135 protein-coding genes are annotated in these 213,958 nt (G+C 55.7%); 57 read left to right on the top strand and 78 right to left on the bottom strand.

Annotated elements, in window-relative coordinates:
* Positions 1-381 precede the first annotated feature (381 nt).
* The 6 genes from Pla100_RS32465 to Pla100_RS20385 all read right to left on the bottom strand — a co-directional run bounded on the left by Pla100_RS32465 (position 382) and on the right by Pla100_RS20385 (position 9,410).
* Positions 382-966 carry a PD-(D/E)XK nuclease family transposase gene (locus Pla100_RS32465; protein WP_390620631.1) on the bottom strand — a complete coding sequence of 195 codons (585 nt, stop codon included), beginning with the start codon at positions 964-966 and terminating at the stop codon, positions 382-384.
* Between the two features lie 26 nt (positions 967-992).
* Positions 993-4,076, bottom strand: a complete 3,084-nt coding sequence (locus Pla100_RS20405; RefSeq protein WP_146579577.1) for an efflux RND transporter permease subunit — start codon at positions 4,074-4,076, stop codon at positions 993-995.
* A gap of 2 nt (positions 4,077-4,078) precedes the next feature.
* Positions 4,079-5,665 carry an efflux RND transporter periplasmic adaptor subunit gene (locus Pla100_RS20400; RefSeq protein ID WP_197168095.1) on the bottom strand — a complete coding sequence of 529 codons (1,587 nt, stop codon included), beginning with the start codon at positions 5,663-5,665 and terminating at the stop codon, positions 4,079-4,081.
* Between the two features lie 193 nt (positions 5,666-5,858).
* Positions 5,859-6,326 carry a hypothetical protein gene (locus Pla100_RS20395; RefSeq protein ID WP_146579573.1) on the bottom strand — a complete coding sequence of 156 codons (468 nt, stop codon included), beginning with the start codon at positions 6,324-6,326 and terminating at the stop codon, positions 5,859-5,861.
* 87 nt (positions 6,327-6,413) lie between these two features.
* Positions 6,414-8,021 carry a TolC family protein gene (locus tag Pla100_RS20390; protein ID WP_146579571.1) on the bottom strand — a complete coding sequence of 536 codons (1,608 nt, stop codon included), beginning with the start codon at positions 8,019-8,021 and terminating at the stop codon, positions 6,414-6,416.
* A 231-nt stretch (positions 8,022-8,252) separates the two neighbouring features.
* Positions 8,253-9,410, bottom strand: coding sequence for an AraC family transcriptional regulator (locus Pla100_RS20385; protein WP_146579569.1), 1,158 nt, complete (start codon positions 9,408-9,410; stop codon positions 8,253-8,255).
* Positions 9,411-9,612: 202 nt separating this feature from the next.
* Between Pla100_RS20385 and Pla100_RS20380 the strand changes: the two genes are divergently transcribed.
* The 8 genes from Pla100_RS20380 to Pla100_RS20345 all read left to right on the top strand — a co-directional run bounded on the left by Pla100_RS20380 (position 9,613) and on the right by Pla100_RS20345 (position 27,132).
* Entirely contained in the window at positions 9,613-10,755 is a 1,143-nt protein-coding gene (locus Pla100_RS20380) for a Gfo/Idh/MocA family protein (RefSeq protein ID WP_146579567.1), read from the top strand.
* Between the two features lie 46 nt (positions 10,756-10,801).
* The gene (locus Pla100_RS20375) at positions 10,802-15,265 is read left to right on the top strand and encodes a PVC-type heme-binding CxxCH protein (RefSeq protein ID WP_146579565.1); all 4,464 of its coding nucleotides are present in this window, start codon (positions 10,802-10,804) and stop codon (positions 15,263-15,265) included.
* A 75-nt stretch (positions 15,266-15,340) separates the two neighbouring features.
* A complete protein-coding gene (locus tag Pla100_RS20370; RefSeq protein WP_146579564.1) occupies positions 15,341-15,526 on the top strand; it encodes a hypothetical protein in 186 nt (61 codons plus the stop codon).
* A 251-nt stretch (positions 15,527-15,777) separates the two neighbouring features.
* On the top strand, positions 15,778-16,971 hold the full coding sequence (locus Pla100_RS20365; RefSeq protein ID WP_146579562.1) for a DUF1559 domain-containing protein: 1,194 nt from the start codon (positions 15,778-15,780) through the stop codon (positions 16,969-16,971).
* A gap of 20 nt (positions 16,972-16,991) precedes the next feature.
* Positions 16,992-20,069, top strand: a complete 3,078-nt coding sequence (locus Pla100_RS20360) for an FG-GAP-like repeat-containing protein (RefSeq protein ID WP_231603288.1) — start codon at positions 16,992-16,994, stop codon at positions 20,067-20,069.
* Between the two features lie 2 nt (positions 20,070-20,071).
* Positions 20,072-23,119 carry a CRTAC1 family protein gene (locus Pla100_RS20355; RefSeq protein ID WP_146579558.1) on the top strand — a complete coding sequence of 1,016 codons (3,048 nt, stop codon included), beginning with the start codon at positions 20,072-20,074 and terminating at the stop codon, positions 23,117-23,119.
* Positions 23,116-26,121, top strand: coding sequence for an FG-GAP-like repeat-containing protein (locus tag Pla100_RS20350; protein WP_146579556.1), 3,006 nt, complete (start codon positions 23,116-23,118; stop codon positions 26,119-26,121). The genes Pla100_RS20355 and Pla100_RS20350 overlap by 4 nt, the downstream gene beginning before the upstream one ends.
* A gap of 261 nt (positions 26,122-26,382) precedes the next feature.
* Positions 26,383-27,132 carry a class I SAM-dependent methyltransferase gene (locus Pla100_RS20345; RefSeq protein WP_146579554.1) on the top strand — a complete coding sequence of 250 codons (750 nt, stop codon included), beginning with the start codon at positions 26,383-26,385 and terminating at the stop codon, positions 27,130-27,132.
* Positions 27,133-27,728: 596 nt separating this feature from the next.
* Here the strand turns inward: Pla100_RS20345 and Pla100_RS32305 are convergent.
* Positions 27,729-29,069: a methyl-accepting chemotaxis protein gene (locus Pla100_RS32305; RefSeq protein WP_146579552.1), complete on the bottom strand. Its 1,341-nt coding sequence runs from the start codon at positions 29,067-29,069 to the stop codon at positions 27,729-27,731.
* A gap of 232 nt (positions 29,070-29,301) precedes the next feature.
* Between Pla100_RS32305 and Pla100_RS20335 the strand changes: the two genes are divergently transcribed.
* From Pla100_RS20335 to Pla100_RS20320, 4 genes are all read left to right on the top strand, one after another.
* Positions 29,302-30,666, top strand: coding sequence for a sensor histidine kinase (locus Pla100_RS20335; RefSeq protein ID WP_231603283.1), 1,365 nt, complete (start codon positions 29,302-29,304; stop codon positions 30,664-30,666).
* A 110-nt stretch (positions 30,667-30,776) separates the two neighbouring features.
* Positions 30,777-32,186: a sigma-54-dependent transcriptional regulator gene (locus Pla100_RS20330; protein WP_146579550.1), complete on the top strand. Its 1,410-nt coding sequence runs from the start codon at positions 30,777-30,779 to the stop codon at positions 32,184-32,186.
* Positions 32,187-32,284: 98 nt separating this feature from the next.
* The gene (locus tag Pla100_RS20325; protein WP_146579548.1) at positions 32,285-32,872 is read left to right on the top strand and encodes a Uma2 family endonuclease; all 588 of its coding nucleotides are present in this window, start codon (positions 32,285-32,287) and stop codon (positions 32,870-32,872) included.
* Between the two features lie 77 nt (positions 32,873-32,949).
* The gene (locus tag Pla100_RS20320; RefSeq protein ID WP_146579546.1) at positions 32,950-33,165 is read left to right on the top strand and encodes a hypothetical protein; all 216 of its coding nucleotides are present in this window, start codon (positions 32,950-32,952) and stop codon (positions 33,163-33,165) included.
* 12 nt (positions 33,166-33,177) lie between these two features.
* Here the strand turns inward: Pla100_RS20320 and Pla100_RS20315 are convergent, their stop codons facing one another.
* Together Pla100_RS20315 and Pla100_RS20310 are read right to left on the bottom strand one after the other, a co-directional pair.
* Positions 33,178-34,737, bottom strand: coding sequence for a YihY/virulence factor BrkB family protein (locus tag Pla100_RS20315; RefSeq protein WP_146579544.1), 1,560 nt, complete (start codon positions 34,735-34,737; stop codon positions 33,178-33,180).
* Positions 34,730-35,713, bottom strand: coding sequence for a 2-hydroxyacid dehydrogenase (locus tag Pla100_RS20310; protein WP_146579542.1), 984 nt, complete (start codon positions 35,711-35,713; stop codon positions 34,730-34,732). Before Pla100_RS20310 ends, Pla100_RS20315 begins: the two co-directional genes overlap by 8 nt.
* 129 nt (positions 35,714-35,842) lie before the next feature.
* Between Pla100_RS20310 and Pla100_RS20305 the strand changes: the two genes are divergently transcribed.
* The gene (locus Pla100_RS20305) at positions 35,843-37,711 is read left to right on the top strand and encodes a tetratricopeptide repeat protein (protein WP_146579540.1); all 1,869 of its coding nucleotides are present in this window, start codon (positions 35,843-35,845) and stop codon (positions 37,709-37,711) included.
* A 305-nt stretch (positions 37,712-38,016) separates the two neighbouring features.
* Here the strand turns inward: Pla100_RS20305 and Pla100_RS20300 are convergent, their stop codons facing one another.
* The 11 genes from Pla100_RS20300 to Pla100_RS31770 all read right to left on the bottom strand — a co-directional run bounded on the left by Pla100_RS20300 (position 38,017) and on the right by Pla100_RS31770 (position 50,437).
* Positions 38,017-38,664, bottom strand: coding sequence for a class I SAM-dependent methyltransferase (locus tag Pla100_RS20300; RefSeq protein WP_146579538.1), 648 nt, complete (start codon positions 38,662-38,664; stop codon positions 38,017-38,019).
* A gap of 300 nt (positions 38,665-38,964) precedes the next feature.
* Positions 38,965-41,328, bottom strand: coding sequence for an ATP-dependent helicase (locus tag Pla100_RS20295; protein ID WP_146579536.1), 2,364 nt, complete (start codon positions 41,326-41,328; stop codon positions 38,965-38,967).
* Positions 41,329-42,294: 966 nt separating this feature from the next.
* Positions 42,295-42,681, bottom strand: a complete 387-nt coding sequence (atpC, locus tag Pla100_RS20290; protein WP_146579534.1) for an ATP synthase F1 subunit epsilon — start codon at positions 42,679-42,681, stop codon at positions 42,295-42,297.
* Complete coding sequence (atpD, locus tag Pla100_RS20285; protein ID WP_146579532.1) at positions 42,681-44,129, bottom strand: F0F1 ATP synthase subunit beta; 1,449 nt, start codon at positions 44,127-44,129, stop codon at positions 42,681-42,683. The genes atpC and atpD overlap by 1 nt, the downstream gene beginning before the upstream one ends.
* A 160-nt stretch (positions 44,130-44,289) precedes the next feature.
* Entirely contained in the window at positions 44,290-45,183 is an 894-nt protein-coding gene (gene atpG / locus Pla100_RS20280; RefSeq protein ID WP_146579530.1) for an ATP synthase F1 subunit gamma, read from the bottom strand.
* Positions 45,184-45,202: 19 nt separating this feature from the next.
* Positions 45,203-46,723 carry a F0F1 ATP synthase subunit alpha gene (atpA, locus tag Pla100_RS20275; protein ID WP_146579528.1) on the bottom strand — a complete coding sequence of 507 codons (1,521 nt, stop codon included), beginning with the start codon at positions 46,721-46,723 and terminating at the stop codon, positions 45,203-45,205.
* Positions 46,724-46,798: 75 nt separating this feature from the next.
* On the bottom strand, positions 46,799-47,422 hold the full coding sequence (gene atpH, locus Pla100_RS20270; protein ID WP_146579526.1) for an ATP synthase F1 subunit delta: 624 nt from the start codon (positions 47,420-47,422) through the stop codon (positions 46,799-46,801).
* Between the two features lie 120 nt (positions 47,423-47,542).
* Positions 47,543-48,268, bottom strand: a complete 726-nt coding sequence (locus Pla100_RS20265; RefSeq protein ID WP_146579523.1) for a F0F1 ATP synthase subunit B family protein — start codon at positions 48,266-48,268, stop codon at positions 47,543-47,545.
* Positions 48,269-48,363: 95 nt separating this feature from the next.
* Positions 48,364-48,618 carry an ATP synthase F0 subunit C gene (atpE, locus tag Pla100_RS20260; RefSeq protein WP_146579521.1) on the bottom strand — a complete coding sequence of 85 codons (255 nt, stop codon included), beginning with the start codon at positions 48,616-48,618 and terminating at the stop codon, positions 48,364-48,366.
* A 173-nt stretch (positions 48,619-48,791) separates the two neighbouring features.
* Entirely contained in the window at positions 48,792-49,853 is a 1,062-nt protein-coding gene (gene atpB, locus Pla100_RS20255; RefSeq protein ID WP_231603282.1) for a F0F1 ATP synthase subunit A, read from the bottom strand.
* Entirely contained in the window at positions 49,847-50,437 is a 591-nt protein-coding gene (locus Pla100_RS31770; RefSeq protein WP_231603281.1) for a hypothetical protein, read from the bottom strand. The genes atpB and Pla100_RS31770 overlap by 7 nt, the downstream gene beginning before the upstream one ends.
* A gap of 355 nt (positions 50,438-50,792) precedes the next feature.
* Here Pla100_RS31770 and Pla100_RS20245 point away from each other — a divergent pair, with 355 nt between their 5' ends.
* A complete protein-coding gene (locus Pla100_RS20245) occupies positions 50,793-51,875 on the top strand; it encodes a CNNM domain-containing protein (RefSeq protein ID WP_146579520.1) in 1,083 nt (360 codons plus the stop codon).
* Positions 51,876-52,032: 157 nt separating this feature from the next.
* On the top strand, positions 52,033-52,566 hold the full coding sequence (locus Pla100_RS31765) for a hypothetical protein (protein ID WP_231603280.1): 534 nt from the start codon (positions 52,033-52,035) through the stop codon (positions 52,564-52,566).
* Positions 52,567-52,752: 186 nt separating this feature from the next.
* On the opposite strand, the gene Pla100_RS20235 is transcribed toward Pla100_RS31765, so the two are convergent.
* Entirely contained in the window at positions 52,753-54,069 is a 1,317-nt protein-coding gene (locus Pla100_RS20235) for a glycosyltransferase family 4 protein (protein ID WP_146579518.1), read from the bottom strand.
* Positions 54,070-54,173: 104 nt separating this feature from the next.
* On the opposite strand from Pla100_RS20235, the gene Pla100_RS20230 reads away from it, so the two are divergent.
* Complete coding sequence (locus Pla100_RS20230) at positions 54,174-55,226, top strand: putative zinc-binding metallopeptidase (protein ID WP_146579516.1); 1,053 nt, start codon at positions 54,174-54,176, stop codon at positions 55,224-55,226.
* Positions 55,213-56,244, top strand: a complete 1,032-nt coding sequence (locus Pla100_RS20225; RefSeq protein WP_146579514.1) for a D-alanine--D-alanine ligase family protein — start codon at positions 55,213-55,215, stop codon at positions 56,242-56,244. Before Pla100_RS20230 ends, Pla100_RS20225 begins: the two co-directional genes overlap by 14 nt.
* A gap of 303 nt (positions 56,245-56,547) precedes the next feature.
* On the opposite strand, the gene Pla100_RS20220 is transcribed toward Pla100_RS20225, so the two are convergent.
* From Pla100_RS20220 to Pla100_RS20195, 6 genes are all read right to left on the bottom strand, one after another.
* On the bottom strand, positions 56,548-58,440 hold the full coding sequence (locus Pla100_RS20220; protein WP_146579512.1) for a serine/threonine-protein kinase: 1,893 nt from the start codon (positions 58,438-58,440) through the stop codon (positions 56,548-56,550).
* A gap of 22 nt (positions 58,441-58,462) precedes the next feature.
* Positions 58,463-59,854, bottom strand: a complete 1,392-nt coding sequence (locus tag Pla100_RS20215) for an MFS transporter (RefSeq protein WP_231603279.1) — start codon at positions 59,852-59,854, stop codon at positions 58,463-58,465.
* 441 nt (positions 59,855-60,295) lie between these two features.
* Positions 60,296-60,946, bottom strand: a complete 651-nt coding sequence (locus tag Pla100_RS20210; protein WP_146579510.1) for a hypothetical protein — start codon at positions 60,944-60,946, stop codon at positions 60,296-60,298.
* Between the two features lie 3 nt (positions 60,947-60,949).
* Positions 60,950-62,755, bottom strand: coding sequence for a DUF116 domain-containing protein (locus Pla100_RS20205; RefSeq protein WP_146579627.1), 1,806 nt, complete (start codon positions 62,753-62,755; stop codon positions 60,950-60,952).
* Positions 62,756-62,872: 117 nt separating this feature from the next.
* Positions 62,873-64,813 carry a prenyltransferase/squalene oxidase repeat-containing protein gene (locus Pla100_RS20200; protein WP_146579508.1) on the bottom strand — a complete coding sequence of 647 codons (1,941 nt, stop codon included), beginning with the start codon at positions 64,811-64,813 and terminating at the stop codon, positions 62,873-62,875.
* Positions 64,814-64,973: 160 nt separating this feature from the next.
* Positions 64,974-66,440 (bottom strand): sulfatase, encoded by a 1,467-nt coding sequence (locus Pla100_RS20195; protein WP_146579506.1) that lies wholly within the window; start codon positions 66,438-66,440, stop codon positions 64,974-64,976.
* Positions 66,441-66,597: 157 nt separating this feature from the next.
* Between Pla100_RS20195 and Pla100_RS20190 the strand changes: the two genes are divergently transcribed.
* Positions 66,598-67,512, top strand: a complete 915-nt coding sequence (locus Pla100_RS20190) for a fructosamine kinase family protein (RefSeq protein WP_146579504.1) — start codon at positions 66,598-66,600, stop codon at positions 67,510-67,512.
* Positions 67,513-68,330: 818 nt separating this feature from the next.
* Here the strand turns inward: Pla100_RS20190 and Pla100_RS20185 are convergent.
* The 9 genes from Pla100_RS20185 to purM all read right to left on the bottom strand — a co-directional run bounded on the left by Pla100_RS20185 (position 68,331) and on the right by purM (position 82,349).
* Entirely contained in the window at positions 68,331-71,915 is a 3,585-nt protein-coding gene (locus tag Pla100_RS20185) for a protein kinase domain-containing protein (protein WP_146579502.1), read from the bottom strand.
* Entirely contained in the window at positions 71,900-73,105 is a 1,206-nt protein-coding gene (locus tag Pla100_RS20180) for a hypothetical protein (RefSeq protein ID WP_146579500.1), read from the bottom strand. The genes Pla100_RS20185 and Pla100_RS20180 overlap by 16 nt, the downstream gene beginning before the upstream one ends.
* A 5-nt stretch (positions 73,106-73,110) precedes the next feature.
* Positions 73,111-74,289 (bottom strand): S-methyl-5-thioribose-1-phosphate isomerase, encoded by a 1,179-nt coding sequence (mtnA, locus tag Pla100_RS20175; protein ID WP_146579498.1) that lies wholly within the window; start codon positions 74,287-74,289, stop codon positions 73,111-73,113.
* Positions 74,289-75,830 carry a Gfo/Idh/MocA family protein gene (locus Pla100_RS20170; protein WP_146579497.1) on the bottom strand — a complete coding sequence of 514 codons (1,542 nt, stop codon included), beginning with the start codon at positions 75,828-75,830 and terminating at the stop codon, positions 74,289-74,291. The genes mtnA and Pla100_RS20170 overlap by 1 nt, the downstream gene beginning before the upstream one ends.
* 46 nt (positions 75,831-75,876) lie before the next feature.
* Positions 75,877-77,835 (bottom strand): transglutaminaseTgpA domain-containing protein, encoded by a 1,959-nt coding sequence (locus Pla100_RS20165; protein WP_146579495.1) that lies wholly within the window; start codon positions 77,833-77,835, stop codon positions 75,877-75,879.
* On the bottom strand, positions 77,835-79,046 hold the full coding sequence (locus tag Pla100_RS20160) for a DUF58 domain-containing protein (protein ID WP_146579493.1): 1,212 nt from the start codon (positions 79,044-79,046) through the stop codon (positions 77,835-77,837). The genes Pla100_RS20165 and Pla100_RS20160 overlap by 1 nt, the downstream gene beginning before the upstream one ends.
* Before the next feature lie 33 nt (positions 79,047-79,079).
* Positions 79,080-80,036, bottom strand: coding sequence for an AAA family ATPase (locus tag Pla100_RS20155; RefSeq protein WP_146579491.1), 957 nt, complete (start codon positions 80,034-80,036; stop codon positions 79,080-79,082).
* Between the two features lie 511 nt (positions 80,037-80,547).
* Positions 80,548-81,156 (bottom strand): HAD family hydrolase, encoded by a 609-nt coding sequence (locus Pla100_RS20150; protein ID WP_231603278.1) that lies wholly within the window; start codon positions 81,154-81,156, stop codon positions 80,548-80,550.
* Between the two features lie 122 nt (positions 81,157-81,278).
* A complete protein-coding gene (gene purM, locus Pla100_RS20145; RefSeq protein WP_146579488.1) occupies positions 81,279-82,349 on the bottom strand; it encodes a phosphoribosylformylglycinamidine cyclo-ligase in 1,071 nt (356 codons plus the stop codon).
* A gap of 259 nt (positions 82,350-82,608) precedes the next feature.
* On the opposite strand from purM, the gene Pla100_RS20140 reads away from it, so the two are divergent.
* The 13 genes from Pla100_RS20140 (at position 82,609) to Pla100_RS20070 (ending at position 108,177) form a co-directional block, all read left to right on the top strand.
* Positions 82,609-85,224, top strand: a complete 2,616-nt coding sequence (locus Pla100_RS20140) for a hypothetical protein (RefSeq protein WP_146579487.1) — start codon at positions 82,609-82,611, stop codon at positions 85,222-85,224.
* Between the two features lie 429 nt (positions 85,225-85,653).
* Positions 85,654-87,414: a GspE/PulE family protein gene (locus Pla100_RS20130; RefSeq protein ID WP_146579483.1), complete on the top strand. Its 1,761-nt coding sequence runs from the start codon at positions 85,654-85,656 to the stop codon at positions 87,412-87,414.
* A gap of 574 nt (positions 87,415-87,988) precedes the next feature.
* A complete protein-coding gene (locus tag Pla100_RS20125; protein WP_146579481.1) occupies positions 87,989-89,092 on the top strand; it encodes a type IV pilus twitching motility protein PilT in 1,104 nt (367 codons plus the stop codon).
* Positions 89,093-89,235: 143 nt separating this feature from the next.
* Positions 89,236-90,957, top strand: coding sequence for a GspE/PulE family protein (locus tag Pla100_RS20115; RefSeq protein ID WP_146579479.1), 1,722 nt, complete (start codon positions 89,236-89,238; stop codon positions 90,955-90,957).
* Positions 90,958-91,119: 162 nt separating this feature from the next.
* Positions 91,120-91,485 carry a four helix bundle protein gene (locus tag Pla100_RS20110; RefSeq protein WP_146579478.1) on the top strand — a complete coding sequence of 122 codons (366 nt, stop codon included), beginning with the start codon at positions 91,120-91,122 and terminating at the stop codon, positions 91,483-91,485.
* 105 nt (positions 91,486-91,590) lie between these two features.
* Positions 91,591-93,030, top strand: a complete 1,440-nt coding sequence (locus Pla100_RS20105) for a type II secretion system F family protein (RefSeq protein WP_146579477.1) — start codon at positions 91,591-91,593, stop codon at positions 93,028-93,030.
* Positions 93,031-93,411: 381 nt separating this feature from the next.
* Positions 93,412-94,752, top strand: coding sequence for a type II secretion system protein (locus Pla100_RS20100; protein ID WP_146579476.1), 1,341 nt, complete (start codon positions 93,412-93,414; stop codon positions 94,750-94,752).
* Between the two features lie 25 nt (positions 94,753-94,777).
* The gene (locus Pla100_RS20095; protein ID WP_146579475.1) at positions 94,778-95,950 is read left to right on the top strand and encodes a type II secretion system protein; all 1,173 of its coding nucleotides are present in this window, start codon (positions 94,778-94,780) and stop codon (positions 95,948-95,950) included.
* Positions 95,950-97,236 (top strand): pilus assembly FimT family protein, encoded by a 1,287-nt coding sequence (locus Pla100_RS20090; protein WP_146579474.1) that lies wholly within the window; start codon positions 95,950-95,952, stop codon positions 97,234-97,236. The genes Pla100_RS20095 and Pla100_RS20090 overlap by 1 nt, the downstream gene beginning before the upstream one ends.
* Positions 97,237-97,781: 545 nt before the next feature.
* Positions 97,782-98,741, top strand: a complete 960-nt coding sequence (locus Pla100_RS20085; protein WP_146579473.1) for a hypothetical protein — start codon at positions 97,782-97,784, stop codon at positions 98,739-98,741.
* A gap of 298 nt (positions 98,742-99,039) precedes the next feature.
* Entirely contained in the window at positions 99,040-105,156 is a 6,117-nt protein-coding gene (locus tag Pla100_RS20080) for a hypothetical protein (RefSeq protein ID WP_146579472.1), read from the top strand.
* Positions 105,157-105,217: 61 nt separating this feature from the next.
* Positions 105,218-107,605, top strand: a complete 2,388-nt coding sequence (locus Pla100_RS20075; RefSeq protein WP_146579625.1) for a PilW family protein — start codon at positions 105,218-105,220, stop codon at positions 107,603-107,605.
* 386 nt (positions 107,606-107,991) lie between these two features.
* Complete coding sequence (locus Pla100_RS20070; protein ID WP_146579471.1) at positions 107,992-108,177, top strand: hypothetical protein; 186 nt, start codon at positions 107,992-107,994, stop codon at positions 108,175-108,177.
* Between the two features lie 451 nt (positions 108,178-108,628).
* Here the strand turns inward: Pla100_RS20070 and Pla100_RS20065 are convergent, their stop codons facing one another.
* The 3 genes from Pla100_RS20065 to Pla100_RS20055 all read right to left on the bottom strand — a co-directional run bounded on the left by Pla100_RS20065 (position 108,629) and on the right by Pla100_RS20055 (position 111,135).
* Positions 108,629-108,808: a hypothetical protein gene (locus Pla100_RS20065; protein WP_146579470.1), complete on the bottom strand. Its 180-nt coding sequence runs from the start codon at positions 108,806-108,808 to the stop codon at positions 108,629-108,631.
* A gap of 705 nt (positions 108,809-109,513) precedes the next feature.
* Positions 109,514-110,545 (bottom strand): AEC family transporter, encoded by a 1,032-nt coding sequence (locus tag Pla100_RS20060; protein ID WP_146579469.1) that lies wholly within the window; start codon positions 110,543-110,545, stop codon positions 109,514-109,516.
* Positions 110,542-111,135: a hypothetical protein gene (locus tag Pla100_RS20055; protein WP_197168091.1), complete on the bottom strand. Its 594-nt coding sequence runs from the start codon at positions 111,133-111,135 to the stop codon at positions 110,542-110,544. The genes Pla100_RS20060 and Pla100_RS20055 overlap by 4 nt, the downstream gene beginning before the upstream one ends.
* Positions 111,136-111,225: 90 nt before the next feature.
* On the opposite strand from Pla100_RS20055, the gene Pla100_RS20050 reads away from it, so the two are divergent.
* Together Pla100_RS20050 and Pla100_RS20045 are read left to right on the top strand one after the other, a co-directional pair.
* Entirely contained in the window at positions 111,226-112,926 is a 1,701-nt protein-coding gene (locus Pla100_RS20050; protein ID WP_146579468.1) for a 30S ribosomal protein S1, read from the top strand.
* Between the two features lie 22 nt (positions 112,927-112,948).
* A complete protein-coding gene (locus tag Pla100_RS20045) occupies positions 112,949-113,731 on the top strand; it encodes a TIGR00282 family metallophosphoesterase (protein ID WP_146579467.1) in 783 nt (260 codons plus the stop codon).
* A gap of 460 nt (positions 113,732-114,191) precedes the next feature.
* On the opposite strand, the gene Pla100_RS20040 is transcribed toward Pla100_RS20045, so the two are convergent.
* From Pla100_RS20040 to Pla100_RS20030, 3 genes are all read right to left on the bottom strand, one after another.
* On the bottom strand, positions 114,192-117,287 hold the full coding sequence (locus Pla100_RS20040; protein WP_146579466.1) for a valine--tRNA ligase: 3,096 nt from the start codon (positions 117,285-117,287) through the stop codon (positions 114,192-114,194).
* A gap of 163 nt (positions 117,288-117,450) precedes the next feature.
* Positions 117,451-119,049: a citramalate synthase gene (cimA, locus tag Pla100_RS20035; RefSeq protein ID WP_146579465.1), complete on the bottom strand. Its 1,599-nt coding sequence runs from the start codon at positions 119,047-119,049 to the stop codon at positions 117,451-117,453.
* Positions 119,046-119,552, bottom strand: a complete 507-nt coding sequence (locus Pla100_RS20030; RefSeq protein WP_231603275.1) for a hypothetical protein — start codon at positions 119,550-119,552, stop codon at positions 119,046-119,048. The genes cimA and Pla100_RS20030 overlap by 4 nt, the downstream gene beginning before the upstream one ends.
* Before the next feature lie 543 nt (positions 119,553-120,095).
* Here Pla100_RS20030 and Pla100_RS20025 point away from each other — a divergent pair.
* From Pla100_RS20025 to Pla100_RS20015, 3 genes are all read left to right on the top strand, one after another.
* Positions 120,096-121,469 carry a trypsin-like peptidase domain-containing protein gene (locus Pla100_RS20025; RefSeq protein WP_146579623.1) on the top strand — a complete coding sequence of 458 codons (1,374 nt, stop codon included), beginning with the start codon at positions 120,096-120,098 and terminating at the stop codon, positions 121,467-121,469.
* Between the two features lie 553 nt (positions 121,470-122,022).
* Positions 122,023-123,480, top strand: a complete 1,458-nt coding sequence (locus Pla100_RS20020; protein WP_146579463.1) for a sigma-54-dependent transcriptional regulator — start codon at positions 122,023-122,025, stop codon at positions 123,478-123,480.
* A gap of 110 nt (positions 123,481-123,590) precedes the next feature.
* On the top strand, positions 123,591-123,950 hold the full coding sequence (locus Pla100_RS20015; RefSeq protein WP_146579462.1) for a hypothetical protein: 360 nt from the start codon (positions 123,591-123,593) through the stop codon (positions 123,948-123,950).
* A 248-nt stretch (positions 123,951-124,198) separates the two neighbouring features.
* Here Pla100_RS20015 and Pla100_RS20010 read toward each other — a convergent pair whose 3' ends face one another.
* The 11 genes from Pla100_RS20010 to Pla100_RS19955 all read right to left on the bottom strand — a co-directional run bounded on the left by Pla100_RS20010 (position 124,199) and on the right by Pla100_RS19955 (position 138,327).
* The gene (locus tag Pla100_RS20010; RefSeq protein WP_146579461.1) at positions 124,199-125,491 is read right to left on the bottom strand and encodes a cytochrome-c peroxidase; all 1,293 of its coding nucleotides are present in this window, start codon (positions 125,489-125,491) and stop codon (positions 124,199-124,201) included.
* 151 nt (positions 125,492-125,642) lie between these two features.
* Positions 125,643-126,647: a PP2C family protein-serine/threonine phosphatase gene (locus Pla100_RS20005; RefSeq protein WP_146579460.1), complete on the bottom strand. Its 1,005-nt coding sequence runs from the start codon at positions 126,645-126,647 to the stop codon at positions 125,643-125,645.
* A gap of 50 nt (positions 126,648-126,697) precedes the next feature.
* The gene (gene hemQ, locus Pla100_RS20000; RefSeq protein ID WP_146579621.1) at positions 126,698-127,525 is read right to left on the bottom strand and encodes a hydrogen peroxide-dependent heme synthase; all 828 of its coding nucleotides are present in this window, start codon (positions 127,523-127,525) and stop codon (positions 126,698-126,700) included.
* 416 nt (positions 127,526-127,941) lie between these two features.
* The gene (locus Pla100_RS19990) at positions 127,942-128,694 is read right to left on the bottom strand and encodes a hypothetical protein (protein WP_146579459.1); all 753 of its coding nucleotides are present in this window, start codon (positions 128,692-128,694) and stop codon (positions 127,942-127,944) included.
* 128 nt (positions 128,695-128,822) lie between these two features.
* A complete protein-coding gene (locus tag Pla100_RS19985) occupies positions 128,823-131,204 on the bottom strand; it encodes a phosphoketolase family protein (RefSeq protein ID WP_146579458.1) in 2,382 nt (793 codons plus the stop codon).
* The gene (locus tag Pla100_RS19980; RefSeq protein ID WP_146579457.1) at positions 131,189-133,984 is read right to left on the bottom strand and encodes a cation-transporting P-type ATPase; all 2,796 of its coding nucleotides are present in this window, start codon (positions 133,982-133,984) and stop codon (positions 131,189-131,191) included. The genes Pla100_RS19985 and Pla100_RS19980 overlap by 16 nt, the downstream gene beginning before the upstream one ends.
* Positions 133,985-134,037: 53 nt before the next feature.
* Positions 134,038-134,388, bottom strand: a complete 351-nt coding sequence (locus tag Pla100_RS19975; protein ID WP_146579456.1) for an ArsR/SmtB family transcription factor — start codon at positions 134,386-134,388, stop codon at positions 134,038-134,040.
* 297 nt (positions 134,389-134,685) lie between these two features.
* Entirely contained in the window at positions 134,686-134,886 is a 201-nt protein-coding gene (locus Pla100_RS19970; RefSeq protein ID WP_146579455.1) for a DUF5989 family protein, read from the bottom strand.
* Positions 134,887-134,936: 50 nt separating this feature from the next.
* Positions 134,937-135,344: a hypothetical protein gene (locus tag Pla100_RS19965; RefSeq protein WP_146579454.1), complete on the bottom strand. Its 408-nt coding sequence runs from the start codon at positions 135,342-135,344 to the stop codon at positions 134,937-134,939.
* Between the two features lie 6 nt (positions 135,345-135,350).
* On the bottom strand, positions 135,351-137,192 hold the full coding sequence (locus Pla100_RS19960) for a carbamoyltransferase family protein (RefSeq protein WP_146579453.1): 1,842 nt from the start codon (positions 137,190-137,192) through the stop codon (positions 135,351-135,353).
* Between the two features lie 61 nt (positions 137,193-137,253).
* On the bottom strand, positions 137,254-138,327 hold the full coding sequence (locus Pla100_RS19955) for a polysaccharide deacetylase family protein (RefSeq protein ID WP_231603273.1): 1,074 nt from the start codon (positions 138,325-138,327) through the stop codon (positions 137,254-137,256).
* 621 nt (positions 138,328-138,948) lie between these two features.
* Here Pla100_RS19955 and Pla100_RS19950 point away from each other — a divergent pair.
* Together Pla100_RS19950 and Pla100_RS19945 are read left to right on the top strand one after the other, a co-directional pair.
* Complete coding sequence (locus tag Pla100_RS19950) at positions 138,949-143,889, top strand: type I polyketide synthase (protein ID WP_146579451.1); 4,941 nt, start codon at positions 138,949-138,951, stop codon at positions 143,887-143,889.
* 24 nt (positions 143,890-143,913) lie between these two features.
* Positions 143,914-150,036: a non-ribosomal peptide synthetase gene (locus tag Pla100_RS19945; RefSeq protein WP_146579450.1), complete on the top strand. Its 6,123-nt coding sequence runs from the start codon at positions 143,914-143,916 to the stop codon at positions 150,034-150,036.
* Positions 150,037-150,067: 31 nt separating this feature from the next.
* On the opposite strand, the gene Pla100_RS19940 is transcribed toward Pla100_RS19945, so the two are convergent.
* From Pla100_RS19940 to aroH, 12 genes are all read right to left on the bottom strand, one after another.
* Entirely contained in the window at positions 150,068-151,288 is a 1,221-nt protein-coding gene (locus Pla100_RS19940) for a glycosyltransferase family 4 protein (protein WP_197168088.1), read from the bottom strand.
* Positions 151,289-151,319: 31 nt separating this feature from the next.
* Complete coding sequence (locus Pla100_RS19935; RefSeq protein WP_146579448.1) at positions 151,320-152,795, bottom strand: oligosaccharide flippase family protein; 1,476 nt, start codon at positions 152,793-152,795, stop codon at positions 151,320-151,322.
* A 4-nt stretch (positions 152,796-152,799) separates the two neighbouring features.
* A complete protein-coding gene (locus Pla100_RS19930) occupies positions 152,800-153,723 on the bottom strand; it encodes a glycosyltransferase (RefSeq protein WP_146579447.1) in 924 nt (307 codons plus the stop codon).
* Positions 153,724-153,739: 16 nt separating this feature from the next.
* A complete protein-coding gene (locus Pla100_RS19925) occupies positions 153,740-155,095 on the bottom strand; it encodes an O-antigen ligase family protein (protein ID WP_146579446.1) in 1,356 nt (451 codons plus the stop codon).
* A gap of 15 nt (positions 155,096-155,110) precedes the next feature.
* Positions 155,111-157,291 carry a GumC family protein gene (locus tag Pla100_RS19920; protein ID WP_197168086.1) on the bottom strand — a complete coding sequence of 727 codons (2,181 nt, stop codon included), beginning with the start codon at positions 157,289-157,291 and terminating at the stop codon, positions 155,111-155,113.
* Positions 157,292-157,418: 127 nt separating this feature from the next.
* Positions 157,419-158,567 carry a DegT/DnrJ/EryC1/StrS family aminotransferase gene (locus tag Pla100_RS19915; protein ID WP_146579444.1) on the bottom strand — a complete coding sequence of 383 codons (1,149 nt, stop codon included), beginning with the start codon at positions 158,565-158,567 and terminating at the stop codon, positions 157,419-157,421.
* A 41-nt stretch (positions 158,568-158,608) separates the two neighbouring features.
* The gene (locus Pla100_RS19910) at positions 158,609-159,649 is read right to left on the bottom strand and encodes a Gfo/Idh/MocA family protein (RefSeq protein ID WP_146579443.1); all 1,041 of its coding nucleotides are present in this window, start codon (positions 159,647-159,649) and stop codon (positions 158,609-158,611) included.
* 64 nt (positions 159,650-159,713) lie between these two features.
* Entirely contained in the window at positions 159,714-160,379 is a 666-nt protein-coding gene (locus Pla100_RS19905) for a sugar transferase (protein ID WP_146579442.1), read from the bottom strand.
* 174 nt (positions 160,380-160,553) lie between these two features.
* The gene (locus Pla100_RS19900; RefSeq protein ID WP_146579441.1) at positions 160,554-161,801 is read right to left on the bottom strand and encodes a glycosyltransferase; all 1,248 of its coding nucleotides are present in this window, start codon (positions 161,799-161,801) and stop codon (positions 160,554-160,556) included.
* Positions 161,798-163,609: a sigma 54-interacting transcriptional regulator gene (locus Pla100_RS19895; RefSeq protein WP_146579440.1), complete on the bottom strand. Its 1,812-nt coding sequence runs from the start codon at positions 163,607-163,609 to the stop codon at positions 161,798-161,800. Before Pla100_RS19895 ends, Pla100_RS19900 begins: the two co-directional genes overlap by 4 nt.
* Positions 163,609-164,619 carry a hypothetical protein gene (locus Pla100_RS19890; protein ID WP_146579439.1) on the bottom strand — a complete coding sequence of 337 codons (1,011 nt, stop codon included), beginning with the start codon at positions 164,617-164,619 and terminating at the stop codon, positions 163,609-163,611. Before Pla100_RS19890 ends, Pla100_RS19895 begins: the two co-directional genes overlap by 1 nt.
* Positions 164,616-165,044 (bottom strand): chorismate mutase, encoded by a 429-nt coding sequence (gene aroH, locus Pla100_RS19885; RefSeq protein WP_146579619.1) that lies wholly within the window; start codon positions 165,042-165,044, stop codon positions 164,616-164,618. The genes Pla100_RS19890 and aroH overlap by 4 nt, the downstream gene beginning before the upstream one ends.
* A 190-nt stretch (positions 165,045-165,234) precedes the next feature.
* On the opposite strand from aroH, the gene Pla100_RS19880 reads away from it, so the two are divergent.
* Both Pla100_RS19880 and Pla100_RS19875 read left to right on the top strand, forming a co-directional pair.
* On the top strand, positions 165,235-165,705 hold the full coding sequence (locus Pla100_RS19880; RefSeq protein ID WP_146579438.1) for a DUF4430 domain-containing protein: 471 nt from the start codon (positions 165,235-165,237) through the stop codon (positions 165,703-165,705).
* A 342-nt stretch (positions 165,706-166,047) separates the two neighbouring features.
* Positions 166,048-169,110, top strand: a complete 3,063-nt coding sequence (locus Pla100_RS19875) for an exo-alpha-sialidase (protein ID WP_146579437.1) — start codon at positions 166,048-166,050, stop codon at positions 169,108-169,110.
* Between the two features lie 359 nt (positions 169,111-169,469).
* Here the strand turns inward: Pla100_RS19875 and Pla100_RS19870 are convergent, their stop codons facing one another.
* The 4 genes from Pla100_RS19870 to Pla100_RS19855 form a co-directional block, all read right to left on the bottom strand.
* Complete coding sequence (locus Pla100_RS19870) at positions 169,470-170,402, bottom strand: DUF808 domain-containing protein (protein WP_146579436.1); 933 nt, start codon at positions 170,400-170,402, stop codon at positions 169,470-169,472.
* Positions 170,403-170,506: 104 nt separating this feature from the next.
* The gene (locus Pla100_RS19865; RefSeq protein WP_146579435.1) at positions 170,507-171,334 is read right to left on the bottom strand and encodes an SDR family NAD(P)-dependent oxidoreductase; all 828 of its coding nucleotides are present in this window, start codon (positions 171,332-171,334) and stop codon (positions 170,507-170,509) included.
* Positions 171,331-175,311 (bottom strand): ATP-dependent RNA helicase HrpA, encoded by a 3,981-nt coding sequence (hrpA, locus tag Pla100_RS19860; RefSeq protein WP_146579434.1) that lies wholly within the window; start codon positions 175,309-175,311, stop codon positions 171,331-171,333. The genes Pla100_RS19865 and hrpA overlap by 4 nt, the downstream gene beginning before the upstream one ends.
* Before the next feature lie 11 nt (positions 175,312-175,322).
* Positions 175,323-175,769, bottom strand: a complete 447-nt coding sequence (locus tag Pla100_RS19855) for a PH domain-containing protein (protein ID WP_146579433.1) — start codon at positions 175,767-175,769, stop codon at positions 175,323-175,325.
* 181 nt (positions 175,770-175,950) lie between these two features.
* Between Pla100_RS19855 and Pla100_RS19850 the strand changes: the two genes are divergently transcribed.
* Positions 175,951-176,454, top strand: coding sequence for an Hsp20/alpha crystallin family protein (locus tag Pla100_RS19850; protein ID WP_197168085.1), 504 nt, complete (start codon positions 175,951-175,953; stop codon positions 176,452-176,454).
* Positions 176,455-176,698: 244 nt separating this feature from the next.
* On the opposite strand, the gene Pla100_RS19845 is transcribed toward Pla100_RS19850, so the two are convergent.
* The gene (locus tag Pla100_RS19845; protein ID WP_231603272.1) at positions 176,699-177,610 is read right to left on the bottom strand and encodes a mechanosensitive ion channel family protein; all 912 of its coding nucleotides are present in this window, start codon (positions 177,608-177,610) and stop codon (positions 176,699-176,701) included.
* Positions 177,611-177,618: 8 nt separating this feature from the next.
* The gene (locus Pla100_RS19840; protein WP_231603271.1) at positions 177,619-178,845 is read right to left on the bottom strand and encodes a hypothetical protein; all 1,227 of its coding nucleotides are present in this window, start codon (positions 178,843-178,845) and stop codon (positions 177,619-177,621) included.
* 82 nt (positions 178,846-178,927) lie between these two features.
* Between Pla100_RS19840 and Pla100_RS19835 the strand changes: the two genes are divergently transcribed.
* A complete protein-coding gene (locus tag Pla100_RS19835) occupies positions 178,928-179,938 on the top strand; it encodes a zinc-dependent alcohol dehydrogenase family protein (protein ID WP_146579430.1) in 1,011 nt (336 codons plus the stop codon).
* 106 nt (positions 179,939-180,044) lie between these two features.
* Here Pla100_RS19835 and Pla100_RS19830 read toward each other — a convergent pair whose 3' ends face one another.
* Complete coding sequence (locus Pla100_RS19830; RefSeq protein WP_231603270.1) at positions 180,045-181,415, bottom strand: MATE family efflux transporter; 1,371 nt, start codon at positions 181,413-181,415, stop codon at positions 180,045-180,047.
* 397 nt (positions 181,416-181,812) lie between these two features.
* Between Pla100_RS19830 and Pla100_RS19825 the strand changes: the two genes are divergently transcribed.
* The 6 genes from Pla100_RS19825 to Pla100_RS19795 all read left to right on the top strand — a co-directional run bounded on the left by Pla100_RS19825 (position 181,813) and on the right by Pla100_RS19795 (position 188,481).
* Positions 181,813-182,934, top strand: a complete 1,122-nt coding sequence (locus tag Pla100_RS19825; protein WP_146579429.1) for a glycosyltransferase family 4 protein — start codon at positions 181,813-181,815, stop codon at positions 182,932-182,934.
* Positions 182,934-184,049, top strand: a complete 1,116-nt coding sequence (locus tag Pla100_RS19820) for a glycosyltransferase (RefSeq protein ID WP_146579428.1) — start codon at positions 182,934-182,936, stop codon at positions 184,047-184,049. Before Pla100_RS19825 ends, Pla100_RS19820 begins: the two co-directional genes overlap by 1 nt.
* Positions 184,046-184,909, top strand: a complete 864-nt coding sequence (locus Pla100_RS19815) for a glycosyltransferase family 2 protein (RefSeq protein WP_146579427.1) — start codon at positions 184,046-184,048, stop codon at positions 184,907-184,909. Before Pla100_RS19820 ends, Pla100_RS19815 begins: the two co-directional genes overlap by 4 nt.
* 206 nt (positions 184,910-185,115) lie before the next feature.
* Positions 185,116-186,417, top strand: coding sequence for a Gfo/Idh/MocA family protein (locus tag Pla100_RS19805; RefSeq protein ID WP_146579425.1), 1,302 nt, complete (start codon positions 185,116-185,118; stop codon positions 186,415-186,417).
* Positions 186,418-186,428: 11 nt separating this feature from the next.
* Entirely contained in the window at positions 186,429-187,730 is a 1,302-nt protein-coding gene (locus Pla100_RS19800; protein ID WP_146579424.1) for a hypothetical protein, read from the top strand.
* A 241-nt stretch (positions 187,731-187,971) separates the two neighbouring features.
* Entirely contained in the window at positions 187,972-188,481 is a 510-nt protein-coding gene (locus tag Pla100_RS19795) for a DUF4112 domain-containing protein (protein WP_231603269.1), read from the top strand.
* Between the two features lie 44 nt (positions 188,482-188,525).
* On the opposite strand, the gene Pla100_RS19790 is transcribed toward Pla100_RS19795, so the two are convergent.
* Both Pla100_RS19790 and Pla100_RS19785 read right to left on the bottom strand, forming a co-directional pair.
* The gene (locus Pla100_RS19790; RefSeq protein WP_315853488.1) at positions 188,526-189,782 is read right to left on the bottom strand and encodes a dipeptide epimerase; all 1,257 of its coding nucleotides are present in this window, start codon (positions 189,780-189,782) and stop codon (positions 188,526-188,528) included.
* Positions 189,718-190,776, bottom strand: a complete 1,059-nt coding sequence (locus Pla100_RS19785) for a ketopantoate reductase family protein (RefSeq protein ID WP_146579423.1) — start codon at positions 190,774-190,776, stop codon at positions 189,718-189,720. The genes Pla100_RS19790 and Pla100_RS19785 overlap by 65 nt, the downstream gene beginning before the upstream one ends.
* A 161-nt stretch (positions 190,777-190,937) precedes the next feature.
* On the opposite strand from Pla100_RS19785, the gene Pla100_RS19780 reads away from it, so the two are divergent.
* The 5 genes from Pla100_RS19780 (at position 190,938) to Pla100_RS19760 (ending at position 201,615) form a co-directional block, all read left to right on the top strand.
* Positions 190,938-192,608, top strand: coding sequence for a GH3 auxin-responsive promoter family protein (locus Pla100_RS19780; protein WP_146579422.1), 1,671 nt, complete (start codon positions 190,938-190,940; stop codon positions 192,606-192,608).
* A 13-nt stretch (positions 192,609-192,621) separates the two neighbouring features.
* Positions 192,622-193,866 carry an ATP-grasp domain-containing protein gene (locus Pla100_RS19775; protein ID WP_231603268.1) on the top strand — a complete coding sequence of 415 codons (1,245 nt, stop codon included), beginning with the start codon at positions 192,622-192,624 and terminating at the stop codon, positions 193,864-193,866.
* A 414-nt stretch (positions 193,867-194,280) separates the two neighbouring features.
* Positions 194,281-195,576: a DNA-processing protein DprA gene (gene dprA / locus Pla100_RS19770; RefSeq protein WP_231603267.1), complete on the top strand. Its 1,296-nt coding sequence runs from the start codon at positions 194,281-194,283 to the stop codon at positions 195,574-195,576.
* 847 nt (positions 195,577-196,423) lie between these two features.
* Positions 196,424-198,874: a sodium-translocating pyrophosphatase gene (locus tag Pla100_RS19765; protein WP_146579419.1), complete on the top strand. Its 2,451-nt coding sequence runs from the start codon at positions 196,424-196,426 to the stop codon at positions 198,872-198,874.
* 164 nt (positions 198,875-199,038) lie between these two features.
* Positions 199,039-201,615, top strand: a complete 2,577-nt coding sequence (locus tag Pla100_RS19760; protein ID WP_146579418.1) for a hypothetical protein — start codon at positions 199,039-199,041, stop codon at positions 201,613-201,615.
* A 7-nt stretch (positions 201,616-201,622) separates the two neighbouring features.
* Here the strand turns inward: Pla100_RS19760 and Pla100_RS19755 are convergent, their stop codons facing one another.
* Complete coding sequence (locus tag Pla100_RS19755; RefSeq protein WP_146579609.1) at positions 201,623-203,002, bottom strand: NAD(P)/FAD-dependent oxidoreductase; 1,380 nt, start codon at positions 203,000-203,002, stop codon at positions 201,623-201,625.
* 157 nt (positions 203,003-203,159) lie between these two features.
* Here Pla100_RS19755 and Pla100_RS19750 point away from each other — a divergent pair, with 157 nt between their 5' ends.
* From Pla100_RS19750 to Pla100_RS19740, 3 genes are all read left to right on the top strand, one after another.
* Entirely contained in the window at positions 203,160-204,005 is an 846-nt protein-coding gene (locus Pla100_RS19750; protein ID WP_231603266.1) for a histone deacetylase family protein, read from the top strand.
* A 103-nt stretch (positions 204,006-204,108) separates the two neighbouring features.
* Complete coding sequence (locus Pla100_RS19745) at positions 204,109-204,681, top strand: sigma-70 family RNA polymerase sigma factor (protein ID WP_146579416.1); 573 nt, start codon at positions 204,109-204,111, stop codon at positions 204,679-204,681.
* Between the two features lie 12 nt (positions 204,682-204,693).
* Positions 204,694-207,240, top strand: coding sequence for a serine/threonine-protein kinase (locus Pla100_RS19740; protein ID WP_146579415.1), 2,547 nt, complete (start codon positions 204,694-204,696; stop codon positions 207,238-207,240).
* Here Pla100_RS19740 and Pla100_RS19735 read toward each other — a convergent pair.
* Complete coding sequence (locus tag Pla100_RS19735; protein WP_146579414.1) at positions 207,230-208,660, bottom strand: DUF1501 domain-containing protein; 1,431 nt, start codon at positions 208,658-208,660, stop codon at positions 207,230-207,232. The genes Pla100_RS19740 and Pla100_RS19735 overlap by 11 nt on opposite strands.
* Positions 208,661-208,680: 20 nt before the next feature.
* On the bottom strand, positions 208,681-211,797 hold the full coding sequence (locus tag Pla100_RS19730) for a PSD1 and planctomycete cytochrome C domain-containing protein (RefSeq protein WP_231603265.1): 3,117 nt from the start codon (positions 211,795-211,797) through the stop codon (positions 208,681-208,683).
* A gap of 394 nt (positions 211,798-212,191) precedes the next feature.
* Here Pla100_RS19730 and Pla100_RS19725 point away from each other — a divergent pair, with 394 nt between their 5' ends.
* Positions 212,192-212,542, top strand: a complete 351-nt coding sequence (locus tag Pla100_RS19725) for a hypothetical protein (protein WP_146579412.1) — start codon at positions 212,192-212,194, stop codon at positions 212,540-212,542.
* Positions 212,543-212,752: 210 nt separating this feature from the next.
* Here the strand turns inward: Pla100_RS19725 and Pla100_RS19720 are convergent, their stop codons facing one another.
* Positions 212,753-213,223, bottom strand: coding sequence for an IS66 family transposase (locus Pla100_RS19720; RefSeq protein WP_197168082.1), 471 nt, complete (start codon positions 213,221-213,223; stop codon positions 212,753-212,755).
* Positions 213,224-213,958 lie beyond the last annotated feature (735 nt).

Genomic DNA, 213,958 nt, shown 5'->3' with positions numbered 1-213,958 from the left:
CACGTCTCGATGCCGCTGCGAAGTTGACTGCACAACGCACGTTGAAGCTGAAGTCTGGATGCTTCAGTACCGCCGCAACCACCCAGCCACGAAAGACCACCGCCATGCCAATTCGATCACGAACCAATACCAAGCCGAGCCCCCGGTCCGCCTGTACTGAACGCCAAAATTCAGCCAAAACCTCAGTCAGCAGTCGCTTGATTGAGGTCTAGACGATTTCCCCGGATATGCCAAACCGAATTGTGCCGGAAGATCGCGATGATTTGGTCGCGTCGGTGCGGGAACCCAGTGACTCGCGAAAACCGAAAACCCAGCCTGACCCCGGCGCGAGCCTCCCCTGCAAACCGAATCGTGCTGGAAGATCGCGATGACTTCGTCGCGTCAGTGCGGTAACTCAGTGACTCGCGAAAACCGAAAACCCAGCCTGACCCCGGCGCGAGCCTCCCCAGCCTCGCAGTGACTCGCGAAAACCGAAAACCCAGCCTGACCCCGGCGCGAGCCTCCCGGCAGTGACTCGCGAAAACCGAAAACCCAGCCTGACCCCGGCGCGAGCCTCCCGGTCGTGACCCCGGCGCGAGCCTCCCGGTCGCGAAAACCCAACCTGACCCCGGCGTGAGCCTCCCGGTCGTCCTTCTTCACGGGCGCCGGAGGTGGCCCATTCGTAGTCTCGGTGGGCTTTTTCGCGTTGGTCGTACATTTGTTTGTTCTCCGTTTTGGCGGAAATGATTTCGATCGTGGAAATTCTACCGTGTGGACTTCGATCGCGTTGGATAACTCCTTGCCGCTCTTGCGATCGATCATTCGGAACCGATGGTGTGGCTGCTCTGATTTCGCAAAAAGCACACGATCGAGCAGGCAGATCTCGAGCAGGCAGATCGAGATCGACGGGGACGCCAGAGCATAATTGCTGCCGGGGGACAGTTGGTCGACGTACATGCTGCAGGCATAGTAAACGTGCCGCTCGATCAGACCGGCGTAAACGGAGACGGTACCTATTCCTCACTCGGTTCGAACCAGCGGTAGATCGTCGGTAGGACCAGGAGCGTGAGCATGGTCGACGTGATCAATCCACCGATGACGACCGTTGCCAGGGGACGCTGAACTTCGGCTCCTGAACTTGCCGAGATGGCCATGGGAATGAAACCGAGTGCGCCACACGATGCCGTCATCAAAACGGGACGGAGTCGATCCATCGCTCCATTAACGACCGCGTCGGTTTGCGAATCGCCGCTATGTCGCAAGTGACGGATGTGTTCGATCAAGACGACCCCGTTCATCACCGCGATCCCGAACAGAGCGATGAAGCCGACGCCGGCGGAGATCGAAAACGGCATGTCGCGAGACCACAGGGCTAAGATGCCACCGGTTGCGGCGATCGGGACGTTGAGGTAGATCAACAGCGCCAGTTTCGTCGAGTTGAACGTCATGTAAAGCAACGCGAAGATTAAAAACAACGCTACCGGAACCGCGATCGCTAAACGCGCGCTGGCACGCTGCAGATTCTCAAACTGGCCGCCCCACCGCAGCATGTAACCGCTTGGTAACTTGACATCTCGGTCCACAACCGACTGAGCTTCGGCGACGAACCCGGCCAAATCGCGTCCGCGGACGTTGCATTGGATCAAGAGGCGTCGACGAATGGCGTCACGGCTGATCTCGACGGGGCCGTCTTCCATGACGATATGGGCAAGTTGCGACAAGGGAATAGGTTTTCCCTCCGGATCGTCGATTCTCAACTCGCTCAAACGGTCGGTGCTCGTTCGCCATTGAGGTTGCAATCGAACCTGGAGAGGGAACCGTCGCTGGCCTTCGAACACCTGGCCGATTTGCACACCACCGACGGTACTGATGGCGTTGAGGACGTCGCGACCGTCAATCCCATATCGGGCCAAGGCATCGCGGCGCAGTTTGACACGCATGTAGGACAAACCGGCGATCTGCTGGGCCGCCACGTCCGCAGCACCGGATACTTGGTTGAGTGCTTTGGCGATCTCGTCGCCCTTGACTTTCAAGACATCCAAGTCGTCACCGTAAAGGCTCAATCCGATGTCCGATCGCACGCCCGCGACGAGTTCTTGGACCCGCAACTCGATCGGTTGTGTGAAGCTGTAAGCATTGCCTCGAACTTCTTGCTCGAGTGCGGTCTGCATCGCTTCGATGAGTTCGGGTTTGGAAAGAGTTTCGCCTTCTGGCGGATTCGGTTTGAGCCGGATGAAAATGTCGGTTTGATAGACACCCATCGGATCATTGGCGATCTCCGGACGACCGGTTTTCGACACCACGGTTTCGACCTGCGGGAACGCTAGCAGACATCGTTCCATCTTTTTGGTCATCTCGATCGATGTTTCCAAGGAAACACTCGGCAGGCGAGTCGCTTGGATCGCCAAGTCACCCTCGTCAAGTTTGGGAACAAACTCGACTCCGAAGCCCGAAGCCAGGAAGACACTGATCGCGAACGCGGCGACCGAACCGCTCATCATCAACACGGGTGTCCGCATGGCAAACGCGAGCATCGGTTGGTAGGCGCTCTTGAGCCAACGCACCACAAACGTTTCGGTTTCTTTGACGTGCCGGGCGAGAAAGAGCGAAGCCAAAACCGGCATCACGGTGACCGACAAAACCAAAGCCGAAGTCAAAGCGGTCATGAATGTGAACGCCATCGGTCGGAACATTTTCCCCTCCATGCCCTGCAGGCTCAAGATGGGAATGAACACGATGATGACGATGATGCCGGCGAAAAGGATCGGTTTGGCGACCTCTTTGGCGGACTCTCGAAAGACGTGTTCGGGAACGTGATTGCCGCCCTGCTTTTTCTGGTACTGGGTTGCCCGGCGGACGCAATTCTCGACCATCACGACCGCTCCGTCGACGATCACACCAAAGTCGACCGCTCCGAGACTCATCAAATTGGCCGAGACGCCTGCGTAACGCATCGCGATCAATGCGCACATCGCCGACAACGGGATCGCGGCAGCGACGATTAATCCGGCACGCACGTCACCGAGCAGAATGAATAGCATTAGGATCACCAAGACGACGCCCACGCCGATGTTTTCGGCGACGGTGTGAATCGTCTTGGACACGAGTTCGGTGCGATCATAGAATGTGTCGATGGTGACGCCCTCGGGCAGTGTCTTCTTGATCTCGGCAATCTTGGCTTTGACATCGGCGACCACCTGCCGCGAGTTCCCGCCCATTAGCATCATCACCATACCGATCACCGCTTCGCGATTTCCGTCGCGGGTGACCGCTCCTTGTCGAAGCATCGGCGCGAACTTCACGTCCGCGACATCGGAGATCCGGATCGGCACACCGTCCCGGCTGTCCAAAACGATCAGACGAATATCTTCAAGCGATTCGATCAAGCCTTCGCCACGGATCAATCGTTGTTCAGAACCGTGAGCGATATAACCGCCGCCGGCGTTCCCGTTGTTTTCTTCGAGAGCCGTGAATACGTCAGTGAGGGACACGCCGTAGTTTTTCAATCGATCGGGATCCACCTGGACTTCGTAGGTTTTTAATTCACCGCCGAACGTGTTGACCTCGATCACGCCAGGAACACTGCGGAGTTGAAACGCGATCTGCCAATCGAGGATTGTTCTGAGTTCGGTGAGACTGTGTCCGCTGCCCGGTTCGGCGCGAACTTCGAATTGATAAATCTCGCTCATTCCGGTGGCGATCGGCCCGAGTGATGGCGTGCCCATGCCCGGTGGGATGTTTTCGCGGGCCTGCAACAGTCGCTCGTTGACGAGGTTTCTTGCCCAATAAATATCCGTTCCGTCTTCGAACGCCACCGTGACGGCCGACAATCCGAAGCGGCTGATCGAGCGAATCTCGTCGATTCGTGGGATGCCGCTCATCGCGTTCTCGACCGGGAAGGTGATGAACTGCTCGACTTCCACCGGGCCGAGCGCGGGTGAATTGGTGAGGACTTGAACCTGAACGTTGGTCAAATCGGGAACCGCGTCGAGCGGGATTGTCATCGCGGCGAACACCCCCGATCCGAGGATGACGAGCGACAAAAGCATCACGATAAAACGATTGTTGAGCGACCAATCAATGATGTGGTTGAGCATGCTTATTCTTCCCCCATCAGATCTGCCAACATTTGCGACTTCAGAATGAAGCCGCCTTGAACGACGACGGATTCGCCGGACGAAATGCCTTCTTGAATCGTGGTCGTCGTTTCGTTGCCGCGTCCCACTACAACATCACGACGTTTGAACCGACCGTTGCCTTGATGAACGAAGACGAACTTTTGACCTTCGTGTTGCTGGACGGCCGCGATAGGGACTTGCAGTACTTCTTGTTCGGCGGTTCCCGGAAGTTCAACGCTCACAAACATGCCCGGTTTCAGCAGACGTTGCGCGTTATCGGCGATCGCTCTCATGCTGATCGTTCGCGTGGATTCGTCCATTGTTTCGCCGGCGAAGAATACCTTGGCCTCAAAAACCTGATCTGGCCACGACTCGCTGCGCAGTTGGATCGTTTGATCGTCAAGTGATCCGAGCAGCGGAATGTGTTCTTGATACAAATCGGCCAAGATCCACACCGTCGACAGGTCGGCGATACTCAGCAGCATCACATCCGGACGGACCTGCTCGCTCAAGACGACGTCCTTGGTTAGAACGGTCCCGTCGAATGGGGCGCGAAGCTGATAGTGTGAGATCGCTTCGCCCTGCGCTGCGGGATCGATCGACTGCAGTTCTTCATCACGAACGCCCAAGATGTGCAGGGTCGTCTCGGCGACAGCGGCTTGCGTTTCGGCTTCCTTGAGGGAGTGCGACGAGAGCAACGTCGATACCCGGAGTCCGTACGCCGTTTCTTCCAGTCGTGATTGGAATGTTGCGAGATCCGCGTTCCGATTGGCTTCGGCGTTCAACAGCGATTTTCCCGATACCGCACCGGACATCGTGATGCCTTGCAAACGGGAAACATCGGCTTGAGATTTCGTGTAGTTGGAATAGGCCGCAAGGAGACGTTCGCGATACTCTCCCATCGGTCGACTACGAAACTCCGACTCAATTTTCTCAATCGGCATCTGGTCGCGGAGCGCCTTGATTAGATCTTCCGTATTGCGGGCAACTTCCGTTTGCAGTTCGTGCTTAGTTTGGGCCATCTCCAGTTGCAAGCGTGCTTGAAACAACTTGAGTTTTGATTCGCCGATCTCGCGGCTGTGAATCGTCGCCAACAGTTGCCCTGCCTCGACGAGATCACCGAGTCCCACCGAGACGCTGTCGACGGTGCCTTCGACCATCGGGAAAATATGCGCGACCCGGTCTTGGTTGAGCGATACCTTGCCGGTTAGTCGGACGATCGATGAGAAAGGACTTGCGAGAACGGTCTGCAACTCAATCCCGGAGTCTTGCCAGCGATCCGGCGATAGCTCGATCGTCTCCGAACTCGTTTCGGGTGATTCAGTCGGTGTTTGCGTCGGGCTTGAGGGGCGTTGGAAATTAGCGAACTGGACCGGGACCGTTGGGGCAATTTCGGTTGCCGAATTGAGTTTCCGTTCGACCTCGAGACGATCCTCATCGAAACGACGAATGGTCACGGCGATGGTGATCGCTGCTATTGAAGCAATCAAAATAGCTGCGACGATTCGCGATCGACGGGATGGTGTGCGAACGTCGAGATCCGCTGATGGGGTTGCATTGGGACTCATGAGTGATCTCCATTGTGAGTGATGCGCCGATCCGAAAAGAAGCTTGTCTTTTGGCGGCAGGTCGATAAGTGGCTGGCATGCGGTATCAGCGATCATTCCATCGCGAGATGTTGCCGCATAAGGCTTTCAAGAGGCTGATTCATCTGTTGGTTTCAACCACAGGGCAGAATCCCCGTAGTGGACACCGATCAGCTCAACAGCGCATCACCATCGAAATGGTGGGAACGAGGAGACGCACATCGGCATGGCCGACGCGCCAATTCATGCCGGCCAAGGTTCGACCGACTGGCTCCAGAGGTCGGCTCAGCCCGTCGTCGACAAAACCAGTTGGAGACGCGTCGACATCAACGTGATCAGGCAACGCATTGGCGACTTCCGACCGGGACGACATCGCCTGAACGACCGAGGCTTCCCCGTTGATCCCGGCGTAACCGGCTCCTCGGAAAACCCAGTGAAGATGCCAATGGCAATCGATTTCGTTGCTTACTCCACCGCAATGATGAAGCAAGACGTGTTGAGCCAAATCAAGATCACTCGACCTCGAATCCATCGCGGTGGAGTGGTTATGCCCGATCGGGACCGGTCCGACCCACATCAATACAACCAGCAAAACCAGCTGGATGCCTTGGCGAAAATTCGGGGAGGCGAGAATGGATCTCATCAATTGATTGGCAAAGATGATCGAACGGGAGGCCTGGATTGTGAATCGAACCCGACCGTTTGTCAAGTTTGCGGACGAGATCGGCCACTATTGCTGGCCTAAGGTCAAGCCCCGCAAGCTGTCGTCGCCGCTGTTATCGACGACGGAATCGAGAGCTCCGGTCAGCACGAACCCGTCGACTTGAGCTTTGGCTTGAGCTAATTGGGCCTGCGAACGGATGTATTGCAGATTAGTATCGAAGTACGTCCGGCGTGCGACGAGCACTTGAACGAAACTCGTCTCACCGGCTTGATAGGCCAGTTCGGCGAGATTCAATCCTTCTTCGGCATTGGGAAGAATATCGCTGGCATATTGCTGGACCGCTGCGAGCGACGAATCGTATTCACGCGATACAGCGGCCAGTCTCGCTTGAATCGAGTTTTCGATCCGCTCGACCTCACGTGACGCCCGCATGTATTCGGCCCGCGCGGCAGCGATGTTGCCTTGATTCTTGTTGAACACCGGAATCGGTGCACCGATTTGTAAATTGATCAGACCGGAGTTCGTTCCATTGTCGTAACCGCTGGCCAATTGCACGTCGAGGTTTGGAATAGGTTGTACCTGTTGACGGCAAAGGTTCGCACGAGCTTGGCTGACCCTTGCCAAGGCGGCCTGATACTCGGGACTTGCCGCCGTCGTCGAGGCGGCGACGTCGGACCAGTCCAACGAGGGTTCTTCATTGGGCAGGTTCCCATGCAATGGCATCGGAGCCAAACCGGGATTGCCGGCGAAGGCTGCGAGTTCACGCCAAGCGGCTTGATATCGAATCTCGGCCTGCTTGAGCGCCAGTTCGATTTCGTTTTTCTGAACTTTCGCCTGAACCACTTCCAACTGCGAGCCCTCTTCGGCTTCTTTGAGTTGTTCGGCGATGTCCAATCCCTTGTCAACGACGGATCGGAAATCGCGAATCAACTCGATCCGACGCTGCGCCGCGAGCGCTTCGTAGAACGTGATCCGGACGTCGGTCGCGATTCGGTACTTTTGTGCCTCGAGTTGCAGCAGTTGGGCTCGCAAAGCTTCGTTAAGGACGCTGCGATTGAGTGCCAACTTGTCGGCCGTGATGAGCGTTTGCGAAATGAAAACGGTGTGTTGGTCCGTCCCTTCGTCGGCGAGTTGGGTGGCGTTGTATCCCAATGTCGGGTTGGCCCAAAGGCCCACTTGATGACGAAATCCGGCCGCCTTTTGAGTCGTCGCGACCAGCTCGGCGATCGTCGGATTATTGGACAGGGCAATCGCTTCGATCGCCTCAAGCGTCATCCCGGTCGACATGGCGTCGAACCCGACGACGGGCTGTTCAAGGGCATGAGCCTGTTCGAGTACCTGCGGATGCTGGAGGACGATCGGTTCGATGTCCAACGCGGCCGGATCGGGAGCCGCTACATCGTCAAGCGTCGCCCTTTCGAGCAGTGATTCGTCAAGCGTCGATTCGTCAAATGCGGTCAATGCGATCGGCGAGGCGGCGTTGACGGATGTCTCGGCCGTCGGCGTGTCGTTGATGTCGCGACGCGTTCCGAATGCATTCGCAGCAACGGTCTGAGCCTTCTCGACCGCCCGAATCGCATTGGATGTGGCACGAGTCTGTGAGTAGATCGTCGGCTCGGGCGCGGACTGATCTGCGTGGGGCAGGTTATGGCATCCGGTGGTCAAAGCGAGCATGAGGCTCAAACTTGTACAGATCCTGTGTTTCCCGTCTGCCGAACAGCATAAGCGAGACAAGCGGGTTCTGGGCAAGGAAGTGCCAGGCAAATCTGATGAGTTCATCGAATACTCCGCTTTCGTAAAATGAGACCAATCGACTTATTTGATCGGTTCATCACAAGCGGATCGTTGCGTCGGGCCGTTACGATCGCAACAATCGGCCCGTTCCAAGTACGGGTTGTAACGGTCCTATTGATTTCGAGATTGTCGATACTGCCCCGGTGGCATGCCGGTGGCCCGGCGGAACACGACGCTCATGTATTCCTCGTGTTCGAAACGAGTATTTCGGGCAATCGTTTTCAGTGGTAGATCCGTTTCAATCAGCAACCTTTTGACGCGTTCGACGCGTTGGCGAATGATCTCCTGGTGAGGGGTTCGTCCGAGCAATGCGTGAAACCGCAATTCGAATGCACGCCGAGTCATCGGAACCTGTTTCAAAATGTCTTTGACATTGATCCCCTCGCAGGCGTTTTCACGGATGAAACGAATCGCCGTCGCGATGTCTGGATCTTCGATCGCCAGCACGTCGCTGGATTGCCGTGTTGCTACGCCGAGAGGTTCGATCAAATGGCGTTCCTCACGCATTTCGCCACCGTTCATCATCCGGTCGAGTAACTTCGCCGCCTCTCGTCCGGTCCGATAGGCGTCTGGAATGACGCTCGACAATGGCGGATAGCAGAGGTTGCAAAGCAACTCATCATTATCGACCCCCAACACGGCCACTTCGTCGGGCACGTCGATCGCTTGTTCGCGGCAGATGTCCAGAACCTGTTGGGCTCGGATGTCGTAACAGGCGAAGATTCCCACCGGTTTGGGAAGCGACTCGATCCATTTCGCCAAACGATTCTTTTCTCGATTCCACGAATAGTGCGGGAGGGTTCGCGACGTCGCGGTGAAGTAGTTGCAATGCAAATCAGGTCGCGTTTGAGTCTCTTCGATGAAGCCCTCTTCGCGCCAACGCGACCAGTTAAAGTCCGGATCACCACAGAACGCTAAATTCTTGAAACCTCGTGAAGTGAAATGTTCGACGGCGAGTTGCGCGATAGCGTGGTCGTTCGTCTCGACCCACGGAATGCCTTCGACGCGGCGGGCGGCGCTGACGTCAACGACCGGCTTGTTTAAGCGTTTGATCGTCTTGGCGATTTCTTCGGTTTCGATTCGCACGATCAATCCGTCGCCACGCCAATCCTTGATCCAAGAGGGTGGTTTCGCGCCCCTCTCTTGTTCGGGCAGGTAAATCGACCATGGGTCATGTTCGTGAATGTAGGAGACGATTCCCTCAAGCACCCCCCGGGCGTACGCGTTGGATGTTTCGATCAGGAGAGCAACATGGTGAAGCTTCTTCATTTCATTTCACACTCCGGGGGACTTAGAAGGATTTCTCACGCCGAGAATCAACGTGAAACATCTCATATTTATTGTGCGTTTTCTCATTGTACCCGATGCGAAACGACCTAACATTTCCTTTAATCAACGATTACATCAGTTAATAGCCCCTTACGCTATTCGGCGATAGGGCGAGTTGCCTTGACCCACAAGAGAACAACCAATGAGCGAACACAAAATAAAAATGGCAATGGTCGGACTTGGTTTTGGTGCCGAGTTCATTCCCATCTATCAAGCCCACGGCGATGCCGAGGTGGTGGCGGTGTGCCGCCGCAACGAAGTCGAAATGAATAAGATGGCCGACCAGTTCGGGATCGCCAAACGGTACACAGACTTCGAACAGGTACTCAGCGATCCGGAAATCGATTGCGTGCATATCAACAGCCCGATCGGGGATCACGCGTGGATGTCGTTGCGTGCGCTCGATGCTGGCAAGCACGTGATGTGTACCGTTCCGATGGCCACGACGATCGACGAGTGTCGTCAAATCGTCGAGAAGGTTGAGCAAACGGGGCTGAAGTACATGATGGCGGAGACCGTCGTTTACAGTCGCGAGTTCTTGTTCATCAAGGGAATGTATGATCGCGGCGAGCTGGGCGAGATCCAGCACTTGGCGGCGTCTCACCCGCAAGACATGGATGGATGGCCGGAGTACTGGGAACGAATGATCCCGATGCACTACGCGACTCACGTGGTCAGTCCCTGTTTGGGGTTGGTCGACGGCTTGGCGGAGTACGTGAGTTGTTTCGGGTCCGGCAGGGTTCGTGATGACATTGCCGAGAAATCGGGCAACCGGTTCGCCGTCGAATCGTGTCACATCAAGATCCAAGACTCCGAGTTAACCGCTCACGTTTGGCGGGCGTTGTTCGACGTCGCTCGCCAGTATCGCGAGAGCTTCGACGTCTACGGCACGAAAAAGAGTTTCGAGTGGACGCTGATCGAGAACGAACCACACGTGCTGCATACCGCCAAGAAGCCGGAGCATGAGATTGCCGAGAAAATCGAAGTGCCAGACTTCGCCCACCTGCTGCCAGAATCGATTCGGCGGTTCACGTTGCCGCAGGAGATTCATAACGCGGAACATTTGTCGTTCGTGCAAGGCGGCGGTCACGGCGGCTCGCATCCGCACCTAGTCAATGAGTTCATCAGCGCTGTTCGCGATGGTCGTTCACCGTATCCGGACGCGGTGACGTCGGCGAACTGGACGTGCGTCGGTATCTGTGCCCACGAATCGGCTCAGCGAGGCGGAGAAATTGTTCGTCTGCCCGAATTCGCGTTGCAAAAATCTGCCGTCGCGACCGCTTAGATCGGCCGACCCAACCCACACCCTTCCCATCCTGATTTTGATTGATATGACAACAACACTCCTTCGCTGCGCATTTGTCGTTGCGACCTTAACGCTCGGCCTATCCGGGCTCGGCAATCCCGTGCTCGCCGCCGATCCGATTGAAGTTCTCTTCCTGGGTGATGGCGGTCCTCATCAACCCAAGGTCAGGTTCGACGAGCTGCAACCGGCGCTCGCACTCAACGGCATCGAGCTGACTTACACGATCGATGTCGCCGACCTGAACCCGGCAACGTTGAGTCAATACGACGTGTTGGCGGTGTACGCGAACATCGACCGGATCGATCCCAAGCAATCCGATGCGATTCTCGATTACGTCGCCGGGGGTGGTGGCTTTGTTCCACTGCACTGTGCATCGTTTTGCTTCCGCAATTCGCCCGAACTCGTCGCTTTGATGGGGGCTCAGTTCCAACGGCACGGGACCGGTGTGTTTCGCACGGTCATTGCCAAGCGTGATCATGAATTGACGCGAGGCTTTGACGGATTTGAAAGTTGGGATGAGACCTACGTCCATCATCTTCACAACGATGTCAATCGAACGATTCTTGAATACCGCGCCGATGCGGAAGGCCGCGAGCCGTGGACTTGGGTACGTACGCACGGGGAAGGTCGCGTCTTTTACACCGCATGGGGGCACGACGGTCGCACTTGGACCAACCCCGGTTTTCAAAACTTGGTCGAGCGTGGGATCCGCTGGACGGCCAAACGCGATCCGGCCGAAGCAGGCCCGTTCATCGATCGCGGCGCATTTCCGGTTCCGGAAATGACCTCGCTACCCGGAGGCGAAAAGCCCTTCACGTTCACGGACGTCGGCGCCAAGATCCCCAACTACACCGCCGGTCAAAAATGGGGTGAACAGGGCGCGCCGAAAACCTTGATGCAAGATCCATTGCCACCGCAGGAATCCGCCAAGCGTTACGTCACGCCCCAAGACATGCGAGTCGAGCTATGGGCCGCCGAAGGCGATCTCGGTGGCAAGCCGATCGCGATGACTTGGGACGAACGAGGTCGATTGTGGGTATGCGAAACGATGGACTACCCCAATGAGTTGCAACCCAAAGGTCGAGGCCGTGACCGCATTCGAATCTGCGAAGACACCAATCACGATGGTGTCGCCGACAAGTTCACGTTGTTTGCCGAAGGGCTCAGCATTCCAACCACGTTGGTTTGTTATCGAGGCGGCGTGATCGTTCAAGACGGACCTGAGACCATCTATTTAAAGGATATCGACGGAGACGACCAAGCTGACTTTCGTCAATCGTTGATCACCGGTTGGGCGATCGGCGACACGCACGGCGGCGTTAGCAACTTTCAATACGGTTTGGACAATTGGATCTGGGGGATGCAAGGCTACAACGCATCCACGCCGGTCATCAATGGCGAAAAGCAACAAAGCTTTCGTCAAGGCTTTTGGCGTTTCCGCGTGACCGCCGATCCGAAGGGTGAAGTTGAGACGATCGGTCGTGTGGCAGGCGATGCTGATTTTTCCGAGCACACGTTGCGAGTCGAAAAGATCGAGTTCATGCGGGCTACCAATAACAACACGTGGGGATTGGGAATCACCGAAGAGGGTTTGATCTTTGGTTCAACGGCAAACCACAACCCGAGCAACTTCCTGACGATTCCGAATCGATATTACGAGCAGGTCCGAGGTTGGTCGCCCAGCACGCTGAGCATGATTTCGGATACGTATAAGTTTGATCCGATCACACCGAACGTTCGCCAAGTCGACCATCACGGCGGATATACCGCTGCGGCCGGCCATTCGATCTACACGGCGCGGAAGTATCCGCAAGCATGGTGGAACCGGACCGCGTTCGTTTGCGGACCGACCGGTCACTTGGTCGGGACGTTCGTGTTGACTCCCGATGGTGCCGGTTTCAAGAGCACCAGCCCATTCAATCTCGTCGCTAGTGACGATGAATGGGCCGCACCGATCATGGCCGAGGTGGGCCCGGACGGGTTTGTTTGGGTTCTTGATTGGTACAACTACATCGTCCAACACAACCCCACTCCACACGGATTTGAAACCGGGCGTGGCAACGCTTACGAGACCGATCTGCGTGATAAACGACACGGTCGCGTTTATCGCGTCGTGTCCGAGCCCGCCACAGATCAGGTTGATTCTCAAGTTCCCGATCTGGGCGATGCCGAGACTTCGGAACTGGTGGCCACGTTGGCACATCCGACGATGCTGTGGCGACGACAGGCTCAACGAGTGCTGGTCGAACGAGGCAATCGCGGCCGAAATGTCATTGAGTCCTTATTAAACCTCGTTGCCGACCAACAAGTCGATGCGATCGGTCTGAACGCGGGTGCCATTCACGCTTTGTGGACACTGCATGGACTCGACTTGATCGGTGATGAAAGCGTCGATCGAGCTGTTCGGCAAGCTTTGTCGCACCCCAGCGCAGGTGTTCGACGAGCCGCGATCGGTGTACTCGGCGATACTTCTGCCGATGGCGATTCATTAGTTCAAGCTGACGTCTTGAATGATACCGACCCACAAGTTCGTTTGGCGTCGTTGTTGAAGCTTGCCGACGTGTCGGACAATGTCAGCGACCAAGTCATCGTCGCGTTGACGCGTTCGGCGACATCGGTCGCCTCGGACCGCTGGTTGCTCGATGCTTGGACGAGTGCCGCAGCGACGCACGTCGATCGCGTTCTGCCCGTGCTGCTCGCCGACGCCGCCGACCGAGCGCTGCCGCGTCCGGTCATCGATCGTTTGGCAGTTGTCGGCGAGCATTTTGCCCGATCCAAACCCTCGGCATCCTCCCTCGGAAAACTGGTCGAAGCCATCGCAAGCACTCAAGCGGGCAACGCGAACGGTGTGTTCGATGGGATCACCGCAGGATGGCCGAGTGATTATCAAGTCGATCTGGATGCGGCGGCCAAAGACAAATTGGTCGGTATGTTCGAACGTTTGAGTGTCGACCAACAAGGTCGACTGATCCAACTCACCGCGATGTGGGGCACCGACGCGCTGGAGAACAAAATTGACGAACTGACCAAGTCGCTGCTCAAGCAAGTTCAGGACGATTCGCTACGCGACGAAGCGCGAGTCGCATCGGCGCGGCAATTGGTCGCGATGCAACCGACGAGTGATCGCGTGATTGATGACCTACTCGAAAGCGTGACGCCTCAAACTTCGCCAGCCCTGACGCTTGGGATCTTGGACGCGCTAAAGTCGAGTCGTAGTACTGAGCTGGGTGGCGCTCTGATCGACAAAGCCAAGTCAGCCACCACGACCGTTCGTGAGGCCGCCGTTCGAGTGCTGTTATCACGACCAACGACCACCGCCGATCTGATCAACAGTATCGAAAAGGGAGAGTTGCGGGTTTCCGATTTGGCACTCGATCAACGGCAAGCGTTGCGAAACCATCCCGACAAGAAGATTCAAGAACAAGCGGTCAAGTTGCTGGCAGCCTCGGGAGGCGTTCCATCCGCCAATCGCGCCGCCTTGCTTCAAGAATGGATGCCCGTCGCTCACCAAAAAGGTGACGTCACCGCTGGGGCGGCGATCTACAAGAAGGTTTGTTCGACTTGTCACCGTCATGGTGGAGAAGGCGGAAACGTCGGCCCGGACTTGACCGGAATGGCCGTTCACCCCAAGCAGGAACTGCTCGTTCATATCCTCGATCCGAACCAAAGTGTCGAAGGCAACTTCCGAACCTTCACGGTCTTGACTGTTGACGGCGAAGTCATCACCGGCATGCTCGGTGGGGAATCGCGGACATCGATCGAACTGGTCGACGTCCAAGGCAAACGTCATCAAATCTTGCGAGAAGACATCGAAGAACTCAACTCTTCAGGTAAGTCTTTGATGCCCGAAGGGTTTGAAAGTCAAGTCACTCGTGAAGAGATGACGCACCTGTTGGAGTTCTTGACGCATCGCGGCAAGTACACTCCGCTTTCGTTCTCCGGCGTCGCGACTGCCGTCAGCACGCGTGGCATGTTCGGCGATACCGACGACGGTCCCGACCGAATCGTCTTTCCCGATTGGTCGCCCAAAACCTTCAAGGGCGTTCCCTTCGCGCTGGTCGACCCACAAGACGGACGCGTTCCCAACGTGATCCTGCTGCACGGTCCCAACGGCACCAAGCCGCCCGTGATGCCCGAGCAAGTCAAGCTTGTTTGTAACGCACCGGCCGCCGCGATTCATATTTTGGGCGGCGTGAGCGGATGGGGTTTCCCGTACCTCCAAGAGAAATCGCTAACGGCAATGGTTCGATTGAACTACACCGACAACGTGGTCGAAGACCATGAATTGCGAAACGGCGTTCACGTCGCTGATTACATCCGACGTGTCGACGTTCCCGAGTCTGAGTTCGCCTTCAACGTCAACGGACAACAAGTCCGCTATCTGCAGATTGTGCCCAAGCGGACTCAGCCGTTGCAGAGCATCGAACTGATCAAGGGCGACGACATCACCGCACCGATTTTTGTTGCGATCACGATCGAGTCGCCGTAGTTACCACGCATCGGGGATCACTGAACTCCCCGAACCCCTCCCTTTCCCCTTTTCTAAACTAGGAGTTTCGTCTCAATGCAAAAGTACTTTCTCATTTTATTCGGCACCGCCGTACTTACCGGGCCGATGCTCGGCTGTGGCGGTGGAACCGAAACAACGGAAATCGCGGTGACGCCCTACGATCAATCAGTTGAAGATCGGATGGCTGAACGAGGTGCCGAAATGATGTCCGAAGCCGAGCGTCGCAAGACAGCCCAATAGAAGTAGAAGTAGTAGTGTCAGTTGTTGGTGACAATCAAGGTCACTCAAGCTGCCGTGCGTGAAATCGCTCATCATTAATGTGCAGAATCTCATTGTCTATGAGCGATCTCGATTGAACAATCAATACATGGACGAACGTTTCCTCATCCGTTCATGAAATCGACTTGTGTGTCCAACGAACCACAAGTTTCAAGACGCCGTCGATGTGACGGCGAGTGTTTTTTAATCCCCATATAAATGGCGAAAGTCAAATGAAAGCTCTTCATCGTCGATCAGGTTTTACGCTGGTCGAACTACTGGTGGTCATTGCGATCATCGGCGTGTTAGTAGGATTGTTGTTGCCGGCCGTCCAAGCAGCTCGCGAAGCCGCGCGGCGGATGAGTTGCAGTAACAACTTCAAGCAAATCGGTTTGGGAATGCACAATTATCATGCGGCCTACAACATGCTGCCAATGAACTTCGGCGGCACCGAGGATTCTGGAGGCACTTGGAGCGCGGATAAGTGCAACTTCAAACAATTGAGTTGGCTCGTGGGCGTGTTGCCCTTTATCGAGCAACAGGCCCTGTGGGAAGAGATTAGCAACCCGCTGGCGACCAATCGCGACGGCTCGGCTCGCACGACTCCGTTTCCACCCATGGGTGGGATTCCTTGGAACACAAACTATCGGCCTTGGTTCACGAATGTTGGCTCGTATCGTTGCCCCAGCGATCCGGAATTGCCCACCGCAGATAGCATTGGTTTCACGAACTATGCGGCATGTCACGGCGATTCGTTTTGGGAACAAACGCACGTGGGAATCGAAGACAACGGAAATTCCCATGCTGACCCGGTTTGGGGCGAACGTAACGCCAAACGATTCTCCCGAGGCGTTTTTTCCGCAAAACACTTTACGGGCTTTCGCGACATCCTGGACGGTACTGCCAATACGATCATGGCTGGCGAAATCGTCGTCGACAACGGCCAAAAGGAGATTGTCGGTACCGCGATCCGCGCGGGCGATGCGGTTCATTCGACGGCACCTGGTGCTTGGGCCAACAACGCCGCCGCAACGCCGGCGATCGATCCTCAGCGGCCTCAATTCTATACCTTCGAACACGGGGAGTTCAATGTTCCCGAACGTGATCGTGGTCGGGGCCGAATGTGGACCAGTGGTCGTGAACAATCCAGCCGATTCCATACCATTCGTCCTCCCAATAGCTACAACGTGATGCGTTGGTGGGACAACCACGGTATGTGGGGTGCTTCCAGCCGTCACCAAGGTGGATGCCATGTGTTGATGGCCGACGGTGCGGTCAAGTTCATTACTGATTCGATCGATACCGGCAATCAGAACGCCTTGCCCATCGGCCCGAGTGACCGAGGTCTGGGTGAGGAAAGCCCTTACGGCGTTTGGGGTGCCGCCGGTACGATACGGGGCAAGGAAACGTCGTCACTCTTTGAATGATTCGATTCTTCGTGAATTCAATGATCGCACCGTCGAATCGAAAACGCCGACCGGAGGCCAACGGCCTCCGTGTCGGCCGGTTCGGAGGGATGCTTGGATTGGCAGCATTGCTTGTTCCCGGCGGTTGCGTTCCGTCGTCTCAGACGCCTTCGCATCCGGAATCACCGGTTGAGTTTTCCGAATCGTCCGTCGCTGCCTTGCCCGACGAGATCTCCGTTGAGATTCCCGCCAAGATTCTCGACGATGCGAATCTCGACCGGCAAATCGATCTTGCTGAAAAACAAATTGCGGCTGGTTTATATAACGAGGCGAGCCGCATCCTTCGCGATGTCTTGGTGCTCCAACCCGAACATGCCGCCGCTAAATTTGATCTAGCAGCGGTCGATGTCGCATTAGGGCAACTTGATGACGCGATCAGTTTGCTTGATTCCATCCCCGAAGATCATCCTCAGTTCGGCATTCCCGCTCGAGGCCGTGCCGCTGACCTTTGCGTGAACTCGAAGAGATACGATGACGCAATCGCTCGCTATGCCGATTTGGTTTTGAAGCTTCCGTCATCGAGTTATGCTCATCGCCAACTGGCCGCTTTATTGAACCGGCAGGGTCGCCGACACGAAGCCGCCAAGCATTTGCGAAAGCTGTGCGAACTCGGTGACGTCCGACAAGATGAATTGCACGCATTGATGGTCCTTAGCGATGCGATCTACGATGAATCAACCGGCAATGCCGAACACAAAAGGGCACGCGAATTTACCCCCATCGGCGATTGGGGCGAGGCGAGGATTTGCTTTTCCAAAGAGCAGTTTCTTGTCGCCGCCGATCTGTTGGATGAATCGGTCAATGGTGGCGACGTTCCGCCTTCGATCTCTGCCTTGTTTGGACGATGCCTCGCCGAATCTCAACAAGACCAGCGGTTCCTAAGGTGGCTAAACAATGTCACTGACGCCACCCGCGAACAAGCTGAATACTGGGCTGCACTCGGTGCATGGTTGCTCAATCAGCAGCGTTTCGATGAGTCAGTCCGTGCGCTCGCCGAAGCGGTACAGCGAGATTGGACCGACGCAAGATCGTATCGCCGAATCCATCTTGCGTTGACAGCACTGAATCGCCACGAGGATGCCCAAAAATGGGATGATCGACATCAACTCTTGCGGACCGTGACGCTGTGCAGTAATCAGGTCGGTCAGCAATCTTCACCCGATTTAGAACTCCTGAACCAGATCGCCGACGGACTCGAAAAGCTTGATCGCCCATTGGAATCGGTGATGTGGAAATCGATCGGATTGTATGTTCGTGATGGCGACCAAGCCGACCTTCGCCGCCTAAACGAGCAGCGTCTCTCGCTGGTGAAATCGGGAGATGCCTTTCCAAGCGAATCCGAACGTATTGTCAACCTTGATTTGAAATCGTTCCCTAAACCCACCCTGCTTGAACATGAATCCGGCGGACTCGCATCCGCCAAGACACTGTCAGAAGTCGGTGAAGTGGAAACGCCGGTCTTTAGGAACATCGCCGACGAGATCGGATTGTCGCACACGTACCGTCTGGCTTCCGAACCCGTTGCGGCAGGATTGACGATCTATCAAGTGATGGGTGGCGGCGTTGCGGTCGTGGACTTTGATCTCGATGGCCTGTGCGATCTGTATTTTGCACAAGGTGGTGCATCACCGCCGACACTCGCCGGCGAGCTTTCGAACCAACTTTTTCGGCACGTTTCCGAACGCCTTGATGATGTGACCGAATCCGCAGGCGTGACACTCAAACGCTATTCGACCGGGGTAACGTCCGGCGATTGGAACCAGGATGGCTTTCCGGATCTGGTGGTGGGTTGTTTGGGTGTGAATGAGTTGTTGATCAATTGCGGCGACGGAACCTTTCGAGCTCAAGCGACCGATCCGACGGATGACCTGACATTGGTGACCTCGTCACTCGGCATGGGCGATTTGACGGGCGATCATCTTCCGGACATTTATGAACAAACCTACGTGCATGACGCCGACTACGACGTGAAGCCGACGACCGATGAACAAGGTCGAATCGAGATCGTCGCTCCGTCCGCCTACGATCCCGGAATGGACCGAGTACTTGTTAACGATGGACGTGGCGAACGCGATGTGATGCCTATCAGCCATGACCAATCTCAACGCAGTACCGGGTTGGGATTAGTGCTTCTGAATCTTGATTCGGCAGACGCTTTTCTCGGCAACCAAGTTTATGTCGGAAACGACGTGCGTCCTAACCAACTTTGGTCGCGAACCTCCCAAGGCGACTGGACGGATCGGGCACCCATCTCAGGTTGTTCGCTCGGTCACGATGGCAGTCGTACCGCCTCGATGGGGATCGCCGCAGGCGACTTCGATCGAAATGGGGAAATCGATTTGCACATCACGAACTTTGAGAATGCCTCGGCTCGCTTGTACATGAATCGAGGCGGCGCATTTCAAGATCGATCGATCACGTTCAATCTTGCCGATGACAGTTACCAAGTACTCGGGTTTGGCACTCAGGCGATCGACTACAACCTGGACGGGTGGCAGGACCTCGTTGTCACCAACGGTCACGTCGAAAACACCGGAATCGAAGGCTCACCGTTCGAACAACCGCCTCAGTTGTTTGTTAATCGTGGCAACCGCTTCGAGTTGACGACCGTGCAAGACGAATCGGCATACTTTTCGGGCGTTCATGTCGGCCGCGCGTTGGCGAGGCTCGACTTCAATCAGGACGGCAAATCCGACTTTGTCGTCACGCACTTGGAAACACCTTCAGCGTTATTAATCAACCAAACACCAACCCGTAACCACTGGGTACAGATTCAACTGGTCGGCACCGTGTGTGAGCGTGACGCGATCGGCGCTCGGGTCGAATTGAAATCGGGCAATCAATCCTGGACAGGTTGGGTAACGTCCGGCGATGGTTACCTCTGTCGCAACGAAGCGGTTTTGTCATTCGGTCTCGGCAACGTTGGTCGAATCGATTCAGCCATCGTCCATTGGCCCAATGGTCAGGAACAAGTTTTCTCGGACATGAAAGTCGACCAACGAGCGCTTCTGATTCAGGACAATGAGGCGGCCTATCCATTGATCACAAATAGTCGCTGACGATGAAACGTTGCCAACGATTCATTCATGCCGCAGGCATGATAGCGATGAGGCATTGGTTGGTTCTTGTGATCGGATTGATCACGGTCGGATGTGGCCCAGATCATCCGAATCACGGCCGATCCATTTCAGACCAAACATCATCGAATCCGTCGAGTTTGCTCGGTGACGATGACGAATGGGAGATGGCCCGTGCGGCCTATTCCCGCAAAGACTGGCGTCAGGCGACGAATTCGATTCGACAAGCGATGATTCAACGCCCTGAGTCGTCGGAAGTGTTCGAATTGGCAGGAGATATTTTTCGCCAAACGGGTGAACCGGATGTTGCCACGGAGTCTTACCAAACCGCGATCTCATTGACGCATCGAACGTCTAAACCCTCGCGCGAGTTGCTGGACAAGTTGGCACGCACTTGGATGTCGAGGAACCGACCGTTTGAGGCTTTGGAGGGATTACGAGACATGGTCCGTGACTATCCCCAATCTCAACCGGCACGATCCGACCTTGCCGGATTGCTTGCCCACCTAGGACAAGAACGCGAGGCCGCCGAGCACTTACGTTGGTTGGTGCAACGGGGACACGGTGGAATCGGCGAACTCATGATCCTTGCGGACTTGTCCCGGCCGCAGGTGGATGAAGCGATGTGCCAAGCGGTCCTTCAGCAGCATCCCGCCGAACATCGGGTTCAACTTCCACTCGCCAAACTCGACGCTCACTTCAATCGCTGGGCAAGCGTCGAGAGCCGACTCAGACCGGTCATCGCATTGTCCCAGGCTGGAACAACGGCGACCGCGTTATACGGACGCGCACTCGTCGAATTGGCGGACCAAGTTCGCCTGCAAGCATGGCAGGAACGATTGCCGGCGGGGATCGAACAAGAATCGCAGTATTGGCTCGCTCTTGGGGGCCAATTCGAACGACTCGGCAATGCAGAAGCGGCGGCCCAGGTCTACTGGAATGCGATCGTTCTCGACGAGTTTGATACCGAAGCACTCGGCCGACTCGCGGGATGTTTGGCCGAACAGCATCATCAATCAGACGCCCATGCGCAGATCGCCTCGCGGATCGAGCACATGACTCAACTTCGTCGCGCGATCGACGGTTTGGCAGCCAGCAGTTTTCGATCACAGCAACGCTTCGTCCAGATCGCCCGACTACTCGATTCCATGGGTCGATCGTGGGAAGCCGCCGCGTGGCTTCGTGCCGGTGCGGCGATCGCCGCTGAAGTCGATCCCCAACTGGAGCAGTGCTATCTCTCGATTCGTTCTAGCCTCACCGGCACCACACCGTGGCAGCGACCTGAGTTTCTACTTACTCGGCATGTCAACAAGATTCACCTTGGCAATCCGAAGTGGCCAACCCAAACCAGACCAACGAAGAACCCGCTGATCGAAATCAATCAGTCCGCAAGAGCGGCCGACCAGGTGGTTGGATCGACGATCCGATTTCAGGACGAAGCTTTCGATCGAGGATTGAAACATCGATGCGCGATCAACAAACCACCCGGCGAAGAGTCTGGGCTTTGGATCTATCAATCCATCTCCGGAGGAGCGGGGGTATTGGATGGCGATCTTGACGGGTGGCCGGATCTCTATTTGACGACGATGAATGGTGACCCTCTACAAGACAACTCGGGTCCGAACCAATATTTCCGCAATCTAGACGGAAGTTTTCGCAACGTCACCACTTCGACAGGTGTCGGTGACGCTGGATTTGCCCAAGGTGTCGCCGTTGCCGATTGCAACGCGGACGGCTTTCCCGATCTTCTTGTCGCCAACATCGGCCAGAATCGATTGTATCGCAATAATGGCGACGGGACGTTTGTGGACATTACCGAACAGACGGGGCTAATCGGCCCGCAGTGGACGACATCGGTCGCCATGCTGGATATCAATGACGATGGGCAAACGGACATCTTCGATGTGGGTTACTGCGCCGGCGACGAGGCGTTTGACCAACCCTGCATCCGCGATGGTAGGACCCGTTCGTGTTCACCACTGACTTTCACAGCTCAACGCGATCGAGTATGGCAGGGGCGCCCCGATGGCTCGTTCGAGAACGTTAGCGAACATTGGCTGGGCGAACATGATCCGAGTTGCGGGCTCGCTATCGCGGCGGGGCAATTCGATGAGGCTCACGGCATCGATATCTATGTCGCCAACGACATGTCGGCGAATCACTTTTGGTCGTCGGCGGTCGATTCAGACGGGCTCTTTCGATTGCGAGAACAGGCTTCCGTTCGAGGTCTTGCCGTTGGTGCCCGTTCACTGGCTCAAGCTTCGATGGGCATTGCCGTCGCCGACCCGGATGCTGACGGTGATATCGACTTTTTTTTGACCAACCATGCCGGTGAACCTAACGCCTTTTACGAACAAGTCGCACAGGGCCAATGGGTCGACCGGGCCAACATGGTCGGCTTGGCGGTTCCTTCGGTTCCGATGCTTGGTTTTGGAACGCAATGGTTGGATGCTGATAACTCGGGTTCATTGGAATTGATGATTGCCAACGGGCATGTAGACGACTTCGATCATGTCGGTGATGCCTATCGAATGCCGCCTCAAATGTTTCAGCGATCCGAAGAAGGTGTTTTGACGTTGCTCGACGCGGAGAGTTTGGGACCCTATTTTGAATCCGATCGACTGGGCCGTAGCTTGGTGAACATCGATTTCAATCGTGACGGATTGACCGATCTCGTGGTGACGCATCTGTTCGATCCGGTCGCATTGCTTGCCAATCGCACGCCGACCCCTCACCGAGCGATCACACTTCATTTGAAGAATAAGGGCGGACGTGCCGACGCGTTCGGCTCGATCGTCTCTGTCGAAGTCGAAGGGCGCGTCTATCGTTCTCAGTTGATCGGGGGAGCAGGGTTTCATTGTTCGCCCCAACAAACGCTTCATTTTGGATTGGGGCGATCGACAGGACCCAATCGAGTCAGCGTTCAGTGGGGTGGTGGTCAGAGCGAATCGTTTGGTGAACTCCAAGCGGGCGGTGAGTATTTGTTGGTCCAAGGCGAAGGCGCGGCATTTCTATATTCGAGCCACCGATGAGAACCGCGTCATCTCGATTCGTTTTGAGTGTTATTTTGCCGGCCGTTTGTTCATCGCTGGCATTGGCGATCATTTTGACTTCGACAGGATGTCGTCCATCCTCCACACCGCAAACGCCCGCAAAGGAAACGTCGAGAACGAATCATTGGAACTTGGCCGAGCGGGCGATCCGAATGGGTGACTGGGCAACCGCCGAATCGCGACTCCGCGAGGTGGTGATCGAAGACCCGCAGAACTACGACGCGTTGGAACGTCTCGGTGATCTCGCCTCGCGTCGCGGCCGTTGCGAAGACGCCATCGGGTTTTACCGCGAGATCGTCGATCAAGGCGATCATTTTCGTCCCGAATTGATCGATAAACTCTGTCGTCATCTCATGATCGCGGGAAAACCGTTTGAAGTTGTCGATCTACAGCAAGAATGTCTGATTCGTCATCCTCAGCTTGTCCAACAACGAAGTTCGCTGGCGGGGTTGGCGTCGATGCTCGGGCTCGAGCGGGTTGCCGTCGAACATCTGAAATGGTTGGTGATGCATCAGCAGGGCCATCCCGAAGGACTCACCGTTTTGTCGCATCCGGAGTTTGTTCAGCCGGATCAAGAGCTGTGCGAAGAAGTGCTGCGACGGTGCCCGGAGGACCAACGAGCCCAGTACGGATTGGCGAAACTGGATGCGATGAAATGGAATTGGCGGCAGGTCGCTAGCCGGCTCGAGACGGTCGTAGAACAACATGATCAATTTGTGCCCGCGTACTGTTTGTATGGTCGTGCCTTATTGGAACTCAACGATATCGAGGCGTTCGAGCGGTGGCAAAAACGGCCGCCCGCCGGGGCCGACACTTCACCGGATTTCTGGATGATAGCGGGAATGTGGGCGGATCGAGGTGACGATTCACTTCTGGCTGCTCGCGCTTTTTTGAAATCGATCCGCCTGGGAAATGAAAGTCATTCCGATACGCTGAGGCAACTGGCTCATTCGTTGTCCAAGCTACAACGCGATGCGGAAGCCAAACTGGTTTATCAGCGGATCGGGAAACTGACGCAACTGCACGACGCCACCAAAACACTCTTTGAACGCAGTGGTCAGTCTCAATCGGCCGCCACCGAGGTTGCCAAGGTGATGCACGACCTAGGACGTATCTGGGAAGCTGAAGCGTGGGCACGACTCGCGCTTACTTTACCGCAAGATCGTTCGCTTGAACTTCAAAAACAGTACCTAGCAATTCGATCGAAGATTCGGACCGATACGCCTTGGCGGTTGCCCGGTTCGAGCGTAGGCGACTTTGTTCGACTTGCTGACATCGCCGGCATCACGTGGGAATCGACCAAGCACGAGGTATCACAAAGCGTGGAGCAAGATGAGATAGCTTGCTATGTTCTGGAAGATCACGCGTCGCGGCTTGGCCTCCATCACAGCACCGCACCTTCCTTATCTGATCGTGATATGCACTGGGTTTATCGAAGTCTCGGTGGTGGAGCAGCCACGATCGATTTTGATTTGGACGGGTGGCCGGATCTGGCGTTGGCAGTGCAAACCGGACATCCGTTTCAAGAAGATTCCAATTCCGATCAGATCTATCGAAACCAAGACGGATACTTCGATGAGGTCGCGTCGATGGCGGGTTTCGACTGCCAACATTTCTCGCATGGCATGACAACCGGGGATTACAACAGCGATGGTTTTCCAGACCTGTTTGTGTCGACCATCGGCGTCAATCAATTATTCCGTAACAACGGCGACGGCACGTTCACCAACGTGACCGATCAAGTCGGGCTATCGGGGCAGTTTTGGACGTGTTCGTCGGCCATCGCTGATATTAATGGCGATTCGATCGCGGACCTCTTCGAAGTGAATTACTGCGGCGGATCTCAGTTTCATATGCATCCATGCCGAGATCGAACGACCGGTGATGTGTCGCATTGCACTCCGCTGGATTTTCCGTCACAAACGGATCGAGTCTGGGTCGGTCGGGGCGACGGGAGCTTTATGGATGCCACCGATGATTGGATGAAATCGGATCAACCCGGCCGTGGTTTAGGCCTCGTCGTCGGTCAGTTGGACAATCGACCTGGGATCGACGTCTACGTTGCCAATGACATGACGGCGAATCACTTGTGGTCGTCGGATCATTCAGGTTCAGTATTTGAATTGGATGAAGTCGGCACCCTTTGCGGTGTCGCCGTAAGTGGCCAGTCGCTCTCGCAAGCATCCATGGGGATTGCTGCTGCGGATGCGGACGACGACGGCGATTTGGATCTGTTCGTCACGCATTTTTCCGATGAGCACAACACTTTTTACGAACGCTCTCCCAACGGCTATTGGAGTGATCGTTCGCACCGGGTCGGTTTGGCGGCACCGTCCATGAAATGGCTCGGGTTCGGAACGCAGTTCGTCGATCTTGATAACGATGGTAGTCATGAACTGATCGTAGCCAACGGGCACATCAGCGACTTGGGACGCGATGATGTACCGTATCGAATGCCGGCTCAATTGTTTTATCGTGGAGGCGACCACCAATGGCGAGAGATGTCCCGGGACATGCTGGGTGACTATTTCCGTCAAGGCCACCTGGGGCGATCTTTGATTACCCTCGACGCGAATCGTGACGGCCTCATCGACGTGCTCGTGACCCAGCTTTCCGAAGAAACAGCACTTCTGATCAACCAAACCGGGCGGCCAGTCGACAAGCCGTCTGCAACGATCAACCTGATGCTGCAGGGAACTGGCAGCCACCGCGATGCGGTCGGTGCAGAGATCATGACGACCGTCGATGGAAAAAACGTCTACCGTCAATTGACCGCTGGCGATGGCTACATGGGTACGAATCAAAAGCGGATTAGCATCGGTGGGTTTTCGGTGGGCTCGACCGCCCACGACGTCACGATCCGATGGCCGTCGGGGCAGGTCAACCGATACCATGGTCTCGATCCTGGTAAAGACTACCTCGTTGTGGAAGGGACGCCGCAGCCATACCCCTACTCGACGCCGTCTACTTCGCTTCGATAACGTCCGCCTGCTTAAGGAAATTGCTGATCTTTAACCGGCATTTCCCGCTAGATCATTAGGCTCGTTGGAATGGTGGGCTGGGGGCGATGGCCAGACAATCATAGATCGGACAATCGTCATTGACGGAACAAACCCCACGGTCGCGACCACAAATCATTAGCGACATCTCCAAAAGAGAAGGTGGAAAACTCGTCGAGCTGAAATCAAAAGTAGCTTTCAAGCATTGCTATCTAAAAGCTCGCCCCACTTTCGAGACCGCTCATGCTGACGTTAGATCCTGTCGACTGCGACAAACTCAACCCACAAAACTCGATTCGCAGCCATGCCGGAGCCGGTTTTTTCTGTAATCTGCTCGCTCAAGAGGGATGGCATGATCAATATTCAAAGAAAGTCCTTGTCGCCGGTTGTGGTGCCGGCCATGAGGCTACCGCGATTCAGGCGGAGCTGGATGCCGAAGTGGACGCAGTCGACATTGAAGACTATGTTGGCGACGAACTCAAGGAAACGAGTCCCGTTCGGTTCGACGTCGGAAGTGTTTGCGATCTTCCGTTTGCCGACGAATCGTTCGACGCGATTTTTTACCACCACGTGATCGAACATGTCGATGATCCGGTTGCAAGCTTGGACGAGCTTTCACGTGTGCTCAAGCCCGAAGGATGGCTGTTCATCGGTACGCCCAATCGACACCGTCTGTTGAGTTCGATCGGCGCTCATCAACAGTCCGAGTGGGATGCGACGGTATTCAATAAAGTCAAAGACAACCTTCGCGATTGGAAGGACCGATTGACGGGGAAATTCCGAAACGAGCTCGGAGCGCACGCCGGTTTCAGTCGATCTGAGCTGGACGGCATGTTGGCGAAACATTTTGACTCTCGCCACTGGGTGACTCAAGATTACTTGCGATTCAAGTATCGCGACGGCCGGGTGGCTCCTGTTTTGCCATTGGTAACGCGACCCGAAATCTGCTGGTTTGCAGCCCCTGCGATCTATGTGATGTGCCGCAACTCGTAGCGTTCAGCGTCTCGGAGAGATGCTGCGACGCGAGTTTAGCCCGAGAACTTCGTAGCCGTTCACGGCCTTTGGCCGTAAACGAGCATTCTTAGTCATAATCTTTTTCTTAAACCTAATCTGAGCTTTCGAGTCGTTTCGATGGCACCGATCGCCTCAAAGACGAAATCGCTCGTGATTCGCGAAGCCGGATTCTATATTGTCCGGCTATGGATGCTTAAGACAAGCCGATCAAGGCATTCGGAGTGAAGCAGGCATGCGTGATCACGAACGCATGAGGACGATGATTGGAACCTGCAAGAAGCAAAATCGCAGTGTGTTCGATTTCCTTCAGGTATCGATTTCAGCCGAGCTCGCTGGCGAGTCATCGCCAAGCTTGATCGTCTGAGCGGTCTTTGCGAAAGGCATGGGCCAGCGAAAAGCACCCAGAGCCATGACTGACTTTTCGCCAGTACGCATTCTCTGCCTCGTACTCGTGCTCAATAAAACGGAGCTTGTGCTCGAAACCGGGCGTCGATCGAGCACGAGTAGGCTTGAGATTAACGGTAACCGTTCAAGGCCGAAGGCCGTGAACGGTTGCAAAACGTCTGTTTGGATGCTTAGTGCATTGCAAGTAGCAGTTCTGCACTCGAGCTGAGCCCGGTCATGACGATCGATTGCTCTTCCACCGACGAAGCGACGCTATCGGTATTGGCGCTGACCTCGGAGATCCCGTTGCTAATCGCGTCAATGCCCTTAACGACAGTATCGACGTTGAATTGTATCGCCTCGACGCTTTTCCGAATATCGTTCGTGGCGACGCCCGTTTGATTCGCGAGAGCCTTGACCTCGGTAGCGACGACGCTGAAGCCACGTCCTGCTTCGCCTGCACGAGCGGCTTCGATCGTCGCGTTGAGAGCAAGTAGATTGGTTTGATCGGCTAGGTCCTGAATCAAGTCAACTACTTTGCTGATACAACGACTACTTTCGGCGAGGTTTTTGACTTCGTCGGCAGTCCGCGATGACAAGCACTCCGAGTCGCGAGCGAGAGTGGCTGTTCGAGTGATTCGTTCGGAGATCTCACTAATGGCTTGCGACATTTCCCGTACGCCCATGGCGACCGAGCCGCCTGCCTCACGAGCTTGCCGTTTTGAGTTAACTTGATCGGTGATGTTACTGACACGTTTGATTACGCCGACAACGTTTCCATTCAGATCGAAGCTCGGGCTGTAGGCGCCATACAACCAGAGTTCATTTCCTCGACTATCGATCCGGCGAAACTCACCCTGATGGAACGTGCCGTTTGCAAGGTCTTCCCAAAACTTTCTGTATTCGGGCGTGGTTGCTTCACCCTTGGGCATGAACATCGAGTGATGCTGCCCGCGAATTTGATCGATCGAATAGCCGATCGTGGTTAGAAACATCGAATTCGCGTCGATGATGGTGCCGTTGGGTGTAAACTCAATCACTGCCTGCGTGCGATCGCGAATTTCCTGTTCGTGATGCTTAACTTGAGTGATGTCGTTAGCGAGTTTGATCACTCTCTGCACGGTACCGGATTCGTCAAGAACGGGGGTGTAGATTGCTTGCAACCAAATTTCACGGCCGCCCTTTCCGAAACGTTTATATTCAGAGCTTTTGAATTGGCCATTCTTTAATTCTGTCCAGAATGTTTGATACCCCGGTGAACGAGCGTAGGTCTCATCAACAAACATTCGATGATGTCGTCCCGCGATCTCGTCCAATGTGTATCCGACCGCTCGCAGAAAATTCTCGTTCGCATGAATGATCGTACCGTCGGGCTCGAACTCAATCACCGCTTGTGAGCTTTGAATGGATTCAAAAACTTGATTGAGGTTTCGTCTTTTTTGCTGCTCTTCTTGAAGTTCTTGCCTGAGCGAATGGATTTCTTCGTTGAGCGAATCTACGCGATCATTGGATTTTGATTTCAGAGTTAGCATTACTCAAACCTGATTGGGGGAAACAGACAGTGATGAAAGGTATATCGGGAGCCGAAGTCTTCGTCATTCCTGCAAGCAGTCAAGTTTTCGTCACTTTCAAACCGTAGTAATGAAGGTAATTCCATCGGAAGAATTGATAAAAACGATATCTCTTGCACAATCATCATTCCGCCGTGCAGATAACGGAGGATGCCGAAACAGCTCAGAGTTGCGTGACCACTTACGGGGGCAGATGAAAAAACCGCCGATCGCGACGGAAATGCCGCCGATCGAATTGACCTATACTGTCCAAGTGGAAACGCTAACTCATTTTCGCTCGCTTCGATTTCGGCTGTTGGCCCCGATGGTGACTGCTGCCTTGTTTTCGGCGGTCTTGGTCGCGGTCGCATCGTATTGGCTCGGCGATCGATGGGCCGATGAGGAATTGCAGAAGCGGTTTGCGGGAATTGAACAATCGCTGTCCACGTCGACCTTTCCGTTGAATCCGACGGTATTTGAACTGCTCGCCGATCTGACGCAGACTCAGCTTATCGGACTCGACGCGTCCGGAAGGGTGACCCACAGCACCATCGAACCGGATGGTTCCAAACGCGATGCCTATCGCATATTCCGATTCCCGATTCGCAACGGATCACAACGCCAGGATCGTGTCACCGAAGTCGAGGTTTTGTTTGACAATCGCCAGATCGACGCCAGTCGCCGCCGGGCCGCGATCCTGCCGATGGTCACGGGGCTGTCGACCATCTTGGCTCTCAGTAGCATCTCATTGATCTTGACATCGCGTATCGCAGGTCGCGTCGGCCGATTGCAACAACGCGTGCAACGGGTCGCTGGTGGAGACTTCGAATCCACGGTGTCCGATCAAGTCGATGACGAGATCGGTCGTTTGGGCGGAGCGGTCGACGCAATGGCCTCGCAGTTGAGTCAACTTTGGAAACGGGTCAACCGTCAACAAAGTGAAAAACTCTTGCACCAGATCGCCGGCGGGATGGCTCACCAGCTTCGCAACAGTCTCACCGGCGCGAGAATGGCCGTCGAACTCCATGCTCAACAGTGTGACGTTCGGGACGACGAAACGATCGCGGTAGCCATTCATCAAATCGAAGCCTCCGAAGACTACGTGCGACGCTTGCTGTTGGTCGCGTCGGGTCGTCAAGACGAGGATCGACCTACCAAAGTTCGGCTTTGTTTCGACGACGCTCGCGGAAGCTTGACGCCGACCGCCCGTCACTTGCGAGTGAACATTCGTTGGACCATCGATGACCAGATCGACAACGAACAGGTGCAAGACGGCCCGACTTGGATGGCCGCCGCAAATAATCTGATCCATAACGCCATGCAAGCCGGCGATGAAATCCACGTGTCGCTGACGAAGTTAAGCGATCATAGGATCCGTTTAACGGTTAGCGACAACGGCCCGGGAATCGATCATCGTGTTGCCGAGGAACTGTTCGAGCCGTTTGTCACATCCAAACCGGAAGGCATGGGACTGGGGTTGTCGGTGGTTCGTCGTGCCGCCGAGCGGCTCGGGGGCGAGGTCCGTTGGCGGCGTGAAAGTAATCGAACCATTTTTGAGTTGGAGGCGAAACTCGTCTAGTGCTTGATCAGGCTTCAATCTTAGCGTTTCGCTAACATAAGATTGAAGCTTGGCAAACGGCTTGCCTTTTGTTCATTGGCACCTGCGCAACAGCGTCGAGAATACTACTGATGACCAATCAACACACCATTCTTGTTGTCGATGACGAGCCATCGATTTGCTGGGCCCTTGAAAAGATGCTCTCAGGTGAAGGACATCATGTTGTGACCGCCTCGAGTGCCGAAGAGGGATTGCGACTTGCCGGGCAGCACGAGCTTTCGATGGTGATTCTCGATGTGCGGTTGCCGAAACAGGATGGCATCACCGCTTTGCCCGGTTTCTTGAAAGCGACGGACAATGCCCCCGTTGTCATCATCACTGCTTTTGGCGACCTCGAAACGGCCGTCGCGGCCGTTAAGAACGGCGCAACCGATTATTTGACTAAACCGTTCAAGCTTGATGATGCATTGCGGATATGTCGCCTGACATTGCAAAAGTCCGCCCAACGATCGGTTCTCAAATCCACACCACCGATGCCGCTCGGCTCGAGCGACTTAGTCGGTGTTTCGCCGCCGATGCAGAAGGTGTTTCGGCAAATCGCGTTGGTCGCCGACAGCGATTTGTCCGTTCTCATCACGGGAGAAACAGGCACCGGTAAGGAATTGGTCGCCGCAGCGATCCATCGTCATAGCAAACGAGCCGGTCGGGTTTACATCCCGATCGCCCCGGTGGCGTTGAATCCGGATTTGATCGAAAGTGAATTGTTCGGTCACATCCAGGGTGCGTTCACGGGGGCTAATGACGACCGAGCCGGTCTGTTCGAGCGGGCCGAGGGCGGCACGGTGTTGTTGGACGAGATCGGTGACTTACCGCTGGCGGTGCAAGTGAAGTTGTTGCGAGTTCTCGAACAAGGCCAATACAGTCGCGTGGGGGACACCCGCCCGCGAACAGCGGATGTTCGGGTGCTTGCGGCGACCAACAGTGACCTGCACGCCGAGGTCACTTCGGGGCGGTTTCGTGACGACTTGTTTCATCGTCTTACCGGCGTGCAGATTCACTTACCGCCGCTGCGCGAACGTATCGAAGACATAGGACCCTTATGCGCACATTTTCTCGAACAGATGAGCTATGTGGAAAATCGACTGGATGAATCGTTACTCAATGAACTTCAATCGCGTCCTTGGCACGGAAATGTTCGCGAGCTGAGAAACGCGATTGGTCACGCCGCCGTCGTCGCGCGAGGCCGACCGTTGACGATCGCCGATTTTCCAACTGCGAAACCGGGACGCGTATCCGAACCCGAATCACCCAGCCAATCTCTCGAGAAAGTCATCGCGACTTGGGCGGAAATCGCGATCGCGGAGAAAGCCGATACGATCAATCTGCACGGTGAATTCTTGGCGGCGGTCGAGCCGACTCTGTTGAATGTCGTTTTAAAGCACACCGGCGGCAATCGAGCCAAAGCCGCCGAGATGCTTGGTATCCACCGCGGAACACTGCGTGACCGATTGAGAGCATACGGCATGGATGATATGGCTTGAGCCATTGCCATGCGGCATGTCGGTCGATTGAAATCGACCGGGATGGCGACTATGGTAGATAGGTTACTTTCTCAACACTCGGCTGAGCTTTGAACTCCATGTCCACCGCGACCTCTTTCGCATCGGAACTCGCCATGCCGTTGCCGATCCACCGTTTCTCGGTGCAGCAATATCATCAACTCGGCGAACTGGGCGTCCTGAAACCGGAAGACCGCGTCGAATTGCTCGAGGGATGGATTGTCGAAAAAATGAATCAACGCCCCATTCATGGCTTCGCAGTCCGATATCTCGACCAGTGGCTTCAAGCATTCTGCTTGGTGGGCCATATGCTTCAATGCCAACTTCCCATCACGACCGAGTCAAGCGAACCGGAGCCGGACTTGGCGGTTGTGAAAGGGCAAAACTCGGATTACCGAGAACGTTACCCGAACGGTTCGGAATGCCGACTAGTCATCGAAGTGGCCGACACGTCGTTGGCCAAAGATCGAGCCAAGGCATCGATCTATGCGACGTCCGGCGTCCAAGAATACTGGATCGTCAATTTGGTTGACAACCAACTCGAATGCTATTCCGACTCTGACGCAGTGCGGTACCAAACCCAAACAACCTTGACCGCCGGTCAAACCAAAGAAACCCAAATCAGCGACACGCTGATCCGATTGGAACTGGACAAGCTGCTAGGTTGATGAACCATCTCCCCTGCGGACGTTCAGTTTGAGCCCATGCGATCAACATTATTTGTGCCCAAATAGGAGCGACCATTGTGGATAGAGAAGAACTGAATGAGTGGATTCGTACCGGACCGGTTCGAATCACCATGAACAGCGGCGACCAAATCGAAATTTTTCACCGTGAAATGGTCACTGTTAGCTCGATGTCAGCGGTGGTATTGGTCAAGAGCGAGGATGGCCGTTATCGCCACCACGTCTTGCCGCTGGTGGCCATGAGCAAAGTAGAGCAACTCGAACCATCAACGTGAGATCGGTGTACGTTAAAGCACATCGGCCAACGTTCGATCGCCCGCCGCTTCGCGTTCGGCTTGCTTGAGATTGGCGAGTGTTTTCCAGGCCTTGTGGTCGTTCGTGATGCGGCATCGGTGCGCCAATGCCAAGACGTCGCGGATGAAAATGGTTTCGGCCGGTTTGGCGAGCGTTAAATGATCTTGTTCGTCGTCGCTGCCGGTGACGCGGCGCAAACATCCCGCTTGGATCAATTGGTTCTCCATTTCGTGAATCATGCGACCGGGCAGACCTAAACGCTCGGCGAGTTCTTGCCGACCGATCGTGCGTCCGTCGCGAAACGCGAGTCCGACCTCCGTCATGATCGGCAACATCCAATCCGGGTCGCCCGATTGGCCGGCGTCGCGAACGTGCAACGTTTGACGCAATCGTTTGCCTCGCATCGTTTGCAAGGTGTGCGTGAGTGTTAAGCCGAACAACACGATCAACCAAGTCACGTAGACCCAAAACAAAAACAGTGGGATCAAACCGAGTGATCCGTAGAGCGCCGAGTAGGGAACCGCTTTGCTGACGTAGATCTGAAAACCGTACTTGGCGAACTCCCACAACACCGCCGCGACGCCCGCGCCGATCGCGGCCGCTCGCAACGACACGTGCGTGTTGGGCATCAACGCGAATAACAAGAACATCAAAACCCAACCGGCCAGCAACGACAACAAGTGCTGCAAGAACCACAACGGTTGACGGCCCGCGCCGATCGTGCCGAACCAATCGATGACTTGACCGGACATGTAAAGGCTCAGGGCGAGCAACCCGCTGCCCAACGTGATGATCGACCAATGGATCGCCAAACGTAGGTGAATCGGACGTTGGCTTGGGGCGTCGTAGATGATGTTGAAGAGGTGTTCGACCGAATCGGCGAGGGCGATTGCGGCATAGAGAAACAGCAACAAGCCGACCACACCGATCGACGCGAAATCCAGCGAGGCGATCTGCGAGGTCGCTTGGCTGAGCGTCCGGCGAATGCTGGCTCGGGCTCGGATCGCGGTGGCCGTCTCGTCGGCTTTGTCTTGCACCGTCTTGGCGAGTACTTCGTCGATATCTTCCTTGTCGACCTTGTCGTCACCGTCAATGGTTCCATCTTCTTGAACCGACCTCGGAGAATCGGGGAACGGTTGATCGGGGTCGGGCTTGGCCGCATCGGCGACCATTTGGTTGCTCTCGTTGGTAGCGTCTTGTTGGATCGCTTGTTCATCGGCGGCGTCCTCTTCGATGACTTCTTCGCTGAGGTACTCAGTCGGGATTTCGGGCACTCCGAAGAACGAATAAAGCGGTCCTTCGACTCGTGATTGAACGTCTTCCAAACCGCCCACGACGCGAAACATGACCAAGCCCAGCACGACGACCGGAATCAACGAAAAGATCGTACGGTAGGTCAGTTCGGCCGCCATGCCCTCGGCTCGGCGTTCCGACAACTGTTGAGCGCAGTGATTCACCAGGTCCCAAATGTAGCGGAGTTGATGTTGGCGGCGGGACAACTCTTCGCGAGGTCGTCGAACGGCATCGAACAGATAGGCAAGCCAATCACGCAAGGTTCACCTCGCATCGCAGCGATTCGCCGCGGAGTCCATGCAAGACATTATCCACGGCGATTTCAGCCATCGCGTTGCGGCTGCGGTCGGTGGCGCTGCCGATATGCGGAAGGATGATCGTGCGCGGGTGGCGAACAAGAGGGTGCTCATGCGGCAACGGTTCTGGCGACGTCACGTCCAAACCAGCGGCGAACACTTTTTGCGAATTCAAGCCGTCTAGCAGCGCGTCTTGGTTGATGATTTCACCACGGGCCGTATTCACGATCACCACACCATCCTTCATTCTGGAAAACGCGTCGGCGTCGAGCAAACCGGCCGTCGCGTCGCACAACGCCACGTGGACGGAAATGAAATCGCTTTGGGCAAGCAGTTCATCGAGATCCACATGACGACCGCCCAGCGATTCATCGACGTCGTCCTGGACGGTGCGGGAGGTGTACAGCAGCGGCATGTTCCACCCGCCGACCATCCGCCGGGCGAACGCTTTGCCGATCCGACCCATGCCGATCACACCAAGTGTCTTGCCCGCCGGTTCGATTCCCAACAACCCGGTCGGCTCCCACGTTTTCCAGCCGCCGGTTTGAACTTGGTTGGCCGCTTCGCGGACTCGCCGTGCGGCCGCGAGCAGTAACGTGACCGCCAAATCAGCCGTCGCGTCGGTCAACACGTCGGGCGTATTGCCCACACGGATGCCACGCGCGCCGGCGGCGGCGACATCGATATTGTTGTAACCGACCGCGTAGTTACTAATCACTTTCAGGTTCGGCCCCGCTGCATCCATCACACTGGCGTCGATTCGATCGCTCAACAAGGTCAGCAACCCATCGCACTGGGCCACCCCGGCGAGCAGATCGTCACGAGAAGGAGGCATCGAATCGGGCCAAACCGTGACGTCGGCGACCCCACGCAAACGGTCCAAGTGCAAGCCGGGCAGCCGGCGGGTAACAAAGATTTTCGGTGTTTTGGTGTCGTTCATGAATAGGCAATTCGAGTAACCTGGGCTTTCCAACTGAAAAAGATGATACGATGAAACGTTGGTCGAGCCCACCTCGATCGAATTTCATGCCACCATATGTCCACGCGTTCAACGCAGCGAGAATTTAGGATGAATCGTTTACCGATCCCGACGGAGTCCGAATTGGTTGATTTTGCCCATACGATGAACCACCGTTCCTCAGCCACACCCGAGCCTGCAAAGTCCGGCCCACAGCGCCGTTTTCAGACGTTTTCCGTCCGGCGGCTGGTTTCGGTTCGCCAAACGATCTTGATGGCCGGTTTCGTTGCCGGAACGATGGTCTCGGCATTGACTGCGTCCGCCCAAGAAGCCCCGGCGCTGACCCCGCCGCCACTCAATCCGCCGCCGATCAACGCCGATGTCGATCCCGGACAAGCGGATTTGGACGAAGCGGTCTTGAAACGCATCGACGCCCAAACCAACGCGGATCTGGAAGCGGTCGCGGCGCTGGTCGAATCAGCGCTGGCCAAAGGACTCAGCGACGAAAATGCAAGCTTTGCTAAAAAAATGCTGGGCAGTATCCAATTGCAACGCGGTCAAGGTTTGGCTGGGGCGATGGTGCGACTGCGGGGCCGTCAACAATTGCAAGTCAAATCGGAAGCTCTGCGGGCGCTCAATGCGGCGGTCAAGCACGACCCCGAGCTGGCCGACGCCTACATGCTGATCGCGCAGCTCAACCTGTTGCCCGACGGCGACGTTAAGGAGATCGAGAAAGCCACCACCGCCGCGATCAAGCTTTACGAAGACGATCCGACCCAGCAAAGCAAAGCGTATTTATTGCGAGCCGTCACTCAAGATGATAACGAAAAGAAACTGGCCGACCTGAATGCGGCGATCGAGGCCAACTCTAAGAACGCGGACGCGTGGCGTGAACGCGCCGGAGCCCGATTGGCAAAAGGCGATGTCGACGGGGCCGTTGCCGACCTGCAAGAAGTCTTAAAACTCGATCCGACCAACGTGCAGATTGCCCAGGCGACCGTGCAACAGCTCGTCGAACTCGACCGAGCCGACGACGCCGTCGAACTGCTCAGCAAGACGATCCAAGCGAGCCCGAGCGAAGGCTTGTATCGATTGCGAGCGATCCTGTACCGCATGCTCGACAAAGAGGACGAAGCGTTCGCGGACTTGAACAAGGCCCTCGCGATGCAACCCAAAGATCCACTGGCGTTACTGCAACGCGCCGAGATCGCCCTCGGACGCGACGACGTCAAGTCGGCCAAACAGGACCTCAAAGCCGCCACAGACATCGCGCCCCAAGTCGAACAAATCGACCAAGCGATCGTGGTGCGATGTTTCATCGCGATCGAAGAAGGACGGATGGCCGACGCGATTACCGACATGCAAACATTGATCGAACGCAACCCCGAAGACACGTTTCGCCAAGTGCAATTGGCCAATTTGTACCTGCAAGACGAACGGCCCCGAAAAGCGATCGAAACATTGACCAATGTGCTCGATAGCGACCCGAAAAACATTTCCGTGCTTCGCTCACGAGCGGACGCTTACCTTGCCGTCGGAGATCATGCCGAAGCCATCGAGGACTATGAGACAGCCCTCGCGGCGGCGGACGATTCCAAAGACATCGATTCAGACAAGAAAACCGTCTCGGGCATCTTGAACAATCTCGCCTGGGTTTTAGCCACGTCGCCCAAAGACGAAGTCCGAAACGGAAAACGTTCGGTAGAACTTGGCAAGCGGGCGGTCGAGCTGACCGAGGAATCCGAGCCTCATATTCTGAGCACCCTGGCCGCCGGTTACGCCGAGACGGGCGACTTCGAGAACGCCCGCAAATGGAGCGAGAAGGCGGTCGAGTTGGGGACCGAGCAAGACAACGAACAGCTCGAACAGCTCAAAGAAGAATTGGAATCGTATCGCAAGAACGAAGCGTGGCGGGAAAAACAGGAAACCGAAGAAAACCAGTTACCACTGCTTTCACCGGAAGACCTGATCGATACCTGAACGCATTGCCGAATTCGAGAATCAACAGCTCGCTAGCGGGCTGCTGATTTAATCGTAACCCGAAGCGTGAGCGAGGGATTCAGCGCCATCAAGGCCTCTGTATGTATCCCTCGCTCACGCTTCGGGTTACGATGAGGACTGAACCAACAGCCAGTTAGCGGCGGTTCCCCGGTGACTAACCGGGGCGAACTCGCGACGGCTAATTCATGCTGGCAAAACTGGCTGAAAAACATAGGGCAAGTAGCAAGTAGGCCAAGTAGCAAGTAGGCTGGGTCAAGCTGCTTCGGCGAAGACCCGGCATACCCCTAAACCCGCTTCGCGACCAACACTCGAAACAGCGACAGCGGGTTGTCTTTGTGACAACTTTCGATCTCGATCGGAAGTTCGTTGAGCAGTTCGTTCATCTGCAAATCGGTCCTCCAGCCCAACCGGCGGGTTAGTCCTCCGGCGGAGTCGACGACGCGGGCGATCAATGGATTTTCGCTGCGGAAGTGGTTGATCACCAAAATGCGTCCGCCGGGTTTGCAAACCCGCACCATCTCACGCATCATTTCGTCGGGGCGCGAGACCACGCTGATCGTGTGAAACGACGTCACGAGGTCAAAGCTTTCCGGCTCGAATTCGAGTTGTTCCGCGTTCATCGGCCGAACTCGGACATGCGACCACTTTTTGCGGGCAATCATCGTTTCGGCTTCGGCCAACATCGCTTCAGACAAATCCACGCCGAGTACTTCGGCATGATCCGGGTAAGCATCCAAGGCTAATCCAGTTCCCACGCCGACTTCCAGCACTTTGGCACCGGCGGCGATGTTGAGCGAAGACAAATTCGCGAAAATACGACGTCGAGCGACGGCCGGCCAGACCGCTTGGTAGGCGGGGACGAGGTTGTGATAAAACCGGCTTTCGTGGGGTTTCGGAGGGGTTCCTTCCGGTTTTGTATCCAATTTCAGCATTGATGCCTTCTCCAAACGTGATTTTGACAACGTCTCGCCAGGGTCCTGAGCGGTCGGTTCCCCAGTGTCGCATTTCTACGTTCAAACACTCAGGTGGATTGCGGCGTTCAACCCATTTCCCCACGAATTTTGCGCCCGCATTACACAACGAAGACGAATCCGTCCCCGAAAATATTGGTTAATCGGTATCGATAAAGTAACCCGCAGCGTGAGCGAGGGATTCCTGCAGATCCCCCGCTCACGCATGCGGGTTACCAATTGAACATTCGTTGCGACGGGGGGATTGAGCCGCCAAAGGCCTTACTGCACCAATTCCAAGTTCGCGAACGCCAAACGGAAGGTTTGTTCGCCCGTGGCATTGTCGAAAAGGATTTTGGCGGTTCGTTTGGGACCACGACCGACTAACGACGTGATCTTGCCCTCGCCGTATTCAGGATGGCGAACGGTCGAACCTTCGCGATACAGATTCAACGGCACACGGTCGGAATCGAGCAATTCGCTGGCCGTCTTCAATCCGGTCTGAATCGACGGCTTTGATGACTTGGGTTTCTTAGTAACCGCCGATGGCTCATCCATATACAAGTCAGGAATCACTGACGCGTTGGGCAATCGGTCGACTGTCGACGGAGCATCATTGCTCTCGATCGCCACGCTTTGAATCGTTGTTGCCGGCTCCTGAACGATATCCCAACTGTCGGGGTACTCTTCGTCAACGGAGTCAAAGAAATCGTAATCGCGTTGGGATTCGATGACCGTCATGTCGGCCCGCGGCAGCTCGCTGAGAAACATGCTGGGGATCACCGGCCGCACGTCGCCCCGAACGCTGCGTCGTTTCGCGTAGCTCAGTTGGCACCATTGTTTCGCTCGCGTGATGCCGACGAATAAGAGCCGTCGTTCTTCCTCGAGTTGCTGGTCGTTCTCTTTGCTGCGGGCGTGTGGCAACAGCCCGTCCTCGACCGCGATCACGAACACCCGAGGGAACTCCAGCCCCTTGGCCGCGTGCAGAGTCATCAGTGTTACGCGATTGTTGGAATCCTCGAACGCGTCGGTGTCGGCGACCAGAGCGACTTGTTCTAAGAAAGCATCGAGCGATCCGTCGTCGGGGTGCATGCGATCGAACTCGACCGCTGCCGAAATCAATTCGTCGACGTTCGCCGCCGGGTTGGCGTCTTCCTTTTCCATCGCCGACTTTTCCAAAAAGTCGATGTAGTGGGTTTCTTCGACAAGGTATCGCAGCAAGTCCTCGAGGCTCGCGGTGGCTTTCTTGCGAAGTCGGTCGTAGATCGTCACGAACTTGGAAACCATCGTGACGGCACGCTTGGACAACGCGTCGATTTCATTGGCCCGTCGGGCGGCCTCGAGCATCGGAATGCGCTGCGAATCGGCAAACCGTTGCAAGCGTCCGATCGTCGTCGCTCCGATACCACGGGTGGGCGTGTTGACGACGCGTTGGAACGCGACGTCGTGGGACGGGTTGTTAATCAAATGCAAGTAAGCGAGCAGGTCTTTAACCTCTTTGCGTTGATAAAACTCGACGCCGTTGACGATTTGGTACGGCAAGCCTCGGTTGCGCAGTGCGTGTTCGAGCGACCGGGTCAGCGCGTTCATGCGACAAAAAATTGCGAAGTCACGCGGCTCGGCATTGCCGGCCATCATTTGAGTGGCGATCTCGTCGGCGATCTCGTCGGCTTCCTGATAACCGTCTTCGTATTGTCGTAGGATGACGTTTTCGCCGTCGGGATTCTCAGTGAACAGCTCCTTCGGTTTGCGACGACGGTTGTGGCGGATCAATTGATCGGCGACGGCGAGGATGTTCGGTGTGCTTCGATAGTTCTGTTCCAAACGAACCGTCTTGACGTTCGGGTAATCCTTTTCGAAATCCAAGATGTTGTTCAGGTCAGCTCCCCGCCAACCGTAGATCGATTGGTCGGGATCGCCGGTGACGGCTAGGTTGGGATGGTCGACGGACATCGCGCGGACGATCGCGTACTGCGCCAAGTTCGTGTCTTGGTACTCGTCGACCATGATGTACTTCAGCTTCGCATCGAGTTCACCGCGAACCTCTGGGTTTTCGCGCAGCAACCTCGCGAAGTGATACAGCAGGTCGTCGAAATCGACGGCGTTGGCGAGCAGAAGTTGTTGTTGGTAGACCGGATAAACCCGCGCCGCCACCGAATCGCTCGCACGACCGGATTGTTGCTGCATGATCTCAGGAGTGATCAAGCGGTTCTTGGCTCGCGAAATCGCCGACGCGATTTGTTCGGGCGTCGAATGTGTGGTCGAGACGCCCGCCGCTGCGATCGCCCGTTTCATCGCCGATTTGGAATCGGATGTGTCGTAGATCGAGTAGTTCTCCTGCAATCCCACCATCGACGCGTATCGGCGAAGCTGTTGGGCGCAGAACCGGTGAAACGTGCCCATCCAAACGGGCTGGCCGGGGGCGAGCAAATTAACCCGCATCCGCATTTCATCGGCGGCTTTGTTCGTGAACGTTAGCGCCGCAATTTGAAACGGCCGCACGCCACGATGCAGCATGTGAGCAATGCGGTGCGTGACGACCCGAGTTTTCCCCGAACCGGGACCGGCAATGATGAGCAACGGTCCGTCGATGTGCGTGACCGCTTCGGCCTGGGCCGCGGTCAAATTGTTGGTAATAGCTTCCATACAGTGCAGGATACCCGATCGGGACACCGATCAGCAACTCGCAGGTTTCCCCACACGGTGGCATAGGCTTCCAGCCTGTGAGTAGAATCCTTCACAGACTGGAAGCCTGGTATGTACCTAAGATAGCCAAAATCTATCCCTGGGGCAGTCTCAGTGCTCTCATTGAAGGAATCAGCTTCCGCCCTTCAATCGAGGAATTCTCTCATGGCAACCGCCACTCAAAAGCGAAAAACGTCGTCGCTCGACCTCCCCCAAACTGCGTTCGGGAGAGGTGACAGAGATCACCCAGTCCTTCGGACTGGGCTGGGCAAACGGATGGGCCGTTGGCCCGAAAACCGTGCCGACCCGCTTCGGGCCTGGGAGGGTTACGCTTTGGGCTGGTATCAACCGCATTAAAATAGCACGAAATACGGCAATCACTGATGTAGAATCTGCGACCCTTTCTGGGTCGAGAGATCGCGCAGATCACTAACCGGAGGTGTTCGCTGCGCTCGAACCTCCGGCTAATGGCTATGATCCCTTCGGGATAGAAACCTTGCGCAAACCAAAGCGCCCGCAACACGAACCTTTTGACAGGCCAACGTTCGAGGGTTGATGGTTTAATCCTCATCAAAACCCGACGCGTGAGTTTTGAAGTAGCGCTTTTGCCTGTGGCATTGGTTTTTCGTAACTCGCTGCGTGAGAGGGACATGAGCCAATACAATGATCCCTCGCTTACGCAGCGGGTTACGAAAAAATCGCAGCTTCAAAATGCGTAATCGAGGGATGAGCCAATATCAATGATCCCTCGCTTACGCTTCGGGTTACGACGCAAACTAAATCAACACGCGGTTAATAGCAAAACGGCTGATTCAATCAGCGGTCTTACGTTCGTCGGGGGAGAGGTATCAGCGGTCAGGAAATGACTTCCGCGCGTCGTTGCTGAAAGATGGGGCGATCCAAAAATTGGAATAGGCCTGGGGGACTTTACCGCGAGGCTCGCAGCTGGCCTCGGGCTCTGCGGACGGCGGCGTCTTTGATTTGGGACTGCTCGGGCGTATCGGATGGTAGCGCCAAAGCGTCCGCGAGCGACTTGGACGCCTCGTCGGTATTGAGCATGTCCACGGGGATGGCTCGGGCCGTCAGGATACTGACCAGATCGTTCTCGACCTGCGCGAATCCTCCGTCGACGAAGTACCGTTCCGGGCCGGCGGTCGTTTGCAATCGCAACACGCCGAAACCTAAACGACCGATCATCGGGGCGCGACCGTTGAGTACGCCCAACTCACCATCGAACATCGGTAGCGCCACGAACTCGGCTTCGCGATCCAATTCAGTTCGCTCGGGCGTGACGACGACACATCGAATCGACATTAGGATTTCGACTCCATCTTCTTGGCTTGTGCTTCGGCTTGCTCGATCGCTCCGACGTACATGAACGCTTGCTCGGGCAAGTGATCCCACTTACCGTCGCAGATTTCTTCGAAACTGCGGATCGTGTCTTCGAGCGAAGTGATTTCACCGGGCTTGCCGATGAAGACTTCCGCGACGAGGAACGGTTGGGACAAGAATCGTTCGATTCGTCGGGCACGGTGGACGATGATCTTGTCGTCTTCGCTCAATTCATCGACACCGAGAATCGCGATGATGTCTTGGAGTTCACGATAACGCTGCAAAATCGTTTGCACGCGACGAGCGATCGCGTAGTGACGCTCGCCGACGTACTGCGGGTCAAGAATCCGTGAGTTCGACGCCAACGGGTCGATCGCCGGATAAATCCCCTTTTCCGAGATCGAACGTTCCAGATAAATGAACGCGTCCAATTGACCGAAGGCGGTCGCGGGAGCGGGGTCGGTCGGATCGTCGGCGGGAACGTAAACGGCTTGCACCGATGTGATCGCCCCTTGTTTGGTCGACGTGATTCGTTCTTGCAACGCGCCCATTTCGGTCGCGAGTGTCGGTTGATAACCCACCGCCGAAGGCATCCGACCGAGAAGTGCGGACACTTCCGAACCGGCTTGCGAGAATCGGAAAATGTTGTCGACGAACAACAGCGTGTCCGCACCGGTCGTATCACGGAAGTACTCAGCCATCGTCAGTGCCGACAACGCAACTCGAAGACGTGATCCCGGTGGCTCGTTCATTTGTCCGAACACCATACAGGTCTGCTCGATGACCTTACGGCCGGTCGAACCGATTTCGGTTTCTTGCATTTCGAGCCACAAGTCGGTGCCTTCACGGGTCCGCTCACCGACGCCGGCGAACACGGAGTAACCGCCGTGGCTCGACGCGATCCGGGCGATCAACTCGGTCAAAATAACCGTCTTGCCTAGACCCGCACCGCCGAACAAACCGGCCTTCCCACCGCGGACGAACGGGGTCAGCAAGTCAACAACCTTGATGCCGGTTTCGAACAACTCGGTGTTGGTGGACAGTTCGTTGACCGGGGGAGCTTGGCGGTGAATCGGCCAGTAATCATCGGCTTCGACGTCGCCACGTTTGTCGATCGGCTCGCCAAGAACGTTGAAGACGCGACCGAGTGTCTTTTGTCCGACGGGAACCGAAACCGGTTTGCCGGTATCGACGACTTCCATGCCCCGCATCATGCCTTCGGTACTTCCCAGGGCGATCGCCCGCACGCGGCCGCCGCCGAGGTGTTGTTGGACTTCGCCGACCAAGTTGATCGACACGCCCTTGTGCTCGCTTCGAATGCGAAGTGCGTTGTAAATCGAAGGCAATTTGCCGACGAACTCGGCATCGAAAGTCGATCCGATGACTTGGGTAACACGGCCGACGCCGGTGGCAGTTTCAGTTGCAGTCATTTTTGATAGCTGTTGGCGGTAAGCAGTTAGCGGTTGGCTTTGGGCCAGATGGGTTTGATTGAAAGTAATGAGTTGTTGTTTGGTGGCGAATCATTCGTCGAGTGCCAGGGCTTTGAGCTAATAGCCAAACGCTAGTAGCCAAAAGCCGCCTTGGAGGGCGTTAGCCTTCCAAAGCCTCCACGCCGCCGATGATTTCCATGATCTCGCCGGTGATTTGACTTTGTCGAGCACGGTTGTACGTCATTGAAAGCTGTTTGATCATGTCGCCGGCGCTTTCGGTGGCTCCCTTCATCGCGATCATTCGAGCGACTTGCTCGCTGACGGCGGCGTCGAGGAAACACTTAAACAGTTTGACTTTGAAGCTGGTCGGAACGACTTCTTCCAAAATCGATTCTGCCGACGGCAGGAACTCGTATTCAGCGCTGCCGGCTTCGCCCGCGCCGGTTGCGGAGCCGGCCGAATCGTCGGCGAGCGAACCGAGCGGAAGCAGGGTTTCAACGGTCGCGATTTGCTTGGAAGTACTGATAAACCTTGTGTAGACAACGTCCAGTCGATCGATCTCGCCGGTGATGTATTGATTCAAATATCCGTCGGCGATTTTTTCGACTTCCGCATACGCGGGTTGGTCTTCGAACTGCAAGTATCCGGCTTCGGTTCGGATTCCCCGGAACTTCATTCCGTTGATGCCACGTTTTCCGCTGACGTCGACGGCGACCTTGCTGATTTGTGACTTCAGTTCATTGATCTGCGGAACGGCGGTTCGCAAGATCGACGCATTGTAGCCGCCGCAAAGTCCGCGATTGCTAGCCAACACGAGAACTCTCGCCGAATTGGTCTTCTCTCGCTGTTCCAGCAGCGGGTGCTTCACATCCAGACCAGCCGCAGCAAGGCGGCTGACGATCTTGGTGATTTGGTCCGTGTAGGCGGTCGCAGCCGCAGCACGGTCCATCGCCTTTTTGTAGCGAGCCGTCGCGATCAGTTCCATCGTCCGCGTGATTTTGCGGATGTTACGAATTGATTTGCGTCGTTTATCGAGGGCACGTGCGTTGGCCATGGGTTCTCCGCCTTTCGAATTAGACCGTTGCGGCGGGTTTGTAAACTGCCTTGAAATCTTTGATCGCCGCGACGATGCGTTCGACGTTTTCGTCGGAAAGTTCAGGCTTCGCGGTCAGGTCGCTGATCAACGACGAGTACTTGTCGTGAACGAACTGCAACATTTCCTTCTCGAACCGCTGCACCTCTTTGACTGGCACGTCATCGAGGTAGCCGTTCGTCCCGGCGTAGATACTGATGACCTGTTCGGCGACCGACAGCGGTCCGTATTGAGGTTGCTTGAGCAATTCCACCATGCGGTAGCCACGATCGAGTTCCGCTTGCGTGGCGGGGTCAAGGTCGGTACCGAGCTGAGCGAACGCTTCCAAAGCCCGGAAGGCAGCGAGTTGCAAACGCAAACCGCCGGAAACCTTCTTCATCGCCTTGGTTTGAGCCGCACCGCCGACGCGGGAGACGCTGATTCCCGGGTTCATCGCCGGACGCACGCCGGAGAAGAACAAGTCGGGCTGAACGTAGATCTGGCCGTCGGTGATCGAAATCACGTTCGTCGGAATGTAGGCCGAAACCTCGCCTTCGAGAGTTTCAATGATCGGCAGACTCGTGATCGATCCACCACCAAGCTCATCAGAAAGCTTCGACGATCGCTCTAGCAACCGACTGTGACAATAAAAAACGTCCCCGGGGTACGCTTCGCGGCCTGGTGGACGACGCATCAACAGCGACATCTGGCGGTACGCGGTGGCTTGTTTGGACAAATCGTCATAAACGATCAGCGCGTGTCCGCCGTTGAACATGAAGTGTTCGGCCATGGCGGTTCCGGCATACGGAGCAATGTACTGAAGCGGTGCGGGCGACGAAGCACCGGCCGCGATCACGGTCGTGTATTCCATCGCGCCGTAGCGTTCGAGAACATCGACGACGGTCGCCACGGCGGAGTCTTTTTGACCGATCGCGACGTAGAAGCACTTCACGCCTTGACCTTTTTGGTTCAAGATCGCATCGATCGCGATGGCGGTCTTGCCCGTTTTTCGGTCGCCAATGATCAGCTCGCGTTGGCCGCGTCCGATCGGTGTCATCGCGTCGATCGCTTTGATGCCGGTTTGCAAAGGCTCGGTCACCGGTTTTCGCTCGGCAACGCCGGTCGCGATGATTTCCACCGGCCGGGTGATTTCCGATTGCACAGGGCCTTTGCCGTCGAGCGGGTTGCCCAGCGGATCGAGCACACGTCCGATAACGGCGTCGCCGGCGGGAACCGAAAGTAACGTACCGAGTGCCTTGACTTCGTCGCCCTCTTGGATCGTCAGGTAGTCACCAAGAATAATCACCCCGACGGAGTTTTCTTCGAGGTTAAACGCGAGGCCGATCGAACCGTTGGGGAATTCGACCATCTCGCCGGCCATCACGCCCGAGAGTCCGTAGACCCGAGCGATTCCGTCACCGACTTCCAAAACCGTGCCGACTTCGCGGACATCGATCTTGCTTTCAAACTGTTCGATCTCGGCCTGCAAGACCGATGCGATCTCGTCGCTGTTGAATTTCACTGGACCGTACCGTTATTAAATTTAAACGTTGTGATTGAATATTTTGTGGGTGGGGTGAAACGATTCGCCTTGCGATCAGGTCGCGCTGGTGAATCGAGTCGAGTTTGCGATCAAATGATGGGCAAAGCCGGCCGAGGCAGCTCGACCGATCTTGTCCAGCCGGCTGGCTACGGACGAATCGAACACCGTGTCGCCAACGCGAACGACCATACCGCCGATCAGTGCCGGATCGACTACTTCGTGTAAGCGAACCTGTTTGCCGAAACGCTGGCCGAGTTGATCGGTGACTTCGCTGCGAAGCGAGTCGGTCAACGGAACCGCGGTGCGGACTTCGGCGAGCAACCGTCCGGTCATCTCGTCGTACAGCGCCGTGACGGAATCTCGAACGGCGACGACGTAACCGAGACGGTGACGCTTGGCCATGACTTTGAGAAACCGAACCAGCGTTGGATGCGCGTCGTCGAGCAACCGATCCAAAACGCGGCACTTTTCATCGGCGTCGATCTGCGGACTCGCAAAAGCGAGACGCAAAGACTGACTGCCCGCGAGGCCCTGATCACAAAGCTGGTTAAGCTGATCGATGACTTGGTCGGTCGAGCCTTCCGCTTCGGACGCGCCCAACAATGCTCGGGCGTATATCTTGCCGAGTTGTTCGGCACCGACATCGAGCACGGTAGGTTGGACAGCAATTTCGGACACTTCAGAGTTCTCGGTGGGGACGCGACGAAAAAAGTTTTATGGATTGGATCTCAGCAAACGGATCGGACCGGCTGAAATTCGGAAGTCATGGATCCAAGACAGATGCTTGGCCTTGTCGGACTAGTTTTTGCTCGGCATTCGCTCCATCGCCTGCTTAATTAAGTCCGCATGATCGTCGGCGGACAATTCTCGGCCGACGACACTGCGAGCGACCTTCATTGCCATCTCCGAGGTTTGGCTGGCAAGTTCGGCCATCGCGACTTTCTTGGCGTTCTCGATGTCCGCGACTGCCCGTTCTCGCTGGGTGGCCGCTTCGATCTTGGACTGTTCGATGATCTTTTGGCCGTTCGCTTCGGCATCACGGCGGGCATCGGCGAGCATTTGCTGCACCTGTTTGGCGGCTTCGTCCAACTTGGATTGGTAACCCGCCAAAATCGCCTGCGCGTCCAGGTTCGCCTTTTCGGCGGACTCTAAGTCTTCGCGAATCTTGTCCTCGCGAGCCTGTAGTCCGTGCAAGACATTCGGCCAAACGAACAAAGACAAGACAGCCAAAACGGCCAAGAAAATCACCAAGTTCCAAAACGCTGAACCGAAGTCAAACGAAAGGATCGGTGTCTTGGCTTCGTCCGCATGAGCATCGTGGTCACCTGCGGCCCCATGCTCGTGGTCACCATCATGATCATGATCATGATCGGCCTCGTCGAGCAACTCGACATCCGACGCGTCTGCCTCGATCACTTCGGCTTGAGCCATCGCGGTGGAAGGCATCGCCACGACAGCCAGTCCGGCCGCAAAGACCGGAACAACCAAACAGGACGACAAACACAGGGCGAGCAAACGTTTCATCAATCAACTTCGGTGAAAGAATCTTGCGGACAACTAAAGAACACCAGACGACACACGGCATGCACCGGCGACAAGACGCCAATAAACAGGCGTTGTTAGCCTCGGCACAAGAGAATAAACACGAGTGCGATGACGGTCGCACCTTCGATCAGAGCGGCCGCGATGATCATCGCAGTTTGGATGCGTCCACCAGCTTCAGGCTGGCGGGACATCGCGTCGACGGCACTGCCACCGATCCGTCCGATGCCCAATCCGGCACCCACGATGATCAGACCGATACCGATACCTAGACCCATGCGGCCAAAGTCGTTTGCAATGGCTTGGGCCAACAACATTGTCATTTCCAACATCTTCAAAGAGCTCCGTTGTGATTTGAGCGGGTAAACAAAGGGGAGTGTGTTTTGTGAGGGGCAGAGCTTAGATAAATTCGATCTCGTCCGCGATGGGGTCAAGCCAAAGTTATTGCGCTTTCTTGCCTAGTTTTCCATGGCTTGGCGTCAGTGGCGACAAACTGCCGCACTGCTCAGGCACCCGCCGGATGGCTCGCACCAACCGCTGGGCTAATCCGACCAGGATCAAAGATTTTGTCCGGGTCCATTTGAGTGGCGTCATCCATCGCATGGGGATCGTCGTCGAGGTGTTCGTCATGTTCGTGGACAGCCATCGACGAGATGAACAGAACGGTCAAGAACGTAAAAATGAACGCCTGCAAGCAGCAGACAAACAGTTCCAATAGCGTCAACGCGGCACCGACCAGCACGACCGGCACACTGACCGCGAAGGCGGTTCCGTCACCTGCGGCACGTGCGGCAAAGATCAGTCCGACGAATGCGGCGAGCACCAAGTGCCCCGCCATCATCGTGCCGAAAAGTCGCATGGCGAGCACGAAGCACTTGATCAAGAGCGACAGAACTTCGAGCACGTACAACAACAGCGCGATCGGTAGCATTCCGATGCCGCCGTCCCAGCCGATCGGATTGAAGTGGTTCAAGAAATCCTTGACGCTGGTTTCGCGAATCCCAATGAAGACGATTGCGAATAGCGAAGTGACTGCTAGCACACCGGTCAATGATAGGTTGCCCGTAGCACTACCGCCCCAATGCGAATAGTGCGTGTCGCCGGTAAGCATTTGCAACATGTACCCGAACGGGATAATCCCCAAAATGTTCGCGAACAGGATGAAAAAGAACACCGTCCAGATGTAATAGATGTACTTATCGGTCAGCCCCCGCAAGTTCGGATAGGCGACTTCATCGCGGATGAACGCGCACATCGTCTCGAACAACTGCGAAATTCGACCACGCGTCTGATACCGCCCAAGGCCTTCGCCGTGGTAGATGCTGATTTTTCGAGAGCACAAAATGCCCACGACGATCAAGCAGAACGCCGCAAAAGCGGACATCATCAGGTGATTGGTGATGAAGAATTCGTAGTACCCATCGCGAATCCCTAACGCCGGAACACTCTCGGTCCCGCCGGTGGGAATCTTCAAAAGCGGCGAATGATGAAGCGCATGCGGGATCGCGTGATCGGTCGGGTCTTGAGCCGCCAACAGGCCGGCTCGCATCAAATAAGTGGTCAACATGATGGATCGTTGAGGTTGATTTGTTGTATCTCGCGGGCGAGTGCGACCACCTCGGTCAGCAACAACGCCAAATGCCAACCGAGTACCCAGGCGGCGATCTGCGTCGCGGTCACGCCGCTCGAAGTCAGGTCGATTGAGGGTGCGTCGGAAAGGTCGGCTGGAAGTTCGTTCGCACGTTCCAGAAAAGCAGCGTCCAAGTAATAACTGCTGGCCAAAAACAACGCAACGGTCCCAGCCAAGCGAATCAACATTCCAACCAAAAACGCATTGCCCAAACGCTCGACGGACGCCGACTGCGTCAATTGACCGCAGCCCTCCGCTGTGTCGGAAACATCGTCGGAAACCTCGTCGGTGTCGTCGTCGGTGGTTTTGTCGGGTTCTGCCTTCGCTGTCGTGGGCAGGTCCGTTTCGCCTACCGCCACCTGACATCCGGGCAGGATCGAAACCAACGCGACCAACCCGCTTGCCACCGAAATCGTCCCCACCTGGTCCGCGCTGAGCCCGAGCAGCGTCTGCGGACCGAGCGACCATGCCCACGCCGTCAGCCCCAAAGTCCCGAGGAGCCAAACGCCGGCGACGATCAACAGGATTCTTTGGTAGGGGCGATCGATGACGGTGCTCTCAACAGGAGGATGATCGTGCTGGGTCGCGACAGCAGCGGTCGCGAGGCGAAGGGGACGTTCAGACTAACAAAGCGATCGAGTTGAGCAACGCCAGAAAACGTCCGGTCGGGACAACCCGACGTCTTCGATGATCGCTCATCGTATCCATGCTAGCGGGCTGTTGATTTAGTCCTCATCGAAACCCGAAGCGTGAGCGAGGGATACATACAAAGGACTTAATGGTGATGAATCCCTCGCTGACGCTTCGGGTTACGATTAAATCAACAGCCCGCTAGACTCGGGCAACGATCCATCATCCGTCTTAGTTGCTTTGAATATGTTCTTACTTCTGACGTACCTCGTCGTCGCCATCGGTTTTTCGTTCTATTGCAGCGTCGCCGAGGCGGTCTTGTTGTCGGTCACGCCTTCATTCATCGCGACCCTAAAGGACAAGAACTCGAAAGCGGCCGAGCGTCTGCGTCGACTCAAGGCCAATGTCGATCGCCCGTTAGCGGCGATCTTGTCACTCAACACGATCGCTCACACGATCGGGGCAGCCGGCGTCGGTGCTCAAGCGGCCGCGGTCTACGGTGGCGAAGGATACCTCGGTGAAAACGCGGTGGGCATCGCGAGCGCTCTGATGACGTTGTTGATTCTCGTCTTCAGTGAAATCATTCCCAAGACACTCGGTGCGTTACATTGGCGAAGTCTCGGTCCGTCGGTGGGAGCGAGTGTCGAGTACTTGATCTTGGTTCTCTATCCGCTCGTTTGGCTCAGTGAGTTGTTGACGAAGTGGCTCTCGGGCGGCAAAAGTCATCATGCGTTGACTCGCGACGAATTGACCGCCATGGCCGAAATCGGTGCCCAGCAAGGCGTGCTTGAAGATCACGAGTCGCGGGTGTTTCGGGCGTTGATGAAGATGCCCGACTTAAAAGCGAGCGACATCATGACGCCGCGTGTCGTGATCATCGCCTATCCGGAATCCACCAAAATCGACGACGTATTCGCGTCCCAAGATAGCTTGCCGGTTTCCCGAATCCCGATCTATCACGACAAGCTCGACGAACTGACCGGATTTGTGCTTAAGAACGATCTGTTGATCGCTCAGGCTCGTGACGAGTCCACCCGTACACTCAAAGAATTCGCCCGTCCGATTAAAACGGTCCAAGCAGCCACACCGTTACCGCAGCTCCTCGAAATGCTGCTCGAGGGAAGATTTCATTTGGCAATGGTGACGGACCAATACGGCAGCGTTGTGGGATTGGTCACGCTCGAAGATCTCGTCGAAACTTTGCTCGGACTGGAAATCGTCGACGAATCCGACGCGGAAGTCGACATGCAATCCTTCGCCCGCAAACGATGGCAAGAACGAGCCGCCAAGCGGGGTTTACGTTTGGAAGGTGAACCTCGGGATTCCTGATTCGCCCTCAATCTCAACGGCAAAGTTTACCTAATCGGTCGTACGCGTTGATCGGTGTGCTCGTGTCGCGCCGATGGTGACGTTCGCATCAGTCCCACCGCTCCAAACGTCGATGACATGTCTCGTCCGAGGGCTTCTATTGCGGAGAGGAATACCGGTGCGAGTTTCGATTCAATTGACTGCGGCGATCACATTCGCTTTTTCGTTCCTGGTGACGTGTCCGGGTGTCGCTACGGTTCACGCGGCATGGCCGCTGAGTCACACGTCTTGGCCATGGACGCCATTTGAAGGAACCCCTCGAATCGATCCGATCCCGCCACTGGGTACCCGTTTACCGGAGTCGTATCGCCGTCAATACAATCGCCCGTCGTACATCGGCGGCAAGATCGCGGCGAAGATCGCACCGTCGAGCCAAGAGGCGATGGCGTTTCATCGCGCCGAATCGCTGGGCCTGTATGACGACAACGGCGTCAAAGGTTTCGTCAACGGCAAGCACTGCCCGCCTCGCCGAGTCGAGCAGCATTATTTCTATCCGAAGCCCTGGGAAGTCTTGGCCGTCGGCCCCCGCCCCGATCGAACCGAAAACGAAGCCGATACGATCCTCCCCGAACCGATCCAATTGGACGCCCCGCTGACCCTCCCCGCCCCGGTCGGCGAACTCGAGTTGGAACTACCACCCCCGCCCCAGTAGGCTGGGTCGAAGCCGCTTCGGCGCAGACCCGGCATGCTATTGGCTAATGGCTTTTAGCTATTGGCGGTTGGCTATTGGCTATTTGCGGTTGGCTATTGGCTATTGGCTATTGGCTATTTGCGGTTGGCTATTGGCTATTGGCGGTCTAGGATCCGACCGATCTCGCCACTCGCCACTCGCCACTCGCTACTCGCCCCTGGCGATTAGCTCTTCCATTCGTTTGGCGGCTACTTCGATGCTGTGATGGGATTTCAATCTCTCGCGTGCCGATTCGATCGATCGTTTCCGGCGGGTCGGGTCTCGATAAAACGAGACCAAACGACTGGCGAGGTCGTGATGGTCTTCCGGTGTAAAACATTCCCCGCCGCCGGTCGACTCGATCAATTCGGGAAAAGCACCGTGGGCGGGCTGCACAACCGGCACTCCGGCAGCGATCGACTCGAGCACGAACAATCCCTTGGGATCCTCGTACGGGGACGGAACGCTCATCACGTCAAAACTCCGCATCAAGCGAACCTTTTCCGCCAAGTCGGGACTGCCGTGGTACACAAACCGATCCGCCAAACCCGCCGTTCGCATCCTCGCTTGAATATCTCGCAAGTACGCCTCGTTATGCTCACCGAGCCAACCGGCCGCGTGCAAGGTGATCCGATCGTGAGTCGGATCCTTTGCCAAATGGGCGAACGCCTCGGCCAACAAATGCAGCCCTTTTTCGGGGGCGATCCGGGCCATGTAACCGATCCGAAACTCCCCGTCCGCTTTGGCGATCGCCGGCGACAATAATGAGGACTCGGTCGAATCGCCTTCAAATGCGGTCAAGTCGATCGATAGGGGGTGAATCACGAACTTCGATTCGTCGATGCCGAACATCGCCCCCATTTTGTTTTGATAGAAGCGACTGTTGGTGATGAACATGTCGACATGTTTGGCAAGCTCGCCGCACAATTCGATCGCTTCGGATCTCGCTTCATCGGGCAAGTGATCCAAAAAAATATCATCGCCTTGCAAGATCACAATGATCCGAGTGTCTGGCAATCGCCGGGCGATCTCGGGGATCGCGCCGCCGATCAACAGGTTGGATAAAACGATCGCGTCGGGCCGCACGTCTCGGCTCAACCACTCGGCCATTCGCTCGACTTCTTCGGCTTGCCGTCCGTCGCGACCCCGTAGCATCGAGAGCGTCAAACTGCCCAACTGAGCGGGGTCGGTCTTGACCGCCCGGCGAGTCGCCCAGCGAATCAAACCCGGCCGATCCATCCACGATCGCAACGACCGTGGCAAATAACGCAGCAACGGCACACGCTGCAACAAGTAGACGTGAATCCCGCCGAACATCACTGACGTTGTTGATACATCCGTCTCGTCGGTCCGAATCGGCGTGTAGATCGGTTGCAACAACACGTCGTGGCCGCGACGAATGAGAGCTCGAGCGAGTGCGTTGTCGTGCATGCAACTGCCGCAATACATGCCTGCGGCACCGGCGGTGAGATAAACGAGTTTCAAGATCGGCTTTCGTTGAATAGACTGCGTCGGTCGAAACCCGAACACAATTGCTAGAACACATTCGCCCGAACACATTCGCACGACATCAGGTTGATTTTTTCGCGATGGCCAAACCCAAGCCAGTCCGATCCGAACCGGAACGATCGAGCGACCCGCTATTGTCCATGTCGGACAATCAGTTGCTCGACATGCGGATTTGCGACCTCAAGCTGACCATCGCGGGTACGTATCTCGAACAACGCATCGATCAACTTTATCACGAACTGGCCGAACGTGGCTTGTCGTTTCGTCCTCACTTCTGGCTCAGTGATGATTGGTTTTCTCCGGATGACGTTCCCGGGGTGGCGATCCCATTCTATTTGGCCCATCGGCGATTGATGCGATTGGAACGAAAACAATTGCTCGACGTCGAAGGCGGCACCCACGAATGGTGCATGAAAATTTTACGTCACGAGGCCGGGCACGCGATCGACACGGCGTTTCGAATTCGTCGCAAGTCGGTCTTTCGAGACGTCTTCGGCAAACCCTCGCAAACCTACCCCGAATCCTATCAGCTCAAACCGTCCAGCCGCGACTACGTGCTTCATCTTGAAATGTGGTACGCTCAATCGCATCCCCTGGAAGATTTTGCCGAAACGTTTGCCGTTTGGCTGCGGCCGGGCTCGCGTTGGCGGACCCGGTATCGGAATTGGCCCGCCAAGAAAAAACTTGAAACCGTCGACGAGCTGATGCAATCCCTGCAAGGCAAGAAAGCTCCGGTGCAATCCCGCGCAACGGTCGATCCGATTTCCAAAATCCGCCGGACACTTCGCGCGCATTACGAACGCAAACGCAGCCATTACGGATTGGATCTCCCCAGCGTCTACGACAACGATTTGCAGAAATTGTTTTCGTCCGATCCTGCTCACAGCCGCAATCCGACTGCGGCCGCGTTCTTGACCCGGATTCGCAATGAACTCCGAAGCACCGTCGCCAAATGGACCGGTGAGTACGCATACACGATCGATCAGGTCGTCCAAGAAATGATCGAGCGGTGCCGCGAATTGAACTTGCGTGTCGGCGGTCCGGTCGACGATGTCAAACGCGACGCGATGATTTTGGTCGCCGTTCGAACCACCAATTTCCTGCACGAGGGCGGGCATCGTGCGACACTCTAAACTACGCGTTCTCGTCTTGGTCCGCGAAGGCCACGAGCCGCCGGAATCACTCGACGGATTCACCGAAGACCAGTGGGGAGCTTGGAAGGCCGAGTTCGATATTTCCGAAACCCTTCGCGGTCTCGGTCACGAGGTCTTGCCGCTGGGGATCTACAACGATTTGGGAAAGATCCGGCAAGCGCTGCTCGAATGGCAGCCCGACATCACGTACATGCTGCTCGAAGAGTTTCATGGCCTCGTCCGTTATGACTTTGCCGTGACGAGTTACTTGGAATTGATGCAACAGTCCTACACCGGGTGCAACCCGCGTGGATTGCTACTTAGCAAAGACAAGGCGCTCTCCAAAAAAATCCTGACCTATCACCGCATCCCGACACCCCGATTCGCGGTCTTCCCGATCGGCCGCGCGATCCGTCGTCCGAAGCGATTGACGTTTCCTTTATTTGTCAAATCAGCTGTCGAAGACGCCTCGTTCGGAATCGCTCAGGCGTCGATCGTCACCACCGACGAAGCCTTGCAGGAACGAGTCGCGTTCATGCACGAAAAGACCGGTGACGACGTCATTGTGGAACAATACATCGAAGGCCGCGAGCTGTACTGTGGCGTGATCGGCAACGATCGCCTGGTCTGTTTTCCGGCGTGGGAAATGGATTTCGGGACCTTGACCGACGCCGCCGCCCCGATCGCGACGAGCCGGGTGAAGTGGGATCGCAAGTATCAAGAACGACATCAAATCACCACCCACGCGGCCAAAGACCTCGATCCCGCGATGCAACAACAAATTGCGAAACTATCCAAACGGGTTTATCGGGCATTAGAAATGACGGGCTATGCACGGATGGACTTGCGCTTGACCTCGACGGGTGAGATCTACGTGATCGAAGCGAACGCGAATCCGAACATCGAGTACGGCGAAGATTTCGCCGAATCCGCCGAAGCCGCAGGGATCGGATACGAAGCCTTGATCCAGCGGATCCTGAATCTCGGCTTGGCTTACAAAGCCGATTGGATGGCGTAAGACCGCTATTACGCTGTCAATTCGACGCTAAACATCGCGTGAACAATTGGTGGCATAGGTTTCCAGCTTTCTTATACCCCACGAGTCCTCATGTATTGCTCCCCTGCCAGCTCGTCTGGCAGGAAGCCGAGGTTGGCAAGCTAGACACGAGCCGCAATTTCCCCAACCTTCCGATTTTCACTTGTGCTCGCCGCTTCAAGCGGCGAGCACAAGTGAAAATCGGAAGGTTGGGAGGGCGTCGTTGTCTAGCTTGCGAACCTGATTCACCCACGAGACGAGCTCGTGCGGGTCCCGAGTCCGCTGTCACTTCGACGCTAGAACCTCGCCGAGTCGTTCCCACGTTTGCACCATGCTGCGGTATGCCTTGAACGATCCGAACAGACCGAGCATGCCGGCGAAAATCGCGGTCAACATGAACCCTTTCGATTGACTCTCACCGAACACCATCAACGCCAATCCGAACAACGGAATCAGTACCGCGATCAAGAGATACGATTCGCTCGTTTCCTTGATCCGTTTCGCGTTGGCATGGAATTGCGAATCGATCATCGTCGGGCGGATCATTTGCGGATAGTAAACATGCGTCGTGATCATTCCCAATACAAACAGCGGGTAAATCATCGCAACTCCGCCGCACATCAACAGAGATAAAAAGAAATGAGTCGCTTGGTCGGATGTGAACTCGCTGAAACGCCATCGCAATAGAATCGGATACACGATTCCCGCGATCGTCCAGCAAGTTCCGCCGATGATCGCGGCTCGATGTCCCAATTCCAACGTTGCCCGTAACTCCTGCGGTCCGACCGTTTCTCCGTTGCAAGCCGCTCCGAGTGCCCTGGCGCAGGCACTGGTAAAGTAGATCATCAACCCGACGGCAAAGGGGAAAGCGATCGCGTTGACCCAAAATGCGATCTGATCCAATCCGGCCCGCATCTGTTCGGTCATGATTTCGTTTTGGTTGTATTGATAGTTGAACCAACCGGCGGCAATGTTCGGCAACAAGATGGCCACCGTCGCCACCCACCACGGCGAGATTCGCATCAGCCGATCAGCGAGCGACCCCGCTTCGGGTTCAAATAATCGTGCCGCTTCCGGGTGCATCGCTAATTTTAAACGGCCCGCCATCGCGCCGCCGCTGACCGGCCGAGCCGACGGATCGACGGATAAGGCATCGACGAGCACACGATGCAATACCCGCGCCGATGCGTTGGCCTTGCCGGTTCCATCGGCCGCCCAGTTTGGCGGTTTGAGCGGGCGGGAACGAGACGCGATTTGCTCGTGGATCATGTCCGATGGCGAGCGTGCTTCGTCGTTGCATTCGAACGGGCGCTGCCCCTGCCAAAGCTCCCATAACAAGACCGCCAACGAATACAGATCCGCCGGTTCGCGGATTCCGCCCGGCGAGCCGGAAAGTTTCGGGTGCATCGCTCGTAAATGCTCCGGCGACATGTACCCGAGCGACCCGCCCAAGCAAGTCTCGGTGGATTGACCGGACTGAGCGAATGCAGCGGGCGCGTCCGTCAAGCTCACGTTGAAATCGGCCAGTTGCGGAATCCCCTCGGCGGTCAACAAGACGTTGGCGGGTTTGACGTCGCGGTGCAATACGCCCGCCTGGTGAGCCGCTTGCAGGGCCTGTGATAACTGAATCCCCACCCACGCGACCACCTTGGGCCAATCCGCCGTCGCTAACCAATCACGAGTACCCGAACGCTCGGGGACAACCTGCGCCGCCGCCAACAGGTTCGCATCAATGGCTCGCAAATAGACTTCACCCTGGATTTCCGATGAGACATCGTGGGTCACCTCGCGGACTAACGTGACCACATCGGCCAACGTGCCGCCAGGATGATACTGCATGTACAGTAAATGCGAACGATCAACGATCCGCTGATCGTACACGCGAACGATATTGGGATGATCGAACTGTGCAAGGGCTTGAGGTTCGTCGCCGTCACCTCCAGAGATCTTCAACGCGACCAAGCGTGCCATCGACAATTGGCGTGCCAGATAAACTTCTGCGAATGCGCCCTTGCCGAGCATTTGGATGATTTCGAAATCATCGATTCGTGAACCCGGCCGTCTCTGGCCTGTCGCTCGCGCGGATAAATCTTGTGAATCGTGAGCAACGTGACCCGACAACGCGGCAACGGGCTGCGTTTGAAACTCGTCCGGCGGTTGGCTCGATTCAGGCGACATCGGCGTTCAAATCATCCAACTGTTAATCATCGCCGCCGGCCACCACCGGACTGGTGATCGACCCCGAATTGACCCGCACGCTGAGAATCCGAAGCGCGATCGTGCGGACCGCATGATGGGGAAGCGGCGTCCCCGCCAACACGGCCAAGCATAACAGGCGGCCGACCGCCGATAAACCGAACAACCAATCGTAGGCGACCTCGTCGGCACCGAGCCTGTTGAAGATCGCCGCACCCAGCACCGCACCTAAGCAGATCGCGGCCGTGTTGGCGAAGTTGTAAATCGTGAGCAGTTTCGTCCGCCGAGCCCGCGGCAGCAAATCAAAAAAGCTCAAAAAGAAACCGAGTTCGTACGCCGCCCAGGCGATCCCCGCAATGATCTGCACGAACGTGAGATAAACCAAGTCGGACGAAAAGATCCAAAACGACGAAAGTGGTATTAGCCCGATGCCGCCCATCCACAGCAATCGATCGGCTCCGAACTTCTCTGCCGTTCGTCCCCAAAACGCGATCGACAACACTTTGCTGACGAATGCGATCGAGGTCAGCCAAACGAACTCGCCGTAGGTGAACTGCAAATGGGTCAGCATGAATGGCGTGAAGAACGGACCGCTGATCTGAATGAATACTTGCATCAGCACCAAATAGGCCAACAATCGTCCCGCCGCACGGTTGCGAAAAGCCGAGTCCCGCAGCGGATGATTCGATTCGTTGATCGCAGCCGGTCGAGCAACGATCGCGAGATCTTCGCCCGCCAACTGGCCGTTTGCCGCCGTTGAACTCCCGTTGGATTCCGCTTGATCGCGGGGATGTTGGAACAAGAACCAAGCCGACGCGAGACGCAGTCCCGTCGCGGCGACAAAGATCGCGGTGAATCCCCATAGGGCTCGGCCGTATTGCGAGGCAACGTGCAACGTGACGCCTGCGGCAACCAAACCGCCAAACGTGCAGACCTGCTGCAAGCGTGATCGTCGGGAAAAGAAACGAACACGAATCCCGGACGGTACGATCTCTTCCACCCAAGTGTTCCAGGCCGGCCCGGTCGCCAGCCCCGTCGCCCAGTACAACGATGCGATCAGCAAGATCATCCCGAGCGACAACTCGCCGACCCATGCCGCCACGATCAGGGGAATGAAAGCGAGCGCCTGCAACGTCGCCCCGGCGACGACCCACCGCCGCAATCCACCGATCCAGCGGATGCCGGTCGGCGACACCAATTGCAAGATTCCGCCGACGAACAATGGCACGCTTCCCACCAACCCCGCCGCCGTGTCGCTCATCCCGACCGCCAACGCAAACGCCGGCAAATACGATTCGCCGCAACCGACCATCCCGCCGAAACAAGCCGCGTCGCCCATACTTCGCGTCAAATTGCGGTTCAATGTGGTCGTTTCGGGCGAATGCTGAGCGGTCAACGAAAGGGTTCCTGGGTGCGACGGAATTCAAAAAGAACGAATGCGAGACCCATTGTCGGATAGTTACCCGCCACGACACCAGCCCAAGATCTGCCTCGGCTTTGAATCGTCCTGCTCGCTTGAGCGTGCCAGCCCAAGGCAACAGCCTCAACTTAAACTTAAACTTAAACCTAAACTTAACAGCAGCAAAACCCGCGAATCGTGGGGCTCGTGGTTGCGACGAGAGTTTAGGTTTAAGTTTAGGTTTAAGCTTAAGTTTTTTGGAGCGAACCAACACCAGATGCGGCGTGTCGATTTAATGGTAACCCGAAGCGTAAGCGAGGGATGAGTCAATATCAATGATCCCTCGCTTACGCAGCGGGTTACGAAAAAAGTGCAACCTCAAAACTCACGCGTCGGGTTACCAAAACAATTAAGCCAACACGCCGCTTGCGGCCGGGCTTAGCGATCGACGACGATATCGACGACGATTTCTAGCAGTTCGATCGCGGGTTGATTGTCACATCGGATCAATGCGGTCCGGCCGTAGACGACTTCACCGATCGGTGTGCCGAGAAACTTCGCCAAGGCCACTCCGCAGGTGACTTTCCACAAGCGACACAATTCGACCGAACGCAGCACGTGGTGTTGGATCAAGACGCGGCCGAGCGGGATTTCACCGCCGGCGATCTCCATCCATACCGCACGTTGCAACATGGCCGGGTTGAGACGCACGATCCCGTATTGCACGGTGCGTTGGGATTGATGAGTCACCAGAGTGATCTCGCGAGAATACGAAACCGTCGTCGCGGCGATTGCGGTCCGTTGGTCCGATCGCAAATTCGGATCGTTTTGCCAAACCGAGTTGCCGTCCTCGAGCGAACTGCGACTGCGATGCACGACGACATCAACTACATCGCCATGAAACGCTTCGACGGTGACCGTCATGTGATGGTTGTGATCGAGCAATTGATCGAACGGAGCGGGAACTTCGGCGACTTGTTCGAATTCGCCCAGCGTTGCCGGCGAAGCATAAAACTCCGCCAACAGTTCCGATAAGTCGACGAATTCATCGTCATCCTGGATCGCTCGGTCACTTACCACGTCCGACATGACTCAGGCGACCGGGGCCGCGACGGCGAGCGAAACGAGCGCCGGCGACGGCATCTCGGGCCGTTCCAAAACGGTATCGACGAGGAAATAAAACAACCGACGCAGTGGTTCGATTTCGATGTCGTCGGCCACCTGTTCGGCTTTGGCTTGATGCTTGTCGACCAACTGCAACGCGAGGTCAAAGGCACCGGATTGGCGATAAAGACGTTCGGCCGTTTGCAAACGCTCGATCACTGACAACTCACAATCATCCTCGGCGATGCTCAACAGCGTCGCTTGATCGTCTCCGTTGAGGTTTTGCAATGCCAGTGCCCACAACAATGTGGGTCGGCCCGCGATCACGTCGGCACCGGCGCTGAGTTTGTTCGAATCATCGCCGAGCCAATCGTGCAGGTCGTTGATGATTTGAAACGCGACGCCCAAATTACGTGAGAAACGGCGGATCGGATCGAGCAATCTCTCGACCTGGGCCGCTTCCGCAATCGCGTCGGCATCTTGAATCGCCAAACGCACACCGCTGAACAACGCCGCTTCAAAAGCGGGTGAAGTTTTCAACGCGTAAATCTTCAACGCGTCGATCGGCTGCAAACGTCGATCTTTGGCATCTCGCCAAAACAACTCCGCGCCCTGGCCTTCCGACAAACGCACGTGCGCGGCCGCCAACGAATCGAGCAAATCGACGCGAGTCGCGGCGGGGACCTCGTCACCGATCATCGTGCGGCTGAGCAACCGATAGCCCAAACCGATCAAGTAATCGCCGACATTGATCGCGGTCGCCACGCCGAATCGATCGTGGACGGCGGGTTGGCCGTATCGGAACGCATCGTCGTCTTCGATATCGTCGTGAACCAAACTTGCTTTATGAAACGTTTCGATACTCAGCGCCGCGCGGCGAACCGCATCGGGGATTTTTTCTAAGATCGCTTCACCGTCGCCTGCCGTCGCATCGCCGCCGGTCATCGCATCGTATGCCGCCAAGGTGATGAACGGCCGTGAGTGTTTACCGCCCCGAGCTAAAAAGTCATACGCGATCGCTTCGGTCGCGGCGATCGGGTCGACGCCTTCCAAACGATCCGGTGTGATCGCGTCTTCTTGTGACTCATTGCCTGAACCTTGTCCGGGCAGCCGGCCGTTTTCGCCGATCCGCGCCGGTGGTGCCAGGCGATGAAGTTCATCGGTTTGGAACAATCCGCCCGCCGCTCGCATCAAGTGAACGTAACTGCGGGTTTGCGCTGCGGCGGGAATGTATGGAGTGCGGATCATCTCTTCGACCCACGATTCGTCGACCTTGGTATTGCGACAATCGCTCGACAACAACGGCACCGCCATGCAGGGAATCCCCGCCAGCAAAACCTTATCGATGGCCTTTTCCAAAACATTCAAACACGCCACACCAACGACCGCATCGACGTATCCGCCGACGATGATCTTCATCACCACCGGTGAGCCTTCGGCGACTAAAACGCGATACCCCATCTCTTCGGCCACGCCGCGGAAATCGGCGATACTGCACGCACCGCATTCCTTGCAATTCATACCGAATTGGTCGTAATCGGCGGGGCAGCCTTCGGCGTGTTTCAAACAATGGGGCAACAAAAACAAACGACGCTCCGGAGGCACCGACGAAAGTTGCTTTCGCCAAAAGGCGCTACTGATGTTCACCATCGTCCAGCCCAAGAAGCCTTCGGGCAGATCGGCTTCCTCGAGCATCCGCCGGGCGACGACTTCCATTTGATCTTTGGTCAGCGGATGGTCGTGGTCCAAACGATCGGCGACCTCCCGACAACGATCCCGCAAACTCTCCCGCATCGCGAGGGTTTCCGGAACGTCCTTGAGATGGCTGGTCTTTCGCCGCTTCGTCCGCGTCGGGGGTGATCCGGTCGACAAATTGATACCCTGCTGAGAAAGTGCGTCGTGGTGAGGGAATTAGGTGGGTGAGCTCGGTGGAGATGCGTCGGTCTGTTGAACGTGTTTCGCCAAGCGGGAGAGTGCCGCGAGGGCAAAGATCGGTGGATAGAGCCGTTCGTGATACCAAAGCTTGGCAAAATAAAACCCGATCGGCCACGCCGTTTGGTGGCGATCGTCGGCGACGGCCCGTACCAGCCACTCGCCGCCCAACAGTATAGCGTCTCGGGTGCGATTGGTCAGGCTAATCGGCAAAGCAATCGGATCGGCCTCCCGGTGGAAGAAACTGGCCAGGGCGTCGACGGCCAAAGCGGTTTCCTCGACCGTGCTGATATGCGTCTCTGGCAGCCCGAAAGCGGCCGCGACCGAAGGTCCACCCCCCCACCCGCCGTCGGCGTTTTGGTGGTCGACGAGATACTCGATTCCTCGGACGATCGAATCCAAACCAAGTGCGGGATCGACGTCGACGAGAACTTTGGCGGTTCCGTAAACCGGATTGTCCTCGTCCGGACGATCTTGATTGCCGAACCACAACGGTAACCAGGAACCATCGGGCTGTTGCTGTCGGCGAAGAAACTCCAACCCGCGTCCGATCGCCCGCTCGGTCGCACCTGTGTTCATCGCCTCCCTCAACCCGGCGGGTTCCAGACAACGTAGTGCCCGGATCGCGTGAGCGGTCAAGTCGACACTGCTGCGGTCGAACGGAAGTTTTCCCCAACCGCGGCAAAACGTCGGCCAACCACCGTCGCGGTTTTGCAGCCCGAGCAACCAGCCCGCGCCGCGTCGGCAAGCCTCGTCGATTCGCCCGACCTGTTCCGGCGAGACGCTCGTCCGGCACGCCATCAACGCGATCATTGCCCCCGGAGTATCGTCGGCGTCGGGGACCGCGCCGGATAAGTCGGTCCAGCCCCAGCCACCGGGGTCGGCACCGGTAAAGGGATGTCGCACGTTGTGTTGGCACGACAAAATCCAATCGACTAAGTCATCGGAGATGAAATCACGATCGCCCTCACCGATCGTCAACGCCTGGACACTCAGTGAAGTCACCCAAGTCGCCAAGTTCGTATCGATCGGCCAACTGAATTGACCTTCATTCTCCGGTGTAGAGGATTGCACCAGGAACTTCAGGCCTTCGGCGACGACGGGTTGCTCCGCACGATCGGTATCGAGTAACGACATCAAGACGAACGACGTTAAAGGTGTCGCTTCCAAGTAACCACCGCTGTCCGGCTGCATCTGTCGCAACACCCGAAGTGACGGCGCGATCGCCGCTCGACGCACCCACGACCACGGCGGCCACGTGCCGTCGTGCAGAAACTTGGCCTGCCCGATCGCCACCAAAGCGGGAACGGCATAACTGACGACCGGCATTCCGAGAAACCGATACATCGATTGAGGGAACACGGCGGCTTCGAACGGGAGTGCCGACACCTCGCTCCAGGGAACCAATCCGGCAATCGCCATGTTGGTTAAAATCGGCACGACAAACGTCTTGTCGGTCCCATAACGTCGACGAAGTGCGGGGATGCCTCCGGCGGTGTCGAGGTATTGACGCAGTCTCTCGTCCGATGAATTGTGATCGCCGTCGGGGATCGCATCGGCAGCCTTCGGATCGGCGGAGATTTTCATAGCCAATGTTTCCGCAGCCAGTGTTTCCGCAGCCAATTTTTGAGCGGCAAGCACCAGGTAACTCGTCGCGATGTTCGAATGACTGCGATCGGTGTCACCGTAGCCACCGTCCGCGTTTTGCTGAGTCCGCAACCAAGCCGAACCGCCACGAACGAGTTCGCGATACCGCACCGCCTCGTCCGAGCCATTGCTCTTGCGACACGCCAAGCTCAACGCGCTGATCGCCGTCGCGGTACTGAGTGCCGACGCGGACAACTCGCCCGTCCAGTGGCTTCGCCCGTGACGCTGTTGAAGTAATTCGCGGCGGAGTCGTTCAAGGGTGGGTGCAATCATGTGTGAATTGTAGACGCTCTGTGTTTTGCCTAAAGGCGGCTACGCTGCAAACTGACAACACGACGCGCAACGGCGTGCGTCCAAATTCTCCACCCCAAACCACGGTGACGCATCGCAGTGACGTTGAATTCATGCATCGAGACCGACACATGGACCGAATTTACCTTGAAATTCCCGGCACGGAAGCGCCTGGAGCAACGTCTTTCCCTTCCCAATTCACCACCCCGTCGTCATACGTCAAAATGCGAGCTTCGCTACCTGGTGCGGGCGGGACGTCTTTCTTGGGAAGGAACTGTTTTAACCCGTCCATCGTCGCCCGGTGAGAAGCGTCCGACGCTAAGTTGGTCCACTCATTCGGATCGTTCTCGGTGTCGTAGAGTTCCTCTGAACCATCCGCGTAAGTGATGTATCGCCATCGGCTCGTGCGCACCGCGTGGTTACCCTGGTTATGGGTCGTGATTGCCGGACGTTGGCGAACCGTCGTGGGGTCTTGGATTTGTGGCATCAACGAGATGCCTTCTAAATTGTCTTTCTCGGGCAACCCCGCCAAGGAAACCAATGTCGGGTACACGTCCAACAGTTCGGCCGGTTGAGAACAGACTTGGCCTGATTCGATCCCTGGGCCGGCGAACACCAACGGCACCCGGGTCGAATCCACCCACAATGAATTCTTGCCCGTGATCTCCTTTTCACCAATATGCCAGCCATGATCGGACCACAACACCACGATCGTATTGTCCGCCAATCCGTTTCGTTTCAGCGCGTCGAGCACGCGGCCCACTTGGCTGTCCATGAAACTGCCGCAAGCCAAATACGATCGTACTAGGTTCATCCATTCGTCGGCGTCTTCGAGGAATTCCAAACGCGGTTCGGGCAAGTCCCAGTGCATGTACCAACTGAACCTCGGCGTATCGCGACGATCGTCACGAAGGATCAACGGCAACGAAGTCGACTCGACCGGGTGCATGTCAAACCATTTCTGCGTCGCGTAACAAGGCACGTGAGGCAAGAAGAACCCGCAAGCCAGAAAGAAAGGCTCGTCATCGGGCATTTCGTCGAGTGCCCGCTCCGCCCAACTGGCCACTTTGTAGTCGCCTTTGTCTTCGTCGCGGTGCGGAAAACATCCCCAATCAACCAATCGATTCTGTGAAGGCGTCTCGACGAGTTTCGCCGGAGGGAAAGGCTTGCCCGATGCGGGTTCGCCGACGACATCCCATTCGGCTTTTCCTCGTTGACCATACCCGCCATGATATATTTTTCCGGTCGAATAAGTCTTGTATCCATGACGACGGAAGTACTGCGGCAACGATTCCAATTCGGCCAGTTCGGGTACGTCGCGGAACCAAGGTTTCAATCCATAAATGCCGGTCGAGCAGGGACGTTGGGACGTCATCAAACTCGTTCGCGACGGATTGCACAACGGCGACTGACAATGCGCGTTGACGAACGCCGTCCCGGAAGCCGCCAACGCATCGATTCGAGGGGTCTTGGCATTCGGATGGCCGTCCATGAATCCGATCCAATCGTTTTGATCATCGATCGCAATCATCAAGATATTCGGCTTTTCGGCCCAACCGTTTGTGGCGATCAAGCACAATAAAACCCAGCTACTTCGAAACCAATACATCGGCAATCGCCCTCGGGATGAAAGAATGAATTCGTGATCGATCGAGGATAGCCGGTCACAGGGCAAATACAAGTCTGACGACGCGTGCTACGTTCTTCATTCAGATAACTTACTCCCGCAACTTACTCGCGAGCGTGCTCTTCATCTTGGAGGTTCGATGCCCCTTTCTCAATCCATCGACCGCTTATTCAATCAATGCTTTTACGACTGGCAGGTCCAATCGGCTACCCCCGTGGGCGGAGGCTGCATTAGTCGAGCGTGGCGTGTCGAGGCAGCCGATGAGAGCGGAAGCGTGACGCATTTCTTTGTGAAAGAAAATGACACAAGTTTTCTCGACAACTTCCAAGCGGAAGCGGATGGTTTGGAAGCTCTCGCCGGACTGGCTGATTCGATCGACTCGTTGCACATCCCGAGAGCTCTCTTGGTCGATGTGATCTCAGGCTCCGCTTTCTTGGTATTGCCTTGGGTCGAATCGAACGGAGGTCGCAACGATGACGCGACATTTGGACAAACGTTGGCACTCTTGCATCGATCAAGCGTAGGACAAGAGATCGGCTTCCCGCGTGATAATTTCCTGGGTGCCTCGCGTCAACGCAATGTGCTCGATTCTGATGATTTGAGTTGGATCGAGTTTGTGGCCGAGTATCGCTTGGGTGAACAATTGAAAGCGGCCGTCGATGCCGGACGAGCATCTAAGACGCTACGACGGGACGTTCGCAAGGTGATCGACACGCTGAATGACCGATTGACGGGGCGTCGTCCTGAGACCGTGTTGTTGCACGGTGATCTATGGAGCGGCAACGTGATGAGGGATTCGCACAACCGGACGGTGTTGATCGACCCGGCCGCCTATCGTGGGTGCGCCGAAGCCGAGTTCGGAATGATTCGCCTATTCGGCGGCGTAGGTGCAAAATTCGATGACGCGTATCAATCGATCTATCCGTTAGCCGATGGATGGCAACGCCGCGTCGAAGTCTATGTTCTTTATCATCTGCTCAATCATTTGAACCTGTTTGGCAATGTTTATTTACCCCAGTGCGAGCAATCGGCACAGAGAATCATGAGGAACTAAGAACAGGTGACAGGTGACAGGTGACAGGTAACTTAAACGTAAACTTAAACTTAAACTTAAACTTAAACTCAGCGTAAGCAGTGACTCGACCTACGCACGTCTGGCGATATTTTCCCACTTCACTGAATTGGCCGTTTGGGCGTTAGCCTGGACCGCTAAAACTTCGCTATTGACACGATCATTCCAAAATTCGTTTTTGTTCCGCATGCCGACTTGCCTCCGACCTCTAACGAATGTCGGGGCAGTCTTTCAGGGCCAAAGGCCCGGCAGTTTACCTAGCCCAGCCCGCAGGGCTGGGTTGAATGTGCGAGCGATCCATGAAGGGCCGAAGGTCCGGCCGTTTGCTAGCGACGTGAACAAACGGCCGGACCGTTGGTCCTACATGGTAACGTGCTATCGATCACCCAGCCCTTCGGACTGGGCTAGGCAAACGGATGGGCCGTTGGCCCGAAAACCGCACCGACCTCCGCTCGCTTCGCCGAAAGGCGTGGTACCAAACTTGCGCAACCCGAAGTCGCCGCGATACCAAACTTTTAGCAGCCCAGCGTTAGCCCCGGTTAAGTGAGGACCGTGGCTAACGGGCTGTTGGTTTAATCGTAACCCGACGCGTCAGCGAGGGATTGAATGCAATTTAGTCCTCTGTAGGGATCCCTCGCTCACGCTTCGGGTTACGATGCTGAAAAAATCCACAGACCGCTAACGCCCAATCCGGTGATCAACCGAATCACTCCACCAGACGAGCTTCAACCAGTGAAGACGTTGGTTTAAGTTTAAGTTTAAGTTTAAAACTCTGGAATCGGCACCCAACTTGGACCCGATTATCGCTCGGTGACGATTCGTTTGACTCGCAATCCGGGTGTGCCCGGTAGATCGATGACTTCGATTTGGTTGGTCGAATCGGCGAATTTTTCGCGGGTCAACGGGTCGCTGTATACTGGTTCAGAAACCAACATATCGCCGCCTGCTAAGTCGGGCATTGCCGAGACTGCGCGAACGGTCGCACCGAAATAATCGATTTGGTTGTTTTGGGTCGTTGCCAATGTCGGACCGCAATGAACCGCGATGCCGAGGCGTAGATTCGTTAACGCTGGCGGTTGAGCCATCCGGTCTCGGATTGAGTCGGCTGCCTCAACGGCTTGTTCGCGCCGTTGGAAACACGCCAACATCCGTTCGCCCACCGTTTTAACGACCGCGCCGCCAGACGCTTGAACGCCATCGGCCAAACGACGGTGATGCTCTCGGATGAGTTCGTAGGCTTCGGCCTCCGTCATGCTCAAGTACAGTTCCTCGATTTGATCGATGCATGTCGCCACGAACGACATCGTCTCGGTTTCGATGGGATTCGTGCCGGCAAAATTCTGATCGGGAAACAACTGACGAAACAACGGGTTAGCCGACGCCATCGTGGCCGTGATCACATCTCCGCGGGGGATCGTGCGTTCGATCCGAACGACATGCAAGTGATCGAGATCATTCATCAGGCTGAGGTTCTGGCGACCGGCCCGGAGCGCCGGCGTGTGGCGTCCGAGGCCGACCCGTGACAATTCGAAGTTGACGCGAGACGGAGCAGCGGTTGATTGCACTCGGACCGGTTGAGTGCGCGGCAGTCTCGGTCCGCGCAGCAGATAGTCACCTGGCTTCAGATCCAATTCCAATTCCAAACATTCTCGCGATTCGATTCGAACTTGAGCGACCACGTGCGGCGAGTGTTCTGGGCCTCCGATGCAGTATTGTCCGTCATTGACTTCACGAATTTCCGGGTGCGATTGAAATACCATTTCGATCGAATCGCCCAAGTTGGATTGAAAGTCCACGTCGCAGGCTTCGCAATGCGTGTGCGCGCCGATCGCGGAAAGTTGGTCCCTTGTCGAGGCGGCCACGCGGCATGTCGGACACAAGACCTCCCATCGCAACACGAGCAGCCCTTCGGTCGCGGCGATCAAACACGCGTCCGTCATCGATCGACCATCGACCTTCATCCGATCGGCGATGGCGAGCGGACGAAGCGCCGCGAGGTCCTGCGACGACCAGTCTCGCAGGATCGTTTCCAAGCGGTTTGCCAAACTGGTATCAACGCCCCGATCGATCAGATTGGCGACTCGTTCCCGCAGTCGTTTGGATTCGTTTCGACCGAGAGGTTTGGTTTTGCAAAACGCGTCGGAACCTTCCTTTGCCGACAAGCGACCTTGGATCGCACGATCGACCCGCTTGTAGACTCCGTCGAGATGTTTGAACCCTTTCCAGTCCGCTTCGATGGTTGTCAGCATGCGTCCGAGCAGATTGCGGGACTCGATCGAGACTTGATGTGACAACCGCGTTCCTCCGTCGGCGTGCGGCTCGAGCGTGACAAGGCTCATGAACCACCGGAACGGTCCTTGGTCGAACTCTCGCAGGATTCCCATCCGACGGCCTTCGATCCATTCGAACGGATGCTCTTCCCAAGAAACCTTGACGCCGCCGAGAGTAAACTCGCCGAATTTTCGGACGCCGAGAATCGGATCATTTTCACTGCGGTAATCCACCGGCGGCAAACCGATCGCTTCGTTAAGCCGCTCGGTGTTGGATACCATCGGCCACAATTCCGATGGCTGGCTTGCCAGCTTCCAAACAACGGTCTTGGTCCATACTTTCTTTTTGGAATGATCGGGTAGTTTCGGATGAGCCTCGAAACCGGTCGGTTGACCGTGGACCAGCTTCAAAATTTCTGACAGCAATTGTCCCGCATCGCCGAAGCGATCGGCCGGGTCTTTTGCAATCGCACGCTGGACGATTTGCGCCGCCAGGTCTGAAACTTTCGCGTTTCGCTTTTGGATCGACGGTGCATCCTGGTAGCAGTGCATGGCCGCGATCTTCATGAAGTCATCCGCCTCAAAGGGCAGCGTACCAGTCAATAGTTCGTACATCGTGATTCCCACCGAATAGACGTCCGATGATGGTTTCACGGTGCCGAGCGAGCGGCATTGTTCAGGTGACATGTACCGCGGTGTCCCCAAAACCGATCCAGCGCGCGTGACCTCCATCGACTCGGATTGATGGACGTGCCTTGCGATACCGAAGTCGGTTAGCTTGATCACGAAATGCTCCAGAGGTCGCTGATACAAGTTCCCCGCAAACTCCGGCGCATCGTCGCGCAAATGAATCAGAACGTTTTCCGGCTTGATGTCCCGATGAACCATTTCGCGAGCATGAGCATCTACGAGTGCGCGCGATATATCAGCGGCGATCGACAACGCCTCGGCCTCTTCCAGTGGCGGACGTCGGGAGAGCCATTTCTTGAGGTTGACTCCGTCGATGAATTCCATCACGAGAAAATGAAATCCTTGATCCTCGCCGACTTCGATCAAGCGAGTGACGTGTTCGTTTTGGGCGTCGGCCATTAAGCGGGCCTCTTTGCGAAACCGACGAATCGATCTCGCGAAGTCCTGGCCGCGATCTCGTAAAATCTTGACCGCGACAGTCTCTTGGTTGGACAAGTCAATCGCGCGGAATACGGTCCCCATGCCGCCCTCGCCGACTTGTTGAAACAACTGAAACCGGCCGAGTTGTCGAGGCGGTTCCTTGCTCGAACGCGTCGTCGGCTCGCTCGACGCGACGGCGTTCATCGAGACGCCGTGAAAGTCGGATTCGCTGGTCGGGGCGTCATGGCTCGAACCACTTCGGCTGTCGAGTTCCGCCGTCGGCATCGTCTCGATTTCATGAGACACGTGCGGATGCAGTGCGGATTGCCACTGCGAGAGGGACGGCGGTCCTTGATCGGTATCCTCGGGAGTTTTTTCTAACAACGCACCGAGCAGTTCGTTTAGCAATCGTTGCAACGATTGAAGGTCGTCGTCGACCGACAAGGCAATCTTCGCGATTGCCTCGTCGCAGATCGTCGCCGTGTAATCGATCCACACAGGTACCGCGTCGTCGGCCTGGACCAACAGGGTCGTGGGAGAATAGCTGCCGTGAAAGAGCCCCACACGATGGGCGGCGATGGCGGCATCGACGATTTGCCAAGCGATTCGCCATCGTTGGTCAGCCGTTAGGAGACTTGTCGTTGGTTCAAGGAGACGATCAAGCCCATGGCGACTTGGGTCGGTACCTTTGGGCAACTCCATTCGCAATGTCGGCGGATCGACATCCATGCTCCAACTTGCCACCTTACGAACCGCGGGATGCTCGACCAATCCGATCCGTTGGCACTGCGTGGTCACTTCGGCTAAACGGCGCGGGTTGTTCGCGATTCCCGACAATACCCGCAACTCGAACGGCCCGGCGTGTTCGTCTCGCCCGAGCAGACGCTGTCCGTCCTGTCCTTGAGAGACAGCCCGCAACGAGCCACACTCCCTCTCGTTCGCCGCGTCGATGTCATCGGTGGCTTGCGACGGTTCGATCGATCGGCGAGTTAATTGATCGGGCATGGGACGTTCACGAGGGGCCAAGATCGATGGTTGACGGTGGATAGTCTATCAGCCCAATCGCCGTTGGCGGAAAAGACGCAAACGTCAGTCGGATCCAAGGCATCCAGGTCGACATCCTCGGCCGCCCGCCATTCTTTTTCGACACGCCAATCGGTTGTTTTCCCGCAAGCTTGGAAACGATGAAGTTGACCGGAGCCCAGTCCCGATCGCAAGACGTCTTCGGCATAAACGACCGGCTCGATCCCGATTTGTTCGGCCGCCGTTTTGCGAATCGCAATCCCATACGGTTCATAGTCCCAGCGATGCAAGTGGCTGCGATAGGTTCGCCGAGACAGTAATTCAGGCAGAGGCACGGCCGAGAAGCAAACCACCGGAATCTGATGGCTTGACGTGACCGCACCAGCGATCAATCGTCGCCCGCGAACGATCCTGGCTAAGGCAGCCGGAGCGGATCGGGACGCCGTGGCGGCATCGCCCAACAACATCTCGTCGCGGTATTGCCGAATCGTTTGTTTCGGCCACGGGCCCGGTGCCGCTCGGGTGCAATGGACCAAAAATTCATCCCAATCGATTTGGTCCATCGCGATGCATGGTGACAACGAATCGGCGGAGAGCGACGACAAAAGATCCGTATTCGAACAGGGGGATTCCGATTCGGCGGACAAAAACAGTCCGATCGCACCCGCTTCGAGCAATGCCGTTTCGTGCTTCGATCCGATCGCGACGCGAACGATGCCGGATTCGATCGCACAACGCCGGCGAATCAATCCGGTCACTTTCCCTTTGGGTCGACAATAGGCGACATCGACTCGATCGGCGAGCGAGATCAGCCGCAAGTCACGGTCGTCGCTCTTATTCAGAAGTAAAATCGGCACACCGAATAGATCGGCGGCCTGCATCGCCCACGGCCCGACCGCCGTGCCATCGGCGATCAGCAAGGTCGCACCACTTGCCCGCATCGCTTGCATCGACGCCGCCAAATGTCTCGCCATGAGACGATGCCGGGTCGTGTCATGTCCCAAACGACTACAAACGACCGTCGCCAAGGGGCCAGGATGTTCCAATGCTTGCCGAACGTTGGGATCGTCATCGGGCACGTCCCAACCCATCGCTTGGCAACGTCGCCGTCGATCTGATTGAGTTGTTTTCAATTGCCGCAAGACGTTCTCGTGAGACGACGTTGGCGGCATCGGATTCAACCCACTTCGTTGGCGATCGGTGAGCCACAATGAGCCGCGATTTTGTCAACGTTGGGCGACTCGATCACGCCCCGCTCGGTGATGATCGCGGTGATCAGTTCGGCGGGTGTGACATCAAAAGCAGGATTGATCACATCGACGTTCTCAGGAACCATTGTCCGACCCGATGGACCGCCGGGGCACCGCACCTCCTCGCCGTCGCGTTGTTCGATCGGAATCAAATCGCCCGAAGCCAATGCCAAGTCGAACGTGTTTGTCGGTGCGGCAACATAAAAAGGGATGCGATGATAATGCGCCAACACGGCCAACGGGTAGGTTCCGATCTTATTCGCCGCGTCCCCGTTGGCTGCGATGCGGTCGGCACCGACGATGATCGCGTCGACATGTCCTTGACGCATCAAACCGCCCGCCATCGAATCGGTGATCACGGTCACGGGCACACCCGCCTGAGCCAATTCCCAAGCCGTCAATCGAGCGCCCTGCAACAGCGGACGCGTTTCGTCGGCATAAACGTGCAAGGTCTTACCGTGCTCGTGCAAGTAGTAGATCGGTGCGAGTGCCGTTCCAAACGTTGACGTTGCTAAGCCGCCGGCGTTGCAATGTGTCAAAACGTTCCGGCATTCTGCGAGCCGACCGCTGCCGTGTCGACCGATGCTGCGACACATCGCTCGATCGTCCTCATGAATGCGAATCGCCTCGGCCACCAAAGAGACTCGCAGCGATTCAACCGACGAAGCCCCTTTCGCCGTCGCCTCCATCGATTCTAATTCGGGCGAAACGGACTCAGGCGACTCGACAATCGCCCGCATACGATCCAAAGCCCAAAACAAATTCACTGCCGTGGGTCGGCTCGTCGCGAGGTATTCAATCGCGTCGATCCATTTCGTTCGAGCCGTCTCGAGCGAATCGCTCGATTCGATCGGCGTTAGCGTCACACCATAAGCCGCCGCGATCCCGATCGCCGGAGCACCACGAACGACGAGCCGGCGGATCGCGTCGTGAAGTTGCGGTAGGGTCTCGCACACACAACGCGTTAACGATTCGGGCAATCGAGTCTGGTCGAGCAAGTCCACCGCCGCGCATTGAGCACGGTCGGCGATGCGGTAGCGAATGGTTTCGCTACTCGCGTCGGCGATCGACGTGCTGTTTACCGATGCGGTTGTATCCGAACCCATCAAACGTTTTCGGCTGCGGGGACTTCGAACCCTTCACGATACTGACGACCGATCCAAGCGTTCGCTTCTTCGTTGTCGATGTACTTTTCCGCCTTTGGATCAAAATTCAAGACGGGACCGAGCGACAAACCATTTTGGCTCAGATCGACACCGTTGTCGCGCAAGTGTTGCAGCGTTCGGGCCAACGTTTCGGCATCATCATCGCGTGAAGCGAATCCACCGACCGCGTCTTCGATCTCTTGGGCACCAACCCGATTGCCTTCGCCGAGGTAATAAGACGTATTGCCGAGGTGAGCGATCGCCGCCGACAAATGACCGCAGCGAGCATCGGCGTTGAGTAGCGAGGCGTCACGCGACACGACGGCATCAATGAAGTTACTCATATGAACGTTGTTCAAGCTACCGTGCTGCTTGTTGTCGTGTCGGAACTCCTTGATCAACTTCTTGTTGCGATCATAGGCACGACACACCTCGTAGCTCGGCCCTTGTACGGCGTACCCTTCGGTGCCGTAGAACACCACGCCGACTTTGTTCCCTTTGGTCGACTGGAACAATTCGTTCAGTTCCGTGTCGGCCGAGTTATCGACGCTGAGTCCACGTGTTTCAAAAACGATCGTCTTGTCGCCGTAATCGTAGATCGAAACTTGCGTGTTGGCCGTGTCGCCGGCATCGACGTAGTCGGCGTCTTTGCGTTCGGCTTGATAACCCAAACGGCCCGCGTAAGTCAGGATCTTGTTGGGGTGTCGTTCCAATTGCAAACCCCAGCGGGCCACATCGGTTTGGTGCGGTCCTTGGTTGCCCGAGTCGCCGTTACCGTAGTGGCGTTGCCAGTGCCAATCGTAGTGGAACTGTTGACGAGTGAGTTTCGGCTCAGTGAACGTAGCCGGCCCGCTCCACAAATCAAAATCGACGTTGGACGGAATCTCATAATCGCCCAACGATCCGATCGATTTGCGTCGTTTGTAACACAACCCGCGAGCCAAGTTGACTTCGCCGATCCCGCCTTCGGCGACAAAGTCGATCATCCCCCGAACGCCGACGCTGCTTCGACATTGTGTTCCGGTTTGAAACATGCGGCCGTATTTTTGCGCCGCCGCGACGAGGGCGCGACCTTCGTGAATGTTGTGGCTGATGGGCTTTTCGATGTAGACATCCTTGCCCGCTTGCATCGCCCACACGCCGATCAACGCGTGCCAGTGATTGGGGGTCGCACACGTAATGATTTGCACATCGTCGGATTCCATGATCTCGCGGACGTCACGCACGACGCGAGGACGTCGTCCTTGCATCTTTTCGACCTTGTCGGCTTGTTTTTGCCCGACCTTCTCATCGACGTCGACCAGCACACTGATGAACGTTCGCGAGTCGTGATTGAACCCATCGACGTGCGACATGCCACGCCCGTTGACGCCGCAAACGGCCACACCCATTTTTTCGTTTGGCGAATTAGTGGCGGCACGAGCCGATCCGACATGCACGGCGGAGGCAGTTGCGAGGGCGGCACTGGACAGGCCGAACTGGCGGCGATTGAGACGATTCATGAATACTCGGTGGGGCGGGGGAAAAAGGGGCGGGATTCGCCCGCTATTATGCACGACGGGAAGTCAAAATCCTAGTACCGCCGATCGATCGGGCTAACTCTGACAAATGATCGTCGACCTTTGCCCCTCCGTAGCGTGCCGCTCGATACAGTCCGATGAAATCGGTTGCTTCGCCCGCCGTCGACGCGTCGACGGTCATCGCGACGCGGGTGAGAAGCTCATCGTCGGTTTCCCAAGGTTGCGGCATAACACCGAGACGTTCGAGCGAATCCAGGTAATGCTGATAGACCGACCGCAGAACTGGGTCGATCGGATCGGCGTTGGAGTCGGCCGGAACGGGCCTACCTCGACGCCGCCACGCGATCCAAATCGCGACCATCGCGATCGCCAACCACACGACGGGCGATGTCAACATCCAAACCAACCAAGTCGATGGGTGGTTTTGGATCGTTTGCCAGATTCGACGCCATTGAGATCGGATCGCGGCGATGATCGCGGTGGACCAACTGACCGGTTCGGACACGCCGATGACTTGTCGACGTGAAGCGGCGGGCGTCGGATCGTAGGTGAGATATCGCTGCTCCGCCTCGGACCAAACTTCCACCCAAGCGTGGGAATCTCGTTCGCGGACGGTCACGCGCCCGGTCAGCGGATTGGACTCGGTCGGCGCGAACCCGCTAACGACTCGCGTCGGAACGCCTTGGGTACGTAACATCAACGCCATCGCGCTGGCGAAGTAAACACAGTACGCCGGACGACGCTGCTCGACAAAGACGACCAAGGGCGGCGCGTCTCCGGTTAAATCAGTGGTTAACGAGTATTGAAACTCATTATGAAAGAACGCTTGGACGGCGTCGGCTTTGGCTTCGTTGGTCATCGCACCATCGGTCAACGATCCTGCGACTCGGCTCAACGACGTTTCAACGGATTCATCCACGCCGAACAAGTTCGGCTCAATTCGTGACGCCGTCGATTGCGGCTCACTTGTGTGGACTGGGGTTTGAGATGGTCGCGTCTCATTCGGCAAACGGGCAACTTTCGATGCGATTAAACTCATCGAGAGTCCCACCGGTTCGCCCCGCAAGATCCAGCCACCGGTGATTCGAGGAGTGGCTCCGTCGACCTGCCGCGTCCCGGCCGGAGAGGGCAACGCGCCGCTGAGGTCTTCAAGGAACCAGAAGTCAAGTTGACGTGTGTCATCGCGATCAGACGTTGGTTCGCCGAACGAACCGAGTGGTTGATCCAATTGGTCCGACGTCGTCCATCGTAATCCGTCGAACTGGTCCATGACCTGTACTCGCAGCAACCCGGGCATCTGCGAAACCTCGAACAATTCACGTTTGGATTCCCGGATCGTGCTGCGAGAACTCAAAGTAATGTTCTTGCTCAGCCCCGTCGTGGACGGTGTGTTGGTGTTTTGCATGACCGATTGCATGGAACTCAAGAACAATCGATCGACATGCTTCAGCCCCACCGACATGGCCATCGTCGACAGCACGACCAGCCCTATGAACAACAAGAAAGGGAAAACCAACCGGCCGCCTGCGCGGGTCAATCGGGAGTGCGTTGCTGCGGTGACCAGCGTGGTGGCAAAGAACGCGATCAAGGCATAATACAACGGCCCGGTCATTTGCAACTTGCCCGAAACGGCGATCAGCCCCCACGATGCGGCCCACGCGACGGTGGTCTTGCCCGCGAACACCGCCATGACGATCAACGCGACCGCCATGCCCGTGATCGTTCCGACGGCGACGGGCGGAATCGGTCCGTGCGTGATCTCTGCGGAAGGAACTATCAACCCGATGACCAATCCGCCGATCACGCTGAGGTACCAATGCCATGAACCGGTCTGGACGGCGGTATCACGCGACATCGCATAAAGGACTGCGATCGCCGCAGGCACAGCCAACGACCAACGATCCAGCGCGATCGCGTGGATCAACAACGCGACCAGCACCGGCAAGATCGGCGTGAGCCGTTTGAACGTCGCGAAATCAGGTTTCATTAGGATGCCTCGATGATTTCAGTGTGATCCAAACCATCCAGTGCACGGCCTGGTTTCATGCAAATCACTCGCACCGCCACGCCGTGCGATTTCAATCGCCGCACCAATTCGCGGCGAGGGCCGTCCCAATCCATCATGATCAAGATGATCGCGGACAAGGCTTGCGTCTCCGGCAGCAGAACCGATTCGAGGCGTTGAAAGTTCATCTCGCCGCCGGGTTCCAGGCAGGCGAGCAGTTCTAAGATATTGTCCAAGTGAGCCAATGCCCGGCCGGCTTGGAAGTGGTAGACGTCGTCGCCGGCCGCAAAAATGTCGATGATGTATTCCTGACGCGCTAACACGTCGGCAATGCCCGCCGCCAACGAGATCGCTTTCTCAAGCCGCCGTTCGTCGCGAGCCCAGCGGGCCTGCACGTCGAGGACGATCGCCAACCGCACGAAATACTCTTCTTGAAATTCACGGGCGATCAGGCGTCCCGTTCGCGCACTCGAGGGCCAATGAATGTCTCGCAAACGATCACCCTGTCGCCAATCACGCGTCCCTAAGAACTCCGTCGATTCACCGACTTGGGACGCCACGGCGATCCCACCGGGTTGATGATGGCTCGAATGCGGAACGACGAAATGACCCACGTCGGTGATACGCGGGTAAACGACCAAGCGATCGATGTGATGCGAACGTTTTCCCGACTTCACCAAGCCCGTGGGAAACGTCGTGGCCCCCTGCAATCGCTTGAGTTCGTGCCAATCACGACTGACGCATCGCAGCTTCAACGTCACCGTTGTTTTTTCGCCCGGTTCCAGCGAGTCGATCATCGGTGACTCGCCTTCGGGACGTAGATCCGGTGGTAGGCGGCGTTCCTCGATCACCACGTTCCGAGCCGTTCGCTTCCCCACGTTCTCCACATCAACGCGGTACGAAAACACCTCGCCCGCCGAAGGGTAGGTCGTGATCCGGCGGGTCAAACGCAACCGCGGTCGAAAGTAAACGCCGATGAATCCCGCGATCAATAGCGCCGACGTGCTGAACCCGAACGACAAAACGAGCGGCTGAGTCAAACCACCCATCAACATTCCACCGGATAAGATCATCCCCCAAAACAACGCGCGGCCGCCCACGGTAAACTCGCCACGATGGAAGTCGTCGAACCACAACACGCCGCGATTCTCAAGCGGTCCGCTGAAGAACGACCATCGTTTGCGTCTTGCCATGGTTGACCAATGTCACGGGATGAATACGGGTCCCTAACGCGGGACGGGAACTTCGCCGACGATCTGTTCGATCACGGCGAGTTTCTCTGTCCCCGAATATTTTGCTTTCGTATCAAGAACCAAACGGTGCGCCAGAACCGGTCCGGAGAGCCGTTTTACGTCTTCGGGGACGACGTAATTTCGACCTTGCAGCAACGCGAACGCACGCACGACCCGGGCAAACTGCAGCGAACCACGAGTCGAAACGCCCAATCGAACGGCGGGATGATTTCGCGTCGCCGTCACCACAGCGAGCAAGTATCGCGTGACCGTATCCTCGATCTGAATGCCCTCGACGGCTTGCTGGATCCGAATGATCGCTTCGGCATCAGCGACCGCCGCCAACGTATCGAGCGGATGACCGGACGATTGAGCCGCCAGGATCCGCAACTCTTCTTCTTCGGACACGTAACCGAGCGACAACTGCACCATGAACCGATCCAATTGGGCTTCGGGCAACGGATACGTCCCATGGAACTCGACCGGGTTCTGGGTCGCGATACACAGAAACGGCGACTCCAATCGATACGTCTTGCCGTCGACCGTGACCTGTTGCTCGCCCATCGCCTCGAGTAACGCCGACTGCGTTCGCGGCGACGCCCGGTTGATCTCATCGGCGAGCAACACGTTGGCAAACACCGGACCACGATTGAACGTGAACGTATTGTCGCGAGCATTGAAGATCGACGAACCGACAATGTCCGACGGCAACAGATCCGGCGTAAACTGCACGCGTTGAAACAAACAACCCGTCGACACGGCGAGCGTCTTGGCTAGCGTCGTCTTCCCCGTGCCCGGAATGTCCTCGAGTAAAGCATGCCCTTTGGCCGCCAAGCAACTCAACAACAATTCCAGCGAATCCCGTTTCCCGCGGATCACCTTCTCGAGATTGCCCAGCAATCGATCAAGCGTCGCTTGGACGTCGTTGGTTAAGTCAGAATGGGAAGTCATCGCAACACAATTAAGAGATTCTGAGAAGGCAGCCAATCCACTGTATCGGTAATCGCCGCGATCGGTGTTCTTTGGTCGCCATTAATATAAGCCCGACGCGCAAGTTTTGAAGTTGCACTTTTGCCTGTGGCATTGGTTTTTCGTAACCCGCTGCGTAAGCGAGGGATGAGTCAATATCAAATATCCCTCGCTTACGCAGCGGGTTACGAAAAAAGCGAGACTTCAAAACGCTCGAGCGAGGGATGAGTCAATATCAAATATCCCTCGCTTACGCAGCGGGTTACGAAAAAAGCGAGACTTCAAAACGCTCGAGCGAGGGATGAGTCAATATCAATGATCCCTCGCATACCGGCGTGTTGATTTAGTCCGAATCGAAACCCGAAGCATGAGCGAGGGATACATATCGAGGATTGAATAGCGTTGAATCCCTCGCTCACGCTTCGGGTTACGATTAAATCAACACGCCGTTGCGCGTCGCGGCTGATCCAACGGTTTCATACGTACAACGATTCTAAGTAAACGGACGGACGTCGACCCACCGCATCCCAGCGGCTTCGGCTGCGGCGAATCCGAGCGGGGAGTCTTCAAAAACGAGGCAACGTGTCGGCTCAACGTCTAACAATTTCGCCGCTAACAAGAACGCGTCGGGTTCAGGCTTATGCAGTTCGGTATCTTCACTCGTGACGATCGCGTCGAACCACTCCGTGATACCCATTTGAGCGAGTTGGCGATCGATGATCCGGCGGATCCCGCCACTGGCAACCGCCATCGCCAACTTGCCGCGATGGCTTTTGGCCACATCCACAACGACTGACAACGGCTCGAGACGATCCATCAGATCCTCGAACGCTTGTTCTTTGGCATGCGACGTCTCGTCCACATCGACCGACTTGTTTTGCTCGTCACACAAGATCGCGATGATCTTTTCGGTCGGCATTCCGCCCATCGAATAAAAACGATCTTCGGGAAACTTGATCCCCCGCGCCGCCATCGTGTCTCGCCAAGCGATGTAATGAAGCGGCATCGAATCGGACAGGGTTCCGTCGCAATCAAAGATCAATCCATCGAACTGACCCGTCAGATCGGATTGCCAAAACGGTGAGGTTTGTAGTTCAGACAAGAGTGAAGAGTGAAGAGTGAAGAGTGAAGAGTAGGCTGGGTCGAAGCCGCTTCGGCGTAGACCCGGCAGCCAACCGCCAACCGCCAACCGCCAACCGCCAACCGCCAACCGCCAACCGCCAACTACCGATACTGGACTTGCCCGGTGCCTGGCACGATGGTTCCGATGCGCTCGCATCCGATCCCCATGGTTTTCATTTGGGCGATGATAGTTGCCGCGTAAAATTCGTTCACGACGATCGCCATCCCGATCCCCATGTTGAACACTCGTCGCATTTCCGCCGTTTCGATTTCGCCGGTTTTTTGCAACCACGTAAAGATCGGGTTGGGCGACCAAGCGTTCGGATCGATCACCGCGTCGACGCACTTGGGAAGGATCCGGTCCAGGTTCTCTTGGATGCCGCCGCCGGTGATGTGCGCGATGCCATGCAAGACTTGCTTGACGCGGTAGTGGTTCTGAATCGCCCGGATCGCACTGACATAAATTCGCGTCGGCGTCAGACAAATTTCACCAAGGGATGCACCGGAGCATTGCGAGGACAACTCCTCCGGATGATCGGTCCATTTTAACCCGGCGTCGGCGACGACCTTGCGCACGAGCGAGAAACCGTTGCTGTGGATGCCCGAAGCGGCGAGCCCTAGAACGACGTCGCCTTCGGCGATCTGTTTGCCGTCGATCAAGCGTTTTCGCTCGACCACGCCGACGGCGAATCCGGCCAAATCGTAATCGTCGGTCCCGTACAAGTCGGGCATGATCGCGGTTTCACCGCCGAGCAGCGCCATGTCGCCGGTGATGCAGCCGTCGCTGATCCCCGAAACGATTCGCTCCAATCGAGCCGGATCGTCTCGGCCCATCGCGACATAGTCCAGGAAGAACAACGGCTCGGCCCCGGTGCAGATCAAATCGTTCACGCACATCGCCACCAAATCCACGCCGACGGTGTCGTGGCGGTTGAGCGATTGGGCCAGGATCAGTTTGGTACCGACTCCGTCGGTGCCGCTGACCATGACCGGATCTTCGTAATTTCGGGCGAACAGTTTGCCATCGAAGTCGAGCCGAAAGAGGCCGGCGAACCCCCCATCACTCTTAAGGACCCGGGGGCTGAACGTTCGATGCATCAACCGAGGCAATCGGCTCATCGATTCCGCGTAGACATCGAGATCGACGCCAGCGTCTTTGTAGGTCGCGGCCATGGAAAAAGAGCGAATCAATTGAAAAAGGGAACGGGGCGGATCAGTCGCCGTATCATGACGCGATCACCTCGCCGTGACGAGGGGCGAGAAGCCTGGACCAAGAAATCCTAGCTTTTGGACGTTTTTCCGAATTTCTCGCACGACCACAACGCAACCCCGACACTATTAACATCAAACACCACCCCCTCTCCAACAAACCCGTCCCCCTGCAAACCTGCCCCCCTGTAAACCTGCCCTCCTTTTCCCCTCAAAATCCCCCATGCGTCTGACCCTCCGAACCCTACTGGCCTACCTCGACGACATCCTTGAAGAGGACGATATCCAAGTTCTCAAGGCCAAGATCGAAGAAAGTCCTCGGGCGACCCAGTTGATCGAACAGATTCGCAGGAGCGTCGACAACGGCGCGATCGGGGCGCTGTCGCCCGACGCGATCGGACCGCTCGAGAACGCCAACGCGATGGGTGAGTATCTCGACAGTACTCTGCCGCCCGAACAAATCGCCGAGTTGGAGCGGTTGTGCATGGATTCGGACTTGTCTCTGGCCGAAGCGGCCGCGTGCCACCAAATCCTGACCGTCGTTTTGGGACAACCCGCACAAGTCCCCGATTCCCTGCGTCAGCGGATTTACGATCTGCCGCTCAGTGCAGCGCTGCGAACGATGGAGCAACAAACCCAACCGGCCGCCGACGCCCGGGCCGCCGGCAAAACCGGTCCCGGCGACTCGCCCAACGCTGACATAAACCAAGGGGCGGCCCCAATCCACGGTGTCAACGAAATCGAATTCGCCGGTTCAGGCCAAACGGATGCAGCGCTGGCCGCCGCAGCGACGCGAATTCGCCCAGTCGGCCCCGATGATTCGGGCGTGTCCCATGCCGTCGTTCGAATGCGCTCCGAAACGGATGATCTCGACGGACGATCCGAAGCCGAAATCGTGGCCAGCACCACCCGAGCGATGCAAGAGAGTTCAGTTTATGGTGGTTCCATTCGCCCTTCGCGAATCACACCATGGTTGGTCACGCTCGCCATGACAGGCGTCGTTGCGTATGTCCTGATGCAAATTTTCTCTCCGTTGGCCAAACGCCGCGTCCGGGAGGTCGGCGTCGTGGCGATGCAGGACATCGACAACGGGGCAACCCCGATCCTGGAATCGACCGAACCGGTCGTGCCGATCGAACCAAGCTCGGTTACCGACCCGAACCTTCCCGCCGAGTCCAGCCCGCAAGGTACCGGCACGCCCGATCCGAACACGCCCGATCCAACATCACCCGATCCGAACGCGACGGACGAACGCCCGACCGACAACGCATCGATGACTTCTTCCCAGGATTCGGTCCCGGCCGCCCTGATCCCCGAGGTGCCTCCGCCACCGGTGCCGCCGGTCGCGATTTCCCCCGAAACGCCTCAGCCGGATTCGCCGGGAACCGAACAACCGCTCCCGGCGGTCGCCGAAGTGGCCCCGGGCACTTCCGGTGAGGCTGCTTCGGCTCCGCCTGATGCGATGACGGCGTCTGATGCGATGACGGCGGCTGAATCAAAACCCACAGCCGAAACCTCGCCGCTCGATAACGCTTCGCCCGAAACCACCGTGCCCGATAACTCCTTGAACGGCAGTGAGATGCGAACCGGTGACGCCGTGGAAGCGGCGGCGTCCAAACCGCCGGCGGTCTCGGAGTTGCCGATCACGCTTTCGGAAGTAACGGTCGCCCAACTCAATAACGAATCCGCGTTAATCCTCGCGGAGACCCCTCAAGGGTGGTCGCGTTTGGTTGCGGCGAGCACCGAAACCAAAGCGAATCCCTTCATCACCAATGCCGTTCGTTCGGGTCAGACCGTTATCGCACCCGCATTATATCGTCCTGTTTTGGCCAACCCGGTAGGTCTGGAATGGACACTCACTGGGCCGACTCGCTTGCAGATCACCCAGGAGCCTGCGGGAATGACGGTCACCGACGTCATCGACGGGCGACTGTTGCTCGCTTCCACCGGGCCGGGCGTGACGACGATGTTGCAGCTCGGCCCTCGCAAGGTTCAAGTCGTTTTGCCGGAAGCCCAAACCGTGCTAGCGATCGAAATGGTGCACTTTCGTCCGGTGGGTATCGATCCGTTGGTGCCGGGGAACCGCCGGCCCATTTACCGGGTGATTGCGGTGCAAGGCGAAGCCACCCTGCGCAGCGAACTGATCTCCCCGTTGACCCCTGCAAAGACCGAAGACGCCGTGACGCTGACGACCGGCCAACAATGGCAAGCCAGAGGCGACCAGGACGCCGCCGTCACCACGGTCAGCATCCTGCCGCCGTGGATCGACGATGCGGCGCAAAAGAACCTCGCGATCGCATCGGCACGTGATGGACTGATGGAATTTTTCGCCAACGTCGAGCCGCTCGAGAAAGCGTTGCGAGAAGCGATGGCGTTCCGCCGCGTCGAAGTGGCCGCATTGGCCGCCGAGACTTTGTTGCTGCTCGGTCGCGCGGACGTTTATTTCGGCAGCGACGGGATTCTCAGCCGTCCTCGCCAACGGCTGTTTTGGACCGAACACTTCCAAATGCTTCGCCAACACATCGCTTCGGATGCCAAAGCGGCGGCCGATGTGAAGGCGGCCATCGCGTTGGCGGAATTGGCCGACAGTGAAAACTTGTTCAAGCTGCTTGTCGGGTTTACCAATGAAGAACTCGCCGCCGGCGGAGACGAAAAACTGGTCAAATTGCTCGATTCGGCCTCCATGCCCGTCCGCGTCTTGGCGATCGAAAATCTCAAAGCCATCGTCGGCGACGACCTTGGTTACCGTGCCGACCAAGAAAACGCCAACACCCGCCGGGCCGATATCAAAAAATGGGAAGCCCGATTGCGAAAAGACGACATCCGATACACGAACTAACGCTCCAACCGGCCCCCCAAGCAGATCGGGCCCCAAAGTAGGCTGGGTGGAGGAGGCTCTGCGACGAACACCCGGCATTCCGCTGTTAGCCTAAACCTAAACTTAAACTTAAACTTAAACTTAAACTTCTGAAGCGAGCACCGCTCGCGAGCCCCACAGGATCGGGCCGGCCAAAGGAAGGCCTGTTTAGGTTTAGGTTTAAGTTGAGGTTTAAGTTGAGGTTTAAGTTTGAGTTTGAGTTTAAGTTGAGGCATTGTCGCGAGCGGCCTGCGGCCGCGTCTCTGCCGGCACCGCTGCGACGCAGCCTGCCCCAAACGCTGAATTCCGATCCCAATCTTTTCGCGGGCATGATATCCTAGGGGCTGTCGATATCTCTTCTCCAATATCTCTTCCCAACGTTCCCTCTTCTCTACGTACAGGCTGACCGCCATGAGCCGGACCATGCAAGAATTCACTGATCTGCTGCTGCAGCAAGGCGTGATCAGCCTCGACCAGCTTTCCGAAGCCGAAGAAATCGCCAAAACGACGAAGGCGGAAATCGGGGATGTGCTGGTCAAACTCGAGTACGCGACCCCCGAAGAGGTGGCCCAAGCGCTCGCGAAATTCCACAAAATCCCCTACGTCGACCTTCGCAGCGTGCGGATCAATGAATCGGTCATCGAACTGGTTCCCGAATCGGTCGCCCGTGAAAACATGGTGCTGCCGTATAAAGAGGAAGACAACGCGTTGACGATCCTGATCGCCGACCCCTTTGACCTCGAAACGATCGAAAAACTACGGTTCATCCTCAACCGCAAGATCGAAACCGCCCTCGCCCCCAAGGAAGCCATCAACGGAGCGATCAACCAGTACTACGGTCAGGTCGAAGGCGAATCGGCTGACTCGATGCTCCAGGAATTCACCGATACGGCGATCGACTTCACCGAAACCGACGGCGGCGGCGACGGGATGGACGAAGGGGACATGGACGACGATTCCGCACCCGTCATCCGCTTGGTCAATTTGATGATCGCCGAAGCCGTCCAGTTGCGGGCCAGCGACATCCACGTCGAACCCTTCGAACACCGCGTTCGCATCCGCTATCGCATCGACGGCCAATGCGTCGAGCGGGAGGCGGCCCCCCGGCGGATGCTCTCGGCCATCATCGCCCGGATCAAAATCCTCTCCAAAATCGATATCTCGGAAAAGCGACGCCCCACCGACGGGCGGATCAAGATCACCGTCGGTGACAAGCAACTCGACTTGCGGGTCAGTATTATCCCGACCAATCACGGCCAGTCCTGCGTCATGCGACTGCTCGATAAAGACAACATTAAGGTCGGCACGCGGCAACTGGGTCTGAGCGAGCGAGATTTCCGGAATTTCAATTCGCTCATCAAACGCCCTAACGGGATCATCCTGGTCACCGGCCCGACCGGGTCGGGTAAGACGACCACGCTCTACGCGTCGCTGAACGCCCTGAACCGACCCGACCGCAAGATCATCACCGCCGAGGACCCCGTCGAGTACTACCTACCGGGGATCAACCAGGTCGAAGTCAAACACAACATCGGACTCGATTTCGCACGCATCATTCGGGCCATGCTTCGCCAAGCACCCAACATCATCTTGGTGGGCGAGATGCGAGATCATGAGACAGCATCGATGGGAATCGAGGCCTCATTAACTGGACACCTGGTTTTCAGTACGCTGCATACGAACGATGCGCCCAGCGCCATATCACGGATGGTGGACATCGGTGTACCATCCTACATGGTGGCCAGTTCGGTCATCGCGGTGTTGGCTCAGCGTCTGGTGCGGACGATCTGCCCCCGCTGCAAGGTCAGGTATCAGCCTCCCCAGAGTGTGATCGAGGATTCGTTGCTGCCGCCCGAGATGATCGCCCAGGCGGAGTTCAGCAAAGGTCGTGGATGCACTTATTGCGGCCGCTCAGGCTACCGCGGCCGGATCGGGATCTATGAGTTAATGCTGACGACGAACAAGCTCCGCGAGATGATGTTCAAAGGCTCATCGACGAAATTGATTCGCGAGGAAGCGATCCGTGGCGGCATGTCGACGCTTTACGCCGACGGCATGCTCAAAGTGATTCGCGGCGTAACGACATTCGAAGAGGTCTACCGCGTGGCCAAACAGACCGAGCAAGAGCACTTAGCGCTCGACCACATCGCCAAATCGCTGTCGGCTCTTTAGAAGCCAGTGGCGAGTAGCGAGTAGCGAGAAGCGAGAAGCGAGAAGCGAGAAGCGAGAAGCGAGAAGCGAGAGATCGGACCGATCCGTCAGATCAGTCCAATCTGACTGATCTCTTCACTCTTCACTCTTCACTCTTCACTCTTCACTCTTCACTCTTCTGCTCCCCCCTCTCCTGGCGGCCGTTGCCTGGCGTACCTGCCCGCCGGGCCGGCTGCAAGGCCGCCTTGGCGTTCAATCCGCCCGTGCAGCGGGAAAACCGTTGCCTTTTCTGACCGTTTACGTGATACTGCAGGTGTCCGAAGCAATTCCGGCATCATCTGAGCCAGCCCGACCGGCCCCATTCATTTTTCTTATCTTTTCGGTCTGGCAGGTGGATTCACAAGCATTTCGGTAGCTGGATTCACAAGAATTCAGCCGTCAACGCAATAAATCACTGGATTCCTACGTCTTCAGTTGGCTTTTTCGCACGAAACCGAAGTCTTGCGACTCCGGCTACTTCAAAACCACTCATCTTTCTCCCTCACTTCTCGTTCTCCCCCACTCCTCGTCCTCCCCTCGCCGAAGGCTTCCCATCATGGCCCAGGTCCTGATCGACAAATTGTTGCAAGCTGCGGTGAAGCAGGGCGTCAGCGATATTCACATCGTCGTCGGGCAACCGCCCGTGTTCCGTTTGCACGGCCGGATGCGGAAACTCGAGACGAAGACGCTCGAAGCCGAGGACGCGGTCGCGCTGATGAAAAGCATCACGCCGGAACGCTGCCAACGCGAACTGCAAGAGACCGGTTCGACCGACTTCGGGTTCGCGTTCGGCGATTTGGCCCGTTTTCGGGTCTCGGTCTTCAAGCAACGCGGTTTCATCTCGATGGTGCTGCGGCAAATCCCCAACGACAAGCTCACGCCCGAACAGCTCGGTCTTCCCGAATCGGTCGTCAAGATGGTTCACCGGCCTCGCGGTCTGTTTCTGGTTACCGGCCCGACCGGGTCCGGCAAATCGACGACCCTGGCCAGTCTCATCAACCTGCTCAACGAAACCGTCGACCACCACATTATCACGATCGAAGACCCGATCGAGTTTTACCACGATCACAAAGAATCGACGATCAACCAGCGTGAAGTCGGCGTGGACGTGCCCAGCTTTTCCGAAGCGATCCGTCGGGCGTTGCGGCAAGACCCGGACGTGATCTTGGTCGGCGAGCTTCGCGACTTGGAAACCATCGAAGCGGCCATCAGCGCCGCCGAAACGGGTCACGTGGTGTTCGGCACTCTGCACACCAACAGCGCCCAAGGCACCGTCAACCGAATCATCGACGCGTTCCCGGGGAACCTCCAAGACCAAATCCGAACGCAATTGGCGAGCACCCTGATCGGCGTCGTGGCCCAATCGCTACTGCCCAAGATCGGGGGCGGCCGGGTCGCCGCCTACGAGATCCTCGTGGTGACCTCGGGGATCTCCAACCTGATCCGCGAGAACAAAACATTCCGCATCAACTCGTCGATGCAAACCGGAGCCAAGTTCGGGATGCAATTGATGGACGACGCGTTATTTGAACACTGGAAAGCCGGCCGAGTGAGCGTCGAAGACGTCTTGGCCAAATCACACGGCCCCGACGAACTGGCCCGCCGGATCGTCCAGGCCCGAAAAGGAATCGAAGAAACCAGCGGCAAGCCCGCTGAGTAGCGGTTAGCAATTGGCGATTGGCTGTTGGCGAACAGCCCCCGATCGCCAAATGCCAACCGCCAGACCCCAAAAGCCAAAAGCCAAAAGCCAAAAGCCAAAAGCCAAAAGCCAACCGCCAACCGCGTGAGCAAAGCGAACCCCACATGGCCCAACGTCGCATCGGACAGATCCTCGTCGACCTCGGTTTCTTGACCGATGACCAGCTCGAGATCGTTCTCGAAGAACAGGAACAACAGCCCGGCGCGCTGTTCGGTAAGGTTGCCGAAGGCATGCAACTGGTCACCGACGAGCAGCTCATCCAAGCGCTCGCCGAACAGATGGGGATGCAAACCGTTACGCTCGAAGAGGCTAAGATCCCGCCCGAGGTGCTCGGCAAGATCAGCGAAACGATGGCCCAGCTTTATCGCTGCGTCCCGGTGAAGTTCGACGAGGACGCCAACACGCTAACGATCGCGACTTGCGACCCCCAAAACCTCAATATCCAAGACGAACTGCGAACGTTCTTGGGGCACGAGATTCGCGTCGTCGTGGCGACCGAACGCGACATCAAAGCGACGATTACGAAGTACTTCGACAGCGAAGCGGAAAGCGTCGAAAAGTTAGTCGCCGAACTCAACGCGGATGAAGACCTCAAGGCAGCCGCCAGTATCCTGGATGCGGAAAAATTCAACATCACCGATGCGGCGGCGCTGGCCGATTCCGCGCCCGTCCGCAAACTACTCAACATGGTGCTGTTGCTCGCGATCAAAGACCACGCCTCGGACATCCACTTCGAACCGTTCGAAGATGAGTTTCGGATCCGCATCAAATCCGAAGGTGTGCTTTATGAAATGGTGCCGCCCCCGCGTCACTTGGCCTTCGCGATCACGACCCGCATAAAAGTCATGGCGAACTTGGACATCGCCGAGCGCCGCATGCCGCAGGACGGTCGGATCGAATTGATGGTCGGTGGCCACCCCGTCGACCTTCGTGTTTCGGTGCTGCCGACGATCTTTGGTGAGTCGACCGTCATGCGGGTCCTCGACCGCTCGGTCGTGAACCTGTCCCTCGAAAACGTCGGCATGAACGAAGTCACGTTGGCGAAATTTCGCAAAGCGATCGACCGGCCCAACGGCATCATCTTGGTCACCGGCCCGACCGGTTCGGGCAAGACGACCACACTGTATTCCTCATTGACCGAACAAAATCACCCCGGCGACAAACTGATCACCACCGAAGATCCGATCGAATATGACATCGACGGCATTATCCAGATCCCGATCGACGCCGACGTCGGTGTCACGTTCGCGTCGTGTTTGCGAGCGATCTTGCGGCAAGATCCCGACACGATCCTGGTCGGTGAAATCCGCGATTTGGAAACCGCCGAGATCGCCATCCAAGCGGCACTGACCGGACACCTCGTGTTCAGCACCCTGCACACCAACGACGCGCCCGCGACGGTCACCCGTCTGACCGACATGGGCATCCAGCCGTTCATGATTTGCGCAACCGTCGAAGCCATTTTAGCGCAGCGTTTGGTGCGCCGAATTTGCACAAAATGCCGAGAGAAGACTCGCGTCAGCACCGACTTGCTGATGGAACTGGGGTTGACCCGCGAACAGGTCGAAACGACCGATTACTTCAAAGGCGCCGGTTGCGAGAACTGCAACAACACCGGATACAAAGGCCGGATCGCGCTGTTCGAATTGATGCTGATGAACGACACGATCCGCGACATGATCATGGCCGGCGATAGCACCGACGACCTACGAGACAAAGCCCAAGCCGACGGCATGATCACGCTGAGAGATTACGGAATGCAAGTCGCCGCCGAAGGCATCACCACACTCGATGAGATCGTTAGAGAGACTGTCGTCGATGCTTAGCGGCGAAGCCGCTGGCGGTTGGCTTTTAGCGATTGGCTTTTGGCAACCAACAACCAACAACCAACAACCAACAACCAACAACCAACAACCAACAACCAACCGCCAACCGCCAACCGCCAACCGCCAACCGCCAACCGCCAACCGCGTGAACAAAGCGAACCAATGAAAAACTTTCGAGAATTACGAGTTTGGGAGAAGTCACATGAATTTGTACTTGCTCTCTATTCGTGCACTCGTCAGTTCCCCAGCGAAGAACGTTACGGTTTGACTTCACAGATCAGACGGGCTGCTGTGTCAGTCCCGTCCAACATCGCCGAAGGTTGTGGCCGCAGCGGTGACAATGAATTGGCTCGCTTTTGCGACATTGCGATGGGATCGGCCAGCGAAACCGAATATCAACTCTTACTCGCCAAAGACCTCGGGTATCTCGACCATCAGACTTATCAAACATTGGAATCTCAACTCATCAGCGTTCGCCGAATGCTGAATTCCTTCATCCGAACCCTAAGAAACCAGAAGAGCGATTAGCTTTTGGCGATTAGCGATTAGCTTTTAGCCAACAGCCAACAGCCAACCGCCAATAGCCAATAGCCAACCGCCAATAGCCAACCGCGTGAGCGAAGCGAACCCACCATGCCTACTTATACTTTCGAAGCGATGGACGCGACCGGACAAGAGATCCGGGATGAAATCGAAGCGTCCAATGAGGACGAAGCACAAACCACCATCCGTCAGATGGGCTACTTCGTCACCAAGATCGCGGTCAAGAAACAGGCCGCCGGGACGGTCGCTCCGGGCGAGAAAAAGAAACGCCCGTTCGCCCTCGGCGGTGCCAAGACGAAACACATCTGTGCGTTCACCCGCCAGCTTTCGATTTTGCAAGACGCGGGTTTGCCGATCTTGCGGAGTTTGCGAATTCTGGAACAGAACCAAAAGCCGGGCAAGCTGAAGAACGCGCTGATGGACGTGTGTGATGAGATCGAAGGCGGCTCGACGCTCTCCGAAGCGATGGCGAAATGCCCGAAGGTCTTCAATCGACTCTACGTCAACATGATCAAAGCCGGCGAGGCCGGTGGTGCGCTCGAGACGATTCTTAACCGACTCGCCGACTTCCTCGAGTCCGCCGAATCACTCAAGCGAAAAGTCAAAGGTGCGTTGATCTATCCGTGTATCGTCGTCACGGTCGCGATCTTGATCTTGACGTTCATCATGTTGTTCATCGTGCCCACGTTCGAAAAGATGTTCGACGAGTTCGGCTTGACGTTGCCAGCGCCGACGTTGTTGTTGATCGCGATGAGCAATTACATCGCCGGGTATTGGTTCTTGCTGATCGCGATGCCGGTGTGTTTGATGATCCTCGTCAAACTGATCAAGAAATTCAAGCAGGGCCGGATCGGGTTTGACATGTTCATCCTTCGCGTGCCGATCTTCGGCTCGCTGATCGAAAAGAACATCCTCGCCCGGACGACCCGAACACTGGGAACCCTGATCAGTTCCGGGGTTCCGATCATGGAAGCGCTCAACATCACGCGGGAGACCGCCGGAAACGCGATGTTCGAGAAACTATACAGTAAAGTCGCCGAGGCGATCCGCGAAGGCGAAGTCATCTCCAAACCGCTGCGTGAACACAGCGTGCTCGGGTTCCATCCGATGGCGGCGGTGTTTTGGGCGATCTTCGGCGGGTTCCCCGGCGTGATGGTGATGAGCGTCGCGTTGACGAGTAAAGGTAGCAAGCTGGACAAAGACGGAATGGTCGAGATGCTGACGTTCATGGCGGGCTACATGATCATCGGCGGAGGAGTCTTGGCGGTGTTGTATTACGCCACCAAGATCAAAGGCCGAGTCGTCGACGACCTCGTCGTCAACATGGTCGACGTCGGCGAAGAGACCGGCGAACTCGACACGATGCTTTACAAGGTCGCCGACACGTACGACGAAGAAGTCAGCATCATGACGGACAGCCTCACGGCGTTGATGGAACCGCTCATGATCGTGTTCCTCGGACTCGCCGTCGGTTTCATCGTGATTTCATTATTCATGCCCCTAGTCGAACTCATCACAGGATTGACATAGGCCGCAGGGCGGCCTGCGGTTGGCTTTTGGCGGTTAGCGGTTGGCTTTTTTCAGAACACGAACGAAGGACGCCTCACTCGGACTCCCCTCGCCCCGCTTCGGGAAGAGGGGCAATTCGAACCACCACGACCAAGAAGATTGTTAGCTGTTAGCGATTAGCTGTTAGCGATTAGCGATTAGCTGTTAGCGATTAGCCAAAACCCAACCCAACCCAACCCAACCCAACTTAAACCTAAACTCCCCCACGCACTCATCACTCATCACTCATCACTCATCACTCATCACTCATCACTCATCACTCTTCACTCTTCACTCTTCACTCATCACTCTTCAACTACTTCTCGCCACTCGCCACTCGCCACTCGCTTCTAACACAATCCCATGCACCACTCGAACTTCCGCCAACCGCTCCTCGCCACCCGCCGCTCGGCCCGCGTGCTCCGAACCGGCTTCACGTTGGTGGAGATCCTCGTCGTGATCGCGATCATCGGGATCTTGATGGCTATCTTAGTTCCAGCGGTGACCAATTCGATTAAGACGGCGAAGGAAACAGCGATCCGGCTAGAAATTGATCTTATTAGCCAAGCTCTTGAAGCTTACAAGCTGAAGTACGGTGACTATCCGCCGGACTTCAGCGATTGGAAATCTGTGGAGAGGCATTTCCGCAAGGCGTTCCCAGAAATTGACGACAGCGAATTAAAGTTACTGGCACAATACACGCACCTTGATGAAAATTTTGACCGAGTTCCACTTACTGCGGATCTTGATCCGCGGAGCACGACCGGATCTTTTACCCACTATCGACAGGCCATCGATGCAGCAGAAGCTCTCGTGTTTTGCTTAGGCGGTTTTAGTCAGGACAAAAAGCATCCCTTTACTGGTAGCGGTGGTCCGCTCTCATTGATCACAAGTCCGTCGGCTTCAGTTGTCGCTGGTTATGGTTTGCACCAATACAATGTTGATCGTGACAATGCTTTTATGGACTTCAGCGAGGGCTTGAACCTATTCGTTGCGAATGATCCTACCAGTTCAACTCCCAATCCATGTGGCGCATCAAGTGCATACACTTTTTCGGGTGACGAATACGTTGCAACCGTCGTTGGCACAAGCGTAAGCGATGCTTTCTCGGCAAGGGCGACCAGCGGACCGTTTGCGAGTTTGGTTTTTTTGGTAGATCCATTCCCAGTGTATAGTCTAGGAGATGAACTCAATCCTGTTGTTTATTTCAATAGCCGCACTTACACAAACACTTTCACTCCGACTTTCGAGAAGACTCCTGGTGCTTCGAGCACGGACTGGTTGGTCAACGGTGGCGGTACGGATAATCGGTGGCACGCACTGAACATTTACATGCACCCCGCAAGCAGCGCCGAGTTCGGCGTCGCCAGACCTTATCTTTCTAGCCAAGCTGACACAAACGGGGTCGGGTTTTTGTGGGCCGAGAGATCAAGGTTCCAGCTAATTTCCGCTGGTCTCGATCAAAGTTATGGAGGTGTAGTTCTTGCGGGTGTTGTTGATCCAGTAACCGCTTCGACTGCGGGTGCTGCCGGTACAGTCAATGTTTTTGCAACGGGTCAATCTGCAAATGCCCTTGGGACTTTATCGGGAAGCGGTGCTGTGGACAAGTATGAAGAGACAACTGGGGTCTATGGATCCGTCAAGCCTCAGTTGGACAATATAACGAATTTCTCAACGCGGACTTTGGAGTCAGATTTGCCGTAAATATAAGGCAGATTGCTCAAATCACATGGATAACAAAAACACTAGCCGAAGAGCGTTTACGTTGGTTGAACTCTTGGTCGTCATGGTTATCTCAGGAATCCTGAGTGGCTTGGCCGCAATCGCGTTAACCGGAGCTTCCCGTGCAGCCCAGGAGAGTCGCGCACGTTCGATGGTGGATTCCCTGAATCTAATCATGTTGCAGATTTATGAGATTGAAAGCGAGAGAGTTCCGGCTTACCCGGGTGTGAGTGTTTCGGGCAACACTCAGGCCATGTCTGCTCTGCTATGGAAACGCGATTGGGTGCGATGTGTCTTACCGGATAGAATAGCTGAGGTGTCCACTGCGCCTGTAGTTGTTCCATTCTCTGACGTTGGCCCACCAGTGACGGCAATTCCGATGAGCAGCGCGACTCGCTTGTCTCGTTTGTTGAGAGCACGTGAGCGAATTAAGAATACCATCGTGAATGCGAAGTCACTTCCGGCGGCAACGAGCTATGTTGATCTTGTTGATGGGGATGTGACGAACGGAGAGTGGACCATTGAGTATCAGTCTGCGGAATGTTTGCATTTGATCCTTTCCTCAACCGTTGTAAACGGTAAGCCCGCCTCGGACATGCTGAGAACGCGGGATATTGGGGATATTGATGAAGATGGGATGCCTGAGATTTTGGATCCGTGGGGAGTTCCCTTTGGATTCATGCGGTGGCCCTGCGGCTTTAAGTTGACACCGCAGTGGAATGTGATCGTTGAAAGTCCGGCATCAACGACGGTTCGGGCGGATTGGGCTGATTTGGTTGCGATTAAGAATGAACTCGAACGTGATTCAATTGATACGCTTTTAGTGGATCCTCGCTACCTTGATAGCGAAAGTTCGACGCCGCCAGTGAATGCAACGGCGGAAGACCCGTTCCAATTGACTCCCATGATTGTGTCCGCTGGCAGCGACGGCGAATTTGATCTTTTTGGCCTCGATGGTGATTCAGTCTCACTTCCAACCATCAGTTTTATTCGAAGTGGTTGGCCGACTGAAGCGACTTCTCCAATTACGGTTGCAGGTTTTGCGGCCCCTGCAAACTTCGTGGATCCATATCTTGGCAATCTAGCCATCGGTAGTCAGCTTGGTGCCCGAGGTGACGTCAATGGCGATGGAAATGACCAATCCGCAGACAATGTCTATCCTGCATTTGGAGATTTTTGATGTCTAGATGCATTCAACGAAGTTTCCGCCGTTCAGCATTGACTCTGGTGGAGTTAATGGTTGCGCTGACGATTGTTTCTATTCTTGCGGCGATCTCCTTACCGACCGTCAAGAATACTCTTCGTGACCAGAAATTGGCTCGTGCAGCAGGATTACTGCGGTCAGCAATTGAAGAGGGACGAGCTCGTTCAATTGCCGGAGGTGGTGGTGGCGTAATTATTGACCGACTCGGTAAAGATTCGATCGCTCAACGATGTTCATCGAATCGGATTCGGTTTGCCACGGCCCCCAAGCCCTACACCGGAGACATTGCGTTGGAGCTAGCACTTATAGGCGTGAATGCCGGTGGAACACCTGACGATTTCACGGACGATACGATTGCTCTTTGGTTTCGAAGTAGTGCTTTGCAGTTAACACGATCAGCAAGTGATTTAAGCAGTGGAACTCGTTTTCGAACTCTTATCAACTATGGCGATGAAGTGCTTTTAGGGGATGCGGGTTTGCGATTTACTATTCAAACGATTGACTTCGGGACAGCAACGCTTCGCGCAAGCGACGGCTTACCGGCCGCGTTGTTTGCCGCGCCTAACCTTCCTCCCACATGGGTTCGGGTTCAGGTGGTAGCAAACGAACAGAATCTCAACATGCTGCGGTTTCGAGGAACACAAAGTCGTTTTTCGATCTTCCGAAGTCCGCGGCCAGCGATCGCCATGCCGATCGAAATGCCCCAAGACACCATGATCGACCTCTCCGTATCCGGGCTTGGACGATACGGAAATCAGTTTTCACCAATGGCCATCGAAGGTAACTATCTGGATGTTGCAATCGCTCCATTTAACTCCGTCTCCGTTGACTACGAGTCTGTAATGATTCTGTTTGGTGCTCGTGGTGAAGTGAGTCGTGTCTTGTTGACTTGGTCAGACGGATCGCAGACCGACTTGCCTGTTATTGGTGATATCCATCTGTTGGTAGGCCGGGGAGGCGAAGTAAAAACCGCACCGGAGGATCAACTAGAAGACACCGATCCTAATCCGATTGCGGATGATGCCGACGATGGTATTACGCCACTTTTGGATCAGGAAAGCATTTGGGTCACCATCAAGTCTCGCACTGGCGAGATCGTGACGTCGAATTGGACCGACCCTACCGATGATAGTACCAGCCTGATTGCGACGGGAAACACGGCCATTACTGACCTGGACTTGCGACAGCAAGATCGAATTCAACGAACGATAGGGCGGGTACGTGCCTCAGCGGTCGCTTCTTCAGACATAGGGACGAACTAATGCGATACATAACTAGCGATCAGGAAATAATCCTTCGCCATTGCAACCTGTACTTGAGAGAGTGCCGTCGCGAAGCAGTAACTTTGATGGAAGTTATCTTTGCAATTGGTGTCATCTTGACCGGCTTGGTTGGCCTTGCTGCTTTGATACCAGTAGCAGCAAACAATGCCCAAGCCGTTCTTGAAATGGATCGTAGCATCGGCGAATCAACCTCGGCTTCCGCCGCAGGTTTGGCTCGTCAATTCAACACGCTCAATCGTCTAGTGCTTTTGGATAAAGAGGCCGCAGGATCAACCGCTCGACCAATCGCACCACCGTTTTTTTACGGTTATGAGCCGAGCGGCGAACTGACGACGGTTGCCTTTAAACTGGGTACGCAAAATTCATCAGTGACAAGTTGGCCATTGTCTAGTACAGCAATGGGTCCCCAGCGGCGAATTGCCAAGCTGGAATCTCCCGGATACGGTCACAATAGTTTGAATCCGGATCCAACGAACGATCCGGTAAATGGTTTGTACTCCGGCTTGTGTCTCGATCCTATAGGCATGCCTGACCCTCAGTTTGCGACTTTCACTGCTGGAGCCAATGCTTATGATTTCAGTCGCTTTCCGTACTACAGTGAGCGATACAATGTTTTAGGAGAGCCGAACGCCAGCGCGTCGACGGGCGTTGCCGCGCCAGGGTGGCCGATGTCTCCTCGGATGTATCGCGTTACGTTGCGTTCTCCTGACGTGCCGCCGATTGCACCGTTGGGAAGAGAGCACTTGATGAATACGATGGCGCTGCAACAGATTTTTGGTGGGTTCGGATCCATCGAACGCGTTTCGGGAAATGAAGATGGCGACCCAAGTGGGGTACTGATCAATCGGTCACAGATCAACGGCGCGATTATCGATACCGCCGCTAGCAGTGCTTCGAATTATTCATGGTTTGCAACGCTTTCGCCTGATCCATCGGGTGGCAACCCTTTCAAGCAATCCATTGTCGTCGTTCGGCAGCGACTTGCTCCTGTCCCGCAACGTTCTGGCGATCCTCTTGCTTTGAATTCTTCCGTTTATACGGTAGAAGTTGCGGACGAAAACGCCTCTTCCGAACGGGTCACTTGGATTGACCCTGGAAGCGCGATTGGCTTTAACGGTGGTGCAGGAGGGGATGTGCTTGTGTATGGGTCTAACGCCGTGAGTGACGACATCAACACCGGTGAATGGGTAATGCTGTCTCGGCAGAGATACGACACTTCCGTTGCGCCGAACATTCCAACAGGAGCAGCAATCCATCGATGGTTTCGAGTTCTCCGAGTGGAAGAAGCGGAACGCGGAACGGTTGATGCGTCCTACGCGGGGTTTCCAACAGGCGGTTCGATTTCAGTGTGGCGCCGTTGGGTAACGTTGGCGGGTTCGGATTGGGCGTTTGATGACGGCGTTGCCGACCAACGTGACGATACTTTTTGCACGATCGTAACAGGGGCTGTTTCGGTTATTGAATCGGAAGTCGAGCTGCAATGACTCAGCGCCGAACTTCTACTTGACGGCGATAGCGTTCATTCGCTTCGCTGTTCACTCTTCTTTTTTTGCCTTACTGTTGACGCGAGACCTTATCATGAGTCACCTAAGAACTAACGGGTATTCTTCTTCTCGAAAACGACCCGCTATCATTTTGCTAGTTGTTTTGGGGATGCTGACTTTGTTCAGCATGTTGGGGGCCTCGTACCTGGTTTTTACCAATTCCCAACTGCGTGCTGCCACGAGCATCAACTTCAGTGAGCGGCGAGAGGGTATAGGCGAAGAGTATTTGAACCGTGCCTTGACCGGTCTACTGGTTGGAGCCACAGGTCCCGATTCTTCATTGTGGGGGCATAGTTTATTGGGTGACTTCTATGGCGTTCGTGATGGCGTTACTGGGCAGGTTGCTCGAGTTCCCGTTTGGCCCGTGTCTAACAACTTAGTCCGCCCTGACATTCTTTTGAGTGGGGAGTTTATCCGATTTCCAAGTCGTCTTCATGTAACTGCAACTTACACGAATCGTCGTTCGGATAACGATGCGAAAAGAACTTACCCTTCCGCTGCAGCTACAGCGTTCGCGACCGACGAAGAGATTACCGGTCGGGTTTTAACCTTTCAGCAGGGCCCGCTGGCGGGACTTTCGATGCGTGTCGTTCGATATTTCGGAGATCACACTGGTGCATCAAACAATCGGGCAATCCTGAGCGGTCAAGTTGTTTTGGACGTGCGACCCCATCTCGGAAAAGACATTACTGTCGATTCTCTAGGAGAAACGTTTACGCTTGCAGAGTGGATTCGTCGGCACCGATTACCAGTGGCCAGTGCAGATCATCGTGAAATTGCGCTGCTGTTCTATGACGCTGTTCCGAACACGTCTAACGATCCTGCCTCTGTTAGCGATTTTTATCTCAATGGACGCATTCTGAATGGTCCCGGACTGGGTTGGGATGTGGAGAGAGACAACACACTTGCCGAGTCTTCGCCTTCTTTCAATCTTAATGAGACGATTCGCACGCAATACGATCCAACTAAAACGAATGCGAGTTTGGTGACGGCGGACGTGAAGGAAGGTTCGGCGTTTGAGGCATCGGCAACTGGAAATGATGTCCCAGTGTCACTGCAAGGAAATTTTGCGTTATATCGTCGAGAGCCCGCAGCAACCGTCGTCAACGCAACTCACGCTTACATTCAGGATTTGCCTTCGGGCGATCAGGATGAACCGTATGATGCGCCTGACGAACAAAACTGGTTCTTAAGCCACTTTCCAACGAGTGCGACGATGGGAACGCCAACCCCTTCGTTCGTGCGCCCTGGGATTCTGAATTGGTTGCTGAATCAACATTCGACTACCACGGCCTTAGACTCACTCTCAATTACTCGCCTTCGCCAGATTGCCCGTGCCGTTCAACGCGCGAGTTTGCGCCCGATTCGAACGATCAACGATCCGGCAATGCCTACGTCAATTACCACCCGGGCTGATGGCGTCTTAAAGCTAGATTACAGCCAATTCACGGGTAGCAATACTTCGACCCTTGGAACGACTTCAATTGACTTTGCGGAAACGGACCCCGTGGTCCTAGCTAATCAAATTCGTACGCTAGCTCAAGCATTGGTGGGACCAGACTGGGACGTCGACAATAACGGGGACAATATTCTCGACAGTGTCTGGCTCGATGCTGGTTTATCACTAACAGAGACCGACGACGGTAAGCTCGTTAAGCCACTTGTCAGTTACCTCGTCGAGGATTTGTCGGGAAGACTAGACGTGAATCTGATCGGCAATCTTGCTCAGGCAAGGTCTTGGCAGCACGTCCAGCCCAACACAAACCGAATTGTTAACTCCGTAGAAGGCCTCCTTTGGAATAACGGCGTTGCAACTAGCGGAGCAACGACCGAGCCGGATATGTCGGGCTCGGTTCCACCATACCCTGTTGGCCTACCAAACGGTTTTGGATATGGACCCGCCGAGATCGATCTGCGACCTTTGTTTTTTCACGTAAATGCGCAGAGAGGAAACGGTGCATTGGAATTGCTGCGTCGACGATTGTTGCGGCAGCAAGTCGGCGCTACTGAATATGTTGCACCAGGTTTCTTGATCGACCAACGAACCGGAAATGGCAATGATTTCTTCGGCATGCTCCGTCAGCCAAACCTCCCCAATTTGCACGCGACCAATAATAGCTACGGATTACCCGTAGACAAGTTCGGTCGCGCGAGCATTGGGCTTGGCATTAACGGTGGTTTGCTTGTCTCAGGGGCGTCGGCGAGCGTTGCCAATGGAGGAGCCGCCGCGGGTGACTCGAATGATGACCCTTATGAGATGGATTTAGAAGCTTACGGACAACCTGACTCAGCGTTCTCACTTTCGGATCTAGAGGCGATTCTTCGTTACAATGATTTCGATCGCGACGCGCTTGAAAGTGAACTGGTGTATCTCTCCGAAGCCTACTTTGATGATCCAAACGGGTTTTCAACAACGAATCCATCTGGAGTATCCGGTCCAACTTACGCGGACGTTCTGGCGGCTCGTCAGGAGTTCGCAAACTCGATAACAACCATCAGCAATACGACCTCAGTGTCGAAAGGAGTTTTGTCGCGAGAGTATCGGGATAATTCCGCAGTCGCACAGGGTGCCGGATCGCCGCAAGATTTACTTACCGAAGAAGTTGCCAACGGAACGCTTACGAACGAGCAGCGCAACGCTTTGCTAATGCAATTGCTCCCCAAAGATATTTTGGCAGGCAAGAAGTTTGATTTGAATCGACCGTTCGGTAATGGCATTGATGACGACAGTGATGGGGTAATTGACGATCCTCAAGAATTGCTTGGCGGTGCTGAAACTTTTTACCAGGACTTTACGGGATCACTCTCCAATACAGTTTTCACCACCCCTTATACTGACACTACAAACGGTATACCTGGACCAGGTACAGGTAACTACGAGCCTTCCTCTCGGGAATTGTTCGCCCGCCATCTGTATGTAATGGCGATGACGCTAGCTCGGAATAACGAGACCGGAGCCGATTTCGATTTTAGCTATGGCGCGGCCGGATTGACGATCGACCCGTCGCAAGAGAAGGCTTTCTTCGACAATGGAACAGGCGCGTACCGTGTCGCCAACGAGGAAGAACAGTACCGTGCCTATCGATTGGCTCAGTGGGCCGTCAACGTAGTGGATTTCCGGGATCCTGATTCCATCATGACGCGTTTCCGTTACGACGTGGATCCGTTTAACGGATGGCATGTCGAAGATGTAACCGGCGGAACTTTAACTGGGGCGACACCGACGTTTGGAATTGTTTGGGGAGCCGAATATCCGGAGCTCGCGCTTGAAGAATCATTGGCGATGCATGATCGCCGCGTGCGAGATACGTCTTTAGATACGACAGCATCTCCCCGATTTGATGGAACCGATTTCGACGACAATGATATCGACCAATATCGCCTCCCTCAAGGATCGTTATTTTTGGAGATTCGTAGTACGCGGGCACCGGATCAATTGCGAGTTCTAGCCGACGATCGTGATGATGCAGCTCTTCCTTGGGCTGTTCCAGCGGAACTTTACGGCCATTTAGACATTGATGGCGGAGGAACGATCAATGCTGGCGACGAGTTTGGGCTTGATTTGGCTCGGCGACCGCAGGGTGATCGCAATCCAGTTTGGCGAGTTGCGATCACTCGTGCTCACCCGGGTTTCGAGGCCACGGGGGCTTCCGATCCCGAACTTTCTGCCGACGAGATGCTTCAACCGGCAGGCACCGCCTCAGCAGTGAATCCTTATCAGCTCGCGACGCCGCAGCGATTGACTGCAACGCTGGATCCAGTGCAACCATCTATTTTCGGCCCCACCTTTCCTGATGCGATCGAACGAGTGGTTTGGTTCACGAATGAGGACCCAGATGATGGGGGAGTCGGTGACACGACGGCGGGTGACGGTATTGTCAATTTTGCTCCGGCCAACCTCCAACAAGCTGGTCGTATATTTTACAATCGATTTCGTGCTTCAAACTATCCATACCAAGACACAACCGATAGTGATGTCGAAGTCTACTTACGGGGTGGGCAGTATGCAGTCATTGGGCCCCGTGCCGTGACTAATGTCGGGAGCCTTCAAGATGGTTCAGCAGGACCGACACACGATGCGACGACCGGCGAGCCCTTAGTACCGTACGCTGATTATGAGTCGCCTCAACGTTTCGAAATGAATTCGGGTTTGTTTGCACAGTTCTCCATCGCAGGGACGCGAGTGACTCCAACGGTCGATACAGGGTCGATTGCTTATGCCTCCATTCGTCCCGTGGTTGGTGTGATCGCTGCCGCGAATGTAGCGGCGACTTGGACCGGTCCTCGCGTGGCACCGGTTGCTATGATCGCCGACCCATTCAACCGAGGTATTGGACTCAGCGTCTCGGAACCGCTTAACGTTGGCGGAAGCTACTATCCCGCACCTACCGAATCGTTGAATCCTGGATTTCCAACCGATTCGTACTACAACTATGACACGGCGGCTGGGGCGTTTCCAGATGTGCCATTTGATGAAAGGACAATCGCAGGACAGTCTGAGCTGTTCGATGTATTTGACATAAACGGTTCAAAGACTGGGACGCGGGAACGCTTCAAAACGGCGTATCTTCAGCGGCTAGCTGATCCTACGCAACCGTTCAACGCGATTGATAATCCATATCGAACTGTTGACTATATCACAATTGATTTAACCGTATTCAACGGAAGCGAAGCTAATCGCCAGGAGACTGGCCCTGCTCCTGCCAGCGTGGTTGAATGGATTGATAAGAATAACCCCGCTCCTCTCTCGTCCAATCCGCCCGAATCATTTGCGAGTCGGTACAAAACTGGTCGGAGTTTATTCACGAACGCGACCGTTGCAAACCGAGAAAATCTGTCACACAGCGTAAACACGTTCCCTCCTGCCCTGACAGCGACGGCGCCGACAGCCACTGGCGGAAACACAGCGTTCTTCAATCGGATGCTAAACCTACAGGATGTGGTGAATCCTGATGTAACAACGTCGACCGCACCCACTGCAGTCGATGCGTACCCACTGGCAACTGCCCACTCATCAACGCTCGGCTACTCCAATGCCTCATACGGTGAGAGACTGCGTCGGAATGCAACTCCGACAAGTACTGCATTAGTATCTACTGGTCTGCCTTACAACAACTCGTTTACTTCGGCGATCTGGTTGAACAGATCGTTCGTTTCGCCCCTCGAAGTTGCTTGGGTCCCATCGACTTCAGCGGCAGGCTTGGTGACCCACTTTGGCACCACCGTAATTCCGCCGAACTATACCGGCGTGGACTTTTATGCCGGCACAGGTGGGGCTGTAAATGATCGACAAGAAACCAATGCTGTGTTTCCACACCTTTTCAACTTTATGAGTACAGACGGTAACTTCGCAAATACACCAAACCTTTGGAGAATTATTGATTGGGTTGATGTTCCAGCACCTTTCGATTTTGAAAACGAATTCCTTAGTACCAATAATGATTTGCTCGCCCAAAACGCAAACTCGATCAATCCGGAAACGTTTACGATCGATGAAGTCGGCGAATCTGTATTTGGTGATGTATTGAATTATGCTGCCCTTAGTTCAGCCACTCCCACCGGAAATCCTGATACGTGGGACAACGCTACAGCGGCGTTCTGGATGAATCGTTGGATTGGTGAGTCATTTCGCGCACCGAACAATATTCTGGCCCCTGATTTTCGACATGGGAAGGTGAACCTCAACACGATCAAAAGTGAAAGGGTTTACGAATCGATCATGCAAGGAATCAGCGGTGAGCCACCTATTATGTTAAATTGGCCCACTCCTCCTGCGACTGCGACGAACGGCACCCCACCAACCCAGCCATTCTTGACGCAGTTTATCCAAGAACGTCGAGGTTATTCAACACCAACTCCAGGTCCTGAATCGCTTGGTGTTGGTTTTGATCGAGAACACCCAACAACCTTTGCCGGTGCATTCAAGCCGACTTCCGTCGGAGATCTCTCATCGGTTGCGACGGAGCGAGGAGTTGAACCCATCGATCGAACGATCATGCGATCTGGAGGGCAGTCGGGTTCTCCGAACTTACCGTTGTTTATCCAACCAATGGGCGCGTCCACTGCACGAAGTAATTGGTCTGAACGTAGTGTCATGCATCAACAATTGCCGATGACGCGACTTAGTAATTTGGTGACGGATCAATCGAATGTTTTTGCTGTATGGATCACAGTGGGATTGTTTGAAGTGAATGCCGCAACAAATGGAGTTGGTCAAGAGGTCGGAAGTGACTCAGGGAATATCCGACGCTATAGGTCATTTCAGATTATTGATCGAAGCGTGCCCGTACACTTCGAACAAGGCAAGTTAAATAATGCGCTTGAGACAGTGAAGCTTTCCCGGATTTTGAACTAAGGCAGATCCCATGGTTAAATACACTCATATTTGGATTCCTGTGCAGCTTCGATCAAGGCCTATGTTTAATAGTTTGCTAAATACGGTTCTACAAACTCGCGCGAGGGCAATTCGATGCGATCTCGCATTCACCCTAGTCGAACTTCTCATTGCGATGACCATCACCATGTTGTTGATGGCTGCCCTGGGAAAGTCTTTCGCGGTCATTGGCAAGACAATGAAAGAGGGGCGAGGACAAGTTCAGATGTCGAGCAAACTTCGGGGAATAAGTTTTCGATTACGGTCCGATTTGAGAAGGATGACTACTAAGGCAATCCCGCCGATTTCTTCAGATTCCGGAGCCGGCTATTTTATGTACTATGAAGGACCGTTAACAGAACATACGTTCGGTTTGTTCGGCGCTGAACCAACTCAAACAACCGCGTCGGGAAGCTTAGTAACCCCATCGGATCCACTTTGGAATGCTGTCAACAACTCGCCGACGTATCGAAAACAATCGCGTTTTGGTGATTTTGATGACTACATTGCTTTTACGGCGGAAGCCCCAGGAAACGATTGGTTTACTGGTAAGGTTCCCGCTTATGTTGTAGATGACTCGTTGACGACATCGTTCGATCGAATGGCGCCGCGGACAGTTCGATCGAAGTTCGCTGAGATCATCATCTGGGCTGCACCGAGATGGGCCGTCTCAGCGTCGAATGGTTTGGTGCTTGCAAACCATCCCGCCGGAATGCCGCGATATCTCGATCAGGAGAACGGTACCGGTGATTTAGCACCCGATGACATCGTTCTGCATCAACGGATCCTGTTGATCCGTCCGGATCTAAACCTTCAAGGTACGATTTCCAGCACAGCATCTGCTCCGTTTGCCGGTGGCGATTTTGAGTCGGCGTATCTGCGTCCAGTCTCAGGTTCTACAGCACCAGATGGTGTGCCGCCCGAATTGTCAACGGTTTATCCCCTCAGCAGTATGAATCCGTATGTCGCCGTGAATAGCGACACGGACAACCGCGAAATGCTCGCCAGCAACTGGTTGACCGGGATGACCGGAATCCAACACTTTTTCGATATTTCGTTGCGTCGAGTTATTCATCCCGAAACCGGTGAGCCGACCCCATACGTCGCCGCAAACACGCTGGAGGATTTGACCCAACCTCACAATCGGTTTGCGCATGTCCGATATCCTGGGCGTTACTTTGGTCGTGGCGAGACGACAGGCGCTTTCGACTCTCGACTAGACTACGCAACGTCTATGCCACTGCTCGCCCTAGGTTGGAACGATACAATTTTGAGTTGGCAAGGAACCGCAGACCCTCGTGCGAGTACGCCGGTGGCTACGGCGCCAACATGGTTTCCGGTTGGACATCCGAGTCCCTCGACACTTAACGCGGCGGGCGGAAGCCAAACGGGATTGTTTAACGGATGGTTGCTTCCTCACTTTGAACTGGGGGATCCGAACCCGGTCGATACGAGTGAGGCTTCGCATTGGCAACGCGGATACCTCGCAACTACTGATCGTCGCTGGGATCGCACTGGAGAAGACGTAATTGGTTCTAATATTTTGGCGTTCGACGTGAAGGGTTTTGATGACAACGCACCGTTGTTCATCACTGCTGGACCAGATGGACAACCAGGACGCGCGTCCGTGAATGATGACAACTTTCCTACGACCGGCGCTAATTCGACAGATCAGTCTGTTACCGACGCAAACGGAATCAATCGCACAGAATTGGGATTCGTGGGAAGCGATGATGTATTACTAAAAACAAACGACATCGCTCTCGGCACTCTGATGCAACAACCTATTTTGCATCCTACCAATGCAACTCCTCTCGCCGACCTTCAGGGACTGGCAGGGCGAGGTGATTTTGTCGATCTTTTTTTTCCGCATCTGGCTGGAACACCACTATTGGACAATATGCGCCATAGCACTTGGACCACAACTCCACCACTAACTGTTCCTGCTACTCCTCCAGCCTTTGCGGTAAACGTTGGGATCAACTATGACACCTATCTTCAAACGTCATTAAGTGGGGGCGAAATTCCAAGGACGGGAATAAACGCGTTGAAACGCAGTGGAAAATTGGTTCATTCGAACGGAACAGGAGGCATCTGTTATTTTCAACCGACATACGACTCTTGGACAGACGCATATGAGAACGACGGATTTGATCAAACACAGACATTAACAGGAACCGTCTCGACTACCGGTGTCTTACATGGAACTACGTGGGTTTTAAATGATGTTAGCGGTGTAAACACAGTTCCTCGACTCGTTCCAGGGGGATTTAATTCGATTCAGATCGATACCGGAAAGTATTTGCCGGGAACTCCTGAAACATCACCCCCAGTCCCAGTGCCACTATCGGCCTTGCAGATCACGGTACGACTGAATGATCCGTCATCTGGTGAATTGATGCAATTTTCGGTTGTCGAGGGACTCCAGTAACGCACTGCACACCAGTTTCATTTCCGCAGCGAATAAAGGGGGAAGGCTGCCGCCGGGGTCAGGACAACTGTCGCCAAGGCCAGACGCGGGATTCGATATTCCGCGAACTTGCCCATCTCCATCAAGACTCTTCACGGTGAAGGAGAGGTGATTCGGATGAAACGTGCTCAGCACTGGTTTACAAAACGCCTGCACCCGGCTTGCTTCCTGTTCTTGTGGTCGGTGTTCCGTGGGGAACGCTAATCGGACACTGATCGAACGCCAATCGGATTCTGGATTCATTTTCTTGGCAGGAGAATTAGGGGCAGGTAGATTGTCAGCACCCATTTTCCTGCCGTCAATCTTCCTGCCATCAAGATGGTGAGAGTGGACCATCAACGAAAGCAGTGGGGGCATTCCTGTTTTTGATCGACTTGCCACCTAAGTTGCTCGATCCTTTGATCGAAGAAGCGTTGGTAACGATTCTGTTCTCTCGTCAGTGGCAAGGGAATGCTCTGCCAAGCACGCACGACATGGGCCATGAGTTCAACGTGCTTTTAGTCTTGTCGTCCTTGCTGGGGCAAGCCGCGTAGGCAAGCAAGCTGGGGCTCGAGCAACACAAACGGGTGAATGACTTCCATTTCGACTTGGCCGAGGGTTCCACGTCATTGATGAACGAATCAGCTCCGACGCACGGACTCCGAAGACAGCGGTGAGGATTTCAATGATGAGTGTGTCGGATTGGTTGCCACCGGCGAATTTGAAACGATCCAACAATCGATCTGCCCGAATTCCCAGTCCACGTCACGAATCACCGGCTGACCGTTTATCAAGACGCACAAGGAAATCGCTAACCACCCAGAGACATTACTGACTTTTTGCCAGTACGGATTCTCAGGCTCGTACTCGTGCTCAATAAAATGGTACTCGTACTCGTACTCGTGCTCGTGCTCGAAACCGAACGCCGATCGAGCACCGCCGATGGCTGAGTACGAGTAGGCTTGAGATTGTCAGTAACCGTTCAAGGCCGAAGGCCGTGAACGGTTACGGGGTCCAAAGTCGGCTCGCGATGATCCGATCGATTTCGGCCTGGGCTGTTGCCGGGTCGAGTTTCTCGAGTCTCGAACGATCGGCTTGTTTGACTCTGCGGGCGAACTCGCCGAGCGACTCGTTGGGAAGGGAGGGCGCGTCGGGCATGGCGATCGGCTCAGATAACAGGGACAAGCAGACGGCTTGGTATCATTTGCTGGTCCTGCCTGAGTAACGCCGCCTGCGATCGATCGAGGCAGGGGGCAATGCCAGCGGGCTGTTGATTTAGTCCTCATCGTAACCCGCTGCGTAAGCGAGGGATCATTGATATTGGCTCATCCCTCGCTTACGAACGTGTTGGTTTAATTCGAATCGTAACCCGAAGCGTGAGCGAGGGATACTTGCAGAGGATTGAATGGCGTTTGATCCCTCGCTCACGCTTCGGGTTACGATTCAATCAACACGCTGGTCAGCGAGGGATACTTGCAGAGGATTGAATGGCGTTTGATCCCTCGCTCACGCTTCGGGTTACGATTCAATCAACACGCCGGTCAGCGAGGGATACTTGCAGAGGATTGAATGGCGTTTGATCCCTCGCTCACGCTTCGGGTTACGATTCAATCAACACGCCGGTCAGCGAGGGATACTTACGGAGGATTGAATGGCGTTTGATCCCTCGCTCACGCTTCGGGTTACGATTCAATCAACACGCCGGTCAGCGAGGGATACTTACGGAGGATTGAAAGGCGTTTAATCCCTCGCTCACGCTTCGGGTTACGATTCAATCAACAGACCGTCGCGCGTCGGGTTTGTATTCATTGCGTTCAAAAATACCAAATGCGGGGATAACTGATGTAGCGATTCGATTTCGAGCGTTCAATCAAGCTGGGCGGATCGTGGTCACACCTGCAACCACCATGCGCCGACCGCCATCCACAGTGGAATCAGCACGATGCCGGCGATCGACGTTGACAAGACGACCCGCAGCGCCGTCGCGGTGTCGCCGTGATACAAACGCACGAGTACGATCGGAAAGACCGCCGACGGCATCGCCGCCTGCAGTAGCAAGACTTGTTTTAAGTCCGTTTGGGTCAACATCGATCCCGCAGCGCCAAGCATGATCAAGGGCATGACGCCTTGTCGGAACCCGATCGACAGGGCGATGACCCGCGATGCTCCGGTCCAATCGGCGGACTTGATGAAGTCGATAATGATCGCGCCGCTGAGCAGCAGCCCCATCGGGATCGAAGAGTACGCCAACATTTCGATCGATCGACTGACGGAATCGGGAATCGCGGTTTCCCAACCTAGACCACGAATCGTCAGGGCGACCGCGACGGCGATCAGTGGAGCGCTCGTGAGGGCAGGCAAGAACTGGGCGACGAGTTTCCTGATCGTCGACCGGGGCTTTCTACCGGGGTCGCTCGGCTGCCTTGCGCGATCGCTGCCGCCTGAGACGATGGCGATCCCGACGCTCCACAACGCCAGATCGACGCCGACATTGTGAAAGATCAGATCGACTTCGGCTTGTTTGTAAAAGATCTGGGCTAATGGCAACGGAATGTAACCGTAGTTACAGATGCCGGCGCAAACGGCGAAGGCGCGGTGTTGAGCGTCGTTGACAAGCCCCATCCACGGTCCGATCCATTTCGCCGTGTACCAAGCGGCGATGAAACCGCCGGCGGTGAAAGCGAACCCGAGCGCCGGCGCGGTCCAGGCCGTCGCGAGGTTTCCGAGCGTTTCATCGGTGATGATGCGGTCCAGGAACAATGCGGGCAACAACACGTTGGCGGTGATCTTGGCCAACGACATATCGGCTTCACGGGTCAACCAGTGGCGGGTCCGGCAGAACGCCCCGATGCCCATGATCAGGAACACGCCCAAGACACTGCTGACGATCAAACCAAAGTTCGACAACGGCGCGTCGTTCATTCGGATCGCTGGCCGGTCGAATCGTGGCCCATTGAACCCTGGTCGTTCGGGGCGTTCACCGAGAGGCAATGCCGCATCAAGAGCTGCCATTCGGTCCACTGGACTTGCAACCATGACTGGGTGACGGCCGGATCGGTCGCCCGCCCGCCGCAGGCTTTTTCCACATCATCAATGAATCGATACGGATCCGAAAAAACGCCCGGGTGATGGTCGGCCAATTCGATCAAGACTGGGTGCGCTGCGACACGGCGGAACCAGTACTTGGCGTTGGAGTAATCTGCTTCGCGTCGATGCATGATCCCGTGCCAAAAACTGCCCTCGGCCGACGAGTCGGCTTGGCTGATCGCGTGACTGCGGTCGAGATCACCGGCGAGCAACCACAGCCCCGCCAACGCGAGCGGCGGTAGACCGACGGCTTTCAGATCGGGCGACTTCAGCAGCGTAGCGAGTTCGCGGTCGTGAGGTTCGTCAAGCAGCCCTGGATAGGACGCGGCGAGAACGGCATCGCGGAGTCGGCCGGCCAGCGGATTGGCGGTTCGGTCGACAAAATCGTCGAAGAAATTGCGAAAAGAATCGTTGAAGTGTGGCATGGCGAAAGAGGCTACCGGGTCGCAGGCTGGATTGCTAGACTAACGGCGGACCTTCTTCATTTTCCCGCCCCACAAAATCGTCGCTGAAACATGTCCGTGACCGAGAATTCGGAATCCAATCCCCCCACCGCCCCAGCCGCCGATTCTTCGAATACGAAGCCGGAAGCGGTGTCTTCATCCGATCCGGCGGCTTCCACCGTTCCGGCAGCGCAGGCTGAAACGGCACCTACCCGGGCGGAATCAACGCAGCCTTCCGCTCAAACGAGCGGACCCAAGAAGTCGAAGGCCCCTTTGCCTCGCATCGGGGGTGCTCGTATGGGCGCCGGTCCGTTGGCTTCGCGAGGTTTGGGAGTTGCCAAACCGGTCTCGCCGGCGGCCGTTTCGACCGAAGACTTAGAGAAAGCCGAAGCCAAGAAAAGCAAATCCGGCGGCAAATCGGCCGGAAAGAAGGCGCCCCGGCCGCGATTGGCGGGCGAGAAGGATGCCGACGTGACCCGGGAAACCGCCAACGCGACGGCTGCGGCGAAACGACCGGGCAAGGTCGCCGTGCCGAACATCCGCGAAGACCTGTCCGATGATCTGATGGCCGAATTGGAAGCGACGCTGGCCGGGTCGGACGTCGACAACTACTTGTCCAGTGGGGCCGGGTTGCCCGATCGCCGAGAACCGCTCGCCGAGGGGGCTCGTGTGCAAGCCAAGGTGCTCAAGATCAAAGAAGACATCGTCTTCATCGCGCTCGGCGGACCTGACGAAGGCACGGTCCCGTTCGAGCAGTTCACCGAAGCCGAGCCCGCCCCGGGTGATTGGGTGGAGGTTTTGATCCGAGGATTCAGCCGCGAGGATGGCTTGTACTCTTGTACGTTGCCAGGCTCGGCGATCGAGGTGAGCGATTGGGACGACATCGAAGAGGGCAGCGTCGTCGAAGCCACCGTGACGGGTCACAACACGGGCGGATTGGAATGCAAGATCGGCTCGATCCAAGGCTTCATGCCGATCAGCCAAGTGACAGAATATCGCGTCGAGGACCTCAGTGAATTCGTCGACCAAAAGATGGTCTGTTTAGTTACCGAAGCCAACGCCCGACGAGGCAATCTCGTCGTCAGCCGGCGAGCCATTTTGGAGCGTGAACGCGAAGGCAAACGCAAAGAGCAACTCGAGAAGATGGAACCAGGTGACATCATCGAGGGCACCGTTCGTAGCGTCCGTGACTTTGGTGCGTTCGTTGACTTGGGCGGGCTCGACGGGTTGATTCACGTCAGCAAGCTGAGCTGGGAAAGGGTCAAGCATCCCAGCGAAGTGATTCAAGAGGGACAAAAAGTCAAAGTCCGCGTCGATACGATCGACAAACAAACCGGCAAGATCGGGTTGTCCTACCGTGATCTTTTGGAGAACCCTTGGGATACCGCCGAAAACGAATTCGCGGTCGGTTCGGTTCACACCGGCACGGTCACCCGGATCGCGGCGTTCGGTTGTTTCGTTCGCTTGACCGCCGGCGTCGAAGGCCTCGTCCACATCAGCGAATTGGCCAATCATCGGGTCTCGAAAGTGGACTCGCTGGTGAGCGAAGGCGACAGCGTGGAAGTCAAAGTGTTGAGCTTCGATCGCGATTCGCAAAAGGTCGCGTTATCGATGAAGGCCGTCCATGCCAAGCCGGTCGAAACCGAGGCCGCCGAGGAAGAAGCTGACGACCAACCGGCTCCGGAAGTGTCGATTCAGCCGCAACATACCGGTCCGCTCAAAGGCGGTAACGATCGTGCGACCGGTGGTGAACGTTTTGGCTTGCGTTGGTAGTCTTTTGAAAGGCGGGACCTGAGTGCGTTTTCTGTTCCTTGGCGATGTTGTCGGTAAGCCGGGGTACTCTGCGGTCTTATCGAACGTCGAGGAACTCAAAGACGAGCATCGCCTTGACGCCGTCATTATCAACGCCGAGAACGCCGCCGACGGGGCCGGACTGATGCCCCGACAATATCGCCGGCTGCTCGAAGCGGGCGTCGACGCGATGACGATGGGCGACCACATTTACCGCCGCGCCGAGATCATCCCGGTATTACAGAAAAGCGATCGGATCGTCAAACCCGCCAACTATCCGGCCGACGCGGCGGGAAAACCTTGGATCATCGTGCCCACCCCGGCGGGCCGCTTGGGCGTGATCTCGTTGATGGGCCGCGTGTTCATGCGGCCGGTCGATTGCCCGTTCGCGGCCGTCGAACGCGGACTCGAAGCCATGACCGATCGGACCGACGCGATCCTGGTCGACGTTCACGCCGAAGCAACCAGCGATAAGCAAGTGATCGCCCGCTACCTCGACGGTCGCGTTACCGCGGTTTTGGGAACACACACTCACGTACCCACCGCCGACGCGCATGTCATGCCCGGAGGGACCGCGATGCAATGTGATGTCGGCATGTGTGGTCCGTATCAAAGCGTGATCGGCCGCGATATTCAGCGGGTCACGAAAACCACCACGATCTTCGAACCTTGTCATTTTCACGTCGCTACCAAAGACGTGCGATTGTGCGGCGCGATCGTCGAAAGTGATGCCGACGGCAAAGCGATCTCGATCGAACGATTTGAAAAGGCAATCGCCGACGAATAGCCCGTCTAATGCAGTCTGCTCGGGCGAGAGACCGATCAAAACGTAACGGCCTGTTGATTGATGCGCACACTTGATTTGCAATGGTGAGCAACAAGGCGCTAGTGGCGTGTTGATTTAGTCTGCATCGTAACCCGAAGCGTAAGCGAGGGATCATTGATATTGACTCATCCCTCGCTTACGCAGCGTGTTACGATAAACCAATGCCACAGGCAAAAGCGCAACTTCAAAAAGCGTAAGCTAGGGATCATTGATATTGACTCATCCCTCGCTTACGCAGCGGGTTACTAAAAACCAATGCACAGACAAAATCGCTACTTCAAAAAGCGTCAGCGAGGGATACGTACAGAGGATTGAATGGCGTTCGATCCCTCGCTCACGCTTCGGGTTACGATCAACAGACTGCTAGCGTCTCGCGGCTGACTAGGTCAACATGCCGGTAACCAATGAAGTGCGTTTCAGGCTACTTTGTCTTTGTCTTCAGACGCTCGAGGTCGCTTCGGATGGTGGCGAGTTGTTGTTTGAGTGCAACGACGGACTCGCGTTCTTTCTCGACGATCTCGGCCGGGGCGCGGCTGACGAAACTTTCGTTGTTCAATTTCGATTCCTTGCCCTGGATTTGGCCAGCGATCTGACCTTGCAACTTGGTCAACCTAGCCAGTTCGGCTTCGACATCGATGAACTTTTCCAAGTCCACATGCACGTCAATGTCCACCTCCGGCAATGCCACGTGCGCGTCGGTTTCGAAGGGCTTCACGTCAGTGTCGATCGCGATGATCTCCGCCGTCGCGAGCGCTCCGAAGTACGCCGTCATCGGCTCAAGCAAGGTCTTCGATGCGGCACTGCACCGGATCGAAACCGGCATCGTTTCGCGTGGCGGGATGTTTTGACTGGCGCGGATTTGTCGGATCGCGGCGACGATCTGTTGGAACTCGTTGAACTGTTGTTCGATACTCGGATCGTGATGTTCGGTCATCGCGACGGGCCACTCGGCCGTCATCACAAACTCGCTGACGCGTTTCGGTTCGGGAACGCCACGTGTCGGTGCGAGTTGCCCGAGGTATCCCCACACCGACTCGGTCACGAACGGCATGATCGGATGCAACAAACGCAAAAGTTGATCGAGACCGTGAGCGATGACGTTTTGCGTCAGGGCCGCTTGATCGGGATCGGCGAGGCGAGGTTTGGCGATCTCGACATAGAAACTACAGAACTCGTTCCATGCGAAATCGTACAGTGATCGGGTGGCTTCGGCATATTGGTAATGATCGATCGCGTCGCTGACTTCCTTCGTCACCGTCGCCAGACGACTGAGCAACCATTTGTCTTCGATCGGCAAGGTGGCCACGTCGATGGCTTGCGGTTGGAAACCATCGAGGTTCATCAACGTGAATCGCGAAGCGTTCCAAAGTTTATTGACGAAGTTCCGAGCGGTTTCAAATCGTTCGCTAACCACGGCGGCTTTGGGCAACGCCTTGTCTGCGTCGCTTTGGGCCCACTGGGTGGAAAACGATTTCTTGCACGCCGGGCACTCGACCGTGGCTGCTTTTTGAGTCTTCTTGGTCTGGTCGCTGAGTTTCTCGCAGTGCGGGCATTCGTACTGAACCGGCAAACGAACGTCTTGCGTTCCGCTTTCGAGCCTAGCCAAGCCGAACCGCAACGCGTCGGGGCCGAACTTGTCGATCACGTCGATCGGGTCGACGCCGTTGCCCTTGGATTTCGACATGCCTTCGCCGAAACCGTCCAGGATCTTGGCATGAATGTAGACTTCGTCGAATGGAATTTCGTTAACGTTGTTCAAACCCATCAAGACCATCCGGGCGACCCACAAGGTGATGATGTCGCGGGACGTGATTAGCGTGGACGTCGGATAGAACTTTGCGAGTTCCGGTGTTTCGGCGGGCCAACCGAGCGTCGAGTGTGGCCACAAGGCGGACGAGAACCACGTATCGAGCACATCGGGGTCTTGCGTCAACCCGGTTGCCTCGACGGCCGATTCCAAACTCGCGTTCTCGTCGCGGATGCATGCGAACACGGCCAAGGTCGTTTCGCCGTCGGCGTCGGTGCGGTAGTGAATCTGTCCGGGATAATCGGCGGCGAGCTGGTCGAGTTGCTTGGTGATCGCGTCGGCGTCGGCTTGATTCAAACCGGCCGCCGTCCAGATCGGGATACGGTGTCCCCACCACAATTGACGGCTAACGGGCCAATCCCGTTTTTCGCTCAACCAATCCAAGTAGCCTTTGCGATAACGGGTCGGGAAGATTTGCACACGTTCGTCCGACACGGCATCCATCGCCGATTGGGCGAGTTGATCCATGGCGACGAACCACTGATCGGCCAAGTACGGTTCGATCGGAGTTTTGCTGCGGTCGCTGATCGGCAATTCGATCTCGCGGTCTTCGATGTCGCCGAGTAAATCGATCGCTTCCAGATCGGCAACGACGGCCTTGCGGGCCAGGGGTATCGTCAAGCCTTCGTACTTGCCGCCTTCGGCATTGATCGTGCCGTCCGGGTTGAGCACGTTGATCATCGGGAGATCGCACCGCAGCGCGACTTCGTAGTCGTTCGGATCATGGGCCGGGGTGATCTTCACGCTACCGGTTCCCTTGTCGGGTTTCGCCCATTCGTCGGCTACCAAGCGGATTTCGCGATCGACCAGTGGCAATCGCAAGGTCCGTCCGTCGGCGGCCATGTCACGAAGTTGGATCATCCCGGGAAGCATCTCGACGCGACGTTTCTCCAGCGCATCGATTTGTTCCTGGATACCGGCACGTTCTTTCTCGGTCGCCTCGGCGAGCTTTTCTCGCAACCCCTGTTCGATCTCATTGAACGCCGACTCGGGATCCGGATGCACGGCCACGGCGGTGTCGCCGAGCATGGTTTCCGGGCGCGTCGTGGCGATCTCGATGCGCGTTGGTTCGCCGGGTTTGGGGTTAATGACCGGATAAAAGATGTGCCAGAAGTGACCTTTTTTAGTCTCATTATTGACTTCGTCGTCGCTCACGGCGGTTTGCAAGAACGTGTCCCAGTTGACCAGACGTTTGCCGCGATAGATCCGCTGTTTTCCGAACAGGTCAAAGAACGTCGCGCGGACGGCGGCGGCGCATTGCGGGTCGAGCGTGAAACGCAGCCGTTGCCAATCGCAACTGCATCCCATCCGTTTGAGTTGTTCAAGAATGCGTTGTTCGTACTGGTCTTTCCATTGCCAAATCCTCCGCACGAGGGCTTCGCGTCCGAGGTCATGGCGAGTCTTGTTTTCGTCTTCTTTGAGACGCCGTTCGACCACGGCTTGGGTCGCGATGCCCGCGTGGTCGGTTCCGGGAATCCAGAGCGTTTCGAATCCCTGCATGCGTTTGCGGCGAACGACGATGTCTTGCAAAGTGTTGTTGAGCCCGTGGCCGAGGTGCAACGCTCCGGTGACGTTGGGCGGCGGGATCACGATGCTAAAGGGCGGCTTGTCGCTGGCCGGATCGGCGTGAGAGCATCCGGCATCGTCCCAACGCCGGATGATCTCGGCGGCAGCGTCGGCGTGGTCAAAACGAGTAGGAATCTCAGTCATGGATTGAAGATTGAAGATTGAAGATTGAAGATTGAAGATTGAAGATTGAAGATTGAAGATTGTAAGTAGGCTGGGTCGCAGCCGCTTCGGCGGAGACCCGGCATTAGGTCACTAAAAGCTAAAAGCCAAAAGCTAAAAGCTAAAAGCCAAAGGCTAACAGCCATTAGCCAGCCGCTTCCTTATGAAGCTTGTACTCGACGCTATCGACGAGTGCTTTCCAGCTCGCCTCGATGATGTTGTCGCTGACGCCGATCGTGCCCCAGGTTTCTTTACCGTCGGTGCTTTCGATGTTGACGCGGATCGAGGCGGCGGTTCCGGACGCGGAATCGACCACGCGGACTTTGTAATCGATCAGGCTGATTTCGCTCAATTGCGGATAGGCCCCCGTGAGGGCTTTGCGCAGCCCCGCGTCGAGCGCGTTGACCGGGCCGTGTCCTTCGGCGGCGTCGAACCACATCGTGTCGCCGACTTTCAACTTGATGATCGCTTCGGCGAAGGCCACGTTGTTTTCGACGTCCCGGTCGCCGGCAACGATGCGGTACTTGATCGTTTCAAAGTGAGGTTTGAATTTGCCGCTGACTCGTTTGATTAGCAGGTCGAACGACGCCGTCGCCGATTCGAACTGATAGCCTTGGTTTTCCAGTCGAACGACTTCGGCGAGGATTTGATTCATCAGTTCCTTGTCGTCGGCAAGGTTGTGCTTGCCCGCGATCGCTTCGATGTTGCTGCGTCCGGACAGTTCACTGACGAGGATCCGGCGTTCGTTCCCGACCAGCGCGGGATCGATGTGCTCATAAGTCGACGCCGCCTTGTTGATCGCGTGGACGTGCATGCCGCCTTTGTGGGCGAAGGCGCTCTGGCCGACGAACGGTTGGTTGTTACGCCACTGCAGGTTGGCGGTTTCGTAAACGAACCGGCTCAACTCGGTGAGCGACGTCAGGGACCTTCCGCCGAGGACTTCGTAGTCGGGTTTCTTGAGCGATAAGTTGGCGATGATCGCGATCAAATCGACGTTGCCGCATCGTTCGCCGATGCCGTTGATCGTGCCTTGGACCTGAGTCGCGCCGGCATCGACGGAGGCCAACGAATTGGCCACGGCGAGTTCAGAATCGTTGTGGCAGTGGATTCCGAATTCGACATCGAAATCGGCCAGACCTTCGCGAGCGGCACGGGTGATTTCCGCGATCTGTTCGGGCAGACTACCGCCGTTGGTGTCGCACAGGACCAACCATTTCGCCCCGCCCATCGCGGCCGCGCGAAGCGTCTTGATCGCGTATTCCGGGTTGGCTCGGTAGCCGTCGAAGAAGTGTTCGGCGTCATAGATCAGTTCGGAATGCTTGGCCAAGAACGCGCCGCTTTCGCCGATCATGTCCAGGTTCTCGTCCAAGGTCGCGCGAAGGACTTCCGTCACGTGGTAGTCCCACGTCTTGCCGACCAACGTGCAACAGGGCGTTTGCGCCGCGACGAGGGCTTTCATTCCTGGATCGTCTTCGGCTTTCATCGACCGTCGCCGCGTCATGCCGAAGGCGCAGACTTTTGTCTTGCCCATATCGAACTTGCGGATCTGTTCAAAGAACGCGACGTCCTTTTCGTTGGACAGCGGGTAACCACCTTCAACGAACTCGATCCCGATCTCGGCCAAGCGGACAGCGATATTGAGTTTGTCTTGCAGCGAAAAACTGACGCCCTCGCCCTGCGATCCGTCACGCAGCGTGGTGTCGTAGATGGAGATGGGCGTCTTCGGTGTCGGGGAGGCGGTCATGTCGATTTAGATCGGGAGAAAGAGGTCTTGGAAGAGTCGGAAGGGACGTCCACGATGGGCGGAGTTTGGTACGGGTTGTCGCTAAAGTTAGGCGGATTCGCGGGCGACTCGGCGTCGAGACGGATCGGTTGGTCGAGTTTGTCGGGGTCCGCGGGTACTTCCGGCGGAGAATCCTGAGATGATTTGGCGATCGCCGCCAGAGTCCGTGTGCGTCGTCGTCGCCAAAGGTGGGCGATGACGACGAACACCAAACTCATCAAGGTCATCACCAGGACCAGCCGCAATGAAATCGGGTTCACATACTCGCCGGCGGCCCAATGAACGGCCAACACGACAAGCCGGCCGGCTCCCATCGAAACCGCCACCAGTGAGAGCAAAAGTGCAAAAAAGACGGATTCGCGACGTCGATGAGGGTTCAGCGACACCACGCCTAAGAACAGCATCGGGATCCCGAACATCATCGGAACGAACTGCGTGTAGCTTTTCTCGGTCGTGACACTCATCCCGACGATCGTCAATCCACACAGCAGCAGCCCGAAAACGATTCCAAGTCTGGCCATGGTGAGGTGGGACGCCGGGGAAAGTGGGGGGACGACAACGCATTCGGCTCGAAAAGTCCGTTCGCGAACCCCTGTTGTAGCTTGAAAAGGCGATGAATCGTAGTGGTTGAATCAACTACCCCCGCGCCATCATTCATGCACCCCGCGACGAATTTGGCAGGTTCGGCTGTCAAGCTTGGTAAACCTTGACGGGCCGTTTATGCCGCATCAAGCGATCGTGCCCTTCGGCCCGATGCTAACCCTCGTAACGGTCATTCTGGCCGGACGTTCTGGTTGGCACACACCTTCCGATGTATCGGGGGGATCGCTGGGCGCGGGGATTGCATGAATTTGAACTACCATTATCTGGAGTCGCGTCACCTCGCGACGACGACCCGCTCGTTGCCTTGCGTTGTGGCGGTCGACTCGCCGGAATCAGCGGGTTTGACTCGCTGGCCGTGCAGCCGATACGCGATCGCTACGATTGCGGTTTTGTCGCTGGTCGTGATGTTCGGAGTGTCCCCCTCGATCGGAGAGGAACTCCACGGGGTAACCGCCACGAGCTATCGAGGGACCGATGCCGAGATTCTCCGCACGCGTCGTTCGCCGCGTGAAACCCCGACGGTCACCGCCATCCGGCGTGCTTCGCCGTCGGTCGTCAATCTGCACGGCCAAAAGACAATGCGTCCTGGCGGGGGAATTTCCCCGGGCGGCAACGGCGACGTCGCCCGTCAAGTCAACGGCATGGGCACCGGTGTCGTGATCGACCCTCGGGGCTACGTCGTGACCAACTACCACGTCGTCGAGGACGTCCAAGAAATCAACGTCACTCTGCATGATGGCAAGACGACCCGCGCGGATTTAGTGGCATCGGACCCTCGCAGCGACCTGGCTGTGGTGAAATTGAGAGGGTCGGGACCTTACGAAACCGTGCCGCGCGGCCATAGCGACGATTTAATGATCGGCGAAACGGTCATCGCCATCGGAAACGCGTTCGGTTACGTCCATACCAGCACCGTCGGCATCATCAGCGCTCTGCATCGCGACATCCCCGTTAATGAAACGCAAAGCTATCACGACTTGATTCAAACCAGTGCGGGCATCAATCCCGGCAATTCGGGCGGCCCGTTGCTCAACATCGACGGCGAGATCATCGGGATCAACGTCGCCGTTCGTGTCGGAGCCCAACAAATCGCGTTCGCCATTCCGATCGATCAAGTCTTGGAAACGGTCACCGAGATGGTCATTCGCCACAACGATCGTCGCTTCGTCATGGGAATGCGAGGCGAAGAAGCCGCCGAGGGCGGATTTCGGGTTGTTGAACTGAGCGACAGCGGGTCCGCATTTCAAAGTGGCTTGAAACCGGGCGACCGAGTGCTGAAGATCGAAGAAGAATCCGTCCAGACCCCGCTGAACTTTGCTCTCGGTGTGCTCGACGCCACCCCAGGGCAAAAACTACGAATGGAATTCGAGCGAGACGGTGAGGTTTATGAAACCTTCGTCGCCACGCTGCCGAGCTCGCGAAACGTCGCCGACCCGGTCGCCACGCTCGCTTGGCAGGTCATCGGCGTAGCGGTCCGGCCCGCCGGGGACGCGTTCACACGCCGCATGAACAGCGAGCTGAACACGAGCTACCGGGGCGGTCTAATGATCACCGACGTTCGCAAAGGCTCCGCCGCCGACGAACAGGGAATGCGGGTCGGCGACGTGCTGCTGGGGATTCATTCCTGGCAAACGTCCAGTTTGAACGATCTGGCCGGCATTCTTGAACACCCTGAAATTCAAAGTGGTCCGAAGGCGAAGTTCTACATCGTTCGTCGAGACCAAACACTCTACGGCCACATGCAATTGGCCAGCCAAACCGGGCCCGCCCGTCGGTAAATGGCCCGCCGGTATATGGATTGCCGACGGCAAAAAAAAGCCTTCGCATCGTCAAGCTGATCGAGCGAATGGATTCGATGATTGGCGAAGAGGAAACGTCCTGGGACGGAGGTTCTCGTTTCACACGACCGCACGTGTGAATGACGAGAACCTCCGTCGACCCAGCCGGGACGATCCTCTTCGCCTTTTTTTATTGAACGCGTGCTTCCCCGATCGGGCAGGAGATTTTGGGGCGTCGCGAAAGACGCCAAGACTTTCGGTGAATGGCAGACTAGTGCTTCGTCAATTATTAAATTGAGGGTTGGCTTAAAACGTGGCACGGTGGTCCCCACCGTGATTCTCGACGGAGGACCACCGTGCCACGATGATCACCGTCTCAATCACGTTTGGTCCGCTGTTTGCGTTGGGGGGTAACTGAACGATTCGGTTCCAGTTAGGTCGATCCAACATCGACCCAGCAACCTTCCAAACGAGCACCGTAGGCAATATGATGACAGCAGGCGTCGAAATTCCCTTTACCGAGGCCCAAGCTCAATCAAAATGGACCAAATCCATGCCGAACTTGCTGGTTATTGATGATGATCGTGCCATTTTGGCACTCGCTCAAAAATCGCTCGCGGCGGTCGCCGACATCACCACGGCCGCTACGGCCGCCGAAGGCCTCGAAAAGCTCCGAACCGGCGATTTTGACGCCGTTCTGCTCGATATCCAGTTGCCCGACCAAAATGGATTGGCCGTCTACTGCGAGATCCGCGAAATGGATCGCCGCCTTCCGGTCATCTTCATGACCGTCGAGGCGGCAAGCAACACGGCAATCGAAGCCATGCAGTTGGGGGCGTTTGACTACATCGGCAAACCTCTGGCCGTCGAGCCGTTGCGGGATCTCGTCGAAAAGGCGATCGAGCAACGACAGATCAGCAGCGTCCCGGTGGCCATTTCCGCAGACCGGGAAACCACCAATGACTCCGCCGAGCTGTTCATTGGTCGATCGCCCGCCATGCTGGGCGTTTTCAAGTCAATCGGAAAGGTTGCTAAACAAAATGTTCCTATCTTGATCCGTGGTGAAAGCGGTACGGGAAAAGAATTGGTGACCCGATCGCTCTACCAGTACAGCCATCGCAGCAGCGAGATCTTCCTGGCCGTTAACTGCGCCGCTCTGCCGGACAACCTTCTCGAGAGCGAGTTGTTCGGCCACGAGAAGGGTTCGTTCACCGGAGCCGAATCCCGTCGGATTGGTAAATTTGAGCAATGCAACGGTGGCACGTTGTTCCTCGATGAAATCGGCGACATGGCCCCGAGCGTCCAGGCAAAAGTATTGCGGGTCTTGCAGGAACAGCGTTTTGAGCGAGTCGGCGGCAATCGCGAACTGACCACCGACGTGCGGATCATTGCGGCCACCAACCGACCGCTCGAACAAATGGTCGAAGACGGCGACTACCGCGAAGACCTGCTCTACCGTCTTAACGGTGTGACGATCGAACTGCCGCCGCTACGCGAACGTCTTTCCGACGTGCCTGAACTGATCCACTTCTTCTTGGCACAAGCCAAACGCGAATTCAATAAGCCTGACTTGGAAGGCCTCTCGCCCGACGCAGTCGACTTGCTTACGCGGTACGATTGGCCCGGAAACGTCCGCCAACTCCGAGCCGTGATTCGTCGCTGCGTCCTAGACAGTGTGATGCCGGTCATCACGCCCGACGGACTTCCACGAGAGGTAACGGGATTCAGTCAGTCGAAAGAGAAAAGCAAGAACGGGGCGGCCACCGAAGCCGAACGCCCCGGTTCGCAGTTGCCGCAGATCGTTCGTCGCTTGTTGGATGAGAAATCGACCAACGTTTATGCCGAGGCAACTCAGTATATGGAACGTTTTGTGATCACCGAAGTGTTGCGAGAAACCAACGGCAACCAGAGCCAAGCGGCCGAAATTTTGGGAATTACACGCGGAAAACTTCGTGACCGCATCTCCACGTTCAACATCGTGCTCAAGAGTGATGTGGCAGTCGAGGAATAAGCGATTACGGCATCATAATTGCCATACTCGTCGATCGATAAGACCGGCCCTCATGAATCAGCCTCCGACTGAATCATCTCACCAAGATCATCCCCACTTGAGACAGTTAATTGAACGAAACTCAAAAAGCCCGCTTCTCCGAAGCGCTCTCACGTCTAGCGGGTGACGAAGAGATGCTGCTGATCCTAGCGGACATCGCGATCGAGGATCTACCACCGATGGTTGTGCACCTCTCAGAGCAATTGGCAGACGATGAACTGACGTCGGCTGCCGCGACCGCCCACGCCATGAAGGGATTACTCAGCAGTTTTGAGACGGGCACGCCTACGAGCGAGTTGCAGGCGTTGATCAATGCAGCCCGGTCAGGCAATACGAGCGAGGCTCAGGCGTTGTATACCAAAACCAAGCCCGCGATCGAACAGTTACTCGCCGAGATCGAAACCCTCGTCCAAAATAATCAACCGTCATAACGGCGTGTTGAGTGAGTCAGCATCGTAACCCGCTGCGTAAGCGAGGGATTAATCGCAATTAAATCCTCTGTATGTACCTCGCTCACGCATTTTCAAGTTCCACTTTTATCGTAACCCGCTGCGTAAGCGAGGGATCATTGATATTGACTCATCCCTCGCTCACGCTTCGGGTTACGATGCGAACTAAATCAACACGTTCTCACGCGTCGGGTTGTCATGCGGGTAAAGCCGACCGCTTCAAGCCCCAGCTATTCGGGCAAACGGCCTGTTTCGATGACCGGGAACTCGCTGGTTAAACCTTCGACCATGAAGGCGACCAAATCCGCTTTTTCGGATACCGAAAGATTGAGCACTTTCATCTTGTCGCTCAGCCAAGGGTTTGCGTGTCCTCCCTTGTCGTACCAGTCGATCACTTCTTCGAGTGTCTTTTGACTGCCGTCGTGCATATACGGTCCGCTGTCGGCGACGTTTCGCATGGTCGGCGTTTTGAAGGCACCGCGATCTTTGTCGTCTTGGGTTACGACGAATCGTCCTAAATCGGGTTCATCGCCTTGCATGCCCACGCCGATGTTGTGGTATTGTTCGTCGGTGAAGTTAGCGCCCGCATGGCAGGCGGTGCAATTGGCTTTGCCGAACGTCAATTCCATTCCACGAATCGCTGATTCGCTCATCGGATTGGCGGCTGCGGCATCTTTGAGTTCTTTGTAACGGGCGGCCAGCTCGGGGTCTTCGTCGATGAATTCAAGGTCATCGGCAAACGCTTTTTCAAAGTTCGCCAGTGGCGCGTAGTAATCGTATGGGGCCGGTCCGGTCACAATCGCCCGCTCGAACGTGGCGAGCGCTTTGCCGACGTTGTCAATGTTCACGCCGCTATCAAAAATCGCCTCGAACTGCGCCTTGTAGGCGGGGATCTTGGCCAGCGTCTGAACGCATACTTCGTGCGTGTTGCCCATCTCGATCGGGTTGGCGATCGGACCGACGGCTTGCTCTTCGAGCGAACCAGCGCGGCCGTCGTGGAATTGGGCTTTACTCAAGATCCGATTGAACGAAACCGGCGAGTTGCGATTGCCGGTTTGACCGGCGACTCCGATGCCGAACTGAGTGTTCGCTCCCCAACCTTGGTCGGGAGCGTGGCATGACGCGCATGAGATCGTATTGTCCGACGACAATCGGGGATCGAAATAGAGCTGTCGTCCCAGTTCGATCTTCGCCCGCGTCATCGGATTGTCGTCGGGAATGAAGATGTTCGCCGCAGCGGCATCCAAACCACGGGGCAACTTCACATCGAGCGTCTTGTGGTTATCCGGATCGCTGAGCCATTTCTCGACTTGGGAAAGTGTCAGGGGGCCGTCGCCGGGGACGCCCGAGGTCAACGTCGGATCCCCGAGATTGGCTTCCAAGGTTTGCGATGCAGAGGCGGATTCAGCCGCGGAAATCGATGGGACGAATAGGGTGCTGCTGAGCAACGCCGCGGCCAGTCCGAGCCCGCGAAGCCGGAGGCCGCGATGGGCAGTGAGCAGATCGATTAAGCTGGTTTTCATATGCAAGAATCGTGAAATGAGTGGGGGTTGGACTCCCCGCGTGAGCACGAGCAAAAACATGCGGCGGGGGAGTTGGAGGTGGGACAGGGATTCGTTTGTACCTGATGACTTCAGTATAGTCACCAAGCAACCAAATTCGATGCGTCACCGATTAACCGGGCAGCGTATCTTCGTCGGCGAATTCTTCGATCGAAACGACATCGTCTTGGCGGTCGGCCGACAGATCCGATTCGTCATCGGCAGGCCGTTCAAACGCACGCACGCCGCTCGCCTGGCGCATTTCGGGGGACGGCCGAGCGACAATGACCGTAATGTTGTCTTCACCCCCCGCTGCGTTGGCCAATCCGACCAAGTGGTGGCAGACCGGCTCGAGGTCGTCGGTCTGAGAGGTGATCACCTCGGCAATCGTTTCACTCGACACGTATCGGCTCAAACCATCGCTACACAACAAAACGGCATCTCCCTCGCGGAGGTCGACTCGCCGCACTTCGGCGGTCAATTCGTGTTGTCCGTTACCGCCGAGCACATTCCACAAGACATTGCTCCATCGGCTGCTTGCTTCGTCTTCCGGTTTTAAGCCGCCCGCGTCGACTAACTGTCGAGCGAGCGTGTGGTCGGTCGTGATTTGTTCGCAAACGTCGTCTCGGATCAGGTAACAGCGACTGTCACCTGCGTGGACCACATACATCCGGGGCCAAACGATGTACGCCATCGTCAAGGTGGTCCCCATACCTTGTTGTGATAGATCGTTGGCGGCTTCAAACAGGATTCGTTTGTGAGCTTGGTGCAGTAGTCGCTTGAGCGATTCTAAAAAATCGGCTTCGTCGTGTGTTTGTTCATGCTCGTTATGCAAGAACCAGTGCACGGTATTGAGCAATTGTTCGATCAATTGATCCATCGCCACGCTGCTGGCTCGCTGTCCCGCCGCGTGCCCACCCATCCCATCGGCGACGATCAACAATTGACCACGAGTCGAGCCGAACAAATCGCCGCTCGATCGCAGCGGTAGGCTTGAGGCTTCCACTCGCATCGACTTGCGGAGTTCCGCAATCAGAAACTGATCCTGATTCTCCGATCGGGTTCGCCCCACGTCGGTGACCCCACAGGCGTTTGCACATGGTTGCACCGGAGAATGTTCAGGCGACGGTTGATTCATCGGCCGATCTCATAAAGGAAGCCTTCACAGGCCTTGGGTGGTGAAAAACGTTACATTGCTAGGTGGCAATGCTTGAGGATCTCTTGGGGCGTCGCCCGATAGCCGACATAAAACGGTCCGAATTGCCCGTACTTGGCACTCGCTTCGTCGAATCGCATTTTGTAAACGATCTCCTTAAGATACTCCGGATTGCGTCCCCAGAGTGTCACCATCCATTCCCAGTCATCCAAACCGACACCGACGGAGATTAATTGGCTGACCTTGCCCGCGAACGCGATTCCGCTTTGAGCATGTTCGGCCATCATTTGATTGCGATCGCTGAAAGGCTCGGTGAACCAGTTCGCACCGGGGATTCGGCTCTTGTTCATCGGATAAAAACACGCCGACGGCCAATCCGGGAATTCCGGCTGCAAACGATTGCGATTCATCATCGGAAGCCGTCGTTCATACGCATTGACCTTCGCGGCCAGTTCTGGGGAATCCGGTGAGTTGCCTTCCTTGATCAGTCGTTGACGGTACTCGTCGACCGAGGGGACATACTCACTGACTTCACTCATCGAGATAAACGACCATGTCGCTTCGAGATAACGCCCGATTCCGGGTGCCAATAACGCCTGATGGATGCCTTCGACTTTGCCGGGATGCGGGTCCATGATGACGGTCGCGAAATCCGCCTCGTGCCCGCTGATCCAGTACGACGCCAACCTTTCGGGGATTCGATCGGCGGTTGGCGAATCGGCGTCTGCGGGTGCCAGAGCGTTTTGAAATTGACGCTGCAGGGTGGGGGAAAACGGTTCGTCGATCAGGTCGCGTCGGAACCGATAAAAGTAGTGCCCGACGTGCCAGCCGCGCTCGGGAATCACGCTCGGCTCGGGCAGGTTCGCCTGCGGTCGCACTCCGGCGGGCGGACCTCCGTGGCTGGTCGTCGATGGGGCACTCCCGGAGTGAGCACTGGGTGGGCCGTCGGGCCGGTGGGCTTCGGCAGTCGGATGATTCATCGTAGTTTTCGATTTTCAAGGAGCGGTCAGTCACAAGCTCCAGTTTCTACGCGATGCGGGTTCGTTGCAACGACCTGTAGAACGCTTCTTAACTCTCGTAAATAGACATTTCGCCACGACGCGCAAGGCCCGCCACGGCGGGGGCTCGCGACGATGCACTAGTGGGCTGTTGATTTAATTAGCCGTACCGCGTTAGCGGCGGTTTACACGGCCGCTAACCGGGGCTAACGCCCATCGGCTAATGGTTGTCATTCGGTATACGACTAAATCAACAGACCACTAGGCTGAAAATTGTTTCAGCGCAGCGACCATTGCAGGTATCGATCACGATATCCGTACTGGCGCGTCCAACTTCGCTTCCCCTCAGCCCCGAAATGACCGTAAGAATAGGGGGCTTTCCAACGTGGTTCGACGGTCGCACCGGGAATCGGCGGGTGCATGCTCGGACGCTCGCGAATCCAGTGCGTCCCCAGACCCAAATGCCCCGGACCGGCGCTCTTGGGATCGTTCTCGACGCCCGGAAGTTCCGGAAGAATCGACCCATGATGCGACAGCCCCGGATGCGGTGGCGTGTGATGAGGTGGCGTGTGAAGAGGTGGTCCGAGATGACCCGAGCCGGATCGAGGCAATTCATCGACCGTTGCGAAGGAATCGTTCGTAGGAATCGGCGGCATTGGCGATCCCGAAAAATGACCGTGATGGTTGCCCCCATTCCGATTGCTCGGGGGAGGCGGAACGGGGGCCTGGATAACCCGATGCGGCGGTGGGCCGACGGTCCCGTAGGAGCCTTCCGACCACCCCATGGCGTCCGGAACGGCGAGGGGCGGGTTTCCCGTTTCTAAATGCGACGCCTGCAGAACCGATCGTTCGGGCCCCGGCGGCGACGTCCGCGCTCGCGAAATGGCCTGATTCGGTGTTGGGATCTGGTCTGGCGACGAGGTTGCTTGAGGTAAATCGGCAACTTTCACCGGCGGCGGCGTGAAACGCGACCAATCTTGTTGGGCCGAAACCGAATGCGACATCAGCCCGATCGCGAAAGAAGTACCCAAGATTTTTGATCGAATCGAATTCACCAACGCTCTCCTTGCCAAAACGCCACCGATCGCCTGAAAGCCGATCGCAGTGCGTCATGGGTAGCAAACTCACGCCAGTGGAAACAAGTCGGACTAGGTTGTGGTCAAATCCTGCGATTGGCGGGGACTCGTGGCCACGTCCAATCGCGGATCTCGGCCATGTCTTGACCGTGCTCGTTGATGTAGCGTTTGTGCTCGATCAATTTGTCGCGAAGCATTTGCTTCACGTAGGCTTCTTTGGCTCCCAATTTGGGCACACGCTCGATCACGTCCTCGACTAGATTGAACCGATCCAGGTCGTTCAGAACGACCATGTCGAACGGCGTCGTGGTCGTGCCCTCTTCCTTGTAGCCGCGAACGTGCAGATTCTTGTGATTGGTCCGGCGGTAGGTCAGTCGATGGATCAACCACGGATAACCGTGAAAGGCAAAGATGATCGGCTTGTCGGTCGTGAACATGATGTCAAAGTCTCGATGCGATAGGCCGTGAGGATGCTCTTCGGGTGTCTGCAGTTTCATCAGGTTCACGACATTGATCACGCGAACTTTCAGATCGGGCAACTCACGGCGAATGATATCGACCGCGGCGAGCGTTTCGAGGGTGGGAACATCGCCACAACAAGCCATGACCACGTCGGGTTCGTCGCCCTGATCGTTACTTGCCCAATCCCAAATGCTGATTCCGGCGGTGCAGTGCTTGATCGCATCGTCCATCGACAGCCATTGAGGCGACGGTTGTTTTCCGGCCACGATCACGTTCACATCATTGCGGCTGCGCAAACAATGATCGGTCACCGACAGCAAACAGTTCGCGTCGGGGGGCAAATAGACGCGAATGATCTCGGACTTCTTGTTAATGACATGGTCGATGAACCCGGGGTCTTGATGACTGAACCCGTTATGGTCTTGTCGCCAAACGTGCGACGAGAGCAAATAGTTCAACGATGCGATCGGCCGTCGCCACGGGATGTGTTCACACACTTTGAGCCATTTGGCGTGTTGGTTGAACATCGAGTCGATGATGTGAATGAACGCTTCGTAACAGTTGAAAAAACCGTGCCGTCCGGTTAACAGATAGCCTTCGAGCCAACCTTGGCATTGATGTTCCGACAGCATCTCCATCACGCGGCCGTCGGCCGACATGTGGTCATCGCCTGGAAGCCTGTCCCCTACGAAGGCGCGGTCGGTCACTTCAAAGACATCACCCCAGCGGTTGGAGGCGTTCTCGTCGGGGCTGAAGATGCGGAAGTTTTTCGCTTCCAAGTTCAATTTCATCACGTCGCGAATGAACTTGCCTTGCACCCGCGTCGCTTCGGCTTTGACGCTCCCCGGATGCGATACTTCGATCGCGTAATCGCGGAAGTCGGGCATGCGGAGGCTCTTCAGCAACAGGCCTCCGTTGGCATGCGGATTGGCCCCCATGCGTCGATCACCCTTGGGCGGCAATTCGGCGAGTTCGGCAATGAGACGTCCTTGCTCGTCGAAAAGTTCTTCGGGCCGGTAACTCTTCATCCATTCTTCGAGCAACGTGACATGGTCGGGCCGTTCGTGCATCTCGCCCATGGGCACCTGATGGCTGCGCCAATTGTCTTCGACCACGTGCCCGTCGACCTCGCGCGGGCAGGTCCATCCCTTGGGCGTTCGCATCACGATTACCGGCCACATCGGCCGCGTCGCGTCGTTGTTTTGCATGGCGTGTTGTTTGATCCGCTTGATCTCGTCGACGACTTGATCGAGCGTCGACGCCATCTGTTGATGCATTTTCTCCGGATCGTTGCCTTCGACAAAATACGGCGTGTAACCGTAACCCCGTAGTAAATGATCGAGTTCGTCGTGACTGATCCGGGCCAACACGGTCGGATTGGCGATCTTGTATCCGTTGAGGTGCAAGATCGGCAGGACGACGCCGTCATGAATCGGATTGAGGAATTTGTTCGAGTGCCAGCTTGTCGCCAAGGGTCCCGTCTCGGCTTCGCCGTCGCCGATCACACAAGCGACGATCAGTTCCGGGTTATCGAAGACCGCTCCGAATGCGTGTGACAAGGCGTACCCGAGTTCGCCTCCTTCGTGAATGCTGCCGGGCGTCTCCGGTGCGACGTGGCTGGGGATTCCGCCGGGAAAGCTGAACTGTTTGAACAGCCGCTTCATTCCGGCTTCGTCGAGTGTGATGTTGGGATACGTCTCGGTGTAGGTGCCTTCCAAATACGTGTTGGCGACCAATCCCGGCCCGCCGTGTCCTGGTCCGGCGATGTAGATCATGTTCAAGTCGTGTTGCTTGATGATGCGGTTGAGATGCACGTAAAGGAAGTTCAGGCCCGGTGTCGTTCCCCAATGTCCGAGCAACCTGGGCTTGATGTGTTCTTTCTGCAACGGTTGTTTCAGCAGCGGGTTATCGAACAGATAGATCTGACCGACCGACAAATAGTTCGCTGCCCGCCAATAGGCATCGATGCGAGCCAGTTCGTCTTGTGTTAGCGGATGTGACATGCATGGTTCCCTATGGATGAAGTTGCGGGTTTCGATGTTCGATGACGTAGCCACTTTTCGATACCGACGACGCAATAGATCATGAAGCCGGTTCCCAGAATCAAATACCATTCGGTCATACCGATCGGTGCGCTACCAAAGGCATGGTTCATAAAAGGCAGGTAAGTGAACCCGATTTGCATTAGGATCATCAGTCCCACGCCCGAGAGCAGCCATGGATTGCTGAATACACCGATCGCGAACATCGATCGGGTCAGTGAGCGGCAGTTGAACAGATAGAACAATTCCCCGAAGACGAACACGTTTACCGCAGCCGTTCGTCCGGCCGCTTCGCTTTCGCCGTGGTTGAGTTCCCACTTGAACAAGCCGAACGAACCGATCAACAACAGCACACCCACCAACAGGATTCGAAACATCAACGTTCGTGATAAGATCGGACTCGCGGGATCGCGTGGCCGACGCAACATGATCCCCGGTTCCTTTGGTTCGAAAGCGAGCATTAAGCCGAGCAGCACTGCAGTGGTCATGTTGATCCACAAGATTTGAACGGGAAGGATCGGCAACGCCGTGCCGAGAATCACGGCCACCAAAATGACGAGCCCTTCACCGATGTTCGTCGGCAGCGTCCAGGTGATGAACTTGATTAGGTTATCGAACACCTCGCGGCCTTCTTCGATGGCCGATTCGATCGATGAAAAGTTATCGTCGGTGAGCACCATGTCGGCGGCTTCCTTGGCGACCTCGGTGCCGGTGACGCCCATCGCCACGCCGATGTCGGCACGGCGCAACGCGGGTGCGTCGTTGACACCGTCGCCGGTCATCGCGACGACGTGGCCACGATGCTGCAACGCCTTCACCAGGCGAAGTTTTTGTTCCGGTGCCACGCGAGCAAACACCGAAGTCGTCTCGACGGCATCGTGGAGTTGTTCATCGGACAATTCCGCGAGCATCTGGCCGGTAAGGAAATGGTCGGTCGTCGGGCTGTCGTCTTGAGCATCGGGCGAGGATGGACTGTCTTGGCTGAGGTGACGAATGCCAACCAGGCCGATCTGCGAAGCAATTGCCGAGGCCGTCCCGGCGTGGTCGCCGGTGATCATCTTCACTTGAATGCCCGCAGCCTGGCACGCCCGCACCGCCTCCACCGCTTCGGGCCGTGGCGGATCGATCATTCCCTGCAGTCCGATAAAGGTCAGCCCACTCTCCACGTCAGCGTGTTCGATGGCGGTCGCTCTCACCGAAAGTTCCTTTGTTGCAAACGCAAGAACTCGCAAACCCTCCGTCGCCATTTCGTTGACGCGCCGGTGGATGTCGTATGCGTCGAGCGTTGCGCTCTCATTTCTTTTTCCCAGTGCGTCGTCGCAACGCGGAAGGATGCTTTCAACGGAACCCTTCACATAGGCTACCGGCGCGTTGCCCGATCCCCTGTCATGCAAGGTCGCCATGTATTGGTATTCCGATTCGAAAGGAATCGCATCCAATCGCGGATTCGCGTGCGTCATGGTCTCCACGCTCATTCCGGCTTTGCGAGCCGATACGATCAAGGCCGCTTCGGTCGGATCGCCCGTGACTTTCCAACCGTCGTCCTGCAGTGAGACGGCCGAGTCGTTGCAAAGAAGTCCCGCTTTCAAACATTCGATCAGCGCCGGATGATGATCCAGATTGATCGCAGCGTCGTTGATGAGAATCTCGCCATCGGGTGCGTAGCCGACTCCCGAGATATCCAACCGTTCCCCGGTTGCGTATACCGCTCGAACGGTCATCTGGTTTTGAGTCAACGTTCCCGTCTTGTCCGAACAAATCACGGTCGTGCTGCCGAGCGTTTCGACGGCGGGAAGCTTACGAATGATCGCATTGTGCTTGGCCATCTTGCCGACACCGATCGCCAAAGTGATCGTCACGGCCGCCGGCAAGCCTTCAGGAATCGCGCCGACGGAAAGTGCGACCGCGGCCATGAACATGTCCAATGCCGACTCGCCGCGAAGGAGGCCGATGACGAACGTCACCGCAGCCATACCAAGAATCACGTACAGCAAAACACCGCTGAAATGAGCAATCTTTCGAGTCAGGGGCGTCGCCAGGACCTCGGCCGTTGATATCAACTCCGAGATCCGACCGATTTCGGTGTCGTCACCGATGCCGACCACGACGCCGGTCGCCGTGCCGTAAGTCACCAATGTTGACGAATAAACCATGTTGCGACGATCCGCCAATACCGTGTCGACATCGATCGCGTCGATCCGTTTTTCGATCGGAACCGACTCACCCGTCAGCGTCGATTCATCGACTTGCAGCTCGCGGCAGGCGAGCAATCGCAGATCGGCGGGAACCTTATCGCCCGATTGCAAAAACACGACGTCACCCGGGACGAGCTGCGTCGATGATATTCGCGTTTTCTCACCGCCTCGCATCACCGTCGCCTCGCTCGTCATCGCCCGAGCCAACGCGTCGATTGCCTTGAGTGCCTTGGTTTCCTGAACAAATCCGATCGTCGCGTTGACTAGCACGACACCCATGATCACGATCGAATCCACCCATTCCTGCAAAAGCGCCGTGATCACTGCGGCGGCCAACAGGATGTAAACGAGCGGTTGATGAAACTCCATCAGAAACCGCACCAACGGTCCTTGGCCTTGGCGATGGGTAATGGCATTGGGACCGAACCGTTCTCGCCGATCCTCGACCTCGGGCAGTTCCAAACCGTTATCGAGATCCGTGTCCAAGAGTTCGATCACTTCCGACTTGGGAAGGTGATGCCATGTTCTCGTCTGAATCGTATCCATTCGATCTGATTGCTTATGATGTGATGCGAATCGTTAAGTTAGCTGACTGACCATTATTCGGACCATTTTGATTTTGCTTTCTTAATTGCTTTCCGAACCTCGTCCGCCCGATCATCCATGGGCGCCAAAAAATCCATGCCTTCAACGATCCAGGTGGCCAATCGCTCGGAGCGAAGATGATAGATCACTCGGCGACCTTCACGACGTTCCGCGACGACCCGCCGGGCTCGCAAGAGCATCAGGTGTTGCGACACATTCGAGGGGGCAAGTCCGGTCGCGCTGGCCAACGAGGCGACATCTCGTTCGCCGCTACTGAGTTCCTCCAGAATCTGAATCCGTCGAGGATGCGACAATACTTTGAGGAACTCAGCAAGTTCCGTGGCGGCCAACAAACGATACGGCATCGGTGATTTTCTTAGTGACCTTGACTCTCAAAGCGAAAGGACTCTCAAAGCGAAAGCGTTGAAGCCTTTTACATTCCCGAATTCCAATATTCAAGAATGCGAAGATGAGAAGATGCAGTTCGCGTGCCATCGTCCGATGGTGGACTTGATGTCTTCCTTCTGGGACGTATCGTCTCGAACTGAACGCTCAAGGTGTGCGGTCGAGCACAATGGCGCGCCAATCGAATCACTTGATCTGTTGGCGTTAAAGGCACGAAACGTCACTCGACTCCGCAAGTCGAGTTCAGTGATCGCCAATCAGAATAAAGTGTAGATAAAGGGCGCCGCACCGGTCGTGCTCAGTGTGGCGAGCAACCCCACCAACGCGAGCGTCAGGAGAATTGGAATCATCCAATAGGCCTTGTTCTCTTTGATGAACAAACAGAACTCGCTGAAGAGAGACATAGGCTTCTCTTCGTTGAGTTTCTCGAATTCATTTTTTTGAGGTTGTTCGGACATGTCGTGTCTCACCACGCGGGGTTGTGGCCGGAAGAGTGGCCCTATCGCAATTAAAATTGCCGGAAATAGCTATCGATCGATTTCGGTTTCTTCTTAGGCTGCCAATAAGACTGACGTGTTCGATCCAATCGCAGTTGCAAGCGATCGCGATTCATCCACTTGAAAACAACGCCAATTGGAAAGAACACCAAAAAGAATAGCGAAAGCATCGCCATCTCGCCTACGACCATTCCGATCGGAATCGTAACGAGCATCAAAACGACGAACAAGGGCGAAACTAGCTTAGGAGTCAACCAAGACAAACCCGCGATCACTCCGCCGATCGCCGTCAAAGCGAGCAGCCAGCTTGGAGGCGCCGACCAGATCCATCCGATCAACGGCAAGGCAAACAAGCAGATGCCACCGAACTGACGCAGTTGTCGGTTGTCGGGACGGAAATTGGCTTCAACGAAGGGCATCGAAATTCAATCGAGTTGAAATTGTGCGAGGTGTTTTTGACGTAGCTCGCGTGAATCGAACTGGGTTTGTTCCGCTTTAAGAACGATGTGGCGTCCCAGGACTAACGCGTCCATTTCGGTCGCCATGAAACATCGAATCGCATCTTCGGGCGTGCATACGATCGGCTCGCTTCGAACGTTGAAGCTGGTATTGATCAACACGGGGCATCCGGTCATTTGATGAAACTGACTGAGAAGTTGATGCAACATCGGATTGCGGATTCGATCGACTGTCTGGATTCTTGCCGAGTAATCGACATGAGTGATGGCGGGCAGCGATGAGCGAACAAATCGGAGTTTTTCGATTCCGAAGGCGTCGGCCTCGTCGTTGCCAAGCGGCTTGCGGATGTTTTGATCGACCGGAGCGACGATCAACATGTACGGGGACTCATGTTCCGCATCGATTTCGAAGTACTGGTCAGCGTATTCGCGAAGCACGATCGGTGCGAACGGCCGAAATGACTCACGAAACTTGATCTTTAAATTCATCACCGATTGCATCTTCTCGCTTCGCGGATCTCCCAGAATACTTCGATCACCGAGAGCCCTGGGCCCGAATTCCATTCGTCCTTGAAACCAGCCGATGACGTTTTCATCGGCAATCAATCTTGCCGTTTGTTCGCAGGTCTCCAGGTCGGTTTGATAGCTGGTGAAACGAAGATTGTGTGAACGCAAACAGGAAGCGATTTCAGAATCCGAAAACGAGGGGCCTAACAGGGATCCTTTTTGGGAATCCATCGGCCCAACGACACGGGGCTTTTCGAGTAATTGATGCCAAATGAACTGAGCAACGCCCAACGCACCTCCGGCATCGCCTGCGGCGGGCTGAATCCAAATGTCACGAAAAGGGCCCTCTCGAAGCAGACGTCCGTTGGCAACGCAATTGAGCGCGACGCCACCGGCGAGCACAAGATCCTTCATGCCGGTGCAACGATGAACGTGACGGCCCATCCGCAAGACGATCTCCTCGGTCACCGCTTGCACCGACGCGGCTAAGTCCATCTCGCGCTGTGTCACGTCCGAATCAGGTGGTTTCGGTGGCCCTCCGAACAAACGATGCATCTTGGTGGACGTCATCGTTAAGCCTTGGCAGTAATTGAAATAGCTCATGTCCATTCGGAATGAGCCGTCGTCCTTGACGTCGATGAGGTTGTCGAGGATCAGGTCGCGGTAGATCGGGGTTCCGTAGGGAGCCAATCCCATCAACTTGTACTCACCGCTATTGACACGGAAGCCCGTGTAATAGGTGAACGCCGAGTACAGCAATCCGAGTGAATGAGGAAATCGTAGTTCTTGTTCGAGCTCGATTCGATTGCCCCGGCCGATACCAAAGCAAGTTGTCGACCACTCACCGACTCCGTCGAGCGTCATGATGGCGGCTTCGTCAAAGGGCGAGGGGAAGAAGGCGCTCGCGGCGTGCGATTCATGGTGATCGGTGAAAACAAACCTGCCTCCGTAATCGCTTCCAAGTCCGGCACGAATCTCGCGAGGTAGATAGAGTTTCTTCTTGATCCATAATGGCATCGATTGCCGGAATGAGCGGTAGCCCGACGGCACAAATGCCAAATAGGTTTCGAGCAGACGTTCAAACTTGGTGATCGGCTTGTCATAAAAGCCGACGTAATCGATGTCTCGAGCCTGGATTCCGGCGATATCAAGGCAGCAGCGGACGGCGTTCTCGGGAAAAGCATCGTCGTGCTTTTTGCGTGTGAATCGCTCTTCTTGGGCGGCAGCGACGATCTCACCGTCGACGACCAGGGCGGCGGCAGAATCGTGATAGAACGCGGAGATACCTAGAATGTTGGCCATCGTTGCTCAAGTTGGAACTCGGCAGCTCGCTCTCACCGCATCGGCAAGCAGGCAGGCCGCATCAGCCAGGTTCGACCTGCAGAATATTGCCAAGACGCATCGCTCGGGCACGCCCAGACTCAGGGCCGACGATGAGCTGACCCGTTTCGCAAGTCTGAATCTTAAGTGAGTCACGTATCCGCCACCAGCGTGCAACTTCATGAGGGAGTGTCGTCCAACAATCGGATTGTTCGGCGACATACTCAAGAAAACGGCGATAAACGTCCAGACGTCCGGGCGTGTCAAGATAATCCGGATGCGTGATCAGCATCGCCATCCCCGAAAGGGATCGCAGGTATTCGAATTTTCGGAACCAGGTCGTCGGCTCGGTTTCGCCAAGGGTAACCAGCAACGTGTGATCTTGTGGAAGTGTGTAGGGCAACTCGACCAACTTTCCGACAATAAAAGGCCACACCCCGCCAACACCGCCCGGCATCGCTTGGAATGGATCGTAATCGAAAGTAGAAGCGTCGTAATCGACATCAAGCGCCTGCTGCCACTCCAGATTCCGATGAACCATCGGTGCTCGAAAACCGGTCGCTCGAAAATCCCTCAGTGCCCGGTTAATGGGAATCGTTCGTCGGTCAAATATCCGTTTAGACTCAAACAACCGACCGTCATGATTGAACCCATGCACGCCAATTTCGTGCCCGCGGTCTTGGAGATCTCGCAGAATCCCGAGGTCGACTCTGTATTTGTATGGAACCACATTCCATGCCGAACGAAGTCCGTAGCGTTCCTCCAACGCCGCAAGCTTGTCAACGGATCTCAAACCTTCCTTCGTTTCGACGTCATGCGTCAGGACTGCCACCGTCTCGTACTGATCCGGCCACGGGTGAACCGCCAGTTGCTCGCGCTCCGTTTCGACCGCGGCTCCAAAATCCCTAAGAAAATCCGTTGAATGATCACAACGTTCGGACAAGTCGAAGACCCGATTTCGTCTCCGCTGCAAAAAATGCCTCGCCGGAACGGGGATCAACGGACGAAGCCGATAATAAAGCTTGAACGTGTTCGACAGACGTGCTTGCTGGCAGTCACGTTTGAAATAGCTTCCCAATACCTCGCCAGCGGCGCCGCCAAAAGCAAAACGCGTCATCTGCAATGGATCATCCGCAAACCTTCCGGCATTATCCGCTATATCGTTCATGCGTTGGATGCGTTCGTTACACAAATTCGACAGCGGACGCAAGGTCAAGAGCCTATCCGAAAAGGGGTCTGACCCTCTCCGGCGAAACCAGAAAAGCAACGAAAATTGACTCGCCTACTCAAATCACTACTCCCAAAGAATAGCTCAATTATCTTATATGGAGAAATTACTAAAACCAGGGCCAACGACCACAACTTCAAATGATTCCATGAGAGTCTCTGTGGCAACCAACCAAGCCGCCGGTTCGATTGTAAGGATTATATCGGCTCGAAGGAGCTGATCGCCTTCGCAATTCATTCCAGATTAGTTGAACGTCTCAGTAGCGGGAAGTAAGCTTTGACTCTCGATGCCGTTGTCTCTGCGTGATTGCCCCGAAATCGAGAAGAATGCCGGGCCTTGGTCAACAAAATTTAAATAGCCGATTAAAAGTGCTTCAGTTTCCGAGACCAGTCTGGTGCTAAATTCGCTTCTTTCAAAACTTGCATGCGATTCGCAGATCGGCTTAGGGATTGAGTTCTTTCTCAGTCAAAAAGTGCACATGAGAGTGTACCTGAGTTTAGGGCGACTTCGTTGAGTGAAGCAACCATTGCAATCACGGCAACTTTCACCGCCGAGCCGGTCCGTTTGCCACTCGCTAGCTGGATGGGCGTGCTGAACGATCCTCACGCGATTGAGTTCGCTCCCTATGGGCAGGTTCTGCAATCATTGGTTGATCCTAAGTCGGTCTTGGCGACCTCGCCGGGAGGGATAAACGTCGTTCTGTTACGATTGGAGGATTGGGCTCAGTCGGCACTTTCTCGCTTGTCGGAGCGGGGAATTGAATTTTGCGAGGCTGTCGTTTCGTTTACCAATCGCAGTTCTTGCCCGATAATCGTCTGCCTTTGCCCCGATGCCCCTGAACTTGACAAAAATACTGCGACTACGATCAACGAAGTGCAGCAAGAGATTGCGGCGAAGCTATCCGGTCACGCGGGAATCGAGGTTCTGACTTCACGCGAATTGCTCGAAACCTACCCTGTCGCGAATTACTTCGACGGAATTGCGAACCGAACGGCACACATTCCTTATACCGCCGAGTTCTATACCGGCCTCGGAACACTACTCGCCAGACGCATCAATCGCATTCGTCGAAAGCCAGTGAAGGTCGTCGTTGTCGACTGCGACAATACGCTTTGGAACGGCGTATGTGGCGAATTAGGGCCACACGGAGTTCGCATCGAAGAAGGGCACCGGAAGCTACAACAGCGATTAATTGAGTTGCAACATAAAGGGATGCTGTTGGCCCTATGTAGCAAAAATAAGGAGTCGGACGTTTGGGATGTGTTCAATCAGAATGACTCGATGTTGTTGCAACAAACGCAAATCACGGCAGCAGAGATCAATTGGAACTCTAAGTCGAGCAATTTACGTCGTCTTGCAAACACACTAGGCCTCTCTACCGATAGTTTTGTGTTCTTGGATGACAATCCCGTTGAGATTGCCGAGGTTCAAGCGAATTGCCCTACGGTTGTTGCGATCCGAGTGCCCCAGCCTAGTCTTATTCCGTCTTTGCTGGATCACATATGGCCGTTTGATCTAACGGAAGTGAATGAAGACGACCAAAAACGCAGCGAGCATTATAAGATCGAGTCTCGTCGACAAACAGAACGCCAGGAGAGCCACAGCATGAGGCATTTCCTGGAGAACCTTGAACTGCAGGTTCGATTCCAGGATATCGATGAAAACAACTTAGATCGAATTGCCCAACTGACTCAGCGCACGAATCAATTCAACACCACGTTGCGTCGACGCAACGCTGCCGAAGTTCGACAATTAATCGGCAACCCTGAGCATCTCGCTTTTGCAGTTGAGGTATCCGACAAATTCGGTGATTATGGATTAGTCGGCTTCGTTGATTGCCAGCGTCATTCGCAAGGGATATGCGTCGACACATTCGTTTTGAGTTGTCGGGCATTGGGCCGAGGCGTCGAGCATCACATGATCCGCCATGTCGGACAACTGGCGCGGAATTTAAACCTAGACGAAGTGCACGTCACCTTTGTGCATGGTGATCGCAACAAGCCGGCGGCAGATTTCTTGAGTTCGTTTGGCGAGGAACTTGGCCGCCCTTGCCAGCAAGGAATTGATTATCGCTATCCAGTCAATCTCATTTGTACGCTGGATCCGATCAGCGCGTGCGAGAATACAGAAAACTCGTCGCCCGGCGTTTCTGGGTCTGATGCGTTTGGAGCGGAAGGCGTTCGAGAGAACGCCCAAGTATTCGGCCTAATAGCGAACGACTTTCAAACCGTTGACCAGGTTCTAGGGCGATTGGCACACGAAGCCGTTGCACGTCCTGACCTCCAAACGCCGTATGAGTCGGCACGCAACGATCTTGAACGTGAACTTGTTAGCATTTGTTGTCAGGTGCTCAATCTCCAGAAAGTTGGCGTGACCGATTCGCTTCATGATTTAGGTGCAACATCACTTCAGCTGGTGCAGATTCACAGCCGACTGGTGCAGCGACTCGATTCTGACCTGTCGATTACTAACATGTACTCGCTGCGGACCGTTCGTGATATTGCCGAACATCTCAGCGTGCCTTCGCAGCCTTCGTGTCGCACGAATGGGCAAGGTCGACTGATCGAACGAAAGTCCGGCGGTGATGGTATCGCAGTGGTCGGAATGGCCGGAAGGTTCCCTGGTGCTGATAGCATTTCGCAGTTTTGGGATAATTTAGCCAATGGTGTGAACTGCATCGTTGATATTCCGGAGGTCGAACTGAACTTGCCTTCCGATAGCCCACTGCGAACCAACCCGAATCTGGTTCGCAAAGCGGCCACGGTCCGCGATGCCGATAAGTTTGATGCGAAGTTCTTCGGGGTGTTCCCCAAAGAAGCCCAGGTTATGGACCCGCAGCATCGGCTCATGCTTGAGACCTGTTGGCACGCTTTGGAAGACGCCGGGTATTGTCCCGATGCGATGGATTGCTCCGTAGGCGTCTTTGCCGGTTGTTACATGGATACGTACATCTTGTCTAGCTTGGCGAGCAGACCCGAATTGTTGGCTAGTCTGGCTAACTCCTTTCATGGCGGCGACCTACTTACCGAACTCGGCAATGACAAGGATTACTTGGCCACGCGAATTTCGTTTCTCTTGAACTTGCACGGCCCGGCAATGACGGTGCAAACCGCTTGCTCGACATCCTTGGTTGCGATTATCCAAGCTTGTCAGTCGCTTGAGTTGGGGCAGTGCGACATGGCGTTGGCAGGCGGGTCAACACTTAAGTTCCCACAACAGCGAGGTTACCTCTACTCCGACGGAGGAATGGTCTCGCCAGATGGCGTGTGCCGAAGCTTCGACGCCGACGCGCGTGGAACCGTGTTTGGTGAAGGCGTGGCGGCGGTTCTATTGAAGCGAGTCGAAGACGCCGTGGCAGACGGTGACGATATTTATGCCGTGATCAAGGGTTGGGGGATCAACAATGATGGCCGCTCGAAAATGAGCTACACCGCTCCAAGTGTGGATGGTCAATCTCAAGCAGTTTTGATGGCCCATCAGCGTGCCGGCATCTCGGCGGACACCATTTCTTACGTCGAAGCTCATGGAACGGGAACGACGATTGGGGACCCGATCGAAATCGACGCGCTGACCCGAGCATTCCGACAGTCAACGTCAAAAACCGGGTACTGCGCCATCGGAAGCGTCAAATCAAATATCGGCCACTTGGACGTTGCGGCAGGTGTGACCGGGCTGATCAAAACCTGTCTCGCGATGCGTCACGGAACGATACCACCGAGCTTGAACTTCAATCGTCCCAATCCGAACATTGATTTTGAAAAGAGTCCATTCTTTGTCGTCACGGAACCACTTCAATGGACCTCAGACAATAGACCGCGAAGAGCTGGACTAAGTTCATTCGGTGTCGGCGGCACCAATGCCCATATCGTCGTTGAGGAGCCACCGGCGGCGGAGCTATCCGCGTCTTCGCCGATGCCACAACTGATTTCGTTATCCGCTCGGAGCCCATCTGCATTGGAACAAATGAGCGGAGACTTGGCGAAGTTCCTGAGCGAGCAACCGGGTGTGAGTCTCGCCGATGTGGCCTACACACTACAGGTGGGCCGCAAAACATTGAATTATTCGAGAGTCCTTGTTGCCGAGGACACGACCGAGGCCTCAGAACGATTGTCGCGTCCGGAAAACGCATCTGTCTATACGCATCATCAGGTCCGTCGAGGGGTCCCCGTTGCGTTCTTGTTCCCGGGCCAGGGGGCGCAACATGTCAACATGGCAATTGATTTGTACGAGTCGCACCCGGTGTTTCGAACCGAGTTCGACCGATGCTGTGAGTTGCTCGTGCCGGAGCTGGGATTTGATCTGAAGGAAAAACTATTCACGAACGATACCGAAGAATCAACCAAGGCCGTTAATCAAACCACAGTCGCCCAGCCGGCAATTTTTGCGGTTAGCTATGCGAGTGCAAAGTGTTTCGAGCATGCCGGCATTGTTCCTAGTCAAATGATCGGACACAGTGTCGGAGAGTTTGTTGCCGCATGTCTGGCTGGTGTTTTTTCGCTTTCGGATGCGTTGAAATTGATCGCCTTTCGCGGCAGGAGCATGCAACAGCTTCCGCCGGGCAACATGATGGCGATTCGGATGACCGAGGCTGAAGTCGCTGAAGCAATCTCAGGCACCGACCTCGAACTTGCGGCGATCAATGGGCCGACGCTCTGTGTCGTCGCGGGACCTGTCGATTCGATCGAATGGCTCAAGCAAAAGCTTGAGGCGAACGAAGTTGTATGTCGGATGCTGCAAACATCACATGCATTTCACTCGTCAATGATGGAACCGGTGGTCGAGCCGCTTGCGGAAATGCTAAAGGGAATGAATCTCAGCGTTCCAGCGGTTCCTATTATCTCATCGGTTACTGGGCAGATGTTGTCTGATGCCGAGGCGACCGACCCGTTGTATTGGGCGAGACATTTACGAAATACAGTTCGGTTCACCGACTCGGTCGAACATTTACTGACACAGACTGATTCCATGCTATTGGAAGTGGGGCCGGGACAAACGCTCTGCACGTTAGCCCGTCAACATCCCGCCTGCCCGAAAGAGCGTGTTGTTTTGTCTTCGTCGCCGCACGCAAAGCAATCCGTCTCCTCGTATAGTCACCTCTTGTTGACTTTGGGAAGAGTATGGCAAGCAGGCGGCAAGGTCGACTGGAAAAGACACAGTCAAGGGCAAGGACAAGGTCGGCGACGTGTTCACCTCCCGACTTATCCATTTGAACGTCAACGACATTGGTTTTCGGAAAGCGAACCATCGGGGTCTTCGATTCCTGAAAGCTCCGTGATACAAGTTCACGGCAACGATTTAGAAGAATCCGCCCGGGAGTTACCTAGCTTGGCGGAACCGAAATTTGAACAGCAGAAGGTAGTCGCTCGATCCGAAGACAGCGATATCACGCAATTGGTAATAAGACAGCAACTGCACATCATGAAGCAGCAGTTGGAAGCTTGGAACGGCTAGATTTCTCATCACGATTAGGCAGCAATGATTACTATTGAACGCAATTCAGCCGCAAAGTCGGCTGTGGCGAAACTACTAGCAGAGTCGTCTGGCTTAGAGCTTGATGAACTCAATCAGCAAGCATCTTTCCCCGAGCTAGGGTTCGATTCGCTGTTTTTGGTGCAGTTCAGCCAGAAGATCAAGAGCCAACTGAAGGTGAAAGTCACCTTTCGGCAATTGATCGAGGAGATACCGAATATCCAGTCGTTGATTGGCTATGTTTCCGAGAATCTTCCCGAGGATCTTGTTGCTGCAAACGGAACCGCGAAACAACCGAGCCAAGGAACAACAGCACAAACTCCTGCACCAACGGCTGCGACACCGGAAAAACCGCAATCCCAAACAAATATATCGCATGTGGATATGCAGCCGGATACTCCGTCGGTTGCATTGTCGCCTATCGCTCCCGAAATAAGATTCTCGGGATTGGTAAAACCGATGACTTTGCCGGCTGGATCGGCGGTTGCGGATAAGGCTGTTTTGGCACAAATCATTGCGCAACAGAACCAACTTATGAGCTTGCAGTTGCAGCTTTTGAGTGGAACCGTGCCTTCGGTTTCGAAGCAAGACGCCCCGCCTACGGACGCTGCGTCCGGCGAGGAATCCAATGACGCTAGCATTGCTAATGCTGAACCGGTTTGCGTTGATCCCGGCGCTACGGAGAATGTCATAAGGCGTGTGTCAAGCGAGCAATCCGTTGATTCTCTTGCGACGAAGAAAACCTTCGAGCGATTCGGTCCCTATAAGCCTGTCCGCCGCGCAAATGACGGCGGATTGACCGTACAGCAGCAAGAAAACTTAGATGCATTGATTGCAAGGTTCACCGCAAAGACCGCACGTTCCCGCCAGCATGCGCAGCAACATCGCTCGCATTTCGCTGATCCGCGCGGGGTGGCTGGCTATCGACGGATCTGGAAGTCGATGGTCTATCAGATCGCAGTTGATAAGTCGAAGGGCAGCAAGCTTTGGGATATCGATGGCAATGAATACATCGACATCGCAATGGGCTTTGGTTTGAACCTGTTCGGACAGTCACCTGATTTCATTAATGATGCGATCGCCAAGCAATTAAGCAATGGTGTCGAAGTTGGTCCACAGTCGCCCCTAGCAGGCGAGGTCGCCGCCCTTCTGTGCGATTTTTCCCGCAAAGAGCGTGCTACGTTTTGCAACACAGGATCCGAAGCGGTGATGGCCGCGATGCGGTTGGCCAGAACCGTGACCGGCAAGTCGAAAATCGTCTTCTTTAACAAAGATTATCACGGCAACTTTGATCAGGTGCTGATTCGCTCCAACCTGATAGGCAATCGTCGGCTGTCTCAGCCAGCGGCACCGGGCGTGCCGCAGGCGTTCGCGGACCAAGTTATCGTTTTGGACTATGGAACCGAGGAAGCTCTTCAAACGATTCGCGATCGGGCTGATGAAATAGCTGCGGTTTTGATTGAGCCGGTACAGAGCGCCGATCCCTTCACGCAGCCGAAGGAATTTCTGCAAGAGATTCGACGGATCACAAAAGAGCATCAGATTGCGATGGTCATGGACGAAGTGATTACCGGATTCCGTGCGGCCCCGGGCGGAGCTCAGGAATGGTTCGGAGTTTGGGGAGATATGGCAACCTACGGCAAGGTGCTCGGTGGCGGCCTTCCCATCGGCGCTTTGGCGGGATCGTCAGAGTACATGGATGCGTTGGACGGTGGCAACTGGAACTACGACGACGATTCCGAACCCGAAGCCGATATGACATTCTTTGCGGGTACGTTTGTCCGACACCCGCTTGCAATGACTGCTGCATATCAAGTGCTCATGAAGATCAAGGAATCTGGGCCGGAACTGCAACAAGAGCTTACAGACAACACGACCTACTTGGTTGATTCGCTAAATCAATTTTTTGAACAAGAGATTTATCCGTTTCGTCTCGCTCAGTTCACGTCACTCTTCCGGTTTATGTTTCCGCCGACGGTCGAATTCGCGGATCTTCTTTACTTTCACCTTCTGGATCGTGGAATATTTACTCGTGGCTGGGGAGACAACTGTTTTCTGTCGACCGCCCACGATAAGCAAGACGTTCAGCGAATCATTGATGCCGTCAAGGATAGCTGCAATGAAATGCGTCGAGGTGGGTTCCTGCCCGAACGGCCGGAGAGTGACGAAAAACAAGTTTCCCTTGGCAATGCGACTGACGCTCTAAAAAAAAAACGATCCCGGTTTCCACTAACGGAAGCTCAGCTTGAGATTTGGATCACGTCGCAAATGGGCGACGAGGCATCTTGTTCCTATAACGAGCCGTTCACGGTCCGGTTTCGTGGAAACTTGAATGTCGAACGATTGTGTAATTCGATCCAAGCCGTTACCGATCGTCACTCGTCGCTTCATGCGTGTTTCGATAAAGACGGAGAGTATCAATGCCAGAATGACCCCGCCCCGGTCGAAGTTTCACAAGAGGATATCAGTGGATTCTCCGATGATAAACGGCAATCCGTCATCGACGAGACAGCGCGGTGGTTCGGATCGACGCCCTTCGATCTTACGATCGGCCCCCTCATTCGTCTGAAGCTGGTCAAGTTGGCCGACGAAGATCATGTTCTGTTCTTCTCGGCTCACCACATCGTTAGTGATGGTTGGTCGACCGGCTTAATGCTCAATGAAATCTGCGAAGTGTATACCGCTTTGACTGAGCATCGAGACGCCGAATTACCGGAACCAGCTCACTTCGCAGATTACGTCGCCATGGAATCCGACGACGATGAGGATGCGCGTCAGGCCCTCGATTTTTGGTTAAACAGGTACCGCGAACTTCCGGACCCGCTTGAGCTGCCGTACGATCGGCCTCGACCACCCATTAAGAGTTTCACTGGCAGCACATTGATTTATCAATTCGATAGCGATGTCTACCATGCGATCAAGAAAGTCGCGGCCGACAACAATGCAACGTTATTTACGCTGACGTTCTCTGCACTCAATGTCCTGCTTGCCCGGTTGTCGGGCCAGAATGACATCGTCGTTACCATTCCCACTGCGGGACAAGTGATGGCGGAGAATTCGTGCCTGGTAGGGCATTGTGTGAACCTGTTGCCGATTCGGTCTCACGTGAGTCTGCAGGATTCATTTGACTATTTTATGAAATCCACGCAGACCGCTGTGTTGGATGCATACGATCACCAACAGTGCACGCTGGGAAGGATCGTTCGCGAGTTACGCATGCCGCGAGATCCCAGTCGGCTTCCTCTGGTTGAAGTGAACTTCAATCTCGACCGTGACGGCGCGGGACTCAAGTTTCCCGACTTGGAAATTGAGGTTGCCCAGACTGTAAAGACCACGTCAACGTTCGAACTGTTCTTCAATCTAAACGAGACCGACCATGGACTTGAGTTGTACCTGGACTACGCCAGTGCCTTGTTTGACGAGACGACGATTCAACGTTGGATCGCTCACTACGAGACCTTGTTGCGGTCGATTGCTGAGAACACGAGTGGACCGATCGGCGACTTGTCATTACTTGGCGCCGAAGACAATATCCTGATTTCGCCGAACGAAACGATCACCGATTATCCTCGCGACCTTCGTTTCGTTGATCTATTCGAGCGACAAGTTGACAAAACCCCTCATGCGATCGCGATCACATGCGAAGGTGAAGAGATTACTTACCGCGAGCTTAATTGCCGCGTGAATCGTGTTGCCAACGGGCTTATCCGCCAGGGAGCCGGGCGGGATCAGCTAATCGGTGTCCGGATGCAACGAGGTGTCGATATGGTCGTTGCGCTGCTTGGCATCCAAAAATCGGGGGCTGCCTATGTTCCGCTGGATCCGACTTATCCTGATCAGCGTTTAGCCTTTATCGTGCAGGACGCCGGGATCGAGCTTGTCCTGCACGACATCGCTGCCTTTGAGAAAGACGAACAGAGTAACCCCGAGCCGGCGTCGGCTGCCAACGATCTTGCCTACGTCATTTTTACTTCTGGTTCGACCGGAAAACCAAAAGGTGTTCAGATAGAGCATCGCTCGTTGACCAATTTCCTGTGCTCGATGTCCGAGCGTCCCGGGATTTGCGCAGATGACGTGCTGGTCGCGGTTACCACCGTGTCGTTCGATATTGCGTCACTGGAACTTTACTTACCGTTGATGGTTGGTGCGAAGATCGTTCTGGCGACTAACGAGCAGGCCATGGACGCTCGTGCTCTTTCGGATCTGTTGACCCGTTCGAACGCGACCGTCTTGCAGGCAACACCGGCAACATGGCGGATCTTGCTTGAATCGGGATTCACGAAACCAACACTCAAAGCACTTTGCGGTGGCGAGCAAATGACGCGTGAATTGGCTCAACAGCTACTTCCTTGCTGTCGCGAACTTTGGAACATGTATGGACCTACCGAAACCACGATTTGGTCACTGGTTCAACGCGTCCAACCCGGTAGTGGTTATGTGCCAATCGGATCCGCGATTGCCAACACGCAGGTTTACCTTTTGGACGATCGTCTGCAACCGGTCCCGACCGGGGTTGCCGGTCGGCTGTATTTGGGCGGAGATGGACTTGCAAGAGGCTACCTCAACCGTGATGACTTAACGGCGGAGAAATTTGTGCCACATCCGTTCGCCGATAACGATTCGCGAATTTATGACACAGGCGACAAAGCATGCTGGCGTCCTGATGGATCGATCGAGTTCCTCGGTCGAGCCGACAACCAGGTAAAAGTACGGGGATTTCGGATCGAATTGGGCGAGATCGAACAGAACTTAAAGCAACATCCGGCAATCGATCAATCCGTCGTCGTGTTGCGAGACGATCTGCGTGGAACCAATGCTGCGGACAAGTCCATTGTTGCCTATGTTGTCTGCAATCTGCCCGATCTGCCTGTCACAGAACTGCGTAATTTTTTAAGGGAAACGCTGCCGGAGTATATGATTCCGAACGCATTTGTAATGTTGGACGAAATTCCATTGACTCCCAACCTTAAGGTAGATCGCAATGCACTACCAATGCCAAACATTGGAAGCGATCAAGTAACGCCCAACGACGATACGCCTCGAGATAGTGTCGAACGACAAATCGCAAGCATTTGGAAAAAAACGCTCGGCGTGAATACGCTCGGTTTAGACGACGATTTCTTTAATGTTGGAGGGCATTCCCTGCTAGCGGCTCGTATGATCCGTGATGTCGAAAAACTGTACGGCCACCGACTGCCTTTGGCAACCTTGCTGCAGGCACCTTCGGTGCGTCAGTTTGCTGACGTCATTAAGCATCAAGATTGGCAACCGGCTTGGCATTGCCTTGTCCCAATCCAGGAAAGCGGCTCCAAACCGCCGCTATTTCTAATTCATGCGGCACACGGCAACGTTTTGCTGTATCGCGAATTGGCGAAGAAGTTGGGCAAGGATCAACCGGTCTATGGACTTCAAGCAAAGGGGCTCGACGGCAAGGATCCGGCACACACAACAGTGCAGGAGATGGCGGCTGAGTATGTTGCCGAGATACGTAAGGTTCAACCATCAGGTCCTTATCATCTAGGCGGATATTGTTTGGGAGGCACGATCGCCTACGAAGTAGCTCAGCAACTGATTGCAGACGACGAAGAGGTGGGGTTGCTGGCTTTACTGGACACCCACAGTCGATGGTTTCAATCGTCGATACCAGCTCGGCTGTATTCAGGCTTTCAACAGATTGCGTTTCACGGTGCGAACGTCGTCATGTCCGGCCCGCGGGGCGTGGGAGCATTCCTAAGAGAAAAAGCATCGCAATTCACTCAACGCCTCGGTCGTCGAATCTCAGTCACTCGTTCGAAGCTGGGTTACGCCATCGGGCTGCGAAAGGAAACTCCATTGTTGTTGCTGGAGCGAATCAATGACCGAGCTTCTGAAGAGTACATTCCCCAACACTATGCGGGCAAGCTCACGGTGTTTAAGCCGTGCAAAGCATACCTGGGCTACGAGGACTCGAGTCTAGGCTGGGGAAACGGGTTGGTTCGAGATCTTGAAGTGATTGAACTTCCCGTTTTTCCTGCGGGCATGCTAATCGAGCCCTTCGTACAAGAGCTTGCCATACACTTGCAGAGATGTTTGGACGACTCCAACTCGCCCACAGTCGTTGCGATGCCCGACACCAAAATCTCGGCGTAGCGGGCACAAAGGTATCACGCTACATCGCCAGTCAAGGCTGGGAGTCAGAGCGTTCGCACAGATCATCGTATAAGGCGATTAAGCGAACTTCTTGGTGTTTCCAAGTTAAACCGTTCTCCAGACGCGTCCTTGCCTGCTCACCAAGTGTTTTTCTGAGTTCGGGATCGTCCATCAGACGAACCGTAACACGCGCCAGATCTTTCACGTCATTGTTTTCTGCATACAAGGCGCAATCGCCCGCCGTCAGCATATTCTCACGTGTCTGAAAACAAACGGTGGGCTTACGCAAGGCCATGTACTCCATCGTCTTGATCGTCGTGCAACTGTCGTTGTAATCATTGCTTGGGTCGGGAGTCACGCAGATGTCAAACGAAGCGATGTATCGAGGCACGGATGAAAACGGAATCATTCCTGTCATATGGACCAAATCCGCAATGCCGAGCGATTCGGCCAACTTCTTTAAATCCGAGGCTGCCGGACCACCACCGACAATGACAGCAAGAAAATCCTCACGTCCATGGCCTACCTTGAGTTCGTGCAACATCCGGATCATGTAATCGACACCGTCTTGAATGCCAATCACCCCGACATATCCCAAGATCATTTTTCCGGAGGCTCGTAGGTCCGGCAGGGGTTCAACGTCTTGAAGGAAAAACTCATTAGGGCCGTTGCGGACAACATAGCAGTGTTCCGGGTTCGCGCCGCAGCGATCGGTTTGAATGCCTTGTTGGGTTTCGTTAGTCGCGATCAGCCGATCAGCTCGCCGGCACGCCAAACGTTCAAAATAACGCAGCACACGGTAAATCGCATTGGGCTGTGTTTTTCCTATTCTGGCCAAATAAAGTTCCGGTGATAAATCGTGCAGATCAAAAACGAACTTCTTGCCAAGCACTTGATAAAAGATGGCAATCATCGCCGTCATGTCCGGCGGAGTGTGAACATGAACAACATCGAAACCACGTCGCAAATACACGTAGATCGAAACGAGAAACATCATCGTAAGGCTGTATCCGTATTCCCACATGTATCCGAGGAGTCCGTCAACTTCGATCGGCTTGGGATATCGGTAGACACGGATATTGCCGACCAACTCGTGTTTGGCATTAAAATCGCCGGTCGGGCAAATGACGGTTACTTGATAGCCTGCCCGATCGAGCGACTCGGCCTCTAAACGAACACGAACGTCGTCCGGCATGCTCTCATTCTCGAGCAGCATCAGAACTCGTTTCGGTTTGCACTTGCGATTTATCATTGCAGCATCGGGAAAAATGCAGATTGACGGATTACGACGTCGTTGAAGAAGGCTGAGAGTTGTTCGTTGACCAATGAGATCGTGCTTGACCGATACAACGTGCCAGATGCGGAACAAACACCAAGCACACAACAACATACAGGATAATGGCAGATACCCTCATCCAATACTCGTCGTAACCAACCAATTCGTAGAGGATTACGGTCAATAATCCAAACCCAATCGGTTTCCCCACTTCGATAGCATCAACCGGGAGGTGGATCTTCTTCAACAAGTATAGGTAAAGCACCTGCCCTGATGAATTACCGACGATCTGCGCCAGCGCGGCCCCCACAATTCCGAGTTTTGGCACCAAAGCTAAACAGGCAATTACATTGACGACGCTAATCGTCACATTGACTCGTAGAGGAACCGTCGACTGTCCGGCCGCCACTGCGGTGGAACTCATCAGACGATTCAGGCACGTCACCACGAAATTCAACATTAGCAGGGCAAGTGCGGTCGCTGCCACTAAGTACTGCTCGGAGAAAAGTACGAGAATGACCTCTTCTTTGAAGAAGAACGTGGTGATTGCAATGAACGAGAGACCAACGGAAAACGCAACAAGCGAAAGATTCATTAATCGTTTGCCCTCATCATGGCGTCCCGCATCCATTAATTCAGACATACTCGGAAAAAACACAACAACTAACGACATCAATACTCTTGTCGCCGCCTCAGGAAGTTTCATGGCGATTGCATAAAGGGCAACGCTGCTTGGTGCCATCAACGCCCCCAGCAAAAGCACAGCGACACATTCGTAAGCGTACGAAAACAAGTCATCCAGAAAGAGTGGAACGCTGAATCCAATGACCTGTTTGAGCGTAAGGCGTCGCAGAGTACGGATTCGAAAAAACGATGTGAACCGCGAAACACAAATCAACAGCATCACCGTGATTGCTGATGTGATGATTTCGACCCATACCAGTTCGTGAACTTCAAGACGTCCGATATGACTTAGCCAAATAATCGCCCACAGCCGTGTCAAGGCGGAAAGAACCTTGGTGCCCGCATACCAGTGGAACTGTTGTCGACCTTGCAAAATGTTGAACAGGGTTTCACGAAAAATCGCAAGCCCGAACATTGCGGGAAGGAATAAAACGAATTCAGCGAGATCGGCACCGAACAAGTAAGCGAGCACGGGCCCGCCCACCGAAGCGACCAGAATTGTAAGCAGGACGAGCAAGAGACTGCGAACCAAGACCACGCTGGTAACGATCTCGTCTTGTTGAGAACGATCGGCATCGCCCGAAATGTTCTTGACCAAGGTAAGCGCCATGCCCATTCCACTGACGACCACCAGTCCTTGACTGATGACCTGCACGATCACGAAGAGACCGAACTCTTCGACCGGCATTCGCTCGGCTAGAATCTTCATGCTCAGGAAATGAACCGCGAGCATCAAAACCGTTCCCGCCATCGAGAACGTGGATCCTCGCAACAACTTGCTCTTGAACTCTCCGTTCATCACGTCAACCTTCTACGCGCTTGCTTGAAGGAAGTGCGTGTCGACGCGTTCGGTCTCCCGAGGCAGGGTCTCGAAATCGCAGGACGGTCTGTTTTAATCGATCAAGTTGCTCAGTCCGCAAGAACTTCACCGTCTCGTTGGGCACCTGTCGCGTACCACCTTGCATCGCGGCGACGACGAATCCGGCAAACTCAGAGAGATGGTCTCGCAGGTCGCCGACGCGGGTGATTCGCATCAACTTGATGCATTCAAAGACGGGGTGATAGCCGAGCAAGAAGTTCTTTTTTCCGGTTCGGAAGCCCAAACGCATCTGACTACCCTGGGCCGTACCGGTCGAGCGATAGTGGTGGACGAGAATATCCTCGCGGGTACAAACACGCCATCCGAATTGACGTGCCATGACACAGGCCATCAGGTCTTCCCCGCCCATCTCGAGCGGCAAGTACCCGCCAATTGCATCAAAACATTCGCGACGAAACAGTTGATAAGCACCACCGATACTGAATTCGCTGAATCGAATCTTGACGAACTCGCCGTTGCAAAGGTCATACCTCGTCCCGCCGGACAATCCCAGTTTTGCATCGTCGGCGAAACCGGCTAGTAATCGCTCGTAGTAATCACAAGGCAACTCAATGTCGGCGTCGAGGTTGCCGATAAAGTCAAAAGAGACATCTTCGAGCTCAGCATAGCCGGCGCGGAAAGCATTCACCTTGCTCCCGAAGCAATGTTGGCCGCTCTCGCGATTGACGAGCCGGATAAAGGGAAACCGTTGCTGATAGCTTGTTACGATCTCACTTGTTCGGTCGGTCGAACCGTCGTTAACAATCACCCATCGAAGCGGCAACACAGTCTGCGCAACAACCGACTTCAAAGCCTTCTCGATGAAGGCTTCTTCGTTCTTTGCGGGAGTGACCAGTGCATAGTTCATGAACGCTCAGGGGCGATTAAGCCGCCGGGTAAGAAACATCGGGTTGAACTCGTTGGACGACACGCCATTGCCGTCGTGAACTTGATAATTCGTTCAATTCGCTATGCTGAAATGCCAACATGAACCATGAACAGAAGAGGACGGTAGAGAAATACGAGGTCGGTGCCGCAAAAGTGCTCTCCAGTGCCGAGTGAACCATCGCCACAAGCATGAGGGTCAATCCAAATGCATATCCCGGATCTCTTGTCTCTTTGAATCGTTCGCTCGCCCGAAGAGCGCCCATGATAATCGCCAAGAGGAACAAGGACACGCCGACGAATCCGATTCCAAGCGTTGTTTCGAGATACGCTGAATGCGCATGAGTGGGGACCCAGCCCAACCGCACCTCGAGGTCCGCATATCGATTCAGATTCCAGAAACTTTGGTAGCCGTATCCAAGATACGGGCTACCCGCGACCATCTTCAACAGCTCATTCCAAACCGGAGTTCTTCCGGTCATCGTTGTCGCGGTTTCTCCGTCGCGTCCCAGATTCGCCACATCCGAAATAAGTCCGGCCTCTGATCCGACCACGACCGACAGAAGGACCAGAAACGTTGCGGCAAAAGCTGAAGCCGAGATTGCAAGTCCGCGCTGATACCAATTGCTGCTCAACCACCAGAAACCAGCGGCGGCGAAAAGCAGCGAGTAGAGCGACGTCCGAGATCCTGTTAGCAAGAGAAAAAACAATCCCGTCATGAAGACGACAGCCAAGATCGGTCGCCAACGAACGGCCCGCGGGTACAGGCAGGCTGTAGACAGGCACATAAAAACGCAATTGAGTCCTTGGCTGTTTGGGTGGAGTGTTCCACGAAATCGAAAGCGGTCGTCGGAAAACGCTGGCGCTACGCCGGCAAGTTCGGCGAGCAATCCGATACCCAAATAGACCGTTGAAATTACCAGGACAGCGGGGCAAAAATCACGAGGGCTAAAGTGCCGACAAATACCCGCAGCGCCGATAAAACACAGCAGACTTACTAAGATTCGTCGAGACGCAATCTCACTGGAATCCGCCCATACCATGCTGAGTAAACACAAACCTAAGTAGGCTGCCGTGGCGACCGCGAGCGGGTTACCAAGTGAAAAGCGATACTTAGTCCTTGCCAAAAAAAGCACGGTCCCCAACATCCCGAATCCCAGGACTCCGATCCGGCGCATCCTGTTTCCCGTCTCAAGGACATCGAGTCTCGACTCGGACTGTTCGGTCGGGATACTGTGGTCAGCGAGAAAAAACAGAAACCCAATTCCCGCTGTTAAGGCGCACAACATAACGATGTGACGTCGGTGGGCGGCTTCTTCGCCCGCGGCGTTCTTGATTAGCTGAATCGGTGTCATTGAGGCTATGTCGAATCAGACCGGAAACCCAACGAAACGCTGAATGAAGCCGGGGAGATACTCGCGTTTCTTGGTCAGCACAACGCCTACGATCTCTGCGGGGCCCTTCGATAGACGGTTGATCAGCCGATCGGCTGCGAGAGTTTCCGTTTTTTCGGATTCCACGACGACCAATACATAATCAAGGCACTGCGCCAGGGCCAGAGTCTGGTCAGGCTGATTCGCTGCCGGTAGATCCACGATCAAAAGGTCACAATCCCCCAAATATGCTTCGAGTGCCTGAGCAATCTCTGCGGGGCCATTGGTCAAGACACCCTGGTTGTTGGAAGCCGCCGACGCGATCACACCAATCGATGCTCCCGAGACGCTCTGCAAACATTCATCGTGAGATGCCGATCCGCTGAGTAATTCCACCAGCCCTGGAGAACCGTTGAGTTCGAATAAGTTGGAAAGCGATCGTTTACGTGAATCGGCATCGACCAGGATGATATTTCGATGCCCATCTAAGTTGCTAGTAACCGCCAAGTTCGCAGCGAGCGTGCTTGCGCCCGCCCCACCGTCGACACTGATGATCCCCAACGTGCGACCTCGCCTTAAACCAGGGCGTTGATGCGTAGTCAAAATTTCCGCCATCAGTTGTTGGCACGCGTTTCGATAGATACCACCTCCCGGCTTTCCGTCAAGCATTGGAAAGGTGGAAACGACCGGGACCCCCAGTTTGTTCTCCACGTCGGCAACGGTGCGCAGGGTACGTGACGAACCTTCTCCCAGGAAAGAAAGCGTCAAACCAGCCATCAAACCAAGAAACGGAAAACCGATCCCAAGGATCTTTTTGTTAGGACTAGCGGGGCGTTCGACAAACGTGGCTGGCTGAAAGACGTGAATGCTCGATATCTTGTCGGTATGAAGCTGGTCGATGACCCGGGCTTCTTCTTCTTTCCGACGCAACATCAGTAGATTGGCTTCGAGCGAGGCGATGTCGCGATCCATCTGAACCAAGCGACCTTCGTGGATCAGCATCTGATCGACGTCGTTACCCAAATCAATCCGCGACTTCGCCAATTCTTGGATCATGAACTCCAATGCTGCAACCCGGGTCTGCTGTTCTTGTAGCGATTCCCGTAGTCTTACCTTGAGTGGGTTCGGTGTCGTGTTCTCGTCAATACGTTCGCTTTCCAACTGCGAAAGAATCCTTCGTGCGCCATCTAATTGCTTGCGGATCGAAATGAGTTTCGGGTTGTCATCGGTCAAGTTAGCCGCCAGGTTTTGCTCTTGCAGTTCCAGTGAATACGCTTGCAGTCGCATCCCACTCCATGTTTCATCCATGGCAACTTGCTTTTCCGCAATGATCTCGTCGTCTTCACCATCGAGTTTGGACAGCAAGTCCTTCACGGACGCTTTCGCTTTTTGCAATTCGCCGGAGGCCTGCATTAGATCGCGGTTGACGATGGAAAGTTTATCCTTCATCAGGTCACGGCTGTCGGCGAGAGATACGATCTCATGTTCTTGCATGAAATCACTGCGATCTGCCTGCAATCGATTGAGTTGTTGTTCGACCTTCGCCACTTGACTCTGGAAAAAATCCAAGGACCCACGTGTCCGAGCAACCTGCAATTGTTCGTCCAAGAAAACGTCCGTCATCGCAGCCACGATCGCTTGAGCCATTTCGGGGGTTTTCGATTTTGAATGAATCGAAATCACCGTTGATTTGGCTGCCGCTTCGATCTTCACGGATGATTGAATACGACGCACGGCCAACTCTTGACTGCTGAGGTTGTCTTTGACACCCGCGCTCAAAAGTACATTCCTTGCCAAACCAGAGGCCATCTCGGTCAATGGCGTTAGCTTACTTATCAAGGACACTACGATGCCTTGGTCGGCACTTTTCGTTGGGTCACTTTCGTTTGGAGGCAATTGTCCGTCCAGGATGGCTACCGCTCCAAGCTTATCGACGACGCGTTCTGCTACTTGGCGACTGTTCAAAACCTCAAGAGCCGACAGGATCTCACTTTCCTGAGTTTTTTGCATACTGATCGTTGCACTCGTGGTCGCTGTCGGATCCAACGTGACGCTCTCACGTCCGGAACGAATGAACACCTTGGCTTCGGATTCATAGGCTCTCGGCAAAACGACAATCGCCAGCCAGCCTGCAACGATTCCCCCTAAGACGCATAAGAGAATCAGCCGTTTACGCATGAAAGGAATTTCCAGCGTAGTGGCCAGCGATCCACGCTGAGGGGTCAAGGTCACGATCGGCGCGCGTTGCTTTGGCGGCCCAACGGTGGATCGGCCCTCCGAGATTGACGTTACAATCAGATGGTTCTCAGACGAGTTCATGTTTGGGCGTTTGATTTGAGGCAAAAACTCGTACGGCCTCGGCAACTCGGGCTACTTGTTGCCGAGTCATTTCAGGGTACATCGGAAGCGAACAGATCTCACTAGCAAGTTGGCTGCAAACGGGCAGCCCGTGAGGGAAGGTTGGGGCTTGAACAAATGGGCCGGCGGTATTGAGAGGGTGAGGATAATGGATACCGCAATAAATGTTCTGTTTTCCTAGCTCCGCGATCATGGCATCACGATGGGGTGTTCGAACGACAAACAGATGGTACACGTGACGGCAATCTTCGTGGGCTTTTGGTAGGATCACATCGGTATCGGCGAGTTCATCGCGGTACCAATCCGCCACTTGACGCCGGCTTTCGGTCCACTCTTCGATGAATCGCATTTTCGACAACAACACGCAAGCCTGGACGGTATCGAGCCGACAGTTGTAACCGAGTGAATCATGTTTGTTTTTTTGTTTTTGGCCGTAATTGCGCAGCAGCCTTAGCTTCTCGGCCAGCTCCGGATTGTTCGTCGTGACCGCTCCGCCATCACCGAACGCACCGAGGTTTTTTCCTGGATAGAAGCTGAAGCAACCGATATCGCCGAACGAACCACATCGCTCGCCGTTGATTTCGCCGCCGTGCCCCTGAGCGGAGTCTTCAATGATTCGCAGATTGTGCCGCTTGGCGATTTCACGGATCTCATTCATGCGTGCCGGTTGGCCGTACAGGTGTACCGGAATGATCGCTTTGGTTTGCGGCGTGATCGCCTGTTCGATCAATCGGGTATCGATGTTAAAATCCAGCGGATCGATATCGACCAGAACCGCTTGAGCTCCTGCGTACGCGATGGCAAATGCCGTTGCGGCAAAAGAATTTCCGGCCGTGATGACTTCATCTCCCGGACCGATCTCCAAGGCACGCAGGGCCATGTGCAGCGCCTCGGTTCCGTTAGCCATGGCGATGCAGTGATCTACGTTACAGTAGCTAGAAAATTCCTTCTCAAATTCCTCAACTTCTCTACCCAAGATGTATCGCGCATCGTCGATCACATCGCCAATTCTTCGCAATATGTCGTCCTTGAGCAAGCGAGATTGCGTTTGAAGGTCGACCAAGGGGATTGGCGAAAGCGTTGAATCAATGCTCATGTTGGGCAGGTACGTCGATGGAATGGGGAGAGCAGAAAAGTTCAGGAATCAGAAAGGAGCACACGGTCCAGAGAGTCCAATTCTATTCGGTGTCCTCCTTGCTGCATCGAAAGATCAGCGGCTTCGAGCACCTCAACCACATTGAGGCCGTTAACACCGTCCGTTAACGGAACATCGCCATCAACGATACAACGCACAAATTCCGCGCATTCGGCCTTAAGCGGTTCCCGCTCTTGAATATAGGGGCTGTAACTGCCGCCATATCGATAAGCGAGTTGAAAGTCGGCGAAGTCGCCGCTGGAATCCTTCGGTTGATCAATGCCCTTGTCGTAAACCTTGATCTTCTCTTGTTCAAGATCGTCGTAGATGGCCATTTTGCGGTCACCCACGACGGTCAAGACTCGCTCCTTACGAGGATCCAACCAACTGACGTGGACCATTCCCATACGATTGCCTTCGAATGACATTGTCAGGTTGCAAACGTCTTGGATGCCGGGATTGAGTCGATCAAACCCGCTACAGGTGACTGAGGTCGGTTTTTGACCAAGAAGATACAACATCATCGAGATGTCGTGCGGAGCCAAGTCATACAGAGCGCTGACGTCCTTGCGTACCGGTCCGAGGTTCAGACGACGACTGCTGATGTAGTTGATCGCTCCGAGTTCGCCGGAGTCGATCATCTCGCGGAGTTTCAGTACCGGGGAAGAATGCAGGAAAACATGCCCGACAAACAACAGGCGGTTTCGTTCACCGGCGACCTCGATTAGTTTTCGACACTGAGCAGAATTCTTGGCCAATGGCTTCTCGACGAACACATGCAAATCATGCTGCAACGCCTTCATCGCTAGTTCATAATGTGTCGCCGTTGGCGTGGCGATTACCACGGCGTCTACTAAATCACGGTCCAAGAGAGTGTCGAAATTCTCGATCGGATACACGCTCGGAAACCGATCTTTGATACGAAGCAACTGATCGTAGTTTTGGTCACATACCGCAGTGACCTTGCAATTCTCCAGATCAGAAAAGCACCGAACTAAGTTGGGCCCCCAATAGCCTAAACCAATTATACCGATCCGAATCATACTTCTAGTCTTCGCGTTGTTGATACTCAAGGATGTTAGAATCCCAAACGATCAACTCGAACCATCATTCATTGAAGTCAAAAATCAAGACCACAAATGTTTTTAGAATGATTTTCAAGTCACCCGCCAGGGAACGATGCCGGGCATAACGAATATCCAACTCGATCATTTCTTCCAGAGTCAATTCGTTCTTGCCGCTGACCTGCCACAATCCGGTCATACCCGGCAAGACTCCGAACCTTTCCAATTGCCAAGGTTGATAGTCTTCCAGTTGCATCAAGTCAGGCCTCGGTCCTACGATACTCATGTTTCCTAAAAACACATTAATGAGTTGTGGGAATTCATCGATTGATAATTTGCGGATCAGACCGCCGCCGGGAATCAGTTCATGGCGAAGATCTGGCTTCTTAACTGGAGTACCGGTGCCCGCATGTGCCGCCACGTAGCTGCGGTGCCCGCAGTCACGCCCTCGGGACGATACGTGCATCGTTCGAAATTTGTAGATCGTGAAGAATTCGCCGCCATAGCCGACGCGAGACTGCAGGAATAGAACTGGTCCTTTCGAAACCAAACGAATGTAGACCGCGACGGCAACCAGAAGGGGGGCCAGGATTGGCGTCGCCATCGCCACCACTGAAAGGTCAAGGATGCGTTTCCAACTCGGATGGCTCCGGCGCTCTATCGACGGAGCTGCGTCGGTGGCGATGGGCATCTCTAACAACGCGGTCATCAACGACTCCGAAGTCTCTCTTGTTGGGGGGCGGGAAGGTGTTCAAAAGCCCAGCGCCGAAAATGCCCAGCTTGATAGTCTGCCTGATTTAGAATGCTCAAATATCTCCCTAATCCGCAAAGTCTCCCCATATTAAACAGGTGTCGGTCATTCGCAAGGATCGATTTCGGCTATTTAGAGCCGATGAATCATCTCGGCGGCCACCCGATTGGCGCTGGCGACAGGCCGATCAGACGGCTTCACCTCGTACTCGAGCAAGCGAGACACGGCCGATTCGAGTTCTCGATCATTTCGCAACCAAATCCCCAGGCAGAAGCGTTCGATCCGTTGAGCATGATCAAATTGATCAAACGCGAGCGGCCGAATCATTTGGGGAATTCCGGCATCGATCGCGCGACTGGTCGTGCCCACGCCGCCGTGATGAATCAGCCCGCGACAATGCGGCAACCACCGTCCTAACGGAATGTATCCGACGCTATGGAGGTTGTTGGTGCCGACGTTGAGCCGAGGATTTGAGGGACAGCAGGAGACGACGGGTACGTTTCTGCGCTGACATATTTGAGCAACCCGCCGGACGAACTCCGCGTCACCGTGATGGGCCGAACCGGTCGTGACCAACAGAGGCCGATTTTCCGAAACCGGAGGCTCAAACGATTGATCGGCAGACTCCCCCGCAATCCCATCGTCGAGTGGAAAGCCGACGAAGTGGAACCGTTCACTCGCGTATTGCGACGCGATTTCAGGCGCGAACCAGGCGGGGTACATTGCGAGCACCTGATCGGGAGAATGCCACCAATGATTCATCAGGCGGCGTTGCTTCGGCAACCCACCCAATTTGCGGCGGGCTCTGTTCACGGTCGGTCCCAAGATCCGATCAAGAAAACAGTAGTCGCCCAGCCAATACGTCGCCCGGTTCCATCGGGGCCAACCACTCGGTAGCACCCAACGTGTCCAAACACGATCGGGCAATAACCGCGGAGGAAATTCCGGGTGTCGCATCATCGCCGGCGCCAAATGAATGCTGGTTAGCGGGCAATCGGGGTGGATCTCACGAAACACCCGTGACGCGAAATCGAGCGGATGTGCCACCAACGTCGTCCGGCCGGGAACATAGTGTCGTTCGATGAAATCAAGATGGGGTTGAAAGAAACCTTGAACGACTTCGGTCAGAACCCGTCGCCCACCGGCCAGCGGTTTCCAGAAAGACGATTGTGAAACGATCGCATCAAACGATTTGCGGTCGATCACGACATTCGGAATCGCGCCCGCTGCGCTAACGACGTCGGCGTATGGCTCGGCGACACTCACGTGGCACTCGTAACCCAGTTCGACAAGTTCGCGAGCGATCGCCGCGATCGGATTGACATCGCCACGGGAACCGCACGCGGAAAGGATCGCGATCGGTCGATCGGTGGTCGTCAATTTCGATCAATCTCGTATTCGGCAATCTTGCGATACGCGGTCGCGCGGCTGATGCCCAACAGTTTGGCCGCTTCGGGAACACTGCCACTGGAACGCGACAACGCCTTTTCGATTAACCGTTTTTCCCAAATGTCGATTCGCAGCGTATCAAGGTTCGTCAAACCCGCATCGCGGAGACCTAGGTCGTCTTCCATGATCTCGGGTTCGTCGGCCATCACAACGGCGCTATCGATGACGTTGCGAAGCTGTCGCACGTTGCCCGGCCACGGGTAGGTTTGCAACCGACTGCGCGCGGCGGCCGACAGAGCCAACTTGGGTCGGCCGTGTTGCAACAAGAAATGAGCAAGAAAGTGATCGATCAAATGGTCAATGTCTTCGCCGCGGTCTCGAAGCGGCGGCACGGGAAGTTCGAACACGCTGAGCCGATAGTAAAGGTCCTCACGAAATCGTCCGTCACGAACGAACTCGGTCAGGTCACGATTCGTTGCGGCGATCACCCGCACGTCGACGCGGACTTGCTTGCTCGCCCCGACCGGTAAGAACGGATGCCCCTCAAGAATCCGCAGTAATTTCGCCTGACCTTCAAGCGTCATTTCGCCGATCTCATCGAGAAACAGCGTGCCTTGATCGGCTTGTTCGAACAAGCCGACATGGTCGGCGTCCGCGCCGGTGAACGAACCTCGCTTGTGACCAAACAATTGACTCTCGAGCAGGTCCTTGGGGATTGCCGCGCAATTGACCGTCAACATCGGTCGATCGTTTCGATGGCTAGCCCGGTGGACGGCGCGGGCAACGAGTTCCTTTCCCGACCCACTCTCGCCACGAATCAAGACCGATCCGCTGGCCTTGCCGACCCGTTGAATCCGTTCTTTCAGCTTGACCATGATTTTACTATCGCCGATCAACTCGCCTTGATCCGCATTTCGATCGGCGATGCGTTGGTTTTCAACGATCAGACTTTCGGTGAACGTCGATTGAACTAAACCGCTCGCGAGCAACCCGGCCGCACCGACGACCAACTCGATCAACGTGTCGTCATAAACCTTTTCGGTGCGCTGGAGAATCAAGACGCCGATCGACGTGTCGTTGTCGACGATCGGAACCATGATACAAAACGGATCGTGATCGAGACTCCCGTTCGAATCGGGGTATTCACTCGCGTAGACATTGCGGCTTTTGGTGACCCGTTTAAGCTGCGTGCGGTCGAGCTGGATGGTGTTTTTCTTCTTGGGAAATTGGCGACGAATTTTCCAACGTCCGTCACTCGCTTCGATCGCCAATGCGATCGCATCAGAGCTTGTGCGATCGAGCAACAGTTGCAAGGTCGTGTCAATCACATCGTCTGGCTTTTGACCGTGCAACAACGAGAGACTGAGTTGGTAAAGATCGAGCAAGTGATTCGGATGGTCGATCAACTCGCTGGATTCTTTCACGAGATCCGACTCGCGAGCCTTCCAATGATCGAGATCATCGTAGAGCGTCTGGGACAAGGGATCGCCCGACGCCGATTCGCCTTCGGGTACGATCAGTTGCAAGGAGGTCTTGCCAATGACGATTTGAGTTTGATCGATCAGTCGGGCGTGCTTGACTTTTTGTCCGTTGACGAGGGTGCCGTTGCGGCTATCAGTATCCCGCAGGTGCCATGCGTAGTCTTCGTAATAGACAACCGCATGGAACCGGCTACTGTTCGGATCGGTGAGCATGATCTCGCAGCCGGTGGCGCGGCCGATGTGCATCGGACGATCCGGATCGAGCGGATACTGGGTTCCTTTTTCTTGCCCGGTTTGAACGGCGAGGTAGGCAACCATTAGCGATCCTCCATGAATGAGGGCAACGTCGACGGCAGTCCAGCCGTAACGAGCATCTCTGAAAGCTGTTTCAACGCGATCGGGAACGCCTTCGCTTGCGAACCAACACCGACCCACCACTTATCCAAGACGGCCCCGAGTTCATTGACATGGCCTCTCGGTTTCGTTGAGCATTCGTCGGACGTTTGCCAAAGTCGAAGCGCCGTCCCCAATGGCATCGGTGATCCGTTGATGAAACCTCGGTCGGCGGCTTGATGAAGGATCAAAGGAACAATGCCCAGGGACCAAGGCAACTCGGACGCCGAAGAACTGCTTGATTTTGCCGGGTCCTCGCCCAAATGGCTCGCGTGGGTTCGCGTGTGGGTCTCAACGGCCATCTCCGTCAACTGATGGACCAACCGCAGCCATTCAGGAACCTCGGGTGAAACGTCGGTCAGGACCGCTTCGATCCAAACGGAGGTTTGCCCCGTGCTACGGCCGGCCGCACCCGTCATGATGGGAGCGGCCGCGTGAACGGTCGCCTTTCCCGGCCACCAATCCTTCGGTGGAGAACCGTTCCAGATTTGATTACCGATCGAACGCAACATGCCGGGGCCGTAGGCTTCGTATGCCTGCTTCAACGGTGCATACCGCAATCGAAGTTGTTCCGCCAACCGGGGCGAGTCAGCCTGGAACGCGAGCCGACACGTTTCCAGTGATCGAAAAATCGCAGCGGCCGTTTGATCGGATTGAAGGTGCGAATGCCCTGCCCGCAACAGTGCGACTTCGCAAAGCTGAGCCGTTAACGCGGGATCGTTACCGCATGACACCACCTCATCAATCAAATGGTCCCAAAAATCCGATTCGATGACCGATGCGGACACCAAACGATCGGTCACCCGCCTGGCCTGATCGCGAATCGTCGCGACATGCTCGGGCTGCTTCAGCGGTGTGCGAGCCGAAGAACGACCGGCGGATTCGACCGCCCGCAACAAACTGAGGGTCGTCGATGCGATCCAATTCAGTCTCAAGTGTCGTCTCGCAAGTGTTGTTGAATCCATTCTTCGAGCTCTTCAAAATCGACGCTCGGGATGCGAGTTAAATCCGGTCGCAGTTTGACGGCGTCACGAATGTAGACGTGCTGGATGTCGGATTGCCCCAGATCCGTATTCCAGTGCAAGAGAATGCGAATACAGCGTGGCAGCGATCCGGCAACGGACACCTCATATCCACACAACAACGGAACTTCGAGCCATCCCAATTGCCGCGCCGCCAATGCCGGGAACTCGCTGTGCAAGTCTTTGGTGACCGTGAACATCGCGCTCGCCACGTCGGTCGATTCGATTCCGTTGCGACGAATCATCAGTGCGAGCAACTGCGTCGTCGCCTTGAGGATCTCCTCCCGATCATCGTTGTCGACCGTCGTCGCACCTCGCACCCCTCGGCATACCGTCATCGTCAATGCAAACCTTCCAGAACGAGAACCAAGTCCTGACTTCCCAATTCCAGTGAACTCGGTTAGGACTATCGACAAGATACCGTCAATCTCAATTTGCGACTACTGCTCTATCACGATTGATTTTCGGGGTAGCGAAACTCGACAGGAGTTTCGGCCCGGACCACTAACCTCCAGCGGCGATCAACCCATGCATCGTTTTCCCCCGTTTCCGATCCTGCGAATTTCTTGCATCGCCGTCCTCGCCACGTTAGTGGTGTGTGGAAGCGGCTGCCAGCGTTCGCAAACGATCGAAAACCCGTCCGTCGACGTGGCCGAAGACGTCGGCACGGTGACGATCGAGATCATCTTGAACTCCGACGAGCCCACCGAGAATATCCGGCAAATCGTTCCGGTTCATGACGGCGAATCACTCGAGTCGGTGATGCGTGGCATGGCCAGTCAACCCGACGAACCGCTGGAGATGGTCATCTCCGGCGAAGGCGTCACCGCGTTTGTCCAAAGCATCCATTCGGTTACCACCGACGCAAACCGCGGTTGGACCTACACGATCGACGGCGAATTCGCGACCAAGGGCATCGGATCAGTCACCGTCGAATCGGGACAAACGATCCAGTGGCGGTTTACCACGTTCGAAGAAGCCATGAAAATTCAAGAGTAAGCCAAGCCGGAACGGCTACGGAGCAGTCGCTTGACGGACGCTTGTGGGCTGTTGTTTTAGCCCTCATCGAAACCGGAAGCGTGACGGCGTGTTGATTTAGTGCACGATTGGGCGTTTTCGTTTAACGGCAAGCCGCAGGCGTCTGCGTTCTCAAGCTCCGTCGCCTGCGGCTTGCCGTTAAACGATTAAATCAACAGCCCGCTAGCGCCATCGACTCACAAAAACTGACGAACGCACTAAATCAACACGCCGCTTGCGATCCAAGCCGAATTTGACGACCGCCCTTGGTCTCTATAGACTACGAGGTCCCGCCGTCATCCCCTCTCGCCTTGAAGCCGCCTTATGTTGACTTTGAATTCGCTCTGGACGCGCCGCGTTCTTTCTTTATTGACCCTGTGGAGCGTGGCCTGTTCAGCCACGCGGTCCTCCGCTCAAAGTAGCGAAAAGCTTCAGCCGCTTGCTTACCGACATCCCGATTTGGTGGTTGACCTGGGCGTCGGATTGTGGGCTTATCCGATGCCACTGGACTACGACGGCGACGGCGATCTGGATCTGCTCGTCGCCTGTCCTGACAAGCCTTCCGACGGGGTTTATTACTTCGAGAATCCGACCCAAGATCCGTCGATCAAGATGCCGGTTTTCAAACCGGCGGTGCGATTAGGGCCGGGACATCATTACATGATGTTGAGTCAAGTCGACGGGGAACCGGTTCTGCTCAAACCGGGCAGCGAGTATCGACGTGACCCGGATACGGGCAAATTTGATTTCGATCATCCCGCCAAAATCAATGCGAGATCAAACCCCAACGCCGATCAACACGGCCGGACCCGCGCGAACATGTGGCGTTACGTCGATTACGACGGCGACGGTGATCATGACATCGTCGTCGGCGCGGGTGACTGGGGCGACTTGGGTTGGGACCATGCGTACGACAACCGTGGCGTTTGGCAAAACGGCCCGTTGCATGGTTATCTGTACCTGATCCGCAATGAAGGCACCGACGGGAATCCCAAATACTCCAACCAGATCCCACGCCTCCATGCCGGTGGCGGCGAGATCGACGTTTATGGATGGCCGAGCCCCAACTTTGCCGACTTCGATGGCGACGGCGATTTGGATCTGCTGTGCGGCGAGTTCATGGACGGGTTCACGTATTTTCAAAACCTCGGTTCGCGGACCGAGCCTCGCTACGCCGCCGGAATCAAACTCAACGATGACAACGGCGATCCGCTCGTGATGCACTTGCAGATGATCACGCCGACATCAATCGACTGGGACGGGGATGGCGATTTTGATCTGATCGTCGGGGACGAAGACGGTCGTGTTGCCCTGGTCGAAAACACCGGCGAACGACGCGACGAACAGCCGGTGTTCCGAGCACCGGTTTACTTTCAACAACAAGCCGACACGTTGAAGTTTGGTGCTCTGGCAACACCTTATGCCTATGATTGGGACGGTGACGGTGATGAAGACATCTTGTGCGGCAACACGGCAGGCGAGATCGGTCTGTTCGAAAACCTCGGTCCGGCCGACGAAAACGATTCCGAGAGTTTGCCCAAATGGGCCGCACCGGTTTTATTGAATGTCGAACAAGACGGCACCTCGGTACCGTTTCGAATCATGGCCGGCGAGAACGGATCGATCCAAGGTCCCTGCGAAGCGAAATGGGGATACACGACTTTGTCGGTCGCCGATTGGGACGGCGATGGAGATGGCGACATTATCTACAACTCCATTTTGTCTCGTTTGGGATTGCTGATCCGCGATGGTGACCGATTGATCCGGCAAGACTTCGATACCGGTTTGAGCGAAAGTCCGCCGGCGTGGTATTGGTGGCAAACCCGATCCGGCTCGGCGTTGACGCAGTGGCGAACCACTCCTGTCGCGGTGGACTTCAATCAAGACGACGCGTTGGATTTGGTGCTGCTCGACCAAGAAGGTTATTTAACGTTCCGCAACCGAGGCGGTGCCGCCGAGCGACTTTTCGTCGGTGAAGATCGTCAACCATTGCAACTCAACGCGGGCAGTTGCGGTCGATCGGGCCGCGTCAAATTAGCGGTCGTTGATTGGGACGGGGACTCGCGTTTGGACGTTTTGGTGAATTCAGAAAACGCGATGTGGTACCGCAACTGCGCGACCGAAACGATCGACGGTCAAGCTCGCGTCGTGATGAAACGTGTGGGCAACTTGGCGACCCGCAATGTTGCCGGGCATACCTCCAGTCCGGCGGTCTGCGATTTCGATCGGGACGGAAAACCGGACCTCTTGGTCGGTAGCGAGAATGGTCGCATCTATCACGTCTCCCATGACGAATGCTTAACGTTTTCGAAAGAAGCCATGACCTTGTCGCCGCCACCCTCAACGCCCCAACCGAGATTCCCTGGATGGATCAAGGACGAGTTCATCTACACGAAGGCGAGTTTCAAAGAATGCCACGCATCGACGATTTGCCAAAATAGCCGTGGTTTGGTCACCGCTTGGTTCGGCGGCTCGAAAGAGGGCAAAGAGGATGTCGGAATCTACACGTCTTATCATGACGGACTGCAATGGTCCGGCCCGAGCTTGGTCGCCACGGGGGTTCAGCACGACGATCTCCGATATCCGTGCTGGAACCCGGTTTTGTTTCAGATGCCCGGCGACGGTCCGACGCTGTTGTTTTTCAAGGTCGGCCCGAATCCCAGATCGTGGTGGGGCGAGATCATGGTTAGCTACGATCGTGGCCGGACTTTCCAAGACCGACGAAGATTGCCTGAAGGCATCGTCGGGCCAGTACGTTGTAAACCGGTCCTGTTGGACGACAACGTGCTACTGTGCGGTTCATCGACCGAATACGACGGATGGCGAATTCACTTCGAGAAGGTTTCGCCCGTCGGCGAAGCCTTCGGCGGCATCGCCCAATCCGGTGGCGTTTGGAAGACCATCGGTCCGATCAACGACGGTAAAGAATTCAACGCGATTCAGCCGACTCTTTTGAAACACGGCGACGGACGTCTGCAGGTTCTCTGCCGCACTCAAGAGAACGTCGTCGTCAGTAGTTTTTCAGACGACGATGGGGCGACCTGGTCCGACTTGCAAGCGATCGATTTGCCCAACCCGAACTCGGGGATCGAAGCGGTCACCCTCACCGACGGCCGACATCTGTTGGTTTACAACCCGACAGACCGATCCGGCAAAGTCACCGACGGACGCACCGGATGGGGCGGCCGAGGTGTTTTGTCCTTAGCCGTTTCGAACGACGGTTTGTCATGGAGTGACATCGGGATATTGGATGAAGAAAAGAAAGCCGAGTTCAGTTACCCGGCAATCATTCAAGCCGATGACGGATTGGTTCACATCACATACACGTGGAAACGTGAACGCGTCAAGCACGTCGTGATCGATCCGGCAAGAATCGAACCGCGTTAAGAAACACATCTGAATATCGCGTGAATATTAATTGGCATAGTCTCCAGCCTGTGGAGAGAAAACACAGGCCGTAAGCCTCTTTATACCCCACAAGTCCTCGTGTAATGCTCCCCTGCCAGCTCGTCTGGCAGGAAGCCCAGGTTGGCAAGCTAGACACGAGCCACAATTCGCGCAACCTTCCGATTTTCACTTGTGCTCGCCGCTTCAAGCGGCGAGCACAAGTGAAAATCGGAAGGTTGGGAGGGCGTCGTTGTCTAGCTTGCGAACCTTATTCACCCACGAGACGAGCTCGTGGGGGTCAAAAAAGATGTGGGGTATAAAATGGCCGGAAGCCTATACCACTTGTTGTTCACGCGATACTAAGCCTTCGCCGGCTTGAGTCGCTTGGCCCCTTCAACCGCGATCAACACGATCGCGCCGCCGATCAAACCGGCCAAACCGTTGAACCCCATTTCTCCGATCGAGGCCACGACCGATCCGGCTGAACCGGCGACCGCATGGGTGAACGATTCGAGGGCGTGGTGCAGTGGCGGGACGTTATGAACCAAGATGCCGCCACCGACCAAGAACATCGCGATCGTGCCGACGATGGACAACGTCTTCATCAAGTACGGTGCCATCCAAAGCAGAAACTGCCCGATGCGGTTTCCGGCTGTAAGATCGGTGGGATCGGCATCGCGGATCAATCGCAATCCCAAATCATCAAGCTTCACGATCGCGGCGACCAACCCATAAACACCGATCGTCATCAAAATGGAGATGGCGATCAAGACGGCGCACTTGGTGGCGAACGACGATTCGGTCACCGTTCCCAACGTGATGACGATGATCTCAGCGGACAAAACAAAGTCGGTTCGAATCGCACCTTTGATCTTGTCTCGCTCGACGGTTTTGAGATCCACGGCGGGATCCGCCACCGCCTGCTGAAGCTCTTTTTCGTGCGATTCGGCTTCGCTGTGATGCAGCCATTTGTGTAGCAGTTTCTCGCATCCTTCAAAACACAAGAACAATCCACCGACGATCAACAAAGGCACGATCGCCCAGGGAGCCGCGACACTTAAAACAAGTGCGGCGGGAACCAGGATGGATTTATTGATCGCTGAACCTTTGGCGACGGCCCACACGACCGGAAGTTCTCGAGTCGCATCGACGCCGGTGACTTGTTGGGCATTGAGAGCCAAATCGTCGCCCAAGACGCCAGCGGTTTTCTTCGCGGCGACCTTGGTCAAGACGGCGACGTCATCGAGCACCGTCGTAATATCGTCCAACAATAAAAGCAAACTTCCGGCCACGATAATTCCTCAATGTGGTATCTCGATTCAAAACTATCCGTCGAGACAACGATATCAACCGTGGGTACGTGAAAACAGCCCGGGACTCCCGACGTCTCCGACAGCTAGCTGGTTTTGCTTCGCAGGATCCGTTTTCCGAGCGTCGGCCACAATGCGGCGATCGCCATCAAATAGCGGGTTTTGCCCGGAAGGATGACCTCCGGTTCGCGGTCGGTGATGCATCGCATCACGGCGGTGGCGACTTGTTCAGCAGTCAGTGTTTTGACTTTCGCGCCACCTCCCGGTCGGGCGGCTTGCATCGGAACACCCGAACTTTCGTCGACGCCGTATCGATTGTCGGTTTGGCGGTCGGGATCGTGGATCGGCCCGGGGCTAACCAATCCCACGTGCACCCCGTCGGGTTCGCATTCGAGTCGCAATTGATTCGTCATGCCGACCAATGCATGCTTGGCGATCGCGTAACCGCCCAAAAAACGGGGGGCGACGTGACCGGCGAGCGAGCCGATGTTGACGATCGTTCCGCGACTGGTCTTCAGCGACGGTAAACACGCTTGCACGCAAGTCAACGCGCTGATCACGTTCGCGTCGAACAAACTTTTCAGATGGTCCGCGTCCAAGCCCTCGATTGTTCCCCGGTCGCTGCGTCCGACCACGTTGACCAACACATCCAAACGACCAAACATCGCCATGTGCGCCGCCACCGCGTCGTCGACCGGTTGTCGCAACGTCGCATCGCAAACACAGGTGTGGATTTGATCGGCGTCAATGGATCGATCCGTCATCAACGACTTCATCTTGTCCAATCGTGCGGCGTCGCGTCCCAAGACGGTGACGTGATAGTTCTCATCGAGTAAACGTCGCGTGATCGCGAGCCCGACGCCGGAGGAACCGCCACTGACGATCGCGGTGCGATGAGCTTGTTCCGCGTTCATGTTAAGTTCTGCCGTTTCGCGATCAATTTTTCACATCGTTGGGGAGACACTTTGACCGCCGTACCGAGCGGTTGGGCGAATTGGCTGACTCGTAATTCTTCGATCATCCATCGAAACTCATCGCCGGCGTGATCGCGCGGTGCGATGTCTTCACCGGGAAGCGTTTGCATCCACCGATACCACAACGTTTCGATCGTTTGTTGCGATTCATCATCACGCTGGATCGATCCGGATCGCAGCTTGTCCAACCGGTAAGCAATCGCGTCGACGTAACGCGGAAAATGTTGCAGATGCTCCCACGGTGTCCATGAAATGAATCCGTCAGCGAACAACCATTGCAATTGACGATCGATGTCCGCGCGCGCGGTCGCGTACTTGCCCGAGTCGGTCTCTTCCCAAACGACCCGCATCGCGTGGTAAGCTTGAGTCAGTTTCGTTAGCCACACCGCAACGTCTTGGGTGGCTTCGCCGATCCGACCGGGGGCTTCCTTCAAACGTTGTTCGAATTCGTCAACCGTTCGCACGATCGGGCGTTTTTCCACGACCGCCAAACGGGCCAGCAAATCCGATAGCGACGACTCCATCACCGCCGACGACAACACACCGGACAATTTCAACTTCGCGTCCGCGAGAGCAGGAAGATGTCTTACTTGGGTTCGCAAATCCTTGCGGCACGCGATCGAAAACAACCGCGTCAAACCGGATCGTGAACTCGTCTCGGCGACCTGTCGATCGGCGAATAATCTCGTCGAGACAAATTCGTCTCGGTCGACCAATCCAGGATACTGGGCCACTTGGACGCCACCACGTCGACGAACGACTTCGTCGGGCAAGGTTTCAATATCCCATGACGTCATCTGGGACCGCGTCCAGGATTCGGACTCATCAGGCTCGGATTGATCGGTCGAATCGTTTGCGGCGAGATGACCGAGGTTTTGTTTGATCGCGTCGATGCTGCGATCGCTAGCGAGCACCTGACCGGAATCGTCGACGACGCGGATCAAGAACCGCCAGTGCGGTTCCAACTTATCGATTTGAAAATCCGTCGCCGTGATTCTGGTTTCGGCGTGCCGTGTCAAGACCTCACACAGCTTCGGCATGAACGCAGCTTGTCCGCGATAGGCGACCAGTTCTTCGGTGACCCGGCGGGCCACATCGGCGGCGGGGACGAGCAACCGACGCAACCGTTTGGGCAACGATTTAATCATCGCGATCACCTTCGGCTCGAGTTGTCCGGGGACCAACCACTCGAGTGCGTCGTCACTGACTTGCGGCAGCGCCGCCGGATGGATCGTCAAGTGAATGCCGTCGTCTTCCGTGCCGGGACGAAAGTGATACTCCAGCGGCAAGCGGGTCGCGCCGGCGGCGAGTTCGTCGGGATAGGCATCGCGATCAAATTCGTCGGCGGTCGTCTCGAGCAAATCTTCCGGTCGCAGGTACGGCGTCTCCGGTGCAACGTCGGGTTCCGGCGGGTTGGCCAACCAACTCGCCAGTTCAACATCGTCGCTAAGTCGAGAAACCCATTGCGGCGTTTCACATTGCCGATCCCACTTTTCAATGCGGGCGCGATCGCATGCCCAATCGGGCAATCGTGATTGATAAAACGTCATCAACGAATAATCATCGACAACCAAATCACGACGCCGTGTCTTGGCGGCCAACTTTTCAATCAGTTCGAGCAATCGACGATTGTGCCGGACGAACTTCGCCGTCGTCGGCAATTCGTTGTCGACCAAGCCGTGCTTGATCAGCAAACTGCGGGCTTCACCGGGATCGATGGGCGGCAAGGGAACGCGTCGACGGACGACGACGGGCAATCCGTACAATGAGCGTCGTTGATAACAAAACGCTCCGCCCGACTTGCGACTCCAGTGCGGTTCGCTGTAAGACGACTTGAGCATGTGATCGCCGACCGCCTCGATCCAGGCGGGTTGAATGCGGGCGACCGTGCGAGCGTACTGTTTGGCGGTTTCGACCAACTCCGCCGCGACGATCCACTTGGGTTTGGCTTCGAACACGCCGCTGCCGGGCCACAAGAACAGTTTCAAACCGCCCGCGCCGGTGTATTCGTTCTTGTCGCCGGCCATGGCAACGCCCGACAATAATCCGGTCAGCAAGGCTTGATGAATCGACGTGTACTTGGCTTCGTCGACGATCGGCGGTGTCTCGTTCTTTTTAGCCGGTGTCGGATCGGCATAATGAATCTTGCCGACGTGCAAACGTTTTCGATTGCCGAACGAGGTCGACACCATCTCGCGAAGTTGCCGATAAACGTCGGACCATTCCCGCATCCGGTTGGGCGAAAGGAAGTTTTGTCGCATCACGCGGGTGAGTTTGCCGCGACCGTACTTGTCGCTCATTTCTTCGTAGAAACGCCACAACCGCAATTGGCTCAAAAAATCACTTTGCGGATCGGCAAATTGCGAATGGGCTTCGTCGGCGGCTTGCCGTTTATCCGGTGGACGATCGCGCGGGTCGGGGATTTCCATCGCTGCGGCGATCGGCAAGATCTCCGGCAACACGCCGTGCTCTTCGGCGGCGATCAAGATCCGGCCGACACGCGGATCGACCGGCATTCGGCCGAGTCGCCATCCGATCTCGGTCAGCTCATCGTGTTCGTCGATCGCCCCGAGTTCGGCGAGCGTCCGGATGCCTTCGCGAATCGCGTCGGGACGTGGAGGATCGATCAGCGGAAAATCCTCGAGTCTTCCGAGTTTCAACGTTTTGCTCTGCAACACCACGCTGGCCAGATTCGTGCGTCGGATTTCCGGCGTCGTGAAGGCGTCGCGACTTTCAAAGTCTTCCACGTCGTATAGTCGAACAGCGATCCCCGGACCGACTCGGCCGCAACGTCCGCTGCGTTGGTTCGCGCTGGCGCGGCTGACCGGTTCGATCGGCAGCCGTTGCAGTTTGCTGCGAACGCTGTAACGACTTATCCGTGCGGTTCCTGAATCGATCACATAGCGAATCCCCGGGACCGTCAACGAAGACTCCGCCACGTTGGTCGCGAAAATGATTCGTTGCTTGCCGCCGGTCGGATGAAAGATCGCGGTTTGTTGCGATTGCGGCAGCCTCGCGTACAACGGCAACAGTTCCACCCGGTTGGCCAAACCCGCCCGTTTGAAATGCCCCGAGACGGCATGAGAAACTTCGCGGATGTCCCGTTCGGTCGGCAAGAAGACCAACGCGTCCCCGGTCCCGTCGCGACGCAACGATTCGATCGCCGCGATCACGTGGGCGGACAGGTCATAATTCCGCATCCCCGAGTCGACGTCTTCCCAAGGCAAGTAGCGCAACTCGACCGGATAACCGCGGCCCTCGACCTTCAAGATCGGTGCCGGGATGATCTCGCCGGTCGTCGGATCGGTCTTGCCGAAGTGCTCGGCGAACCGGTCCGCGTCGATCGTGGCCGACGTGATGATCACCCGCAGTTCGGGCCGGCGGTCGATGATCCGACGGAGCAACCCGAGCAGGAAGTCGATGTTCAGTGACCGTTCGTGGGCCTCGTCAATGATGATGACTTCATAAGCCCGCAGGTCTGGATCGGACTGCGTCTCGGCAAGCAGGATCCCGTCGGTCATTAATTTGATGATCGTGCGATCGCTCGTCCGGTCGCCGAAACGAACTTGGTATCCGATCTCGTTGCCGAGGGCCGTTTGCGTCTCCTCGGCCAAACGCGTCGCGATCGAGCGGGCGGCCAAGCGGCGTGGTTGGGTATGGCCGATCATGCCGTCGACGCCCATCCCGGCTTCGACGCACATCTTGGGCAATTGCGTGCTCTTGCCGCTGCCCGTTTCTCCGCACAATACGATGACTTGATGTCGCCGCAGCAAGCGAATGATTTCGTCGCGATGATCGCTGATCGGCAAGTCCGCCGGAAACTCGATTTTCAAGTTCGCCGTGTCGCGAGCGGACGCCGGCAACTCGATCGGTTCGGGGATCGACTTCAGTTCAGGGCTGGCAGGTTTTTGTGACAAAACGGAGGCGGCTAATTTCGGGGGCGGTCGGGCAAGCGAGCCTGCAGGTCTTCCATGAACGATTCACGTCCGGCGGGCGAAAGAATGTGGTCCCGTTTGGCCGTCCGCACAATCACCCGTCGAAGGGACAGTGCCGGCCCGCTGGCAAAGGTGAACGCGGAACGGATTTCAACGATGTCCGCGTACGGGATTTGATAACAGATCACTCCGCACCGAACCGAAAGGGAGTCCTCCAGCAGGGTGTAGCGACACGGAACCGTGAAAATCGCCGTCATCAATAGCGTCCCGACCGCGACACCGAACATCGGCCACGCGTCACCGGGACGCTGCATCGCGACCAAAACGACTCCGATCGCCGCCGCCCCCACGATGGGTAACAACAACAAGAACGCCAGCCATCGGTCGACGGCGGAACGATAAGTTTTTCGAGACAAGGGATTCGCTGCGTTTTCTTTCATCAAGAAGATTGTAGTCGTTCTAAGACAAACGGGGAACGAACCTCGCGACATGATTGGTACACGTCTTGCAAATAACGTCTGCAGCGACGCGGCATCCTGTCAAAATGACGGACGCCAAAAAGACTTTTCGACCAGCGTCGCATTCCCCCTTTGCATCCACTTTTTTCGAGGAGAATTTGCGATGTCTAAGAACACGAGTCACACGACCAACGTGGCTGAAAATTCAAAATCCAACGGCCATCGTCCGAGCCGCCGCGACCCTTTCGCGACGTTCCCCTTTGGCGTCATGCCCGGCGAGATGGGCCAAATGTTTGATCGGTTGTTCGAAACCGCTCGGGCTGAATCCGGTGTCGATCACTGGACGCCGGCGGCAACCATTTGGGAAGACACCGAAGGCTACCACGTCGAGATGGATCTCCCCGGTATCAAGACGGAGGATCTGGAAGTCACGATGGAAGCCGGACGTTTGATGATCTCGGCAAAGCGATCATTCGACAAAGAAGACCGTCGGGTGATCTACAACGAACGCCGTTTCGGTGAAGTCGCTCGCAGCGTCGAGTTGCCCGATTCGATCGACCCGGAAACCATCGAAGCTTCGTTGGAAAACGGATTGTTACGTGTGGATCTGAAGAAGCGTCCTGAGGTGTTGCCGCGTAAGATCGAAGTTCAAATCAAGAACGCGTGATCGGTCGGTTCTAAGTCACCGGCGGGTCGCCCCCGCCGGTATTTCGCGTCTAATAAGCTTGCTTTTTTCTTGACGCGGAGCCTTGCCATAGTCCGTTAGCTAACTCCTACGCAAACTTAAGCCTCAACTTAAACCTAAACTTAAACTTTCTCGTCGGCCGGAACCGGCCGACGAGGCGGTTAGGCTGCGTTTAGGTTTAGGTTTAGGTTTAAGTTTAAGTTTAAGTTTAAGTTGAGGAATATCCTTACTGCTGATTCTCAACGGCGGGGATGATAACTTCTTCGTAGCCGTGTTGTTGCAGCGCCGCTTTGCCGCGGACGGTGATGTCGCTAATGAAAACGAACTGATCGCGCAGGTCAAACGGGTACGCTTTGACTTGATAATGAGTGCCCCATGGTTCATTCGTGACAATTACCAAGACCGGCTTGCGATATTGCAAGTAACCGCTCGTCATCGCCACATCACGCAGCAGACTTCGGATTTTCGCGTGATCTTGTTTGGACGCGAGATAGAAATCTGAAACGCACATCAACGTGCGTTCCCCGTTGTTGGAATTGGAGACGTTTTGGTCCCAGATTTTCGCGTGTGGCACCGTGATCAAATCATCCGACGCGGTCACCAAACTCAACGATCGCATTCCCACCGAGACCACTTCTCCGTAATCGCCGTCGATCTTTACCCAATCTCCGGGCCGATACGGTCGTTCGAAGATCGCGATGATGCCCGCGATCAGGGAACTGACGTAATCCTTGAACGCAAACCCGATCGCGACGCTGGCACCACCGGCGATGATCAAGAAGTTTTCCAACGTGACGTTGAACACGATCGGAAATACCCACAAGATCGCGATCGACAACGTTAACAAACGAATGATCGGCACGGTGTTGAGGATGTAAAGCCGAAACTGGCTCGGGCCGCGTTCGGCAAGCAGCGGCAGCAACCGGCGACTCAACGTGATGATCAACCATGAGCCGACGATCACAATCCCGATCTGCCAAAAACTGATATCTTGCAGGTCGTTGAGTACTTTGATCGCGTCGCTTTGAGCGGACTCGGCTCCCGCTTCCGCCGCCGATCGAGTCGCTGCGGCCGTGTCCACCGCTGCTGTGGTGGCCGCCTGCATCGTGTCCGAAGCGGAGGTCGGTGTGTCTTGCATCCTCATCCCTATAGTTTGTCCATCGGAAATCCGGCGTCGTTGAGTTTGCCCCTCACGGCGGGGTACGCCGCGGGAGCGACGTAGTAGCGATCGCCGTCACGCTCAACTAAATCCGCCGCCAACAACGAAGGTAGAATATTCGAGGCGTCGACGCTTGGCGTGGCCAGGTCAAGCTCGACACTGGTCAGACCGTCGTGGATCAACAACGCCTGCAGCGTCAGCAGCGACACATCCACATCGGCGCTGGGCAGATGCATCTCCTCGATCGCCGCGACCCACATCGTCGTTTCGTCAGGAAATTTTTCTCGGTGTTGGTCATCATCCGGTCCGAAACGCAATCCTTGCCTCCATAAATGCCAAGCGACCCAGGGGATGCCTAAGCTCGTTGCGGCCAACTTGGCGAAGAAGTTGTTGGCTTCATCGCTCGATGAATTTTTCGCGAACACTTCCTCACCGCTGCTGGAGAAACGGAAAATCCAATCCGTTTCGGTCTCATCGTTGCTCGATAGTTCCAACAACCACGCCCTCAGGCGATCCGCATCGAACGCTTCGAACGTTAAACCGGCGGGCAGTAACAGGTTTGCACCGATCGCTTTGCATAAGAATTGCCAAGCCCACGAATTGCAACCGAGAACACAATGCCGCCTCGCTTCGGATGCCTCCGAGAGAAGCCGCCGAACGTGGCCGAGTCCATCATGATGCCGCAAGAACCATCGTTCCAATCGAGGCACCACGAGGACCTTCTCCGGGCAATTGAAATCGACAAGCGGTTCCTTCGAGGACGTCAGCAACGCCGAACGCGGCGGCGGCGAAACCACCCGATAGCCTTCCTGATCCGCCCAAGAACGAACGATGTCGTTGGAATCGCAGGGCGACATCACCACCAATTGCAACCACCGGGCGGGATCCTCGTCATCGGCCCAATCGGCGAACGTCGCTTGAAGTTCCTGCACTACCGGACCGCAGGCCGGCGGCGCTGCGATCTTGTTGAGCCGGCGACGGTTGGCCAACCGTAACGACTCCGAAGCGATGAACGGATCCTCGCTCGTTTGTTGATAGCGTTTCCATAATTTCCAACTGATCCGGCGCAGCGATTCGTCCGTCGGCATCGCCGGCCAGCGGTACTGGCCGAGCGGTTGCAACGTTCGTGGCGAGTCGGTCGAGGTTCGGTCGTGCGAATCGGTCGGCATGAAGCGTGTCGTCGATAGCGAGGACGGATGGGTCAGGCGTGGCATGGGGTTTGTTAGCACTGGATCGGCTAGCATAGTCCACGAACGAAGATACTTTGAAACACGAGACGCGAAACAAGGAAATTCGATGCGAAACTACCTAATTGATTCCGATGGTGGCGTCGACGCCATCAAGCTGCAAGAGTCCGACAAACCGCAACCGCGACCGGGTGAGGTTCAAATCCAAATGCGCGCGGCGTCGCTCAATTACCGCGATCTCAGTGTCGCGTCGGGCGGATACCTGCGTAACAACCATCGCCCCATCGTGCCGGTATCCGATGGTGCCGGCACCATTTCGAAATTGGGCGAGGGCGTCACACGATGGAAAAAAGGGGACCGGGTCAGCCCCATCTTTCTACAAAAGTGGATCGATGGCCCTCCCAATGATGAGATCCTGCGCAGCGGGCTGGGGGGCGGAATCGGTGGTGTGCTCGCCGAGTTCGTGAATGTTCCCGAAGAGTCGTTGGTCGCGATTCCCGAATCGATGACGTTCGCCGAAGCGGCGTGTGTGCCGTGCGCCGCCGTGACGGCGTGGCATGCTCTGTTCGAATCGGGAAACCTGCAAGCCGGCCAAACCGTTTTATGCTTAGGCACGGGAGGTGTTTCCATGTTCGCCTTGCAATTCGCCAAAGCGTCAGGAGCCAAAGTCATCATCACGTCGTCGGATGATCAAAAACTAAATGTCGCGACCGGGCATGGTGCCGACGAAACGATCAACTACGTCACCCATCCCGAATGGCATCGCGAGGTCCAACGTTTGACCTCCGACCGCGGTGTCGATCACGTGGTCGAGGTCGGTGGCCCGGGAACTCTCGAACGATCGCTTAAGAGCACTGCGGTCGGCGGGCATGTTCATCTGATCGGCATCCTTGACACGCCGCAAGGAAAGGTCAATCCGCTGTTGAGCATCTTTAACTTGTTGACGATTCGAGGCATCTACGTCGGCAGTCGCCACATGCACGAGAGCGTTCTTGCGATGATGCAGCAGCATTCGATCCAACCGGTCATCGATCAAAGTTTCTCATTCGACGAAGCGCCCGACGCATACCGATACATGCAATCTCAAAAACACGTCGGCAAGATCGTGATCGAGTTTTAGAACCTATCCGAAAAGGGGTCTGACCCTCTCCGGCGATACCCTCGAACGAATGAATAACGACTCGCCTCCAAAGGGTCAGACCCCTTTTCGGATAGGTTCTCAGTGTCTACTTGAGCCCCCGAAAAACTCCGTAGCCGACAAGAATCGTCTGAACGCTCGCCCATCCGATCAACACCCACCACCAATGCGATACGGCCGACGGACCGCTGGGGGCAAACGCATGCCCGAGCCATACCGTCACCAAACCCGGAATCGCGGTCGCGATCAAGATGATGAAAGTCTTGCCGATGCCCTTCGCCGCCGCGCCGAACAATAGGCTTGCCACATCGACCAAACCGTAGATGGCCGCGTATCTCAATAGCTCGGTCGCCCAGGGTTCGATCTGATCCCGCTGAGTCGCATCAAGACCACCAAGCGGTATTTGCAAAAGATGATGCGGGAATAATAGTAAGACAGATGCCAGCATGACGACAAGGATCGCGCCCAGAATCAGGCCACGACGAACGACGGCACCGGCTAACGGCAATCCGTCGGTTGCAAACGCTTGTCCGGTCATCACCGTAATTGCCGTCGCCAAACCGATCGCCGGAATCGAAAGCAACTGATAAAGGCTGAGCGCCGCCGAAGTCGCGGCTAGACCGGTGACCGAGGCCGCACCAATAACCAGCAACACAAAACTAAACAAGCTCGATCGAATCAGTTGCTGAATCCCCAGCGTGGATCCGGGGACAACGATCTCTCGCATGAGCGCACCGCGTGGTTGCCATGCGACACCGACATGACGCCGGAATGATTTGATGCGAACGAGTAACGCGATGAACACCGCAGCCTTGAACCACATCGCCAACGCGGTCGCAATCGCCGCGCCGAACACGCCCAATGCGGGAACGTCCAAACCGCCGAAGATCAGCCAATAGTCCAAGGCAACATTCAAGCACGCCGACGCGATGTTGGTTCGCAAAATAGGTTTCGTAATCCGTCGTCCGACAAAGAACGCGGTTAGCCCGGCTTCCAACATTGATGCCGGAGCAACGAGCAAGAGCGTACGAAAATACATCGCTTCCTCTCGCGCAAGTTCGAGTTCATGGCCGAACCAAGAGAAGATCAATGGGCTGCACCAAGCCACAAGAGCAAACACGGGAACGCAAGCGGCGGTCAACCAAACACACTGCCAAACCAGCGACCAAACGCGTCGCGTTACATCGCCGCGGGAGCGGCGCAATCCCATAGCCATGGCCACAAGCGGGGTAATGAACCCCATCGCCGTGACGTGAATGCAGACGATCGCCCAGTACAGATTTCCGGCGGCAACGGAAGCCGCCGACGACGTCGGACCGTACCACATCAACAAAGTGCGGTCGGTGAAAAGCGTGATCGAAAAACAGCCAACGGTTGCCGCCAACGGCACGGCGATCGACAGCAAAGCCCGATAACCGAATTTGTCTTGGTTCGTTTTAGCGGGTTTGGGAATCGACAACGTGCGAAATCATTCGGACAAGCGGGTTTGGCTCAAGACGTGCATCGGTTCAGCGTTGAACGAACCGACGATTTCTTTTCAACGCTTTCAACGCGACCTCAGCCATGTCAGCAAATCACGCGCCCGTGAAGACTCATGCTTCCGGCAATCATGCATCCATCGAGTCGTCAATGCTTCCCAATGCCCTCGGGGTGATTCGACGATCATGGTCCCAGTTGGTCATTTTGATCAATCGATCCGATCGCCAAATGCAACGCTCGGGTGCCGTCGTCCCACGCGGCGAACGGGCATCGGTATCGCCGACCTTTGGCACACACGTTGCTATTGCCTCTCATTCGAAGGAACTCACTAACACGACGGATCGTTTTCGATAATTGACATATGAGAGACAACGGCGATGAAGATCGGAATCATTGGGCACCTGAAACATCCGATCGCAAAGCCGTTCGCGGGCGGCTTGGAAAGTTTCACTGATAGCTTTGTAAGATGCCTCGTCTCTCGCGGGCATGACGTGACGCTGTTTGCGTCGGGCGATTCCGATCCATCGCATCCTCTCTCATCGATCATCGAACGTTCAACGATCGCCGACAGCCATCGCCGACTCGGCCGCGTTCATCACGAGTGGATTGAAAGCGTCGAGGATGAATCTTACGAACGTTTGATGATGAACTTGAGCGGTCAGTCTTTTGATGTCATTCACAATCATTCGCTCAATCCGATTCCGTTGCGATTCGCGGCGGTTTTGCCGGTCCCCTTGGTCACAACCTTGCACGCACCGCCACTGGTTCGCATGGTGGATGAACTGCGGAATCGCTCGAGCGAGCGATGCGGTCGGTTCATTAATATCTCGAAAGCCAATGCGGACGCTTGGAGTCCTTGGGTCGATCATCAGGATGTGATTCATAATGGTGTCGACACGCTGTTTTGGAACGCCCCTGGTCAATCGCGTCTTGTTCGAGCGATTTGGTTCGGTCGGATTCTTCCCGACAAGGGAACGCACCTGGCAATCGCAGCGGCCGAGCAAGCGGGGATCGCGCTGGACGTCGTCGGGCCGGTGTCGGATGAACAATACTTCGATCGCGAAGTGCGCCCGCGATTGAGCCAACGGATTCGTTACCTCGGTCATCGCGACCATGACGAGTTGAGCCATCTGATCAGCCGCTCGGCGGTTGCCTTGGTCACGCCCTGTTGGGACGAACCGTTCGGATTGGTCGTCGCCGAAGCACTCGCGTGTGGGACGCCGGTTGCCGGGTTCGCGCGGGGAGCCCTGCCGGAAATCATCGATCCTTCCGTCGGTTGTCTTGCGGAACCGGACGATATCCCCGGTCTAGCCGACTCCATTCGGCATTGCTTAACCCTCTCGGCCGAACGATGCCGGATGATTGCCGAAGAACGGTTTAGTTTTGACCGGATGATCGATCAATACCTCAAATGCTATGGTCAGGCGGCCGTATACGAAGGAACCACCGAAACCACCTCCGAAATGGTAGCCGAGATCGCCGCCGAGATCGCTGCGTAATGGATGCTATTGAGCAGCGTCCTCATGTCGGATTTTACGTCCATTACCACGGCATGGGCCACAAACAACGCACGGCGGCGATTCTGGATCATCTGCGTAGTGAAGCCAGTGTGATTGCCAGCCGGAGGCAGGCGATGAAGTGGGATCTCCCGGCATCGATTGAGTTCCTCGAACTCGCTTGCGACAACGATTCACTTTCGCAAGCGGGGCTCCAACACGCCAACGATGTTCCGGGTTTGCATTTCGCTCCCTTATGGTCCGACAACGTGACCGATCGCGTGGCTCGTTACACCGATTGGCTTAATCGAACCAAGCCGGATGTGATGGTCGTGGATGTTTCCGTTGAAATCTCGATGCTCACCCGCTTGGCATCGATACCGCAAATCGTGATGCGTCAACACGGCCTGCGCGATGACCCCGCCCACACGAACGCCTACGCAGCGGCGCAATCATTGTTGGCTCCTTTTCCGGAGATGATGGAAGACGAGATGACGCCGCGCTGGGTGCGTGACAAGACGGTCTATGTGGACGGTTTCCACAAGCGTGATCTTTTTACGATTGAACGTCCAGAATCGAACGAAGCACGCCAAGCTACCATCGCCTTCTTGTTCGGACACGGAGGGCCTCAGGACGTGCATCGTCACTTGTCCGATGCCGCCAGTTCGCTGCCGCATTGTCAATGCGTCGTGATCGGCAAAGACGCTCCAGGAGAACCCGCCGAGCGTGCCTCCAATTTGCATTACCTCGGTTGGGTCAATGATGTGACAAAGCACGTGGTCGCGGCGGACGTCGTGGTGACCGCAGCCGGGCACAATAGCGTCATGGAACTCGGGCAGTTGGGCAGCAAGTTCATCGCGATCGCTGAACCGCGACCATTCGCCGAACAACTCCGAAAGGTCGCCGTCTTGAACCGCGAGCAACTTGCAATCGGTTTGGATGATTGGCCGATGCCACACCAATGGCCGACCTTGATCCAGCAAGCTCGAAAGCTCGATCCATCCCGTTGGAAGGCAATCTTTCTTCAAGACGGAGCCATCCAGGCGGCCGAGCATATCGATCAGGTCGCAAGTTGGTCGCACCATCAACGCCGACAACCCGCAAGGATTTCATTATGAAAATCAGTGCATTGACGATCGTACGTGGACGCCAAAAACATCTCGAAAATCAATGGCGAGGCTGGTTGCGGTCGGACATCAAGCCTCATCGATGGATCATTGTAGGAATGAACCAGGAGGTCGTCGTTCCAGGTCATGACCCGTCGGTCGAGATTCTTACCGACCAAGTCATCGCGCGCGGCGAGTCGCTGCCACTGGCGAGCGCCCGTAATGTTGCGGCGAACTTATGCGAAACCGATGCGATGGTGTTTCTTGACGTGGACTGCATCCCATCGCCAAGCATGTTAACGCACTTTGCTCAAGCAATTCATAACGAGAATCGTCTGTGGATGGGCAGTCCTCGGTACCTTCCTCGAGGTGCCACTGATGGAGATTGGACGTTCGAGGGCTTGGATCAATCCGGCATTCGGCATCCGATTCAGCCGAGCTTAACACGGGGTGAATTGCGATCGTCCGATGAGTACGAGAAGTTCTGGTCCCTGTGTTTCGGTGTCTCCAAGGAAACCTACCAGCGGATCGGTGGCTTCGACGAATCATTCGCAGGCTACGGTGCCGAGGACACCGATTTCGCTTTCGCCACCCGCCAGGCCGATGTCCCGTTCGGTTTTGTGGGAGCGGTGGCCTACCATCAACATCACGCCGTCTGCAAACCGCCGCTCAATCATTTCGATGCGATCGTGCGAAACGCGGTTCAGTTTCGGAGGCGGTGGAATGCCTGGCCGATGCAAGGGTGGCTCGACGCGTTCGCCAATCTCGGAATGATTCGTTACGTTCCCGATTCCGATGAACTTCAGGTTTTGACGCATCCGACCAAACAACAAGTCGAGCAAGCCACCGTCATGACGCCCGCTGGTTTCTGATCGAGCAAGATCCCAACGCGGTGACCACGTCAGGTATAATTGGCGACAACGAAACTCGCCCCATACCATTCCCGCCCCGAGCAACCCAAATCCCCGCCCACTCTCCACTCTCCACTCTCCACTCTCCACTCTCCACTCTCCACTCTCCACTCTCCAATCTTCAATCTTCAATCTCCAATCCCCAATCCCCAATCCCCAATCCCCCCATGCCCCACCCCACCGATCGACGTCACTTTCTCACCAACACCCTCGCGACCACCGCAATCGCCACCGCCGCGCCGTGGATCATTTCCTCCAAAGCGTATGCGGCCGGAGATGCGATCGCTCCGTCGGATAAGATCACACTCGGCGTCATCGGCATCGGACCTCGATGCACGTATGACATGAAGTCCATCTTGACATTGCCGGACGTACAATGTGTCGCGATCGCCGACGTGCAGCAGTCACGCCGTGATGCGGGCAAGAAGTTGGTCGATGACTACTACGGAAACACCGATTGTCAACTTTATCGGGACTTCCGAGAGTTGCTGGCCCGCGACGACATCGATGCGGTCATCGTCGCCACGGGCGACCGTTGGCACGCGGCCGCCTCGATCGCGGCTGCCGAAGCGGGCAAGGATGTTTACAGCGAGAAGCCTTGTGGGATCACGATCGAGGATTGTCAAGCGATCTCCGAAACGTTCGGCCGAACGAAGCGAATCTTCCAAGCGGGAACTCAACGACGCAGCGTCCCCAACTTTCAACAAGCCGTCGAGTTGGCGCAGTCGGGTAAGCTCGGAAAGTTGCACACACTCTACGCCACCGTCTACATCCCCACTCTGGACAACACCTGGTTGCCCGGCCAGCCCACACCGTCCGCGGAAGTTTGCGATTGGAACTTGTGGTTAGGCCCGGCTCCTTGGCGTCCTTACAATGAGAAATATGTTCAAGGACGTTGGCGCGGTCAGTACGATTTCGATAGTGGTGCTAGGCTGCTCGACTGGGGCGCCCACACGATCGATCTTTGCCAATGGGCCAACGCCGCCGATGACACGATGCCGATCGAGTACGTTCCCGGTCCCGACAACATCACATGCACTTACGCGAACGGGGTGAAGTTGGTGGTCGATTTCCTCGCCGATCCCTTCGGCGACCGCGGCCCGCGTTGGCTGACTCGGTTGGGGACGTGCCCGGTTCGTTTCGTCGGCGACGAAGGCTCGATCGAAACGGGAGACGAAGGCGAACTGGTTGCTTCCTCGGAAACTCTCAACCGAGAGTTATCCAACAGCAAACGGATTCGCGGTTTGGACGTCACCGCACACGCACGGAATTTCTTTGACTGTGTCAAATCGCGTGAGCAAACGGTTTGTAATCCGACCGTCATGCGTCGATCGCACATTGCCTGTCACGCGGCCGCGAACGCTTGGATTTTGAACCGCCCCCTGACGATCGACCCTCAGAGCGAAACGTTCGAAAACGATGAGGAAGCGAATCGTTTAAAAAGCCGAGCCAAACGCGATTGGACCTAGGACCCACCACCATGTCATTATCTCGACGTTATTTTTTAGAGAGCCTCACCGCCGGGGCCGCTTGCTCTTGGCTGAACGTCCGACACGCATCGGCCGCACAACCCGCCGATGGTTTGGAAACGTTCGTTCCCACGCGAGCGATCACTCAAGGACCGCTGAACCACTGGTTCGGTTATTACGACAAACGCGAGTTCGATCCCACCGGAACCCGCATTCTGTCAAACGAAATCGCATTCGAAGGCCGTTCACCGACGATCGACGATAAGATCGGCGTCGGCTATGTCGATACAAGCGACAATGACCGCTGGGTGCCGTTGGGCACGAGCAAGGCTTGGGGATGGCAACAAGGTTGCATGTTGCAGTGGGTTGGGGACAAGGGCGAGCGGGTTCTATGGAACGATCGTGAAGACGACACGTTCGTTTGCCGGCTTCATGACCTCTCCTCCGGCCAAACCCGAACCATTCCAAGGCCGGTTTATACGATTTCCAACGACGGACAAACCGCTCTATCGGCCGACTTTCGCCGGATCGACAACCTCCGCCCCGGTTACGGCTACGACGGGTTAGCGGATCCTTATGTGGATCAACGGGCACCGAGCCAATCGGGTATTTGGCGGATCGACTTGGCCACCGGCAAGGAAGACTTGATCGTTTCGCTAGCCGACGTTGCCAAGATTCCTTGGCCCGACGGAAGTCGTCATGAGGAAGCATGGCATTACTTCAATCACTTACTGATCAATCCGTCGGGAACGCGATTTGTTGCCCTGCATCGTTACCGACCCGAGTTCGACCCGAAGACGCTACAGTTCCAAGGCAACTTCGTCACCCGCATGATCAGCGGCAATCTCGACGGCAGCGATCTGTATGTTTTGGACCCATCCGGCCGAACATCGCACTTCATTTGGAAGAACGACGAAGAGCTCACCATGTGGACCAAGCCCGCCGGTCAGGTGGAAGCGTTCTACACATTCCGCGACAAGACACGCGAAGTGATCCCCGTTGGCCACGAGAAGATGCCGACCAATGGACACAACACTTATCTGAACGTTGGCAATGAGGACTGGATCCTCAACGACACTTACCCGCGAGGCAATACGCCGCGTCAGACGGTTTACTTGTACCACGTTCCGTCGGATCGACGATTTGATCTCGGTCATTTCCCGTCTCCGGTCGCCTATCGTGGCGAGTGGCGTTGCGACACGCACCCCCGCAGCAGCGAAGACGGAATGCAAGTGGCGATCGACAGTCCGCACAACGGAGGACGTCAGGTTTACCTCCTCGGCGTTAAAGAACTAGTTGAGAAGAAGGCTTAGCGAGAAGCGAGTGGCGAGTGGCGAGTGGCGAGTGGCGAGTGAAGAGTGAAGAGTGAAGAGTGAAGAGTGAAGAGTCGGATTGGACGGATCTGACTGATCGGTCCGATCTTGAATCGCACCGCCAATAGCCAATAGCCAATAGCCAATAGCTACCCGAGTGCCGGGGCTGTGCCGAAGCGGCTTCGACCCAGCCTACGAAGGCCTACTAGGGGATACGAGGGACAGGATTGCGAGAGAATCATTGAAAAAACGAACATTATCAGAGCAGCCGAGCGCGGCCGACTCGCTTCCAGCGATGCGGTGGGTGGATCAATTCAGTCGGCTGTTGGATACCAAATATCGCATCCCAGGAACCCGCATCCGTTTTGGTCTCGATTTCCTGCTCGGACTTCTCCCCGGTGCAGGTGATGGTCTCAGCCTCGCGATGTCGGGGATCTTGATTGCCACGATGGCCAAAAACGGCGCGAGTTCTCGATTGGTGTTGCGGATGCTAGGCAATGTCGTTGTCGACGCCATCGTCGGCACGATTCCGATCGCCGGGAACGTGTTCGACTTGTTCTTCCGAGCCAACACCCGCAATCTCGATCTCATGCGAGAATTCTATGTCGAAGAGAAACACAAGGGCTCGGCGTGGCCGATCCTGCTTGGCATCTTCGTGGTCCTGGCGACTGTTTTCGCGATCGTCTTGGTAATCGTCGCCGCGATCTTTGCACGCGTTTGGGACTGGCTCACTTCAATCGGGGCAAGCTAGCGAACGAGGCCCCCGGCAGATCCAACAAAGTAAGTTTCATTGGATTAATGCTGGGATGCGATTCGAAACTTTTGAATGTGCCGTGACAGCGGCTTCAGTTTCGCTTCATCGACGGTGATGCCTAAACCCGGCAATCGAATCGCTGGTGCCCAACCACCGCGTCCAAAGGTTAGCGTCGGGCGGGTGATGAAGTCGCGAAGCAAATGAGCGTCGGCGGAGCCTTCGATGTATCGAATCGGACCGACCGAAGTGGCGAAATGTCGGCCCGCCGCCGACAAAATTCCAGACTCGCCGGGATGACAACCGAGTTGAAATTCCAAGCCCGCTTCGTAAGCCATTCCTGCCAGTCGCAAGCTATTTAGAAATCCGCCGCACTTGGACAACCGAATATTGAAGACGTCGCACGTTTGGTCCGCGATCGCTTGCCGGGCGTCTTCAAGACTGGTCAGCGATTCGTCCAACATGATCGGCGTGGCGACCTCGTCACGAACCCGCCGCAGCACTTTGACATCGTCGTGCCGGACGGGTTGTTCGACGCAACTGATGCCGAACGGTTCGAGTTCGACGATTCTCGAAACGACTTCGTCGCCCCGCCAGGCTTCGTTCGCGTCGACGCGTAAATCCATTTTCGAACCGACCCAATAACGCATTCGACGTAATCGTTCGGGGTCGATCTCGGGGTTCATGCCGACCTTGATCTTGCAGTGGCGAAAACCATAAAGACGCATCGCCAGCGAGCTGAGGATTTGCTTCCGCACACCTCCGGAGCTGATCGCGCTGGAGTATTGAACTCGTGACGACGGCGACGCGATTATCTGGCTATCCGTCATGGCTCCGACCAGGTCGCTGATCGGAGATTCAAAACATTTTCCGAACGCGTCGAGCAGGCTTAACTCAACGGCACATCGATGTGCGTTGGCCAGACAACCGCGTGGGTCGTCGACGCCGATAGAGGGACGATAGTTTCGACACATCGCAATCACATCAGACCAACCCTCGCAGTGAACGCCGAGCTGTCCGGCTAGGTCCGTCGCGGCGAGTTGTTCGATCGATCCTTCGGGCGTTTCGCCGGTCACGTACGAGCGTGGAATGCCTTCGCCCCAGCCGACGGTGCCATCGGCCAGTTCGCATCGGACGACCAAATTATCGCTGTAGGCACGCCGGAACGAAGCGTGCTTGAACTCTTTGCGTAGACGCAATCGCACGATCATCACTTGGAGGTTGGCAACTCGCACGTCAGCAGCCCGCGACGGTTCGAAAGCGTTCGGTGATCTCGCGCCTCGAAAAAAACGTGACGTCATCGACCGATTCCAGTTCATGAACCAAGCGAACCACCTCCGCATTCAATGGAGCATCGATGTGACATTCATTAGCCAATCGCACCACTTCACCATTGACGTAATCGATCTCGGTCGGTCGGTTCCTCATTAAGTCCTGGTACACCGAATACTTCAGCGAAGGTAAACGCAGCGGGCCTCGCAATACGTTTCGCACGAGCACTTGGAAACCCGGCAAATTGAACGTTCGTAACATTCGCCGAAAACGAAAGACGTCGGACATCCCACCGACCCGTTCGATCGATCGATTCGCCGCTGCGAGAACGCGTAAACCCTCATCCAAGATCGGGAGTGCGACTTGATTGCGCCAATCACGATCAAGAATACCTTCTCGCAAGAAATCGGTTGCCGACAACACGGATGCGTAACCCATCGTATTGAGAAGTAGTTTGTTGTACTGCGCCCCCAAAATGCGATCTGAGATTTCAATCGGCAATTGCGACGCGGCGAGGGTTCGATTGGCCAGATCGAGCGTCGCGCCGGTCACCCGTTTCGACGCGGGGCCGATCACACTGACGCCACTGCGGTTGCACGTGACGACGCCGGGTTGGTCGATCGACATGTTGGTCGCGGTCATTCCCACTAACAAATTTTCTTCGCGGACGATCGGTGCCAAGAGATGCTGGTTGATTCCGTTTTGCAACGACACCACGATCGCATCCCCGATCCAATCGGCAAATTGCGTTGCCGTTGCGACGGTGTCTTGGGTCTTGACGGTGAACAAGATCAGATCCGAACCGGCAACGGCGGCGGGATCCGACGAAGCCGTGATCGGCACGTCTCGTTGTCCCCAAGATCCCCGCAGTGAGACAATGCCGCGTTGTTGCATCTCGCGTCCGTGGTCGCCCCGGGCGATCAGGACGACTTCGGTTTCGGGTTGGTGGTGTTTGATCAATCCGCCAAACATGGCCCCGATCGCGCCGGCCCCGATCACGCTTACTTTTTTAGCAACTGTCATTTCGGCGAAACGTGATTTTCAATGATATGTGGGGAAAACGCGACCTTGATCGGAAGCTTCGGGCGAGTAGGATACCGGACTGATCGGTGACCTTCCTGTGGTAATCCTGGAGGCATTCGGTTGAACCGGCCACCATACTAATCGCCCGACCACTTAATTCCATGCCTTCCGTTTCCTATCTGGCCCGTCGCGTCTACCTCCAATGGCGGTTGCGGCGACTGAACCGTTATCTCGACCGAGCGTCGGATTGCAAGCAGATCCAGCATCAACGCTTGTTCGAGAAGATTCGGCTCAACCAAGATAGCCAGTTCGGACGCGAACACCGGTTTGACACGATCAGATCGATCCAAGATTTCAGGGACCGTGTTCCCGTCGCCGACTACGAAGTCTATCGGCCTTACATCGAGCAAGTCAAAGAGGGCAATCGCGAGGCGATGTTCGGCCCCGGAACGGAAGTCTTGATGTTTTCGATGACGTCCGGAACGACGGCCCAGTCCAAGTACGTTCCGATTACGAATCACTTCTTCAAGGAGTACCGTCGGAGCTGGAACTATTGGGGTCTGGCAACGTTTCGCGATCACAAAGATTTGATCAGCAAGTACACGTTAACCTTAGCCAGCGATTGGGATCAGTTCCGCACTTCGGCGGGGATCTGTTGCGGTAGCATCAGCGGATTAGCGGCCGAAACGCGGCCTCGGATCACGAATTCGTTGTTCATCTTGCCCAACGCGTTACTGAAGATCAAAGGTGCCGATAGCAAGCTTTATGCCTCATTGCGAGTCGCCGTCGCGTCGGATCGGATCGGCATGATCGTGACGGCCAACCCGCTGACATTGATTCAGTTGGCTCGTTTGGCCGATGACGAGAAGCAACGTTTGATTCGCGACGTCCACGACGGTACGGTCTCCGATCACGTGGACATCGCGTCGGACATCCGCGGCGTGATGCGGCACAAGATCGGCGGCCCGGACCATGCCCGGGCGAAACAACTCGACCAGATCGTCGAACGAACCGGTCATTTGTATCCCCGTGATTTCTGGTCAAACCTAGCCGTCGTATCGGTCTGGATGGGCAGTTCCGTGGCGACGTACTTGCCGACCGTTCGCGAGTACTACGGTGACGCGGCGTTGCGAGACCACGGATTGTCGGCCAGCGAAGGCCACATGACTTCACCGATGGAAGACGAAACGTGTTCCGGACTGTTGGATTACGAAAGCCACTTCTTTGAATTCATCCCCGTTGATGAACATGGCACACCCAACCCCACCGTTCTCGAAGCTGACGAACTCGAACCGGGGCAAGAATACTTTTTATTGATGAGCACGCTCAGCGGTCTGTACCGATACGACATTCACGACGTCGTCCGCTGCGACGGGTTCATCGGTCGTTGTCCGAAGCTCACGTTCATGAACAAAGGAGCCCACTACAGCAGCATGACGGGTGAAAAGCTTAGTGAAACGCAGGTCACCGAAGCGATCGGCCAGGCGCTGCGGGACATGAACATGACGATGGAGCATTACAGCCTCGTTCCGTTCCCCGGTGACCCGGCTCAATACCGGTTACTCATCGAAGAAACACTCGACGCGGAAGCAAGGAACCGGCTCGCTGAGAACGTTGATCGACGTTTGTCGGAAGTCAACTGCGAGTACGAAGATCGGATCAAGGGTCATCGACTTGCCAAAGTGGAAGTGGTCACGATTCCGCCAGGCACGTGGGCCGAACATCGTCGATTTCAAACGCGGCATGAAGGCAGCGACACATATGCCTACAAACATCCCTTCCTCGCGTCGAAACCGGCGTTGGCTGAAAAATTTCGCGCGTTGGTGAAGTAACGTGCGCATCCTGTTGTCCGAAGGTTCCAGCAATTCCGCGAGACAGGTGTTGTATGGTTTGGGTCGTGATCACCAAATCGATCTGGTCGATCCGTCGCCGTGGTGTCAATGTCGGTTCTCCAGCCTCGTGCGGCGTCGTCTGGCCTGCCCGCCGATCGGTCGCGATCCGCTCGGCTATGCGAAACGGGTAGCCGAGATCGTCAAGACGCATGACTACGACGTGCTGTTCCCGACCCACGAACAGGTTTATGTGTTTTCAAAATTCCGCGACGTATTTCAATCGCACGTCGGATTAGCCGTCCCCGACTTTGAAGCGATCCGTCGGGTACAGAGCAAAACCGAGTTCGTCGAATTGATGAACCAAATGGGCCTGCCGATTCCCGCTAGTCGGATCGCTCGCGACCGGGCGGAGTTGCTGGCCCACGACGACTTTCCTTGTTTCATCAAGCTCGCCCATAGCACGGCAAGCTTGGGCGTGCAAAAAGTTGACAACGCGGAAGAGTTACTCGAAGCGGTCCAACGATTTGAAAACAACCAATCGTTCAAGGAAGGCGACTCAGTCTTGTTGCAACAGCCTGCACCGGGGGTTCAGTCCGCCGTGACGGCGGTTTTTCAAGAAGGACGATTGATCGGGTACGCATGTGCCGAGATTTTGAAAACCGGGATCGGAGGCGGGCCCGCGTTGCGTGTCAGCGCGACCCATCCGCCCGTACAAGCTCATCTGGAACGATTCGGCAGTGCATTGAATTGGCACGGACCGGTCGCGATCGAGTACTTTTATGACGAGGACACGCAGCAGGCGTTGTACATCGAAGCGAACCCGCGGATCGGCGAGACACTCAATCCGACGATCGCGGGCGTTGCGATTTGCGACGCGGTCACGCGAATTTCGGTCGGTGAACGTATGGCCCCGTTATCCCAAGCGGCCCCCGGGGTGATGAGCCACAACGGTTTCATCGTGATGATCGCCGACGCTTACAACGGTGCCTCGCGGACCGAGTTGCTCAAACGGTTGCTGGAACATTGGCTCGGCCGAGGTGAGTACGGATCCTGCGAGAGCGAGATCACACGTCTGCGGGAAGATCCGCTGAGTCTCGTCCCGGCCACCGCCGTGATCCTGCGTTTGCTCGCTTCGCCGCGATCCGCCAACGGTTTGGCTCACGCAACGGTCGAGAACTACTCGCTCCCCTACGCGGCGGCGAGGTTTATCGACGAATTGCCCGAGGACGCGCTGGTCGGTTGCGGCGGCTTGAATTAGCCGATTTGGCGTTAGCCTGCCGTGCATTGCGTTCCCAGGCGGGAGCCATCTTGATAGGCCGCATTTTTTTGACCCCCACGAGCTCGTCTCGTGGGTGAATTCGGTTCGCCAGCTAGACAACGACGACCTCCCAACCTTCCGATTTCCACTTGTGCTCGCCGCTTGAAGCGGCGAGCACAAGTGAAAATCGGAAGGTTGGGCGAATTGCGGCTCGTGTCTAGCTTGCCAGCCTCGGCTTCCTGCCAGACGAGCTGGCAGGGGAGCAATCCATGAGGACTTGTGGCCTATCAAGAGGGCGGAAGCCTGGGAACGAGGATGGACGCGGCCCAACGAGATGGTGTGATCGGGTATGTTATCGGGACGGGACCGGAGCCTGTCCCTTACGAAGCGTCAAGGCACTGGAGGGACTGTCGATTGTCTGAAGAACTTTTCGTTTGGCAACAAGAACAGATTGAGCTGGAAACGTCCACAACCGATCGGGCGAGTGAATCGTTCGCGTCGATCGATCTGGCTGACATCGATCAGGTGTTGGTCGATCGCCTGCAACTGTGTTTGTTGCCGGGTTTAGGGCCGCGCAGTTTGTCGGTCTTGTTGCAGGCATTCGGTTCGGCCGATGCCGTGCTGCGGGCCAGCAGTGCCGACCTGCAACGAGTGCCCGGCGTCGGTCCGAAACTCGCGCACACGATCACGACGGCGAGTGACCATGTCGACGTCCAACGTGTTTTGTCGTGGTGTCGCGATAACCACGTGGAGATATTGGAACCCGATCGCCCAGGGTTCCCATGTCGTTCGCCGTATCCGACTCCGCTGTTGGAGCTCGACGACACGCCGCCGTTGTTGTTTGCCAGTGGACAATGGCGGGCGAGCGACGAGTTCGCGATCGCGATCGTGGGCACCCGTCATGCGACGCCGTACGGATTGCAACAGACTCGAAACTTGGTTCGAGATTTGGCGGCCGCGTCGGTGACCATCGTCAGCGGTTTGGCGCGTGGCATCGACACCGCCGCCCACCGGGCCGCGATCGAAGTCGGCGGCCGAACGATCGCGTTTTTAGGCGGAGGATTGGGTGAAATGTATCCGGCCGAAAACGCCGGATTGGCAAAGGAGATCCGCGACCACGGCGCGGTGATCAGCGAGTATTCCCCGCTCGCGAAACCTCGCAGCGGGATGTTTCCCCAACGCAACCGCTTGATCGCGGCGGCGAGTTTGGCGACGTTGGTGATCGAAGCCCCGATGCGAAGCGGTTCATTGATCACGGCGCGATTGGCCAGCGAAATGGGCCGGAGTGTGGGTGCGTTGCCGGGACCGGTCAACAGTCGTGCCTCGAGTGGATGCCACCATTTGATTCGTGACGGCGGAACGTTGGTGACCAACGCCGACGACGTGCTTGAACTGCTGGGGCCGGTCAGCCAACCGATCGTCACCACCGCCGGCCGCGTCGGCAGCGACTCGCGGTACGGAGACATCGGCGAGGGCGTTCCCGAATCGGCACTGAACCGATCCGAACGCGAGATCCGCAATGGCGTCGAATTGTCGCTCAACGAAATCGAACGATCCATCCTCGACCACATTTCACCGACCGGCACCGCGATCGACGAAATCATCGCCAAGACTGAGTTATCATCGCCCCGCGTGACCTCCATCATCAGCGTGTTAGAAATGAAGCGATTGGTTCGACGTTTGAGTTCACAGTACGTCTCGCGAATTTAAAGAAGGCTGGGTCGCAGCGATAGCGAAGACCCAGCATCAAATCAATCGCCGTACCAAACTTAAACTTAAACCTAAGCATCGCGTGAATATTAACTGCCGCATTATAAAAGTGGCATAGTCTTCCACCTTTCTATACCCCACATCTTTTTTGACCCCCACGAGCTCGTCTCGTGGGTGAATAAGGTTGGCAAGCTAGACAACGACGCCCCCCCCAACCTTCCGATTTCCACTTGTGCTCGCCGCTTGAAGCGGCGAGCACAAGTGGAAATCGGAAGGTTGGGGGCATTGCGGCTCGTGTCTAGCTTGCCAACCTCGGCTTCCTGCCAGACGAGCTGGCAGGGGAGCAATACATGAGCACTTGTGGGGTATAAAAAGGCTGGAAGCCTATTCCACTTATTGTTCACGCGATGCTAAACCTAAACTCGACCGTACTTCGTCCGCAGGACGACGGCAACAGGCGAGCGTTGCTTGCTTCAGGCTTCAGGCGTCAGGCGTTTAAGTTGCAACGAACGAGCTGGAAAAAAGGTTCCTGCAAGCCCGACGGGCAAGCGTGAGGATAAGTTCGATTCCTCCACATCCCAGCGGACCCACTCGCTTGCCGGTCTGTTGATTTAATCGTTTAACGGCAAGCCGCAGGCGACAGAGTTTGAAAACGCAGTCGCCTGCGGCTTGCCGTTAAACGAAAACGCCCAAAAGTGCACTCAATCAACACGCCGTTGCGAGTCGGGCTGGTACCCATCACACCAAAAAAACACGATACGATACCGTGGAATGACCGAAAGTCTTGGCGACATTCGCTACGATGGGAGGGTCGGCCCGAAAGATTGACAACACGGAGGAAGAAACGATGCAAGCGTTTTTAGTTTGGTTGATGTCGATAGCGGCATCATTCGTCGCGCTGTTTTGGGCGTTTCGTTTCTACCGCGAGATGATGCGAGCCGACGAGGGGACCGAGGCGATGCGTGAGATCGCCGAGAGTGTTCGCGTCGGTGCGTCGGCGTATTTGAGCCAACAATACAAAGTCGTCACGTTCGTCTTCGTCGTCGTGACGGGATTGCTCGCGGTGGCGTCGTTGGGAATGAACGTGTTGTCGGCTTGGGTACCGATCGCGTTCTTGACCGGGGGTTTGTTCAGCGGATTGTGCGGTTGGTTCGGAATGAAAACCGCGACCCAGGCGAGCAGTCGCACCGCTGCAGGTGCCCGAGTGTCACTCAACGAAGGATTGCAGGTCGCCTTCCGCAGCGGTGCGGTGATGGGGTTGACCGTCGTCGGGATGGGGTTGCTTTACATCGCGTTATGGTTCGCGGTGCTGTACTGGTTGGTGCCGATGTTCGGCGGCGACGATGCCGCACTGACGCTACCGCAAATCTCCGTAACGATGTTGTCGTTCGGCATGGGAGCGAGTGCCCAGGCGTTGTTTGCGCGGGTCGGAGGCGGGATCTTTACCAAAGCCGCCGATGTGGGGGCGGACTTGGTCGGCAAGGTCGAACAAAGTCTCGCCGAAGACTCACCCCGCAATCCGGCTACCATTGCAGACAACGTCGGTGATAACGTCGGCGATGTGGCGGGCATGGGGGCGGACTTGTACGAATCTTATAGCGGTTCGATTCTGGCCGCTTCGGCGCTCGGCGTTGCCGCGATGAGCGGCCCGCATTTGCTCCCCGAGGGCATGGAGACGACGTCGGCGCAGCTCAGCGCGATGATGTTACCCCTGGCGATTGCCTCGGTTGGTATCGTCGCTTCGGTCGCAGGAATCTATGCCGTCCGGACCGACGATCAACTTTCGCAGAAAGCGCTTCTGGCGGCACTCGCCCGCGGCGTCAATCGCTCATCATGGATCGTTGTCATCGCATCGGTTTTGCTCGCGATCGTTTTGATGCCGGCGATCCCGGGCACGCTTTGGTTCGGTTTGGTTCCTGGCATTGCGGCGAGCGTGATCGTCGGTCTGTTGGCCGGTTGGGCGATCGGTTATTGGACCGAACGGGTCACCAGTGACGAATACTCGACGACCCAAAACTTGGCAGGCCAAGCGGAAACCGGTGCGGCGACGATCATCATCGGTGGTGTCGCCGATGGAATGATGAGCGTTTGGTTTCCGGTGTTGATCGTTTCGGTGTCGATGTTGCTAGCGTTCGGGTTTGCCAACGGAGGCGATTTCAATGATGTGCATCGTTTCTCGCTCGGCTTGTACGGGGTCGGGATCGCCGCAGTGGGCATGCTCAGCACGCTAGGGATCACTTTGGCGACCGATGCCTACGGCCCGATCGCCGACAACGCGGGAGGTAACGCCGAGATGGCCGAACTCGAACCGGTCGTTCGCCAGCGGACCGATGCCTTGGATAGTCTGGGCAACACCACCGCAGCGACGGGCAAAGGTTTCGCGATCGGCTCGGCCGCCTTAACCGCGTTGGCGTTGCTCGCGGCCTACGTCGAGGGTGTTCGCGACGGGTTTGTGCGATGGGGCGATGATGTCGCGCACACCGCTTCAACGGACGGGTTCATCAAACTCAGCGACACGTTGGTGGTGGAGCGATCTGGCGAGCAATCGCAGACCTACTTGGTCATGCCGGCTCGGGAGCCACGCCCGGAACAATTGGAACAGTGGAGAAACATTGCCGGCGGATCGCCAATGAGCGAACAAGACAGGGTGCTTGTTTCCGGGCTAACCGTTCCGGTCGACGAGGCGACGTTAAAGGATTTTTTGAACTACTTTGACACGACGTTGATGAATCCACGGGTGCTGGTGGGATTATTCTTGGGCTCGATGAGCACGTTCTTGTTCTGTGCTATGACCATGAAATCGGTTGGCCGAGCCGCCGAAGGGATGGTGATCGAAGTCCGGCGACAATTTACCGAAAACCCAGGAATCCTCGATGGCAGCGTCAAACCGGACTACCAAAGCCCGATCGCGATCAGCACCAGGGCGGCTCAGCGTGAGATGATCTTGCCTAGTTTACTAGGCTTGCTTTTGCCGATCGGGGCCGGGTTATTGCTGGGCGTCGGCGGGGTATTGGGATTGCTCACCGGGTGTTTGACCAGTGGATTCTGTTTGGCGGTTTTTATGGCCAACAGTGGCGGCATGTGGGATAACGCCAAAAAGTACATCGAGGCCGGAAATCACGGTGGAAAAGGCAGTCCTTCGCACAAAGCGGCGGTCGTCGGGGACACCGTCGGCGATCCCTTCAAAGACACCAGCGGCCCGAGCCTGAACATTCTGATCAAGCTGATGAGCATGGTCAGCGTTGTCGTCGCGGGGCTGATTGTTCGCTATTCCCTCGTCGCCTTGGGCGTCTTTTGATACGATAAATCGATCCTCCGCAGGAAGTCGCCTTGACCGCAAATTTGCTCCGGCGATACCCTTTCAGGTTGATCGACATTTTCCACTGACCCATCCCCCCTTTCCGTGACAGTCGTCGTTCCGATCGGCTGTTACTTCACGGATGTTTTGCAGGCTTCTCTGACATGAGTTCGAGTCCGTTCGAGATTTTCCGACGCAACCTCAAGCCGTTAATGGTTTTGTTGACCCTATTGGCGTTGTTTTCGTTTGTCGTTTTGCCGGCACTCGATTCGTATTTGCGGCAAGGAGGTGGAATCAATACAGACCCCGTCGCCGCCAAGTATGACGGGATCGAACTGACCCGCGGTCGTGTCGCACGCACCACCCAGAATCACGCCGCCGTCGTTCGCTTCTTAAGCGAGCTAGCCCAAACGACGATGGAAAAAGGCGGGATGCCACAAACACCTGGATTTCAATACGACGAACAAAACGGACAAATCCGATCGCTCGGAATCGACGTCAACCCCGGCGAAGAAGCCACGATCAATACGCTGAGATTTTACAGCGAAGCCAAGAAAGCCGGTTTCGAACTCGATGACACCGCCGTTAAGAATTGGTTAGCCCGGTTCACCGACGGCACCATGACCGATGACGAAGTGATTGCCCTGCTGATGCGCAGCACCGGTAATCAACTCGGTCAACAACATCTTTACGAGCAATTGCGAATGCACTTGCTCGCCGATTTGTACCAACGCGGCTCGCTTGTTGGATTGACCAATGGCCAAATGCCTGTCGTGACGCCGTTGGGGCAATGGCAGAATTTCTTGAAAACGAACCAACAAGCCACCGTCGACGCTTACGGCGTTTTGGTGTCGGAATACTTGGACCAAACCAACGACAAGCCGAGCGAATCGGAAATCAAAGAGGTTTACGAACAAGGCAAAAACCGCATCAACTACCCGAACGATTTGTCCCCCGAACCCAAGTTTCAGCGTCCCGATTCGGCCAAGATCGAATACGTGGCGGCTGACTTGAATCAATTCGTCGAAGCCGAAAAAGCGAAGTTAACCGAAGAACAATTGCGTGCCGAATACGAGCGTCGTCTCGCCGGTGGCGATTTTCAGTTGCCCGACGACGCCACCACCGAAGATACCAAACCTGAAGAAACAACCGAGCCCGAAGTCAGCACCGCTCCGGAAGAAACTTCCAAACCGGCCGAAGAAGATTCGTCGATGAACACCGCCGAGTCAGGCGTCCGTTTGGTCGCCGCTTTCCAAGACGAAGACGGCGGTGAAGAAGTGGCCGAAAAAACCGTGGAAGAAGCTACGGAGAAAGCCGCCGAAGAAGTCAAACCGGAATCGAAGAACGACGAACCGAAGCAGGAACCGGAGAAGAAAGCGGAACCTAAGAAGGAGAATCCTCCCCAAGAGGAGAAGCCGGCTCAAGAAGAACCCGCAGCCGAGATGAAGGAAGAGGCTCCCAAGAGCGAATCCACCGAAACCAAGGAAACGCCTAAGAAGGAAACCGAACCCGCCAAGAAAGAAGAGCCGGCCAAAGAATCGCCAGCTAAAGAAGAACCAAAGAAAGACGAGCCAAAGAAAGAAGAGCCCGCAGCCGATAAACCCGCCGAGAAAATGACCGCTTCGGAAAAACCACCTGCGGAAGAACCTCCTGCCGAGAAACCTGCAGCGGAAAAGCCTGCCGCCGAGATGAAACCGGACACCGCTCCGACGTCCGGCGACGACTTGGATCTCGATGATGAACCGGCTCCTACGAAGCCGCAAACGTTCGAAGAGGTTCGTGATCAGATCGCCACGGATCTGGCGACCGAACCGGCCCGACTCGCCCTTGATCGCGCCGTCACCGAAGCGACGAAACGGATGCGACGCTACTTCAGCGAGCGAGCCGTTCATGAAAGCAACGTTTCCGTCGGCGTGCAAACCGAGGCCGACGCGCCCGAGCCGCTAGACCTGAAGGCGATGGCCGAAGAATTGGGACTGAAATACGGCCAAACCGACGGGCTGGTCAACCGTGTGAGTGCGGCTGATACCGAGCCCGGTTCGTCATTCGGCTTGGGCCAGAATTTCAATCGCCGCGGTCCTCCGTTTTCGGCGATGATGTTTGGCGCTCAAATGCAAGACGGATCGATGATTCCACCACAGGCACTCTACTCGCCACTGCGAACGGTCGACTTGGAAGCCGGCGTTTCCTACGTCAGTTGGAAGACCGAAGACGTGCTCGCGTATGTCCCCGAACTCGACGAAGTCCGCGACGAAGTCATCCAAGTCATCCGCACCCGAGAAGCCCGCACGCTCGCCAAAGCGGCGGCTGAAAAGATTGCCGAGGAAGCCGCTGCGGAAGGCAAGACACTCGCCGATGTGATCCCTCAAGAAAAGAAGGACAACTTGATTGCCGGCGTGGGACCGTTCTCATGGCTCGAACAAGTCGGATTCATGCAAACGATCGTTGCCAACGTCCCCGAACTCGATGCCGTCGGTGAGCGATTCATGCGAGAAGTCTTCACCTCCGAAGTCGGCACGTATTCGGTCGCTCCCAACGATCCTGAAAGTGTGTTCTACGTTGTCAAACCCACCGAGTTCCAACCCGACATGGCAACGTTGCAGGAACAATTCCGTCAGCCCCAACAACGGTTCATGGCCCAGTTGCTCGGCAACGACGACGCTCGCAACATCGTTCGCGGGTTCTACGAATCGGTCGACGAACGAACCGGATTCAAAATGAATCTTGCCGAGAACGAATAGGCGAATTTTATTCTTCGGGAGCGTTGGGGTTCGACCGGATGATCACGGTTTTCCCACCGGTGATCAACCGGGCGCTACGATTGAAGGTCGTGTAATGCCATGCCCACTGAAGCAAGATCAATAGTCGGTTTTGAAACTGGACGATCAATAACAAATGCACGAACAGCCATAACAGCCATGCGAGCAGTCCACTGAAACGATAATTGCCGATTTCAGCGACTGCGGCGGCACGGCCGATCGTCGCCATCGTTCCGCGATCGCGATACCGAAACGGTTTGTCGATCGAGTGCTTGAGTTCATCACGCCATGTCGTCAATTGGTTTGCCGAAGTCGGACTTTGGCGGCGTCGGATCGCCGATCGAATGGATTCGGCAACGTATTGACCCTGTTGCATTGCGACCGGAGCGAGTCCCGGCAAGGGTTTCCCGTTTTCATCGCGACAATTCGCAACGTCACCGATGACAAAAATCTCTTCATGGCCGCTCAAGTTCAAGCGATCCGACACTTCAATCCGCCCCGCCCGATCCGTCGGGATCGAACACGCCGATGCGAGCTTTGCGGCGAGAGGATTCGCTTTGACGCCGGCCGCCCATAAGACAGTCCTGGATGCCACAGTCGTCGAAGTATCACGGTAACTCAAGACAACGTGGTCCTCCGTGATTTCTGTGACCTTGGTGTTGGTATGCACTTCGATGTTGAGCGACCGCAGCTTCGACTCCGCCCGCTCGCTAAGCTCGGCCGGATAGTGTCCGAGAACATGGGGACCAGCTTCGACCAGCATCACTCGTGCATCTTTCGGATCGATGTTACGAAAGTCGTAACGTAGGGTGCGAGTCGCGATCTCGGAGATCGCTCCAGCCAGTTCGACACCCGTCGGTCCGCCACCAACGACGACGAACGTCATGAGTTGTCGACGAATGTCGTCGTTGTCCTCTCGTTCGGCAGTTTCAAAGGCAATATAAATCTGACGGCGGATGTAAGTGGCATCCTCGACCGTTTTCAAGCCCGGTGCCACCACCGCCCAGTCGTCTCGCCCGAAATACCCGTGCGTTGCACCGGCCGCAACGACAAGAACGTCGTAATCCATCATTCCATCGGCGAGCAAGAGTCGCTTTTGATCGACGTCAAAATCAACGACTTCGGCCATCACTGTTTCGCAATTGAATTGCTTACGAAGGATCGAACGCAGTGGCGTAGCGATATTCGCCGGAGATAAACCACCGGTGGCAACTTGGTAAAGTAAAGGTTGGAATAGATGATAGTTTTGACGATCGATTAAAGTGACCTTGGCATCGGCGCGTCGCAGACGTTTAGCCGTCTCCAATCCGCCGAACCCCCCTCCGACAATGACAACATGAAGGTTTTGAGTGGGTGTGGATGCGATCACGTTTTCGACCTGTTGGTAGAGGTAATGGATGACGATCTGACCCTTTGCCAGGAAACATACCGTGAATTTCCTCTGACTTCCGATCGACGGCAATCCCTTGAGACTGTACTACACTGACCACTTTGAATTGCCGTTACCGACGACCCATCGATTCCCGATGGACAAATACCGTCTTTTGCGACAGGAAGTCGTTCGGTCGGAACAACACCTCCGCGACACGTTGATCGTCCCGACCGCCGCGACGGACGATCAGTTGAAGTTATGTCACGACGCAGACTACCTGCAGCGCGTCGTCACGGGGACGCTTTCATCGGCGGAAATTCGCCGGATCGGATTTCCGTGGTCGCCGAAGATGGTCGAGCGATCACGGCGCAGCACGGGGGCCACGATCGCCGCGTCTCGCGCCGCATTGGAAGACGGCGTGTCGGCCAATCTTGCCGGCGGCACTCATCACGCCTTCGCCGGGGCGGGCGAAGGTTACTGCGTTTTCAACGATGCCGCCGTGGCCATGCGAACGTTGCAACATGACGGTCTGATTCGACGTGGAATCGTGATCGACTTGGACGTCCACCAAGGCAACGGGACCGCCTCGATTCTGACCGGTGACGAATCCGTTACCACGCTATCGATTCACGGCGTGAAAAACTTCCCGCTTCGCAAAGTCGCCAGCGACCTTGATGTCGCCCTCCCCGACGGAACTGGTGACGAGGCCTATCTCACCGCTCTCGATGTCGCATTGCAATGGGCTGCATCGCGTGGTCCCTTTGATCTGGCTATTTACTTGGCGGGTGCTGATCCCTACGAAAAGGACCGTCTGGGAAGACTATCGTTAACCTTTAACGGACTGCAACGCCGCGACGAAGTCGTACTCACATGGTGTCACCGCCAAAACCTACCCGTGGCAATCGCCATGGCAGGTGGGTACGCCCACGATCTCGAGGATATCGTTCGGATTCACGCGGCAACGTTGCAAACCGCATCGCGGTTCCATTCAGCGAGATAATCCGGATCCAAGAACCAGTCGACTGTGGGCGTGCCAATGCGTCCAGTCTGTTACACTATCGATTAACGACGTTGTTATCCTTTTTTTGAATGTGAAATGATTCATGTCTTCCATCACTGAGATTCTGCAATCCAGCCAGAAGGGAGACGCCGGAAAAACGAATCAACTTTTTACGGTACTTTACGACGACCTGCGCAAGATGGCAGGGCGGTTTCTGCAATCGGAGCCTCAGCGACAAAAACTCAGTAGTGCGTCGCTGGTCCACCAAGCGTACATTCGGATGGTCGATCAAAACGAAATTGATTGGCAAGGGAAAACCCATTTTTTTGCGATCGGTGCGACCGTCATGCGGCGAATTCTGGTCGATCACGCGCGGCACACGACGGCACAAAAACGAGGGGGCGGTTGGCTGCGCCGTCAACTCGACGACGAAGTGACCTTTGTGCTCGATCGCGACGAAGACGTGGTGGCGCTGGACGACTTGTTGATCACCTTGGCCGAGCTAAGCCCACGGCAAGCGAAGATCGTCGAATATCGTTTCTTCGGCGGATTGGCCATGAAAGAGATTGCCAACGAACTGAATCTCGGGCTGCGGACCGTAGAGAAGGATTGGGCGATGGCGCGGGCTTGGATGCGACGTGAATTGCGAGATCCGAACGATCACGATCAGGAGTAACCAGTATCCATCGTGGACGCCGCCCGCTATCAAAAAATCCAAGATCTGTTCTGGGAATCCGAATCGATCGAGCCTTCCCATTGGAGAAGTTTTCTCGAACAACAGGTGGGTGATGACCCGGCTTTGATCGACGAAGTCATCTCATTGTTGCGAGAACACAACCCGGACGCGGCCCAGGTGGAAGGAAGCAAAGCGCAGGCGGTCCAGTTGCCACCGACGATTCGTGGTAACGCACCAACAGAGTTCGGATCGGGTCGGAACCCACAGCCGTCGAATGATTCATCACCTCGCTCGGATGTGACGATTCCATCTTCTCAGCGTACCCATGCGGCACCCCGTGAGAAACCTCAGTCGCGTCGCAAACCTACACCGCAAGGTTCCAAAACACTTACCGCCGCAGGCGGCGTGAAGCCTTCGTGGTGGAGTTGGCTTCCGATTTGGTTGGCATTGTGGGTGGCAGGTACGGCTTCCATTTGGATCGCCGCTTGGTTTGTCGGCCGCAGTGAAATTCAGTCCGATTGGAATTACGGACGTCGAGTGCTACCGATAACCATGCATCAAGCCCGGGCGAGGATTGAACTGCAACTGTTGCGAGAACGCGAACGAACCAGACAATTGGCTACCGGACGCGTTCGCCGAATTCTTGAGTTGATCGATAGCGAAGCGGTTGCCCCATTCAACGATCCCACGGTCGACAAGATTCTCAAAGGTATTGGTTTCCTGAATGACCCAAACTGCGAGCTGGCGGTCTGGGACGACCAGTTCCGTTGCATCGTCGCCACGCCAAGCTTGCGAGGGGATGTCCCTGTTGAACGGCTCGAAGAATCGTTGACTCGATCGGTCGCTCCGTTGATCCGAACATGTCTCCAAGGCAAGCCGGTCTTTTGTGGATTCGGATTCGCTCGATTGGTTCCGTTGGCTGACGATCGTCGACCAATGGGTTGGATGATCCCGGTGTATCGCAACTCCGACTCGGAAAACTCCGAGTCATCCGGTATCCCGATCGGTGTGGTGATGTTGCTGCAATATTCAATAGCGAAACAACTCCAGGACATCACTCATAATGTCAGCGGCACCGCCGGCGTGGATGCCTACCTGATCGACCGTCAAGGGATCATGCAAACCGAAAGCCGATTGGCCCAAATGTTTTCTAGTCTTCCTTCGGTTGCCGGACGGTTCCGCGTGGCGGAGTATGACGGATTCGCACCGTTGATTGATCAGTCGATCGTTCATACTAATGCTCAACCAAAAGCACCGTTGACCATCGCAGCGGCGACCTTGATACGCATGGCAGAGGAAACGGACATCCAAACGCGAAGATTGCCGGGACAGCATGCTCCCGAAGATACGAAGCCCTATCCCAATTACATTGGTATTCCCAACCAAGGCACGTGGCGATGGTTCCCACTGTATGACTTTGGATTGATCGTCGAGCGTCCGTGGAAATACCCGCCGGACGTATTTGAGATGCGTCGCATCAATGCGTACACGACGCCCTTGGCTCACGCCTGGCCCATGGTCGGATTGTACTCGCTGCTGGCACTCCCATTCGTATCAACCTTCACTTGGTGGCATCATCGCCGGATGCGAGCAATCGAAGCGAAGAACCGCCCGCTGTCTCGGTATGGAATCAAAGAGGAACTCGGTGCGGGTGGGATGGGTGTCGTCTATCGAGCCGAACATATCGATCTTGGTCGCGATGTCGCGATCAAGTTGCTGCGAAGCGATTGCCAAGCTGAAGACGACCGTCAAAGGTTCGATCGTGAAGCACGTCTGGCATCGACGCTTTCATGCCCACACAGCGTCACGATCTACGATTATGGACACACCCATGAGGGCGACGCGTTTTGCGTGATGGAACTGCTCAACGGGATCACCCTCGCCGAAGTCGTCGCCCGAAGCGGTCCGCAACCTCCAGGACGGGTCGTTTGGATCATGCAGCAAATCTGCCAATCGATTCTCGAAGCCCATGGCAAAGGGCTGATGCATCGTGACTTGAAACCGCAAAACGTAATGCTGCGACTCGATCCGGTAGTCGGCGATTGGGCGGTCGTGTTTGATTTTGGGCTCGCCAAACCGATCGCACCCGACCGGGACATGTTTCAAACCGCCGAGACGATTTGGGCCGGTACTCCGATGTACATGGCTCCTGAACGATTTCGCGAACCGTCCAAGTTAGACCCGCGCAGTGACATCTATTCGATCGGTTGCATCGCGTACTACTTGCTCGCCGGCAACCCGCCGTTTGCCGAATGCGATCCCGAATCGATGTTCGGGTTGATCATGACGCAACTGCCGATCGAAATTTCAACTCATCGAGAAGAATCGATTGACGCGGAGTTGAACCAGTGGGTACGCCGCTGCATGGCCAAGAACAAGCACGAACGTTCCTCGGATATTCAACTTCTGAATCGCGAACTTCAATCGATCTCAGAGCGATTGCCATGGTCCCGCTCGGATGCGGAAAGTTGGTGGTCCCGTCATGACAGACCGCCCATCGATGGGGACGACACGCCCGATGTTCACCGAATGTTCAATCGCACAAGTTTCAGGTCATAATCGGATGTAATACTCTCGCTGGTTCCACACCCGTCAGCTTCATATCGAGGCCTTGGAACTTGTAAGTGAAACGCTGATGGTCGATTCCAAGCAGGTGCAGCATCGTAGCGTGGAAGTCGTGGACCGAGACGACATCTTCGACCGCGTTGTAGCCGAATTCATCGGTCGCGCCGTAGGAAACGCCCGGCCGGATTCCGCCACCGGCCATCCACATCGAAAAGCCTTTGATGTGGTGATCTCGGCCCGGATTCTCGCCGCCACCTTGGGACATCGGTGTCCGTCCGAACTCGCCGCTCCAAATGACAAGGGTGTCTTTGAGCATGTCCCTTTGTTTCAAGTCTTCGATCAACGCCCAACTGCCTCGGTCGACCAACTTGGCCGTATTGGCTACGCCGTTCTTGACGCCGCCGTGGTGATCCCAACCGCGGTGATAAAGCTGAATAAACCGCACGCCCCGCTCGGCTAATCGCCGGGCGAGTAAACAGTTGCTCGCGAAAGATCCATCACCGGGCTTCGATCCATACATATCCAAAACATGCTGCGGTTCGTTGCTCAAGTCGACCAATTCGGGCACGCTGGCTTGCATCTTGAACGCCAGTTCGTACTGCGCGATGCTGGTCATGATTTCGGAATTGTCGACGCTCTCTTGCCGTAATCGATTCAGCCCGTTGACCGCGTCGATGACTTGACGTTGTTGGTCTCGGTTGACTCCCGGCGGGTTGCCGACGAACAACACCGGATCCCCTTTGGAATGAAAATGCACGCCTTGGTATCGACTGGGCAGGAAACCGCTGTGCCATTGACGCGAGGCGATCGGTTGCGACTGGCCTCCACCGACCGACGTCAACACGACGAACCCCGGCAAGTCCTCCGCTTCGCTGCCGAGCCCGTACTGGATCCATGATCCCATGCACGGCCGGCCGGAAATTTGCGTCCCGCTATTCATGAACGTGTGCGCCGGATCGTGGTTGATCTGCTGCGTCGTCATCGAACGAACGATCGCGATGTCGTCGGCGAGTTTGGCGATGTGAGGCAGCGCCGTTGAAATCTCTTGGCCGGACTCGCCAAACTTTTCAAACTTATGTTGTGGTGCCAGACACTTGAGGGCTTTGCCTTGCAACTGCGCGATCGGTTGGCCCGCCGTCAAGGAATCGGGCATCGGCTGGCCGTCCATTTCCGCGAGCTTGGGTTTGTAATCGAGCGTTTCCAAGTGCGATGGCCCGCCCGCCATGCACAAGAAAATGACGCGTTTGGCTTTGGCTAAATGGTGAGGCTCGATCGCGCCGAGCGATGAAACCGCGTTGCCGCTAGCGGATTGCTCGGCGGCCAATTGTGTGGCGAAGGCGACCGAGCCGATGCCAACGGTAGCCCGGTTGAGAAATGTGCGTCGCTGGATCGCTTGGAAAGATGAGTTCAACATGATTCGTTAGTCATGATTCGTTAGTAACGTGAAATGGTTTCGTATGCGTTCAGGATCGCGCGGGTGACTTGGGTCCACGCCGCAAGTTCACCGGTGACCTCATCATTGGCCGTTAGGTCTTCCGGAACAGCCGCCTCACCGACGCTCAACAACTGCTTCGCTGCTGCCGGATCATCGGCATAGTGCCGAAGTTGTTCGGATAACAAATGGGTCAGCAGTTCAGTTTCGGCCTGGGTCGGAAAACGCGACCAAGCTTGTTGGCAAACCCATTCGATTCGATCCGCTTCATCTCCGGTTTGTCGCATGACCCGTTGGGCGAACACGCGAGCGGCTTCGACAAAGATCGGATCGTTGAGCACCACCAAGGCTTGTTGCGGGATGTTCGATCGGGCACGTTCGGCGGTGCATTCTTCTCGCGATGGCGCGTCGAAGGCGAGCATCGAGGGATGCAAAAACGAACGGCACCAAAACGTGTAAAGACTCCGCCGGTAAAGTCGCTCGTCCTTGTCGGCCTGCCACTCGCGAGTCGGAAAATTGAGATGCTGCCAATAGCCGGCCGGCTGGTAAGGTTTGACGCTCGTGCCACCAATCGTCTCGTCGACCAAGAGGCCGCTGAGTTGTAACGAGGTGTCGCGAACAAACTCGGCGTCCAATCGCCAACGGCCTTGCCGGGCGAACCAATCGTTGCCCGGATCAGACCGTTTCAGCTCGGCGTCGGGCACGGAGCTGCGACGGTAAGTGTCGCTGTTGAGGATCAACCGGATCATGTGCTTGACATCCCAACCGCTCTCGATGAATTCCATGGCCAACCAATCGAGCAATTCCGGGTGCGTCGGCGGTTGTCCTTGACCACCAAGATCATCAAGGTTGCGTGATAAGCCGCGGCCGAAATAGAGACTCCACAACCGATTCACGAACGTTCTCGCCGTTAGCGGGTTGTTCGGATCGGCCAGCCACTCGGCCAACTGCAGCCTCGTGAGCGGTTCGGACTTTGGTTCACCGGTGGTTAGAAAATCGGGCATGGCCGGTTGAACGATTTCGCCGGATTCATCGAGCCAATTGCCGCGAGGTAAAATTCGCGTCGTTCGCGGCTGCGGCAATCGTTCGGTGATCAAAGTGGTCCGGACACTGTCTTCGATCGCGTCGCGCCGCTTGCGTGCCGTTTCCAACTTCGCTTGAGCGGCTTTCCAAGTGGGCGAATGATTGCGGTAATAGTCCGCCAGTTGCTTGCGCTGCGATTCGTCACGTTGGTCGGTGTCGATTCGGATGATTGCCAAAATCTCCTGGGGCGTGACATCGGGATCGACAACGCCCGCATCTTCTCGGTCGGTAAGGGCGAGTCGCAAGCGGCCGATGGAATGCTTGGCGTATTTCGAGCGATGTCGCATTTCGAGCTTCAATTCATGCGGCTCGGGCCCTAGTTCGAGCGGCTCTTTCAAGGTGAACACGGCGGTTCGTCGTGCTGCTTTTTCGGAGTGTCCGCTGACCGCCCAACCCGACTCCGGGTCGTCATCAATCGCGGCCATCACGGGGAAGCTCGCTTGTTCGAAATCAGCCGTGGCAGAGCCGAATGGTAACGACTTTCCGTTTCGGGAAACCGTGAAATCGGTGAGCACAAAGTTGCCGTTGGCTCGGGACAGTCCGCCTTGCTTGGCGAACGAATCGTCCGTTAAAGCTTCCAACCGAATTGCCCGGACCGTGCCGCTGGCTTGGACGGTGATCTGATAATCCGTTTGGTTCGGCTGGGCACCGGTGTGCAACAGCGACCCGTCGGGCTGAACCGTCAGAGTTGCTTCGGCCGTCGCCGTCGCGGAGTCGACGTTCGCAATTTTCCACGGCGACGAATCCTCGGGGGGGTCACGCTGGGTCGCTTCCCATTGGCGTTGTTCGGCGGCGATTTGAGCAGCCAGTTCGGAAGTCGCATCCGGTTTCAGGCCCGCCTCGAGTTGTTGCAATTCGCGATCGATCGCCGCGAGCTGTTGCCGCTGAGCATCGGTGTAAAGTTTGAGATTGGGGGGCTGTGATCCAACGGGGGTTTCTTTGATGTCGGCAAAGAAAGCCGCCATCGAATAAAAATCTTTCGCCGTGATCGGATCGTACTTGTGGTCATGGCACTGCGCACAACCGACGGTCGAACCGAGCCAAACGCTCGAGACGTTTCGCACACGATCGGCGGCGTAGATTGCGATATACTCTTTCGCTTGAGAGCCGCCTTCTTGCGTCGTTTGCAACAGACGGTTGTAGCCTGACGCGATCAGTTGATCCGTCGTCGGATCGGGTAATAGATCTCCGGCCAACTGTTCGGTCGTGAACCGATCAAAAGGCAGGTTCGAATTGAACGCGCCGATCACATAATCTCGGTAAGCCGAGACCTCGCGTGGATTGTCGCTGTGATATCCGATCGTGTCGGCATAACGAACCAAGTCAAGCCAATAGACCGCCATTCGTTCACCGAACCGTGGGTCGTCGAGCAAGCGATTGACCAACCGAGGGTAGGCATCGGTGGCGGGGTCATTCAGAAACTCGTCGACGTCGTCCGGCGTCGGCGGCACGCCGAGCAGGTCCAAGTACAACCGACGCACTAATGTCACCGGCGAAGCTTGGTCGACCGGCGTGATCCCATGTTCAGACCACTTCGCCTCAATCAGCGCATCGATCGGCAGCGCATCGATCGGCAAAGACAACGCGGCGGTTGCGGAAGATTGCGGCGGGGAAACCTCCGGGCGTTGCAGCGGGCGATAGGCCCAGTGCATTTCGAACGCGGCTCCTTCGTTGATCCAGCGCCGCAGGACTTCGATTTCTTTCGGAGTTAAATCTTTGTGAGATTCCTCCGGCGGCATGTGCATATCCGGATCGCTTGCGAGTATCCGCCGCATCGCTTCGGAATCATCCGCATCACCGGGCTTGAAAGCGACGTACCCGCCCAGGTCAGCGAGCATGCCTGATTCAGTATCGAGCCGCAGCCCCGCTTCGCGTGTCTGCTCGTCTGGACCATGACAAGCGAAGCACTTATCCGACAAAATCGGTCGGACTTGTTGGCTGTAGGAAACCTTCTCGGCAAACGCGGGCTCGCTCGCAGGCAAAACACTCGTCAGATAAACGACGCCAAAGAGCAAACAGCAACCAACACGAGTCATCGATCGTTGCACAAACATAAGCAATCAGATGGGAGGGAATAGGAGGCGGGCTAGCACTATTGTACTACCAGACGACGCTCACGCCAAAGCCAGTCGCATTGCGGGTGGACCCGATCCAAGACAAATGTTAGTGAAGAATCGCAAAAACAGGGATTTTTCAAAAAAGCGTGTCCTCAAACAGTCGTTTTAGATCATGTCCCTTATACTCCCGGTGCGCCGCGACGCTGAAGAATTGCGGTCAAAACACTAACTGATCCATCGTCTAATTATCAGCGTCGTCAACTCCCGACGAAAGGACAACATGGACGCGACGAGGTCTGAACCATCACGGACACCATTTCGACCACTCCAAGGTATCTGCCTAGCGAGCTTGATCTTGTTCTCGCCGATTTCTATGGCGAAAGCTCAGTTCATCAAACGGCAAATTTGCTCACCGGCTACCGATTCTCGTTCCGACGTCACGGCGATTCCTTTGCCCACTGAGTCAGGAACCGCAATGAAGCCGGGAACCCCTGAGGGCAACAATCAGCCGATAGATTTTCTCAATGATCCCGACGTCGTCACGGTCAACGAAATGCGTGACCGTTACCGACTCGGTCAAGAGTTTAAGAACACTTCGCCCTTGCTGCTCGCGTGTGACCACAACAAAGCAGATTCGTTCAAACCAACTCCGACCGATCTCACCACGCGTCCCTTGCGTCATCCGCCGATGGATTGCCACAAAACGAATCGCCTGTTCGGCTAAGTTATTCGTCGGGCCGATGTTAGGTCGCTGATGAAGCGGAAGTAGTCTTCGAGGTGTTCACACCGTAGAATGCTCGGCCATGTTTGCCGCGTGTTGTGTGTCGGGTTGCTCGCCAGTGTCATCCCAAACGATCTCATCGCGGATTCGCTCAAGCCGCTTGCGAAACGTCGCTTCGCTGGCAAATTCTTCCCGGCGAGCAATCGTTTTAAACTATTTTCGAAACTGTTCGCGAAGCCTTGTCCCGTAAATCCGATTTTCTTCGTCCGGATGGATGCGCGGAAACTTGATGTCACGGATCAAGTGGGCGATGCAAAACTGAAGTTTAACATTCTCATCCAGACGTATGTGCTTGTGGTACGCCGAGAAGCAATCGCAACCATTCATGCCATCGAATTCCGTCTCCAGCGTTTCGATCAAAACTTGGCTGCCACGACTCGGCGAGATCTTGAAGACGGCAAACAGATACTTTCGAAAACACCACGTCGGAAGCTTGATGCCGTTTACCCTGTGTCCCGTTTCGTCGACGTTGAGATGACTTTGCACACTCAGTACGTCGAGCAATTGTTTATACGGATCGACAAGGCTCTGGCTGAATTTGCCATCTAACTTCTGAACCAATCCTCGACTCAATTCGACACCAATCACATCTCGGTAGTATTTCTTAATCTGTCCGACTGACATAAGGCAGACGCCATTGAACCGGGCGATCGGGCCGAATCGATCGATAGCAATTTTGGGGCGTCGAAAAACTCAATCTAAACTCGTTCGCGGCCGAAGGCCGTGAACGGTTACCACCAGAGGTAATCGACCCAAACCGTTCTTTCACGACCAAGGCCACTGTTCATTCCTTCGTTTTCTACAGGTGCGATCCGTGACTTTTGGCTAATCGGCGCGTTGATACAATGGTAAACTGACGCGTCGACGAGGGATTAAACCTAATTAGATCCTAAGTAGGTATCCCTCGCTGAGGCCGGGGGTTAATATGCCGACTAAATCAACGAGCCGTGATGGCTCATATCCTCTCAGGATCTCAAAAAGAAAGGCAAATGAATTGATCAACGAAGACAAGAATCCATTTGCAAGTCCGTTGTCGTCTTCGGTTCTGCCAACAAATGAGTCGAATATTTACTTTCCTAGACTGGCCATTCTAGGTTCAATTTCAGTCATGCTTCCGTGGCCTATAATCGGAATTGCAACATGCTTGGGGTTGTCGCTATTTGAGGAATCGAGCGAGGTTATATTTATGTTTGGAGCAGTCACCCTGATTTTTCTCTTGCCACTTGCATTAGCCCGCCTTATTCACCAAGCGCGCCTTTAGGGTAGAAACCATCGCGTGAAACGCTACGTTTATCGGTTCACTACAACCAACTCAAACGCAAAGCAGGATCACGCGATGGGTGAAGTACAACGTAACCT

Source organism: Neorhodopirellula pilleata (assembly GCF_007859915.1).
GTDB classification, from domain to species: Bacteria; Planctomycetota; Planctomycetia; order Pirellulales; family Pirellulaceae; genus Rhodopirellula; species Rhodopirellula pilleata.
Note: the sequence above shows the minus strand (reverse complement) of the source record. Positions and strands in the feature narration are given on the sequence as shown.

Bases quoted from the DNA above. Each gene is read 5' to 3' on its own strand.
- Pla100_RS20125 (WP_146579481.1), top strand. From the start codon at position 87,989: ATGGCCCAGGTCCTGATCGACAAATTGTTGCAAGCTGCGGTGAAGCAG.
- Pla100_RS19970 (WP_146579455.1), bottom strand. From the start codon at position 134,886: ATGTCCGAACAACCTCAAAAAAATGAATTCGAGAAACTCAACGAAGAG.
- aroH (WP_146579619.1), bottom strand. From the start codon at position 165,044: ATGACGGTATGCCGAGGGGTGCGAGGTGCGACGACGGTCGACAACGAT.
- Pla100_RS19855 (WP_146579433.1), bottom strand. From the start codon at position 175,769: ATGAAAGAAAACGCAGCGAATCCCTTGTCTCGAAAAACTTATCGTTCC.
- Pla100_RS20170 (WP_146579497.1), bottom strand. From the start codon at position 75,830: ATGAATCGTCTCAATCGCCGCCAGTTCGGCCTGTCCAGTGCCGCCCTC.
- Pla100_RS20200 (WP_146579508.1), bottom strand. From the start codon at position 64,813: ATGATTGCACCCACCCTTGAACGACTCCGCCGCGAATTACTTCAACAG.
- Pla100_RS20140 (WP_146579487.1), top strand. From the start codon at position 82,609: ATGCGTCTGACCCTCCGAACCCTACTGGCCTACCTCGACGACATCCTT.
- Pla100_RS20335 (WP_231603283.1), top strand. From the start codon at position 29,302: ATGAAAAAACCGCCGATCGCGACGGAAATGCCGCCGATCGAATTGACC.
- Pla100_RS19765 (WP_146579419.1), top strand. From the start codon at position 196,424: ATGCAAGCGTTTTTAGTTTGGTTGATGTCGATAGCGGCATCATTCGTC.
- Pla100_RS20345 (WP_146579554.1), top strand. From the start codon at position 26,383: ATGCTGACGTTAGATCCTGTCGACTGCGACAAACTCAACCCACAAAAC.
- atpC (WP_146579534.1), bottom strand. From the start codon at position 42,681: ATGTCGATTCGATGTGTCGTCGTCACGCCCGAGCGAACTGAATTGGAT.
- Pla100_RS19985 (WP_146579458.1), bottom strand. From the start codon at position 131,204: ATGTCACATCCGCTAACACAAGACGAACTGGCTCGCATCGATGCCTAT.
- Pla100_RS20100 (WP_146579476.1), top strand. From the start codon at position 93,412: ATGCACCACTCGAACTTCCGCCAACCGCTCCTCGCCACCCGCCGCTCG.
- Pla100_RS20310 (WP_146579542.1), bottom strand. From the start codon at position 35,713: ATGAACGACACCAAAACACCGAAAATCTTTGTTACCCGCCGGCTGCCC.
- Pla100_RS19720 (WP_197168082.1), bottom strand. From the start codon at position 213,223: ATGTCAGTCGGACAGATTAAGAAATACTACCGAGATGTGATTGGTGTC.
- Pla100_RS20370 (WP_146579564.1), top strand. From the start codon at position 15,341: ATGCAAAAGTACTTTCTCATTTTATTCGGCACCGCCGTACTTACCGGG.
- Pla100_RS20380 (WP_146579567.1), top strand. From the start codon at position 9,613: ATGAGCGAACACAAAATAAAAATGGCAATGGTCGGACTTGGTTTTGGT.
- Pla100_RS19960 (WP_146579453.1), bottom strand. From the start codon at position 137,192: ATGGCCAACATTCTAGGTATCTCCGCGTTCTATCACGATTCTGCCGCC.
- Pla100_RS20155 (WP_146579491.1), bottom strand. From the start codon at position 80,036: ATGACTTCCCATTCTGACTTAACCAACGACGTCCAAGCGACGCTTGAT.
- Pla100_RS19730 (WP_231603265.1), bottom strand. From the start codon at position 211,797: ATGACTCGTGTTGGTTGCTGTTTGCTCTTTGGCGTCGTTTATCTGACG.
- Pla100_RS19875 (WP_146579437.1), top strand. From the start codon at position 166,048: ATGTTGACTTTGAATTCGCTCTGGACGCGCCGCGTTCTTTCTTTATTG.
- Pla100_RS32305 (WP_146579552.1), bottom strand. From the start codon at position 29,069: ATGCTAACTCTGAAATCAAAATCCAATGATCGCGTAGATTCGCTCAAC.
- Pla100_RS20095 (WP_146579475.1), top strand. From the start codon at position 94,778: ATGGATAACAAAAACACTAGCCGAAGAGCGTTTACGTTGGTTGAACTC.
- Pla100_RS20115 (WP_146579479.1), top strand. From the start codon at position 89,236: ATGGCCCAACGTCGCATCGGACAGATCCTCGTCGACCTCGGTTTCTTG.
- atpB (WP_231603282.1), bottom strand. From the start codon at position 49,853: ATGTTGACCACTTATTTGATGCGAGCCGGCCTGTTGGCGGCTCAAGAC.
- atpD (WP_146579532.1), bottom strand. From the start codon at position 44,129: ATGACTGCAACTGAAACTGCCACCGGCGTCGGCCGTGTTACCCAAGTC.
- Pla100_RS19820 (WP_146579428.1), top strand. From the start codon at position 182,934: ATGGATGCTATTGAGCAGCGTCCTCATGTCGGATTTTACGTCCATTAC.
- Pla100_RS19835 (WP_146579430.1), top strand. From the start codon at position 178,928: ATGCGAAACTACCTAATTGATTCCGATGGTGGCGTCGACGCCATCAAG.
- Pla100_RS20360 (WP_231603288.1), top strand. From the start codon at position 16,992: ATGATCGCACCGTCGAATCGAAAACGCCGACCGGAGGCCAACGGCCTC.
- Pla100_RS20390 (WP_146579571.1), bottom strand. From the start codon at position 8,021: ATGCTCGCTTTGACCACCGGATGCCATAACCTGCCCCACGCAGATCAG.
- Pla100_RS19735 (WP_146579414.1), bottom strand. From the start codon at position 208,660: ATGTTGAACTCATCTTTCCAAGCGATCCAGCGACGCACATTTCTCAAC.
- Pla100_RS19845 (WP_231603272.1), bottom strand. From the start codon at position 177,610: ATGCAAGACACACCGACCTCCGCTTCGGACACGATGCAGGCGGCCACC.
- Pla100_RS20355 (WP_146579558.1), top strand. From the start codon at position 20,072: ATGAAACGTTGCCAACGATTCATTCATGCCGCAGGCATGATAGCGATG.
- Pla100_RS19750 (WP_231603266.1), top strand. From the start codon at position 203,160: ATGGACAAATACCGTCTTTTGCGACAGGAAGTCGTTCGGTCGGAACAA.
- Pla100_RS19965 (WP_146579454.1), bottom strand. From the start codon at position 135,344: ATGCCCTTCGTTGAAGCCAATTTCCGTCCCGACAACCGACAACTGCGT.
- Pla100_RS19725 (WP_146579412.1), top strand. From the start codon at position 212,192: ATGGCGAAAGCTCAGTTCATCAAACGGCAAATTTGCTCACCGGCTACC.
- Pla100_RS19980 (WP_146579457.1), bottom strand. From the start codon at position 133,984: ATGGATACGATTCAGACGAGAACATGGCATCACCTTCCCAAGTCGGAA.
- Pla100_RS19825 (WP_146579429.1), top strand. From the start codon at position 181,813: ATGAAGATCGGAATCATTGGGCACCTGAAACATCCGATCGCAAAGCCG.
- Pla100_RS19760 (WP_146579418.1), top strand. From the start codon at position 199,039: ATGAGTTCGAGTCCGTTCGAGATTTTCCGACGCAACCTCAAGCCGTTA.
- Pla100_RS19920 (WP_197168086.1), bottom strand. From the start codon at position 157,291: ATGCGTAAACGGCTGATTCTCTTATGCGTCTTAGGGGGAATCGTTGCA.
- Pla100_RS19815 (WP_146579427.1), top strand. From the start codon at position 184,046: ATGAAAATCAGTGCATTGACGATCGTACGTGGACGCCAAAAACATCTC.
- Pla100_RS20365 (WP_146579562.1), top strand. From the start codon at position 15,778: ATGAAAGCTCTTCATCGTCGATCAGGTTTTACGCTGGTCGAACTACTG.
- Pla100_RS20185 (WP_146579502.1), bottom strand. From the start codon at position 71,915: ATGCCCGATCAATTAACTCGCCGATCGATCGAACCGTCGCAAGCCACC.
- Pla100_RS20180 (WP_146579500.1), bottom strand. From the start codon at position 73,105: ATGCCGCCAACGTCGTCTCACGAGAACGTCTTGCGGCAATTGAAAACA.
- Pla100_RS19785 (WP_146579423.1), bottom strand. From the start codon at position 190,776: ATGACAGTTGCTAAAAAAGTAAGCGTGATCGGGGCCGGCGCGATCGGG.
- Pla100_RS19940 (WP_197168088.1), bottom strand. From the start codon at position 151,288: ATGATAAATCGCAAGTGCAAACCGAAACGAGTTCTGATGCTGCTCGAG.
- Pla100_RS20190 (WP_146579504.1), top strand. From the start codon at position 66,598: ATGCCCCTTTCTCAATCCATCGACCGCTTATTCAATCAATGCTTTTAC.
- Pla100_RS20325 (WP_146579548.1), top strand. From the start codon at position 32,285: ATGTCCACCGCGACCTCTTTCGCATCGGAACTCGCCATGCCGTTGCCG.
- Pla100_RS20375 (WP_146579565.1), top strand. From the start codon at position 10,802: ATGACAACAACACTCCTTCGCTGCGCATTTGTCGTTGCGACCTTAACG.
- Pla100_RS19955 (WP_231603273.1), bottom strand. From the start codon at position 138,327: ATGACGCGTTTTGCTTTTGGCGGCGCCGCTGGCGAGGTATTGGGAAGC.
- Pla100_RS20130 (WP_146579483.1), top strand. From the start codon at position 85,654: ATGAGCCGGACCATGCAAGAATTCACTGATCTGCTGCTGCAGCAAGGC.
- Pla100_RS19780 (WP_146579422.1), top strand. From the start codon at position 190,938: ATGCCTTCCGTTTCCTATCTGGCCCGTCGCGTCTACCTCCAATGGCGG.
- Pla100_RS19880 (WP_146579438.1), top strand. From the start codon at position 165,235: ATGCATCGTTTTCCCCCGTTTCCGATCCTGCGAATTTCTTGCATCGCC.
- Pla100_RS19910 (WP_146579443.1), bottom strand. From the start codon at position 159,649: ATGATTCGGATCGGTATAATTGGTTTAGGCTATTGGGGGCCCAACTTA.
- Pla100_RS20105 (WP_146579477.1), top strand. From the start codon at position 91,591: ATGCCTACTTATACTTTCGAAGCGATGGACGCGACCGGACAAGAGATC.
- Pla100_RS20165 (WP_146579495.1), bottom strand. From the start codon at position 77,835: ATGAAACCTGATTTCGCGACGTTCAAACGGCTCACGCCGATCTTGCCG.
- Pla100_RS20210 (WP_146579510.1), bottom strand. From the start codon at position 60,946: ATGTCGGACGTGGTAAGTGACCGAGCGATCCAGGATGACGATGAATTC.
- Pla100_RS20300 (WP_146579538.1), bottom strand. From the start codon at position 38,664: ATGCTGAAATTGGATACAAAACCGGAAGGAACCCCTCCGAAACCCCAC.
- Pla100_RS20090 (WP_146579474.1), top strand. From the start codon at position 95,950: ATGTCTAGATGCATTCAACGAAGTTTCCGCCGTTCAGCATTGACTCTG.
- Pla100_RS20385 (WP_146579569.1), bottom strand. From the start codon at position 9,410: ATGAAGAAGCTTCACCATGTTGCTCTCCTGATCGAAACATCCAACGCG.
- Pla100_RS20050 (WP_146579468.1), top strand. From the start codon at position 111,226: ATGTCCGTGACCGAGAATTCGGAATCCAATCCCCCCACCGCCCCAGCC.
- Pla100_RS20350 (WP_146579556.1), top strand. From the start codon at position 23,116: ATGAGAACCGCGTCATCTCGATTCGTTTTGAGTGTTATTTTGCCGGCC.
- Pla100_RS20220 (WP_146579512.1), bottom strand. From the start codon at position 58,440: ATGTCGCCTGAATCGAGCCAACCGCCGGACGAGTTTCAAACGCAGCCC.
- Pla100_RS20230 (WP_146579516.1), top strand. From the start codon at position 54,174: ATGGCCAAACCCAAGCCAGTCCGATCCGAACCGGAACGATCGAGCGAC.
- Pla100_RS20265 (WP_146579523.1), bottom strand. From the start codon at position 48,268: ATGAAACGTTTGCTCGCCCTGTGTTTGTCGTCCTGTTTGGTTGTTCCG.
- Pla100_RS20405 (WP_146579577.1), bottom strand. From the start codon at position 4,076: ATGCTCAACCACATCATTGATTGGTCGCTCAACAATCGTTTTATCGTG.
- Pla100_RS20020 (WP_146579463.1), top strand. From the start codon at position 122,023: ATGCCGAACTTGCTGGTTATTGATGATGATCGTGCCATTTTGGCACTC.
- Pla100_RS20195 (WP_146579506.1), bottom strand. From the start codon at position 66,440: ATGTATTGGTTTCGAAGTAGCTGGGTTTTATTGTGCTTGATCGCCACA.
- Pla100_RS19850 (WP_197168085.1), top strand. From the start codon at position 175,951: ATGTCTAAGAACACGAGTCACACGACCAACGTGGCTGAAAATTCAAAA.
- Pla100_RS20400 (WP_197168095.1), bottom strand. From the start codon at position 5,665: ATGAGTCCCAATGCAACCCCATCAGCGGATCTCGACGTTCGCACACCA.
- Pla100_RS19905 (WP_146579442.1), bottom strand. From the start codon at position 160,379: ATGACCGCGTTGTTAGAGATGCCCATCGCCACCGACGCAGCTCCGTCG.
- Pla100_RS20160 (WP_146579493.1), bottom strand. From the start codon at position 79,046: ATGGCAAGACGCAAACGATGGTCGTTCTTCAGCGGACCGCTTGAGAAT.
- Pla100_RS19975 (WP_146579456.1), bottom strand. From the start codon at position 134,388: ATGCCGTATCGTTTGTTGGCCGCCACGGAACTTGCTGAGTTCCTCAAA.
- Pla100_RS20205 (WP_146579627.1), bottom strand. From the start codon at position 62,755: ATGCGGGAGAGTTTGCGGGATCGTTGTCGGGAGGTCGCCGATCGTTTG.
- Pla100_RS19915 (WP_146579444.1), bottom strand. From the start codon at position 158,567: ATGAGCATTGATTCAACGCTTTCGCCAATCCCCTTGGTCGACCTTCAA.
- Pla100_RS19925 (WP_146579446.1), bottom strand. From the start codon at position 155,095: ATGACACCGATTCAGCTAATCAAGAACGCCGCGGGCGAAGAAGCCGCC.
- purM (WP_146579488.1), bottom strand. From the start codon at position 82,349: ATGGCCGCGACCTACAAAGACGCTGGCGTCGATCTCGATGTCTACGCG.
- atpG (WP_146579530.1), bottom strand. From the start codon at position 45,183: ATGGCCAACGCACGTGCCCTCGATAAACGACGCAAATCAATTCGTAAC.
- Pla100_RS20110 (WP_146579478.1), top strand. From the start codon at position 91,120: ATGAAAAACTTTCGAGAATTACGAGTTTGGGAGAAGTCACATGAATTT.
- cimA (WP_146579465.1), bottom strand. From the start codon at position 119,049: ATGACCGCCTCCCCGACACCGAAGACGCCCATCTCCATCTACGACACC.
- Pla100_RS20305 (WP_146579540.1), top strand. From the start codon at position 35,843: ATGAATCGTTTACCGATCCCGACGGAGTCCGAATTGGTTGATTTTGCC.
- Pla100_RS20085 (WP_146579473.1), top strand. From the start codon at position 97,782: ATGCCTGACCCTCAGTTTGCGACTTTCACTGCTGGAGCCAATGCTTAT.
- Pla100_RS20055 (WP_197168091.1), bottom strand. From the start codon at position 111,135: ATGCCACACTTCAACGATTCTTTTCGCAATTTCTTCGACGATTTTGTC.
- Pla100_RS20005 (WP_146579460.1), bottom strand. From the start codon at position 126,647: ATGAATCAACCGTCGCCTGAACATTCTCCGGTGCAACCATGTGCAAAC.
- Pla100_RS20295 (WP_146579536.1), bottom strand. From the start codon at position 41,328: ATGGAAGCTATTACCAACAATTTGACCGCGGCCCAGGCCGAAGCGGTC.
- Pla100_RS20025 (WP_146579623.1), top strand. From the start codon at position 120,096: ATGTTCGGAGTGTCCCCCTCGATCGGAGAGGAACTCCACGGGGTAACC.
- Pla100_RS19865 (WP_146579435.1), bottom strand. From the start codon at position 171,334: ATGAACGCGGAACAAGCTCATCGCACCGCGATCGTCAGTGGCGGTTCC.
- Pla100_RS19840 (WP_231603271.1), bottom strand. From the start codon at position 178,845: ATGCCACGCCTGACCCATCCGTCCTCGCTATCGACGACACGCTTCATG.
- atpE (WP_146579521.1), bottom strand. From the start codon at position 48,618: ATGTTGGAAATGACAATGTTGTTGGCCCAAGCCATTGCAAACGACTTT.
- Pla100_RS19790 (WP_315853488.1), bottom strand. From the start codon at position 189,782: ATGACGTCACGTTTTTTTCGAGGCGCGAGATCACCGAACGCTTTCGAA.
- Pla100_RS20060 (WP_146579469.1), bottom strand. From the start codon at position 110,545: ATGAACGACGCGCCGTTGTCGAACTTTGGTTTGATCGTCAGCAGTGTC.
- Pla100_RS19930 (WP_146579447.1), bottom strand. From the start codon at position 153,723: ATGAACTATGCACTGGTCACTCCCGCAAAGAACGAAGAAGCCTTCATC.
- Pla100_RS19800 (WP_146579424.1), top strand. From the start codon at position 186,429: ATGTCATTATCTCGACGTTATTTTTTAGAGAGCCTCACCGCCGGGGCC.
- Pla100_RS19935 (WP_146579448.1), bottom strand. From the start codon at position 152,795: ATGAACGGAGAGTTCAAGAGCAAGTTGTTGCGAGGATCCACGTTCTCG.
- Pla100_RS20245 (WP_146579520.1), top strand. From the start codon at position 50,793: ATGTTCTTACTTCTGACGTACCTCGTCGTCGCCATCGGTTTTTCGTTC.
- Pla100_RS20395 (WP_146579573.1), bottom strand. From the start codon at position 6,326: ATGAGATCCATTCTCGCCTCCCCGAATTTTCGCCAAGGCATCCAGCTG.
- Pla100_RS20010 (WP_146579461.1), bottom strand. From the start codon at position 125,491: ATGAAAACCAGCTTAATCGATCTGCTCACTGCCCATCGCGGCCTCCGG.
- Pla100_RS19745 (WP_146579416.1), top strand. From the start codon at position 204,109: ATGTCTTCCATCACTGAGATTCTGCAATCCAGCCAGAAGGGAGACGCC.
- Pla100_RS20040 (WP_146579466.1), bottom strand. From the start codon at position 117,287: ATGACTGAGATTCCTACTCGTTTTGACCACGCCGACGCTGCCGCCGAG.
- Pla100_RS20030 (WP_231603275.1), bottom strand. From the start codon at position 119,552: ATGAGTGTCACGACCGAGAAAAGCTACACGCAGTTCGTTCCGATGATG.
- Pla100_RS19895 (WP_146579440.1), bottom strand. From the start codon at position 163,609: ATGGTTGCCTACCTCGCCGTTCAAACCGGGCAAGAAAAAGGAACCCAG.
- Pla100_RS20075 (WP_146579625.1), top strand. From the start codon at position 105,218: ATGTTTAATAGTTTGCTAAATACGGTTCTACAAACTCGCGCGAGGGCA.
- Pla100_RS20330 (WP_146579550.1), top strand. From the start codon at position 30,777: ATGACCAATCAACACACCATTCTTGTTGTCGATGACGAGCCATCGATT.
- Pla100_RS19945 (WP_146579450.1), top strand. From the start codon at position 143,914: ATGATTACTATTGAACGCAATTCAGCCGCAAAGTCGGCTGTGGCGAAA.
- Pla100_RS19805 (WP_146579425.1), top strand. From the start codon at position 185,116: ATGCCCCACCCCACCGATCGACGTCACTTTCTCACCAACACCCTCGCG.
- mtnA (WP_146579498.1), bottom strand. From the start codon at position 74,289: ATGGGTTCGGATACAACCGCATCGGTAAACAGCACGTCGATCGCCGAC.